Source organism: Bacteroides acidifaciens, from assembly GCF_903181435.1.
GTDB lineage: Bacteria > Bacteroidota > Bacteroidia > Bacteroidales > Bacteroidaceae > Bacteroides.
Window position 1 is genome coordinate 2,710,561 of record NZ_CAEUHO010000001.1, and the last position, 209,328, is coordinate 2,919,888.

The window sequence follows — 209,328 nt, forward strand, 5'->3', positions numbered from 1 at the left end:
ACACAGGCATATCAAAAGCTCAAACATGGAAAGAGAATTTGGATAAGCTCAAGGACTGGTATCAATGGCTACAAGCTTACCGGACGCTCGACAGGCTTACTATCGGATTTATAGCTGCGGAATATAAAGAGAAGAATATCCCGACCGCTCAACTTGCCAGCAGTTTCTACAAGAGTTTTTATCAGGCTGCCATTCAGTATATCATTTCCAAAGAACCGACTTTGGAGTTATTCAATGGCAAAATATTCAATGATATTATAGCGAAGTACAAGCTAATATCCACTCAATTTGAGGAAACCACTAAAAAGGAATTGTTTGCCAGGTTAGCTTCCAATATTCCATCCTTCACCCATGAGGCTATTCAAAGCTCCGAAGTTGGCATACTCCAGAAGAACATCCGCAACAATGCACGCGGTATATCCATCCGTAAGCTGTTCGACCAAATTCCGACGTTGTTGTCGCGTATGTGCCCGTGCATGCTGATGAGTCCTCTTTCCGTTGCCCAATTCATTGATACGGATGCGGACAAGTTTGACCTGGTAGTCTTTGACGAAGCATCGCAGATGCCGACTTATGAAGCCGTAGGCGCCATTGCCCGAGGCAAGAATGTGGTTATTGTAGGCGACCCAAAACAGATGCCCCCGACAAACTTCTTCTCGGTCAATACCACTGACGAAGAGAATATCGAAATGGAAGATTTGGAGAGTATCCTTGATGATTGCCTCGCCTTGTCCATTCCTTCCAAGTACTTGCTATGGCACTATCGAAGCAAACACGAGAGCCTTATCGCTTTCAGCAATTCCGAATATTACGACAATAAATTGATGACTTTCCCTTCTCCAGACAATATCGAATCCAAGGTCAGAATGGTGAATATCAACGGCTATTATGACAAAGGAAAATCGCGCCAGAACCGGGCGGAAGCACAAGCGGTAGTCGATGAAATAGCAAGAAGACTGAGAAATGATGAATTAAGGAAGAAGAGCATCGGCGTAGTCACTTTCAGCATTGTCCAGCAAGCTTTAATAGAAGATTTGCTGTCCGACCTTTTTATCTTCCATCCCGAACTGGAAACTCTCGCTTTGGAATGTGAAGAGCCGCTATTTATCAAGAACTTGGAGAATGTGCAGGGAGACGAACGGGACGTGATTCTCTTTTCGGTAGGTTACGGCCCGGATGCCGCAGGACGTGTCAGCATGAACTTCGGCCCGCTGAACCGTGCGGGCGGAGAAAGAAGACTCAACGTAGCAGTCTCCCGTGCCCGGTACGAGATGATTATTTACTCTACTCTACGATCGGATATGATAGACTTGAACCGGACTTCTTCCATTGGAGTAGCCGGACTAAAACGTTTCCTCGAATACGCAGAGAGAGGAACAAGGAATGTAATCAACAGTTCAGACAATTCACTATCGGAAACGTCTGCTTCTATCGAAAACATCATTGCCGACAAGTTGCGTTCACTGGGATATACCGTGCATACCGACATCGGATGCTCAGGTTATAAAATAGATATAGGCATAGTAGATACCCAAAACAAGTCTAATTACCAACTCGGCATTATCTGCGACGGGAAGAATTACAAGCGTACTAAAACCGCACGCGACCGGGAAATTGTTCAGAATAATGTCCTGAAAGCACTCGGCTGGAACATCTGCCGCATATGGACAATGGACTGGTGGAAAAAGCCGGATGAAGTAATTGCGTCCATACAGGAAGCAATCTCTCAAAAGAAAGACTCAAAAGCAAGTAATGAAACCTATAATGTTAAGACAAATACTATTCCGGCGGTCATAACAGAAGAAAAACAAGACAAGGAGTCTGTTTCAACCCCCGAAGGGAATACAAATGAGCTTTCATTTCTTCTCAAAGCATCTCCAGTTACTGCTGAAAAGCAACCGACTGCTGTTCCCGTTGCCCCAAGCAGGCAACAGAAGTATAAATCCGCCGAAGTGACTCCGGACAAATATCTGCCTGAAGATTTCTTCCTCACGGAAAGTTCCCCCATCCTTACTTCCCAAATACGGAAAATTATAGAGAACGAAGCTCCTGTCAGCAAATCATTACTCTGCAAGAAAATTCTGTCCGAATGGGGAATCAGCCGTTTGGGTCCACGGATAGAAGCTCACATAGATGCTATTCTCGATACACAGAATATTTGCCGCACGGAACATGACGGATATGTTTATTGCTGGAAAGATAAAGAGCAATGCTATTCATATTCGGCTTACCGCCCGGTTTCCGACCGAGATGTAACAGATATTCCCCCTGAAGAAATAGCCAATGCTATCCGGCAGATACTAACCGACTCCATCAGCCTGCCTGCAGCAGATTTGGTAAAAGCATGTGCGCAGACATTCGGTTTTCCCCGCATGGGTTCGACCATAGACGCTGCCATGCAGAGAGGAATCCGCGAAGCTGTGAAAAGAGATTATGCAAAAATGGAAAATGAACGGGTAACGATTGCCAGTTAATACCGTTTAAGACTGATTAATACCGTTTCTCCAAACGTTTCAAGGCAGTAATAGAATCGGATACATAAACATTATCCGGTTCTATCGAGCGCCAATAACAAAGTTCCCCGATAAGCCGTTTCAAATAGGCAGGGTCGCAGGAACCGATTCTACGTTGATGTTCCGCCAATCCCTTTGTCAGAATGAAATAAACATTCTTCCGAATCTCCCGCTTTCTTGTTTTGGGTATCGTCAGTTTCACACCGGAGCTGACAGATACTCCCGTGATAATCTTCCTGTCATACCCATGCAAGAAACGAGTCTTTTTATGATTCGGCTCAAATTTCTCGTCACGGATTATTTGTTTAATCCGGGGGATTATCTGTTCTTTTGGAAGCACATCACCGGAGAAAGTCAGGTCATCGGCATAGCGGGTATATGTCAACCCATACTCTGCTGCCAACGCAGATAATTTCTTATCCATCTCATAGCCGACAATATTGCTCAATGACGGACTTGTAGGAGCTCCCTGAGGTAAACAATTACGCAGGCAACACAAGGTTCTAAAGACTTTCGCCACATTTGCCGGATAGCCCATCTTCTCAAATGTCGCCTTCACCCTCGGACTTCGTATAGAAAAGAAAAAATCATGAATATCCATTTTCAACACATACCGCTTTCCCAAATGAGGACTGGCATTATCAACTACCGAATGTCCACACCGGAAACCGACTGCTGCCGGATGAACGGTAGTCACCGATGATAAGATTCGGGAATTAATAGTCGTTTGGATAGATTGTAGTTCTTTACGCGGAGCGGAAATCATCCGATACCCGCCCTTTCTTTTTCTCACCCAAAACTCATGGTAATGGGCAGGGATATTTTCAAGTATTTCTTTCAGCTTGTTTACTTCTACGCCCAATAGGCTGGCGCACCAGGCGACTGCTTCTTCATCAAACTTGGGAACATTTTCTTCCTTACTGCTACCTGCTGTTGCTTTCCACCTTTTATATCCCTCTTGCTTCCTGCTCGAAGAAATCATTTTATAAATCAGGAAACCAGTGATTATAAGTATCGTTATTAAAATACCGTCCATTTTGTATTATGTATATAAAAAAGAGAGAAGAGGATGAGTTATTTACTAAAATAAATTTAGGTATTTATACCTAAGAATTTATTTTCTAGGAAAATACCTGTGCTTATGAAGCGACTACACCTCTTTTGTGCTAAATTTTGCCCTCATCCTCTCCTAGACAAAGGTAGAATTTTTTTTCGATTTACGCAACAAGAACGTCAAAAACTATCGGTTGAATAACTCGAATGTAAATTTACAGCCTATTCCGCCGAACTTCCAGTTCTCACTGCTCATAAAAACCCCTACATCAAAAATATGTGTACCGATGCCATACCCTACTTCCATGTAAGGTTGAAGATGGGGCATGCAGAGGGCGCTTACGTAAATACGTTCATTCTGTACATAACGTGTATATTTCATCAGATGCTTTAATATCAGGAATGGCGCCTCATAAGTGAAATGTCCGCGTACATAACGGCGGGACGAGTTGTACCAACGTCCGTCGAGCACTTGAAACACTCCGCCGATTTCATCGTTCCACCCCACAGGGAGATTACGACGGGAGAAATTAGCGAAATCCACGAAATACAATTCATCCTGATTGGTAAACGCGCCAAATCCAAAACGATAATAGATATTACGCATCAGTCCCAACCGGATTTGATGTTGAAGGTCGAACTCTATTCTTTCGTATTCACCCGTACTTTTGAATACCCCTTTAATACCCCGTTCGTAATCGACTGAGAACGTAGGATATAAGGAACGGAGATTTATTTTTCGTTTTCCATTCATATAATAGTAGAGTCCCGGCGTCCATTCCACCCGGATACGGGGAGCAAAACTGATATAGGTATTCTTGAATTTATCCATAAATTCCGGGGGCGGCATCGGATAATCACCGGTTATCACAAAGCGCGAAGGCTCTACGGCTGTCCTCTTATGAGCGGAGAATCCCAAGCTTATATCCAAACCGTTGACTACTTCAAGCGTATGGCGGAAATTAAAATACAAGTCTTTGAAATAATCAAGATGAATTAAATCGAAATTGAAGATACTGTCCGGCATGGCTTTCAGTTCGTCCAGCACCTTACTGCTATAAATGCGGTTACCATTACCCACATTCAAGCGGAAGAATCCCCGTTTTTGCGGCCAGTACTCAAGGTCAGCATTCAATGACCAATAAAACTCCTTGCGGGTGAAATTATATCCGAGTTTAGGAACAATACGGAGCAGCTTATCGCCCCTGAAAATACGGTTGTAGCGAAAATCCTGCCGATAAGACAAACCGTTGCTTCCGCTATAACTGAACAGGAGCGGATTAATAAACGGAGAGAAACGGACACTTCCGATATTGGAGAGGTTGAACTTATAATCTTCCACCATCAGGTCGCCCATTGTTCCCCAAAAAGTCTGACTCTTGGATGGCTTCCGTATAGTAGCCGTATCACGCCTCAGCCGATAATCATGGTACAATTTCTTCTCACTTTCATTCAAAGGAATAGGTCGCATAATGGCAAAGGTCGAAGCATCCGTCTTATAGGCATTCGTGTCGCATTGCAAAGAGAATGATTCCGACAGGTTATAATTTGTCTTCTCTTTCTTACGCACTTTCTTTTCTTTCAGTTCAATGGATTTATAATCCAAAGAAGCAGTGTAGTTGCCATCAACCTTATTTCCGAGGAATTTAAAAAGGGCTTCCACATCATAACGCACAGGCAAAAATTCATTTTTCTTGCCTACGTCTCCCATCTTAATCCAGCAGGTGAATGTTATAAGTTCCGACCGTCCCGAAAAACGTATTTCGCGAACACTCCATACATTACTGCTGACAATCATGTAACCGCCTACCAACTGGTCGCTCTTTGTCCGGGGAATAAAACGTACCCGGTAATCCAGATTATTCGGGTCCCCCATCACACTGTCTATCCGGTATTTATAGTATTTTTGCCCGTTCTTGGCTAGTGGTGACAGCAACCGCTCGTCATTCAACAGAGAAGAAGAGTAGATATTTACATTAAAATATTCGAGCAATCCCGGAAGTCCTCTGTTTCCCCTTACAGTTCCTTGCGAGGCTTTTACTTTCTGGTCGTATATATTGGGAGCGGTATAATGAAGGTCACTGTATGTTTCGAGCAGATACTCGCGCACCCCCTTTTGCAAACGGAACATGGAAGGTACATAGCGAAGGATAAAATTCTTTTTCCGAATATCCATCTTACCTTTTATATATAGATTGGCACGATAGTCACTGACTATCGTTTCATATAAAGGCGCGAAAGTCATGACACGCTCAATGATGGAATCGGCGGAAATACTTTGACGCGTATAAGGATTCATTATATAGTTACTGGCTGCCCCCTTTAAAGTAAAAGAGAACATACATAGTATGCATCCTATCAGTATTTTATCTCTCAATCGTCGTATCTCCTTCATTAACATAGGCAAATATAAAAAAGAATATCGAAAAGCAAGGAGATTGGGATACTAAAAAGAGTTATTGAAGAAAATTTAAACAGGTTCTTTGTTTTTCAACACAATATGATTCATTTTATCTCGTTCCTTCAAATTGAAACACATATTTTTTGAGCCCTTACCGCCATAATGATTACAGCGATAAAGATTAATTGCAATAGATGAATTAACACTTCGTTAATTTTGCAACTAATCCATTGAGAACAAACAAGTTAATTGATAAAGTTTAGCAAAATAAAATAGGTCTAGTCGCCGGTTTTCATTATCTTTAATGGTATTCTACCACACATTAAAGCTATGAACAAGACAGCACTTGACCAATATGAGGAAATCGTGGAAGAAGCCGCTTAGCCGATATGTTGAATTTTTAACGGACTATTGTTATTATACTTCCCAACACTTCCACCCTTTGTTACTGCATATATATACCACATAAGAGCGGACATTATAATTAGGGAATTTTCTTTTTGTATCTTCCGCGTATCCCTTGACTTGTTCCACGTGTTCGGGAAGTGGTTCAGCATACGTCAGCATCTTCTCCGCTTCTTTACCACGATAATACTTAAACTCTACAACCCGGTCATCTGTATAATAGTCTGTACCGGGAATACCTGTCATCTCAAAGTCCGAACGACCGGCGGAATTGTTCTGTTCAATGGCAAAAGTGTAGCTGCTGCTCAAATAACGGGACACAAGTTCATAAAAAGAACATCGGATAAAGTTTTCATTTATTTTATCAAAGACTTGTGCAGGAAACTGTCCCAGATATTGTTCGAAATAGTTCTGTACCAATGGTTCCAGACGGCGCTCAGCATCGTATTTCCGATATACAGGAACATAACGTTGCGCATTTCCTTCAATCCGGTTCAATTGATTGTAATAGTCCATGTAAACACTGCGCATAGTCATATTGGGCAATGTTGTCACATAATTATCTTTCAGCGTCGTCATGCCTAGATAGAACAGGCTGACGGGATAAAATTCCTTATCAAAGAATTTCCTTTTATTAAATTTACTGGAAAGATCAGCCACATTGTAAGGCAATTCATTATCAATAACCAATGTATCCAGCATAACTTTGGCATTATCCAATGAAAGGGTAAGCCGACGTATCCAATTGACGTCCGTACGCAGATTTTCATCTACCAGTTCTTCAGGGATACTACCAGCATTAGCAGCAAACTTCTTGAAAAAATAGGTAAGAATTGTGGCATTAAAGAGACGTTCTCCATTGGGACGAAAACGATAACCATCATAGTTACTTACAATGAGTTGCCAAATTTCATCAAAACACTCTTGTCCTGTAGCATATTTGTCAAGCACATAACGCAAATAAGTTTCTGTCTCTTTATACGTAAACCCAAGCATATTCAAGAAATTCGGCTCCAATGTCAGTATCTCCGCAATATTATACCCACTAGTAAGATCGTCCATTGTGACAGGCAACACCCCTGTACAAAAACAGGTACGTACGCTTCCTTCACCGATGCCTTTTTTGATTACTTTAAAGAAAGTACGCAGAAAACTATCGTTAGTAGTCACCTCTTCATAAAGAGGATCATTATAAGCAGTAAGCAATTGATTGGTGAAATTATCATATTCATCAATCAAGATATAGGCTTTAGGTAATTCATGAGAACGAATATAGGTAAAAACCTCTTCGAGCATTTTAGACGCATCTCCTTTGTTGGCGAATTGAAAATCTCCAAACAAATCGCGGTTATGTTCCACCATTACTTCTACAGGACCACAATTCAAATCATTGAAATTCTGTGCCAGTGCCTGAATATTTTCCGCCATCACCATAGCGGAAAAATCATACCGGATAATCATATATCGGTTATGTTCCGGAGTAGGGTGATTGCCAATCCAGGTTCCACCGAATAATTCTTCGAAACGATGAGCTTTGGTACGGTCATAATAGCAAGCTAACGTAGAAACCAGCAAGCTCTTTCCGAATCGACGCGGACGCAGAAATACAGGAGCATTATAATCCTCCAAACGATAAATATACTCTGTCTTATCAACATAATAAAAGCCACGTTCGCGAAGATCTACGAAATCAGCCACTGCGTATGGGATAGTTATTCTTGCCATAATACCTACATTTTCTATCTATATGGACAAAGATACGAAATTGTTCATATACTTTTGCCGTATTCATTCTTTTTTTCTACCTTTGCAATATTATAAACGACAAGATGTTTTTACCAATTCATAAGGAAGAATTAATCATTTCTACCGCATCAATTAATAATTCCCCCTTATCTTTTAGCAATTTCATCCGCTTGAATTAATCTGTTGCACTTGAGCAACTAGACGGATACACTTGTGCAACAACCTAGTTACACTTGTCTATTCCGGTGAATGCCCAACTGCAAACAAATAGTGATAATCTAAAAGGAATTATTATGAGCATACTTTACAAGACAACCCGCTTTGCGGATACTTTCAGTGGTGACAAAGAAACAAATGTACGGGTGCAGCTATTATCATGGGATACGCTGGATACCAAAGCCTTTGTAGAATATCTGGCTTTCAAGAACAACATTTCCAAAGGCGATGTATACAAAAACCTCAGCATGGTATTGGAAGGTATAGAAGCCATTCTGAAAAACGGCAATATTCTCAATCTGGACGATTTCGGCAGCTTCTCCTTGAACGGCAGTTTCTGTGAAGACAAAGAGCCCGGTGAAAGCCACCGGGCGGAATCCATAGAAGTGAAGAATGTTGTATTCAAGGCGGAAAAGCGTATGAAGAAACGGATAACTGCGGCAGGATTTGAGAAGTATAATCCTGAAAGACATAACAAACGAAAATACTAGAACAATATGGAATACGACAGAACCTACTCCATCCGAAAAGGCGAATACTTTGCGGATGCATTGAAACGTGCCGATAAAGACTTTATCCCAACCAATTGCATCATCAATAAGTTACTACCCGGACTGGGAGCTACACATTGCGAACTGACAGCACCGCGGAAATCTATCATTATCGAGCCTAATGTACCTGTTATCGAGTCGAAAGCAAAGAAACATAAAAATGCACTGGCTGTCTATAAAGGGGTGACTATCCGAAAAGTGGCTGATTTCCTGGAAGAAAACCGTGATAAGCATTACAAGCTGTTGACCACTCCCGAAGGTTTCACGAAAATCAAGGAAGCGATGCAAGCGGTGGGGATAGATATGTACGCAGAATGCTTCATCCTGTTTGATGAATGTGAGAAGTTAGTGCAGGACGTACATTACCGTGATTCTATCCGCGAACCGATGAACGATTTCTTTCATTTCCAAAACAAGGCACTGATATCCGCCACCCCTATCATACCCGAAAAGGACAACCGTTTCGACAGTTTTATGCGCGTACTGATTAAGCCGGATTACGCATATCACCAAAAGCTGAAACTTATCACTACGAACAATGTACTGGAGACATTGCAGGAAGTGATTGAAGCGAAGCGAGGAACGGTCTGCATCTTCTGCAACAGCATTGACTCAATAGACAGTTTTTACCGATTGATACCCGAACTGAGTAATGCATGTACTTTTTGCAGCGAAGACGGGCAATACAAACTATGGAAAGGCAACCGACGCAAAAAATCAATGATGATTACCGAACTGGAACGTTACAATTTCTTCACCTCACGTTTCTATTCGGCAGTAGACATCGTATGCAAAAATCCCCCGCATGTCATTTTCATCAGCGATTTATACGGTGCCGCACAATCGGTTATCGACCCGGCTACCGAAGCTATTCAAATCATCGGGCGTTTCCGGGGTGGAGTAAACAGTGTGACACATATTGCTTCTATCCGACCGGAACTGGAATGTATGTCTTCGTCGGAGATTGACCGATGGATTCAAGGTGCAGCTACCATTTTCAACGGATGGAAAGCACAACTGGCACGGACATCGAATATCGGCGAAAGGACATTATTGCAGGAAGCTATCGGAGAAAATTCCTACCTTCCTTATCTGGACGAGAACGGAAAGCCAGACCCGTTTCTGATAACCAATTTCTATGAGAAGGAACAAGTGAAACGTCTATATACATCTACCGAGCTGTTGTGTAATGCCTATCGGCAGACCAATTATTTTGAGTTCTCACATGAAGAACGCCTCATGCCGATTTCGGACAATGAACGTATGGCAATCCAGCACCGCTTGGCAAAGAAAAAGCGGGCGGAGCTTATCGTCCGCAAGCTGGAAGAGATGGAAAAGATGGGCAGAGCCACTGACAAGAAACTGCAAAAACGTTACCAACGCATGTTGGGAAACCTGATTACTTCGACCGCTGACAGGTATATATACGATTGCTTCTGTCGGTTCGGAGCAGAATTTATACGGAAATCCGATTACAACGAAAATAAGTTGCGTACAGCATTGAATGTCAGCAGCGAACATACGATTAAGAAATCAGGGCAAATGCGGACATCTATCCAGCGGGCCTTCCCTGTAGGTTCCGAATTGTCCGTTCAGGAAGTGAAAAGTATGCTCAAACAGGTATATAAGAAGATGGGACTGAATACAGGAAGAGGCATCACGACTAAAGAATTGGAACAATATGCAGAGGTGGAAAATTATAGAAATCATGAAACCAGAACAATCAAAATACTGAAATTCAAATAATTAAAAGGAAAATGCAGTTTTTATTCCGAAAAAGATAAAAACTCCCTATTGTTTTTTGCAAACTTATCTTAAAATCAGGCTATTTTTAAAGATAAAACATTGATAATAAGCTCTGCGACATTTTTGTTTTTCCCCGTATAATACTTAGAATACAAACAAAAATGTCACAGAGAATTTTCCAAGTTATCTAAATGCCTCACTGATGTGACCTGTACAAAACTTATATGTTTACCAGTGTTTTTACGTCACGACCATAAAGTTCAGCCTCCCCCTTAAGTCCGAAGGGGAGCTATTCAAAAAAACATCTTATTTTTCAAATTACCCCCTAAAAAATAGGGGTACTTTCAGAAAAAACATATAATTTTGCGCCATCAACCGATAAATAACAGACCATTTATGTCTAAAATGAGATTTTTTGCATTACAAGAGCTTTCCAACCGGAAGCCTTTGGAAGTTACTGCTCCTTCCAACAAACTCTCTGATTATTATGGTAGTCATGTATTCGACCGCAAAAAGATGCAGGAGTATCTTCCGAAGGAAGCCTACAAGGCTGTGACCGATGCTATCGAAAAAGGTACGCCTATCAGCCGCGAAGTGGCGGACTTAGTTGCTAATGGTATGAAAAGCTGGGCCAAGTCACTCAACGTCACTCACTACACACATTGGTTCCAGCCTTTGACGGACGGAACAGCCGAAAAGCATGATGGCTTTATCGAGTTCGGCGAAGATGGCGGAGTTATCGAACGCTTCTCCGGGAAATTACTTATCCAACAGGAGCCGGACGCTTCTTCTTTTCCCAACGGCGGCATCCGCAACACTTTCGAAGCACGCGGATATACGGCATGGGACGTTTCTTCACCCGCATTCGTAGTGGATACGACTCTTTGTATCCCTACCATCTTTATTTCTTATACGGGCGAAGCGCTGGATTACAAAACTCCTCTATTGAAAGCACTCGCCGCCGTAGACAAAGCGGCTACGGAAGTTTGTCAGTTGTTCGACAAGAACGTGACACGCGTCTATACGAATCTGGGATGGGAACAGGAATATTTCCTTGTCGACTCTTCCTTATATAATGCACGCCCCGACCTCTGCCTCACCGGACGGACACTGATGGGACACTCTTCCGCCAAAGACCAGCAGTTGGAAGACCACTATTTCGGCTCTATCCCGCCACGTGTCACCGCCTTTATGAAGGAACTCGAAATAGAATGTCACAAACTGGGCATTCCCGCCAAGACCCGCCACAACGAGGTAGCTCCCAACCAATTCGAGTTGGCTCCTATCTTCGAGAACTGCAACCTGGCGAACGACCACAACCAACTTGTCATGGACTTGATGAAACGTATTGCCCGCAAGCATCACTTCAACGTGCTTCTGCATGAGAAACCTTATAGCGGCGTGAACGGTTCGGGCAAGCACAACAACTGGTCGCTTTGTACTGATACAGGTGTCAACCTGTTCGCTCCAGGCAAAAACCCGAAAGGAAATATGCTGTTCCTTACTTTCCTGGTGAACGTATTGATGATGGTTTATAAAAACCAGAACCTGCTGCGTGCTTCCATTATGAGTGCCAGCAACAGTCACCGCTTGGGAGCCAACGAAGCCCCACCCGCCATCCTCTCCTGCTTTCTGGGTTCGCAACTTTCGGCAACCCTTGACGAAATTGTACGCCAAGTAGGAAACGAGAAGATGACACCGGAGGAAAAAACGACATTGAAACTGGGTATCGGACGTATCCCCGAAATCCTGCTCGATACGACCGACCGTAACCGCACCTCTCCTTTCGCCTTCACCGGAAACCGGTTTGAGTTCCGTGCCGCCGGCTCTTCTTCCAACTGTGCCGCTGCCATGATTGCTATCAACGCTGCCATGGCAAACCAGTTGAATGAATTCCGTGCGTCGGTAGAGAAACTGATGGAAGAAGGGGTAGGCAAAGACGAAGCTATCTTCCGCTTGCTGAAAGAAACAATCATCGCTTCCGAACCCATCCGTTTCGAAGGTGACGGTTATTCCGAAGAATGGAAACAGGAAGCCGCACGCCGCGGACTGACTAACATCTGCCACGTCCCGGAAGCCCTGATGCACTACGTTGACCACCAATCCAAAGCTGTACTTATCGGCGAACGTATCTTCAACGAGACAGAGTTGAACAGCCGTCTGGAAGTGGAACTGGAGAAATATACCATGAAGGTCCAGATTGAAGGCCGTGTCTTGGGCGACCTTGCCATCAACCACATCGTACCGACTGCTGTTGCCTATCAGAATCGGCTGCTCGAAAATCTTCGCGGACTGAAAGAAATATTCCCTGCCGAAGAATACGAAGTGCTGAGTGCCGACCGCAAAGAACTGATTCGTGAGATTTCGCATCGGGTGACTTCAATCAAAGTACTGGTTCGCGAGATGACCGAAGCACGAAAAGTAGCCAACCACCTAGAGAACTATAAGGAAAGAGCGTTTGCCTACGAAGAAAAAGTACGTCCTTACCTCGACCAGATCCGCGACCATATCGATCATCTTGAGATGGAAGTAGACGACGAAATATGGCCGTTACCCAAATACAGGGAACTGTTGTTTACCAAATAAAATGCCTGCAAGATTGCACGAAAGCTCCCGCTTTTGTGCAATCTTTTTATAGATTCGTGCATTTTCTCATTTTTTATTTTTACTTTTGTGCTGTATAACACAGTTTTATAGCACTCATGGTAAAAATGAACATGTCAGACATAGATATTTCGGAGCCGTTATCCGATATGTTAGCTCCTTTAAATAACGAGCAAAAAGAGTTTCTGATGAACAATTATACAATACAGACCTACAAAAAGAATGAAACCATCTATTGCGAAGGAGAAACACCATCCCACCTGATGTGTCTTATCAGTGGTAAAGTCAAAATCTTCAAAGATGGCGTAGGGGGTAGAAGTCAGATTATCCGCATGATTAAACCACGCGAATACTTTGCCTATCGTGCCTATTTTGCCAAAGAGGATTTTGTAACTGCCGCCGCTGCCTTCGAACCTTCTGTTGTCTGTCTTATACCGATGAGTGCCATCACTACTTTAGTCGCCCAGAACAACGACTTGGCAATGTTCTTTATCCGACAGCTTTCTATCGACCTCGGCATCTCCGACGAACGTACGGTCAACCTGACTCAAAAACATATCCGCGGACGTCTCGCCGAATCCTTGATTTTCCTGAAAGAAAGTTATGGGCTGGAAGAAGACGGCTCAACTTTGAGCATTTACCTATCACGAGAAGATTTGGCAAATCTTTCGAATATGACTACTTCGAACGCTATCCGCACGCTGTCTCAGTTTGCTACGGAACGACTGATTACTATCGACGGAAGAAAAATCAAAATCATCGAAGAAGAGAAGCTGAAGAAAATAAGCAAGATTGGATAAAACAGTATCTTTCTTCTTTTGTCTTTGCTAATGCTTTGTTTATCGAGGACTGATGCTAGACGTTTGCCGCTAAATGAGCAAGAATACTTCCCTTAGCTTTAGCTGCGTTAAATATATTTGCCGTTCTACCGTATGAACAGATATATTCAGTTTGTTGGCTATCTCTCTATGGCTTTTGCCTTTAAAACGGCTGAGTTTAAATATGCTCCTTCTACGTTCAGGAACAGTTTCCAACATTATAAAGATGTTTTGCAGTATTTCCCGACGGTATATGTCCGCCCAGAAATTATCATTATTTGCCTGTTCATAGAATGGAAACTCCTGTATAAAACGCTCTCTATATTCCTGTTTTATCCGCTGATGCTTAAGAATGTTTAAAGCTATATTTCTAGTCATAACCAAAAGATAAGAGTCTAGTTTCCGCTCATTGCTCACCCAGATTTCCTGTTGTTCCCAAAGCTTGATAAATACTTCCTGTGCCACATCTTCTGCATCACACTCTGATTTCAACAATCTGTATGCATATTTTCTTATTTTCGAAAAGTTTGCATAATAAAACGCTGAAAATCTTTCTTCTACTTGGTTACTGTTATCTATCATGGCAATAAATATTTTGGTGGCGTAGGTAAAACCCATCACTTTGAAGAACACAAAAATAGCCCCAGCATTACCTCGTATTCTCACAGATACTCGGATAAACCGGGGCTTCCCTTGTGTATTACCAATACCTATTTCACATTATTATGTAAAAAAGTCATTTATTTTTTATCGAAGCGTACATCATGCTCCCAACGTCTGACAAGACCTTCACCTGCAGTCATACCACGTCCTTGTCCGGTAGCATCCCTGAATGTACTGCCTTCGCCCTCATCCAATGGCCAAAGACCAATCAAGTTCGGATTCTTAGGATTAACTTCAAAGAACATATTATTCTGAATTTCAGCTTGCGAACGAGCATAATTCCAGAAACGTACCTGACTCATAGCACATTCTGCCGGGAAATATGTAGCACTACTGGAAATCATCTGCAAGCCATTTATTACCATTCCACCTTTCGGAGCAGGCACCTGCTTTCCTGCCACACGTTCTCCGTCACGATAGATGATGAGTTCACTTCCGTTATAAACAATTGCCAAATGATACCATTGATTGATATTCCAATCCTTTGCAGTCTCTGTTCCACCGTCACCATGAGCTTTAACTTGCAGATAGTTGTAAGGACGGTTGGCATCACCAAAACGAACATACACCTCATTATTGGCACGAACATTAAAAATAGCCTGATTATTTTTATTCAAGTTACTCATACGTACCCATGTTTCCAATGTGTAAGTCTCTACAGAAACACCCCAGTCTGTATCCGGGTCTGTCTCTACCCTTTCCGAACTGCGGGGTTTCATCACTGGAACAGATACATTCAACGGCTTGGAGAGTACATAGATAAAATGCCCTTGCGCAGCAGATTTCTTCACATCACCTTTCAACACATTACCCAATGCTAAAGGAACGGCATAAGTAACACCATTCGTTGCAAAGTCATTAATATGCAACTGGAAAGTGGCACTAATTTCACCGGCAGGAATAGTCACCGTAGCACCTTGCGGCAAATGCTCCGCCGACAGTGCTTCATATTCTGTACCATTATTAGCATTATAACCTGCAATTATTTCCGGTGCAAATCCGATTTCCACTTCTACATCTTCCGCGAGCTTCTGTGCTAAACGCACTGTTACATTGATATCCGCACCACCATCCATAGTGATTGTTACAGCTTTGGCCGTACCAGCAGCATCTGCAATATACAGACTATTTCCCTGCGCTTTGTAGTCTGCATTATCGCATCCCATAAACAGGAATGCCGACAGTGCAATGATAAAACTTGATAAATAGATATATTTCATAACTTTTATGCTTATAAAATTCATTTAACCGTTATTTATTCTTATTCATCGCCATTGGATGTGCCATTCAGACGATCATAGTAGATGCTATAAAGAGTAGTGATACCTTTACGCAAGAAATAGTATTCCGGTGAACCGTCATAATCTCCCTTGCCCTGATTATAGTCGAAACCACAACGATAGAGACCGCAACCACCAATTTGCTGATCGATGTTAACCGTTTCCCCTTTTATATTATACGTTCCTTTGTAAATATAATTAGCCATTGTAGTTAGGAACCCTCCACCAGTGCTGGCATAAGACTCAAAGTTTTCGGTTGTAATAGTTCTGCGGACAATTTCTTCAGGCGTAATGATTCCCTGCTGAATCCAGTCATCCATATCATCGAACACTCCCTCTATTCTCCAATCAGACATTCCACCATAAGCTTGCAGCACAAAATAGTCCACATAGTAAGAGAGCCATTCTTTATCCATACCGGTACGGACTCCAACTTCACCATCAATCAAGAAAAGAAGACGTTTTTCTGGCATAGGACGGTCGCCACGGTCACGATTTGGATCCATCGCGCCATGTCCGAACCAATAAGAAAGTTCTTCCACGAAAATGGTCCTTTGTACTTTATTAGCCCAAAGCTGACCGGCTCCCATTCCACCACCGGGTTCATAGTCCCAGTCATAGCCATCATAGCCACATTCCAGACAAGCTCTGTAAAGGTCTTCCGCATAAGCCTTGATGGCAGGACGTACCACTTCCGGATCCCGACTGGTTCCTGCTGTATGATAAATTTCCTTGTCCGGCAGGTCATCCCCGATGTTCTGCGAGAACAATGTTACCACTACTTTCGTCCCTTTCACTTTCTGTACATACTCCATATCAGCTCTTCTTTCCGGAGTCAGTTCGAATTTCGGATGACCTCCCCAATTGGAAGCAATCGTTACCGAATCCGGTAAACCACGCAGACTCGTTTCACCCGTAGGCGTAGTGCCAGTCCAACTGTCAAACCATACAAACACCTGTGGCAATCCCGGTGTCTGTTTCCACTCACGCAAAGCGGCATAGTATTCATCCGTCTTGACGGTTCCGTTCAAGTCAACGTTATTGATAGATTCTACATCCGTACAGCTTGCCGCAAACAGCGCAACCGCAAACGAGAATCCTATAGTCTTGATATTTTTCATTTTCATATTCTTGAAATAATTTAAAGATTAGTTCTTTTTAGCCCACCACAAGTCTGTGTTACCATTATCCGGACCACCCAACATAGAAATTGCTACTTCCAGATTAGCAGAGTTACTATCCTTTTCCGTAGAAGGATAAGGAAGACGGCGCACCATGCGACTATCGGTAATAGTTCCGATATATCCGGCTGAACTTATGTTGTTTTTCGGAGGAACCATCTCTGGGTAGCCTGTACGACGGAAGTCATTCCAAGCCTCAAAACCGATCGGATAATTAGCAATCCACTTTTGAGTAATAATCTTCTGAAGTTTGTTAACACCATCTTCCCAAGATACAGAAGCTGCTGCGGTTGTAAACGTATAACTATCGCTAGCATTTATGGCATCCGTGAAACCGGTCGGTTTTGTTGTGCTTGACAAATAATTACCAGCACTCACTCCATATTGTTCCATAGAAGTTTGGATACCTTGTTCATAATATCCTTTGGCAGCAGCCTCTCCACCGTCAATCCAGCCTTGAAGAGCAGCTTCCGCTTTCAGGAAATAAGTTTCGGCCGCATAAAATACAGGCATCGGTGAGTTTCTTTCAAATGCTGGCTTCGAATAGTTTGCGCTTGCTCCATAAACACCCGGTTGCCCGTAATTATTCTTAAAATTATCACTATTGTTACCCATGCGTGCTCCGCAGTAATTCTGTTTAGACTCCGTCATGTATTTACCAATACGGGGATCGTTATAACCATTCATATAGGCAGAAATCGTAGCATTAACAGCCAAGTCACCCCAGTCTTGTGAAGCCAGACGGAACGGATTATTAGAGGTCTTCAGGTAAGCATTATCACTGTTGGACTCAATCACGCCACTCTGAATAGCTTCCGCCATCACTTGTTGGGCATATTCGGTATCCACAGCTGCAATACGCACAGCCATACGTAATTTCAACGAATTGGCATATTTCACCCATTTACTGAAATCACCCTGATACATAACATCATAGTCTGCATATGCTGTCGAAGTTCCACTAACACCAGACAGTACTTCAATGCTCTTCGTCAAATCGGTAATCATGTTGTGATACAGTTCCTTAACATCATCATAAGCCACGGCAAATTCACCCTGCCCCATCTGAGAATAAGGAATAGGACCATATGTGTCGGCTACACGGAGCATTACGCCTACGCGGATAATGGAAGCCCAAGCATAAATTGTTCCAACACCTCCGGTCTGTTCCTTCACCTTCAGAAAGTTAGGATAAAAATCCGTGAACAGATCCTTGAAAGGAGTATCCACCCAGTTAAGTTGCGGATTGAATGAACCGAAGTTGGTACCGTTCCATTTGTTAGTACACGTAAAATAACCGCCATACTGTGAACCCACCATTTGTTCGGTCATCTGGCTATTGTTTTCCTGTTGCGGATTGAGCAGATAGGTCATCACGGGAAATACCGAACCAACCTTCTCAATCTCAGTCATCTGGTCATCATAAACATCCGTGGGATGTGTATTTAAATCTTCAAAATTTCCTGTACATGAAGCGAGTAACAACGATGATGCGAAAGTTACTGCGCTTACAGCCTTAATCATATTGATTTTTCTCATAATTCGTTCCATTTTTTTTAGAATTGTACTTTTACACTGAAACCCATGTTTCTTAAGCTAGGCTGCATGAAATAATCCACCCCTGTGTAGAACGTACTGGTAGACGACGCCACCTGTTCGGGGTCGAACGGAGCCTTGCAATAAATCATGGCAAGATTGTTTCCAATCAGGCCCAACGTTACATCGGCTATGTTATGCAGTTTCTTTCTGGAGATAGTGTATTCCAAACTAACTTCCTGCAAACGAATATTGGTAGCATCATACACATAGAAGTCACTTTCACCGGAACCGGCTGCCACAATACCCAAATAATCCTTGGCAGAAATCGTTCTTCCGTTAATCACTACACCACCGGCATCACGCAACTTCGCACTATATTCTGATACACCAAAACGATCCATGAACGCCTGTGTACCGGAAACCACATTACCTCCGAAACGACCACTCAATAATACATTCAGGCGGAAACCTTTATAAGTGAACGAGTTTCTCCAACCCATATTGACCTTAGGCAACACAGAACCAATCTTTCTGTGTTCTGTCTCAATCATAGTAGGCAATCCAGTCTTGGGATCCTGGCTGATATAACCGTTGTTGTCACGCTTGAAGTCACGGTTAGTATAGATGTCACCCATTGAACCACCTTCAACCAGACGCAATGTCGGAGCGTTTCCGCTACCCAAACGTGCCTTTTCAACGAAGTCCATTTGGATCAACTCACCTGTATAAGGATTCTGTACGCCATTTGCCAGCGATTTGATTTTGTTCTTATTATAAGTAAATGTCAGGTTAGAGCTCCAACCGAAATCTCTCCACTCATTGTTATATCCCAACGCCATCTCGATACCCTGATTCTGTACGCTACCCGCCTGAATAGCTACATCTTTGAAACCTGAACTGGCAGGAAGTGGTGCGTAGAATGTCTGGTTCTTAGTATCAGAGGTATAGTAGGTAATGTCTAAGTTCAGCGAATTGTCGAAGAAACGCATATTCAAACCGGCTTCGAAAGAATTAGTTTTTTCCGGTTTCAAATCAGAGTTCGGATAGTGAGACATCACCTTATAGGCATGGTTCTGTGGGTCGTATTCATAGCGCACTTTAGTCATATATGGATCGTAGGAGTTACCCACAGAAGTATAGGATACACGCGCCTTCAGGAAAGTGAACCAATCGGGCAATTTAATAACTTCGCTCAGAATACCGGAAAGACCTATGGAAGGATAGAAAAAAGCTTTGGTTCCTCTATCGGAGAACGCAAATGCAGAATCCCAGTCTGAACGTCCCGTAAGACTTAAATAAAGGAAACTTCTCCAACCAATTTCCGCATTGGCGAAAATAGACTGTGTCTGACGTTTCAAACCGTTAGCTTCTACTTTATAGTTATTGGTACGCGACAGATTCTCAATTGTAAAATGATTAGTCACCAATTCCAAGTTTCCGGTTATGACACTGGATTTCATACGAGTATCCTTGATAGAGGCACCGAGGTTGGCAACAATATTGAAATCACCGAATGTCTTATTGAAATTAGCCATCACATCGGCATAAGTTTGACGATCGAAACGGATATCCTCTTTATAATGTCCCTTTGGACCGGAGAATGTGGCCAATGTCCCGGCATGGAACTTTTCCGTAAAGATATTTTCGGTATTGTCAATACTGACACGTCCCTGTACATTCAATCCTTCCATAATTTTATATTGCAGACTGGCAGCCAGCTTATAACGTCTTCTTTCTGTCTCACGGTTCATACGGTTCATCGTCCAGTAAGGGTTCTGCTGGTCGAGTCCCATTTGACCGTAAGGCCAAAATTGCGTTGTAGCACCTGTCAACGGGTCGAAGTGTTCGTAAGTAGCAACATCATCGAAACTTTCACCTCGGGGGAACAGATAGAGGGCCGGAAACGGAGACATATAAGATCCCTGGGAAATCATGTTCTTGTCATTCTGAATGATATAATTGGCACTAGTGTCCAAGATAAATTTATCATTCAGGAAGTTAGCAGTGTTGCGGAACGTAAAGTTATAACGGTCGTAATCGTTATTAGGCAGAATACCTGTAGCATTGGTAGCAGCCACAGAGAAATAACTCTGACTCTTATCATTACCAGTAGAAAGAGCTACGGAGTTAGTAATGTTCGTTCCTGTATTGAAGAATCCGGAAGGATCGTAACGATAGTCGGTAGGATTACCCCAGCTATCCGACTCGCCCACTACATTACCATATCTATTTTGAAATTCGGGCATCATCAGCGGGTTACTAAATGTAGCACTCAAACTATAACTTAGACTCGTCTTGCCGCTACGACCTTTTTTAGTGGTAATAAGTACTACTCCGTTAGCACCCTCATAACCATAGAGCGCAGCTGCAGAAGGACCTGTCAGCAATGACATGCTTTCGATGTCATCCGGATTAATATCGGCAATGGACTCCGTACTACCACGTGAATTCATCGAATCCCCGCTACTTGATGTATTGACGTTGTACATCGGAATACCATCAATCACATACAACGCATTGTTGTTCTGACTGATAGATTTAGCACCACGCATCACCACCTTTACACCACTACCGGGACCTGATGAACTATTATTAATCTGTACACCGGCAGCCTTTCCTGCTAACGAGCTCATAAAGTTAGAACTCTTTACAGCAGTCAATTCATCACCTTTCACCTGCTGTACGTTGTACGTCAACGCCTTTTCAGAACGCTTGATACCCAAAGCTGTGACTACCACTTCGTCCAATACTTCCGTATCTTCTTCTAATACGATATTTAAAGGATTAGCATTGGCTATCGTCACAGACTGGGCAGCATAGCCAATATACGAGAATTCAAGGACATCACCAGCGGAAACCTTCAGAGAAAACTTTCCATCCAGATTAGTTACCGTACCATTAGTAGTACCCTTCACCAGTACACTTACACCAATCAGAGGTTCTCCTTTGTTATCTTTCACAGTACCAGAAACACTGATTACATTGTCTTGCACTTGACTGACGGTATGAGAGTCGGATGCATACACACTCCCACCACCTGCAAGTAACAAAAAGCTAAAGAGCAGATAAAAGCCTTTGCGATTCAGAGTTGTTTTCATTCAATAATAAATTTAAAATTAAAAAAGTTATTTACAAATAACAAATATATATTTTTACATAAACGTTTATATAAAGTCATATATCAAGCAGCAAACCGCCTACTTCTAAAATTTTAGAAGTACATCAACAATAGGTTAACATTTTACATTTTCCCGATTTTAAAGGTTTAACGCCGCAAATATACGCATTACAAGTAAACATACAATAAAATATATGTTAAATATCAAGCAACACTGCAACCCGTAACAACAATAAATTATCAATACAAAATATAATATTATTAGTAAACATATTTATCAAACAAACTATAAAGAAGCCAAACAAACTTATAAATAACAACTTCACCCCGTAAAAACGTTCCTTATATTTGTTAGTGATGAAAGAATAAAGAGAATTCGCTTACATTTTTCTGTAAAACTAAAAAGAGAAAGGAGTATATACAAGATGACATTATAAAGATACCTATAATAAAATCGCCTAAACTTTACCCAAGTTTACGGATTCTAACGTATTCTTAGGTAAAATTTAAGCGATTCTTTCGAAAGAGGACTTAAAATCAGCCTCTTTATATTTGATAATAACCGGAAAGTTATCGGATAATTTCTTATCTTAGATAATTCCTTTTGCAGAAAGATAACGTTCGGCTTCGATAGCAGCCTTGCAACCACTACCTGCCGCTGTAATAGCCTGGCGATAATGCGGGTCGGCTACATCTCCGGCAGCAAAAACTCCGGGAACTTTCGTACGCGGACTACCACCGTCTGTAATAATATAACCAACTTCATCAGTATCCAAATAATCCTTGAATATATCTGAATTTGGTTTATGGCCAATAGCTAGGAAGAAACCGTCAATAGGCAAACTGTAACGTTCTTCATCCGGTTCACCCCAACGCTTCACAAGATTTACTCCTTCTACACCATTGTCACCGTACAGACCGACAGCATTATGTTCGAAAAGCACTTCTATCTTCTCATGATTCATCACACGTTCCTGCATAATCTTCGACGCACGCAGGAAAGGCTTGCGGACAATCAGATATACTTTTGACGCAAGTCCCGCAAGATAAACCGCCTCTTCACAGGCAGTATCACCGCCACCAACAACGGCAACCACTTTCTTACGATAAAAGAAACCGTCACAAGTGGCACAGGCACTGACACCCATTCCAGCATATTTCTTTTCATCTTCCAGACCCAGGTACTTAGCTGTCGCCCCCGTAGAAATTATCAATGTTTCCGTTTCGATTTCTTTTTCTCCGTCAATCGTTATTTTATAAGGAGCCTTGCTCAAATCTGCCGCAGTAGCAATACCAAAACGAACATCTGTCCCAAAACGGCTTGCCTGCGCACGCAAGTCTTCCATCAACTGCGGACCACTGATACCTTCAGGATAACCGGGGAAATTTTCAACATCCGTAGTCGTAGTCAACTGCCCACCGGGCTGCAATCCTTCATAAAGCACCGGACACAAATTTGCACGTCCTGCATAAATCGCTGCCGTGTATCCAGCAGGTCCTGAACCAATAATCAGGCACTTAACTTTTTCTATTTCTGCCATTTTATTATACTTTTATTGTTTTGTTATTCAAAAAAACACTTTATCTCAAATCAATAATCTCTGCACTCGGATATTGCTTTCTGTTAAAAACAAAAATGTTATCCGCATAATCCTGCCCTGTCTGATAATTCATAATGGTTATTTCATTACGCATCTGTTGCCCACGTTGTTGAAGCAGAATATACAGAGGTTCGTAAGCATCCTTCGTCACATAAAGAGTAATGCGTTCCAATTCCTGTTTCTTATCCTTAGCCGTCAAAACTACCTCCCAAACAGTTTTTCCGCAAAATATTTTCGCTGTTCCCAGTTTGTAAGAGAATCCTTTTTGATATATATAAAGAAACGTATACGGATTAATCTGCTGCAACTCTTCCTGAGTCGGATTGCTGACATTCACTTCATCATTCTTCGTCACATAACTCCACTGCGTCTTCCCGTCAAACCAGGTGACCATATCAGAGGTTTTCAATACGAACTTCTCACCCTTTAGCTGAATAGTTCCGCTCTCCGCCGCTTCTGCAAGTCCATTTGTCACCGCCTTTATAATAAAATCAGCCTTCACGCCGCCTGCTTTACGAAATGCCTCAGCCGTCTTATCAAGAACAACTTTAGCCTGCGACTGCTGTTGCTGAGCAATCACAGGCAATGACAGTAAAGCTATTAAAACACTAAAAATGTATTTTCTCATTTGATTAATAAACGATTGATTACTGCAAATTGTTCAAACGCATTTCAAGGTCGTTATCATCGATACAAAGTACGTCACGCGCTTTACTTCCCTGCGTGGGTCCAACGATTCCCGCTTTTTCAAGTTGATCCATGATACGGCCGGCACGATTATAACCGATAGAAAATTTACGCTGAATCAAGGAAGTGGAACCTTGCTGATGAATAACGACCAACCGGGCTGCATCTTCGAACAACGGATCGAGGCGTCCCATATCAATATCGCCCACCTCACTACCACTATCCTCACTCACATATTCGGGCAAGAAGAACGGAGTAGGATAACTCTGCTGACGGGCAATAAACTTCGTAATTTCTTCTACTTCCGGCGTATCAATAAAGGCACATTGCACACGTACCGGATCAGCTCCCTGCAAGAAGAGCATATCTCCCTTTCCAATCAAACGGTTTGCTCCCGGACGGTCAAGAATAGTACGGGAGTCCATCATAGCAGATACACGGAAAGCGATACGAGCCGGGAAGTTAGCCTTAATCGTACCTGTAATAATATTAGTAGTCGGACGCTGCGTAGCGATAATCATATGAATACCGACAGCACGCGCCAATTGGGCGATACGGGCAATTGGGAGTTCCACTTCCTTACCAGCTGTCATAATCAAGTCACCAAACTCATCAATAACGACCACGATATACGGCATGAATTTATGTCCCTTCTCCGGATTCAGGCGACGGTTGACAAACTTCTCATTATATTCTTTAACGTTACGCACATGCGCCATTTTCAACAAATCATAGCGCGTATCCATTTCCACGCAAACAGAATTCAAGGTTTGCACAACCTTCGTTACGTCTGTAATAATCGGTTCACCACCATCGGGAAGTTTGGCTAGGAAATGATTTTCAATAACCGAGTAGATACTGAATTCCACTTTTTTCGGATCGACCAAAACAAATTTCAGCTCGGCCGGATGTTTCTTATATAATAAGGATGTAATAATCGCATTCAATCCGACAGACTTACCCTGCCCAGTTGCACCTGCCACCAACACGTGCGGCATCTTGCAAAGGTCGAACATAAAGACCTCATTCGTAATAGTCTTACCAAGCACAATAGGCAGGTCAAATTTGGACTCTTGGAATTTCTTGCTACCAATAACGCTTTGCCCGGAAACAATCTTCGGATTCTTGTTCGGCACCTCAATACCAATAGTTCCCTTACCCGGTATCGGAGCGATAATACGGATACCGTCAGCAGAAAGACTCAACGCAATATCGTCTTCCAATCCGCGAATCTTGGAAATACGCACGCCTTGCTCGGGAGTGATTTCATAGAGAGTGACCGTAGGCCCTACCGTTGCCTTAATCGTACTAATCTCAATACCGAAGCTGCGTAACGTATTGATGATACGGTCTTTATTCGCATTCTGCTCATCCATATCAATCGTCGGGTCGTCATTTTCGAAATGTTTCATCAAGTCGATAGTAGGAAAACGGTAGTTCTCCAAATCCTTGGTCGGATTGTAAGGTTCCACTTCCGGGCCCTGATACTCTTCTTCCGAAGCAGCAGATTCCACTTCAAATCCAGGTTCTTCATCCTCAGCAGTTTCCTTCGGGAGTGATACAACAGAATTAGAAGCAGCCGGTTCAAACACCATAGTCACTCCTTCGCTTTCTTCAGATAAAGAAGAGGATTCTTCCGTTTCCGGCTGATTCACCGGCAAGTCTTCCTCTTCTTCATGCTCTTCAGATTGTATATCCATCACAGGTACAGGCGGCGTCTGCTTATAAGTCCGTTTCAAGTTAAATTCCACTTCTTGCGGCTGAGAGGTTGCAAATTCCGGTTCACCACCTACTGCCGGAGCTGCCTCCACTTCTTCTCTCTTCTTACGTTTCAAGAAACTCAATGAGAACAGCTTACGCAACCAGACAACCGTACGCGCACTGATATATATAAAGAAACAGATAGCCGTTACCAACAGAATCATCCATACTCCAGGCACACCCACCTGGGAAATCAACCAACGGCTGACATTATATCCGTGCATACCGCCCAAATAAATAAAAGAATCCTGATAATGATCCATAAAGGCAAATCCGAAGAATACGGAGAACCAGATCAACAGCAGCGTACATCCGATAAACCATTTCCATAGACGGACAATACGCACACGCATCAGTTTCAATCCCGCCACAGCCAAAAAGACAAGAATAAAGAAAGAAGAGATACCAAAACAGTCATTAATCAGATAACTCGCCAACTGTGCTCCGCGCGAACCGGCATAGTTCTTCACATGATTGTCAACTACCGACAGGTCGGCCGGATTTCCGCTGTCAATAATACTCTGATCTGCTGCTCCCGTGAAAAAGAACGAGGAAAAAGCTAACAGCAAGTAAACGGAAAAGATGACCAGCATCAATCCGATGACAAAATGGACAGTTTCATTCTTCAATATTGCAACGATTTTACTTGGGGAAGAGGGAGTACGCTCCGTCTCCTTATCTAATTTCTTCTTTGCCATGACTTTTTATTCTTTTTATAAAATTGGAATCCTATTCTAAGCCGCAAAAATAATAAAAAAATAACGAGCACTACGCTCATTCAATCCTTTTTCTTACCTTTGCGTTTCAAATCAATACTGATTATGGAAAAAGAAAGCCAAACGATATTTGATAAGAATGTAATTGAGTTCGTAACGGTAGCCGCCGAATTTTGTGCATTTCTCGAACGTGCCGAACGCATGAAGCGTAGCGACTTCGTTGATACATCCCTGAAAATACTACCCCTGCTCTATCTCAAAGCATCTATGCTCCCGGAATGCGAGACTATCGGGGATGAGGAACTCGAAACGTATGTGACAGAGGAAATCTACGAAATCCTACGTATCAATCTTGCGGAATTGATGGGCGACAAGGATGATTATCTGGACGTATTCGTACAGGATATGGTTTATAGCGACCAACCCATCAAAAAATCCATTTCGGAAGATTTGGCAGATATCTATCAGGATATCAGAGATTTTATTTTCGTTTTCCAATTGGGACTGAACGAAACGATGAACGACTCATTGGCACTCTGCCAGGAGAATTTCAGAATGTTGTGGGGACAGAAGCTGGTAAACACGCTGCGTGCACTCCACGACGTGAAATACAACCAACAAGAAGAGGACGGTTGCCATTGCCACGATGACGATTGCCACTATCACGAAGACGGCTGCCATTGCCACCACGATGAATAGATTAGAAATGATTGTAAGAAGAACCATAGATAAAGATGAATTAAAGGAGCTCCCGAAAACCATTTTTCCGGGACGAATCCATGTTATCCAATCGGAAGCGGAAACGGAAAAGGCGGTAGCCTACCTGCAATCCAGAACTGTGATAGGTATCGATAGCGAAACGCGCCCTTCCTTCACGAAAGGACAGTCGCACAAAGTAGCACTCCTTCAGATTTCTTCCGAAGAATGTTGCTTTTTGTTTCGTCTTAATATGACAGGGTTAACCCAGCCATTAGTTGACTTGTTGGAAAATCCGGGCGTGATTAAAGTCGGCCTTTCACTAAAAGATGATTTTATGATGCTGCATAAACGTGCACCTTTCACTCAGCAGAGTTGCATCGAGCTGCAAGATTATGTACGCCAGTTCGGCATCCAGGACAAAAGCCTGCAAAAGATTTACGCAATACTGTTTAAAGAAAAGATTTCCAAATCACAACGCCTATCCAACTGGGAAGCCGATGTACTGAGTGACGGACAAAAGCAATATGCCGCCACCGATGCCTGGGCTTGTCTCAACATCTATAACCTGCTACAAGAGCTGAAGCAAACGGGCAATTATGAAATAGCCCCCGAAGAAAAGAAAGAAGAACATTTAATCGAATCAGATAAATAGAACATCATGCATAAAGTCTACCTCAAACCCGGCAAAGAAGAGTCACTCAAAAGATTTCACCCCTGGATTTTCTCCGGTGCAATCTCCCGTTTCGACGGAGAACCCGAAGAAGGTGAAGTTGTAGAAGTATATACCTCAAAAAAAGAATTTATCGCTGAAGGACATTTCCAAATCGGAAGTATCGCCGTACGCGTACTTTCTTTCCGCCAAGAACCTATCGACCACGAGTTCTGGAAACGTAAGTTGGAAATTGCATACGACATGCGTCGCAGCATCGGTATTGCTACGAATCCAACGAACAATACCTATCGTCTCGTACACGGTGAAGGTGACAACCTTCCCGGGTTGGTTATCGACGTTTACGCCAAGACCGCTGTCATGCAGGCACATTCGGCAGGAATGCATGTAGACCGCATAGCAATCGCTGAAGCTTTATCAGAAGTAATGGGGGATAAAATAGAGAATATTTATTATAAATCAGAGACAACGCTCCCTTTTAAAGCCGACCTTTTCCCTGAAAACGGTTTCCTAAAAGGCGGAAGCAGTGATAATATCGCGCAAGAATACGGATTGAAGTTCCATGTGGACTGGCTGAAAGGCCAGAAAACAGGATTCTTTGTAGACCAGCGTGAAAACCGTTCTTTACTAGAACGCTATGCCAAAGACCGTTCGGTACTGAATATGTTCTGCTACACCGGCGGGTTTTCATTCTACGCTATGCGCGGCGGCGCAACGCTCGTCCACTCTGTCGACAGCTCTGCCAAAGCCATTGATTTAACAAATAAGAATGTAGAGTTGAATTTCCCCGGTGATCCTCGCCACGAGGCTTTTGCCGAAGACGCATTCAAATATCTCGACCGCATGGGCGACCAGTATGACTTAATCATTCTTGACCCACCAGCCTTCGCAAAGCATAAAGACGCTTTACGTAATGCTCTGCAAGGTTACCGGAAACTAAATGCCAAAGCATTCGAGAAAATCAAGCCGGGCGGCATCCTGTTCACTTTCTCCTGTTCACAGGTAGTGACCAAGGATAATTTCCGCACTGCCGTATTTACCGCAGCCGCCATGTCGGGACGCAGTGTGCGTATCCTGCACCAACTAACCCAGCCTGCCGACCATCCGGTAAATATCTACCACCCCGAAGGGGAATACCTCAAAGGATTAGTACTCTATGTAGAGTAGAAAAGAGGGCGTTAACAGAAAAAAGGAAGAATCAAAGTTAATTAGAGTTAACAAATAAAAGATTTATAGCAAAACATTATGTTGTATAACATAAAACCTCTTATCTTTGCACTGTGTTTTTCATGGTATTAGATTTAAGGTTAACAAAGATTGGCTGTCTGGGATAGATAGCCTTCTTTTTTTTATACCCCCTCCATCTACTTTTTCGAAAGCAAATCACCCCATTTCTTCGCATTTATGCCTTTTTTATCGCCTTTTTATCAAATATCTAGTCTACCTATTCAATGAAAATATTATATTTGCATCTATTATCAACAAAAGAGAAACACAAATTTAAAAAGTCATGAGTATAAAAGTTCGTTTGATTATTATGAACTTCCTGCAATTCTTTGTCTGGGGGTCATGGTTAATATCACTAGGTGGTTATATGGGTAGAGAACTCCACTTCGAAGGTGGACAGATTGGAGCTATTTTCGCCACTATGGGTATCGCTTCTTTGGTAATGCCTGGTATTATTGGTATTATTGCCGATAAATGGTTTAATGCGGAACGTTTATACGGACTTTGCCATATTGCAGGAGCAGCCTGCCTCTTCTATGCCTCTTCAGCAACGAGTTATGACCAGATGTATTGGGCTATGTTACTTAACCTCTTAGTATATATGCCGACTTTATCATTGGCCAACACTGTATCATACAATTCTCTGGAACAATATAAGTGCGACCTCATTAAAGACTTCCCCCCTATTCGTGTATGGGGAACAATCGGCTTTATCTGTGCCATGTGGGCGGTAGACCTTACCGGATTCAAAAATTCGAGTGCGCAGCTTTATGTAGGCGCCGCATCTGCATTGTTGCTCGGACTCTATTCTTTCACCTTGCCGGCTTGCCGCCCCACTAAGTCGGAAAACAAATCTTTGCTTTCCGCTTTCGGACTGGATGCACTGGTATTATTCAAAAGAAAGAAAATGGCAATTTTCTTCCTTTTCTCCATGCTTTTGGGAGCAGCCTTACAGATTACCAACACATACGGCGACCTGTTTTTGGGTAGCTTCGCCAGTATTCCCGAATTTGCAGAATCCTTTGGAGTGAAACATTCGGTTATCCTGTTGTCCATATCCCAAATGTCCGAGACGCTGTTCATTCTCGCCATACCTTTCTTCCTGAGACATTTCGGCATCAAGCAAGTAATGCTTATCAGTATGTTTGCATGGGTATTCCGTTTTGCTTTGTTCGGCTTCGGAGATCCGGGTAACGGACTGTGGATGCTTATCCTTTCCATGATCGTTTACGGTATGGCTTTTGATTTTTTCAACATTTCCGGTTCGTTGTTTGTTGAACAAGAAACCAGCTCTTCCATCCGTGCCAGCGCACAGGGATTATTCTTTATGATGACCAACGGATTGGGAGCAATCATCGGCGGATATGCCAGCGGCGCTGTGGTGGATGCATTCTCTGTATATGCCGACGGCAAACTGGTAAGTCGAGAATGGACAGATATCTGGCTGATATTTGCAGCTTATGCACTTGTCATCGGAATTCTGTTTGCTTTAGTATTCAAGTACAAGCACCAGCGGGAGAATCAAACAATTAAGTAAGAAAAACAATGGACAAAAAGGTAGAATTACAAGTTATAAATATCACAAACAGCCAGGCGCAGGTAGGCGCATTTGCGATGCTATTAGGCGAAGTGGACGGTGATCGGCAATTGCCGATCATCATCGGTCCGGCAGAAGCCCAAGCTACCGCTCTGTATCTGAAGGGAATCAAAACGCCCCGCCCGCTAACACACGACTTATTCATTTCCACTCTCACAGTATTGGGAGCCAGTCTGATACGTGTGTTAATTTACAAAGCTAAAGATGGTATTTTCTACTCCTATATCTACCTTAAAAAAGACGAAGATATTATACGTATCGACTCACGCACCTCGGATGCGATAGCTATGGCTGTGCGTTCCGACTGTCCAATTCTAATCTACGAATCCATTCTAGAACAGGAATGTCTGCATATGTCTGACGATAAAAGAACCCATTCCGAAAAAACAGAGGATGACGAAGACTCCGAAAAAGAACATCACTCATCGGCTTCCACGTCTCTCTCTCTAGAAGAGGCATTACAACAGGCTATAAAAGATGAGAACTACGAATTGGCCGCACAGATACGCGACCAAATCAATTCAAGAAATAAAAATCAGTAACTATTATTATGCACGTATTTTATACTCCTGATATACAAAAGAGTAATGAACTTCCAGAAGAAGAAGCACAACATTGCACCCGTGTCCTACGGTTAAGTATCGGAGATGAAATCACCCTCACCGATGGCAAGGGTAATTTCTATAAAGCAGAAATTACGGCTGCCACCAACAAGCGTTGCCAGGTAGCCGTTAAAGAGACACTCTTTCAGGAACCGCTATGGCCTTGCCATTTACATATTGCCATGGCACCGACCAAAAATATGGACCGTAACGAATGGTTTGCAGAGAAAGCTACCGAAATAGGTTTTGACGAGCTGACTTTTCTCAACTGCCGTTTCTCCGAACGTAAAGTCATCAAGACCGAACGAATCGAGAAAATCCTCGTTTCAGCAATCAAGCAATCACTCAAAGCCCGTCTGCCCAAACTGCATGAAATGACAGATTTCAACAAGTTCATTGTCCAGGAATTCAAAGGACAAAAATTCATTGCCCATTGTTATGAAGGTGAAAAAACGATGCTGAAGAATATCCTGAAGCCCGGAGAAGACGCACTTGTGCTGATAGGCCCCGAAGGAGATTTCAGTGAAGAAGAAGTGAAAAAAGCCATTGAGCAGGGATTTGTCCCCATCAGTCTCGGCAAATCACGGCTTCGTACAGAAACAGCGGCACTGGTAGCTTGCCACACGCTAAACCTGCTAAATCAATAACCATAGCAACCGGCCGAACCAATGATTATACAACTTTTAAATAACATAAGTATGGCAAAGAAAATGATTTCACGACTCTCGGTACTGGCGGTACTGATTGTTTTTCTGACAGCATGTTCCAAGACATCAGAGTACACTAATGTGATACCGGCTGATGCTTCGGTAGTCGCTTCTATCAACCTTAAATCCCTTGCCAGTAAAGCAGGATTGGATGACAAGGAGAATGAAGCTGCCAAACAAAAAGTATTGGAAGCACTGAAAAGCGGAATGAACGCCGCTACTTTCCAGCAATTGGAAAAAGTCATGAAAAATCCCAGCGAATCGGGTATTGACGTAGAATCCCCATTCTATGTATTTTCTTCATCTTCTTTCCCATATCCGGCCGTCGTAGGTAAAGTGAACAATGAAGATAACCTGCACGCTTCATTAGACGTGATGACTAAAGAACAAATCTGTCAGCCAGTCAGTGAAGCAGACGGATATAGTTTCACTACCATGAATGGTAGCCTGCTTGCTTTCAATAACTCTACTATAATGATCGTCACCGTAAACGGTACTTCCCAAACAGACAAAGCAAAAGAGGGAATCACCGCCTTGATGAAACAAACAGCAGACAACAGTATCGTGAAATCCGGTGCTTTCCAGAAAATGGAAAAACAAAAGAGTGATGTCAACTTCTTCGCTTCTATGGAAGCTATCCCGGCAATTTACCGCAGTCAAGCAAGTATGGGTCTGCCCGCTGAAGTAAAACCGGAAGACATTACCCTCGTAGGCGGAATGAATTTTGAGAAAGGAAAGATTGCTCTCAAATCAGAAAACTACACAGAAAATAATGCTGTTAAGGCATTGTTGAAAAAGCAAATGGAATCGTTTGGAAAAACCAACGGTACTTTTGTCAAATACTTCCCAGCTTCTACACTGATGTTCTTCAATGTAGGCATAAAAGGAGAAAGATTTTATAACCTGTTAAGCGAGAATAAAGAATTCCGCAACACCATATCTATCGCCAAAGCTGACGAAGTGAAAGAACTGTTCAGTTCGTTCAACGGTGATATTTCCGCAGGATTGATTAACGTAACAATGAACAGTGCCCCTACATTCATGCTATACGCAGAAGTAAAGAACGGAAATGCACTCGAAACTCTTTATAAAAACAAACAATCATTGGGCTTGAAAAGAGGAGAAGATATCCTGGAACTTGGAAAAGACGAATACGTCTACAAAACCAAAGTCATGAACATATTCTTTAGAATTAAAGACAAGCAAATGTACGTTACCAACGACGAGTTACTCTACAAAAACGTAGGCAAGGCAGCAGACAAGTCTATTAAAGAAACTCCTTATGCATCAGACATGAAAGGTAAGTCTACGTTTATAGCTATCAACACCGAAGCTATCCTTGAGCTCCCTGTTGTCAAGATGCTGGCAGGTTTCGGTGGTAAGGAAGTCAAGGCTTATCTTGATCTGGCCAATAAAGTATCCTATATGTCTATGAGTTCGGATGGAGAAGTCAGCGAAATCGATCTCTGCCTGAAAGACAAAGATGTCAATGCCCTCAAACAAATTGTAGACTTTGCCAAGCAATTTGCCGGCATGTAATAATCTGTAAACAAACGGTATGAATAGTATTCACCTACAGCAAACACTTCCCCAAGTGTTTGCTGACCGTAATTCGGTGACCTCAGACGTATGGCATCAAGACCTTATCTTCCGGAAAGGGGAAATGTACCTGATTGAAGCCGCTTCCGGCACCGGAAAATCATCCTTGTGCAGCTATATCTATGGCTACCGCAACGACTATCAAGGGATTATCAATTTTGATGAAACCAATATCAAAGTATACTCCGTGAAGCAATGGGTCGACCTGAGAAAACATTCACTGAGTATGCTTTTTCAGGATTTACGTATTTTCACCGAACTTACCGCCCTTGAGAATGTACAACTGAAAAACAACCTTACCGGATGCAAAAAGAAAAAGGAAATCCTGACATTCTTCGAGCAACTGGGCATCGCAGATAAAATAAACGTCAAAGCCGGCAAACTCTCTTTCGGGCAGCAACAGCGTGTCGCCTTTATCCGAGCACTCTGCCAGCCATTCGATTTCCTGTTTTTGGATGAGCCTGTCAGCCACTTGGATGATGACAACAGCCGCATCATGGGCGAACTCATCATTGCCGAAGCCGAAAAACAAGAAGCCGGAATTATCGCAACTTCCATCGGCAAGCATATAGAGTTGCCTTACGACCGTATTCTGCAACTGTGATGAGCCTATCCATAATATGACGTTATCACATTATTTCAAATCATAAATTGTAATTCGCAAAATCCTAAATAAAATGTCTGCTCTTGTCTGGAAACTTCTCCGTCAACATATCAGTATCGGTCAATTAGCCGGTTTCTTTTTAGCCAACTTATTCGGTATGATGATTGTATTGCTCAGTGTACAGTTTTATAAAGACGTCATCCCGGTGTTCACCGAAGGTGACAGCTTTATGAAGCAAGACTTCATCATCGCTACAAAGAAAATCAGCACACTCGGTTCTTTTGCCGGAAAGAACAACACGTTCACCGCCGAAGACATCGCCGACCTGAAAAAGCAGCCGTTCACCAAGAGCATAGGAGCTTTCACCCCTTCCCAATTCAAAGTATCGGCAGGACTGGGAATGAGAGAAGCAGGTATCCATCTTTCCACAGATATGTTTTTCGAAGCGGTTCCCGATGAATTCGTTGACATCAAACTGGACAAATGGCACTTTGACGAAGAAACCCACACAATCCCTATTATCATCCCCCGCAACTATCTGAATCTTTATAACTTTGGTTTTGCGCAAAGCCGGAGTCTGCCCAAATTATCGGAAGGACTGATGGGACTTATACAAATGGATATTATGATGCGCGGCAACGGACGGGTAGAACAGTACAAAGGAAACATTGTCGGCTTCTCCAACCGACTGAATACTATTCTTGTACCCCAATCCTTTATGAAATGGGCCAACGAAAATTTCGCTCCGAGCACAGAAGCACAACCCGCCCGACTGATTATCAAAGTCAACAATCCGGCAGATTCTTCCATTGCCAGCTATTTTCAACAGAAAGGATACGAAACGGAAGACGGGAAACTGGATGCCGGAAAAACAACATATTTTCTCCGCCTTATCGTAGGCATCGTATTGGGAGTCGGTTTATTTATCAGCATCCTTTCATTCTATATCCTGATGCTAAGCATTTTCCTGCTGCTGCAAAAGAATACGGCCAAGCTGGAAAGCCTGCTGCTGATTGGATACAGTCCCGCCAGAGTAGCATTACCCTATCAGTTACTCACTGTAGGACTGAACACTATCGTACTCGTTCTATCCATCGGACTGGTCTGCTGGCTACGTAGCTACTACCTTGACAGTATCAGGCTACTTTTTCCGCAACTGGAAACAGGTACCTTATGGGCAGCCATCAGCATGGGCATCCTCCTATTCATCATAGTATCGGCAATCAACATACTTGCAGTCAAAAGAAAGATACTTTCCATCTGGATGCACAAGGCATAGATGTAATAATATTGCAAAAGTTTGTAATATCATACACATTCAGTATTGTTTCGATAAATCCTTTTTGCGTTCTCGAAATAAGTGGTACTTTTACACAGTTTTCACAAAGACATATATGATATGAAAAGCAAGACTACGTTCCTTACAGATAAAGGTTTGAAGATTTTCTTTGCCGGAATATTTTCAAGCCTGTTTTCGTTATCTGCATCCGCACAAAATATGCAGGATACGATTATTGCGTATTTCAATCTCCTGAAAAATGTACCTCAGGAGAAGTTGTACCTGCATCTTGACAAACCATTCTATGGAGCTGGAGAGAAAATATGGTTCAAAGGATATTTAGTAAACGCAGTCACACACCAAGATAACACACAGAGTAATTTCATCATTACAGAACTCATCAATCGTTCCGATTCCATCATAGAACGGAAAAAGATTCGCAGGGATTCCTTAGGCTTTCATAATGCCTTTGCCCTCCCGCCTACCCTTCCCGCCGGCGATTATTACCTGCGGGCATACAGCAATTGGATGCTCAACCAAGAACCGGAATTCTTTTATTCACATAACTTGAAGATTGGTAATTCTATTGACAACACCATCGTTTCGAATATTGAATATCAGAAAGAAGACGAAACGCATTATACCGCTAAAGTCAAATTCGCAAGTAATACCCAGGAAGCTTTTAAAAACACCACCGTTCACTACCGTTACATTGAGAATGGCAAAATAAAAGACAAAGGCAAAAGAAAGACAGATGAGAGCGGATTGATTTCCATCTCCTTACCGGATTTAAAGCCCACAGCAACGCGACATATCGAAGTCGAGTTTGATGACCCGCAGTATATATATAAGAAGACCTTTTATCTGCCTTCATTCAACAAAGACTTCAACGTCCAATTCTTTCCGGAAGGTGGTGCCTTATTAGCAGTCGCTCATCAGAACATAGCTTTCAAAGCTCAGGGAACCGATGGCTTCTCGAAAGAAATAGAAGGATTCCTGTTTGACGCCAAAGGAGATACATTGACCGCTTTCCGTTCAGAACATGATGGCATGGGAGTGTTCACATTAAATCCAACCAGCGGAAACTCCTACTATGTGATAGCCCAAACCAACGACGGCATTAGCAAACGATTCGACCTGCCCGCAGTAGAGCAAAAAGGAATCGGACTGTCCATATCACATTATAAAAAGGAAATACGCTATGAAATTCAGAAAACGGAGACTACCGAATGGCCGCAAAAGTTATTTTTAATAGCACATACCCGTGGGAAACTGGCTATTCTTCAACCAATCAATACCGGCAGGACTTTCGGAAGAATGAATGATAGCCTCTTCACCGCAGGCATTACCCATTTTATGCTCATCGACCAACAAGGAAACGCACTCAGTGAACGGTTAGTCTTTGTGCCCGACCGGAATCCCCACCAATGGCAAATCCAGTCCGATAAACCTACATACGGGAAAAGAGAAAAAGTATCCCTGCAAATTTCAGCAAAAGATAATAACGGTAACCCCATAGAAGGCAAATTCTCTATCAGCATCACTGACCGGAGAAGCATCCGACCGGATTCTCTCGCAGATAATATCCTATCAAATCTGCTACTGACTTCTGATTTGAAAGGATATATAGAAGACCCCGGATATTATTTTCTTCATCAAGACCCCAGGACACTACGAACACTTGACTTCTTAATGATGACTCACGGATGGCGCAGACATCATATCAAAAACGTACTGACTGCTCCCTCGCTGAATCTCACTAATTATATGGAAAAAGGGCAAACCATCAGCGGACGAATCAAAGGATTTTTCGGAAATAATGTAAAGAAAGGTCCCATTTGTATCTTAGCCCCCAAACAGAATATCGTCGCTACTACCACGACAGATGAGAAAGGAGAATTTATCGTGAATACATCTTTCAGAGATAGTACGACTTTCCTCGTCCAAGCACGTACCAAAAGAGGATTTGCCGGAGTAGACATAGAAATCGACACTCCCAAATACCCACTTGCTTCGCGCAAATCTCCATTCCGCGACGGAGCGGCAATCTTCATGGAAGACTATCTGCTCAACACACGCGACCAGTATTATATGGAAGGCGGCATGAGAGTATATAACCTGAAAGAAGTACTAATCACAGGAAATCGTTCCAAGCCCCGTTCAGAAAGTATCTACACGGGCGGAATCAATACTTACACCATCGAGGGAGACAAACTCGAAAGTGGTGGAGCCCAAACCGCCTTCGATGCGGTAAGCAGACTTCCGGGAGTCAGTGTAACCAACGGCAACGAAATACATATCCGCAACAACCCCGAACAACCGGTCATTGTCATTGACGACGTTGTCTATGAAGACGACAACGACATACTGACTATGATACAAACCAGCGATATGTCTAGCCTAAGTCTTCTTCGTGGAGCCGATGCCGCCATATTAGGTTCCCGTGGTTCGGCAGGTGCCATTGTCATTACATTAAAAGATGGAAAAAACCTTCCCGCCAAACCTGCACAGGGTATTATCACGTGCACCCCACTGGGATACAGCGATTCGGTTGAGTTCTATGTACCTGCTTACGATACCCCCGAAAAGAAGAATGCACAACGTTCAGACTTACGGAGTACTATCTACTGGAACCCGTTACTACAATTGGACGCAGAAGGAAAAGCAACCATTGAATATTATACTCCGGACAGCACTGCACCGGAAGATATAATAATAGAGGGTGTGGATAAAAAGGGGAAAGCATGCCGAGTCATACAAACTATAAACCAATAACCCGATACTTTTATAAGACGAAAACAACATCCCGCTTACTTGATTCCTATCTTCAGCAAAAGAAATAAAAAGCGACTGAATCCCAAACAAGTAAAATTTATTTCGTATTTTTGCGGATATAAAAGAATGAAGCTATGCCGGACTATGATTTAATCGCCATACTCGGACCTACAGCCTCGGGTAAAACACCTTTTGCCGCTGCTTTGGCCAATGAACTCAACACGGAAATTATCAGTGCCGATTCCCGTCAGATATACAGGGGAATGGACCTTGGCACAGGAAAAGACCTCGCCGACTATACGGTAAACGGACGTGCTATCCCCTATCACCTGATTGATATTGCCGACCCCGGATATAAATACAATGTATTTGAATATCAGCGCGATTTCCTGATTTCTTACGAATCAATCAAACAAAAAGGTTGTCTCCCCGTTTTATGTGGAGGGACAGGCATGTATCTTGAATCCGTACTGAAAGGATACAAGCTCATGCCCGTGCCGGAAAATCCGGAATTGCGTGCCCGCCTGGCGAATCATTCTCTGGAAGAACTGACAGAAATATTAAGCCGGTATAAAGCGTTGCACAACTCTACTGATGTGGATACGGTGAAACGTGCTATCCGAGCCATAGAGATTGAAGAGTATTATGCTGCCAATCCCGTTCCCGAACGGGAGTTTCCGAAGTTGAACAGCCTTATCATTGGTGTGGCTATCGACCGGGAACTGCGTCGCGAAAAGATTAGCCGGAGACTGAAACAACGGTTGGACGAAGGCATGGTAGACGAAGTGCGACATTTGATTGAACAAGGTATCGCACCGGATGATTTGATATACTACGGACTGGAATACAAGTACCTGACCTTGTACGTCATAGGCGAATTGACTTATGAAGAAATGTTCAATGGTCTGGAAATAGCAATTCACCAGTTTGCCAAACGGCAGATGACCTGGTTCCGGGGCATGGAAAGAAGAGGATTTACCATCCATTGGATGAGCGCGGAACTGCCGATGGAAGAAAAGATAGCGTTTGTCAAAGAAAAACTGGAAGGGATTTAGTATATTTGGCAGTTATTTATAGTGAGATTTTAAATACAGTAGGATAGAAATACGGATATGAGTGTAGAACCGAAGAAATGGGGAGTGATTTATAACCCGAAAGCCGGCACCCGAAAGGTAAAAAAGCGCTGGAAAGAAATCAAGGAATACATGGACAGCAAAGGTGTTGACTATGACTATGTGCAATCCGAAGGTTTCGGTTCAGTAGAACGTCTCGCTAAGATTTTAGCAAACAACGGTTATCGCACAATTGTCGTTGTGGGTGGTGATGGCGCTTTGAATGATGCCATCAACGGCATTATGCTATCCGATGCCGAAGACAAAGAGAATATAGCCCTCGGTTTTATACCGAACGGTATCGGAAACGACTTTGCCAGATACTGGGGCCTCAGCACCGAGTATAAACCTGCCGTAGACTGTATCATCAACCACCGCCTGAAAAAGATAGACGTAGGATACTGCAACTTCTATGACGGCAAAGAACATCATCGCCGCTACTTCCTCAATGCCGTCAATATCGGACTGGGTGCACGAATCGTAAAAATCACCGACCAGACCAAACGTTTCTGGGGAGTGAAATTCCTTTCGTATGTTGCCGCCCTGTTCTCGTTGATATTCGAGCGGAAACTATACAGAATGCATTTACGAATCAATGACGAGCACATCCGCGGACGTATCATGACGGTATGCGTAGGCAGCGCATGGGGATGGGGACAGACTCCGAGTGCCGTTCCTTACAACGGATGGCTGGACGTATCCGTTATCTACCGCCCCGAATTCCTGCAAATCATTTCCGGCTTATGGATGCTTATCCAGGGAAGAATCCTGAATCACAAAGTAGTGAAAAGCTACCGGACAAAGAAAGTGAAAGTACTCCGGGCACAAAACGCGTCTGTGGATTTGGACGGACGTTTATTGCCTAAGCATTTTCCGTTGGAAGTGGGCATACTTCCTGAAAAGACAACACTTATTATTCCGAACTAATAAAATCAGGCACAGATTACACGGTTTCCAGTAAATCATAATCTGCACAAACTGTGTAATCAGTCCGCGTAATCCGTGCCTAAGAAATAAACTAATAATAGCATAAAAATGATAGAACTTAAAAACAATCCTGCCGGCAATTTCTTCCTACTTGCCGGTCCTTGTGTGATAGAAGGCGAAGAGATGGCAATGCGTATTGCCGAACAAGTAGTTAAAATCACCGAAGCATTGCAGATTCCTTATGTATTCAAAGGGTCATACCGCAAGGCAAACCGCTCACGCCTGGATTCGTTTACAGGTATCGGTGATGAGAAAGCTCTGAAAGTGCTGCAAAAGGTACGCGATACGTTCGGAGTTCCTACCGTAACAGATATCCATAGTGCCGAAGAAGCAGAAATGGCAGCCGAATATGTGGATATTCTTCAGATTCCCGCTTTCCTTTGTCGCCAGACAGACCTGTTGGTAGCAGCCGCCAAGACCGGAAAGACGATTAACATCAAGAAAGGACAGTTCCTCTCCCCTTTGGCTATGCAATTTGCTGCCGATAAAGTAGTGGAAGCCGGAAACAAGAATGTGATGCTGACCGAACGCGGAACAACTTTCGGTTATCAGGATTTGGTCGTTGACTATCGCGGTATCCCCGAAATGCAGACATTCGGTTATCCTGTTATCCTGGATGTCACCCATTCATTGCAACAGCCCAACCAAACCAGCGGAGTGACCGGTGGAATGCCGCAACTGATAGAAACCATAGCCAAAGCAGGCGTTGCCACAGGCGTTGACGGCATCTTTATCGAAACGCACGAAAATCCTGCCGTAGCCAAAAGTGACGGTGCCAATATGCTCAAATTAGACCTATTGGAAGGGCTGTTAACTAAGTTAGTCCGCATACGCGAAGCTATAAAATGACGTTTTTCCCTCTCTATTTGTGATTTGTGACTAAATACAACGACAAATTACTCAGAAACATTTATTTAAATTAAATAGAACATGAAACATTTATTACGTGGATTATTCATTGCAGTTCTTATCATATGCTGCAATTTTCAGCCCGTACTTGCACAACCCATGCAACAACTGCCTGTGGACAAGAATGTCCGTATCGGCAAGTTGGACAACGGACTTACTTATTACATTCGACACAACGCACTCCCCGAGAAGCGTGTAGAATTCTACATTGCCCAGAAAGTAGGTTCTATCCTCGAAGAACCGCAGCAACGCGGTCTGGCTCACTTCCTGGAGCACATGGCTTTCAACGGAACCAAACATTTCCCGGGTGACGAAACCGGACTGGGCATCGTGCCCTGGTGCGAAACCAAAGGTATCAAGTTCGGTACGAACCTGAATGCGTATACCGGTGTCGAACAAACTGTCTATAATATCAGCAACGTGCCGACAGAGAACGTCAATGTCATAGACTCCTGCCTGCTTATCCTTCACGACTGGTCAAATGCCATCACCCTTGCCGACAAAGAAATCGACAAAGAACGTGGCGTCATCCGTGAAGAATGGAGAAGCCGTAACAGCGGCATGCTCCGCATCATGACAGATGCGCAGTCCACCCTGTACCCCAACTCCAAATACGCAGACTGTATGCCTATCGGAAGCATAGACGTAATCAACAACTTCCCTTACCAGGATATCCGCGACTACTACGCAAAATGGTATCGTACAGACTTGCAAGGAATTATCATTGTCGGTGACATCAACGTAGACGAGATAGAAGCGAAACTGAAAAAGGTTTTTGCCGATGTAAAAGCTCCGGTAAATCCTGCCGAACGCATCTACTATCCGGTAGCGGACAATCAGGAACCGCTTATCTACATCGGTACGGACAAAGAAGTGAAAAATCCTTCTGTAAACATCTTCTTCAAGCAAGACGCTACACCGGATTCCATGAAGAATACCATCGCCTATTATGCTACCCAATATATGCTGAACATGGCTACGAATATGCTGAACAACCGTCTGAACGAACTTCGACAGACAGCCAACCCACCTTTCACCAGCGCAGGTGCAGGATATGGTGAGTTCTTCCTTGCCAAAACGAAAGACGCATTCAGCCTAAGCGCAAGCAGCAAAATAGACGGTATCGAACTGGCGATGAAAACTGTACTGGAAGAAGCTGAACGCGCACGCCGCTTCGGTTTCACTGCCACAGAATACGAACGTGCACGCGCCAACTATATGCAAGCCGTAGAATCTGCTTACAATGAACGCGAAAAGACAAAGAGCGGCGCATACGTTGATGAATACGTAAACAACTTCCTCGACAAAGAACCGATTCCGGGCATCGAATTCGAATATATGCTTGTCAATCAGATGGCACCGAACATTCCGGTAGATGCAATCAACAAGTTTATGCAACGGCTAATCACCGACAACAACCAAGTGGTGCTGCTTGCCGGTCCCGAAAAAGAAGGTGTGAAATATCCCAGCAAGGAAGAAATCGCTGCCCTGCTGAAAGAGATGAAGTCATTCGACCTGAAACCGTATGAAGACAAAGTTTCTAACGAACCGCTTATCTCCGAAGACATCAAAGGCGGAAAGATTGTATCCGAAAAAGCAGGAGATGTCTATGGCAGTACGAAACTGGTACTTTCCAATGGTGTGAAGGTATATGTGAAGCCGACAGATTTCAAAGCCGACCAGATTATAATGAAAGGTGTAAGTTTCGGTGGTACAAGCGTATTTCCGAACGAAGAAATCATCAATATCTCCCAGTTGAACGGTGTAGCCCTGGTAGGCGGAATCGGTAATTTCAGCAAAGTAGACTTGGGCAAGGCTCTTGCCGGCAAACGTGCGTCAGTAGGTTCAGGCATCGGCAATACGACCGAAACCATTTCCGGAAGCTGTTCTCCGAAAGATTTCGAGACAATGATGCAACTTACTTACCTTACATTCACTTCTCCGCGTAAGGACAATGAAGCATTCGAATCTTATAAGAACCGCTTGAAAGCGCAACTTCAAAATGCGGATGCCAACCCGATGACTGCGTTCAGCGATACAGTGACACGTGCTTTGTACGGCAACCACCCGCGTGCTATCAAGATGAGAGAAAGCATGGTAGACCAAATCAACTACGACCGTATCATCGAAATGTACAAAGACCGTTTCAAAGATGCAAGCGACTTTACCTTCTATCTGGTAGGAAACGTAAATCTGGAACAGATGAAGCCGATGATTGCCAAATACTTGGGTGCTCTGCCGTCTATCAACCGCAAAGAGACTTTCAAGGACAACAAGATGGATATCCGCAAGGGTGAATACAAGAATGAATTCGCCAAGAAACAGGAAACTCCGATGGCTACCATCATGTTCCTTTACAGCGGTGCTTGCAAGTACGACTTACACAACAATCTTTTGCTCAGCTTCCTCGACCAGGCTTTGGACATGGTTTATACAGAAGAAATCCGTGAAAAAGAAGGCGGCACATATGGTGTAAACTGCAATGGGAGCCTCAGCAAATATCCGAAAGAAGAACTTGTCCTGCAGATTGTATTCCAGACCGACCCTGCCAAGAAAGATAAATTGTCTGCCATCGTCGTAGAACAGTTGAACAAGATGGCGAAAGAAGGCCCGACTGCCGAGCATATGCAGAAGATTAAAGAATATATGTTGAAGAAGTACAAAGACGCCCAGAAAGAAAACGGCTACTGGCTCAATAATCTGGACGAATATTTCTACACCGGCGTCGACAAAACAAAAGACTATGAAAAGTTGGTCAACAGCATCACAGCCAAAGAAGTCCAGGACTTCCTTGCCAAACTGCTGAAACAGAACAACGAAATTCAAGTTGTAATGACTATGCCGGAAGAAAACAAATAATATTCCCTTAGTATATATCAACAGAATGATGATACTCAACGAACTACGCAAACATGGAAGGCTCGCCGCCAAACGGCATCCGATGTATGAAAAGAACAAAGTTGCTAAAATACTCGGTTATGTCATGGGCGCATTTTGGGCCGGTTACCTGATATTCTTCGGTACGACGTTCGCGTTCGGATTTTCAGATATGGTTCCCAATCGGGAGCCATATCATGTAATGAACGCAGTTGTCTTGATATTTATCCTGGCACTCGACTTCCTGTTGCGTGTTCCGTTACAAAAAACACCGACACAAGAGGTAAAACCTTACCTCTTGCTGCCGGTTAAACGAAACCGTGTCATCGACTTCCTGCTTATCCGCTCCGGACTCAGCCTGTTCAACCTCTTCTGGTTGTTCCTGTTTGTCCCTTTTTCCTTCATCACTATTACCAAATATTTTGGTGTCCTCGGTGTCATCACCTATCTTATAGGTATCCTGCTTCTGATTCTTGCCAACAATTACTGGTATCTGTTGTGCCGCACACTTATCAACGAACGTATTTGGTGGATTCTATTACCCATCGCTTTCTACGGTGGAATAGGCTGCCTTCTTTTTATTCCCAAGGATAGCCCTCTCTTCTATTTCTTCATGGATTTGGGAGACGGGTATATTCAGGGGAACATTCTCTATTTTCTCGGCACTATACTGGTTATCTTCCTTTTATGGCTAATAAACCGCAAGATTATGTCGGGGCTTATCTATGCAGAACTGGCAAAAACAGACGATACCCAAATTAAAAATGTCTCCGAATACAAATTCTTCGAACGCTACGGAGAAGTCGGCGAATACATGAGACTGGAACTGAAAATGCTTTTACGCAACCGCCGTTGCAAAGGTGCGCTGCGCAGTGTAGGTATCGTAGTCCTGGCTTTCTCCATCGCTCTCAGTTTCTCAAGTGTCTACGACGGAAACTTTATGACTTCTTTTATCTGTGTTTATAACTTTGCCGTATTCGGAATGATTATCCTTTCGCAGTTAATGTCGTTCGAAGGCAATTATATCGACGGACTGATGTCTCGCAAAGAGTCAATCATGAGCCTGCTGAAAGCGAAATATTATACATACAGCATCGGCGAAATCATACCTTTCATATTAATGATTCCCGCCATCATCATGAACAAGCTCACCCTGCTGGGTGCTTTCGCCTGGTTTTTCTATACCATCGGCTTTATCTATTTCTGCTTCTTCCAACTGGCAGTCTACAACAAGCAGACCGTCTCCCTGAATGAAAAAGTAACAAGCCGCCAGACCAACAGCGCGATACAAATGCTGGTAAACTTCGGAGCATTCGGAGTGCCGCTCATCTTATATAGTACACTAAACGCATTCTTAGGCGAAACAATCACCTACATTATCCTGTTGGCGATTGGACTGGGATTTACCCTGACCTCTCCTTTATGGATAAAGAATGTATATCATCGCTTCATGAAACGGAGATATGAGAACATGGAAGGTTTCAGAGACAGCCGCCAATAGACCTTCATGGAGCATTAACCATATAAACATTGAAAATCATGATTACCATTGACAAACTTAAAAAGAATTTCGGTGAGAAGGTTGCCGTAAACATAGAACACTATGAAATCAATCAAGGCGATATGCTCGGATTGGTGGGAAACAACGGTGCGGGAAAGACGACCCTCTTTCGATTAATGCTGGACTTGCTGAAAGCGGACGATGGGAAAGTGGTTATTAACGACATTGATGTGAGCCAAAACGAAGATTGGAAAGCCTTCACCGGTGCTTTTATCGACGACGGCTTTTTGATTGATTACCTCACTCCCGAAGAATATTTCTACTTTATCGGAAAGATGTACGGATTGAAGAAAGAGGAAGTGGACGAACGTCTCATTCCCTTCGAGCGTTTCATGAACGGAGAAGTCATCGGACAAAAAAAACTAATCCGCAACTACTCTGCCGGAAACAAACAGAAGATTGGCATTATCTCCGCCATGCTTCATTATCCGCAATTATTGATATTGGACGAGCCGTTCAATTTCCTCGACCCCAGTTCGCAGTCTATCATCAAGCACCTGCTCAAAAAGTACAATGAAGAGCATCAGGCTACGGTCATCATTTCCAGCCATAACCTGAACCATACCGTAGATGTATGTCCGCGAATCGCCCTCTTGGAACACGGAGTGATTATCCGGGACATTATGAATGAGGACAATTCGGCAGAGACAGAGCTGGAAGCCTATTTCAATGTGGAAGAATAAGGGGATTTACGATTTGACGATTTACAAATTACGATTGAAGACAAATAATGAAAGTTTACTTCAAACTATTTTTCATATTGGCAGGGCTGACCGCCATCCTCAGTTCCTGTCGCACATCCGCTCCCCGCCTGGACTATCAGGCATTGGCGCGGGCTTCCATCTTATTGGGCGTAGACATCAACCTTGAAGACAATCATAAACTCTATCTGGAAGCTGCCGACTGGATAGGCACTCCCTACCGTGGCGGCGGAGATTCGAAAAGGGGAACCGACTGTTCGGGCATGGTCTATCAGATATACCGGAAAGTATATCGTACCCAAGTGCCGCGAAACTCGGAAGAGCTCAAAAATAAAAGCAATAAGATAGCCAAGCGAAATCTCAAGGAAGGGGATTTGGTGTTCTTCAGCAGCAACCGCTCGAAAAAGAAAGTAGCCCATGTAGGCATCTACCTGAAAAATGGGAAATTCATCCATTCCAGTACGAGCCGGGGAGTAATCGTCAGCAGGCTGGGCGAAGATTATTATAGCAGGCATTGGATATGCGGTGGCAGAATACGTTAACAATCAAATCAGCAACTCTAAAGAATATAGCATTATGAAGTCATTTATCGGAGCAGTAATATTTATCTGCGTAGCATTCAGCGCAAACGCACAACTTTTATGGAAAGTATCCGGCAACGGACTGGAACAATCATCTTACATTATAGGTACGCACCATCTGGCTCCGTTCAGCATCATGGACAGCATCGCCGGACTTCAAAAAGCTATGAAAGAAACCCAACAGGTATATGGCGAACTGAAAATGTCCGAAATGCAATCACCGGCTACCATGCAGAAGATGCAGCAGGCCATGATGATTGCCAACGACACCACGCTGGCTTCACTCCTATCGCCCGAAGACTTCGCAACTGCCAACAAATTCTGCAAAGAGAACCTGATGATAGATTTAAACGCAGCCCCCAAACTGAAACCTGCATTCCTGCTGAATAATGTAGTAGTGGTGGCTTATGTAAAACATATAGGCAAATTCAATCCGCAAGAACAACTCGACACCTTCTTCCAGTCCCAAGCCACCCAAAACGGAAAAAAAGTAGACGGACTGGAAACCGCGGAGTTCCAATTTGACCTGCTCTTCAACGGTTATTCCTTGCAACGGCAAGCGCAACTGCTAATGTGTACGCTCAACAACATCGACACCGAAGTAGAAAACCTGAAAAAGCTCACCAACGCCTACATGAAACAGGACTTGAACGAAATGCTCCGAATCAGCGAAGAGCGCAGGGGTAATCAATGCGACGCGACTCCCGGTGAGGAAGATGCCATGATTTACAACCGCAACAAGGCATGGGCAGGAAAACTACCGGCTATCATGAAAGCTGCTCCTACTTTCGTTGCCGTCGGCGCCCTGCACCTTCCCGGTGAAAAAGGATTGCTAAACTTACTTAAAAAACAAGGATATACGGTGGAACCTGTGAAATAAGAGTAGAACCTGCGAAATAAGAAAAGTATTTTATTACTTTTGCAGAAAAGTTTCCCAATGAACTACAAAACCTATTTATTCGATTTCGACTATACCTTAGCCGATTCGTCACGCGGTATCGTTAAGTGTTTCAGAATTGTGCTCACCCGCCACCAGTATCTAACCGTCACCGATGAAGCTATCAAACGCACTATCGGCAAAACACTGGAAGAATCTTTCAGTATTCTCACCGGAATCAATGACCCAGCACAGCTTGAAGCCTTCCGACAGGAATACAGAAAGGAAGCCGATGTTCATATGAATGTAAACACACGTCTCTTCCCCGACACGTTATCCACCCTGAAAGAGTTGAAGCAACGGGGTGCCCGCATTGGAATCATCTCTACCAAATATCGCTTTCGGATATTGAGCTTCCTCGAAGAATATCTGCCAAAAGATTTTCTTGATATTATAGTAGGCGGAGAAGATGTAAAAGCAGCGAAACCTTCACCGGAAGGAGTACAGTTTGCTTTAGAACATTTGGGAAGTACACCACAAGAAACATTATATATCGGAGACAGCACCGTAGATGCAGAAACTGCCCGGAATGCAGGAGTGGATTTTGCAGCGGTGCTCAACGGGATGACTACCGAAGAAGAACTTCAAGCGTATCCGCATCGGATGATTATGAAAAATCTTGGAGAGTTGGTTCATTCATACACTTGAAACTCTTGTTTCTCCATCTGGAAACTTTAGTTTCTAACGCTTGAAACTAGAGTTTCAAAGCCTTGAAACTAAAAGTTTCATTACTTGGAACTAACAGTTTCAAAGCATGAAACACTTTGTTCCAACGTTTGAAACATTCGACACCTAGCCAGACAGGAGTAGAAAGCCATAGTAAACCGGCCAATCATGCTCAACTGTGAAAGCAGGAAGTACCAATTAATTATTCATTTCTCGTACCCTTATGAGCCTTGAAGAAAAAACAGGAACGTAAAACAGGACACCCTAATTAGTAACGACTGACATTTGCCTGTTTCTCAAACTATTGATTAAATGCCCCGATTCTTCCATCAATAGTAACGGTCTCTACATTAACATTCAAGATGGTATGTTCCTGATTATTATAAAAAACAATCTCAGCTTCTCCATGTTCGTTTGTACACACATTAGGATTCCAATATAAGGTACGACGATGATCTACAGAAATAGATAAATCATCTTTTGAATAATCAGGTGAATAAAAAGCTTCAGGTTGTGTATATCCTAAAACATAAGTAGGGCGAAGACCGCGAGCTGTCTTATGCTTCAGATGGTAATCGATACCTGGCTTTGTGTCTACTATCATGACTACCCCATTATTTCCTAAATAACCTAGCGTAACATAGTCGGACTCATCCTCTGTAGCCAAAAATTTCATACGCCCACTTTTTTCATCCACCACTCCATTAACAACCTGCTCCATCTCTTTCATCTGCATATTCCAGTTCACCCCATCCACATCTGTGGCCTCTCGTTCCGACAGCGCATTAGACAAATACTTATCCGCACCCGAGCCTATACAAAACGCCACCGAACGAATGCCCTCTACTTCAGAGAAAAGCTGATGCGTAAAGACAGGATTCAATATAACACGTCCGTTTACAATGGGAAGAATACCTTTGCCATTATACCAATAACTCCCCTGTTTATCAATTTTAAACGATGATAACCGATTACGTAGAAAATCATACAATGATATGTACCGCTTACCTTTATCCAAATCATCCTCTACCAATCGCTCCACATCAAACACAGCAGCAATCGACCTATCATATTCTACAGGTGGAAGCAACCTCTTTTTACTTTTTATCAAAACTTCATCCAACCAAATACCGTCTCCATCTTTCAGTTGCGACGTTCTATCACCCAATCTGAATAAATGGTCAAGATTTGGCAACGAATCCCACAAATGCAATAACTCTTCGGGTTCGTAGGCCCTCAATGGAGGAGCAAAATGACGATCCAACAAAAAATAACATCTTTTCCTATTTTTCTTTTTTCCCACGCGCGATTGAAGTATAGCCTCCTTTCTGCCCTGTAATTCGGGAAGTGGAAAAACAAAGTAACCCAGTGAGTCAGTGCGAATACTTCCCATAGCTACCACAGAATCACGAATCATAATACTCACTTCTGCATCTGACAAATAATGTCCTGTCCACATTGATTTTAATCTGCCGGACAACTGTAATGAAGTTTCTGGTAGATAAGCCGGAATAGATGGAAATGACAGATTTTCCCAATTATACTTTTTCCATCCCTGTACAGCAAGTAACAAATCCAATTCCTGCGTACGCACGTTGCCATCCGGAAGAAAATAATATTCCGGACGATGAACGTAGCCACGCACCTCCGAAGACAGTAGTAAGTTGGTACGAGCATTATCATATTCACACTGAACATCACTGTTCAATATTGATCTTACTGAGACTGATAAGTTAGTAGATACCGGACGGTCATCCCCCCCTGTCACTCTCAACTTAAGGTCAACTTTTTCACAGGGCTTCAATATATCAAAATCATTATCGACTGATATATTCACATATCGACTAGGACGATTAACGAAAAACATTCGCTCGCACAATATTTTCCCATAGGACGTCATCAGAATCAACTGAGCAACTCCTCCCGGAATGTCTGCCAACGGAAATTCTAGATTCACTTTTTTATCATTCGTTATCACATTTAAAGCCTGATAAGGACGACAGCCAGCTATGATGCCGACTGTAAATGTATCAACACGAGTTTCAGAATCACGATGCAGGCTAACCGCCAAAGTATCATTGACTGATGGAGTTAAGGACATGCAAACGCCCTTTTCCGCACAATTGGGCAAATCAAATTTATACTTCTTCCCTTTATACATGAATCTCACATATCCGTTTTTCTTTGACGGACAATACCTAAACCATCCCATTCCGTCATGCATTACAGAACAAGTATCAATCAGTTTGTCATTGGCAGAATAAACTTTCAACTTAATATCCGGAAATGGTTCTTTCTCCGCCCTAACACGAAACGCTACCTTTGACCACACACCTTGTACAAGATTCCCACCCTCCGGGAAAAAAGATATATCCACATTTTTATACTTCACCTGCGGACGTTCTTTCATTGATAAGTCCAAACGAAAATTAATGAGTTCTTTTTTACATTCTTCTCCTACAGCAGGTGCAGCATAAAACGGAAAGACACGGGAAAAATAATTCAAATCGCCCCAATTGCGCATCCAACTTGTATAAGCACGTACTTCATAATAACCAGGCAGCATCCTTGTCTTCAAATTGAACTGTCCACAAGCTACTCCCTCTTCAATCTCAAGGAGTTGCTCATCCGCTTTCTGCCCATACTGATTCCACAATTCTACATGAAGCGCCTTACTTATTGTCGCCCTCCTCGTTCCATCCGTTACAACATACGCTTTATACCATAATGTTTCACCCAAATAGTAACTATTATTATCAAAATGCAAGTATACTTTCTCTATCGGATAATTGTCTGCGAAGGCAACTGCTTTCTCCATAATCGTCTTAGCATCTAACGAATTGGCATTTTGCGCATAACTACCACTAGAAATACTTATTAATAATACAACAAAAAGAAACCTACTAAATTTCATACTAATTAGTTTTGAATTAAATGGATACAATGGTTCCTTCCCCATATGAGGAATTGCAGTACTAAATTGAATAACCCTATAGTCTTTACAATTTTGATAACCATTTGTGCACCTATTTGAGTAGATTTTTAAATTATATAGATCAGGAGTCCTTAAAGAAAATTCAATTTCACGTGTTCCAGGCATAGCAGAAATTTCTTGTACCAACTCGAAATTCTGAATATTAGGACTAGATAAAACTAATCTGTAACTATCAGTACAAATTATACTACCAAAAACCACATAATTTCCATTTCCAAGAATCTCATAGTAACCGAATGATATCTTACTATAATCATGATTACATTCCACAGATGGCTCTACCGGATCCGTAGTCGAGATTGTATTTACTGTCATTCCACCGATACAAATCTCTCTATCCGTCCGCATTGGGTATGTTGGTCTTCCTTCCTCATAATATCTCACATAATATCTATATTGCCCTGGATAAGTAATCATATGTATATAGTTATTTAGATTTTGTTCAGCATGCAATTCCCAACGGTTAGAAACAGGAATTACAACTTCTGCGTCCAATGCTATAAAATGACAATATTTACCCAATGTCCAATGTATATCTGCAACATTATCGTAAGGAGACAATTTACGAACATATCCAGATGTTCCATCCAAATTATCCCGAGTTGAAGAATATTCTGATTATATAGCCTTGAGGCTATCATTGAAAATAGAGATGTCTTCTGTTTTATTTATAATATCGTCTACATCATTAGACATACCGTGCTCCAAATCACAAGAAATATTCATCAAAACAAATGAATATAAGAAAAATAATTGTTTTGTTTTCATAAGAGTTTTTTATTTATTGTTCATAATATTTCAACATCGAACCCTTTACCTATTTTTTGTTTACAAGATAATATTTTTTACAGGAACAAGCAAATATAACAAGCCATAATTACAACAATGCAAAAAAATAAAAGAAATATTTGCCGGAGATGAATAAAAATAGTACTTTTGCGCCCGATTATTCCGCAACGGGTTCGATAAAGAGTTCTCTAAGTGATTAAAGACCACCCGCCGGAGCTAACTTATACATTTATATATAAGATGTACGCAATTGTAGAAATTAACGGTCAGCAATTTAAAGCAGAAGCTGGTCAGAAGTTGTTCGTTCACCACATCGAAGGTGCAGAAAACGGCTCAACAGTAGAATTTGAAAAAGTTCTTTTGGTAGACAAAGACGGAAATGTAACTGTAGGTGCTCCTGTTGTAGAAGGCGCAAAAGTTGTTTGCCAGGTTGTTTCAAACTTGGTAAAAGGCGACAAAGTTCTTGTTTTCCACAAGAAAAGAAGAAAAGGTTACAGAAAACTGAACGGTCACCGTCAACAGTTTACAGAGTTAACAATCACAGAAGTAGTAGCTTAATCAATTTAAAACAGTAAGAAGAAATGGCACACAAGAAAGGTGTCGGTAGTTCTAAGAACGGCCGCGAATCACAAAGTAAGAGATTAGGCGTTAAGATATTTGGTGGCGAAGCTTGCAAAGCAGGTAACATCATCGTTCGTCAAAGAGGTACTGAATTCCACCCGGGTGAAAACATGGGAATGGGTAAAGACCACACTCTTTTCGCTTTAGTAGATGGTACAGTTAGTTTCAAAGTTGGTAAAGAAGACAGAAGATATGTTTCTGTAGTTCCTGCAACTGAAGCATAATTGCACAACCCAAAATATTCGAGAGAAGGAGATGTAATCCGAAAAGGATTGCATCTCCTTTCTTTTTTATGTCCGTTTTCATTGCTTGGTTGTTCGTTTTTTCTTTATCTTTGCATCCATTAAACGAAAGTACATAAAAAGTATAGATATGCTTACCATTAAACAAATTACAGAAAACACAGAGGCGGTACTCCGCGGACTGGAAAAGAAGCATTTCAAAAATGCAAAAGAAACGATCGAACAAGTGATCGCTCTAAACGACAAGAGACGTAGCACGCAAAATCAATTAGATAAAAACCTGGCAGAGGTAAACTCGCTTTCACGCACCATCGGCCAACTGATGAAGGAAGGCAAGAAAGAAGAGGCCGAATCTGCACGCGCCCGCGTTGCCGAACTGAAAGAAGGCAACAAGGAACTGGACGCCACCATGACACAGGCTGCGACTGACATGCAGAATATTCTCTATACCATCCCCAATGTTCCTTATGACGAAGTGCCCGAAGGTGTAGGAGCCGAAGACAACGTTGTAGAAAAAATGGGTGGCATGGAAACCGAACTTCCCAAGGATGCACTCCCTCACTGGGAACTGGCAAAGAAATATGACTTGATTGATTTTGACCTGGGTGTTAAAATCACAGGCGCAGGCTTTCCTGTATATAAAGGTAAAGGTGCACAGCTTCAACGCGCCCTTATCAACTTCTTCCTGGACGAAGCACGCAAATCCGGATATACGGAAATCATGCCGCCGACAGTAGTCAACGCAGCTTCCGGCTATGGCACAGGACAGCTTCCCGACAAGGAAGGACAGATGTACCATTGCGAAGTGGACGACTTATACCTGATTCCGACAGCAGAAGTTCCTGTCACTAACATCTATCGTGATGTAATCCTGGAAGAAAAGCAATTGCCGATTATGAACTGCGCCTACACGCAATGTTTCCGTCGCGAAGCAGGTTCTTACGGTAAAGACGTACGTGGATTGAACCGCCTGCACGAATTCTCTAAAGTAGAATTAGTGCGCATTGACAAGCCGGAACACTCCAAGCAGTCTCACCAGGAAATGCTGAATCATGTGGAAGGACTGTTGCAGAAGTTGGAATTGCCGTATCGCATTCTTCGCCTTTGTGGTGGCGACATGAGCTTTACTGCTGCGCTCTGCTTTGACTTCGAAGTATATTCCGAAGCACAAAAACGTTGGCTGGAAGTAAGTTCCGTTTCTAATTTCGACACATATCAGGCGAACCGCTTGAAATGCCGTTATCGTAATGCAGACAAGAAAACCGAACTTTGCCACACATTGAACGGTTCTGCATTGGCATTGCCACGCATCGTTGCCGCCCTGCTCGAAAATAACCAGACTCCGGAAGGCATCAGAATTCCGAAAGCATTGGTTCCGTACTGCGGTTTCGACATCATAGACTAAAGAATCACCACAGATTACACTGATTTTCACAGATTTCTTTTGAATAATGTTAGTTCTACTTCATCTGTGAAAATCAGTGTAATCTGTGGTAGAAATATAATCATAACCTTTTAACACATTTACCCCCATGACAAAAAACACAAAAAGTTTTGTACTGCCTTTGACATTCATCGGCATCATGTTCTTTGCGATTGGTTTCGCATTAGGAATTAACTCGTTATTAGTTCCCGTATTACAAAAATCACTGGGAATCTCGAACACGGCTTCTTACCTTATTATTGCTGCAACCTTTATTCCATTCCTTGTATTCGGTTATCCTGCCGGGCTCACCATCAAGGCGATTGGCTACAAACGCACCATGTCACTGTCTTTCTTTATTTTTGCTGTGGCATTTTACCTGTTTATCCTATCGGCATCACAGGAAAGCTTCACCTTATTCCTGTTGGCATCTTTCATTAGCGGAGCCGCCAATGCGTATCTGCAAGCATCTGTAAACCCTTATATCACCATCTTGGGACCATTGGATAGTGCTGCGAAACGTATCAGTATTATGGGTATCTGCAACAAATTGGCGTGGCCTATTCCTGCCATCTTCATTGTATGGTTACTGGGCAAAGATGTCAGCCTGATTGGTATTGAAGACTTGAGCAAGCCGTTTATCATCATCATCTGCGCTTTTGTCGCCCTGGGTGTTATGGCATTCTTCGCACCGCTGCCCGAAGTAAAAGCTGCCGGAGAAGATGAAAGCGAGGACGAAGCCGAAGCTTGTCCGTATGCTGCAAGTAAAACTTCCGTTTTCCAGTTCCCGCACTTGCTGTTGGGCTGCCTGGCTTTGTTCCTTTATGTAGGCGTTGAGACAGTTTCACTCGGCACACTGGTCGATTATGCCAAAGAACTCGGCTTGGAAGGCGCTGCCAACTATGCATGGATTGCTCCTATCGGTATTGTCATCGGTTACATCTGCGGTATCATCTTTATCCCGAAATACCTCAGTCAGGCAACAGCCTTAAAGATTTGCTCCATTCTGGCAATTATCGGTTCACTGCTGGTTGTACTCACACCAAGTCATATTTCTATCTATTTCATCTCGTTTATGGCATTGGGATGCTCGCTGATGTGGCCGGCTTTGTGGCCGCTCGCTATGGCAGACCTCGGCAAGTTTACAAAAGCAGGCTCGTCATTACTCATCATGGCAATGTTCGGCGGAGCCGTTATCCCTACCCTCTACGGTTGGCTGAAAGACGTAGCTACTCCGCAACAGGCATACTGGTTGTGTCTCCCCTGCTTCCTGTTTATCTTATATTATGGAGTAGCCGGATACAAAATCAGAACGAAATAAGAAGAGATATTCACTCATATATAGGGAGCCACTCATCAAAAGAGTGGCTTTTCTTTTTTGTTTTTCGTAAATAAGCCGTATCTTTGCCGAAATTTATAACATTCTGCTAGCAGTTACGTAATAAAACCAACAAATTAATTAGATAATGAACAAAATCATTAGCAAAGAACGCTTTTCTGAGAAAGTATTCAAATTTGAAATTGAAGCTCCTCTAATTGCTAAATCTCGCAAAGCCGGACACTTCGTCATCGTACGTGTAGGCGAAAAGGGAGAACGTATGCCTTTGACTATCGCTGGTTCCGATGTGAAAAAAGGTACTATTACTTTGGTTGTGCAAGAAGTCGGGTTATCTTCTACCCGTCTTTGTGAACTGAACGAAGGTGACTACATTACCGACGTAGTAGGTCCGCTGGGACAAGCTACACATATAGAGAAGTTTGGGACAGTAGTCTGCGCCGGTGGCGGTGTAGGTGTGGCTCCGATGCTTCCTATCGTACAGGCTTTGAAAGCTGCTGGCAACCGTGTGATTACTGTGCTGGCTGGACGTAACAAAGACCTTATTATCCTGGAAAAAGAAATGCGCGAAAGCTCTGACGAAGTAATCATTATGACAGACGACGGTTCTTATGGCCGTAAAGGTCTGGTGACGGAAGGCGTAGAAGAAGTTATCAAACGCGAAAAAGTAGATAAATGCTTCGCCATCGGTCCTGCCATCATGATGAAATTCGTTTGTTTGCTGACTAAAAAATATGAGATTCCGACTGATGTTTCATTGAACACTATCATGGTGGACGGAACAGGTATGTGCGGTGCCTGCCGTATTACTGTGGGCGGAAAAACAAGATTCGTCTGCGTGGACGGACCGGAATTTGACGGTCACCAAGTAGATTTTGACGAAATGCTGAAACGCATGGGCGCGTTTAAAAAAGTAGAACGCGAAGAAATGCACAAGTTGCAACCCGAATGTGAAGCGACTAAAGAAATCGACGAAAAGAGCCGCAACGCTGTCTGGAGACAGGAATTGCGTAAAGCAATGAAACCGAAAGAACGTACGGCTATTCCCCGCATTGAGATGAACGAGCTCGATGCAGAATACCGTTCACATAGCCGCAAAGAAGAAGTAAACCAAGGCTTGACGGCAGAACAGGCGGTTACAGAAGCAAAACGTTGCCTTGACTGCGCTAATCCGGGCTGTACGGAAGGCTGTCCAGTAGGTATCGACATCCCCCGCTTCATCAAAAACATCGAACGTGGAGAATTTCTCGAAGCTGCCAAGGCACTGAAAGAGACAAGTGCGCTCCCGGCTGTCTGCGGTCGTGTTTGTCCGCAGGAGAAACAGTGCGAGTCCAAATGTATTCATCTGAAGATGAATGAGAAACCGGTAGCCATCGGTTATCTCGAACGCTTCGCAGCCGATTATGAACGCGAAAGCGGACAGATTTCCGTTCCTGTCATCGCTGATAAAAATGGAATCAAAATAGCTGTTATCGGTTCGGGACCTGCCGGATTGGCATTTGCCGGTGATATGGCGAAATATGGATATAATGTGACTGTATTCGAGGCCTTGCACGAAATCGGTGGTGTATTGAAATATGGTATCCCCGAATTCCGTCTACCCAACAAGATTGTAGATGTGGAGATTGACAACCTTTCCAAGATGGGGGTAAATTTCGTCAAAGACTGCATCGTAGGAAAGACTATTAGCGTAGAAGACTTAAAAGAAGAAGGTTTCAAGGGTATATTCGTGGCTTCCGGTGCCGGTCTGCCTAACTTCATGAATATCCCGGGAGAGAATTCTATCAATATCATGTCTTCCAACGAATACCTCACTCGCGTCAACCTGATGGATGCCGCCAGCGAAGAATCTGATACTCCGGTAGCTTTCGGCAAGAATGTAGCGGTGATTGGTGGCGGTAATACCGCTATGGACTCCGTCCGTACAGCAAAACGCCTGGGAGCAGAACGCGCCATGATTATCTATCGCCGCTCGGAAGAGGAAATGCCCGCCCGTATCGAAGAGGTGAAACATGCCAAGGAAGAGGGAGTGGAATTCCTGACACTGCATAATCCGATTGAATATATCGCAGACGAACAAGGCTGCGTGAAACAGGTAATCCTGCAAAAGATGGAATTGGGCGAACCGGATGCTTCCGGACGTCGTAGCCCTGTGGCTATACCCGGTGCGACAGAGACGATTGACATTGATTTGGCTATCGTAAGTGTCGGTGTATCTCCCAACCCGATTGTCCCAAGTTCAATCAAGGGACTGGAATTGGGACGCAAAGGAACGATTGCCGTTAATGAAAATATGGAATCTTCTATCCCGATGATTTATGCAGGTGGCGACATCGTTCGCGGTGGAGCTACCGTGATTCTTGCTATGGGAGACGGCCGCAAGGCTGCCGCTGCCATGAATGAACAGTTAACGGTTGGTAATTAATGATTAACGGCTGAAGTTGATGATAAAAAATAAGCGGTGGATAAACTTAATTATCCACCGCTTATTTTTTATCATCAAGTAACGGTGCGATTGTTAATCACCAACCACTACTCCGTTAATCGTTTACAGCACTTTGTTCGTCGAGGGGTCCGGGAATATAACAGCCGGTTTGAACGACTTGGCTTCCTCAAAATCCATCAATGCGTAGGACATGATAATGACAATATCATCCGGTTGCACCTTACGGGCAGCAGCACCATTCAGGCAAATCTTACCCGAACCGCGTTCACCTTTGATAATATAGGTTTCAAAGCGTTCGCCATTGTTATTATCAGCGATATACACTTTTTCTCCCGGAATCATGTTCGCGGCATCCAACAGGTCTTCATCAATCGTAATACTACCCATGTAGTTCAGATTGGCCTCCGTGACACGTGCACAATGAATTTTCGACTTCAACACTTCAATCATCATAAGGTTTCGTCTTTTTAGTTATTCTTTATATTTAATGTTATCAATCAGGCGGACTTCCCCACAGAATACAGTAATGCATCCCACCGCATAAGAAGTATCCTCCCAATTATTTATCTTCTGCAATGTATTTCCGTCTACGATTTCAAAATACTCCAACCGCAAGCCCGGAGCAGCTTCAATCGCATCTTCCACCATCTTCTGCGTTTCGCTCACTGTGTGAGTGGCTGCAAAGTTACGACTTTTAAATAAGGTCTGGGAAATATTTAAAGCATTTTCACGTTCTTGTGCAGATAAACGCTGGTTCCGGCTGCTCAATGCCAAGCCGTCTTCTTCACGGACAATCGGACAACCTACAATTTCCAGCTTATATTGCAACTGGCGCACCATCTCACGGATAATCGCTAATTGCTGGAAATCTTTCTCACCGAAATAGGCCTTGTCCGGCTGTACAGCATCAAACAATTTGCTGACAATCTGGCAAACCCCATTGAAATGTCCCGGACGGAACGCACCTTCCATCACCGTATCCAACGGAGCATAGCTGAATTGACGGGTGTCCGGCTCCGGATACATCTCGCTCACGGAAGGAGCAAATACAAATGCAGCCCCGCATTCTTCCAACAAGCGGCAATCTGCATCCAATGTACGCGGATATTTCTCCAAGTCGTTTTTATCATTAAACTGCGTGGGATTTACAAAAACACTCACAACAGTTACACCATTCTCACTTACGCTGCGCTTTACCAGGGATGCATGTCCCGCGTGTAAAGCACCCATTGTAGGAACCAGTCCTACCGTTTCACCTTGGGCTCTCAAGGCAGTCAATTCTGCCTGTAAGTCCTTGATAGTGTGCACTATTTTCATTTTCGTCAATTGGTTTATGTTTTACTCGTTTGCAAAAACTCTGCAAAATAAACTAATATTTGCCACATAAAGAAAGAATATCCTGTTTAATGTGTCTTTTTTTTCGTATCTTTGCAGAATATTATAGAGAACTATTGTTATTATGACAAAGGCGAATAAAGTTTTATTTATTACTCAAGAGATTACACCTTACGTTTCAGAATCCGAAATGGCCAATATAGGTAGAAACCTTCCACAGGCGATACAAGAAAAAGGCCGTGAAATCAGAACTTTCATGCCCAAATGGGGAAACATCAACGAACGCAGAAACCAACTGCACGAAGTGATTCGCCTCTCCGGGATGAACCTGATTATCGACGATACTGACCACCCACTGATTATAAAAGTCGCTTCTATCCAATCCGCACGTATGCAGGTATATTTCATCGACAACGATGATTATTTCCAGAACCGCTTGCAGACAGCGGACGAAAATGGTGTGGAATATGATGATAACGACAGTCGCGCCATCTTCTATGCACGGGGTGTACTGGAAACAGTGAAGAAACTTCGTTGGTGTCCGGATGTAATCCATTGCCATGGCTGGATGACGGCTCTGGCTCCTCTTTATATTAAGAAAGCCTACAAAGACGAGCCTTCTTTCCGTGATGCCAAAGTAGTATTCTCTGTTTATGAAGACGACTTCAAGAATACACTTAGCGACGACTTCGCCGCAAAGCTGATGCTGAAAGGTATTTCAAAGAAAGATTTAGGCGACTTGAATGGACCAATGGACTACGCTGCTCTTTGCAAACTAGCTGTTGACTACTCCGACGGAGTTATACAGAATAGCGAAAAGGTAGATGAGTCTATCATCGAATACGCCCGCCAATCAGGCAAATTGGTACTTGATTACCAAGATCCGGAAAACTATGCAGATGCCTGCAACGAGTTCTACGATCAGGTATGGGATGCCACTTCCAATAATAACGAAGAAGAATAAAAATCAAGATACGACGATCATGAAAGCAAAATACGCCTTAATAGCTTTACTGGCAATCTCTTTTTTCGGTTGTGATGACAACACAGCAGGATTGGGACTGGGAATGTTTCCGGGAAGCGACCAGAATATCAATGGAAAACTGACGACATTTGATGTTAAAACAGAATCCGTTCATGCAGGTCAAATTTATGCGATGAGCAATGTCGGTTATGTGGGTAAGTTTACGGATGATGTATTCGGTACTTATCAAGCCGGATTCCTGGCAGAGCTGAATTGTACGGAAGGAATGACATTTCCTGGAGTATACAATTACGAAAAGAATACATCTCTTGATAGCAAAAACAAAGCTACACAGACGATGGTAGGCGAAGGCGGAGACCCTATAGACAAAAAAGGACTTGAATTTGTATATAGTGATGGCAAACTTATAGGCAATATCCACACAATCGAACTTTATTTGTGGTACGATACTTATTTCGGAGATTCCTTGACTGCTTCTCGTTTAAGTGTTTATAAATTAGGAGAAGCAGCCAAAGAACTTAATGAGGATAATGCTTATTATACAGATATTAATCCTGAAGAATTTTACAATCCTAAAAATCTATTAGGAACTAAGGCTTATACTGCAGTTGATCTTTCCGTAAAAGACTCTATTCGTAATCTTAGCACATACGTTCCTAGCGTACATGTTTCTTTTAAAGATGACATGGCCAGAAAAATAGGAAAAGATATAATAACAAAAGCTTATAAATCTGGAAGCAACTTTGACAGAAAAGCGCTTAAAGAAGCTTTTGCAGGACTCTATGTAAAGAGTGACTATGGTGACGGTACAATACTTTACATAGACCAAATCCAAATGAATGTAGTATATAAATGTTATGCAGTAGATACAATTACAGGTTCTATATTACAAAGGAAAGTAATACATGAGGGTGAAAGCAAAGACTCTACCTATTATGGATATCGTATGTTTACGTCTACCCGTGAAGTAATTCAAGCAAATAGCTTGGATAATGATAAAGATGCTATTCAAGCATGTATCAATAATCCTGATTGGAGTTATCTAAAAAGTCCGGCAGGAATATTTACTCAAGTTACTCTACCTGTTAGTGAAATAGCAGATAAACTTCAAGGAGATACTTTGAATGCCGTAAAATTAGGTATTCCTATTTATAACGAAACAAATAATAAGAAATTTGGAATGTCTGCTCCACGCAGTGTTTTACTAATACGTAAAAAGCATAAAGACACTTTCTTTGAAAAGAATCAATTAAGCGATGGTATAACTTCAGTTTTATGTGATTATTCATCTTATACAAGTAGTTTTACTGAATATACGTATAATAATATCACGCAGTTGATAAATGACTGCTTGGCAGATGGAGAAAGAGATGCTGCAGAAAAGAAATTCAGCAATCATGAAACGATAACTCTGCAAGTTACTGATTCTGAAGGAAAAACAAAAGATGTAATAGTTGACAACATCAAAGATTGGGAAGAATTAAGCGATTGGAATAAAGTTGTACTTATTCCGGTACTTGTTACCAAAGACTCTTCTTCAAGCAATAGCTACTACGATAATAGTTCTAGCCAAGTTATCAGTATACAACATGATTTGAAACCAAGTTACGCACGTTTGAAAGGTGGTAAAAATCCAGCTAATAAATTAAAACTTGAAGTTGTATCCACAAACTTTGGAACAAGATCAAAATAAGAAACAATAGACATATCTATCTATAAAATAATAACGCGGATTACCCTGGTAACCCGCGTTATTATTTTATAAATATCCCCCAAACAAATGATAGATAAATAAAAAAACCGTGAGCTCAATTTCCATCAAGCTCACGGTTTTTAATCTATCAACAACAAAGCATTAGACCTATTCTTCCTTCTTTGCAGCAACTTTCTTAGCTCTACCACCCGACTTCTTTGGTTCAGCCGGTTTAGTTGCAGCTTTCTTAGTAGCAGCTTTAGCCACCAGCTCTTTAGTAGCAGCCGCAGTCTGCTTCTTTGCCGTAGTCTTTTTAGCAGCTTCCTTTGCAACCTTTGCCTGCAATTTCTCCACCTCTTTCTCCAACTCAGTGATTTCGTCACCTTGATTCTTAATCGTAGTCAACAAAGAGTTAAGTTCTTCGCTGTCAACATCTGAAGGATACAATGAATCTACCCGTTTGATAAAGTCAGCCAAAATATTCATGTAGTTAGTGAAAGCATCGTAAGGAGAGTCATAGATACCACGATTCAACCACATACCGTTATTCTTTGTAGTCATGAAACGGAAATTATTGCTGGCTTGCAAATAATCCCAGTCCTGCTTGATACGACGGTCGTCACTTAAATGAACGCGCTCTGCTACACTATACAATTTATTAAAAGCTTCACGTTGCATTACATTACCCAGCCAGCAGCTAGTATCCCTTTCTTCATCTACCCATGACATCGGATAAGCAACATCAAGCTGAGAAACTGATTTCAACTTCGTCACGATTTCCGTTGGCGTAGAGAAAGTAATGCCTTTCGCTTTCGCACATTCCGGCAAAGCTTTCAGGAATTCAAGGATATTGGAAGATAACGGTTGAGACATACCCAGCGCACTCAATTCCATAAAGATATTGACAACCTGCTCTTCTTGTGGCAATGCATCAATCCAATTGATATATTTGTCCGCAAACAAAGGATATTCCGCCCAATCCGAATTAGAAAAACGCAAACTTATATCATCTGACAGTTTGAAATCTCTCAATAGAAGTTTAAGGCTCGGAGCCTGATTACAGTGGTATACATAATGCGGGCTCTTCCATCCCAACGCATGCTTGGCACCTTCTGTCAACATTCCCTTGAAACCCATAGAAGCCACCAAACCACCAATCTCGTCCGAATAAATCAAACTGGAATTGCGGAACACTTTCGGTTCCTTTCCAAACATTTGTTTCATCTTATCACGCTGACGAAGAACTTCTTCACGGAAGCAATCTTCATTGGCAAGTGAAGACAAGCCATGCGAATAAGGTTCACAAAGGAATTCACAACAACCGGTATCATTCAACTGATGCAATAAGTCAATCACCGCCGGAGCATGGATTTCAAGTTGTTCCAAAGCTACTCCCGAAATTGACAGCGCAACTTTAAAAGCACCTCCCGAATTTTTCGCCATCCCAATCAATGTGCTGAGAGCAGGAATATATGAACGTTCGGCCACTTCATTCATGCCCGTTTCATTCGCATAATCATCGTAATAATAATGATCATTACCGATATCAAAGAAACGGTAGCGTTTCAAATGTATAATCTGATGTATCTCAAAATAAAGACAGATAGTTCTCATTTTTGTATATTGTTTCGTTATTTACCATAGTTTCTTAACACATCCTCGTAAAGAGCACGGATTCTCAAACCGACTTTTTCCCAAGTAATTCCGTCAACCTCTTTCTTTCCTTCTTCCTGGAGATATTGGAAAAGAGATTGATTCGTACAAATGGAATAGATAGCATCCGCCATAGCATGTATATCCCAGTAGTCGGTCTTAATCACTTTGTCGAGAATTTCACCACAACCCGACTGCTTTGAAATGATGGAAGGCGTCCCACACTGCATAGCTTCCAAAGGAGCGATACCGAAAGGTTCGGAAACGGAAGGCATGACAAACACATCACTATTCTTATAAACCTCATATACTTGTTTACCTTTCATAAAGCCCGGGAAGTGGAAACGGTCGGCAATGCCGCGTTCTGCCGCCAGGTTAATCATGGCATTCAACATATCACCCGAACCCGCCATTACGAAACGGATATTACGGGTGCGTTTCAATACAAGTGCGGCAGCTTCCACAAAGTACTCCGGCCCTTTCTGCATGGTGATACGTCCGAGGAAAGTAACCACCTTCTCTTTAGAATGATCGGGACGCGGAATATCCAAAAGCTCCTGTGACAACGGATAAACGGCATTGTGCATGGCAAATACCTTTCTCGGATCCTGGTGATACTCGTTAATAACCGTTCGGCGGGTCAGTTCGGACACGCACATGATACAGTCGGCATGATCCATGCCATTCTTCTCTATCGAATAAACAGTAGGATTTACTTTACCGCGGGAACGGTCGAAATCTGTTGCATGCACATGGATACAAAGCGGTTTGCCGCTTACCATCTTGGCATGTACACCGGCAGGATAAGTCAGCCAGTCGTGTGCATGAATAATGTCAAATTCCTGCTGGCGGGCAACTACTCCGGCTATTATGGAGAAATTGTTGATTTCTTCATGCAAGTTTCCGGGATAACCGCCGGCAAACTCCATACATCCCAAATCATTGACATGCATATAAGAAAAATCGGCATAGATATGATCACGGAAAGAATAATACTCTTCCGGCGACATCTCCAGCAAACGGGATTTCAAGTAGTCATAGTTGACATCACGCCACACGATAGGCACTTGATTCATACCGATGATTTTCAAGAACTTTTCTTCTTCTCCGCAAGGCTTGGGCATACAGAAAATTGTTTCCATATCACCTTGCAAACTCAATCCTTTAGTTATTCCGTAAGAAGCAACTGCAAGACCACCATATATTTTTGGGGGGAATTCCCAACCAAACATTAAAACTTTCATCTTCGTTCCTCCTTTCTTTAATAATATTTAGACAGCAGCTTCAAAACACGCAGGATTTCTGCCGTATTCATCGCAAATGACACAGCGCCACGTCCCCTGAAAGGTGGATTCCCGTCAAACAGTTCGGCTATGGAACCAATACAATGGCTCGTCATCTCATCATCATAACCAATCAACTGGCGTTCGACAAATGACAGTCCGCTCATCTTATAAATCCGAAGATAAGCTTCCAGATAGAATCCCATCAGCCAAGGCCATGCCGTTCCCTGATGATATGCATAGTCACGTTGTACCTGCGGGCCTACATAATTCGGATTATATCCCCCGCTCTTCGGACTCAAAGAACGGATTCCTTTAGGAGTCAGCAATTCTTTAGTCACAATATCAAGCACTTGTTTCTTTTGTGCCCGGTCTAACGGAGAGTAATCAAATGCTGCGGCAAATATCATATTGGGGCGTACACTCCAATCCATCATATTACCATCCACATAGTCGAGCAGATATCCGTATTCGTTACGGAATACATCGACAAATGACTTTCCTGTCACTTCTGCCTGTGCATCAAGCGCATCTGCCAGATATACATCACCACCTTCACGTACCAAATCGGCTATAAAGCGCAATGCATTATACCACAATGCATTAAATTCAACAATATATCCTGTACGAGGAATCACCGGATGTCCGTTCACTGTGGAGTTCATCCATGTAATTGCTTTCTCAGTACCATTTGCATAAAGCAATCCGTTCTCGTGCAGGAAAAGATTGTCATGCTTCCGCTGGCGGATAAATTCCATGATGTCTTTCAAAAGTTGACCGTATTTCTGACGGCATTGCTCGCGGGAAGTCTCCTTGGCATATTGCTGCAAAGCCCAGACCGCCCAAAGCAGGACATCCGGATGCTCCATTTCATAAATCTTGTACCCGACAGGTTCTTCGTTGATAAAGTTACGAATCGCTTTTTCTGCTGTTTTCATCACATCTTCAAACTCGTCAACCTCATCAATAGCGAGTGTCAGACCCGGCAAAGCAATGAACATATCACGTGCACGGCATTTGAACCAGGGATAACCGGCAAGAATATAATGCTCACCTTCCTGTTTGTTATGGAATTGATGGGCAGAATTCTTCAGACAGTGGTAGAAACTGTCACGTGGCGTACGGTCAGCCACTTCCGCCTCAAAGGTTTGTTTCAGTTTACGCGGAGTTGTTTCTGAAATTCCGGCAGAAAATACAATACTCTCTCCTTTCTTGATATCCACCTCGAAATATCCCGGAACGTACAGGTCCTCATTGAAGTCGTACCCGCGTTCCTGCTCTTTCGGATATTCAATGCCGCGATACCAATCGGGATGGAAATGGAATTCGCACTTTTTGTTCAACTGCATATAAAGTTCCGGATAGCCGGGATACATGCAAGTCTTTATACCGTTTTCCACAAGTTGATACTCACGGCTTGCCTGTGCATTTTCGTGGGTATACTCGCGTACGCTTCTGAAAGCGAGGAACGGACGGAAGCGCAAAGTCGTTGCCGAATGCGCGTCAAGTAAAGTATAACGAATCAGGATTCTGTTTTCATGATGTACAAAGATTTTTTCTTTGCGGAGAACTACACCTCCAACACGGTAAGTTGTCGCCGGGATATGCTCACAATCAAACTCACGGATGTACTTGTGCCCATTCGGACTAAAGTTGTTTCCTTGATATTTATGCAACCCCAGGTTAAACTCTGCACCGTGTTGAATTACCGTTTCATCAAGAGAAGATAGCAGCACATGATTTTCATCGTCGAGATTGGGAACCGGAATTACCAACAGTCCGTGATATTTGCGTGTGTTACAATCAACAATCGTTGTACAATGATAAGCTCCTGCCTTGTTCGTCCGGAGAATTTCTCTTTGAAGAGACTCTTCCAGATTCGTCATGAGGGTCTTGTCAAATCGTAAATAACTCATAGTTGTGCATTATTTAAAGGTTAATTATTGGTCATTATATCGCACCTGATATTTATCGCCACATTATATGCCAAATAGTTGTAGCACCATACATAACAGGTATAACGCCCAAATGTACAAATTATAGATAAAAACAAAAATAAAAAGCCTTTTTATTTTCAGATTTTGCGCAAATATTCGTAGTATTGCGTAAAATATCTAAAGAAAAGAATGTCATGAAGCAGGATATTCAGCGTATCACGGTAGCTGCCGCAAAGCCCTTGTTCTTAATTTTCATCTTATATATACTCAAGTTTCTGGAAATCGGGATGGACTGGGACTTCTCTCACTTGGGGATATATCCCATGGAAAAGCGAGGTGTAACAGGCATTTTGACTCATCCTCTGATACACAGCGGATTCAGCCATTTATTGGCAAATACTATTCCTTTATTCTTCCTTTCCTGGTGTCTTTTTTACTTTTACAGAGGGATAGCCGGCAAGATTTTTGTCCTAATCTGGCTTGGTGCGGGACTGCTTACCTTTATTATAGGCAAACCGGGATGGCACATCGGTGCTAGCGGACTTATCTACGGACTTGCCTTCTTTCTCTTTTTCAGCGGTATTCTCCGCAAATACGTCCCACTGATTGCTATTTCCCTACTTGTCACCTTTCTATATGGGGGGATTATCTGGCATATGTTTCCTTATTTCTCTCCCGCCAATATGTCATGGGAAGGACATCTCAGCGGTGGAATCATGGGAGTGCTCTGCGCATTTGCATTCGTGAACCACGGACCTCAGCGACCGGAACCTTTTGCGGACGAGGAAGAGGAAGAAGAGGACGACAAAGAAATCAACGAAGAGACAGTACCGGAAGAAGGAGAAAATATATAAAAACAGAATTTGCCGGTTGCTTTTCGTATCAGGACTTATGCAATGCCTCAATCAGCAACGTAATATTTGCTGTAAACAATCTCACAGAAATAGCCAGTAGGATAATGCCGAAGAATTTACGGATAAGATAAATACCGCCTTTCCCGAGAAAACGTTCCACACGTCCGGTCATACTCACTACAAAATACACCCAAATCATGTTCAAAACCAAGGCTATGATGATATTAATACTGGCATATTCTGCTCGAAGGGAAAGCAATGTGGTGAAAGCTCCGGCACCTGCCAGTAGAGGAAAGACAAGTGGTACTAGAGTGGCTTCTTTGATAGGTCCCTGATTCTTAAAAATCTCAACGTCCAGAATCATTTCCAAAGACATGAGGAAAATAACAAATGCACCGGCAACAGCAAACGATTCAATATCTACATGGAAAAGTTTCAGCATCATGTCTCCCGCATAGAAAAATCCTATCAATAGGGCAAAAGAGATGACAGTAGCTTTCGTTGCATTCACATCCTTCCCCTTTTCCTTTAGGTTTATTATAATAGGTATGGAGCCAATAATATCTATTACTGCAAAAAGTACGATAAATGCACTGACCATCTGCTGCCAATCAAAACCTGCAAACATAATTTCCTCCTTTTTTTTCTGCAAATATACTCTATTTTTATGCATTCAAACAATAAAAAAACAAAAAGAAAAGGTATATATTGACAGCAGTAGTGTATTATGAGTAAATTTGTACGCTTAACAAGAGATTACAACGTATGGAAACGATGTTCGACACTTTGCTCCAATTGCCATTATTTCAAGGACTTTGTCATGAAGATTTCACCAGCATACTGGATAAGGTAAAGTTACACTTTATCAAGCATAAAGCGGGAGAAACTATCATTGAAAGTGGTACTCCTTGTACACAACTCTGTTTTCTGCTAAAAGGTGAGGTTTCAATCGTCACAAATTCCAAAGAAAACATTTATACTGTCATTGAGCAAATAGAAGCGCCCTACCTGATAGAGCCGCATTCGCTATTCGGAATGAATACCAATTATAATTCTTCTTATATTGCATATACGGAAGTCCATACCGTAAGCATCAGTAAAGCGTTTGTACTCAGCGACCTGTTTAAATACGAAATCTTCCGGCTCAACTATATGAATATTGTCAACAACCGGGCACAAAACCTGTATTCACGCTTATGGGAAGAACCCATACAGGACTTGAAAAGCAAAATCATCCGTTTTTTCCTGCTACATTGCGAAAAGACACAGGGGGAAAAGATATTTAAAGTAAAGATGGACGACCTCGCCCGCTATTTGGACGATACCCGGCTGAATACTTCCAAAGCGCTTAATGAATTACAAGATAGCGGTTTGCTTGAATTACGCCGGAAAGAGATTCTCATTCCGGATGCACAGAAGCTGATAAGCGAATAAATAAAAAAACAGAAAAGGAGTTATCACAATTGCCAGCTCGTACAATATAACAAAAGATCCTATCATAACAAAAGCCTCAACGGGAAATTCCATTGAGGCTTTTGTTATGATAGGATTGTGGATATTTATCACTCCCACTCTATAGTTGCAGGCGGCTTGGAACTGATATCATAGGTTACACGATTCACACCTTTCACCTTATTAATGATATCATTCGAAACTTTGCCCATAAATTCATAGGGCAAATGTGCCCAGTCGGCAGTCATGGCATCCGTAGATGTTACGGCACGCAAGGCAACCGCCCTTTCATACGTACGCTCATCGCCCATTACACCGACAGACTGCACCGGCAACAGAATAACTCCCGCCTGCCAAACTTTATCATACAGTCCCCAATCACGCAATCCCTGGATGAAGATATCATCAGCATCTTGCAAGATACGCACTTTTTCCGGGGTAATATCTCCTAAAATGCGCACAGCCAAGCCCGGTCCCGGGAACGGATGACGGGTAATCAGATGTTCCGGCATACCCAATTCACGACCTACACGGCGAACTTCATCCTTGAACAACAACCGAAGCGGTTCACACAATTTCAAATTCATCTTTTCAGGAAGACCGCCTACATTGTGGTGACTCTTAATCACCGTACCTGTAATAGACAATGATTCGATGCAATCCGGATAGATAGTACCCTGAGCCAGCCATTTCACATCTTTTATTTTGTGAGCTTCCACATCGAATACATCGATAAAGCCCTTACCTATAATCTTACGCTTGCTTTCCGGTTCGGCTACACCAGCCAATTCGGAGAAGAACTTCTCGCTGGCATCTACGCCAATCACATTCAGACCGAGACATTCGTAATCTGCCATCACATTCTTAAACTCGTTCTTACGCAGCATACCATGATCTACAAAGATACAAGTCAGATTTTTGCCGATAGCCTTGTTCAACAACACGGCAGCAACGGAAGAATCGACACCACCGCTCAAGCCAAGAACTACTTTATCATCACCCAACTGAGCTTTCAATTCGGCAACAGTACTTTCAATGAAGGAAGCAGGCGACCAGTCCTGTTTGCAACCGCAAACATCTACCACAAAGTTCTTCAATATCTGTGTGCCATCTTCACTATGAAATACTTCCGGATGAAATTGTACGCCCCACACGTTTTCACCTTCTATCTGATAAGCAGCAATCTCTACTTTATCCGTCGAAGCGATTTTCTTAAAATTATCCGGGATAGCTGTAATTGTATCACCGTGGCTCATCCACACCTGCGAGCCGTCACGAACTCCCTTGAACAACACATTATCCTTGCAGAAAGAAGCCAAATGAGCACGTCCATATTCGCGTGTACCGGCTGGCTCCACTTTTCCACCATTGGTGTACGACATAAACTGAGCACCATAGCAGATACCCAATATCGGATATTTACCGCGAATCTCACTCAAATCAACTTTAAAAGCATCTTTGTCATAAACAGAAAAAGGGCTTCCCGAAAGGATCACCCCTTTAATTGTAGTATCTTCTTTAGGAAATTTGTTATAAGGAACAATTTCGCAATACGTATCCAATTCGCGGACACGACGACCTATAAGTTGCGTTGTCTGCGAACCGAAATCAAGAATTATTATTTTTTCCTGCATATCAATGTATGGGTTTTGAATAAAATGGTCTGCAAAAGTAGAAAAAAGTACGCAATCTATATAATAATGAAGAAAAAAAATAAAGGAGATTCACAAGATAATACTTGAAATCTCCCTGTTTTAATCAACTCAAATCTTCTTTTCTTTCAGCAAATCGCGAATCTCCGTCAACAGCACTTCTTCTTTTGTAGGTGCAGGAGGAGCAGGCGGCACAGCTGCAGCTTCTTCTTTTTTCTTCGTTGTCAGCTTCGTTATCAAACGTATAAATAAAAATATAGAAAAAGCAATAATCAGAAAATCAAACGTAGCCTGCAGAAACTGACCGTAATCCAAAGATACCGCCGGCGCAATCTCCTTACCATCGGCTCCTACCTCAGCCGCTTTCATTACCCATTTCAAATCCGTAAAGTTCACACCACCAACCAATAGACCGATTGGAGGCATGATTACGTTAGCCACCAATGATGATACGATTTTTCCAAACGCACCACCAATAACTACACCGACAGCCATGTCGATAACGTTGCCTTTCATTGCAAACGCCTTAAAGTCCTGTAAAAATGTACTCTTTCCCATCTTTTTCAATATTTAATGTGAATTTAATGCGCGAATATAAAAACATTTTTGTAATTTTGCACCGCATTTGAAAATAAAACAAATGCGGAGGCTGAGAGATATTTGAACAAATATTATAAAACCCTTAAAAGTTTAAACAAAATGATTAAAGTAGGTATTAATGGATTCGGACGTATCGGACGTTTCGTTTTCCGCGCTGCAATGAAAAGAAACGATATTCAAATCGTAGGTATCAATGACCTTTGCCCGGTTGATTACTTGGCTTATATGCTGAAATATGACACAATGCACGGTCAGTTCGATGGTACTATCGAAGCAGATGTTGAAAACAGCAAATTGATCGTTAACGGTCAAGCTATCCGTATCACAGCTGAAAGAAATCCGGCTGACTTGAAATGGAATGAAGTAGAAGCTGAATACGTTGTTGAATCTACAGGTTTATTCTTGAGCAAAGACAAAGCTCAGGCTCACATCGAAGCTGGTGCAAAATACGTTGTAATGTCAGCTCCTTCTAAAGATGATACTCCGATGTTCGTTTGCGGTGTAAACGAAAAAACATACGTGAAAGGTACTCAATTCGTATCTAACGCTTCTTGTACTACTAACTGTTTGGCTCCTATCGCTAAAGTATTGAACGACAAGTTCGGTATCCTTGACGGTTTGATGACTACAGTTCACTCTACAACTGCTACTCAGAAAACAGTTGACGGTCCTTCTATGAAAGACTGGAGAGGTGGTCGTGCTGCTTCCGGCAACATCATCCCTTCTTCTACTGGTGCTGCTAAAGCTGTAGGTAAAGTTATCCCTGCATTGAACGGCAAACTGACTGGTATGTCTATGCGTGTTCCGACTTTGGACGTATCTGTAGTTGACTTGACAGTTAACTTGGCTAAACCGGCTAGCTACGCAGAAATCTGCGCTGCTATGAAAGAAGCTTCTGAAGGCGAATTGAAAGGTATCCTGGGTTACACTGAAGATGCAGTAGTTTCTTCTGACTTCTTGGGTGACGCTCGTACTTCTATCTTCGATGCTAAAGCTGGTATCGCTTTGACTGATACTTTCGTTAAAGTTGTATCTTGGTATGACAACGAAATCGGTTACTCTAACAAAGTTCTTGACTTGATCGCTCACATGGCATCAGTTAACGCTTAATTAGAAGATTAACATATAAGAAACCGCTGCGGGTAACCGTAGCGGTTTTTTTGTATTCATTTTATATATTGTTAAAAAGCAAGCGGTTATCCGTTGAATCAGCCACAATTTTAGTAGATTTGCGTCTCTATGGAGAGATTATTAATAACATTGATACTTGTTTGCACCATGAACAATATAACAAATGCCCAGAATCCGTTCTTCGGGCAATATCAGACGCCACACGGAACCGTGCCTTTTGACCGGATAAAAACTGAACACTATGAACCTGCCATCCTTGAAGGAATCAAGCAGCAAAATGCAGAAATAGATGCCATCATACAGAATCCGGAAAAAGCGACTTTCAGTAATACGATAGAGGCTTTCGAAACATCGGGAGACTTGTTGGACAGAGTAGTAGCCGTTTTCGGGAATATGCTTAGCGCAGAAACGAATGACGACTTGCAGGAACTGGCTCAGAAAATCATGCCACTGCTCAGTGAGCACAGTAACAATATCACGCTGAACGAAAAACTTTTCGCACGCGTAAAAGAGGTGTATAACCAAAAAGAAAATCTACAGCTTACGCAGGAGCAAAACAAGCTACTGGAAAATGCATATAACAGTTTCGTTCGCCACGGTGCCAACCTGGAAGGCGAAGCACGTGAGGAATACCGCCGGCTGACTACCGAATTGAGCAAACTGACGCTTGATTTCAGCGAAAATAGCCTGAAAGAAACGAACCGTTACCAAATGCTACTGACGAAAAAGGAAAGTCTCGCCGGATTGCCCGACATCATCGTAGAAGCCGCTGCCGAAACAGCAAAAAGCGAAGATAAGGAAGGATGGGCGTTCACGCTTCATGCACCAAGCTATGTTCCTTTTATGACGTATGCGGATAACCGCGATTTACGTCAGAGATTGTATATGGCATATAATACAAAATGTACGCACGATAACGAATTCAACAATATCGAAATCGTGAAGAAAATAGCCAATACACGCATGAAGATAGCCCAATTGCTGGGATACAAAGATTATGCGGAATATATGCTCGTAAAGCGAATGGCTGAAAACAGCGAATCTGTATATAAACTACTCAACCAGCTACTGGAAGCATACACTCCCACCGCACAGCAAGAATACAAAGAAGTGCAGGAACTGGCCCGCCAGGAACAAGGAGACGACTTTGTTGTAATGCCTTGGGACTGGAGCTATTATTCAAATAAGCTGAAAGATAAGAAATTCAATATCAACGAGGAGATGCTCCGCCCCTACTTCGAACTTGAACAGGTAAAAAAAGGGGTGTTCGGACTGGCAGAAAAACTATATGGAATCACGTTCCGGAAGAATACGGAAATTCCTGTCTACCATAAAGATGTGGAAGCATTCGAAGTGTTCGATAAAGACGGAAAGTTCCTTGCTGTCCTATACACAGACTTTCACCCCCGCCCTGGAAAACGCTCCGGAGCTTGGATGACAAGTTATAAAGATCAGTGGATAGATCAACAGACCGGCGAGAACAGCCGCCCGCACGTATCTGTCGTGATGAACTTCACCAAGCCAACCGAAAACAAGCCTGCCCTATTGACATTCAATGAAGTGGAAACATTTCTGCATGAATTCGGACACAGCCTGCACGGTATGTTTGCCAACTCTACTTATAAGAGCTTAAGCGGCACAAATGTATATTGGGACTTTGTAGAACTTCCTTCACAGATTATGGAGAATTTCGCCATAGAGAAGGACTTCCTGAATACTTTTGCCCGCCATTATCAGACTGGGGAAATCTTGCCGGATGAATTAATCAAACGCTTGGTGGACGCTTCGAATTTCAATATTGCATATGCCTGCCTGAGACAGTTAAGTTTCGGACTACTTGATATGGCATGGTACACTCGTACTACCCCTTTTGAGGGAGATGTGAAAGCCTATGAACAGGAAGCCTGGAAGAAAACGCAGATATTGCCGATAGTGCAGGAAGCCTGCATGAGTACACAATTCTCGCATATCTTTGCCGGTGGATATGCTGCAGGATATTACAGTTATAAATGGGCGGAAGTACTAGATGCCGATGCATTCTCATTATTCAAGCAAAAAGGAATATTCAATCAGGAAGTTGCAGATTCGTTCCGCAACAATATCTTGTCAAAAGGAGGAACGGAACATCCTATGACGCTTTACAAACGCTTCCGCGGACAGGAACCGAGTATTGATGCCTTGTTAATCAGAAACGGAATTAAGAAATAAGTAATAGGTATTAAGTATGAAGAAGAACATATGCAGAATTATAGGATTGCTGTTATTGCTTCCTTTATTTTCCGGATGTAATGATACAGATGATGTAGCCGCTATCTTCACGGGAAAAACGTGGAAATTAAACTATATCACAGTGGATGGTGGCCATGAAATGTTTGATTTTTGGGGAGATAAGTTGAAAGAAGAAGCGAGCATTAAAGAACTTAATCAAAATGGAACATATAATATTGTATTTGAAGGTATAGCTGAAGGAGATGCCATTAATGGAAAAATAAGAGGAACTGTTATCAAATCCTTTGCCCTTGAGGGAAGCTGGAGCGCAAATGGAAAAAATAACAATTTCAATGCTAGTGTCACCGGAAACGATGGTGGAGACAGGCTCGCCTACAATTTTCTGGAAGGGCTCAACAATGCGATATCTTATGAAGGAGACAACAAAAATTTATATCTTTTATATAAACCCAAAGATAGCAAACAAACTTTCCGCATGGTTTTTCGTGTAGTAAACAACTAATAGCAAAACGACATGGACTCAGAAAAGAAACAATTAGAACTTGACAAACGTTATATACGCATGGCTAGCATATGGGCTGAAAATTCCTATTGCGAGCGCCGTAAAGTAGGTGCATTAATCGTTAAGGATAAAATGATTATCTCCGACGGATATAACGGAACACCTTCCGGCTTCGAGAACGTATGCGAGGATGAAAACAACTTGACAAAACCATACGTCCTACACGCAGAAGCGAACGCCATTACAAAAATAGCATGTTCAAATAACAGTAGCGACGGCGCCACGATGTATGTCACGGCCTCCCCCTGCATCGAATGTGCAAAGTTAATCATACAGGCAGGAATCAAACGGGTAGTTTACTCCGAACATTACCGCCTGGAAGATGGAATAGAGTTATTAAAACGGGCAGGTATTGAAGTCATCTATACGGAACCGGATGAAAATTCTGCCTCGAACAAATAATAAAACGAACGTTTTAAAAAAGGAATAGACATGAGTACAAAAAACTCTTCACGTTTCACACCTGTCATCATAGCAGTCAGCGTGGTAATCGGGATTCTTATCGGTACATTTTATGCCAAGCATTTCGCCGGCAACCGCCTGGGCATCATCAACGGTTCTTCCAACAAGCTGAATGCGTTGCTCCGAATTGTAGATGACCAGTACGTAGACACTGTTAACATGACCGATCTCGTAGAAAAGGCGATGCCGCAAATACTAGCTGAACTTGATCCGCATTCAACTTATATCCCGGCACAGAATCTCGAAGAAGTCAACTCCGAACTGGAAGGCAGCTTTAGCGGAATCGGAATCCAATTTACCATACAAAATGACACGATTCATGTGAATGCAGTCATTCAAGGCGGTCCTTCCGAAAAAGTAGGACTGATGGCGGGCGACCGTATCGTCATGGTAGACGACAGTCTGTTCGTCGGCAAAAAAGTGACCAACGAGCGAGCAATGCGCACCCTCAAAGGCCCCAAAGGTTCAGAAGTGAAACTGGGAATCAAACGTATGGGAGAAAAAGATTTGTTGAATTTCAGCATCACCCGCGGAGATATTCCTCAAAACACGGTAGATGCAGCCTATATGGTGAACGATGATATCGGCTACGTAAAAGTCAGCAAATTCGGTCGTACCACTCATGTAGAACTGCTCAACGCACTGGCACAACTCAACCATAAGAAGTGCAAAGGGCTGATTATCGACCTGCGCGGCAACACCGGCGGATATATGGAAGCCGCTATCCGCATGGTCAATGAATTCCTGCCCGAAGGCAAACTGATTGTATATACCCAAGGTCGTAAATACCCGCGTGCGGAAGAATTTGCCAACGGCACAGGCAGTTGCCAGAAGATGCCGCTCGTTGTATTGATTGACGAAGGTTCTGCTTCCGCCAGTGAAATCTTCACCGGAGCTATCCAGGATAACGACCGAGGTACGGTAGTAGGACGCCGCTCTTTTGGCAAGGGACTCGTCCAACAGCCTATTGACTTCAGCGACGGCTCGGCTATCCGCCTGACGATTGCCCGCTACTACACTCCGTCCGGACGTTGCATCCAGCGTCCTTACGAAAGTGGCAAAGACCGTAATTACGAACTGGACTTATACAACCGCTACGAACACGGAGAGTTCTTCTCACGCGACAGTATCAAGCAAAACGAGAAAGAACGCTATAACACTAGTCTGGGACGTACTGTATATGGCGGTGGCGGTATCATGCCCGACATATTCGTACCGCAAGATACGACAGGCGTCACTTCCTATCTTTCTACAGTCATCAACCGTGGACTGACCATTCAGTTTACATTCCAATACACGGACAATAACCGGAAGAAACTCAGTCAATACGAAACCGAAGAAGAGTTGCTGAACTATCTCCGTCACCAAGGCTTGGTTGAACAGTTCGTCCGTTTCGCAGACAGCAAGGGAGTGAAAAGAAGAAATATTCTAATCCAGAAATCTTATAAGCTGCTGGAAAAGAATATCTATGGCAATATCATCTACAATATGTTAGGACTGGAAGCCTATCTCCAATACTTCAACAAAACAGATGCTACGGTCAATAAAGGTATCGAAATACTCAAAAAAGGAGAAGCCTTCCCTAAAGCTCCGATAGCAGTTGAAGAGGAAGAAGTGACAAAGGACAAAAAAGATGGAAAGAAAAAAAGAACTGCGCAAGCATATCGCATCACTGAAGACCCGTCACGCAGATTCAGCTATGCGGCAGTTGCAATCAGCTAAAGTACTTGCCACCCTCGAAGCCCACCCGGCTTTCAGGGCGGCAAATACTATATTACTTTATCATTCGCTGAAAGACGAAGTAGACACACACGCGTTTATCCGGAAATGGAGCGACAAGAAACGGGTTCTGCTCCCGGTAGTTGTAGGCAACGACCTGGAATTACGTATATACAGCGGTCCCGAAGATATGGCAACCGGCAGCTATGGTATAGAAGAACCGACCGGTGAACTCTTCATAGACTATGCCGCCATAGACTTCATCGCCGTTCCCGGAGTCGCTTTTGATACCAAAGGTAACCGGTTGGGACGAGGAAAAGGATATTACGACCGATTGCTGCCACGTATTCCGTCTGCCTTCAAAGCCGGCATTTGTTTTCCATTTCAATTAGTAGAAGAAGTTCCTGCGGAATCATACGATATCCGTATGGATATAATTATAACAAGCAATGAAGACGAATTATCACACCCATACCACCCGCTGCCATCATGCGACAGGGAGTGACGAAGAATTTGTTTTAAGTGCCATCAAAGGCGGTTATCAAGAACTGGGATTCTCTGACCATACCCCATGGAAATATCACATCGATTATATTTCCGATATCCGCATGACTCCCGAAGAGCTACCGGAATATGTTGAAAGCATTCGCGCGTTACAGGAAAAGTACAAAGACCAAATCAGTTTGAAAATAGGACTGGAATGTGAATACTTCCCTGACTACATCGGCTGGCTGAAAGAAGTCATCAAGGAGTATCGGTTGGATTACATCATTTTCGGAAATCACCATTTCCATACGGACGAAAAATACCTTTACTTCGGCAGAAATACCAACACTGTAGAAATGCTGGAACTTTATGAAAAAAGCGCTATCGAAGGAATGGAAAGCGGACTGTTTGCCTACTTTGCACATCCGGACTTGTTTATGCGTTCCTATCCCCAGTTTGACCAGTACTGCGAGCTAATCAGCAGAAATATTTGCCGGACAGCCGCACGTCTCAACTTACCTTTGGAATACAATATTAATAACAGGATGGTATGCAACGAAAAAGGTGAAGTATCCGGTTATCCCTGTCCTGAATTCTGGCAAATAGCAGTCCAAGAGAGATGTACCGCCATTTTCGGAATGGATGCTCACGACAATCGTCATCTTGAGAACATCAAGGAATACGACATTGCCATGAAAGAGCTGAAACAACTGGGAATAAAGACAATAGACAGGATACCTTTCCTCAACGGAAAATGATATTTGTAATAACCGTGGCCCCTACTTTCTCATTGAGTGCGCGTATCAGCATTTCGCGCCCCATCAGTAGTTCCTGACGAAGGGCGGCAGAAGTAAGATGTACATACAAAGTCTGGTTACGAATATAAAGGTTGCTGGTATAGGTTGCCGCAGGTCCCAGGATTTTGGGCCAGGCATCCAGCAATCTTTGCTCGTTCAGCGGAGACTCCAGACTCTCCTGACGAAGAAACTGCTGAATCAGTTTTCCTATTTGTTCGGCATCATTGCGTTTCATTATTCAGCCTCCATTTCGTGAATGACACCTTCCGCCACACGGAAAATCTTATAATCACTGCCTACTTTATGCAAAATGCTGTCCAAATGTCCCCGGTTCGTATCCGTTATAAATATCTGCCCGAAGTTATCACCCGCTACCAATTTGACAATCTGTTCCACACGGGACGCATCCAGTTTATCAAAGATATCATCCAATAATAATAAAGGAACAGTTCTTCCGGTACGTTTCAAGAAATCGAATTGAGCCAGTTTCAATGCTACCAGATACGTTTTATTCTGTCCCTGCGACCCCTCTTTCTTAATCGGGAACTCGCCCAACAGCATATTCAACTCATCCTTATGAATCCCGCGCAAGGAGAATCCCATAATCTTGTCCCGCTCCCTGCTTTGCCTCAACACTTCCAACAAAGAAGCGTCACGCGCATGAGATTCATATGACAGCCCTACATGTTCCTTATCCTGGGAAATGAAAGAATAAAAAGACTGAAAGATAGGAATAAACTCTTTGATAAACGCTTCACGCTTCTTGAATACAATTTCACCGGCCTGCGCCATCATTTCTTCCCACACCAAAAACAGCTCCTCTTCGACAGGAAACTCACTTTTCAGCAAAGTATTCCGTTGTATCAGTGCTTTGTTATACCGTATAAGCGCATCCAGATACTCCTTATCATACTGCGAAATCACAACATCCATAAACCGGCGCCGTTCATCACTTCCCCCGGCAATCAATTCGGAGTCCGCAGGCGACACCATCACCAAAGGCAGAAAACCAATGTGATCGGAAAAACGGCTATACTCCTTCTTATTGCGCTTGAACTGCTTCTTTGAACGACGTTTCATCCCGCAATAAATCTCCTCGGGAGTCCCGTCTTCAGCTTCATAAAAACCCTGAATAACAAAGAAGTCCTGTTCGTGACGAATATTCTGGGAATCAATCGGATTGCCGGAACTTTTGCAAAAAGACAAAAAATACACCGCATCCAGCAAATTAGTCTTTCCCATCCCATTCTGCCCGAAAAAGCAATTCAGTTTGGCGGAGAATCTCAGCTCCACTTCTTCCAGATTCTTATAGTTTAATATGGATATTCGTTTCAGTATCATTGTGTACGCGTTAATTTGCTCACAAAAGTAGCAAGATTTTCGTGGTTTTCGGGTGTAAAACAAAAAAAGATGGCTCTAAATTTCATTTGTAGATATAAAAAAACTAATTTTGCGAGTCGAAATATCAAACTGTGAATAATAACAAAAAGAATCATATAAAATGGCAGAACAGAAAAATCAGAATGAACATCTGAACGTAGAAGATGCACTGACACAATCGGAAGCATTTCTTATCAAGTACAAAAACGCAATCATCGGCGGTATTGTTGCTGTAATCATTATTGTAGCAGGTATTATCATGTACAAGAACCTCTATGCTGAACCACGTGAAGAAAAAGCACAGGCAGCCCTCTTCAAAGGACAGGAATACTTTGAGCAGGATGCTTTCGAGCAAGCACTGAACGGTGACAGCATCGGTTTCGCCGGTTTCCTGAAAGTAGCTGACGATTACAGCGGAACAAAAGCTGCTAACCTGGCAAAAGCATACGCAGGTATTTGCTATGCACAACTTGGCAAATATGAAGAAGCAGTGAAGATGCTGGATGACTTTAACGGAAAAGACCAGATGGTTGCTCCCGCAATTCTGGGTGCTGCAGGCAACTGCTACGCACAACTCGGTCAGTTGGATAAAGCAGCTTCCACTTTGTTGTCAGCAGCAGACAAAGCAGACAACAACACATTGAGCCCTATCTTCCTGTTGCAAGCCGGAGAAATCCTGGTGAAACAAGGTAAATTTGACGATGCAGTGAGCGCATATACCAAGATCAAGGACAAATACTTCCAGTCTTACCAAGCTATGGATATCGACAAGTACATCGAACAGGCTAAACTGATGAAAAAATAATATACCTTATTATATATAAGATATCAGGCACGGATTACACAGATTGACACGGACTAAAACAATTATCACAACCGTGAAATCCGTGTAATCTGTGCCTTTTTTCTCACCCCTTCCTAAACTTTCATTTTTTAATTTTTAATTCTCAATTTATTATGGCAACAGCTTATCATAATTTATCCGAATACGATTTTAACTCCGTTCCGAATGCTGAAAATATGAAATTCGGCATTGTCGTATCCGAATGGAACTACAATATTACAGGTGCTTTACTGAAAGGCGCAGTCGAAACATTAAAAAAACATGGAGCAAAAGAAGAAAATATTCTGGTGAAAACTGTTCCGGGAAGTTTTGAACTAACTTTTGGCGCGAACCAAATGATGGAAAATTGCGATATCGATGCAATTATTGCAATTGGTTGCGTAATTAAAGGAGATACTCCACATTTTGATTATGTTTGTATGGGAGCCACTCAAGGAATTACCGAATTAAACGCAACTAGCGATATACCAGTTATTTACGGATTAATTACCACCAATACAATGGAGCAGGCAGAGGATCGTGCCGGTGGCAAGCTAGGTAACAAAGGAGACGAATGTGCAATTTCTGCAATAAAAATGATCGATTTTGTTTGGAGTTTAAATAAATAGTTGTATCTTTGCACCGCAATTGAGAAACAAACTATCTCAAAAGCAAAAAAGGGCAAATACCAGAGTGGCCAAATGGGGCAGACTGTAAATCTGCTGTCTTTCGACTTCGGTGGTTCGAATCCATCTTTGCCCACAAAAATTGCGGAAGTAGCTCAGTTGATAGAGCATTAGCCTTCCAAGCTGAGGGTCGCGGGTTTGAGCCCCGTCTTCCGCTCTCCAAAGAGAATCTGAGAAATTAGATTCTCTTTTTTTTGTTTTACTTTAGACCGCTATGATTATGAAAGATTCTCTGACACAAACTCACGTGCTCCAGTTAGCGCATCCCCCTATCCCTACCGTCCATATAGGAATCATAGGATTGGGCAACCGGGGCTTGCTCACCCTGCAACGTTATCTGCAAATAGAAGGAGTAGAGATCAAAGCCCTTTGTGAAATTAGGGAAGGCAACCTTCACAAAGCACAGCAACAATTAAAAGAGGCGAACCGCCCCGAAGCCATCGGATATACCGGAACAGACGGCTGGAAGAAAATGTGCGAATCAGAAGGCGTGGATTTAGTTTTCATCTGCACCGATTGGCTGATGCATACACCGATGGCTACCTTTGCCATGGAATGCAACAAACACGTAGCCATCGAAGTTCCGGCAGCTATGAGCGTGGAAGAATGCTGGCAACTGGTCGATACGGCAGAGAAAACCCGACGCCACTGCATCATGCTAGAGAACTGCTGCTATGACCCTTTCGCACTGACTACTCTCAATATGGCCCGTCGGGGAATACTCGGAGAGATTATGCACGTAGAAGGCGCCTATATCCACGACCTTCGTTCGATGTATTTTGCCGAAGAAAGCGAAGGCGGCTATCACAACCACTGGGGAAAGAAGTACAGCATTGAACATACCGGCAATCCCTACCCCACTCATGGCCTGGGACCCGCCTGTCAGATTCTCGACATTCATCGTAGCGACCGGATGGAATATCTTGTTTCCATGTCTACCCACCAGGCAGGAATGACCGAATATGCCCGCCGGATGTTTGGCGAGTACTCACCGGAAGCCTGCCAGAAATATCAATTGGGAGATGTCAATACAACCCTTATCCATACGCTTAAGGGAAAAACAATCATGCTTCAATATGACGTATCTACCCCGCGTCCTTACAGTCGCCTGCAAACAGTGTGCGGCACACTAGGTTTTGCACAAAAATATCCGGTTCCATGCATAGCGCTGGATCCGAACGGTGACACACCGCTTACAGAAGAAAGACTGGAGAAAACACTGGCACGCTACAAACACCCTTTCAGCGCGACTATCGGTGAAGAAGCGCACCGTAAAGGGTTGCCCAATGAAATGAATTATGTAATGGACTATCGCCTTATCTATTGCCTGCGTAACGGGCTTCCATTGGATATGGATGTATATGATGCCGCCGAATGGTCATGTATTACAGAATTAAGCGAAAAATCAGTGTTGAATGGAAGCACCCCGATAGCTATACCCGATTTCACTCGGGGAGCATGGAAAACAAAATGAATAAAAGAAGATTCTTTTTTAAAAATTTCAAGGTGAGGTGAATATGCCGTTCTACGGCTTTTTCACCGATCCCGCAGTGAAGGGCAATCTCCCGATAAGTCATATTTTCCTCCCTACTCATCAAAAATATTTCACGCTGTCTTTTAGGCAATACGGCTATCAACCGGTCAATATATTCCTTCAAATCCTCAGCCACCATCCAGTCTTCTTGATTGTACGGCTCTTCATTTTCAATGGAGCGTAGTATCGTCATCTTGAACATATCTTCGCGTATCTTACTACGGACCTTATTAAAAATAATGTTCCGGGTAATAATAAATAAAAAGCCCTCCACCTTCTTGTTACTATCCAACAAATGGCGAGATTCCCAAAACTTCACAAAAACATCCTGTACAATTTCAGAAATACTATCAGAAGAAGTTACATATAGCTTAGTAAAATTATAGACTCTCTGCCAATAGTAATCATATAATGCAGCGAAAGCTATATTATTACCTTTTTTTACTTGCTCTATCAACTCTTCTTCCTTCATATTGTATAAAATCTTGCTGTATACAAAGATAATATTTTTACCGAGAATTACATCTATAAAATACATGAAAAATGCCATAGATTAATACAGCCGTCACAGTTATCAGATAAAACAGCCTTGTACCAATCTATGGCAAAATTTATAACTCCAGTCAACCGGCAACCGGAATCTCAGTCCGTTTTCCTACTGCCGAAACAGCATAAAGTTTATAGCCATCATTCCAGCCACCGGAAAGCGTAAACACATCGGTAGCAGAAGGCGTCGTTTCACCACTGGAAACAAAGACAAGATTATCTGCCTCATCTCTCACCTCATAAACCACTACATTCTGCCAATTTTTTATTGTAATGGTATTGCCGTTTCGGGTTGCACTTGCTCCAGGTATAACCTGTGGCTTGGTCTTGTACAGTTCCCATGTATTATCCGATATATATTCAAGGGCTGTATCCTGTAATTTACTATATCCCAGACTCTCCACTCTCTTCCTCAGTGCATCCACCATGCCTTCAGTCACTTTCAAAGTTTTCGTGTCATAATCTTCAATCAGCCTGTCCACTGGAGTCAGAAATCCCCATTTCTCAAAGAAATCAAGCAAATCCAACCGGGCTGCCACACAACAATTATACACGAAATCCAATTGGATTTCCCCTTCACTCATGCCGCTATAATCTTTTGTACGGGCATACTCGAAAACCTCCGGATAAAAGCCGCCACAATCCGACTGCTGAAGAGGAGTCAGTCCAAGTACCTTACCAAAGTAAAGTTCCAATTGCCAGAAAGGCACCAACTTGCAAAACACATCATTCGAATCATCCAGATTTGTAAAATCAGCATGAGAAGCTTTCGGAACAATAATGCCGTTCCATGCCTTCGAATACCTGTTACGGTAAACCGCTCCCATATCCTCGGTCTGTATTCGGGAAGGTTGACCGAAAACCGTTGTCTGCACATACTCGGACATGATATTATTAGTCACCTCCGTCAGTCCTATCCACTTGATCCCCGGACGAGTCTGGTTGCAATGCCCGATTTCATGAGCAGGTCCCCAGCAGCCGGTAGTTTTCAAAACATCAGGATCACACACATCTCCCATTGTCGTCTGATTGTAAGCTGTATGATAAGCAGTCGCGTACATAAAAGAGTGATACATGACATTGAGATAGATTCTGTTCCCGAACATCTTGCCATATTTCTCCAAGCCGAGAAGTTGCATTTCACTGTGAGCAATCTTATCATAAAGACCAATCAATTCATCACCGTTTGTAGCAGCATACTTCCTGAAATCATTGGTCTCAAATGTCAAATGTGCATATTGGCCTATCACATCAAAATATTTGTCCGTAGCTTTACCCAGCAATTCGCTCCAACGTCCCCGATGGTCTACATTCTGCGAATCAAAAAAACCATTCACCGTACCCGAAGCAAAATGAACCTTAACAGGCCGTGCCGTTTCCGCTTCTTCCAATGTCTTGGTATGATACATCACATACACCAGTCCCTTTCCAGTCATTGTCAACTTATTAATGCCTCGATACAACGGATACGTCACCCCTCCGAAACCGTCACCTCCCGGTGCGTCCAGATTCTGCACCTTCATTCCGATGTTCTGTCCGTATGTATCGCCCACCATTACTACCAGAGTCTCTCCTTCTTTCACCGAAATTCCCGTCGGATTATCAAGAAGGCTGTATGGATTCGTCTTGTGGGTTTCCGACTGGATATCCGGATGTGGGAATGCCTTATAGTCCGCCACACGGAAGTTTCTGTCATACTTACCCTTGAGCATGTAATACGCCAGATTCTTGAAGAAAGGATATTTACAATTTTCAATATCCGCTTCTGTGATTCCCGCTTTCAGGTTGCTACACGTTTCATCCTCAAAAAGAGTAGAATAATCAAAGGCATCCAAGTTCTTGGCATAGAACTCCATTTCGGCACAGGAAGCAAATCCCTGACCGTCTCCCGCGCCGCTTTTCACAATAAAACGGAAAGATTTAGCCCGGACCGTATTGTCAAAAGTGACCCTGGCAGCTGTCGCCGCCCCCTCAAAATCCTTATCAAGCAACTTCGTAAATACATTTCCGTCTTCCGAATACTGAATTTCCACCTCCTTAAAATTACCGTTATACCCTGACGGACGGGGATAATAAATCAGATAATCCACATCAGACGCTTCCGCAAAATTATAAGTCAGCGTAATTGGGAAATAATTCGCGCCGCCATTAGACCAGTTCGAATGATACAGCGTAGTATAATCACCGTCAAAAGACTTTCCGATAGCATCTTCCCCTTGATGGGAAGTATCGGTACCGCTCACAACTTTCACTTTGATATCCCCTTCTATATCTTCTCCCGCGCCACCATTATATTCATTCAAGCCATGCTGTACAATCAAAACCGAAGCAGAAACCGGAGAAGTTTCTTCTGAAGCCCCTTCCGGTAAAACTTCTGTAAAAACAATAGTTCCCTCTCTCTTTTCATCCAATGTGCTGCTTCTCACCACATAAGCATGGGTTGATGTCACCATCTCCGGTGCACGGGATTTTACTTTTTCTGCAATCCAATCAGGAAACCCGGCACTTACCTCCACATTGGCAGTGACATTAAAAGCAATCTCTTTCCCGATGACTTCCACTTCAAATACGCTTGTATCAATCAGTATAGCAGGCTCATATCCCAACTGACGAACTTTAACCGTCTTTCTCAAGCCTTCCGCCTTTATTGTAATGACAGCCTCACGTACCAATCTTTCTTCACTTTCGTCTACGAAGATTTTCAGAATCTTTCCTGCCACAGAAAGTGTACACCAACTTTTATCCGCCGTAGCCTCCCAAATCGGAGCATTCGTCGAAACCGTTATGTTCTGCGTGCCGGCTTCACATTTAAAGTCCACCACTTCCTTATTAACGGACAGCTCGACCACCTCCAGTGCCTCATCATCACTTGTACAAGAAAAAGCGACCGCCCAATGCACAAGTATAAGAAAGACAACCAAACATTTTTTTATATGACTGTTTATCATTTGCCGAAATCTTATTATTATGTAACTTTATTCGTATGCTACGCTCCTCACTAATCAGCCTCAGGATCGACCACACTTGCATCAACCTCAAACAGTTTAAATTCCGCCATACTGAAAAAGACAGAACCCGTATTTGTGTGATTTACCGAATAACGAATATAACGATAAGGTTTTGAACTATCTCCCATGATAGGCGACATATATGGAGTTGTACTCATCAACATTCCATTCTTAGCCTTTGTGAGATTCTCAATCAATTCAAAATTGACTCCGTCATTGCTACCCATAATATCCACATCATCAGGAATGTTGTTTCCATTACGTGCCACCGACTCATATTTAAAATAAGTGATTTCTTTTTTTGTATCTATCTGGAACCAGTGAGGAGACGAAGGAACAGTCCCGCTCCAGGCTGTATGAAAATAAGAACCGGTATTCCCGTCAATAAGATTTGCTATAGGCCCTTCCGAAGCTTCCTGAGCATTCGTCGACAACTGCTCCTCGGTCAATGCCAATTGTCTGGACTCTCCAAACACAATTTGCACCTTAGCCGGTTCCGAAACAGCCTTAATTGTCTGGACATTTCCCGCATCACCCGTTTCACTATAAGACTGTATCTTAAATTCATATTCTCCGAACTTTTTACGCGTATCCGGAATCAACACACTATCCGCATAAACACTTGCCAGCCTTACCACATCCTGTTCCAATAAATAATCATAATAAGATACCTTTATATATCTGATTGTATTATCATCAGGCGTAACCCAACGAAGCACAATATAACCGGGCTTATCTTGAGTATCGGCACTTAAATCAATCACATCAGAAGGAACAACAGACTTAGTATCTTCGTCACTGCAACCTGCAAACCCAGCCAAGAGTAGAGTGACAACCAATAAAAAAATATTTTTCTTCATAACAGTCATACTAAAATTTAATTAATAATTAGGATTCTGCACCATATTAGGATTCTTGCTCACTTCTTCAGCCGGAATCGGCAACAAATACTGGCGCGGAGTATCAAAATTACGCACGTCAGGAAGAGTTTTCACAGTAGCAAATCCATTGATATCCGTAGCATCAATATTCATCCCCTTTACCGGCACATTAAAGTACTTGTCCCCCAGTTTCCAACGACGGATATCCCAAAAGTTCTGTTGTTCCAGATAAAGCTCTATCATTCTCTCCTGTCTTACAATTTCTGTCAATTTGCCGTTCAGACCACCATTTCCCGTATAGCTCACTATAGGATTCTTCGCATTCTTCCAGGAATCCTTAACAGAAAGGAGTCCGGCACGCTGACGCACCCTATCCAATTTCTCCATCCCCTTCTCAAGATAGCCTTCTTTATCATAGGCGATACATGCTTCCGCATAATTCAGATACAATTCCGCCAGACGAATGACCGGCCATGGATAATCTTTGGAAGGTTCTTTTTGCGACTTGGAAGCAGCCACTCCCGGATGAACACCTTTTTTATTCAAGTATCCGGTTTTTGAGTAGTTATTATTTCTACCCTGCTTGCCGCAATTTCCCTGTTCCGTAAAATCCGTCAACCATTTCTTGCCTTCCGCACGCTCAGCTTTCGCTACATAAGCATTCTCCTTAGACTCTGCCTGGCATTCATAATACCCATTCTGGAATGCAATCCAGGCATAAAAACGGGGTTCACGGTCAATATTCATCTTCAAAGTTTGTCCTTCGCCATAAGTAGCATCATCGGGGAACGGAACTACCGAGAACCGATTCTGATAATCGAACTCGGGATCTTCGTCAATCGGAAGTCCGTTTTTCGTATAAAAGCGCTCCACCATAGTCAAAGTCGGCGCAACACCATTCCAGGAACCATCACTCAAATAAGGCAAAGATTTTGGCTGCAAACCATATGCACCTGCCTTACGCGTTTCTGCCATCAACACCTCTTTCGAGTTGTCTTTATCCATAAATGTAAAACGCATCGTACGCTGCGTCAAATCCTGAGGTTCAGGATAGCCACTCAAATCCCCTTCTTTCATCTCATATAAACTATGCCCGTTAGATTCAGCCAAATTAATAGCCTCAAGTGCGGCATCCGCAGCCTTTTTCCACTTATTTTCGTCATAAGAAAGAGGCATCAACGGACTACCGTCCGTGCCGACAAAATCACTGTAATATTCCGTATTACCATTGAACAAGGGAGAAGCTGCATAAAGTAACAGCCTGGCTTTAAGAGCTTTGGCAGCCACACTAGTTGCAAGACCATATTCCGACCCCGTCCGGGTTGCCGGCAGTCTTCCGGCAGCACTGTCAAACATATCACAAGTCCACTGCACACACTCCTCATAAGAGGTACGTCCCAATAAATTATCTTTTGGAGTATCCAGAACCGGCAGTTCCTTCACTAATACGACAGGACCATAGCATTTAATCAACAACATATGAAAATAAGCAATCAAGAAATCAGCCTGAGCCACATAACTGTCTATTGTTGCCTGGTCAATACGGGGAACAGAATTTATATTCTGCTTCAACAAATAACATTGGCGGATACCTAGAAACAAATCGTTCCAATAACTGATAATCAAATTTCCTGAAGTATAAACACCTTCGGCAAATTTCACGTACGATTCCTGTGTAAAAGGACTTATAATCTCATCTCCACTGAAATCCAGGCAATTCTGCACCATATTAATCTGCGGTATATATCCATAACATGAATATAGAAACCTTTCCGCCGCCTTAGGACTGGAAAAAGCATCTTTATCACTGGCTTTTTCCGCCGGCACCACATCTAGAAAATCACAGGACACCATTACAGTTCCCACTAACAATGCAAAAAACAGATATTTTATTATATTTTTCATACTATGTAAATTTAATTGTTGAAAGTCATTTGGAAACCTACATTAAAGACACGTTGTGTAGGGTATTTCAAGCCGCTTCCGCCTCCCTGTTCCGGATCCCATAAATCAAACTTAGAGAATGTCAACAAGTTGGAACCGCTGACATAGAAGCGCATTCTTTTAAATGTATATCCAATCTCCATATTTTTCAGTTTCAAGAACGAACCGTCACGCATCCAATAATCAGATGTACGACCGGAGTTGCCGGGATTCGTATTATTCAGACTAGTTTTACGGGTCAAACGCGGATATTTCGCATCTACATTCTGATTCGTCGGCGACCATCTGTCATCTGCCACAAATTGCAGCACATTACGCAACGAGTTATCACCGAAAGGATGGAATCCACTCATAAACAAAGACGTTTTCGCTACTCCCTGAAAGAAAAAAGAAAAGTCCCAGTTTTTATATTTGAACGAAGGACCGAAACCATATACGATTTCAGGAACCGTAGGATTTCCAATCCATGTCCAGTCGTCCACGTCCACTATATCATCTCCATAGCCATGCATATTCGATACATTGAGGTATTTGATGTCACCTGCTCCCAGAGTGGAACCCATCTGTTGATTGTAACGGTCAATTTCAGCCTCATCTAAAAATAATCCATTCGACAAATATCCCTGGTTGACATTGGCACTCTGACCGACTTTCGACTGAAAGGCATATTTAGGAGCTTCATCATATTTAGTAATCTCATTGTGGGCATAGGTAAAGGTTCCCTTAAAATTCATATAGAAATCCTTGCTGAACGCCTTGTTATAATCAATAGAGAAATCGAGTCCCTGATTTTTCATCTCGGCAAGATTACCAAACACATCGGTCGTTCCGGTTCCCAGATAAGTAGGAATAGTTCCTTTTTTCTGGAATATATCTCTACGAGTCTCACGGAAAATATCGACAACAATGTTCAAGCTGTTCAATAATTGCAAGTCAACACCAAGGTTAATCTTTTCTCCCACCTCCCAAGTGATATTAGTATTTTCATAACGGGTATAAACCGGTCCGCTCAATCCGTAGTTCTGGTCGATACCTGTAGTAAATCCCTTACCGGACAGATTTATCGTAGGCATATAAATAAACCTTTCACCACCAATCTGGTCATTACCGACCAATCCCCATGAGCCGCGTAATTTCATACTGGTAACAATCTTACGCAGAGGTTCAAAGAAACTTTCTTCACTGATATTATATCCCAACGCTATAGAAGGGAAAAATCCCCAGCGATGTCCCTTCGCAAAATTCTCAGAGCCATTATAACCCATATTGACTTCCGCCATATATTTTCCGTCGTATGCATACGAAAGGCGTCCGGCAAGACCTTGCTTACGTTTGGGCAGCGAATTGATAAGGTCGTTACCCGGCACATTGTTCACTAGTTCGTCTTGATTATAAAGCAACATAGCATTCACATCATGCTTTCCGAATGTACGGTTATAATCAACCATTGCTTCCAGATAAATCCGACGATCTCCCGCCGTCTCATTAGTATTGTTTAAGTCAGTCGACACTTCATTACCTACTCTGTTGGTGGTATAACTATACGAACCGTCTTCATTCTGTTCATACGACCCTAACAAATATTTATTCCATCCGGCACTATATTTATTGACAGATTTCGACCAGTTCTTGAACGTTCCCAATGCCTTAAACCGAAGTCCCTTGGTCAGAAAGTCTAATTTCTGTTCAAACTCAAGAGCAGCAATAACCGTACTTTCAAATGTATCATTATACCCCGTAGCCAACTGGGCAACCGGATTTCCCTGATATGCCGTAATCAAACGGTCGGTAGTACCCCATTTCACATGATTGGTTGTCCCGTCCGGTTCATAGAAAACAGGCGCTTCAACCGGACTTGAGTTCATAGCATCCGCAAAAATATCATCAATACCACGGTTAGGCTCACGCAAATCACGAAGTTGTACGTTCAATCTCACTGACAACTTGGATGTTTTGCTGAGGTATGCATTAATATTGTTCTGGAAAGCATAACGCATCACATCAATATTATTGTTATAAGAGAAAAAGTCCTTCGAACGATTCTTCAGCATACCCGATTCGTGATTGACCGAGATACTTGAAAAATAATCAATCTTCTTCCCTCCGCCACGGATGTTGAAGTTCACTTTCTCATTGAAAGCCACATTATTAAAAATCTCATCATACCAGTCCACATCCGGAAAAACATACGGGTTCAGTTTCATACGCGTCCCGTTAATCTTATCCTGACTATACAAAACGTCCGGACTGCCATCATTCTTCACAGCTTCATTGAACAGCTCCATATACATAGCTCCGTCCACGAACTTAGGAGTCTTGGTAGGTTGGCTGACCTGTCCCTCTACACGGAAGTTTATAATCGGCTTGTCCAGATTCTGTCCGGATTTAGTAGTGACAATCATAACACCGTTTGCACCACGAGTTCCGTACATTGCCGTAGCGGTAGCATCCTTCAAGATAGAGAAACCGTCAATCACTTCCGGATCCAATGCATTCAAATCAGCGGAAGATACCTGCACACCGTCAATGATAATCAAAGGCGATGTAGCCTGACTCAAGGTTGAAATTCCTCGAATCCAGAAGTCAGAACCATCCGCTCCGGGACGACCGGTACGCTGGACAGCAACCACACCCGACAAACGGCCGGCAAATGAATTGGAAAGATTCGTTGAAGGAACTTTCAATTCCGCCGGACGGATAGCCTGCACCGACCCTACCATACTCGCCTTTTTCTGTCCTGTTCCGTAAGCTGTTACCACAACTTCTTCAAGTGCCTGTGTATCCTCCGACAAGTCAATGGCAAGCACTTTCCGATTGCCAACTTTCACTTCCTTGGTTGTGTATCCCACATACGAGACTTTCAGAACATCCTGCGGATTTGCCTGAATCACAAACTTACCGTCAATATCAGTGATAACACCCGTCGCGGTTCCCACAATAGCGACACTCGCTCCAATGACAGCCTCTCCCGTTCGCGCGTCAGTAACGACACCCACAATTTCCGCTTTTTTGGCTTGTTGGACAGATTCCGTTTTACTCACTTTTAAAATAACATCATTACCTTGAATCAGCCAGGTGATTCCTGTATTGGCAAAGACTTCCTTTAACACCTTATCAATTGTACCCGAACAATTGACATTTTTCAGTCGAATGTTTTTCAAATCCGCTGCATTATAAAAAAAGACATAACTACTGTTTTTTTCAATGAGCATAATAGCTTCTTTGATAGTAATAGACTGTCCTTTTACCGTAATATGCCCCTGAGCTCCAAGGGCCGTCAACGGATAAAAAAGCAAAACTAGCACGATACACTTGAAATATCGTACGCAACTTTGAAAACTGAGTGATTTTCTCATGCTTTAATTAAGTTTGATTAGACATATGGTTAATAAAAAATAGACTAGTACAAAATGAACCGGTCATCTACTTTCCGGATATTCAAATTCAAGCTGAAACGAATCTTATTGAGTACATTATCCAAAGATTCATTGTAATGAATACTGCCGCTAAATGAGACTTCATCACGATGCACACCTTCCACAAGAATATCAGTATGGTACATCCGGCTCACGATTTGAATCAATTGAGCCAACGGGACATCCTTGAAGTTGTATCTCCCGTTTTCCCAACTGATATTGGCTATATTATCTAATTGTGTTTGTGAATTCATCGAATTGTAAGTCAGTTTTTGTAGAGAAAGCATTGCCGTTTTTTGGCGGGTAGACGGAATATTAAATTCTATTTCACCTTCAAACAGAGTTACTTCGCTACGATATGCGTCTTCTTGCTTCACCAAAAAACAAGTTCCTTTCACCTCTATAAATGCATCGTTTATATATACCTGAAATGTGCTGCCCTTATGTTTTCGTACTTCAAATAAGGAATTTCCTTCCAGCCACACTCTTCTGTCTTGCATGAATGCCTTTGCGTACCGGATTGAACTGCCCGGCTGCATCCATACTTTTGTACTGTCGGGCAGCACGTATAACTGATTCTTTTCAGCTATTATTTTAATGCTTTTTTCTACCCCTGTTTCATCATGTACAGATAAAAACAGCAAACCTCCTATTATCAGGAGAATAGCAACGGCAGCAGCCAACGAATGCCATAGTTCTATATGAACTAAATTAAAATAAGAACAGGAAAAAGGTAATTGAAGGGTAAATCAAGAAAATCTCCAGTTTTCTCAAATAAAATCGTCATTTATTGTAGGGATAAGCCAAGCTGCGGTGTATTTATATATGTAGCACCAATTAGCGAATAACAAGATTGAAATGGAAACAAATATAGATAAACGAAAAAGATTGATAAAAAGACTCCTGGCTGAAGAGTTGTTACCGGAAGAAAGACAATATCTGCTAAAGAGAAAATCGGTAGAAAAAGAGATGCAAAAACAATGGAAACAGTTTGCTGATGAACCGATTAAGTCCAGAATAAAAAAGAGAATATGGCAGAATATCCAGCACAGATGCAATGGTAAATCCAAAACTTTAGTTCATATAGAACTATGGTAATGTCCACAATAGATTCTACGACCTATCTACATTCACCACATAAAAAATCTGCCCGAAAGAAGGTAAATACTAAAAAAACTTTTTTTTTCAATGAAAGCGTAGGGTTACTGGCTAATTAATAGTATTTATGTAAGAAACAAGTATCTAACAAACTACAGAACGTATGAAAACACTCTTATCATTGAAATCAATTTTACTGTTTGCATTATTGTCTTGCACAGTCAGCATTTCAGCAAGTAAAATTATCTCAGTAACCGATTTCGGTTTAAAACCCGACAGCCGTATCAATGCGGTTCCATTTGTACAAAAAGCTATTAAAATCTGTAAAGAGAATCCCGGCTCCATTCTTGTCTTTCCCAAAGGGAGATATGATTTCTGGGCACAACATGCCATTGAAAAGGAATATCACGAGACAAATACATACGATGTAAATCCCAAGATCCTTGCAATATTGTTGGACGAAGTCAACGACCTGACTATTGACGGTAACGGCTCGGAATTCATCATGCACGGGCGAATGCAACCGTTCACTCTGGATCACTGCCAAAATGTTACACTGAAAAACTTCACCGTAGACTGGGATATCCCTTTAACCGCACAAGGCACTGTCGTTGAATCGACACCCGACTTCATGGAAATCGAAATCGACGCCTGCCAATATCCGTACATCATCGAAAACAAGCGACTGACTTTTGTTGGTGAAGGATGGAAAAGCAGCGTGTGGTCGATTATGCAATTCGCCCCTAAAACCCACTTCGTTTTGCCCAATACAGGTGACAATTTGGGATGGCGCGGCTATGACGCAGTGGAAGTGGGTCGCGGACGTGTACGCTTGTCCGACCCCAAAGGGGAAGCAAACAAGTTCTATCCTGTAGCAGGCACTATCCTCGTGTTGAGACATAGCACCCGCGACCATGCCGGCATTTTCATTTTCCATAGCACAAACACTAAAATGGAAAACCTGAAATTATTCCATACATGCGGATTAGGTATCTTGTCACAATACAGCAAGAACATATCTTTTGATGATGTCCATATTATCCCGAATGCTTCAAAAGGGCGTGTATTAAGCGGACATGATGACGGCTTTCACTTCATGGGATGCAGCGGGCTGCTCAAGATTGAAAATTGCAGTTGGGCAGGACTGATGGACGATCCCATCAACATTCACGGAACCTGTTCACGTATCATGGAAGTCCTCTCGCCCACCCGTATAAAATGCAAGTTCATGCAAGATATGAGCGAAGGCATGGAATGGGGACGTCCGGACGAAACGCTCGGATTCATTGAACACAAGACAATGCGTACGGTAGCCACCGGAAAGATGAATAAGTTCGAAACGCTCAACAAATCCGAATTTATCATCGAACTGTCCGCCCCACTCCCTACCGGAGTAGAAGCCGGATATGTAATAGAAAACCTGACATGTACTCCAGATGCGGAAATACGCAACTGCCGTTTCGGAAGCTGCCGTGCACGTGGTTTGCTTGTATCTACCCCCGGAAAGGTCATTGTCGAAAACAACATATTTGAATCAAGCGGTTCCGCTATTTTAATTGCCGGAGATGCCAATGCCTGGTATGAATCAGGAGCTGTAAAATATGTGTTGATACGTAACAATGTTTTCCGCTATCCATGCAACTCTTCACTTTACCAATTCTGTGAAGCCGTAATCAGCATTGATCCGGAAATACCGACACCGGAACAAAAGTACCCATACCACCGTAATATCCGGATTACAAACAACACCTTCCACTTGTTTGACTATCCGATTCTCTTCGCCCGTTCGGTAGACGGACTGACTTTCTCCAACAACACTCTGATACGCGATACAACCTATCAGCCATATCATTACCGTAAAGAAGGAATCACTCTGGAAGCCTGCAAGTCTGTGATTATTTCAAATAACAAGATTGAAGGGGATGTATTAGGGCGCACTGTAAAATTTGAAAACATGAAGTCGTCCGATATAAAAATAAGCAAGAATCCATTCTTTCAGAAAATCAAATAATTAAAAGATTATTGTGGCGCTTTAGGTTACTTAAAGCTATGCTTTCCAACCTCTAAAGCGCCGCTTTTCTCCATTACAATGAAGCTATCCCATAAATACAATAAACAAAGGCAGATTATCTTTAATAAACTTCAATGCCAAAGTAATTTGGCGTTCTATCGCCTTCTCCGTGACAGCACATTGTTCTGCTATTTCCTGATTAGACAGATGTTGCTCGCGACTCATCCTGAAAATACGTTGCCGTTGTGGCGGAAGTTGAGCAATCAGTCTATCAATATAGTTTTTCAAATCTGCCGCGTCCAGTTCCGCTTCTATATCGTATGAGTTCTCAAGCCCTTTCAAAGCTGTCATTTTAAAGTTCAACTCATTAAAATATCTACGCGAATAATTGAAAATGATATTACGGGTAATGATAAAAAGGAAACCATCAAAGTTCTTGGTTTCATCAAACGTCTCTCTCGATTCCCAAACTTTAACAAAAACATCTTGTACCACTTCAGATACCTCAGAAGAAGAAGTTATATAAAGCCGAGCAAAGTTATAGACCTTCAACCAGTAACGATCATATAACAATGCAAACGCAGTTGCGTCCCCGACTCTCACCTTCTCAAGAATAACTTTCTCTTCCATCTTTTTCTAATTACAATACAAAAATAAGGAAACAATTATTAAACACAACATTTTTTAAGGATTTTATTTCACATATAGCTGTCAATTTCTCTTCGGAAAGAAAACTGATAATTACTCAAATGGCTCATTATCACTAAGTCCTACAGGAACTCTGTTGCTTTTATATCTTTTGTGAATAGAATTAACTCATTTTTATTCTGTTTTGGGCTAATTGAGAGAAAATATTTCATTCTCATCTTTTCTCTCTCATACACAAAAAATGAAAATCCTCTTTCAACCTATCACCACATCTATCACCTATCACCATTTTAGAGAAGTGCATATTATGCTCTTTTCAGCTTTTCCCAAACCATGCCATACATATTCCAACATTTGACGTGCTTAAAACAACTTATAGTGAAACACTTCGTTTCATATGGTGAAACCAATTGTTTCATGCTTTGAAACAATTGGTTTCAAACAACAGAAACTTTAGTTTCTTACCGATGAAACTTTAGTTTCAAGTAATGGAAACTTTAGTTTCAAACCTCGAAACACTTTGTTTCAAGGCATGAATCGGAGTTGCCCCCTACGGATATACTATTTGCATATAAGCTCTTGTTTATATGTACTATGTTGGACGGTGATAGGTGATAGATGCGGTGATAGGTTATTAACCACCTATCACCGCTCTATAAGTGTGATGAATAGGGCGTTTCAGAAGAGTGGTGATAGGTTGAAAGAGGATTTTCATTTTTATATATGAGAGAGAATAGGAGATAATGCCAAACTTCTTGCATTTATTCGAGGACAATCATATCCAAAAATTAGTTTATTCCATTACGTTTATTAATAAACTCCTCCAAAATATTTTTTTCTCAAAAAAAATGAATCTTATATATTACACATATTCAGCGTATTACAAAATAATTTCATTTTTTCTTTCACTTTTTTACAAAGTCAATGTGGGGTTAGAAAGGAGTGCTGTGTATTTAATAGTATAAGAGCAAAAATAAAGTTTAAAACCAACAAGATAAAAATAAGATGGATAAGGTTGAAAAGAAAAGTTTAATCAAAAGCTTGCTATCGGGCAGATTAACCAAAAAGCAACGCAGAGAGTTTGCTGACTTGGAACCGGTAGATATAGAAATTAGAAAACAATGGGATGAATCTGGCAACAGCCTTGTTAATGTGGAGATAAAAGAACAAATATGGAAAAAAGTAAAAAACAGATGTGAATACAAGGAAAAAAACCAAGTTCCTGTAGAACTTAGGTGGTATTTTGCCGCAGCTTCATTAGCTCTTTTATTAACGATAGGTGGATTCTGGTTAAAATTAAATGGAGACAAGATTGCAGATGAGTTTATTAAAATCACTGCCCAACAAAGCCAGATGTACACTTTGCCGGATAGCACCAAAGTATGGATGGAGCCCGGAAGCGCTATAAGATACGCAAAAACATTTAATAAAGATAGAAAAGTATGGCTCAACGGTAATTCACTATTTGAAGTCTACAAACATGAAGGCAGTACTTTTCAAGTATACATTGATAAAGCTTTCATAGAGGTAAGGGGGACATGTTTCCACGTTAAACAAACTAACGCTGAGAAAAATGAAATAACCTTGTTTAACGGTAAGATAGAATTTAATGTGGAAGCTACCGGACAGAGAACTGTCATGAAACCTTTGCAGAAGGTGATATACAACCCCAGTAATGCTGAAACGAGAATAGAACAAATCGCTAACATAAAATGGGAAAACGGGAAATACAACTTCACCGATATTCCCTTGCAAGAACTAATCAGCATTATCAACCAAATGTATAACTCCTATGTCATTTTAGACCAAGGTCTTAATCATGAGTCCGCATTCACCGGCAGTATTCGCTACGATGAGCCACTGGAAGATGTTGTCAACAAGATTTGTTTCACGCTAAACCTGAATAAAGAAGAACATGCAAATAGAATCATTATAAAAAACTAATAATTAACTTATGTCTAATCTAAAATGCAAAAGCATGAGAAAAATTCATTTTTTTGACAAGCAACGATATCTGAAGTATATCGTATTGCTGTTGCTTTTTTACCCGCTCAACATTTTAGGAGCGCAAGGAGTAATCTCAGTAAAAGGGCAGGCAATGAGTATTAAACAAGCTATTCAGCTAATTGAAAAAAACAGTGATTACACATTTTTCTACAATGCTGCAGACTTGAAAAACACAACCAACAAAAATTTCAATTGTGAAGGTTCCATTGAAGAAGTATTAAAGGTAGTATTCAATGGAAGCGGAATTACCTACATGATCAAAGGAAACGAGATCATACTGAAAGTAAACAAAGAAGAAAGTACCCAACAGCAAACTAAAAAAAAGCGTAGTGTTACGGGTACGGTGGTAGACGCCGAAAATGGCGATCCGGTCATCGGTGCCACCGTTGTAGTGAAAGGACAAAAAGACGGAGTCATTACCGACTTGGACGGTAATTTCACAATCTCCGTGAGTGGTTCAAGAGTACAACTGGAATTCAGTTACATCGGCTACAAGAAAAAGACAGTCGATGTGGGCGATCTCGGTGTCATCAATGTAAAGATGGAATCGGATAACCAGGTGTTAAGTGAAGTAGTGGTAGTAGGTGCCGGTACACAGAAAAAAGTCAGCGTCACAGGTTCTATCACCAGTGTAAAAGGTATGACTTTGAAAGCCCCCAGTTCATCATTAACTTCTTCTTTTGCCGGTAAACTTTCCGGAGTTATTGCAATGACAAAGTCCGGTGAACCCGGAGCAGCCTCAGAATTTTACATCCGTGGCGTAAGTACTTTCGGTGGACGTGCCACTCCGTTGATTCTGCTCGACGATGTAGAAATATCCACTTCCGACCTGAATAACCTTCCTGCTGAAACCATTGAAAGTTTCTCTATCTTGAAAGATGCTTCCGCAACCGCCATTTATGGTGCACGCGGTGCAAACGGTGTCATGCTGATTACCACCAAGACAGGTAAGGAGAACGAAAAGACACGTATCAACGTAACTCTCGAAAACTCTTTCAACAAGCCGATGAATATGCCGAAGTTTGTAGACGGAGCTACATGGATGGAACTCTACAATGAAGCACAAACTACACGTAACCCACAAGCTACCCCCAAATACACCCAACAAGCTATCGACAACACACGCAACCATATAAATCCTTATGTATATCCAGATGTAGACTGGCAAGACATGATTTTTAAAAACATGAACATGAACCAACGTGTCAATGTCAATATTTCCGGTGGTGGTAGCAAGGCATCTTATTATATGAGCTTACAGGCCAATCACGACACCGGTCTGTTGAATACCAAGAAGGTATATTCCTATGACAATAATATCAATAACTGGGGATATAACTTCCAAAACAACATTTCATACAAAGTCACTCCAACCACAAAAATCGACTTGCACATGAATGCGCAGATCCGCAACCAGAAAGGACCAAACTACAGTACTTCCACTCTGTTTGCTATGATGCTGTCTACCAACCCTGTATACTTCCCCGCCACATTCCCCGCACAAGAAGGGGACACGCACATCCGTTTCGGTAATGCACGCTGGGCAGGTTCAAGTTTGCGTACCAACCCCTACGCATATATGCTAAGTTCATTTAAGGAAAACAACGAGAACACATTAAATACTTCTCTGAAAATCAACCAGAAACTGGACTTCGTCACCAAAGGGCTGAGCATCCAGGCTATGGTGAACTGGAAAAACTGGTCATCATCCAGTTACAACCGTAGCATCAATCCTTATTACTATGGAGTGAAGGCCGGCAGTTACAATCCCGCCACCCCGACAGATTACGAGATGGAAGCGTTGAACACCAACGGGACTGACTATCTGGCTACTTCCGCAATAGGCAAATCTTCCGACCAGACATTTTATATGGACGCCCGTCTGAATTACGACCGCCAGTTTGATTTACATCACGTCACTGGTATGTTGATGTATATGCAGCGTGAATACCGCAGTGATGTACTGCCACAACGCAACCAAGGTATCTCCGGACGTTTTACTTATGATTACGGCCAACGTTACCTCGTTGAATTAAACTTCGGCTATAATGGTACCGAACGTCTGGCCAAGAAGAGCCGCTTCGAATTCTTCCCTGCCATTTCATTAGGATGGGTAATCAGCAACGAACAATTCTTCGAACCCATGACCGATATGATTGACAATCTGAAAATCAGAGGTTCTTACGGTCTGGTTGGTAGTGACGAAACCGGTATGGGTGCCGGAGCACAACACTTCCTTTACATCGACCAAGTATATCTCAACAATATCGGCTTCACCACCGGTGTAGATATGAATTACACCCTAAGCGGACCGCAGATGATTACATATGCCGTGCAGAATGCAAGCTGGGAACGAGTGAAGAAACTCGACATAGGTCTTGACCTTGAGCTGTTCCGCCAACTCACCATTACTGCCGACTACTTCAAAGAACGCCGTTACAACATCTTGCTGAACCGGGAAGCATGGCCGGAATCGTTGGCATACTTTACCGCAAAACCGTGGAGTAATAAAGGTAAGGTAGACAACTGGGGACTTGAGCTGAGTGTCAACTGGCACAAAGAAATCATCAAAGACCTCTTTGTCGACTTCCGCGGAAACTTCACTTACACAGAAAACAAATATGTCGATTTGGATGAGCCTATTTATCCGTACGTATGGAAAACCTCCACAGGAAAGCCACTTAGCCGTACCACCGGTTATGTTGCAGAAGGTTTATTCCAAAGTCAGGAAGAAATAGACAACAGCCCTGAACAAAATCTGGGCAGTGTAGTGAAACCCGGTGATATCAAATACCGTGACATCAACGGTGATGGCAAAATTGACGATAACGACCAGGTCATGCTTTCACCTTATGGTACAACCCCACGTATCCAATATGGTCTGGGTATGAACATTACCTATAAGAAGTTCGACTTCGGAGTATTCTTCAATGGTTCCGCCAAACGTAAAATCATGGTCAGCGGTGTCACACCATTCGGAGAAAGCGACTATAACGTGATGCAATTCATTGCTGACGAACGTTGGACGGAAGCTAACCCGAACCCGAACGCTACTTATCCACGTCTGGGATTGGTCGGTTCGCAAACAGCTAATAACAATGTAGCAAGTTCATATTGGATGCGCAACGGTAACTTCCTGCGTTTCAAAACATTGGAACTCGGATACAGTTTCAGATACGGTCGCGTCTACCTCAGCGGTGACAATTTAGCAGTTTTCAGCCCGTTCAAGCTCTGGGATCCGGAACTCTCTTACAATTCTTACCCGTTGCAACGCACATTCAACATCGGCGTACAACTTAATTTCTAAACAGTAACTTTAAATTTTATACTCACATATATGAGACTGAAAGATACATTAACCAAAATAGGCGGAATGCTTGCGATAGCAGCTTGCTGTCTTACATCTTGTGACTATCTGGACGTTGTTCCTCCCGAACAAGCCGGACTGAAAGATGCCACTAAAACGCCGGAATCGACTAAAGGTTTCTTATACTCCTGCTATGCCGGTATTAAAGAATTCTTCCCCTGGCAATATACAGGAGTAGAAGCATCAACGGATGAGTACGCCCTGCCTCCACTATGGAGTCACGACGGACAGAAGGTTGCATGGGGACTTGCCACGCCCGGCAATGCCTCTGCCTGGAAATGGGGTACGTTCTACCGCTATATCGGTCAGTGCCATTTGTTCCTCTCACAATTGGAGAACGCACAAGGCATATCCGATGTATTAAAGAAAGAATGGAGCGCAGAAGCCAATTTCCTAATCGCTTATTATCACTATCGCCTGCTGGAGTATTATGGACCGATTCCAATCACCGACTCATATATCGATATGGACACACCGTCCAACGAATATAACGGTCGTTCACACTTCGACTATGTAGTGAGCTGGATTTGCATGAAACTCGACAAAGCGGCAGAAGATCTTCCGGCCTCCCGCGTGGGCGACGAATGGGGACGTGCTACTTCTACTATAGCCAAAGCTATCAAAGCTCGTATACTACTCTATGCAGCGTCTCCGCTATGGAACGGTCAATTTCCTTTCCCTGAATGGAAAAATGAAAAATATAATACACCGGGATATGGCTACGAACTAGTAAGCAAAACCTATGACCCTGATAAATGGGAGCGTGCACTGACTGCTTGCAAAGACGCATTGGAATGGGCGGAAGGCGACGGCGGAAATGCATTAATGGGTATTGCATCCTGCGACAATTTGATTAGTAATGACCAAATGGGTGATCCTTTCAAGAAATTGAAAGCCCCGGTAGACAATGACGCATTTACAGACGATTTCAAGAAACGTATCATGCTGATGCGTTACATCGTAACGACCCGTTACTCTGACGGCAACAAGGAAATGATTTGGGGAGTGGCAGGAACGGATACTTACAACCAAAAATTAGCTTGCTTGCCCCTGCATTGCAGCAAACAGAACAATGGTACTTACTGGAACGATGGATATAGTGGCATATCACCCTACCTCAATGCCGTAGAAAAATTCTATACGAAAGATGGTATGTTACCTCGCATCGCTGCCGAACAGGGAACTTATGCGGCAGAAGATACATGGTATGAGCCTTATAAAGGTGACATCATTCGTCTTAACTCCAACCGTGAACCCCGTTTTTATGCTTGGATTGCATTTGACGGCGACCAGTATGCTGTGAAGTTAAACAACGGCGAACCATTGGAAATTAATCTAAAGGATCCTGCCAAGCAAGGAAAAAGCGTCACAGGCAACAGTGCACGTAACTATTGCGTAACCGGTTATCTCTGCAAGAAATTTATCCGTCCGAACACTAACTGGACGCAATACGGAAACCTTGACCAGAAAGATTATCCCGCTACGCTCGTCCGTCTGGCGGAACTTTATCTGAACCTGGCAGAATGTTATGCGTCCAAAGACAACCCGGATGAAACCAGCGCATTAAAGTATCTGAATACAATCCGCCGCCGTGCCGGTATTCCAGAATTGACACATGAAATAATCGAAGCATCAGGAATGTCTTTGGTAGACTGGGTACACAACGAGCGCTTTGTTGAATTGTATGGTGAAGGTCATCGCTACTATGATGCCCGTCGTTGGATGACCGCTCCGCAAGCATTTGCTGCCGGTGTACGCAAAGGACTCAATATAGAAAAGTTGGAAAATCCTTCTTTCGAGGAATTGAACCAACCTGTTGCCGTACAACAGGACTTCAAATGGGAGAATCGTATGTATCTGGCTCCGGTATTCGTGAATGAAGTGTATAAAAACACACAGATGGTTCAAGCACCGGAATATTAATCTTAAACAAGTATACAAATATGAAGAAATTAATATATTCATTCCTTTTCTTGGGAGCAATCACTGCACTCGGAGGCTGTAAGGAAGACAGCTACGAAGACTTGATCCCTGAGCAATATGACAAAATTCTCTATCTGAAAACCTATGGTCAACAGACTATAGAGCTCTTTGACGACGGATCACAGGTAGACTATTCACTGACTGTCGTAAAAACCGGAAGTAATCCGGCGGCTACCGCACAGGCGCAAGTAAAAATCATGTCGCAAGCTGAAGTTGACAAAGACACACGGTACCAAGGAAATAATTACAAGGTATTATCATCTGCTTGTTATACTTACAAGTCTGAACCACTCGAGCTTACTTCTGCCGACGCTTATAAACAGGTAAAGATGAAATTGTCTCCTGCCAAAATTTTGGAGGAAATAGCCGAAACAAAGGACGAAAATCCCAATTACATATATATCATTCCTTTCCGTCTCAGCAGTCCGAACGACCAGGTCAACCAAGATAAAAAAGATTTGATATTGAAACTGAATGTCACCAAGTTGAGCATTTATTTCAAGAAAGGAAGTCAAACGGTTAATTTGAACACTGTAACAGGAGACGAATGGGCGTTTGAAGCAGGAATGGCTATGGTATCAGGTGTACAGAATACGTGGAATTTCACCGCTCAAATAGAAGTAGACAGAAGCGATGAGGCATTAAATGCGTATAACACAGCTAATGGCACTGCTTATCTGATGATTCCTGAAGCGGCAATCGTAAATATCAATGAAGGCGTATTCGAAGCTGGTAATAACGAAGCCGCGGCTGCGATAAGAATCAGACGAGCCGGATTAGCTAAAGGATATACTTATCTAGTTCCTTTGAAACTTAAACCTATCACAGAAATAGAAACCATTTCTATTAATGAAAAGTTGCATTATATAATATTGGAATATCCGCTGGATCCGGAAGCAGACAGAATTGAATTGACAACATCCAGTTTCTTCGATGTTTACGGTTGGCATATCAGTAATGATTATGGCAATTTGATTGACAATAATAATGAGACTCATTTTGAGACTCAGTATTGGGCAATTACCGGAAACGCAACTTATGGTACTCCATTAGATGTTAGAATAGGCAAAGAGGTACACTCCGTCATGTTTGAATATACAACTAGAGGAGGCGGTAATACCAATCCACAAGATATATCACTCTGGGCCTCCAACGATGATGAAGTTACAACAAATAGCGAATCCGATACATGGTTCAAACTAGGTGATGTTTCAGGTGTTCCAGCACGATATGAAGAACACAAAAAATACTCATCCAAAGTATTTATTTCCTCCCAGCCATTTAAATATATAAGAATAGCTGTTAAAACAGGAAATGCACCAGTAGACGGTACAGGCTCTGTAGGCGGTTGCTGGGGTATAGCCGAACTTAAAATATGGGCAAACTAAAATTAACCATTAAAGATAACTATTTATGAAACATATATACAATTATCTGACTTTCCTCTTATGTCTCTTTACCATGACCGTTTACACCGGCTGCAAAGACGACGAAGAAGAACTTGTAGCCAAGCAATTTGAAATTGACGGAAGCGAACTGAACAAAGAAATCGACTTCCGTAGCACAACAATCTCAATACCCGTAAAGACTAACATGCGTGTAAGTGAGTGGTCTGTAAATTCCAATCAGAAATGGGTAACTGCATTCCAGCAAAAGGATGAAATAATTTTATCTATTCTGGACAGCAAATTGACAAACGAACGTACCGCCAAAGTCACTGTCACATCAGAAGTTGTTGATGCCAACTATACTATTACCCTGACACAATATGGTATTAATGACGTTCAGTTCAAGAATGACACCAGAGTTCCTATCATCAGCGCTATCGCAGATGCAAGTCAGGGCGAAGGCTGGAGCATCGAAAAAACATTCGATGGTATAAAGGACCCTGCCCTGACACAATCTGATGGAAATCATTTCCACTCACCATGGGGGGCGGGGAACACCGTCTTTCCATTCCACATTACATACACCGTTGATCCCAACAAGCAGATTGACTACTTTATCTATTACCCGAGAAATGGAAACGGAAACTTCGGGGAATTCAGCGTCAGTGTACTACCTGCCGGCAAAGCGGACAACGAACAAAATTATGTGGATGTCGGAAGTTTTGACTTCAAGTTTGCTGAAAGTACAATCAATGGAATTAGCGGTATTCTAACTAAAGGTATTATAGCTGATAAGGTAAAATTCACGATTCAAAGTGGATTAGGAGGTTATGTAAGTTGCGGGGAAATGGAATTCTATGAAAAGACTAACTACCGCGACATGAACGCTCCCATATTGAATGTCTTTACAGACCTTACTTGTTCTGAGTTGAAACCTGACGTTACCAACGAAGCAATCGAAGCATTGCCCAGCAATACCCTGAAACGCGTAGCTAAAGCACTCCAAAACAATACATACGATGAATGGGAGAAAAATTTCCGTATCCGGGAGTATGAAGCATATAGCAACAATAATTATTGGGCCAACCGAATACAGACTAAGAAATATTCAGATTTGGACAACCCGACGGGTATTTATGTGAAGAAGGATGAGGAACTGATGGTTTTGGTCGGCGCGATACCTGAAGGACAACAAGTTTCACTGCAATGTATATGGGAAGAGGGTGGAGTCAAACAAGACTTCGACCACCAAGACCCGAATGCGCAGAACTACGTACAAACAGCAGTCAGCGGAGACAAATACCCACTGGTAGAAGGTGTGAATATGTTGAAGATGAATGGACAAGGACAGCTCTTTATAATGTACAATGTGCAAGGAGAAGGGTTGAAACAAAATCCGGCTCCGGTCAAGATCCATATTCCACTGGGACGTGGTATTGTCAATGGTTTCTTCGACTTGAAAGAGCATAAGACCGATGCCAAATATGCGGAATTGTTGAGCAAAGCAACCCACAAATATTTTTGTGTGCGCGGTGAACGGATGATGTTCTACTTCCACCGTCTCAAAATGCTGGACGCAGCTCCTACTGAAATCTTGTCCGCAATTCATCTTTGGGATGATATTCTGAGATGGGAACAGGAAATGAGTGGTATTGAGAAATACCGTCAGGACGGATATTACAATAACCATATGTTTTCCATATCTCCGGAAGGAAGCTACATGTGGGCGTCAGACTACCGCATAGCTTTCGTTTACACCTACCTGAAAAACATTCTGCTTTATGACAACGTAATGGCAGCAGAAGATAATGCGTGGGGACCGGCACACGAAATGGGACACGTTCATCAATATGCCATCAACTGGCCAGGCTCGACGGAATCAAGCAACAACTTGTTCTCCAACTACGTTATCTATCGTCTGGGCAAGTACAAATCACGTGGACGCGGTCTGGACTATATGGCAAAAACGGTTTATGGAGACGGACGCGCATGGTATAACATGGGCAGTTCTACACACCAAAACGAAGATACCGAGGTGCATATGCGTATGAACTGGCAACTTTGGATATATTACGAATTATGTAAGGGAACTGCAGAGAATCCGACTATTTGGCCGAGAATATTCGAAATCATGCGTACAACATACAAGGATATTCCGGAAAGCGACCCGGGCAGACGTCAAATGGCATTTGTAAAGGCGGTATGTGATGCTACACAGGAAGACTTGACGGAATTCTTCGAAACATGGGGATTCTTCAAACCTGTAAGTGAATCTATCAATCAGTATGGTACGTTCCAATATACGGTTAGCAAATCGATGATCACAGAAACCAAGCAGTATATCAAGAACAAGAATTATCCGAAAGCCGCTCCGATCCAATATATCGAAGACCGTAAGCAGGAATTCTTCTCTGAAGGTGATTACCGCTTCAAGGAGGTAGGTAATGTAGGTTACTATACTACATTCAAAGATAATGTACAGATAAGCAAGACCCCGACTTACACAGAAAAAGCTTCCACACAGGGAAAAGCAATCAGTGTCAGCAACGGTGAACAAGCTGTAGCTTTTGAAGTCAGAAAACAAGAAACCGGCAGCAACGGGGAAAAGATTATGGGTGATATCGTTTACTTCTCCAATTCTTTCGAATTCTTTGTTCCGCGCACCGTCTCTATAGCAGGTTGCGGCATTTACGCCGTACAAGCAGACGGAGCACGCATACTGATGGAAAAGAAGTAAGTTAATCACTAAATAAGAGAGGAAATACTACAAAAACTATTTATACGATATTGTTGTATCATAATAGATAGACTTTTGCTGTATTTCCTCTTCTTTTATCAACCGCTAACATATGAATGACATGAAAAACATAACTACGCACTTATTAATTCTTTTTCTCTGCGGAAGCATACTTCACGCCTGTTCTTCCAGCGATAAAACCCTGACTCCACCTTCTCCCAGCTTTGAAGAAGAGGAAGAAATAAAAGAGATAACACTTCCCGAGGACATCCAGATTATCCCGGTCGGTGGAAAAGCCAGTGAATGCCAACCCGGTTCTGACATAGACAAATCATATGACGGCAAATTTACAACAGGAGCCGCCGAATCCCATTACCATAGCTCATGGAGCAACACCTCTTTTCCGGTTACTTTGGAGTACTTCTTCAAAGGAGATACAGAAATCAATTACCTTATCTATTACACCCGTTCCGGTAACGGTAATTTTGGTGAACTAGAAGTGTACACCTCTACCGACTCAGCCAGAAAGAATTATACCCTACAAGGAACTTATGACTTCAAAATGAAAAATGACCCAAGCAGGATCGTTTTCAAGGAAGGTATAAAAGCCACAGGAGTAAAATTCGTTGTAAAAAGCGGACTTGGCAATTTTGTCAGTTGTGATGAAATGCATTTTTTCCAAAAGAATACAGACAAGACATTAGAAAGCAAATTGCTGACTGTATTTAAAGATATTACTTGCAGCGAATTGAAGCCTGACGTTACTGATAAAGAAATCAACAAGTTACCTAACAAATATTTCATCCATATAGCCGAAGCATTGAAAAATAATTCGTATGACGAATGGGAGAAAGAATTTCGTATCCGCAAATACAACGCTTATAGCAATGTCAACGAATGGGCCGAAAAGCTAATGACCAAACATTACAGCAGTCTGGACAACCTGACCGGAATCTCAGTGAAGAAAGACGATGAAATTATCGTTCTCGTTGGTGACACTTATGGACGGGAAATCTCACTACAATGTGTAGGAGAAGAAAAAACGAACTTTGGGGAAGCAAAGGAATATGTGCAGACTGCCGCCTCGGGAGATGTCTATTATCTTGAACACGGTATCAACAAAATCAAGATACGTAACAACGGGCAACTTTTTGTCATGTACAACTGTGACCTGACCAGTAATCCGAAACCTATAAAAATACATATTCCGTCAGGAAGCGGAACGGTCAGCGGATTCTTCGACTTGAAAGAACATAAAACAGACAGTAAATATGCAGAACTACTGTCTAAAGCCACAGATAAGTATTTCGGAGTACGTGGGGATAAGATTATCTTCTATTTCCACCGGGATAAACTCCGGGAGTTCGTAAAAGATGAAATATTATCCGCCATCAGCCTGTGGGACAACATCATCGGATGGGAACAGGAATTGATGGGTATTGAAGATGTACGGCCCGCACTGGTAAACAACCACTTATTTGCCATTTCGCCCGAAGGTGCTTATATGTGGGCGTCTGATTACCGCATCGCATTTGTATATACTTATCTCCAAAATATCTTGTTATACGATAATGTAATGAGCGCCAAAGACAATGCTTGGGGACCCGCACATGAAATCGGACATATCCATCAACAGGCAATCGACTGGCCAAGTTCCACCGAATCATCCAATAATCTATTTTCAAACTTCATTCTATATAAACTTGGTAAATATTGCTCTCGCGGCACAGAATTAAATCTCCCCAAAGCAGCGGACAACCGTACTACCGACTCTAACGGAAATATAACCAAAATGACCCTTTCGGAAGCCCACTGTGTACTCAACCGCCCATGGTGCAATTTCGGCAGCAATTATCAAGGAGAAAATACAGAGCTACATATGCGTATGAACTGGCAACTATGGAACTACTATCACCGCTGCGGACATAAACCTGATTTCTGGCAAAGGTTGTTCAAACTCATGCGCGAAAACCGTACTACTTCCAATAATCCGGGAGTCAAACAACTTCTGTTTGCCCGGATGGCAAGCGAAGCGGCACAGGAAGACCTGACCGAGTTTTTTGAAATGTGGGGATTCTTCGTACCGGTAGATACACAATTAGACCAATATGGCAGCTACCAATATACCGTGACGGAGAATATGATTAAGGAAACCAAACAAGCTATGGCCAAATATCCGAAGAAAGCCAAGCCGTTCTACTATCTGGAAGACCGGAAAGCAGGTGATGAAGGACTGGACACTACCCCACCGGATGTCGGTTATTACACCCAGTTCCAAACGATACGACCTATCACTAAAGATATAAAAGGACATATCAACGGACGGGAAGTGACAATCACCAATGGAGATGAAGCGGTAGCCTTCGAACTTAGAAATAATAATGCAGATGGAAAACTGCTTTATTTCTCCACTTTCACCAAGTTTGAGGTTCCCCTGACGGTATCATTGACGTATGCAAAGCTATATGCTGTACAAGCAGACGGAAAACGTATTCTTTTGGAAGAATGAGTTTTCCGGCCACAAATGATTGCCATATACTTCGTTCATGCGAAAAGTTAAGTAATACAAAAAGAAGATTGATATTTTAGGAAAATGCTCTTGTAACGTGTCTTATTTTTGAATACGCTCAAATAATAACTGTAAACTCTAATATTAAGAAATGCTAAATAAATCGTTATCTCATAGGGGAGTACCCTTTACGACGTGTATTTATCTCGTATGTAAGAAATATCACCGTCACAACTCAAACACATTAATACAAGATGAAACCAATGAGAAAAGTAGAACTCATTTTCTACCCGAAATATGAATTTATAGTAAAAATATCTGTGACAAATATACAGAATTGACTATTAATTACTACTTTTGACAAATAAATGAAAAACGACAAATAACCCCCTATTAAAAACATAAAATTATGATGAAAAAGCTATTTACAGTCGCAGCTATCGGCCTTACTTTGTTAACCTGCCATACAAGCTGCACATCTTCGCAAAAAGCTCAGGAAGCTTTTGCACCGATCAAAGTTGAAATCCCTACCCGTCCAGCCGGTCAAGAGGATGTAGTCCAACTTATTGCTCCCAAAATTGATACCGTACGTGTCGGTTTCATCGGACTGGGAATGCGTGGTCCCGGTGCCGTAGCACGCTGGACACATATTCCGGGAACTAAAATCGTAGCTTTATGCGATCTTGCTCCCGAACGTGTAGAGAAATCACAGGAAATCCTGAAAAATGCAGGATTGCCGGAAGCGGCATCTTACAGCGGTTCGGAAGATGCATGGAAAAAACTCTGTGAGCAGGATGACATTGACCTCGTATATATCGCAACTGACTGGAAACATCATGCGGAAATGGGCGTGTATGCTATGGAACACGGCAAGCACGTAGCTATCGAAGTGCCTGCAGCCATGACATTGGATGAAATCTGGCAATTAATCAATACATCTGAAAAGACTCGCAAGCATTGCATGCAGTTGGAAAACTGTGTATATGATTTCTTTGAACTGACTTCTTTGAATATGGCACAGCAAGGTGTTTTCGGTGAGGTACTTCATGTAGAAGGTTCATATATCCACAATTTGGAAGACTTCTGGGGTGCATACTGGAACAACTGGCGTATGGATTACAACCAAAAGCATCGTGGTGACGTATATGCCACTCACGGCATGGGCCCGGCTTGCCAATTACTTGACATCCACCGTGGCGACCGCATGAAAACTTTAGTGGCAATGGATACAAAAGCTGTCAACGGTCCGGCTTATATCAAGAAACAGACAGGAGAAGAAGTGAAAGACTTCCAGAACGGTGACCAGACTTCAACATTGATCCGTACGGAAAATGGCAAGACGATGTTGATTCAGCACAATGTAATGACTCCCCGCCCATACAGTCGTATGTATCAGATAGTAGGCGCTGACGGTTATGCAAGCAAATATCCGATTGAAGAATATTGTTTAAGACCTTCGCAAGTTGACTCTAACGATGTTCCTAATCACGAAAATCTGAACGCACACGGCTCCGTACCTGCCGATGTAAGAAAAGCCTTAATGGATAAATACAAACACCCGATTCACAAAGAACTGGAAGAGACTGCCAAGAAAGTAGGTGGTCACGGTGGTATGGACTTTATCATGGATTATCGCCTAGCATACTGCCTGCAGAATGGTCTGCCATTGGATATGGACGTTTATGACCTTGCAGAATGGTGCTGTATGGCTGAACTTACCCGCCTTTCTATCGAAAACAACTCAGCTCCGGTTGAAGTTCCCGATTTCACCCGCGGCGGATGGAACAAGGTAAAAGGCTACCGTCACGCTTTTGTAGAATAACAAAATAGAGTTTTCTTTTTTACACGAACACTACGAACCAATCCGGCTTTTCCCCCAAAGCCGGATTATTCTTAGGTTCGTGTTTGAACATTTTATAGAACATCATAATCACATTTATGAAAACAGCTATTCCAAGGCCTTCCAAGCAAAGCATTATCCGCGAAGCTAAAGATTATGTAATGATTGCCATCGGCATGATTTTATACGGTATCGGCTGGACAGTTTTCCTGCTTCCTAATGATATCACTACCGGGGGAGTACCGGGTATTGCTTCTATTGTATATTGGGCTACCGGCTTCCCTGTGCAATATACGTATTTTACTATCAATTTCTTCCTGCTGCTACTGGCTCTCAAACTCCTCGGTTTGAAATTCTGCATCAAAACTATTTTTGGAGTATTCACCCTGACCTTTTTCTTATCTGTCATACAGAAATTGGCAGCAGGTATCAGCCTTCTTCACGACCAGCCTTTTATGGCATGCGTTATCGGAGCATCCTTCTGTGGCGGTGGTATCGGGGTGGCCTTTTCGGCCAACGGAAGTACCGGCGGAACTGACATTATCGCGGCCATTATCAACAAATATCGGGATATCACACTAGGGAGAGTTGTATTAATTTGTGATATGATTATTATAGTATCCAGTTATTTTGTCTTAAAAGACTGGGAAAAAGTAGTGTATGGATTTGCAACTCTTTATATTTGTAGTTTCGTACTCGATCAGGTAGTGAATAGCGCCCGGCAGTCTGTACAGTTTTTCATTATATCCAATAAATATCAGGAAATAGGAAAACGAATCAATGAATATCCGCACCGGGGAGTTACAATTATCAATGCAACGGGATTCTACACCGGACGAGAACAGAAAATGATGTTTGTATTGGCCAAGAAGCGGGAATCTACCATTATCTTCCGGCTGATAAAAGACATCGACCCGAAAGCCTTTGTTTCACAAAGTGCTGTCATCGGAGTTTATGGAGAAGGATTTGACCATATTAAAGTGAAATAAAAAAGAATGAGAAACCAATATTGAAAAACATGAAAATTCGATCGTATCCCCTCTTATTAACCAACATTTTTATGGGAATATTTTCCCTAGTGACAACCAATACCATAGCTGATAATGCTAAAAAGCCATATTGGCAAGATGTACAGGTGGTAGCAGTCAACAAAGAGTATCCCCGTTCTTCGTTTATGACGTATGATAACCGGAACGATGCCATGAGCGGCAAATTTGAACGGAGCAAATACTACCGGTTACTAAACGGAACATGGAAGTTTTACTTTGTAGATTCTTACAAGGATCTTCCCAACAACATTACCGACCCGAATACCAGTACGGACTCATGGTATGACATTCAGGTACCCGGCAACTGGGAAGTACAGGGACATGGAGTAGCCATCTATACGAACCACGGCTACGAATTCAAGGCTCGTAACCCGCAGCCGCCCATCTTACCAGAAGCTAATCCCGTTGGTGTATATCGCCGCGACATCGACATTCCTGCCGATTGGGGCGGACGGGATATTTATCTGCATCTGGCAGGAGCCAAATCAGGCGTATATGTATATATCAACGGCAAGGAAGTAGGATATAACGAAGATTCAAAGAATCCTGCCGAGTTCTTAATCAATCCGTATGTAAAACCGGGCAAGAACGTGCTTACGTTGAAGATTTTCCGTTGGAGTACAGGTTCTTATCTTGAATGTCAGGACTTCTGGCGTATCAGCGGTATTGAACGTGATGTGTTTGTCTATTCACAACCCAAAGCCGCCCTTAAAGACTTCAGAGTAACATCAACTTTGGATGACAGTTACAAGAATGGTATTTTCGACTTGAACGTAGACTTGAGAAACCATAAAAAAGAAGCAGCCAATCTTACATTAGTTTATGAATTATTGGACGCTCAAGGAAAAGTTATCGCTACCGAAGAGAAAACAGTTTATATCCCTATTGATGAAGTACGTACACTCTCTTTCGATAAAAAACTGGCTGACGTAAATACATGGACATCCGAACATCCGAACCTGTATAAATTACTGCTGACAGTAAAAGAGAACGGAAAAGTAAATGAAATTATTCCTTTCAATGTCGGTTTCCGTCGTATCGAGATTAAACCGATCGAACAGAAAGCCGCCAACGGTAAACCATATGTCTGCTTGTTTATCAACGGACAACCATTAAAACTGAAAGGCGTAAATATCCATGAGCATAATCCTGCAACAGGACACTATGTAACAGAAGAACTGATGCGCCGTGACTTTGAGTTAATGAAACAGCACAACTTAAACAGTGTACGTCTTTGCCACTATCCGCAAGATCGCCGTTTCTACGAACTCTGTGATGAATATGGACTGTATGTATATGATGAAGCGAACATCGAAAGCCATGGTATGTATTACGATCTCCGTAAAGGTGGCTCGTTGGGCAACAACCCGGAATGGCTGAAACCTCACATGGATCGTACTATTAATATGTTCGAACGCAATAAGAATTATCCCAGTGTCACATTCTGGTCGCTAGGTAACGAAGCCGGAAACGGATATAACTTCTATCAAACATATCTGTGGCTGAAAGAAGCGGATAAGAATATCATGGCTCGTCCTGTAAACTATGAGCGTGCCCAATGGGAATGGAACACTGATATGTACGTTCCCCAATATCCGGGTGCTGACTGGTTAGAGAATATAGGCAAGAACGGCAGCGACCGTCCTATAGCTCCTTCCGAATATGCGCACGCTATGGGTAACTCCACCGGAAACCTGTGGGGACAATGGCAGGCAATCTATAAATATCCGAATCTTCAGGGCGGATATATCTGGGACTGGGTAGATCAAGGTATCCTTCAGAAAGATAAGAACGGAAGAGAGTATTGGGCTTATGGTGGCGACTTCGGTGTGAATATGCCCAGCGATGGTAACTTCCTTTGCAACGGTCTTGTAAACCCCGACCGCGGTCCGCATCCGGCAATGGCTGAGGTGAAGTATGTACATCAGAATGTAGGGTTTGAAGCGACAGACGCCGCATCCGGCAAATTTAAGATTACCAACCGCTTCTACTTTACAAACCTGAAAAAGTACCAGATTCATTATAATGTCGTTGCTAATGGCAAGAATATAAGAGGTGGAAAAGTATCTTTGGATATTGCTCCGCAAGCATCTAAAGAGTTCGCAGTACCGGTAAATGGATTGAAAGCCCAACCGGGAACTGAATATTTTGTCAACTTCAGTGTGACAACGACAGAACCGGAGCCTCTGATTCCTGTCGGATATGAAATTGCATACGACCAGTTCCAACTTCCTATCCATGCTGAGAAAGGAACGTATAAAGTGAGTGGTCCCGCATTGAATACATCCACACAAGGAGATGAATTAATAGCCTCATCCTCAAAAGTAAACTTTGTATTTAACAAGAAAAGCGGATTGGTTACTTCTTACAAAGTAGACGGAACAGAGTACTTCAAAGATGGATTTGGTATTCAACCTAACTTCTGGCGTGCTCCAAATGACAATGATTACGGAAACGGAGCTCCCAAACGTTTGCAAGTATGGAAACAATCGAGCAAGAATTTCCATGTGACAGATGCCAGCATGACTACGGAAAATAAAGTCGTTTCATTGAAAGTGACCTATTTATTGGCTGCCGGCAATCTATATGTCGTAACTTATAAGATTTATCCGAGTGGAGTGGTGAATGTAAACGCTAAGTTTACCTCTACGGATATGCAAGCTGCCGAAACAGAAGTTTCCGAAGCTACCCGCATGGCTACCTTCACTCCTGGAGGTGGTGCTGCCCGCAAAGCTGCTTCCAAACTGGAAGTTCCCCGTATCGGTGTGCGTTTCCGCTTGCCTGCCAAGATGAATAACGTACAGTACTTCGGTCGTGGCCCGGAAGAAAACTACATTGACCGCAATCATGGTACACTTGTCGGAGTCTACAAAACAACGGCTGACAAAATGTATTTCAACTACGTTCGCCCACAGGAAAACGGACATCGTACGGATACTCGCTGGATTGCCTTGTCACCCGACAAAGGCAGCGGACTGGCCATTGTAGCTGACAGCCTTGTCGGATTCAATGCTTTGCGCAACTCTATTGAGGATTTCGACTCGGAAGAAGCACTGCCCCATCCTTACCAATGGAATAACTTCACTCCGGAAGAGGTTGCCAACCATGATGAGAAAGCTGCCCGCAACGTATTGCGAAGAATGCATCACATCAATGACATCACTCCAAGAGATTTTGTGGAAGTTTGCGTGGATATGAAGCAACAAGGAGTGGGTGGTTATGACAGTTGGGGTTCACGCCCGGAACCTTTCTATCAGATTCCTGCCAACCGCGAATACAACTGGGGATTTACCCTGGTTCCTGTTCGTTCGGCCGGTCAAGCTAACGAAGCTGCCAAATATGATTATCAATAACCTTAGTATAAATTTTAAAGAAAAAACCCATGAAAGATTTATCTAGCATTGTAGCTAAATTCAAAGTCCAAGGCACGGTAGAGGAAATCAAACCATTAGGAGCAGGACTTATCAATGACACATACAAAGTAAACACAAAAGAATCAGATGCTCCCGACTACGTTTTGCAACGCATCAACCATGCTATCTTCCAGAATGTAGAAATGCTTCAATCCAATATTGCTGCTGTCACCGGACATATCCGTCAGAAATTGACAGAAGCGGGAGAGTCGGATATTGACCGTAAAGTCTTGTCTTTCGTTGAAACAGAAGAAGGTAAGACTTATTGGTTTGACGGTGAAAACTACTGGCGTGTTATGGTATTCATCCCACGTGCCAAGACTTATGAAACCGTAAATCCCGAATATTCAAACTATGCCGGAGAAGCTTTCGGTAACTTCCAGGCTATGCTGGCAGATATACCTGAGACTTTGGGTGAGACTATCCCCGACTTCCACAATATGGAATTCCGTTTGAAACAACTGCGTGATGCCGTTGCTGCCAATGCTGCCGGACGAGTGGCTGAAGTGCAATATTTCCTGGACGAAATAGAAAAACGTGCAGACGAAATGTGCAAAGCTGAACGCTTATACCGCGAAGGGAAACTGCCCAAACGAGTATGCCATTGTGATACAAAAGTGAATAATATGATGTTCGATGAAGATGGCAAGGTGCTGTGTGTCATCGACCTGGATACGGTTATGCCTAGCTTTATATTCTCAGATTACGGTGACTTCCTTCGTACGGGAGCCAACACCGGTGATGAAGATGATAAAGACCTTGACCGCGTAAACTTCAATATGGAAATATTCAAAGCATTTACCAAAGGCTATCTGAAAGGCGCCAAGTCATTCCTGACACCGCTCGAGATAGAAAATCTTCCTTATGCTGCGGCTTTATTCCCATATATGCAATGCGTACGCTTCCTTGCCGATTATATCAACGGAGATACTTACTACAAGATTAAATATCCGGAACATAATCTGGTTCGCACCAAGGCACAGTTCAAACTACTTCAAAGCGTAGAAGCACACACACCGGAGATGGTGGCATTTATCAATGAATGCTTAAAGAACTAAGAATAAAAAACAGAGAGAGTGGAGAGTTTATTTAGTAAAAGCTCCATTCTCCCAATGATACACAATAGGACGGTGGAGAAACGGTTTCAGTTTTTCCGCCGTTTCTTTTGACATATAGTCAGGAGTAGTAAGTGTTACGGTCAGCTCTGTATTCTCTTTGTTGAAATCAGCTTTCATTAAAAGTATATCAGCTGAACGGCTAGCTTCGTTAAAGTCATAGATAGCTGCCGAGTCCGGTGTGTTCAGAAAATCGCTCATTACAGGCAAACTAATGAACTGTGACTCGGTAAGAAGTTTCCAGTCAGTCGAATAAAAACGAATACTACTATCACAAGCCGGAGCGCAAGCGGTAGAAACCGTACAAATCACGTTCGTTGTATCATTCAATGCCAATACCTTCATCTGCCATGTAGTTTGCGGAGACATTTGCATACGGATATAGTCTTTGCCAAGCTCCGTCATTTCGGATTTCTTTCCAAAACGATTTTCCACTTGTGCTTTCATTTTGCTTTCCAGAAAATCGACACAATCGGCACGGTTCACTTTAGTCAGCAAGGGACTCAAAGAGTCAGGCATATTCACAAACAAAGTTTTGGCCTCTTGTGCCTGCAGGGGAGTCAGGGAAAATAACCCGACAACCGAAAAAAATATAGCAATAAAAAGTTTATTTATTTTCATATCAATCTTATTTAGTCCCCAAATATAAGAATATCATTCCGATTAACACCAGTATAAGGTCAATCGCCTTGCTTTTTAAATTCTTTTCACGGAAGAAAAGAGCCCCAAAAATGAAAGAAACGATGACACTTCCGCGGCGAACCATCGAAACGATAGAAATCATAGAATCATCATAACTTAGCGCATAAAAGTAGGCAAAGTCTGCTGCCGAAAGGAAAACAGAAATCAGAATAATCGTCCAGTCCCAACGAAACGAAGTGGTGGACTTTCTTTTCGGCCACCAAAGCAGCAACAAAATAGGACACATGATAAAAACCTGATAAACATTATACCAGGACTGCACCAGCATCGGATTCAACGACTTCATCAGATACTTATCGTACAATCCGCTGATAGCCCCTGTTATCGCAGCCAATACAATAAAAAATATCCATTTGTTATGTTTAAAATCAATCCCTTCTTTCTTTCCCGAACGACTCAGCATGAAAAAGGAAACAATAGCCAGCATCACACCAATCCATTGATAAAGATTCAACCGTTCGCCAAACACAAGCATAGCTCCGACAAGTACCATTACCGGGCGGGTGGCATTAATCGGACCTACGATGGTAATAGGCAAATGCTTCATCCCAAAATAACCGAATATCCATGAGGACAGCACGATGAACGACTTGATAATAATATATTTATGCTGTTCCCATCCCGCAACCGGAACATTGAATATCGTTCCATCCAATAAGGTAGGTTGATATACAGAAAACAGAATAAACGGCAGAAAGATAAGACTGGAAAAGAGAGTGTTCAAAAACAGAACGGGAAGTACCGCATTGTCTTTCAGCGATTTCTTTTTGAATACATCATAAAATCCCAGCAAAGTAGCCGAGAGAAATGCTAATAATAACCACATGAGGATATTTACTATTTTAGGATTTACTATTTATCACTTTCAAATATACTTTCGGGGTATTCCACATTTACCAGGAAAAGAGCATTTCCTGGTGCAGAAGTACCCGCTTTGCCACGGTCTTGCTGTTCAATGACCTTACGGAACCCTTCGATAGAAAGTTTACCACGCCCCACTTCAAGAAGAGTGCCCACTATAGCACGTACCATATTCCGTAAAAAACGGTCGGCACGGATAGTAAATACCCAGGTAACATCATCTTCCTGTGTCCATTCGGCATGAGTTATATGACAAATATTTGTTTTTACATCCGTATGCAATTTGCTGAAACTCGTAAAGTCGGTATATTCGAAAAGGGTACGTGCAGCCTCATTCATCCGCTCATAATCCAATTGATTGTAAACACGGCAACGGTATTGCCGGTTAAAAGGATATTTCGCCATTGTCACATAATACTTGTACGTTCTGGCAGTTGCGTCAAAACGCGCATGTGCATCCGGTCTGACCCGGCAAACCCGATAAACGGAAATATCCGGAGGAAGCAGACGATTCAACTTATCTGTGACAGAATCCGTATCCAGCAACTCTTCAAATTCAAAATGGGCGACCATCAAAGAAGCATGCACTCCCGCATCTGTCCGCCCAGCCCCTATCACCTCTATTTCATGACGCAGGAAAGTGGACAATGCTTTCATCAAACATTCCTGCACACTAATTCCGTTCGGTTGAATCTGCCAACCGTGATAGTTGGTTCCGTCATAAGCCAAATAAATAAAATACCTTTGCACGCTAATTCCTCTTTTTAGGGTTTTCGCGTGCAAAAGTAGTCATTTTATCCCATTTATCTTTGTATAATCCGCACAAACCTGTATATTTGGAGAACAATACATATAATTCACTAACAGTACAAAATTATGAGCAATACTATTTTTCTCATTATTGCCCTTGTCACAACAGGCATTTTTGTAATTCAATTTATTCTATCAATCTTTTTCGGAGACATGGATGCAGATATGGACGTAGATGCCGACATCAGTAGCGTAGTTTCTTTTAAAGGGCTCACCCATTTTGGTATTGGCTTCGGCTGGTACATGTACTTGGCAGGCAACACGGAAATTCAAAGCTATATCATCGCCATCCTAATAGGGCTCTTCTTTGTTTTCGCCGTATGGTTTCTGTACAAGAAAGCCTACCAACTGCAACAAGTGAACCGCCCCGAAACGACAAACGAACTTGTCGGACGTGAATGCACCATTTACTTCAAACAAAACGACAACAAATACACCGTACAGACCAATCGTGACGGGGCTATGCGTGAAATAGACGTAATCTCCGAATCGGGAAAGACGTATCAAACCGGAGATCGCACTGTTATCACCAGATATCAGGACGGAACATTATATATTCAATAACCATTCAAATTTACACAATCTTATGACACAAGAAATGCTAATCATGGCCGCAATATTAGTGGCGGTCATTCTGCTCACTTTTATCGGTATCCTTTCTCGTTACCGCAAATGTAAGAGTGATGAAGTCCTCGTTGTCTATGGTAAAACAGGAGGAGATAAAAAGTCGGCAAAGCTATATCATGGTGGCGCGGCTTTTGTATGGCCGATTCTTCAGGGATACGAATTCCTGTCCATGAAACCAATGCAGATCGAATGTAAACTGACCGGTGCACTATCCGCTCAAAACATTCGTGTAGATGTGCCGACTACAATCACTGTAGCTATCAGCACCGATCCTGAAGTGATGCAAAACGCTGCTGAACGTATGCTGGGATTAACGATGGATGACAAACAGAACTTAATTACTGATGTTGTATATGGTCAGATGCGTATGGTGATTGCCGATATGACTATTGAAGAATTAAATTCAGACCGAGATAAGTTCCTGGCTAAAGTGAAAGACAACATCGATACCGAACTTCGCAAATTCGGTTTGTATCTGATGAACATCAACATCAGTGATATTCGCGACGCTGCCAACTACATTGTCAACTTAGGTAAGGAAGCTGAAAGTAAAGCACTGAACGAAGCACAAGCCAACATCGAAGAACAGGAAAAGCTGGGTGCTATCAAAATTGCCAATCAGATAAAGGAGCGTGAAACGAAAGTAGCGGAAACCCGCAAAGACCAGGATATTGCTATTGCAGAAACAAAAAAACTACAGGAAATCTCCGTTGCAAATGCAGATAAGGACAGAATCTCACAAGTAGCCATTGCCAATGCAGAAAAAGAATCACAAGTAGCAAAGGCTGAAGCTGAAAAGAATATCCGTATCGAGCAGGCAAATACAGAAAAAGAAAGCCGCGTTGCCGAACTAAACTCGGATATGGAAATCAAACAGGCGGAAGCTGCCAAGAAAGCTGCCATCGGACGAAATGACGCACAGAAAGAGGTAGCACTTTCCAATGCAGAACTGGCGGTAACACAAGCCAATGCCGATAAGCAAGCAGGTGAAGCTGCCGCAAAATCGGAAGCTGCCGTACAAACTGCACGCGAAATTGCGCAAAAGGAAGTGGAAGAAGCTAAGGCACGGAAAGTGGAATCTTCATTGAAGGCTGAAAAGATTGTTCCTGCGGAAATTGCCAGACAGGAAGCTATCCTTCAGGCAAATGCCATCGCTGAAAAGATTACCCGCGAAGCGGAAGCACGCGCAAAGGCTACTTTAGCACAAGCCGAAGCGGAAGCAAAAGCTATCCAAATGAAACTGGAAGCAGAAGCGGAAGGTAAGAAACGGTCATTACTTGCTGAAGCGGAAGGTTTCGAAGCAATGGTAAGAGCAGCCGAATCGAATCCGGCCATCGCTATCCAATATAAGATGGTAGACCAATGGAAGGAAATCGCCGGCGAACAGGTAAAGGCGTTCGAACACATGAATTTAGGAAATATCACTGTATTCGATGGCGGAAACGGCGGTACAAGTAATTTCCTGAATACATTAGTAAAGACAGTAGCTCCGAGCCTTGGCGTATTGGACAAATTGCCTATCGGTGAAACTGTAAAAGGTATTATTAATCCGGAAAGCAAAACGGAGGAAAAGCCTACAACAAAAACGGAAGAGAAAAAGGATAAGAAATAATCCTGCTCCAACAATAATATGCGCTGATGGGAAAAGAATAAATACTTTTCTCATCAGCGCATTTTTTCCCCTATCATCATATTCTTTGTACTACATAAAATTGGCTCATGCATTCACTGATTTGAATTTAAATGCTACATAGTGAAAAAAATATCTATCATGCCATCATTCATTTCTATATTGCACTAATTATCAGAACAATAAGTATGATAGATGTATTTCTAAAAAGGCATCTATCATACTATACCATCAAAAACAAGGTATCTCTCATCAATAAAATAGCCGAATAAAGGTTGGACAGGCGTAAGATAGTTTATTTTTGTTGCAATGAATCCGTATAAATCCGACCATCATGGCTTAATAATCCCACTTGAATGGCGATAAGTTTATAGCCCACATTTGTGTGACGAACAACCTCCATACGTGGGCTGTATGGTTTACAGATGCGGGCTGTACAGCCTACATATATAGGCTATAAAAAGATTACCGTTTCCAATGGATTATTAAACTGCCAAATACAAATTATCATCCTATAAAGTGGATATCCTTGTAGTTTCATATGAGTATTTTTCCCTGATACTACACAAAAACGGATGCAGTATGGATATGATAGATACCCGTTTTTTGTTACGAAAGTATGATAGATACTTGTTTGGAAAACCATCTATCATACTTATTTCACTGACAATTAGTTTGATATAAAATTAAATGATAGTATGATAGATATTTTTTCATTATGTTGTATTTGAGTTCAAATTGTACAATTATCATTCAGCTCATTTCTGCGCCGTTTTGAACTTTTTGGGTAAGGTTACCTCGTTATTCTTCTTAATTTCATATGTATATTCCAACGTTTTCATATAACTTTGCGGGCAAAAAATATAAAATGACTATACATAAGCTTCGTGTATTACCCTTATTTTTGCTGATTACAGGACTTGCAACACTCACTTCCGGTTGCAAAAAGAAAGATATGTCGCTAAAACTGAACGAGCCCCGCAATATCCGTGGCGTAATCAGTTACAAACGTTCTTTCCCAGATTTGAATGACGCACATCTAGAAGTAGCCAAAAAGATTGGTATCCGTCCGCTAGCCGACCGTGACGCTGCGGAAGCTATGAAAGGGAAGCTCACGCATATTACCGATAATAACTTTTATACCGTGGATTCGCTGACACATTCCATTCCCTATCTCGTTCCTCGTGCTAGTGCATTGCTCGATACGATTGGTTCCAACTTCCTCGATTCACTGACTGCCAAAGGCCTGAATCCTAATCAAGTAATCGTCACTTCGGTGTTACGTACGGAAAATGACGTGAAACGTCTCCGCCGCCGGAACGGAAATGCTTCCGCAAACTCCGCCCATTGCTTCGGAGCCACTTTCGATGTCAGTTGGAAGCGCTTCAAGAAGGTAGAAGACGAAGACGGGCGTCCCTTGCAGGATGTAAGCCCGGATACTCTGAAACTCGTTCTGTCTGAGGTTTTAAGGGACTTACGGAAAGCGGAGAAATGCTATATTAAATATGAGCTGAAGCAAGGATGTTTCCATATCACTGCCCGATAATCGGAAGATGAGTATAAAATGCAATAAAATTCATCCCCAAACAATCAGAGAATCCAAAACGTTTCATTAAATTTGCAGAAATTTTTCTTTAATACGATTGAATGATAGAGAAAGCAATTGTTCTTGAGGATGTTGATCCTGTTATTTTTTACGGTGTAAACAACGCCAACATACAGTTAATTAAAGCTTTATATCCGAAGCTGCGTATCGTTGCCCGTGGCAATGTCATCAAAGTGCTGGGCGACGAGGAAGAAATGTGCGCCTTCGAAGAAAACATCACCAAGATTGAAAAGTACTGCGCCGAATATAATTCACTGAAAGAAGAGGTTATCATCGACATTATAAAAGGGAATACCCCGCAAACGGAACAGAGCGGAAACGTAATAGTGTTCAGCGTCACGGGAAAGCCTATCATCCCCCGAAGTGAAAACCAGTTGAAACTGGTAGAAGGATTCGCAAAGAACGATATGGTGTTCGCTATCGGTCCCGCAGGTTCAGGAAAGACATATACCGCTATCGCCCTTGCCGTACGTGCACTGAAAAACAAGGAAATCAAGAAGATTATCCTCAGCCGCCCAGCCGTAGAAGCCGGAGAAAAACTCGGTTTCCTGCCCGGAGACATGAAAGACAAAATCGACCCGTACCTGCAACCCTTGTACGATGCCCTTCAAGATATGATACCTGCTGCCAAGTTAAAGGAATACATGGAATTGAACATTATACAGATTGCCCCGTTAGCCTTTATGCGCGGACGCACGCTGAATGATGCAGTCGTAATTCTTGACGAAGCGCAGAATACTACCACACAGCAAATTAAAATGTTCCTCACCCGTATGGGTATGAACACCAAAATGATTGTGACGGGAGATATGACGCAGATTGACCTTCCCGCTTCGCAAACTTCGGGACTGGTGCAGGCTATCCGAATCCTGAAAGGGGTGAAAGGCATTAGTTTTGTTGAGTTAAACAAGAAAGACATTGTGCGCCATAAGTTGGTGGAACGCATCGTGGATGCTTATGAGAAATTCGACAAAGAAGCGAAAGCCGAACGGGAGAAACGGAAAAACGAGCAACTAGTTCTTAACGGCGAACGTCCAGTGAAACTGGCAAAAGAATAATCGTCTTTAGGTTCGGAATTCCTGTGTCGACTTATGATTTGGAACTTATAATTTGTAATTATAGATAAAACAATGAAAGCATTAACAAAAACAGATTTCAACTTTCCGGGACAGAAAAGCGTGTACCACGGAAAAGTGCGCGATGTGTACAACATCAACGGCGAAAAACTCGTCATGGTAGCAACCGACCGTATTTCGGCCTTTGACGTGGTACTGCCTGAAGGTATTCCTTACAAAGGACAAATGCTGAACCAGATTGCAGCTAAATTCCTCGATGCCACTACTGACATCTGTCCGAACTGGAAATTGGCTACTCCGGACCCAATGGTTACTGTCGGTGTATTGTGCGAAGGCTTTCCGGTAGAAATGATTGTACGCGGTTACCTGTGCGGTAGTGCATGGCGTGCTTACAAAAGCGGTGTACGCGAGATTTGCGGTGTGAAGTTGCCGGACGGAATGCGTGAAAACGAGAAATTCCCCGAACCCATCATAACTCCGACTACCAAAGCCGAAATGGGACTGCACGATGAAGACATCTCTAAAGAAGAAATCCTGAAACAAGGTTTGGCTACTCCCGAAGAGTATGAAGTACTTGAAAAATATACGCTGGCTCTCTTCAAACGTGGTACTGAAATCGCTGCTGAACGCGGATTGATTCTTGTTGATACCAAATATGAATTCGGCAAGCACAACGGTACTATCTACTTGATGGACGAAATCCACACTCCTGACTCCAGCCGTTATTTCTACTCGGAAGGTTATCAGGAACGTTTCGAAAAAGGCGAACCGCAGAAGCAGCTTTCTAAGGAATTTGTTCGCGAATGGTTGATGGAAAACGGCTTCCAGGGCAAGGACGGCCAGAAAGTACCTGAAATGACCCCGGCTATTGTACAGAGCATCAGCGAACGTTACATCGAACTGTTCGAAAATATCACCGGCGAGAAATTTGTGAAAGAAGATACCAGCAACATCGCTGAACGTATCGAAAAGAACGTAATGAATTTCTTGACTAAATAAGAATGGACTACCCACAACAACATATCAAGCCTTACGACGAGGAAGGAAAAAAGACCGAGCAGGTAGAGCGCATGTTCGACAATATCGCGCATGCTTATGACAAACTGAATCATACCTTATCTTTAGGTATCGACCGCAGTTGGCGTCGTAAAGCCATTGCCTGGCTGCGTCCTTTCCAACCGCAACGTATGATGGACGTGGCTACCGGCACAGGGGATTTTGCTATCCTTGCCTGCCGCAAACTGCAACCTGCCGAGTTAATCGGTACGGACATCTCGGAAGGTATGATGAATGTGGGACGTGAAAAAGTAAAGAAGGAAGGACTCTCGGACAAAATCTCTTTTGCCCGGGAGGACTGTACTTCACTCTCTTTTGCCGACAATGACTTTGACGCCATTACCGTAGCATTCGGCATCCGCAACTTCGAAGACCTCGACAAAGGGCTCTCCGAAATGTGCCGGGTACTGAAACCGGGGGGACATCTCGTGATTCTAGAGCTCACCACCCCCGACCGTTTCCCGATGAAACAATTGTTTTCCGTCTACTCTAAAGTCGTCATCCCATTGCTGGGCAAGCTTCTCTCCAAAGACAACAGTGCCTACCGCTATCTGCCGGACACCATCAAGGTATTTCCACAAGGGGAAGTCATGAAAGGGGTCATCTCACGAGCCGGATTCAGTGAAGTTAATTTCCGGCGGCTGACATTTGGTATCTGTACTCTTTATACCGCGACAAAATAGTGAGTTTTTATGATTGATTAATTTAATCCTTTCGTATTATGGAAAAATATGGTTTAATCGGCTACCCTTTGAGACATTCATTTTCTATCGGATACTTTAACGAGAAATTTAAATCCGAAGGCATCAATGCGGAATATGTGAATTTTGAGATTCCCCAAATCAACGATTTCATGGAAGTGATTGAAGAGAATCCCAATCTGCGCGGTCTTAACGTCACTATCCCTTACAAGGAGCAAGTTATTCCTTTTTTGAGCGAGCTAGACCCTGATACTGCAAAAATCGGTGCAGTGAATGTAATCAAAATTATCCGTCAGCCGAAAGGAAAGGTGAAGTTGATAGGCTATAATTCTGATATTATCGGATTTACCCAATCCATACAACCATTATTGCAACCCCATCACAAAAAGGCTTTAATTCTGGGTACCGGTGGAGCGTCCAAGGCTGTTTACCACGGTCTTAAAAATTTGGGAATTGAAAGTGTATTCGTATCGCGCACTCACAGAGCAGACGGCATGCTGACCTACGAGGAACTAAGCCCTGAAATCATGGCAGAATATACGGTAATTGTAAACTGCACTCCTGTAGGAATGTTTCCCAAGGTCGATTTCTGTCCTAATATCCCTTATGAGTTGGTTACTCCAAACCATTTGCTCTACGATTTGTTATATAATCCAAATATCACCCTTTTCATGAAAAAGGGAGAAGCACAGGGTGCCGTTGTAAAAAACGGTCTTGAAATGTTGCTTCTTCAGGCATTTGCCGCCTGGGAAATCTGGCACAAATAAATTCTCTCCTACCCCTTTTTCAAGACGAGAGAGTAAAAAAGGTTAAAGGTATCATATGAAGAGGAAAGTAGTCTATAGCATTATTATCATTATGCTGATAATGACCGGTTGCACTATCGGAGGAAGTTTCTATATGTTAAACTTCTCGCTGACGCCAGATGCGAAAATATTGTCTAAAGATGCTGACTCTTATCCTTTTATGTACAAGAACTATCCATTTCTGCGTTCGTGGGTGGATAGTTTGCGACAAGTTGATGCGCTGAAAGATACCTTCATCATCAATCCGCATGGTATACAACTTCATGCTTACTATGTCGCTGCTCCCGAACCGACCAACAAAACAGCAGTTATTGTTCACGGATACACGGACAATGCCATTCGTATGTTTATGATTGGCTACTTGTACAACCGTGATTTAGGCTTTAATATTTTGCTTCCTGAGCTTCAGCACCAAGGAGAAAGTGAAGGTCGTGCCATTCAGATGGGTTGGAAAGACCGCTTGGATGTGTTGCAGTGGATGAATATTGCCAATGAAATTTTCGGAGACAGTACGCAAATGGTAGTGCATGGCATTTCGATGGGCGGTGCAACTACGATGATGGTATCCGGTGAGCAACAGCAACCTTTTGTAAAATGCTTCGTGGAAGATTGCGGTTATACCAGTGTATGGGATGAATTTTCCCACGAATTGAAGTCATCTTTCGGACTTCCGCCTTTCCCGCTAATGTACACCACAAGCTGGCTATGCGAAAAGAAATACGGTTGGAAGTTCAAAGAGGCTTCTTCACTGAAACAGGTGGCGAAGTGCGAACTGCCAATGATGTTTATTCACGGAGACAAGGATACATACGTCCCGACATGGATGGTATATCCGCTTTATGAAGCGAAACCGGAGCCAAAGGAACTTTGGATTGTGCCGGGTGCCGCCCATGCCGTTTCATACCAAGAGAACAAGCAGGAATACACCGATAAAATCCGTGAATTCGTCGGGCGATACATTCATTAAAACTGTTATGAAATCAATATTTACATTTATACTCTTCACTTTTCTACTGATTCCTTTGCAGGCTCAAGAGAAAGTATATACGGTAGACAATCTTCCGAAAGTTCACTTACAAAACAAGATGCAGTATGTTTGTAACCCTGCGGGGATACTTTCACAAGCATCTTGCGACAGTATAGATGCCATGCTTTATGCTTTGGAACAGCAAACAGGCATTGAAACTGTAGTTGCCGTAGTCCCTTCTATCGGAGAGGAGGATTGCTTCGATTTCTGCCACCAATTACTCAACAAATGGGGCGTAGGGAAGAAAGATAAAAATAACGGTCTGGTTATTTTGCTGGTTACCGACCAGCGTTGTATCCAGTTTTACACCGGCTATGGTCTGGAAGGCGTTCTTCCCGATGCTATCTGCAAGCGAATTCAAACCAAATATATGATTCCCTATTTGAAAAACGGAAATTGGGATGCAGGGATGGTAGCAGGTTTGAAAGCGACTTGCCAACGGCTTGACGGTTCTATGGAAAATGATTCCCTTTCCGATTCAAGTGACGGCAGTTCGTTTGATTTTATTCTCGCTGTCTTCTTCTTTGCTCTGATTGGCGGAGGCATTGCTTTCTTTGCTGCACGCAAACAAAGCCGTTGTCCGAAATGCGGAAAGCATACATTACAAAGAAGTAGCAGTAGGATGGTATCCCGGATTAACGGTGTGAAAACCGAAGATGTCACTTACACTTGTAGAAACTGCGGGCATACTCTCGTACGTCGCCAGCAAAGTTACGAGAATGACTATCATCATCGCGGTGGTAGCGGAGGACCATTCATTGGCGGCATGGGCGGTGGAAGTTTCGGCGGAAGCGGCGGAGGCTTTAGCGGAGGCAGCTTCGGCGGCGGAATGGGTGGCGGAGGCGGTGCCGGTTCACGGTTCTAAAAATAAAACTCAAAAATCAGATTATCAATATCAATAAAAACAATAAACATGAAAAAGTCAATTATCATCATTTTAGCCGTTGTAGCTATCCTTGTCTTTTGGGCAATCAGCGTATATAACGGTCTGGTTACTATGGAGGAGAACGTAAGCGGCCAGTGGGCAAATGTGGAAACGCAATACCAACGCCGTGCCGACTTAATTCCAAACCTGGTAAATACAGTGAAAGGGTACGCAACACATGAAAAAGAGACATTGGAAGGAGTAGTTGCCGCACGCAGCCAGGCAACCCAGATAAAAGTGGATGCCGCTGACCTGACGCCGGAAAAACTTGCTCAGTATCAAAAAGCACAAGGAGCAGTAACTTCCGCATTAGGAAAATTATTAGCTATCACAGAAAATTATCCTGACTTGAAAGCTAATCAGAACTTCCTTGAATTACAAGCACAATTGGAAGGGACTGAGAACCGCATCAATGTGGCACGCAAGAACTTTAACGACGCCGCCCAAGCCTACAATACCAATATCCGCCGTTTCCCAAAGAACATCTTTGCAGGAATGTTCGGTTTCGATAAGAAAGCATATTTTGAAGCAGAAGAAGGCAGTGAAAAAGCACCTAAAGTAGAGTTCTAAGAAAAAAGTGCCGAAAAGATTTTGCCGCTGACTAATAAAGTTTCCGTATCTCATTAGACACGAAAACTTTATTAGTCAGCGGCATTTCTATTAAGATAGTTGGCTGTACGAAAAAAAAGCAGTACTTTTGCAGCCGTATACAAAATAATTCTATAACTCATGAGTAATCAACGATACATGATGCGTGGAGTAAGCGCATCAAAAGAAGATGTGCACAACGCCATCAAGAACATCGACAAAGGAATTTTCCCGAAAGCATTCTGCAAAATTATTCCCGATATATTGGGAGGTGACCCGGAATATTGCAACATCATGCATGCCGACGGTGCCGGAACCAAATCTTCTCTTGCTTATATGTACTGGAAAGAGACAGGAGACCTGTCTGTATGGAAAGGAATCGCTCAGGATGCCTTGATTATGAATATCGATGACTTGCTTTGTGTAGGTGCCGTAGATAATATCCTCGTCTCTTCAACTATCGGACGCAACAAGTTATTAATCCCGGGAGAAGTTATCTCCGCCATCATCAACGGAACAGACGAACTACTTGCCGAACTCCGTGAAATGGGCGTAGGCGTATATGCAACTGGTGGCGAGACTGCTGATGTCGGCGACTTGGTTCGCACTATCATTGTAGATTCTACCGTAACTTGCCGTATGAAACGTTCGGATGTTATCGATAATGCCAACATCCGTCCGGGCGACGTAATCGTCGGTCTTGCTTCTTACGGACAGGCTACTTATGAAAAAGAATATAACGGCGGCATGGGCAGCAACGGTCTGACAAGTGCACGCCATGATGTATTCGGCAAATACCTTGCTGAAAAATATCCGGAAAGCTATGACGCGGCAGTTCCCGAAGAACTGGTTTACTCAGGAAATCTGAAACTGACAGACAGTGTAGAAGGTTCTCCGATTGATGCAGGCAAGTTAGTGCTCTCTCCTACCCGTACCTATGCACCGGTAGTAAAGAAATTACTGGATGCATTACGCCCCGAAATTCACGGAATGGTTCACTGTTCCGGTGGTGCACAGACCAAAGTGCTGCACTTTGTTGAAAACGTCCGTGTTGTAAAAGACAATCTTTTCCCTGTTCCCCCATTGTTCAAAACTATCCAGGAACAAAGCGGCACCGACTGGGCCGAAATGTACAAGGTATTCAATATGGGACACCGTCTTGAAGTTTACCTGTCACCGGACCATGCGGAAGAAGTTATCGCTATTTCCGAGTCATTCGGTATCCCGGCACAGATAGTAGGACGCGTTGAAGAATGTGACAATACAGAGTTAATCATAAAGAGCGAGTTCGGAGAATTCAGATATTAAGGAATGGCAGACAACAGTACCATATTAGAGAAACTGGACGGACTTGTAGCCCGTTTTGAAGAAATATCAACCCTTATCACCGACCCGGCAGTAATTGCCGACCAAAAGCGCTATGTCAAGCTGACTAAGGAATATAAGGAACTGGATGACTTGATGAAAGCCCGCAAGGAATATATCCAATTGCTGGGTAACATTGAGGAAGCCAAGAGTATCCTTGCCAGTGAGTCGGATGCCGAAATGCGTGAAATGGCTAAAGAAGAAATGGATAACAGCCAGGAACGCCTTCCGGTATTGGAAGAAGAAATCAAACTGATGCTTGTTCCCGCCGACCCGCAGGACAGCAAAAATGCGATTCTTGAAATCCGTGGCGGTGCAGGTGGTGACGAGGCAGCCATCTTTGCCGGTGACCTCTTCCGTATGTATGCCAAATTCTGCGAAACAAAAGGCTGGAAGATGGAAGTCTCCAATGCAAACGAAGGAACGGCAGGCGGATTCAAGGAAATAGTTTGCAGCGTCACAGGTGACAATGTTTACGGAATCCTGAAATATGAATCGGGCGTACACCGCGTACAACGTGTTCCCGCCACAGAAACCCAGGGACGTGTACATACTTCGGCAGCTTCGGTAGCCGTACTTCCCGAAGCGGAAGAATTCGACGTAGTCATCAATGAAGGCGAAATAAAATGGGATACTTTCCGAAGCGGCGGTGCCGGCGGACAGAATGTTAATAAGGTAGAATCAGGAGTACGCCTGCGCTATATCTGGAAGAACCCGAATACAGGCATTGCCGAAGAAATCCTGATTGAATGTACCGAAACACGCGACCAGCCGAAAAATAAAGAACGAGCATTAGCACGTCTCCGTACTTTTATCTACGACAAAGAACATCAGAAATATATCGACGACATTGCTTCCAAACGCAAGACAATGGTATCGACCGGCGACCGTTCGGCTAAAATCCGTACATACAATTATCCGCAAGGACGTATCACCGACCACCGCATCAACTACACGATTTACAATCTGGCAGCTTTCATGGACGGAGATATCCAGGATTGTATAGACCACCTGATTGTGGCTGAAAACGCGGAACGACTGAAAGAAAGCGAACTCTAAAACATTATTATAAAGATGGATAAGCAACAATTATTTGAAAACATAAAACGCAAGAAATCATTCCTTTGCGTAGGACTTGATACCGACATCAAGAAAATTCCGGAACATCTGTTGAAAGAAGAAGACCCAATCTTCGCATTCAACAAAGCAATCATCGACGCGACAGCTGATTTGTGTATCGCCTATAAGCCCAATCTGGCTTTCTACGAAAGCATGGGAGTAAAAGGATGGATTGCATTTGAAAAGACGGTAAAATACATCAAGGATAATTATCCCGACCAATTCATCATTGCCGACGCAAAGCGTGGAGATATCGGAAACACTTCCGCTATGTATGCCCGTACTTTCTTCGAAGAACTTGATATCGACTCTGTCACAGTAGCTCCTTATATGGGCGAAGACAGCGTTACTCCTTTCCTTACTTATGAAGGCAAATGGGTTATCCTGCTCGCACTGACTTCCAACAAGGGTTCGCATGACTTCCAGTTGACAGAAGATGTGAACGGAGAACGTTTGTTTGAAAAAGTACTGCGCAAATCACAAGAATGGGCAGGCGATGACCGCATGATGTATGTGGTAGGCGCAACTCAAGGACGTGCTTTCGAGGATATCCGCAAGATTGTCCCCAATCATTTCCTGCTTGTTCCCGGTGTCGGCGCACAAGGTGGCTCACTAGAAGAAGTTTGCAAATACGGTATGAACAGTACCTGCGGATTGATTGTCAACTCATCCCGTGGTATCATCTATGTGGATAAAACCGAGAAATTTGCGGAAGCTGCCCGCATAGCCGCACAAGAAGTACAGGCACAAATGGCTGAACAGTTGAAAAAAGTGATTAACGATTAGTACTATGCAGCATATTGCGCACAGCCACTAATCACTAATCACCAACCACTAAACCGTTAATAAAGTGCCTTACGAAAGAAAGATAATCAATGACCCGGTCTTCGGGTTCATCAATATACCGAAGGGGTTGCTGTACGATATAGTACGGCATCCCCTTTTGCAGCGTCTTACCCGCATCAAACAGGTAGGACTCTCATCCGTGGTATATCCTGGCGCTCAACACACGCGCTTCCAACACTCCTTGGGAGCTTTCTACCTGATGAGCGAAGCCATCACGCAACTGGCATCGAAAGGAAACTTCATCTTTGACAGTGAAGCGGAAGCCGTACAGGCTGCCATCCTGCTACATGACATCGGTCACGGCCCTTTCTCCCATGTCCTGGAAGACACCATTGTAAAAGGAATCCCTCACGAAGAGATTTCCCTTATGCTGATGGAACGGATGAACAAGGAGATGAACGGCCAACTCAGCCTTGCCATTCAAATCTTCAAGGACGAGTATCCGAAACGCTTCCTGCACCAGCTTGTCAGCGGCCAGTTGGATATGGACAGGCTCGATTATCTTCGTCGTGACAGTTTCTATACGGGAGTTACGGAAGGAAACATCGGCTCGGCACGAATCATCAAGATGCTCGACGTGGCAGACGACCGTCTTGTCATCGAATCCAAAGGGATTTACTCTATCGAGAATTTCCTCACGGCACGTCGCCTGATGTATTGGCAGGTATATCTGCACAAGACTTCGGTAGCCTACGAAAAGATGCTTATCAGTACCCTTTTGCGTGCCAAAGAACTGGCTTCGCAGGGGGTGGAACTGTTCGCATCGCCCGCATTGCGCTTTTTCCTTTACAAAGACATTACTCCTGAGGAGTTCCACAACAATCCCGACTGCCTGGAGAATTTCGTCCAACTGGATGATAACGATATATGGACAGCCTTGAAAGTATGGAGCACCCATACAGATAAGATTCTTTCTACTTTAAGCATGGGAATGATTAACCGAAATATCTTTAAAGTGGAAATTTCGTCGGAACCGATTAGTGAAGACAGAAAAAAAGAATTAACTTTGCAAATCAGCCAGCAACTAGGCATAACACTTTCCGAAGCGAACTATTTTGTTTCTACCCCCAGCATCGAAAAGAATATGTATGACCCGGCAGACGACAGTATTGACATTATCTACAAAGACGGCACTATCAAAAATATTGCCGAAGCATCGGACATGTTGAACATCTCGTTATTGTCCAAAAAGGTAAAAAAATACTATCTCTGCTACCAGAGATTACATAGGTAAGTATAAAATATTCATGCAATAACACGGAAATCTGAAAAAAAAGTCCGTTATTTGTGAACTAATTAAATTTTAAATTAAAGACATGGAGTTCTCGGCTAAGCAAATTGCAGCATTTATCCAAGGGGAAATCATTGGAGACGAAAACGCTACGGTACACACATTCGCTAAAATAGAAGAGGGAATGCCCGGAGCTATTTCTTTCCTGTCAAATCCCAAATATACACCTTATATCTACGAGACACAATCAAGCATTGTCCTGGTTAATAAAGACTTCACTCCTGAGCACGAAATCAAAACAACCCTTATCAAAGTAGACAATGCATACGAAAGTCTGGCGAAACTGCTCAATCTTTACGAGATGAGCAAACCCAAGAAACAAGGTATCGACTCATTAGCATTTGTTGCCCCCAGTGCCAAGATTGGTGAGAACGTATATATAGGTGCTTTTGCCTACATTGGCGAAAACGCTGTGATTGGAGATAATACTCAAATTTACCCACATACTTTCGTTGGAGACGGTGTGAAAATAGGCAACAATTGCCTGCTTTACTCGAATGTAAACGTTTATCATGATTGCCGTATAGGGAATGAATGTATCCTGCACTCAGGTGCGGTAATCGGAGCCGACGGATTCGGCTTTGCTCCTACCCCGGACGGATACGACAAGATTCCACAAATCGGAATCGTTATTCTGGAAGATAAAGTAGATATAGGCGCCAATACCTGTGTAGACCGTGCTACAATGGGAGCTACCATCATACATAGCGGTGCCAAAATAGATAATTTGGTGCAGATAGCCCATAATGACGAAGTGGGTTCCCATACCGTAATGGCTGCGCAAGTAGGCATTGCCGGTTCTACAAAAATAGGAGAATGGTGTATGTTCGGCGGGCAAGTAGGTATAGCCGGACATTCAAAAATAGGCGATAAAGTAGGTTTGGGCGCACAATCCGGTGTACCCGGAGATATCAAATCGGGCAGCCAGCTTATCGGAACTCCTCCTATGGACCCTAAACAATATTTCAAGGCATCTGTTGTACAGAGGAGCCTGCCGGATATGCAGAAAGAACTGCGTAACCTGCGCAAAGAAATCGAAGAATTAAAACAACTATTAAATAAGTAAATAAGTAACCAATGCTGAAACAAAAAACGCTGAAAGATAGCTTTTCACTGAGCGGGAAAGGTCTTCACACTGGACTTGACCTCACTGTTACATTTAATCCTGCTCCGGACAATCATGGATATAAAATCCAGCGTATTGACGTAGAAGGACAACCAACTATCGATGCAGTAGCCGACAACGTGATAGAAACCACCCGTGGTACTGTGTTGTCGAAGAATGGAGTCAAAGTAAGCACCGTTGAACATGGTATGGCAGCCCTTTACGCATTGGGCATCGACAACTGCCTCATCCAGGTAAACGGTCCGGAGTTTCCGATTTTAGATGGTAGTGCACAATATTATGTACAAGAGATAGAACGTGTAGGAACAGTAGAACAAAATGCTGTCAAAGACTTTTATATCATCAAGTCAAAGATTGAATTCCGGGACGAATCAACCGGTTCTTCTATCATTGTATTACCAGACGAAAACTTTAGTCTGAATGTACTGGTTTCTTACGATTCAACCATTATCCCGAACCAGTTTGCTACACTTGAAGATATGCATAATTTCAAAGACGAAGTGGCTGCCAGCCGTACATTCGTCTTTGTTCGCGAAATAGAGCCGCTTCTCTCCGCGGGATTAATCAAGGGGGGGGACTTGGACAATGCAATCGTAATCTACGAACGCAAGATGTCTCAGGAAAGCTTCGACCAGTTGGCAGACGTCATGGGAGTTCCCCACATGGATGCCAACGAATTAGGTTATATCAACCACAAGCCATTGGTCTGGCCGAACGAATGTGCCCGCCACAAACTTCTAGACGTTATCGGTGACCTTGCTTTAATCGGTAAACCGATTAAAGGACGCATCATCGCTACCCGTCCGGGACACACCATCAACAATAAATTTGCCCGCCAGATGCGGAAAGAAATCCGTCTGCACGAAATACAGGCTCCAAGCTATGACTGCAACCGTGAGCCGGTAATGGATGTAAACCGTATCCGCGAACTGTTGCCGCACCGCTATCCTTTCCAACTGGTAGATAAAGTGATTGAAATCGGAGCCAACTATATTGTAGGTGTCAAGAATATCACTGCCAACGAGCCTTTCTTCCAGGGACACTTCCCGCAAGAACCCGTTATGCCGGGTGTGCTTCAGATAGAAGCGATGGCGCAAGTCGGCGGTTTGCTTGTTCTCAACTCTGTTGACGAACCGGAACGTTACTCTACTTATTTCATGAAGATAGACGGTGTGAAGTTCCGCCAAAAAGTAGTGCCGGGAGATACGCTGATATTCCGCGTGGAATTATTAGCACCTATCCGTCGTGGTATCTCCACTATGAAAGGTTACGCATTCGTTGGAGAAAAAGTAGTTTGCGAAGCAGAATTCATGGCACAAATAGTAAAAAACAAGTAATCAACAATTGGAAATTCAAATGATAAGTCCTTTAGCGTATGTTCATCCTGAAGCTAAAATCGGGGAAAATGTAGAAATTGCGCCTTTTGTATTCATAGATAAAAACGTGGTTATCGGCGACAACAATAAAATTATGGCTAATGCCAATATTTTATATGGCTCACGTATCGGTAATGGAAATACTATTTTTCCGGGTGCCGTTATCGGTGCTATTCCGCAAGACCTGAAATTTCGCGGAGAAGAATCGACAGCCGAAATCGGAGATAACAACCTGATTCGCGAAAACGTGACTATTAACCGTGGCACGGCGGCTAAAGGGCGCACGATTGTGGGAAATAACAACTTATTAATGGAAGGTGTGCATGTGGCACATGACGCATTAGTCGGAAATGGATGTATTATCGGAAATTCTACCAAGATGGCAGGCGAAATCGTTATTGACGATAACGCAATAGTCAGTGCCAATGTCCTGATGCATCAATTTTGCCATGTAGGAAGCCATGTAATGATTCAGGGCGGATGCCGTTTCAGCAAGGATATTCCTCCTTATATCATTGCAGGACGCGAGCCAATCGCTTTCAGTGGAATCAACATTATCGGCTTGCGCCGTCGTGGTTTTGCCAATGAAGTAATTGAAAACATTCACAATGCTTATCGTATCATTTACCAAAGCGGACTGAATACGACAGAAGCATTAAAGAAAATTGAAGATGAATTCGAAAAGAGTCCTGAAATCGACTACATCATCGACTTCATCCGCAACTCAGAACGTGGTATAATTAAATAAACACTTCAAAATAGTCATATTATGATATACAGATTTACTATCATATCTGATGAAGTTGATGATTTTGTCAGAGAAATACAAATTGACCCGGAAGCAACTTTTTTCGACTTCCATGAGACAATACTGAAATCAGTCGGGTACGCAAACGACCAGATGACTTCTTTCTTTATCTGCGATGATGATTGGGAAAAAGAAAAGGAAGTGACTTTGGAAGAAATGGACGACAACCCGGAAATGGATAGCTGGGTAATGAAAGAAACTCCTATCAACGAATTGGTAGAAGATGAAAAGCAAAAACTGCTGTATGTATTCGATTACATGACAGAGCGTTGTTTCTTCATCGAGCTATCTGAAATCATTACTGGAAAGGAAATGAAAGGCGCCAAATGCACCAAGAAATCAGGGGAAGCTCCCAAACAAACGGTCGACTTTGAAGAAATGGCTGCTGTCGGCGGCTCTCTCGATTTGGACGAAAACTTCTATGGAGACCAGGATTTCGATATGGAAGACTTCGACCAGGAAGGATTCGATATTGGTGGCGACGCAGGCGGGTCATTCGAAGAAGATAAATTTTAATTTAACGATTAATAGTTAGTGATTAATGATTAACGCAGTGCAGATATTCGTATTGCATTAATCATTAATCACTCATCATTAATCACTAATCATTTAAGTCCATTGCCTACTCTCATTGTTCTTATAGGGCCTACCGGCGTAGGGAAAACCGAATTGAGTCTACGGATAGCAGAGAATTTCCAGACAAGCATTGTATCTGCTGATTCGCGGCAACTTTATGCCGAATTAAAAATAGGTACAGCGGCGCCTACTCCCGAACAACTGGCACGTGTACCCCATCACTTAGTCGGCACGCTCCATCTTACTGATTATTACAGTGCCGCCCAATACGAAGCGGAAGCACTGGAAATCCTTGAAAAGTTATTTATCGAACATGAAGTCGTCGTTCTTACCGGCGGCTCAATGATGTATGTAGACGCTATCTGCAAAGGGATTGACGACATTCCTACCGTTGATGCGGAAACCCGTCAACTCATGTTGCAAAAATATGAGGAAGAAGGACTTGAACAACTCTGTGCCGAACTCCGCTTATTAGACCCGGAATATTATCGCATTGTAGATTTAAAGAACCCCAAGCGAGTGATTCATGCGCTGGAAATCTGCTATATGACGGGACGCACTTACACTTCTTTCCGCACACAACAAAAGAAAGAACGCCCATTCCGTATTATCAAAGTAGGACTAACCCGCGACAGGGAAGAACTTTACGACCGTATCAACCGCCGCGTAGACATGATGATGGAAGAAGGACTTCTAGAAGAAGTACGTTCCGTACTTCCTTACCGCCATTTGAATTCACTCAATACAGTAGGCTATAAAGAGCTATTCAAGTATCTGGATGGAGAATGGGAACTCCCTTTTGCCATCGAAAAGATAAAGCAGAATTCCCGTATTTATTCACGCAAGCAGATGACCTGGTTCAAGCGGGATGAGGAGATACGCTGGTTCCATCCGGAACAAGAAACGGAGATACTTGCGTACCTCCGTCGGGCTTTACAATAACCATTGATTCTACTTTAATAAAAAAGCCACATTACCTCTATTTATTAGGAATAATCGTTATTGAATCGGCTTTTAATGTAATCGTATCTTTAGAAGATTTCCCGACAACAATCACTTTATTCTGACGAATCTGATATTCTTCATCTGTAAGCATGTCTATAAGAATCACCCCACTTTTACCTTTATCCCCATATATTGCCTGAGCCGATTTATCCTTTAACACAGATATACTCCTTATACGATCCGGAGAGATTTTGGACAGAGGGTCTTCTCCTAAAACTTCTTTACCATCAATAATAACAAGTGGGTCTCCACCATTAGCTGAACGGAAGTGAACTCCCCAATTCTTTGTATTCCCATTAAGTGCATCTAACTTCTTGCTCACATCGGGTTTTAAAACAACTTTCGTCGACTGAAATTTTTCTTCCGAATACAATTGTATATCCATCACTCCCCCTTTTCCCCGTTCTCCATAATTTTTCATTGCGTCTTTAGCATCCGCAACAGATATGCTTTTTATACGTTTCGGGTCCAATGCATTGACTACCGTCATATCTGATTCCTTTCCATTGATAATAATCAATGGTGTTTCTTTTGGACTAGTCTTAGTCATAGACACAGACATCCCATTTCTCTTAAATCTAAAAAGAGAATCTTTTTCTTCCTTGCGATACCCCGCCACTACCACAACATCAGTCTTTGTTGTATCAACAGGAGCTTTAACATCATTTTCTTCAGTTTTCGTTTCAACAGTTTCCGCCAAATCATTAACTTTGACTGCTGAAATCTCTTCTACTTTTTCAGAGACTTCAGGACGGGCAAAAGCAGTTACTGCAATAGCTGCCAACGGAAGTACATACAAGTACTTCAAACGTGCCCACGGATTTGATTTTTCTTTTAACATCATAGTGATACGTTTTTTAAGTTTACTGTGATTAAAGCTGTTGGCCATAGAGTAGAGCCTTGTGCCAACGGCTTTTTTTATTAATAATAGTTGATATTCCTTCGCGTTTACTCCTTCATTAATAACCGTCTCGTCGGCTTCGTATTCATGGATATTCTGTAATTCCTGTTTGAGCAACCATGCACCGGGATTGAACCATTGGAAGAAAATACAAATATCCGCCAATAATAAATCTATGGAATGACGATGACGGATATGTGCCGCCTCGTGAATCAGAATTTCCCGCCCGTTCTCTTTCTGGTCTTTCTGGCTGATAACGATATACTTCATCCAACTGAACGGAGCTATCTCCTGCTCATGAACGACAAGCGTAATCCCGTTCTCTAATTTTTCCCGTTTACCGGAATGTATTAATCTGAAAAGACAGAATAAAGAATATAGATTACGGCATGCAAGGAGTATTATGCCAGCCAAATAGACAAACAGTACAATTTCTATCCAAGAAAAAGAAGCAGTTTCATTCACCGCCACTCCAGCCGCATCAACAGCGGTAGATTCCATTTCTGCCATCATCAACAACTGCTCGATGGTAAGCACCGTCTGTTGCACTTCAACCTGGTGATTCGTTGTTACTTCGATAAAAGGGATGAGTAGTGACAGGAATAGCACTCCCAATAAAGCAACACGATTAAAGCGATGAAAAGTCTCCTTGCTAAGTAATAACCGGAACAACAGGTAAAACAAAACAAGGCAGACGGATGATTTTAATATATAAATAAAGAATGCTCCCATAGTATAGATTGGCATTTTATTAATTGGTGTTTATTAAAATAGTGTCCATAGTGTTCCTTGATTAGTCTTTCTTGTCTGCCTTCTCCACTTCCTGAATCAGTTGTTTCAACTCATCCAAAGAAATATCTTCTTCTTTGACTAAAGAAGAGACAGCGCTTAAATAAGAATTATTAAAATACTTGCTAATCACATTCCGAAGCGTTCCCTTACGAAAATCTTCTTCGCTGACCACAGGATAATATTGATAGGTATTACCAAACGTATAGTGAGCCAGGAAACCTTTGTCTTCCAACCCACGCACGATAGTAGATAATGTATTGAAATGTGGCTTCGGTTCTTCATAGAAAACCAACATTTCTTTCACGAACAATGGACCTTTTTCCCAAAAAAAGCCCATGATTTCTTCCTCTTTTGCTGTTAATCCTTTCATACTTGCAACATTATTTGCTGCAAATAACGAAAAGTTTTAGTTCATAAACTAATTTTTCTAGTTAAAGTAAACTAAAGCTTATAGTTTACCCGCATAACTTATCAACAATGAAGTTGCCGATAAAGAACAAATCCCCCATAAAAACAATACTGAACACTAGAAAAGTAAAGCAAGTACTCCAGCGGACACCGCCTTCCTCTTCACCAAGTTTGATACGAAGCAGGGAACTATACAGGCAATCGCCCGCAATGAACAGTACAAATAGACTCGGTATCAAGTCACCCCATGACACCAGCCAAAGATTATCCCCCTTCCCCAACAGGAAGGTCAGCGCCACTGCCAACAAGAAAACAGAAGCATACTGCAAGTCTTTCCTCTTTGAATTCATAGTGGTAATATTTAAAGCCCTTTTCACAAAGATATTGAATCCCACCCAATAATCCTTATCAAAACCGCATAAAAATCCATCAGGTTTTGTTGAATCTAAGTTTATTGTTACTTTTGCATGTACGAATAAAAACCAAAACTGAATTATAAAAGCAATAATAAAAGCAGATGAAAAAAATCAGCATCACTTTATTACTCTGCCTTATCTGCCTGACCGGAATGGCACAAGGACAAAAGGCACTTGATTTAAAAGATATTACTTCCGGACGCTTCCGCCCGCAAAACATTCAGGGAGTCATCCCCACACCCGATGGTGAACACTACACACAGATGAACGCCGAAGGCACGCAAATCATCAAATACTCTTTCAAGACAGGTGAAAAGGTAGAGGTTATCTTCGACGTGAACACTGCACGCGAATGTGACTTCAAGAACTTCGACAGTTACCAGTTCTCACCCGATGGTCAGAAACTACTGATTGCCACCAAGACGACTCCGATTTACCGGCATTCCTATACAGCTGTACATTATATCTACCCTTTGAAACGAAATGATAAGGGCGTTACGACAAACAACATTATTGAACGGCTGTCTGACGGCGGACCCCAACAGGTCCCCGTCTTTTCTCCGGACGGAACAATGATTGCTTTTGTCCGTGACAACAATATTTTTCTTGTGAAACTGCTTTATGGCAACAGTGAAAGCCAGGTAACGGAAGACGGCAAACAGAATTCTATCATCAACGGTATCCCGGACTGGGTGTACGAAGAAGAATTCAGTTTCAACCGCGCTTTGGAATTCAGTGCTGACAATACACAGATTGCCTTTATCCGGTTCGATGAATCGGCGGTTCCTTCTTACACGTTCCCGGTATTTGCCGGTCAAGCCCCCCGTATCAATGCCCTCAAAGATTATCCGGGAGAATATACGTATAAGTATCCGAAAGCCGGTTATCCGAACTCTAAAGTAGAAGTACGCACGTATGATATCAAATCACACGTCACCCGTACGATGAAACTTCCGCTGGACGCGGACGGATATATTCCCCGCATCCGTTTTACCAAAGATGCCAGTAAGCTGGCTATCATGACACTGAACCGTCATCAAGACCGTTTCGACCTTTACTTTGCCGACCCTCGTTCTACACTCTGCAAACTGGTATTGCGTGACGAGTCTCCTTATTATATTAAAGAGAACACTTTCGATAACATCGAATTTTATCCCGAATACTTCAGCCTGCTCAGTGAACGTGATGGTTACAGCCACCTCTATTGGTATAGCATGGGAGGCAACCTCATTAAAAAGGTGACAAACGGAAAGTTTGAAGTAAAAGACTTCCTGGGATATGACGAGGAAGACGGTTCTTTCTATTACACCAGCAATGAAGAAAGCCCGTTGCGCAAAGCCGTCTACAAGACAGACAAGAAAGGGAAAAAAAACAAACTCTCCCAGCAGGTAGGAACAAACACTCCGCTGTTCAGCAAATCAATGAAGTATTATATGAACAAGTTCACCAACCTGAACACTCCTATGGTGGTGACCTTGAACGATAATTCGGGTAAGACACTCAAGACATTGATTACAAATGACCAGTTGAAACAGACCCTATCAGGATATGCAGTACCGCAGAAAGAATTCTTCACTTTCCAAACCACGGACGGCGTAACACTGAACGGATGGATGATGAAACCTGTAGATTTCTCCGCATCGAAGAAATATCCGGTACTGATGTATCAATACAGCGGCCCAGGTTCTCAACAAGTACTGGACACTTGGGGCATCAGTTGGGAAACATACATGGCAAGCCGCGGATTCATTGTTGTATGCGTGGACGGTCGCGGAACAGGCGGCCGAGGAGAGGCTTTTGAAAAGTGCACCTACTTGAAAATCGGAGTGAAAGAAGCTAGAGACCAGGTGGAAACAGCTCTTTACCTCGGCAAACAACCTTACGTGGACAAAGACCGCATCGGTATTTGGGGATGGAGCTACGGCGGATACATGACTCTGATGAGCATGAGCGAAGGAACTCCTGTATTCAAGGCAGGGGTGGCCGTTGCCGCACCGACCGACTGGCGTTTCTACGACACGGTTTATACGGAACGCTTCATGCGCACACCGAAAGAAAATGCCGAAGGCTATAAAGCGTCCTCCGCTTTCACCCGTGCCGACAAACTGCATGGCAACCTATTGCTTGTGCATGGTATGGCAGATGACAATGTACACTTCCAGAACTGCACCGAGTATGCAGAACACTTAGTCCAACTCGGAAAGCAATTCGATATGCAGGTATATACCAACCGTAATCATGGAATATACGGTGGCAATACCCGCCAACACTTGTACACACGCTTGACTAACTTCTTCTTGAACAATTTGTAATGGCGGATAGAGTACGTAAGCCCGAATGGCTGAAAATTAATATCGGTGCCAATGAACGGTACACCGAAACAAAACGGATAGTCGACTCCCACTGCCTGCATACCATATGCAGCAGCGGGCGTTGCCCTAATATGGGAGAATGCTGGGGGAAAGGCACTGCCACCTTCATGATTGGCGGTGACATATGCACCCGCAGTTGTAAATTCTGTAATACGCAGACCGGACGCCCGCATCCGCTGGATACGAATGAGCCGACCCGTGTAGCAGAGTCCATCGCTTTAATGAAACTTGACCATGCAGTCATCACTTCCGTCGACCGGGACGACCTTCCCGATTTGGGAGCGGATCATTGGGCACGCACCATCCGTGAAATAAAACGCCTGAATCCTCAGACTACCATCGAAGTGCTGATACCCGATTTTCAAGGTAAAACGGAACTGGTAGACCTCGTGATAGACGCTTGTCCCGACATCATTTCACATAATATGGAAACTGTGCGCCGTATCAGTCCGCTGGTGCGCAGCGCAGCCAATTATGATACAAGCCTGCAAGTCATCGGACATATCTCTTCCAAAGGAGTCAAATCCAAAAGTGGCATCATGGTCGGCCTGGGCGAAACTCCCGAAGAAGTGGAAATATTAATGGATGATTTATTAGTAGTCGGCTGCCAGATTCTTACTATAGGACAATATCTGCAACCCAGTCATCGCCATTATCCCGTTGCAGAATATGTGACTCCACAACAATTCGCAAAATACAAGACCATCGGTTTAGAAAAAGGATTTAACATCGTAGAGAGTGCTCCCCTTGTTCGTTCATCCTACCATGCAGAGAAACATATCCGTTAGCAAACAAAACACAGATACTATTTGTTTTATTAGTAAAACCGACAAATAAACATAAAGTAGAGATGGAGCATAAAGGAATACTTTCTTCCGCTTTTAACATGTCACTGGGTTTTATCCCCGTTATTATTTCCATTTTATTGGGTGAATTTATAACGCAAGACACGGCTATTTACATCGGTACAGGAATAGGTATCGTAGGTATATATCTTTCCCTGAAACAAAAGGGGATATTAAATCCTAACTTTATCCTATATATAGCGACCGGAATGCTGGCACTATTATCTTTAGCCGCACTTATCCCCGGTGATTATGTTCCGGGAGGCGCACTTCCCATCACATTGGAAGTCAGTATCCTCATTCCCATGCTGATACTTTATATGCATAAAAAAAGGTTTATCAACCACTTCCTGAAACAGATAGGCTCCTGCAACAAACGCTTGTACGCACAAGGCGCGGAAGCTGCCGTCGTTTCGGCACGCATCGCTTTAACCTTTGGCGTACTGCATTTCATCATTATCAGCATCGTTGTTGTTTTCCAAGACCCACCGAGCAAAATGAGCGAGCTTATTCTCTATAAAATACTTCCCCCTACTGTCTTCATTCTAAGTATCGTTTTCAATCAAATAGCTATCCATTTCTTTAACCATCTGATGTCTCACACAGAGTATGTCCCTATCGTCAATACCAAAGGAGACGTGATTGGGAAAACACCCGCCATTGAGGCAATCAATTATAAGAATGCCTATATCAATCCGGTGATAAGAATTGCCGTGTCTACCCACGGGATGCTATTTCTTTGCGACAGACCGTCAACAGCTATTCTGGAGAAAAATAAAGTAGACATTCCGATGGAATGTTATCTCCGTTACGGAGAGTCTCTGACAGCAGGCGCTACCCGCTTGATGAACAATGCGCTTCCTCAGGTTAATGACATCAAACCCGAATTCAACATCGTCTATCACTTTGAAAATGAAGTGACCAACCGGCTGATTTACCTGTTCATCGTCGACCTGGACGACGACTCCGTCCTCTGCACTCCCCGCTTTAAGAACAGCAAATTATGGAGTTTCAAACAGATTGAAGAAAACTTAGGCAAAGGCTTTTTCAGCAGTTGCTTCGAAGACGAGTACGAACATCTGAAAAATGTTATTTGTATAAGAGAAAAATACAAGGAATCTTAGACAAATCGGGCACGTGACCTTTCCAGTCTTTCACTGTACGCGTCTGTATATATTCTCCTTCGCAAGTGATATTGGCAGCAATACACAGCTTTGTCTGCGGACGGCAATTCTGTAGAATATCTTCCACCATTTTGTGATTCCGGTAAGGAGTCTCAATAAAAAGTTGCGTCTGGTTCTCGGCATAGACACGCTGTTCCAATGCCTTCAGTTTCTTTCCACGCTCTCCCGGTTCAATCGGCAGATAGCCGTGAAACGCAAAACTCTGACCGTTAAAGCCCGAACCCATCACGGAAAGAATGATAGAAGAAGGTCCTACCAATGGAACAACTTTCAACTTTTTGCGTTGAGCAATAGCCACCACGTCCGCACCCGGGTCAGCAACAGCCGGACAACCTGCCTCAGAGATGACTCCCATTGAAGCACCGTTCATCAAAGGTTTCAGATAACCGGAAATATCCTCGGGCGAAGTATGTTTGTTCAACGGATAAAACGTCAGTGCGTCAATATCAATCTCCCGATCTACCTTTTTCAGGAAACGGCGGGCGGAACGAACATCTTCGACAATAAAATACCGGATACCGAAGATAATCTCCTTATTATAGGAAGGCAATACCTTTTCAATAGGTGTATCGCCTAAAGTCACGGGCAACAAATAAAGGGCAGTTTCCACTTATTAAATTGAGAATTGAGAATTAAAAATTGAGAAATAAGAAAGAGAAACGATTCAAGAAGCCAAGTAGTTGGATTCATTCAGCATTTCGTGATAGTCGTTAAATTCCAAAAGGTCTTTCAACTTCATGTCTTTATGCTTTTTCATATATGCGGAAACGATTCTCGTACCTATCCATGTACCTATCAATGCAGGAGCCTGGACACCGAGCATTTCAACAGCCGGAGCAGGTTTCATATAATAACGAATCACCATCGGGTCACGCGCATGCAGGTGGTCATTGGAACAGACATACTCCCAAATAGCTTTTTCATTTTCCTTGCACCAGTCATTTTCCTCTTTTGAATAACCCATCGCTTCACCACCGTCATTGTATCCCAATAAGTGCTGTGTCACATAATTGATTTTCCCGGCATGCATCATCAGGTCGATAAGACAAGTCCCCTCGTGGTAATTCATGTCATAACGGCTTAAGAGATAGAACACGAAACAATCCGGTACAATCCGTTCGGGACGCATGGAACGGCATTGGTAATCGTAATAAAAACGTTTATAAAGCGGGTAATCCTCACCCATATATTTATCAAGGCTGATGCCAAGCAAAGAATCGACCAGAACAATGGATTCATTGAACGCAGATATTTGCGAATAGATAAACGGCACTTTTGTGTCGGGCACTTCCTTTTTCAGTTTCTTGAATCCCTTAGTCAGCTCCTTTTCCACTTCATCCAAATTAGGGAACTTAGCTTCCACGTCTCCCATCAGACGAACCAGTGTCGTATCCGAATAGAATTTTTGCAGGCGTTGTGAGATGGTATCATCCTTCACCGTGCCGATAGCCAGCACATCTTCAATCAGAATCTTCGTTGGCTGACGGTAATCCATCGACAACTTCTGCATAGCAGAAAAGCTGTTGGAGCGAACGTATTCGCTCAACAGCTTATCATATCTCAGAACAGAAATCTCTTCTTCCTTCTGCTCCATACCTTTTCCTGTGCTTAACCCACAGGCGGCGAAAAGCATACTTATTAATATAATAAGAAGAGAAATCCGTAGTTTCATAATTTATTATCCGTAAATGATGTTACCATTATCATCCATGTACTCATCAAGTCCTTTCTCGTAAGTAGCCATGGCACGAAGGCTCATACCCACGCTGGAGAATCCGCCGTCGTGGAAGAGGTTCTGCATAGTCACCTTGCGGGTAAGGTCGGAGAACATTACGATACAATAGTCGGCACACTCATCAGCAGTCGCATTTCCAAGCGGAGACATACGGTTGGCAAAGTCGAACAGTTTGTCCATACCCTTCACACCCGAACCGGCTGTTGTAAACGTAGGCGACTGGGAAATTGTGTTCACACGCACGCTGTGCTCGCGTCCGTAGATATAACCGAAACTACGTGCGATAGATTCCAGCAATGCTTTCGCATCCGCCATATCGTTGTAGCCGTAGAAAGTACGCTGTGCAGCCACATAGCTCAATGCAACGATTGAACCGTAATCGGCAATAGCGTTCAGTTTCTTGGCAGCCTGAATCATTTTGTGGAATGACACGGCCGAAATATCCAATGTCTTATCCAACATTCCATAGTCAAGGTCATCGTAAGTACGTTTCTTGCGTACGTTGGGAGACATACCGATAGAATGGAGCACAAAATCAATTTGTCCACCCAGTATATCCATTGAGGTCTTGAATACATTTGTCAACTCCTCTACGTTGGTAGCGTCTGCCGGCACAATCTGGCAGTTCAGTTTTTCGGCCAAAGCATTGACTTCTCCCATACGGATAGCCATCGGAGTATTTGATAATGTAATAGTTGCACCTTCTTCTACAGCACGTTCAGCCACTTTCCAAGCAATAGACTGGTCATTCAACGCACCGAAGATAATACCTCTTTTTCCTTTCAACAAGTTGTAACTCATATCTTTTAATAGTTAAATTTTGTGCAAAGATAGTATCTTTCCGCATAAAATCATGAGAAGTGCGCAAATAATAGACAGAAATGACAAAAAATACACGTATTCTATCAATTAGTCCACATCCCTTTGGGGGTTCGCTCCTATCTTTGCATTCGATAATGTCCAACGAAATACCATTGAAAACAATAGATGTATAACCCTATAGAAAATTAGATTACTAAATGAACACATTGACAAAAAGACTCTTTTGGATAGCTATATGCTGTTTGCCGTTTATCGCAGGATGTAAACCGCAAAGCGGGAATGCGACAAGTGAAAACGCAATAAGCGATGCCCTTTACCAAAATTTACCTTTTGAAATGCCGAAAGTACAACAGCCGGCTTTTCCTGCTTATGAGGTAAGCATTGTGGATTTCGGAGCCAAAGGGGACGGTTTGTTCCTGAATACGAAAGCCATCAACGATGCTATCAAGAACGTGAACCAACACGGTGGTGGCAAAGTGATTATCCCGGAAGGTATCTGGCTGACAGGCCCCATCGAATTGCTGAGTAATGTGAATCTTTATACAGAACAGAATTCACTGGTGCTCTTCACCGGAGATTTCGAAGCATATCCTATCATCGCCACTTCTTTTGAAGGGCTCGAAACCCGTCGTTGCCAGTCACCGATTTCGGCACGCAACGCGGAGAATATCGCTATCACGGGATACGGCACATTCGACGGAAACGGTGATTGCTGGCGTCCGGTGAAAAAGGGCAAACTGACCGCTTCGCAATGGAAGAAGTTAGTAAATTCAGGCGGTGTTCTCGATGAGAAGCAAGAGATATGGTATCCCACAGCGGGTTCGCTGAAGGGAGCTATGGCTTGTAAAGACTTTAACGTGCCCGAAGGCATCAATACGGATGAAGAATGGGCTGAAATCCGTCCATGGCTGCGCCCGGTGCTGCTCAGTATCGTAAAAAGCAAGAAAGTATTGCTGGAAGGCGTGACTTTCAAAAACTCTCCGAGCTGGTGTCTGCACCCGTTGTCCTGCGAAGATTTTACCGTAAATAATATCATGGTTATCAATCCCTGGTATTCTCAGAATGGTGATGCCATCGACTTGGAATCTTGCAAGAACGCGCTGATTATCAACAGTGTGTTTGATGCGGGAGACGATGCTATCTGTATCAAATCGGGTAAGGACGAAGACGGTCGCCGTCGCGGTGAACCTTGCCAGAATGTGATTGTGAAGAATAATACGGTATTGCACGGACATGGCGGATTCGTTGTAGGCAGCGAAATGTCCGGCGGTGTGAAGAATATCTATGTGGAAGATTGCACATTCATGGGGACTGATGTAGGTTTGCGCTTCAAGAGTACCCGCGGACGTGGCGGTGTAGTGGAAAACATCTACATCAATAACATCAATATGATTAACATCCCGAACGAACCGTTATTGTTCGACCTCTTCTATGGTGGAAAAGGTGCAGGTGAAGAATCGGAAGAAGATTTGCTGAACCGTATGAAAACAGCCATCCCACCGGTAACGGAAGAGACTCCGGCGTTCCGCAACATTCATATTTCAAATATTGCGTGCAGAGGTTCGGGACGTGCGATGTTCTTCAACGGTCTGCCGGAAATGCCGATTAGCAATATCACCGTTAAAAACGTTGTGATGACGGAAGCTACGGATGGAGTTGTCATCAGCCAGGTAGACGGAGTCACTTTGGAGAATATTCATGTAGAGTCTTCAAAAGGAAACAATATCCTGAATGTCAAAAATGCAAAGAACCTGACCGTAGATGGAAAGGTTTATGAAGAATTTGGAGCAAAAGGCGAGATTTTAAGTCTCAAATAAAGTTCAGTAAGAAAAGAAAACCACAATATCATTATATAGAGTAAAAAGCTCAAATAGCAGACTATTTTATCTTCAAAAGATAGACGGTCTGCTTTTTTTTCAGTTACTTTTGCAGGGAGAAATACGACGTATTATATCAGCCTTAGAATCATGAAGAAGAATCTTTTTATATTTGCTTTCCTTTTAGGCAGTTTTAGCCTGCCGACTTGGGCTCAGAAACAGGAGAAGACCATTACAGTAGAGGTGCACAATAATTGGAACCAAGCAAAAACGGATGCTCCGGTTGTCGTCAATCTGTGCGAACTGCACGCGGATTTCAAAATAAAATCGGCTGTTGTTATGGAAGGGACGAATGAAATTCCTTCTCAACTTGATGATTTGAACAGGGACAGAAAGATGGATGAACTTGCCTTTGTAACCAATCTTCCTGCCCATGGCAAAAAGACTTTTCAAGTGACGCTTTCTTCGGAAAAGAGTACAAAGACTTACCCTGAACGAGTATATGCCAATATGTTCATTGCTGATTTCCGAAAAGGAAAGCATCAAAGGGTACAGGCTATTACCGTTCCCGGAACTAGCAATATATATAGCATGGTACGTCCTCACGGTCCGGTTTTGGAATCGGAACTGGTAGGTTATCGTCTCTACTTCAATGAAAAACAGACACCTGATATTTACGGTAAATTCAATAAAGGGTTGGAAATCAAAGAATCGCAGTTCTATCCTACGGATGCACAGTTAGCCAAAGGATTCGGTGACGATGTGCTTCGTGTATTCGACAGTTGCGGCCCGGGTGCGTTGAAAGGTTGGGACGGACAGAAAGCAACCCATATCACCCCGGTAGAAACCCGTACGGAACGTATCATCTCTTACGGGCCGGTGCGTGCGATTGCTGAAATTGAAGTAACCGGATGGCAGTATCAGGGTGCAGAACTCGATATGATGACGCGTTACACGCTTTATGCCGGACATCGTGACCTTCACATCGAAACATTCTTCGACGAGCCGCTCGATAAAGAGATTTTCTGCACAGGTGTGCAGGACATCGTAGGTGCTTCCAAATCATTCTCCGACCATAAAGGCTTGGTAGGAAGCTGGGGTACGGACTGGCCTGTAAACGACACGGTGAAGTACGCAAAAGAAACCGTAGGGTTGGGAACTTGTATTCCTCAGCGTTATGTGAAATCTGAGGAAAAAGACAAGGCAAACTTCCTCTATACAATCACCGCTCCGGGAAACAATTACTTCCAATATCATACGACTTTCACTTCCATGAAGGAAACCTTCGGATATAAGACACCGGAAGCATGGTTCGCATATCTTCGCGAATGGAAAGAAGAACTGGCTCATCCTGTGACAGTGAAAGTAAAAGACAGCCGTGCTGCCAAATAAAGATAACCACACCACTAAATAAGGTAGAATACAAATACAACTAAACAAAAATTACGAGGTTTCTACCAATTTTTATACGACTCTGCACAATTATTACTCCCTGTGCAGAGTCTTTTTTTCTACCTTTGCCATCGTAAGACAAGCCAACGAATCATTTATATAAAACTATTAATCTACCTATATCATGAAACGATTGACACAGACTTTAGTTCTCTGCCTGCTGACTGCCTTCCCGGCATTGGCGCAGAAAAACTATGTATCCGAAGTATGGGTTTCCGACCTCGGAAACGGCAAATACAAAAATCCGGTTCTCTATGCCGATTACTCCGACCCCGACGCTTGCCGCGTGGGTGATGATTTTTATATGACTTCATCCAGTTTCAACTGTCTGCCGGGATTACAAATACTACATTCCAAAGATTTGGTGAACTGGACGATTATCGGCGCGGCAGTGCCTAACGCCCTCACTCCTATCGAAACGCCGGAACGCCCGGAACATGGTAATCGTGTATGGGCTCCCGCTATCCGCCATCACGACGGTGAATTCTATATCTTTTGGGGTGACCCCGACCAAGGAGCTTTCATGGTGAAAGCCAAAGACCCGAAAGGCCCGTGGAGCGAACCTGTCTTAGTTAAGGCAGGAAAAGGAATCATCGACACCTGCCCGTTTTGGGATGAGGACGGAAAAGTATATATGGTACACGCATACGCAGGAAGCCGTGCCGGACTGAAAAGTGTAATCACCATCTGTGAGCTGAACGCAGAGGCTACGAAAGCTATCACTCCTTCACGTATCATATTCGACGGTCACGAAGCGCATCAGACTTGCGAAGGCCCCAAAATGTATAAGAGAAATGACTATTACTATATTTTCCATCCGGCAGGTGGCGTACCGACAGGCTGGCAGGTGGTTTTACGTTCCAAGAACATCTACGGCCCTTACGAATGGAAAACCGTACTCGCACAAGGCAACTCTCCCGTCAACGGTCCCCATCAGGGAGCATGGGTAGACACTCCTACGGGCGAAGACTGGTTCCTTCACTTTCAAGATGTAGGCGCTTACGGCCGTATCATGCACTTGCAACCGATGAAATGGGTGAACGACTGGCCTGTTATCGGCATTGATAAAGACGGTGACGGCTGCGGTGAACCTGTATTGACTTACAAGAAACCGAATGTAGGTAAAACATATCCCGTCTGCACTCCGCAGGAAAGTGATGAATTCGACGGCTACACGTTGTCCCCACAGTGGCAATGGCACGCCAACATTAATGAAAAATGGGCATATTATGCAGGAGACAAGAGTTATGTCAGATTATACTCTTATCCGGTGGTAGAAGATTATAAGAACCTGTGGGATGTAGCTAACCTCTTATTACAGAAAACTCCTTCCGACAATTTCACCGCAACAATGAAACTCACGTTCACTCCTAATCAAAAGAATAAAGGCGAGCGAACCGGGCTTGTCGTTATGGGCAGGGATTATGCCGGACTGGTTTTAGAAAATACAGACAAAGGGCTTGTTTTGTCGCAAGTAGAGTGTAAAAGGGCGGACAAGGGAAAACCGGAAGAAGTGAAAGCTGCCGTTGACCTTTCCCAGAACACGGTTTATCTGAAGGTACGTTTCAGTTGTGACGGAAAGAAAATCAAAGCCAGCGAAGGCGGACACGACCTTATTGTGATGTGTAATTTCAGTTATAGCCTCGACGGAAAGAAATTTGAATCACTCGGTGCTCCTTTCCAGGCAAGAGAAGGACAATGGATTGGCGCTAAAGTCGGTATGTTCTGCACGCGTCCGGCTATTAAAACGAATGACGGCGGTTGGGCAGACGTGGATTGGTTCCGCATTACGAAGAAGTAAAAAAGAGTAACCAAATACTAAAAAGACGCCCCTGCACCATGAAAATCTTGCAAGGGCGTCTTTTCTTTTCTATCTTTGTGGACATCAAGGCCGGCCACGATTCTGTCTTTGTCCATATTTGAGATTTTTTAGTTACACTCCTTAAATATAGGACATTCGTAACAATTAAACGAAGTATGAAGCAGAGTTTGTGCGCTGGCCTCGGTTTTTATTGTGCCGGTGTAGAAAAAATCGATTTTTCTATATAATTTTGTAAACGAAGAGATTTTGAATTACAGGATTAACAATAAAACTAAGAGTTCAATGAAGAAACTAGCAATATTCGATTTGGATGGTACATTACTGAATACTATCGCCGACCTGGCACACAGTACCAACTATGCTTTAAATAAATTAGGATACCCCACACACGATGTGGAAAAGTATAACTTCATGGTAGGAAATGGTATCAACAAACTCTTTGAACGTGCATTGCCCGAAGGAGAAAAGACAGAAGAGAATGTACTCCGGGTTAGAAAAGAGTTCGTTCCTTACTATGATGTCCACAATGCAGATGACAGCCGCCCTTATCCGGGTATCTCAGAACTTTTATCTTATTTACAATCCGCAGGTATCCAACTTGCCGTAGCTTCCAACAAGTATCAGACAGCTACCGAGAAACTGGTTGCCCATTATTTCCCCGAAATCCGCTTCACTGCCGTTTTCGGTCAACGGGAAGGGGTAAATGTCAAGCCTGACCCAACAATCGTCTTTGATATTTTGAAATTAGCGAATGTAGAAAAAGAAGATGTCCTCTATGTCGGTGATTCGGGAGTCGATATGCAAACAGCAGCTAATGCAGGTGTGACAGCTTGTGGCGTAACATGGGGCTTCCGCCCACGGACAGAATTGGAAGAGTTTAGTCCGGCATATATAGTGGATACAGCCGAAGAGATTAAAAGGCTAATAATCTAGTGCACAGCAGAATATACGAAAAAATATCAATTCAACGAATATGAGCCACGAAGAAATCGCTCTTGCAAATAACTCATACTTGGTTATTATCTATGATGAATCTGAATAAAATCACCAATTATGCCCATATTCTCAATTTTAGATAATTTATTGGTTTCCCGCAGCACCAATAAAAAAGGCGCGGAAACTATTACGATATTATTTTGTGAAAGGCTCTGGTAAGCCTGCAATCAAATAATAAGTAATAGCTCCACGCCCATTGAGAGATATATAACAAAATTATATACAACATAGATGTGGAGACAGTCGTTCCAGAATAAAAAAATCAAAATCATTTCTAGTATAGCCTTACACTTCTTCACATACCGGCATATTCATCCCTTTAACTGCTTTTTATACCATAAGAACTGTAATATCAAGAATTGTCTATAACAACATACTAAAAAACCTAGAGTGTGGCATTCAAGCACACTCTAGGTATCTCACTACTGCATAATTACTTCAAAATCAACTCACCTACACTATTTTATCTATACCGTTTACATATATCTTATCGCTACAAGGCATGCCACCAGTACGAGAAGGACAACATTTGCACACAGGCTCGTACATAGTATATATATCATGGATTGTAGCTTATGCAAATCGATTTCCATCTTCGTGTCATCTTTACTTGCCGTAAGGACGTTATACAACACATCCATCTGTTCTTTTTCTTCTATCATAGCCACAGATTATTTGTTCGTGCCATTGTTCTTGCCGACAGGTCTGCTGCCGATCTCCAATCCTGTCCCCGGAACAAACCTCACCACTTTCTTGGCGGGTATCCTCATGCTTCCTCCCGTATACGGGTTATGGCCGTTACGTGCCGGACGTTCCTTGACAGCGAACGAACCGAATCCAGGAATCAGGATTTTCTCCTCCTTGTGCATCGCCTCCGTGATGACTTTCAGCACGGCGTTTACCGCCGTTTCCGATTCTTTCACACTCATACCGCCTGCGGCAGCCACATTACTTACAAATTCTTTCTTGTTCATTGGATTCGTTTTTACGTGATACTTTGTTTTCTGTTATTCAATACTTCGGATTGGCGCCCCATGCGTTCAGTTTCTTTTCACCGTCCAGACAGAAAAGATAGAGCAGATAAATCCCTCCCGCGACCGGAACAAGGGATATCAACAGCATCCAGCCGCTTTTGCCTCTGTCGTGGAGCCGGCGTACGGAAACAGCTAGTGAAGGGAGCAATACACCCAGTCCGTAAACCATACTGATCCACGGCAATTTTATCAATGTGCCGATAATGCCTAATAAAACCATGACACACATGTTTACCAGCATAAACATCCAGTACTCCTTACGACGTGCGCGTCCACCGAAGTCTGCGTAATGTTCTCTTATTACTCTCAAATACCAGTTCATATTCTTTTATTTTAGCTTAACATGTGATTAAAATCTTTCTTCTCTGATGAACCCGCCGTCAATCGAATAGATCAGTTCCAGACCGTTTCCGATGGATATCTCATAGCCTCCCGCTTCACGTTCGGCCTCGTAAATTCCGGCACCGGGATAGCGCACTGCGATATCCGCAACAATCGTTTCAGGCACGATGCCTTCGGGCAGAAATGTATATTTGCAGTCAACGCTCTTCCAGTCCCCGGACTCGTAGAATTCGATCTCGGTGCCGTTGCTCAGCCGGACCTCGTACTCCTTTTGCCCGTTATCCCGGTCGCGTTCCGCATACACGAGACTTTGTTCCGGGAAATAGGTTTCAATGAAGTTTCGCGCTTTTTCCGGTAGCTTTCTATAAGAGATCTCATCACTACAGCCGGTAAGGCAGAGCAGTGCCAGCACTAATGCTGACAAAAGCAACTGATATTTGCCGATCTTCTTTCCGTTGTGCTTGCCGCAGCGGGCAAAAGCATTTGTTGTTTCTTTTTTTGTTAAATTGTTCAGTTCCATATATTTTTAAGTTATCGGTTTGTCTGGTCCGGAACCTGCCGGAGTGCAGTCTCCGTTGGATTCCTTTAAAATATCGTTCCATCGGCTTTCACACGCAGTTCTACTTCCCGGTTGCCGCTCTCCAGCTCAATGAGGTAGTATTCTTGTTGCGGGGTCTGCACATATTCCATGTCGTCGATTTCGAAGGTGGCCCATTGCGATGCGGCTATGGCATCCTTCACCGCCTGGGGCAGCGCGTTCGGACGGATGTCCCACTCCGTGTAGACCCATTGGTTGCGTCCGTTGAAATATACCTCCTTCTCAAGGTATTCGTGGAATATCTCCACTTCCAGCAATCCGTCGTCATAGTCGTACTCTACGATGCGTGCACCGGGATATTTCTGATGGATAAACGATGATATCTCGACATTCACCATCTGGCCGTTGCCTTGTCCCGGATTGCCTCCCGCCTGCACAAGGGTAAGCGTTCCCTCCGGTGTAATGTCTACTTTGACATCGCCGTAGCGCGATTCGAGGTCGTAGCGGTAGAACTCGCTGTCGGGAGTTTTGTAGTGGTCGATGTCGTCGATCCGGTAGGTAACATAGTCGCTGGCTTGCAGCGCGGCGGCGACAGCCTGGGGTATCGTGTTTTTATCTTTAATCTCTGTCTTCGTATACTTCCATACGCCGTTTCCGGCGAAAAGCAGTTCGCGCCGCACCTGTCCGTCGATGATTTCAACCTCAGTCATGTCGCGCTCGCGGTCGATGTCGGTGATTCTAGCTCCAGGATAGTTGTCGCGGATGTATTGTTCGATGTTTCCGGAAGGTTTCGAAGGTATATAGTCGGAGTAATCGTAGTCGTTGCCCGAGTCTGTCACTTGCTTCACCAATACACCGTTGTCGGCGTAGTAGAGGTCCACTTCCGTTTCCCGCCCGTTCTCCTTTTTCTCCACTTCGATGACGTAGATGGTCTCCACGCCGTCACGCTCAAGTTTGTCCACATCGTCTATTTCCCAAGGGGCGTTGGCGTATTCGCTGCCGTTGAATGCCTGACGGACGGCGTCCGGAAGTGATGTGAAAGGAATATCAGTTTCCGTCATATACCATACGCCGCCATTGTCGAACCATGCGGCAAGATCGTTTTCCGTGTCTGGGACGGCACGTGTGGCGGGCATGGAGAAGACAGCCACCACATAGTCGCCTTTAGTCAGCCAGCGGACATTGCTTGCTCCCGGGTATTTGGTTTCAAGTGCTATCTGCGCCAGCCGGCTCACATCGTTTGTGCCCCCTGCGGGAGCTTCCTCATTTTCACAGGCGGCGAGGGTAAGCACCACGCCTGCCGCCATCGTCTTTAATAAATTTTTCATACCTGTTGAATGTTTTTTAATAACTATAAATGAAATTTGCCTTGATAAAGGTTCTGTTTTAAAAAGGGAGGAGGGTTAGACGTCCCTGAATTGTCTCCCCTAAAAGTATCTGTCCGATCCAGGGCACGTTCATCTCCGCCTAATCCTCCTCCAATCTGAAATTGAGTTAAGGTCCGTAATGACGCTTCATTCCGGTCAATCGTCGTACCCTATCACGTTGAACCGGCTGTCGAACTTGATTTCAAGTCCACCGGAAAGCTCAATTTCCCACGTATAAGGGTTGCGTTCGATTTCCTTGATGAACTGTCCGCGGAATAACTCGTTCTTTGCCACGAAGTCGGCAATCGGCTTCGGAACAATGCTTGCGGGAACAGGAGAATACTTCCGCTCCACGCTTTCCCAAGAACCGTCGGCGCGAAAGTCCACTTCCGTGCGGTCGGTGTAGGTTGCTTCGTATTCCACAGTCATTATTTTGTGGTCCGCTACGACGTAAGCGAGCGTAAGATCCTTGAAATGAGTTGTCAGGAACTCTTGAGCGGCTTTCGGAAGACGTTCGAAACTGATTGCCTCCTCACGCCCGTCGGCATGTGCCGCCTGGGTGCCTAATAGCAACAGTGCGGCAGCCATGAAAAACATTCTTGTTCTTTTCATAATTTAAAATGAATTGATTATTGAATATTGGGGTGACAGTTACTTTAGTATTCTCTAACAGGTAATATGGCATTGCAGTCGGACGTTCCGTCATAGTATCTTACGCAGATATGAGGTTGCGCGTTTTCGCCAAAACCAAAGTGGAGTGCACTCGCCCTACCAGTTGTCCAGTGCAAATCCGCCATCCAATAGACTCCTCTCAAAGCAGTATCGTAAATCTTAGGTGATTGCTGGTTTTCCCATCTATGTACGTTTGAGAATCCGGTGGAGGGTAAGAAAATGGTTTCCCAATCTTGTGCACCTCTTCTGACTCTGAATCTTGCACCATACTCTTTTATATATTCAGCTTGACTACGAATCTGCGCATTCCAGTAGCTAAGGTCGCCGTATGTCATGTCGCTCATTCCTGATGTCAGGAACTGTTCAAAGGCTCTTCCCGGAGGCACTGCGTATCCTCTTGGCGAAGGGTCATAAATTGTCTTCACAACTCTACCCGCAGAAGCATCATCATTCAATAACGGGTTGTTGTTCCATCTGTTGCGGTATTTATCGCTCTCCCAGTACCATGGCCATTGTCCCTGCCCGTTTGTGCCACTTGGGGCATATATTTCTTCGGGGTATTGCAGGACTTCCCACGTGTTAACGTATTTTAGTAGTACCTTGAAAAATTTACTTGAAAATCTATTCCCCCAATAGACTGTCTTCTGAGGAACTGGGGTCAAGTAGCTCGAGCTATCTACGTATGTACCACCAGGGATGGGTATAGGACGTCCCCACTGATAAATGAGAGTATTGCCGGGCTTTCGTTCGCGGAACTCCTGACGTTGCAGCGTGATTATTTTTTCAGTCCCTATCCTCGAGGTGAAACGTAGCTTTATGGTACGACGACTGTATGTCCTTGAGTCGCCTGTGCAATGACCCAACGGCATTCCCATCATCCGATAAGAGTTGTTGCTGTTGTCATAGATCGTGATATCCGAAAGAGGATTTCCATAATCATTATGTTTATCCTCCAGACCATAGGGAGTAACCCAAATATGCCAAGACCAAAGGATTTCACCATTATAGGAAAGCGCAGAAATTACAGCGTTTCCCTGCTTTATGTTATTTGGATTCACATAGAATTTTATATAAGTTCCCAGATGGTATTGAACATTGGTTACCAGATTAGGTGCGTCCTGCCAGAATAATTCAACGTCTCGTAACGCTGCGCTGTTATTATGTATCAACGCCTGTTTTACAGGAGCATTCGTAGCATCCCTCAAAGGATTTCTGATACTAGCGTGGGTCTGTTGGGGAATGTAGGACCTGGTGTTTAAAGAGCCATTTTTGAAAGAATTGCCAAATTTTATTGGGAACATATACCAGCCAGGTCCGTTGACGATATAGCAGTTTGCCGTTGACTCAGCCTCCCTCCCTCCTAAAGTGGAAAGATCATAAGGAGCGTTCTGAGTACCAACCGACGGCCGATATTGAAGAGTTTCATCCTCGATGTTGTACCATTGTCTTTCCACTACATACTTCGCACTTGCAGTAATTTTACCCTTCGTGCCATCATTTCCAGCCGGAATCACCTTGGTTAGTCCAAACGTATTCAAGATATTGCTGGAGCCTGCTATGGTCGGATCAAGCCAAGTCTTGCCATCATCCGTCGAGTACTCATAGTTCCAGTCGACTGCTGTTTTTTCGTTCGGTTTTCCTCTAGGGTTGCTGTAGCAGCGAACACCAATATCTTGCGTCGAAAGGTTGAAGTCAAGGTTGTAGATACCTCCCGTATTATCCACCTCAAAGGTATAGTCCCATTCAGGATTAGGTACGCTTTCAGAGTTGGAAATAGTATATGTGTAGGTATTGTTCTGGAACCAACCGGCCGTAGTAGGTGAGGTAAGGTCGAGCGTGAAAGTACGATCTTGCGTTTGGTTTTTCGGACGGAAAACTATTTCCAGTCGTATCTGATCACCGCCTTTATTGACATTTTGCGGAATCATGAAAAAGTAGCCGCCATCGATAAGGTCGGTGTTCGCCGTGATAGTCTTCCCGGTAGCGTTTTGATACAGGGTGATCGTTCCTTTGTTGCGACGAGCTAAAATGTTGTTTGATGTAGCACTTTGGGGATTGTAATCCGCTTCCATATATGCGTTCAGAATCTTGAGGCTTTTCAAAGTGCCTTCGAAAAAATTCGTACCATGTGTCTTGATTCTGATTGCAGCCAAGATGTGCTTGAATGTCAGGCTCACGGGCTGGCCGTTATTACGCGCAGGGACGTCAGAGTATGCATACACCACGTCCTGCGAATCAGTAGGCCTGATGGTCGCTTTTTGTGAGAGTGTTAATACAGGTCCTGGCTGATTCGTTTCTTTTTTGGCGGTTATGGTGAAGTTGGTGTTTCCGATCGCAGTACTATGCGGCGCATAAGCGTAGAATCTCACCCTGCCTGTGGTGGGCCATGTGACACCTGTCGCCCAGCTCTTGCCTTGCTCTACCTTGAGGTTATTCATTAAGTCGAAGTTCTTCGACGCATCAAAGGCTCCATCATAAGACACTGCGAACATACCGAATGTGCTGTGGAAGTTCGTTCCGTCTACCTTGACACCACGCGTAGCCGGTGAGTTTTCAGGTTCTTCCGTTCCTGCCAATCTTGCTGCTTCTACAGCTCTTGCCATTTCTTCCTGCATCTCTTCCGTCATTCTTTCACAGTCGATTCCGTTGCTAACGTGCGTATGCAGGTAGAGAGGCTCCCCGTCCGGAGTCTCATAGTCCAGCTTCACCACGGAGGCGCTGTCTGCACTTGGTCCGTCTACAGCAGAACGGGTCTGCGACAAATCATCCCAGCCGTCAGTCTGTTGCACAGGATTGAAACAGATGGTATCCCAGTTAGGGCGACCCTCCATGATCTCATCGTCATCACAGGCGGCAAACAACATGACTGCTATGAATGCCCCCGCCATACAAAAACGATTCAGCGAGTGTAAAAAGATTCTTCTCTTATTCATACGTTGTATCAATTATTATAATTATTGTTTTCATTCTGATGGCACACCGGTATAGCGGCGGCTCGGGTGTCAAGCAGACAACATGCAGGGATGCTGGCGGCTCGAATGCCAAGCAGATGGTGCTGCTTGGCGGCAGCTTCAAAATATATCCGCTGCCTGTAGTAGTAACCGGGAAGGGACAGAACGTCCGGCTTTCACCTCGGTACGCTCCCCAAATGGACTCGCAGAAACGATATACCTATGTCATCGAGACCTTTCCGCAACCCCATAGTCGGTCCAACCCCGCCCGGTCTAAAATTGCTTAAGATTATTTACTTTAAATGTATGGATTACATAGGCATCGTGGTGTTACCGCCCTCTGTCCACGGTTCAACAGAAACCTCGAAGTTGATCTGACCACCTTCATGCTCTTCTCCACCGTCACCACCATCTGGTAGTTCAATATCCGGGTCAACCGGAGTAGTCGGGTCAACAGCACCGGAACCGTTAGTAAAATCGAGTAGGAAAGTATACTTCATGCCTTGCTCCAACTTAAATGAAATAGGAATCATTGCCAGACCGTATTTATTTTCTGAACCTACAATATATTTTATATTACCACTTGTATCAGTCATAGTTACCTTACAAATAACGGAAAGATATGTTCCCTTAGGAGCATTTGTTGGATCGTATTTAGTTGTACCTTGCTCTTGAGCAGACTCAACTGTCGGGAACAGCATGAATGACTCGGCTTCAGGCAGGACTGATTTCCAGCTAGCATCCAAAGTAGTAGGTATTGCGTTCTCATGCCAACGAATCCAAGCGTCTCCTGAAGGATCAGTTCCCTCCTTCTCATGAGACCATGTACCGGTAAAATTAGAATGTGCCGTGCCTTCTGGTACATCTGCAACATTATACACCCAAGTTCCATATTGGTACAGACCTTTTATACGCGCACCCAGCACTTCCACTGTTCGACCATTACCATGTTTGTCGTTCTTAGCTTGTATTTCAACCTTTGATAAAAGGTGCTTAAAATTTAGTTTTACGGCACCATCTCCCTCTTTACCCTCATAGAAAGCGGCACAGATATCATGCATCGGATGATCTTTTGTAACTGTTGCTCCATCACCATTATATTGTGTATATTTGCCATCAGCGTCCATGTAATGTGGACCATTATGGATTTGCGCGTCCTTGAGGAATGGATATTTGTTGCCTGTAACTCCTTCATCACCTGCAACTGGTTCCTTGAAGTAGGCATTTGACGAGCCGTGAACTGCGAAAAATCTCAAAGCTTTGTCTTTCTTCTTCCAATTGTAAATTCTGTCTGTTACCCAGTTACCATCTACTTTATTCACATTTTCAGGACCAAAGTAGTGTTTATTCTCCCAGTCATAGCAGACAACCTTGAACGTAGATATGTTGTCTCCAGTAGTCGTATTGTTACGCGTGACAGGCGCTTTGTCCAAGATAGTTCTAAAAGTGATAGCACTACCGTTGCTATCAAGAGCAGAAGAATCGTTGATAACCTCATCCTGAGAACAGGAAGTCATTGCAATGGCTGCTAAAGCCGCTAAATAAAAACTTTTTTTCATATTATAACACAAATAATTGTTTAAATCCGGTTTAAACGGATTGGGATTAAATAACTAATAATTTATCAAACATTTGTTTTAGTTTCTACCCATAGGTAGGTGATCCGATTGTGTGACTTGCGTCCAGATTCGTTGTCTGTCCGGATTCCGGCAAAAGTGGCGGAACGCTTGTCGTTCACATCCACAAGTTTCATTACGGCATTTTTTTTTCATACCTTTGAAAAAATTAATAATTAACTTATATATGATAGCTTGAAAATTGAATGCTTGCTACATCGGGATCTCAATCTCATCACCGTCCATCCAGTCGCCCACGTCCGGGTTGAAACCGCCACCGTTTGTAATCGGCTTCGGAAGCTCCAGACCGTCAATCACGATCTCCACATTACATTGGTCGGTTGCCCCATGCACCTGGTCGGTGACGTTGAACGTCTGATAGAATCTGCTGCCATCCGCCAATATGGCATAGATGGTCAGTTGGTGCGGATTATCCAACGTGGGGCAATGACCGAACACGTGGAAGTTTGACGTGATGGTGGATTCCATATCCGAGTTTCCTGGGAACGACATCGTCACCAGCTCCTTGGTAAGTTCGCCACTTCCTGCCAGCAGTCCGCCCGCCATACTTGAAAGCGCCCCGCTTATGTCACGTGCATATTTCAGGTTGGTGACGTTAAGCACCTTTACCGTGTAGTTGCAGAGCTTTCTTTCAGGATAGAGCGTGATTTTATAGCTTTGGGTAGGGTCGGTGAGGTATATTCCCATCTCGCCGGCACTCCACAGCCTGTCGGGTGTGTATGCCGCACGCTCGTTTTCCGTACCTTCTGCTCTAGGCGGCTCACTTCCGCGCACTCCCAGGAAGGAAAGCAGCGAAGTAGTGACGGTACGCACTTCAAACGTCTCCCAGCGACCTGTGCCTTGAAGCTGGTTCGTCTCCGAGTCGCTGTTGATACCGACTACATTGTAGCGTCCCAGCGGCACGGAAATCTTGCCGCCATTCTTGCCTGCGAACTGAAAACGTTCGGCTGCTCCTCCTTCTTCGGGAACAAAGTATATGTCCATTGTCGTCGGATCAGCGTCAGGCGCGTTCTTCCAGTCGAAGACAACCTCCACATCCACAAAGTGACGATGGTCGTAGCACAGCTCTTTGTGCTCGCACGAGCTGAAAAGCAGTCCTGCCGTAAGCGACAATATACTTGCTATCCTTTTTATCTTTTTCATTGTTTCCCTCCTTTCTTCTCATTGTAGTTACCGCGTCCTATCAGCCACACGAGGGATACTTCTGCCTTGGTGGGTCCGAACCAGTGGCGTTGCTTGGTCTGCTCCCATACGTAGTGTGTGTCAACAGGATTATATTTCCTGTATTCACCTGTCAGATAGCCTACACCGACACCGAAGTCGAGATTCAGCCTACGTGCAACAGGAAGCGAATAACCGTATTCGATACCCACGCCATAAGATGGCTTATCCAGCAACTTTCCGCCCGGCTTGCCACCCATGTAGCCTTTTCCTCCCAACTCTACATCGTAGGTCAGTGCTTGCAGGTAGAGCCCGAGATGGTGACCCTCGAATGCTTTTTGTTTGGCGCGTTTGCCTAAATACTTGCGAACATCAAGTTCGCCACCGTAAATTCTCCAGTAGTTGTGGGCACGGTCGTTTTTCCACCATGCGTGCATCCATGAAGCACCTATCGTCCAGCCACGACCCAAATAAAATTCTGCTCCTACATTAGGTACAAGCGCTGCGTCATAAAGCAGATTGCTCTTGACCGCCATCTGGAACGGCTTGCGCACACGTTCTTCCGCTTCCACCGATATTTTTCTCGCCATTGCAGCTGCTTCGGCTGCTTCAGCGGCAGCACGTTTTGCCTTCTCGGCTGCGGCACGTGCACGCTCCACGGCTTCATCGGCCTGTGCCTGTGTCTTGGCTACAACCGCTTCGGCATTCACCCTCGCCACATGGTCGGCAGGAACGTCGCCTATGACAGCAAGCACCTCCTCGGCATTGCGACGCGCTTCGGCTGCTTCCGCAAAGGCTTCATCGGCAGCTGCGATGGCTGCATCCGCTGCGTTCTGCGCCCTGTCTGCCGCCACCGAGGCACGGGTTGCCGCCGCAAGAATAACGTCCGCCTGCTCCTGAGTGATTTTTTTGCCTTCTACAAACGTCTCTTTCGCTGCTGCTACCGCCTCAGCAGCGGCAGCCACGGCAATACCCGCCTCATGTTCCGCAAGTGCGGCTGCTGCAAGAGCCTTGTCGGCCGAAACATTCGCCTTGAACGAAAAGTCGGTAGCCTGAGCGATGCTCACACTATGATCGGGGATGGTATCGTACTCGCACACCACACTGACACTTGACCCACGCAGTTCGGGGAAAAAGTGCTTGAACATATAATTCCACGCCTTCCCTCCACGAAGCACACTCAACTGTCGCTTACGACTGTCGACCACCTTTTTATTTTTGAATACCCACTCGGGGGTATTGTGCAGAATATTGAGAACCTCTTCTTTATAAGGCATCTGTGAGGCAGTCACCAATCTGATAAGCCCGTCCCAATCCACACCTTGAGAGTTTAATGAAACAAGAGAATCTGCTAGTGGGACTTCACGGATAAAATAATTCCGAATAACCGTACCACGATCTAAACTCAAACGTTCATTGATACTACTGGACCCTTCCGGAGAAGCACCAGATTCCAGACGCAACTGACGGAAAACAATCGCAGTATCACCCCTAAGCTTTCTTAGCAACTCCACGGCACCCGACAGCGATGCCGCATTATTCCGGTACGACGGCTCCAGTTCTGAGCGCCCCGTTCGGAAATAAATTCTCGAGGATAGCGTATCAGCACACGAGAATTCCTGTCCCGAGACTGATTCCAAAGCGAGAATCATCACCATTAATACTACTAATACTTTTCTCATTTATAATATTATCTAATTTATTTCTTTAATATATATACTGCTCTATTCTATATAGAGCGGCAAAACGAACATTTGTTTATAATCCACTGATTTACAAAAACTTGCTTATTAACTGAAGAGTTGTTTGTTTCATTACTATGACAAACTAATAAAAAAATGTTTTTTTTACATATAATAGCATGTTATTTAGCTGTTTATGTGGGAAAATGCTGAAACAATGCTGAAACAATTAAAGACATAAAATAATAAACTTATGGATAAGAACCATTCATTACATTATTTCACAGAACATCGTAATTGTAAACATTATCTTTCTAAGGTGAATACCGGATTTGTTTACAGAGAGTTTGAGGCGGAGACGGAGTTTGTACTGGATAGCTCCACTCATCACTTGCTTATTTTTATGGAGGGCAGTTGCTTCATTGATTGTAACCGTTTTACAAACAGACTTTTCTCCGGCGGAGAGATGGTGTTAATACCAATGTCGGCAACGTTTGTCGGAAAGGTTGAGAAGCGGTTGCGCTTCATAGATATGTGTTTTGAAACACCTTTAAGTTATTGTGACAAGATGGTAATACAGAGTTACTCTCATTTCAGATCAAAGATATGCTATACTTTCCGTTCCTTGCCGGTGCGCAAACCTTTACCGGAGTTTTGCAACATGTTGGCATACTGTCTGGACAGCGGTTTTTCTTGCGAACAGTTCCATGAAATGAAACACAGAGAATTATTCTTTTATTTGAGGGGATATTACTCAAAGGAGGAAATAACCGAACTGCTATACCCGATAGTGGACCGATCAATGGATTTCAAAGTTTTCGTGTGCAAGAACTTCAGCAGGGTGGATTCACTTGATGAGCTTGTCAAACTTTCTAATATGAGCAAGAGGACTTTTTTTCGTAAATTCAAGGCTGCATTTAATACAACTGCATATCAGTGGATGCTGAAACAAACGGTGAATACTATCATAGATGAATTCTCAAAACCGGATGCTGTTCTCAATGAAGTAGCCGAAAGACTAGGCTTCCATTCAATAAGCAACTTTAGTAATTTCTGTAAACGGAATACTGGCTATACACCGACGGAACTTATACAAAAATGCCGAAACAATGAGATTGTGAAAGAAGATATAGGATGCTAAGGGTTAGTAAAATATGCGGGATTTATTCCCAAATCAGTGAGAAGGAATAAATCCCAAAATGGCAATATTTATAAAGTGAAAATGTCTCTTTTTTGCAACTGATAATTGAAAAAAAACATCTATCTTTGCAGCCGGAATGATAAACAAATGGAAGCCGTTTTCCCACATGCCGCTCTATATAGAATAGAGTTGGATGCAAAATTAGTATTTTTTGCTTTTGTAGTCAAGACCCGTTCCTGAAAATTCGTGTTAAATTAAATATCTGACACTTGTTCGTTTACCTTGTCCACTATGTTGTGGTCGAAATCTTTCAGATATATCCTTGTTGTTTTCTCAGTTGTATGTCCGAGTCCCTCACTGATGACTGCGGCCGGTGTTCCCATTTCTTTAGCGAGAGTAGCCCATGTATGGCGCGCGACATAGGTAGTCAGCGTAGTATCTATGCCGCAGAGTTTTCCGAGGTGTTTGAGATTTCTGTTTACACGTTCCAATACCTGCCTATACTGGTTGTGGAGCTCCCATTCGTCTTCCCCCAACAGGACAGGGAAAATATAGGGTGAGTGCGAATCGTATTTGGCAATCAATATGTCCAGTTGCGGTGTAATCCCCACTTGCAACCACTGGCCGGTTTTACGTCTGAAGTAACCGATGGCACCGTTGCTCAGACTGCTTTTCTTTAAATAGATGACATCTACAAAAGGCATCCCCCTGCAGAAATAGCTGAACATGAAAATATCCCTTGCGAACTCGAGGTGCGGAGATTGTGAGAGATCAGTATGGTAAAGTCTTTGGAGCTCTGTACGTTTCAAGGCACGCTTGACGGTTTTGCGGGGTTTTGAACGCACATTACCGAAAGGATCGACATCCGTCACACGGTATCCTTCGTTTTTTGCCTGCCGGTATACCGACTTCAGGTTGCGCATATAGTAACATACCGTGTTGGGGCTTACACCGCGTTTATACAGGAACACCTCGTAGTCGCTGACAAAACGGGTATCGATTTCAAGTATGCTTACCTTACGGCTACCGACAAATTCGGCTACTGAGGCACGTGTGTGCTGCAAAGCCGCTTCCATACCGAAGCGCTTCAACGCATGCTTGCAGGTGATCTGAAGGTCCATATAGTGCAGAAGTCCCAGTTTATCACGGTCAATGTCATACCTCATAACGATGTCCGAAACGGTGTAAGGCTTCCGGCGCGCTTCCAGTGTTGCGATATAGTTGTCCAAATCACCCTGTATCTGTCTGAGCTCCCGGTTTAACTTACCGACTTCTCTTTTACTGCGTACAGCTTTGGAGATAAAGCGAACGCCTTGCTTCCGGGAGTCAAATTCATCCTCGAGAAGTTTATAAGAGGTGTAGATAAGTTTTTTCTGACGCCGATGTATGAGTTGGAACACCAGTGGGTAAGCACCGTTCTTGAGAACACGGTAGCGGTTCAAAATTAATTTAACTGTTGCCATTTCTGTACTTTTAAAATTTGAGCGGCAAAAATAATATTAAAAGTGACGACAGTCTGTTTTATGTTGAAACTGAAAAATATTTCAGATATTTACATACCTATATAATATATAATAATAACTACCCTTGCCGCAAATAAGAAACAAGAAGTAGGGAAAATTGGTTCTGTCCATTTGGCTTTATTATCACATATCATCATAGTCTAATCATTAACGCTTAATGAACTGCAATAAAGCCACCGTTCATTTTCATTATAACTAACTGACAATCAAAGATTATACTACTATAATCAATAGATTTCCAATAAGACATCTCTATCGTTTCACTCTAGTGAACAGGCTTATGCACTCTAGTGCACAAGTCTATTCACTCAAGTGAAACGATCTGTTCACTAGAGTGGAATAATACCGATAAAGGCAGGAAAAAACAATAATACCAATTACAAAAGATATGTTATCTATCGACTTAACATACAAACTACGGTTATATTGCCTTCTACATATTAGCTACTTGAAACAAAGACAAGCATAATATGCAGCATGAGAAATGCGAAATAGAGTATGAGAAATACCTTCTTTAAAGGCATTTTATAGCTATAAACTATGAGAAATACATGTAAACATTTTAATTCTCATAATTTATACATCTAATTATCAATTAAATACAATTCTTTATGAGAATATGAGAAATGATTTTGCGAAATCGTTTCTAGTATTGCCTTACACTTCTTCACATACCGGCATATCCATCCCTTTATACACTACCACAATCTTGTGCAATTTCGTAGTGCCAACAGCTCGTTTCACAGTCTCCGTTTCTGCATAGCGGTTAGCTTGTTCGATAGCTTCCTGCCGCAATTCATCCACACGGCTTTCAGAGTCCTTGTATTTTGCATACTTCAATTCTATAATATAACTATGCGTCATGTCGGAATAGATATCCAACAAGGGACATAGGAATATATCGACATAGCCTGCTTGCGTGTCTTGCTCGGAGATAGGACGGTAAAAGCGGTTCTGCGCTGTCATGGCAAGGGTGAAGCCATGGACGAAAAATTCACCTTTCTGTTTGTCACGTTGGGAAGCGTAACGTTTCAGGCAGTCGGCAATGTAGCCGAAATAGGCTTTCCATTCGCCATCGTAGGCAAGTCGACTAGAAAGTTCGTTCTTCTCGTAGCTGCTGAAACTCAAGTCTGCATCATTGTATGTATTCAGCAAATAAGTATAGAGTTGCTCCTGAACCACTTGATTAGGGATGGTCAACTTAGTCTTTCCCTTATGTAATCCGCTAATGGTGAGCATACCGAAATAATAGAGTAAACTCACAAAGTTGTCAGGATTGGTGATGCTGACAGCAGGGAAGCCTTTCTTCAACTCTCCCGTGATATAGCCTTGACTTACTAAAGTCTGGACGACAGAAGCATCATGTGCAAACTCCTTGTCCTTGCGGATAAGCATACGCAATTTTTCATAATCGATACGGATATTATCTTCTACCATATCCCGTGGCGCCCTACCACTCATAATATAGTTTTTAACAAAATAGAGCACCATATTAGAATTATACATCGTGGTATCACCGTAACATTCTTGAGCAAAACAATAGTTGTCATACCACGGCTTCATTATTCCTATCAGTTCATCTACAGTATGCTTGAAAGGACTGTTTGTTGAATAGTAAGTCAGCATTTCGCGCACTTCCTCTTCAGTGAACCCCATCATTTCGTTAAATTCGGATGTAAGCGAATAATTAGTACCGATATTGAACCCACTAGTCAAATCATCCATTGTTACAGGGCTTACGCCCGTTATGAAACAGCGTTTGATGCTGGAATAGGTTCCTGCCTTAATCTTATTGAAGAAGGCGCGGAGATAACCTTCACCATGTGTTTCATTGGTATAGCGGTGCAAGCTTTCGGGGTCGGCAAGTATGGCATTGGTGAAATGGTCGTACTCGTCAATAAACAGATAAATATCCCGACCGGCACGCTCACACTCATGATAAAGAAAGTCGAGCTGATTGACTGCCCCATCCTTTTCATCCAACCTCTCTTTGATACCTTGCGGCAGAAGGTCGGCATAGACTTCGCAGAAATAGTCAAAACAGATTTGGCAATGCGCATCCAGTCCTTCACGGTAGTTACTCAGTTCACCGACAATTCCGGAGAAATTGAGATAAAGCACCAGATAACTATTACGGTCACGCGTGGGATACTTACCTATATATAAGTCTCCGAAGAGTTCATCGAATTTGTCTTTAGTACGCACATCATAATAATGTTGTAGCACATTCAGCGTCAGGCTTTTTCCGAAACGTCGGGGGCGCATGAAGAAAAAGAAACGGTCTGCCTGTTCTATCAGAGGTATGAAATGGGTTTTGTCAACATAATAATAGTCTTCACGGCGAATTAATGCGAAGTTCATCATACCGTAGGGAATGCGCTTTCTGTCCGGAAATAAATATTTTTCCATTACTTTATACTTTAAAGAAATGAGTACTCTGTAAATGACAGAAACAAAGATAATCTCTTTCTGCCATTCTCACAAACAAAAGCACTTCCTTTTTGGGATACTCTTTCACAAAGGGAAGGATTATTCCTCACATGATTTGTTTTTATTTCGTAAACACAATCTCCCCTTTACGTCCCCCACCGCGAAGAAACAATTCATAAATATTATTACCTGAATCTTTTACTTCAAGAATATCCAGTTCTGTTGTTTTAGTTTGTTCACCACGGACAATCGTCTTAAGGATAGCGTCCGACTTCTTTCCGGTCGAAAGTCCGCCTTTCCATGTCAACAGATATTGTTTGCCTTCGGCAATATTGGTTATGGCAACTTTCTCAGAAAATGCGGTTACAGACCAGTTATTCGGCTGTTCCAGTTCCACCGTAATGTCCCAGGTGAAATGGGGACTTACATCTGTGTCTGTTCCTTCCGTTAGAAGTTCCTCTTTACTGCATGATGTGATAAAAACACATAGCAACAGTATGGCGGTTATTGTTCTCCAAAGCATATTCAATTGTACGGTCATCATCGTTTTACTATTTTTATAAGTCTGTATATTCCATTATCTGACTATTTTCAGTTTAGCAATTCCACCATTATCTGATGTCGCTTTTAAGTCTATCTCCCCGCTATATGAGGACAAGTCTATCTGCCCTTCGGATAATGAGCACTCTTTTCCATTGACATAAAACCGGGTGAATGCTTCTGCTCCGATACCTACTACCCTGGCTATATTTCCTTCAACAAGGATAGCGGCTTCTTCCAGCCAGTCGTAAGTAGTATCTTCATTTCCTTTCCCAGCAAAACAGCCGAGCCCGGCATTATACAATTTACCATTCGCCTTTAACCGCAGAAAATCTATCTCCGGGAGACTTCCGTCTGCTTTACGTGAGAAGGTAAGTTGGCCAGCGTCCAAACTGATAAAATCATCATCTGTCACAGTCATTTCTACCGGAAGAAAAGAGTTATTGGTAATCTCACATTCCGCCTGATTGACATCTACGATATGTTTCCCCGATGACCTCGGTTTATGAGACAAGTTGTTCTTTATAATATGTCCATATCCCGGCACGTCAACAGCTTCCGATACAGTCTTCCTGTTCAGCATACAGAAATTAGAAGGATTCTGATACCCTGTATTATTATGCCAGGCTATTCCGCCCAAATGATGATTCGCATAAAAACCTTTATTCTTGTTCATATACGCCAAGCAGTACTGAACCACATGCATAGGAATCACACTCGGAGCTTTCGGACTATCACTCATACCATAACCGCCCGACTTAAATCCGGTGCCGTCGCCCGCCTTTACTCCCTCTTTCGTATATCCATTCAAGAAAGACCAGCAATTCTCGATTGTAAAAGGCGCCTGACAGTTTATCAAATCAAATCCGTCATCGCTATTATACCAAGCACGGCATCCTCGAAACACATTGCCTGTATATTGGGGAGAAGTGAGATGTCCACCGAATCCGTCGACGTTTCCACCTTTACCGCCGTCGGATATAGGGTCATAATTATTATACGCATCACAATTCAGTATCAGATTATCTTTGCCTGTCACTATATAAAAACCGATAGCCATGCCGTCATGCATCGACAAATGCTCATAAATATTATTGCTTCCGCCTTCATTACGAAAACATTCGGACTGGGTATGACCTACGATAGTCACTTGCGTACCTATGACTTCTATATTTCTGAAATGCAAATAAGAGCCACTCACATAAAACACAATGACACGCTCATTTTCCGGTTTTACCTCTGAAAGGTCAAATACGGGACGTTCATTCTTATAACCGGAATAACAGATACGCTTATCAACCCCTGTCCCACTCTTCGACATCTTAAATACCCGGCTCCAAGTCGTGCTGCCTGCCGTATAATGTTCCATTATTTCGGCTTCCGACACTTTGTATGTCCCTTGCCGTATATAAACCGTATCTCCGGCTACAACTTTCGATTGAGCTTTGCCCAATGTGGCAAAGGGTTTGTCAATCGTTCCGCTGTTCGAATCGCTTCCATTGGTGGCTACAAAATAGTTCGTTGCCGAAAGAGAAAAGAGATACCCTATGAAAAAAAGAAAAAGGCTGATGCGTTTCATGGTTTGATGGAATTACTTGTAATTAATCTCAATCTTGCTGTCTATATTATCCGTTTGCTGCAATCTGCTCTTATCTTTCACAGTCAAACGGATATCCTGCAACTGGAAATTCTTTCCATACGTTATTTTTCCGACAGATTCGACTTCTGCGTCAATGTTGGACAGATAGAAGTTCTCGATACGATGATTTTCATTCCAGCCCGAGGCAGAGATGAAACGTTTCGCTCCGTCTGCTTTCACATGCGAGAAATATACATTGCGGAAATAAGGATAGCCTTTTTCCTTCGGTTCAACAGGAGTCAGCATCGTAGTCCAGTGTGCGGGGATTTCTTTTCCTTCGTACTCTTTGGGTAAGGCAGAATAGCTATATTTCGGGTTCCAGTTCAAGTCGACAGCCAGGATACGGGTTACGCTATCAGCCTCAACACGCGTCATATAAATATTCTCAACCGTTCCGCCACGGTTCATGGACGATTTCAAGCGTAGGGCAGTGCCCGTGCCACAGGCTTTGAGGTCATATGCCAGTACGTTACGGATAGAGCCGGAAGTTTCACTTCCGCAAGTCAGTAATCCTGCGCCTTTGCGGGCGATGCAGTTGCGGACTACCACATTCTCCGTAGGACGGTTCACACGCAAACCGTCTGCATCACGACCTGCCTTGATACAGATATTGTCATCATTGCAATCTACGTCACAGTTTTCTATCAGAATATTGGTAGACGAGTCAATGTCGATGCCGTCCGTGCTCGGGCCGTGTCCGCCTACATTATTATTAATGGTAAGTCCGCTCACCGAACAATGGTCTGAATAGAGTATTTGGCAAGCCCAAAATCCGGTACGTACCAATGTAAAGTCCTTCAGAGTGACATGCTTGCTATTGGAAACGAGGATTCCCCGTACCCGCTTGCAGTCGTAGTCCACAATCCAGCGCAAGTTCTTTTTTTCGTACTCTTCGCGCATTGTCCAGTATTTATCCCAAAACACCTTTCCACGGCAATCAATAAAGCCTTCGCCCGTCAGGGCGGCATTTTCCGCATCCATGATATTGATAACAGCCGAAGGCCAGGTCATCTCAATACCGGCGATACGGGAAGGAAATTCCGGATAATCCTCTATGTCCTCACTTGCGAGTAAGGTTGTGCCTTTGCTAAGATGCAGGTTTACTCCGCTCTTGATAAACAGGGCGCCTATCTTATAATATCCCGGGGCAATAGTCACCGTTCCCCCACCCTGCCGGTGACAAGCGTCAATGGCAGCTTGAATGGCGCGGGTGCTAAACGTAGAGGTGTCATTCCGTAGTCCGAACTTCCCGGCATCCCATGCTGTGTTTCCCGGAGTTGTTTGCGCTCCTACCTGATTAGCCCACGACAAATCCGGTTTGGCGGACACACTTCCCCAATCATAAGCGGGAGCTGTCTTTTTCGGAGCCGTAAAGCCAATCAATGCAACTAGTACAATAGATAAAAGATATTTCATAATTACTTCTTTTTGTTCACATTGCAAAATTATCGCATATCATACAAGAGGACATGGACGGATGTACGTAAAAGATAGAAATTTATGTAGAGTGGACAATTAATAGGGACGGATGCACAATTGTATATAGTCTTTGTACATTTCTCCATTACATACATTTAAAAAAGGAGTAATTTTGCAAGAGAATAAAAAGAATAATAGGAAAAGTCCAAACCGATAAGACAAATATGAGAAAAATTACAATCTATCTATTGTGCCTGTTCCTGTCAGTGCCTATGATGACAATGACGGCACAGCCCGGTTATAACTACTCTAAGTTACAGCGGGAAAAACTGAACCGTGGCGTAATTGCTATCCGTGAAAACCCTTCGGAAGTAGTCGTTTCATGGAGATACCTGTCTTCCGACCCGATAAAGAGCGGATTCAATGTGTATAGGGACGGGAAGAAAATAACAGATACGCCTGTCACGGTGAGCACGATGTTTCGCGACAAGAACAGTAGCCGGAAAGCGGCTGTTTACGAAGTACGCCCTGTGGTAAAAGGAAAGGAGACGCATCATATTGACGGCAAATATACGCTTCCGGCGGACGCACCGCTCGGATATCTGGATATTCCTTTGCAAAAGCCGGAAGACGGGACGACACCGGCGGGAGACACTTACTCTTACACTCCCAACGACGCTTCTATCGGCGACGTGGATGGTGACGGTGAATACGAGATTATCCTGAAATGGGACCCGAGCAATTCACATGACAATTCGCACGATGGTTATACCGGTGAAGTATATATAGATTGTTACCGTCTCAACGGCGAACGTTTGTGGCGTATCAACTTAGGCAAGAATATACGTGCCGGAGCCCACTATACCCAATTTATGGTATATGACCTTGACGGTGACGGCAAAGCGGAAATTGCGATGCGCACGTCAGACGGGACAATCGACGGAAAAGGGAAAATGATAGGAAATCCCGATGCGGATTATCGCGAAGCGGGCACTTTTGATAAAAAAAGAGACAGGCTCGTCAATCAAGGACGTATTTTGACAGGCAAGGAATACTTAACCGTATTCTCCGGTCTTACAGGGGAAGCGCTGCACACCGTTGATTATATTCCCGAACGCGGCAATCCGAAGGACTGGGGAGATAACCGTGCCAATCGCAGCGACCGTTTCCTGGCTTGCGTGGCTTATCTGGACGGGATTTATCCGAGTGTGGTGATGTGCCGCGGATATTATACCCGTACCGTACTGGCTGCTTTCGACTGGAACGGGAAAGAGCTGAAAAACCGTTGGGTATTCGACAGCAATAATCCCGGATGCGAAGATTACGCCGGACAGGGAAACCATAACTTGCGGGCAGGCGACGTGGACGGTGACGGATGCGATGAGATTATCTACGGTTCATGCGCCATCGACCACGACGGCAAAGGGCTTTACTCTACCAAAATGGGGCACGGAGACGCCATTCACCTGACGCATTTCGACCCTTCACGCAAAGGTCTGCAAGTGTGGGACTGCCACGAGAACAAACGGGATGGAAGCACATACAGGGATGCGGCAACCGGAGAAATATTGCTGCAAATAAAGAGTAACACCGATGTAGGGCGTTGCATGGCGGCTGACATCGACCCGACGCATCCGGGCGTAGAAATGTGGTCGGGAGATTCGCAAGGAATCCGGAATGTAAAAGGAGAAATCATTGCTCCTAGAATGAGAAATATGCCGATGAATATGGCAGTATGGTGGGATGGAGACTTGCTGCGTGAGATGCTGGATAAAAACGTTATCACCAAATATGACTGGGAAAACAAGAAGTTTGTCCAGCTTGCCAAATTCGAAGGAGCCCTTTCCAACAATGGAACCAAGGCAAACCCGTGCCTGCAAGGGGATATTATAGGCGACTGGCGGGAAGAAGTATTACTCCGTTCCGAGGACAACACTTCACTACGGTTGTATGTATCGACTATCCCGACCGAATACCGGTTCCACACTTTCCTTGAAGAACCGATATACCGAATCAGTATCGCTACCCAAAACGTAGGTTACAACCAGCCGACGCAGCCCGGATTCTATTTCGGTGCGGAGCTGATAAAAAAGAAAGGTACTTTCAGAGGTTATCAGTTCAAATAAGTAACACATCAAATTAGTATCGTGTTACAAAGTATTAGCACAAACCACGAATACACATCTCTTGCCCTTGGTATATCTACTATACAAAGGGCAAATTTGTTTAAAATCCGAAGAAATAACTATCTTTGCCTGCATATAACACATATAAATCCACTATGAAAAAGAATACATGGCTTATATTCTCGCTTTTATTTCTTTATCTGTATCCACTGTCCGCTTCTGTCGAAATCCGTTCGAACAAGCTGACTACCGGAGACGGGTTGGCTAATAATTCTATCCGCTACATGATGCAGGATAGTAAAGGATTTATCTGGTTGGGGACTCTCAACGGATTAAGTTATTATGACGGTAACTCTTTCGTCAATATCTATCCGGACATCAATAATCCGCTTTCCCTCGCCGACTCCCGCATCCGCAGCATGGAAGAAGACCCGAACGGCTTTATGTGGATTTCGACGATTTCCTCATTTATCAGTTGCTATGATTTGCGTCACGGCTGTTTCGTTGACTTCACAGGCAAGGGGGAGTATAAGGAGAACTATTCCAAATTCATCATCGCTTCCGACAATTCCATCTGGTTATGGCACAATCAGAACGGATGCCGCCGAATCGTTTATCAGGATGGCAAATTTTCATCGCAAGCGTACAAAAAAGAATCGGGCACTCTGCCGTCCGACAGGGTACAGTTCGTCCTGGAAAGTGCCAAAGGAGAAGTATGGATTGGTACAGACAAGGGACTGTTGAAGTATCACAACGGACAGATAGCCAACCTAGACCCGCAAGGACAAAAATGGGAACATATCAACTCGTATGACCAATATACCTGTATCATCACCAATAAGAATGAAATCTACCGTCACACTTATTCTGCGGACAAACTGGAAAAGGTAGCGTCACTGGCGGAAAGTTTCGATGATGCAAGCCACGTCACAGGCAGCTTCCTCTTACAAGACAAATGGGTATTGTTCACAGCCAACGGCAGCTATATATTGGATATCCCCACCGGAAAACTAAGCCGCTATTCCGAACTGAACATCAAGAACGGTGCCGTCACCCGCGACAACAAGAAAAACGTATGGGTACACAACTATACCGGAGATATCTGGTATGTCAACATAACCACGGGGGAAATCAAACCTTTCCGGTTCCTTTCTTCCAAACATATCGGGTACATTGACGTGGAACGTTACAGCATCGTGCATGACTCACGGGATATTCTTTGGATATCGACTTACGGCAACGGACTTTATGCTTATGAGTTATCGACCGGCAATTTGCAGCACTTCACCTTTGAAGTCAACCAGTCCAGCCATATCAACTCCAATTATCTCCAGTTTGTAATGGAAGACCGTTCCGGCGGCATTTGGGTAAGCTCCGAGTTTTCGGGATTATCCCATCTGGAGATTCTGAACAAAGGCACGCAACGCCTTCACCCCAGCGGTGAAAACAGTTCCGACCGCTCCAATACCATCCGTATGCTCTTCCAGGCTCAAAACGGTAGTATCTACATGGCAAACCGCATGGGCAGCCTCTACGAATACAACCCTACCCTGACCAAGATAATCCGGCAGGAAGACTTCACACACAATGTATATAGCATGAATGAGGACTCCGAAGGCAACCTGTGGTTGGGAATGAGAGGAATAGGACTCCGTATCGGCGCAAACAAGTGGTACAGGAACGACAGTAAAAACCCTCATTCACTATCCAACGACCAGGTTTACTCTATCTATCGGGACAAAAAAGGGCGTATGTGGCTGGGGACTTTCGGCGGCGGACTGAACCTGGCGGTAAAGACAGCCAATGGTTACGAGTTCAAGCATTTCTTGCAGGATAATTACGGCGAGAAGCGTATCCGCGTCATCGAAGAGGACAAGAACGGGCGCATGTGGGTAGGAACCAATAACGGTATCTACATCTTCCACCCCGATTCACTGATTGCTTCGCCCAAGAATTATGTGATATACAATCATGCCAACGGCACATTTCCCAGCAACGAGATACGTTGCCTGATGAACGACGATAAAGGCAATATGTGGATTGGGACTTCCGGCGCCGGATTTGCGGTCTGCCGTCCGGAAGACAATTATCAACATCTGACGTTCGACTGTTATGATATAAAAGACGGATTATCCAATGCCGTGGTGCAGTCTATTGTCCAGGACAAAGACAATAAGATGTGGATTGCCACCGAATACGGAATCTCCCGCTTCACTCCGGCAACCAGACAAATCGAGAATCATTTCTTTTCCTCTTATACTTTAGGAAATGTATATAGCGAGAACACTGCCTGCGTCAGCAACAACGGTTATCTGCTGTTCGGAACGAACTACGGGCTGGTGGTACTGGATGCCAACAAGATAGAGAACCTCGACAAACCTGCTTCCGTCATCTTCACCGGACTTCAAATCAACGGCGCGCATATGCTTCCGGGCGTAGAAGATTCGCCTTTGCAGGAAGCAATGCCTTATATCAACGAACTGAATCTGAAATATTATCAGAGTTCGTTCGTTATCTCTTTCTCCACTTTCAACTATCTCGACGGCATATCCAAATACTCTTACTGCCTTCCGCCCTACGATACGGAATGGAGTTCGCCTTCCAGCCTGAACTTTGCCGGTTACCGGAACTTGCCACCGGGCAAATATGAACTTCACGTGAGAGCCTGTAATGCCGCCGGTATTTGGGGAGAAGAAAATATCATGGAGATTGTGATAGCACCACCCTTCTGGAAGACCGGTTGGGCGTATCTGATTTATGCGATTCTGATTGCCATAGCAGGTTATTTCAGTTTCCGCATTATCCGGAACTTCAATGCCTTGCGCAACCGTATTGCCGTAGAGAAGCAGTTGACAGACTACAAGCTGGAATTCTTTACCAACATTTCCCACGAATTCCGCACTCCGCTGACGCTGATTCAAGGTGCTTTGGAGAGAATCGTCAATATGGGGAATCATTCCAAGGATATGCAGCACTCGCTAAAGATTATGGACAAGAGCACGAAACGGATGTTGCGGCTTATCAACCAGCTACTGGAGTTTAGGAAGATGCAGAAAAACAAGCTCGCCCTTTCACTGGAAGAGACGGATATTATCGCTTTCTGCTATGAAATATTCCTTAGTTTCAAAGACGTAAGCGAATCTAAAAACATGGATTTCCGTTTCGAGCCTTCACAGAACTCTTATAAGATGCCTGTCGATAAGGGAAATCTCGACAAGGTGATTTATAACCTGCTCTCCAATGCCTTTAAATATACTCCTTCCAACGGCAAGATTGTATTCAAGGTAGACGTGCAGGAACAGAAGAAACAACTCTGCATCCAGGTGACAGACACAGGACTGGGCATTCCGAAAGAGAAACGTGCGGAACTGTTCAATCGTTTTATGCAAAGCAGTTTCTCACACAGCAGTGTGGGCGTAGGTCTGCATCTGACCTACGGGCTGGTCAATATGCACAAAGGAACGATTTCTTATAATGAGAACGAAGGCGGCGGCTCTATCTTCACAGTCGAACTGCCAACCGATGCCGGTGTCTACGAAGAAAAGGATTTCCTTGTCCCCAACCAGCTATTGATTGAGGAAGAAGAACAACGCCACAAGGAACTTGCCACAGACGAAAAGGCGGACGAAAAGACAGGCGAAGAGCCGGCTACTCCTACTGAACCATTGAACAAGCGGAAAGTATTAATCATTGAGGATGACAACGATGTCCGCGAGTTCTTGAAAGAGGAAATCGGACAGTATTTCGAAGTAGTGGCGGAAGCGGACGGTATCAGCGGATTCGAGCGTGCGCAGACTTATGATGCGGACTTGATTATCTGTGATGTATTGATGCCGGGCATGACCGGATTCGAAGTGACCAAGAAACTAAAGAACGAGTTTGCCACCAGCCACATCCCTATCATTCTGCTGACCGCCCTCAACATGGAAGAAAAGTATCTGGAAGGTATTGAATCCGGTGCGGACGCTTATATTACCAAGCCGTTCAGCATCTCTCTGCTACTGGCGAGAATCTCCAAACTGATAGAGCAACGGGACAAGCTACGCGAGAAATTCTCCAACGAGCCGGGAATGGTTCATGCGGCTATCTGTACGAACAACAAAGACAGCAAATTCCTTGCGAAGCTGAATGATATGCTGAACGAGCATATGGTAGAAACGGAATTTTCCGTAGATGACTATGCCAATCTTATGGGATTGGGACGTACCGTGTTTTATAAAAAAGTACGCGGTGTCACGGGATATTCGCCGAACGAATACCTGCGCGTCATCCGCATGAAGAAAGCTGCAGAGTTATTGTTGACCGAGGATTTGACCGTTTCCGAGATTTCGTACAAGGTAGGTATCAACGACCCTTATTATTTCAGCAAGTGTTTCAAGAACCAGTTCGGGATTGCTCCCTCTGTTTATCAGAAGAACGGTGGTAAAGCTCCGGCTTCTATTGATACATCGGACGATACGGAGCAATCTGCCAAGGAAGAGAGCAATGAAACGGATGCCTGAAAAAATACGCGATAACCGGCACATAATAGTATTTCATTCCCCTTTTCAACGGGGAATGTGTACTATTATCCGAAATTGTGTACAAATACCCGTCCCGATTTTTTCAGCGGAAGATAAAAATTACATCCTTTCCGTACGGTAGTATAGGCGTATTTTCTTTCAATGTACTTCCTTTGCAGCAGAACATTATTTAATTGATTATCATGAAACACAAATTATCTCTTTTTGTATTTCTGCTGGCTGCACTGCCTTTCATCAACGGTCAGGCATCCGAACGCCAAAAATACAATTTCAATAGCGAATGGAAGTTACAGGTAGGAGACTTTCAAAAGGCTAAAGACGCTAAATTTGACGACAGTAAATGGAAACAAGTAACTTTGCCTCATGCCTTCAATGAAGATGAAGCATTCAAGCTTTCCATCGAACAACTGACGGATACGGTGGTGTGGTATCGTAAAAGTTTCCGGATACCGGGGCTGAAAAGTAACCAAAAGGTATTCATCGAATTCGAGGGAGTACGCCAGCGTGGAGACTTTTATCTGAACGGGCATAACCTGGGCAGACACGAAAACGGTGTAATGGCGGTAGGGTTCGACCTGACTCCGTATATCAAAGAAGGGGAAAATGTGATTGCCGTACGCACCGATAATAATTGGATGTACAGGGAAGAGGGTACAAACTCCAAATTCCAGTGGAACGACCGTAACTTCAATGCCAATTACGGTGGTATCCCCAAGAATGTATTCCTTTATGTGACTGATAATGTATATCAGACTCTTCCTTTATACAGCAATCTGAAAACGACAGGTGTATATGTATACGCCAAGGATATCGACGTGAAAGGACGCAAGGCGACGATTCATGCCGAGTCGGAAGTAAGAAATGACAGCAAGGCACCCCGGCAGTTCAGTTATCAAGTGACGGTACTTGATGCGGACGGCAAGCTAATGAAAACTTTTCAAGGGGATAAGGTGACTTTGAAAGCCGGAGAGACAAAGACGGTAAAAGCTTCCGCACCTGTCGGCGGACTTCATTTCTGGAGTTGGGGATACGGTTATCTGTACACGGTAAAAACAGCATTGAAAGATGAAAACAACCAAGTATTCGATGAAGTAAGTACCCGTACAGGATTCCGCAAGACACGCTTTGCCGAGGGTAAGATTTGGCTGAACGACCGTATTATCCAAATGAAAGGATATGCGCAACGCACCAGCAACGAATGGCCGGCAGTAGGTTTGTCCGTACCTGCCTGGTTGAGCGATTACTCCAATGACTTGATGGTGAAAAGCAACGCGAATCTGGTTCGCTGGATGCACGTCACCCCATGGAAACAGGATGTGGAATCTTGCGACCGTGTGGGGTTGATACAGGCAATGCCTGCCGGAGACGCTGAAAAAGACCGTGAAGGACGCCAATGGGAACAACGGGTGGAACTGATGCGCGACGCGATTATCTACAACCGTAACAATCCGAGTATCCTGTTCTACGAATGTGGCAACAAGGCTATCAGTCGCGAGCACATGATAGAAATGAAGGCTGTCCGTGATAAGTATGACCCGTTCGGCGGACGTGCTATCGGTTCGCGCGAAATGCTGGACATTCGCGAAGCGGAATATGGCGGCGAGATGCTGTATATCAACAGAAGTGAGCATCACCCGATGTGGGCGACCGAATATTGCCGCGACGAAGGTCTGAGAAAATACTGGGACGAATACAGCTATCCTTTCCACAAGGAAGGTGACGGCCCGCTTTATAAAGGCAGACCGGCTACCGACTACAACCGTAATCAGGACGAACTTGCCATTACCATGATAGCACGTTGGTATGATTACTGGCGCGAACGTCCCGGAACAGGCAACAGGGTCAGCTCCGGTGGTACTAAGATTATCTTCTCCGATACCAACACCCATTACCGGGGTGCGGAAAACTACCGCAGAAGCGGAGTGACGGACGCTATGCGCATCGAGAAAGACGCTTTTTTCGCACATCAGGTAATGTGGAACGGCTGGGTGGATACGGAAGCAGACCAGACATACATCATCGGTCACTGGAACTATCCTGGCAATACGGTAAAACCCGTACATGTGGTATCTACCGGAGAAGAGGTGGAACTTTTCCTGAACGGTGAATCACTGGGTAAGGGCAAACGGCAATATAATTTCCTCTTCACTTTCGATAAAGTTCCCTTCAAACCGGGGAAACTGGAAGCTGTCAGCTATAACAAGGCAGGAAAAGAAATCAGCCGTTATGCAATCCATACAGCCGGTGAAGCTGCCAAATTAAAACTTACCGCTATCCAAAATCCCGAAGGATTCCATGCAGACGGTGCGGATATGGCATTGATACAGGTGGAAGTGGTGGATAAAGACGGAAGACGTTGCCCGCTGGATAACCGTACGGTTCAGTTCACGCTCGGCGGCAATGCCGAATGGCGCGGCGGTATTGCGCAAGGCGAAAACAATCATATCCTCGATACGAATCTTCCGGTAGAATGTGGCATCAACCGCGCACTCATCCGCAGTACGACCACTGCCGGAAAGGTGACTCTGACCGCACAAGCGGAAGGACTTCCCGCCGCTACCCTCACTTTGGAAACAGTGCCCGTGAAAGTGACTGAAGGTTTAAGCGGTTATCTTCCTCAGACTACTTTGAAAGGCAGACTGGATAGAGGTGAAACGCCTTCTACCCCTTCCTATAAAGATAGTAAAAAGGGAGTACGCATCGTTTCGGCAAAAGCGGGAGCCAACAACCGAGATGCGGAAAAGAGCTTCGACGACATCGAACTGACCGAATGGAAAAATGACGGTAAACTCAGCACTGCATGGATTACCTATACACTGGAAAGGGAAGCCGAAATAGATGATATATGTATCAAGCTGCAAGGATGGCGCTCACGCAGTTATCCGCTGGAAGTGTACGCAGGAAATACTCTGATTTGGAGCGGTAACACGGAAAAGAGCCTGGGATATATTCATCTCGATGTAGAAAAACCGGTACGCGCCAATACGATTACCATTCGTCTGAAAGGAAATACGAGTGATAAAGACGCTTTCGGACAGATAATCGAAGTGGAAGCCAAAGCTGCCAATAAAATGGAACTGGAAAAGAGCAGTAGCAGGAACCAGTTAAGAATCATCGAGGTAGAGTTTCTCGAAACTATCAGATAAATCAGTTTTCAACAGGTATTAGTTTTTTCAACAGGTATTAGTTTTTCCAACATATCATATTTCTATCATGAAGAATTTTATAATCCTTTTAATATTTGCATGCAGTTGTAACTGTATGGCAGGCAACAATGAGCCTGCACACGTGATCATCACCGCCGGACAATCGAACACGGATGGACGCGTACCCAACGACCGCTTGCCGGATTATATCAAAGCTATGGCAACGGACACGGCTTTCACTACCGGCGCTTACAAGTATTGCAGAATTGCGCAGAACCGTACAGACGGAAAGTTCCGCCCTTTTTGGCCTAAAAGTAAAAGAAGAGCCAAGCCTACCACTTGGGGATATGACGCTATCACTTATTATTGGCTGGAACAACTGTGGCAGGAACCTTTCTACGTTATCAAATGGGCAATCGGCGGAACTTCTATCGAGCCTTCCGCCACTTCGGACAAATCGGTTCACTGGTCGGCAAATCCTGAATGGCTGGCGAATAACGTGGCGACCAGCCAGAAAGGGCGTTCATTGCTCCTGTCTTTTATCAATGACATAGACGGCTGCATTGACCATACATTATCCAAGTTGAAAAACGGTTATCAGATTGACGCATTCCTATGGCACCAGGGAGAAAGTGACCATGCTTATGGAGATAAATATTACGAGAACCTGAAAGCGGTAGTGACCTATGTGCGCAATCATTTAAGCGAGAAGACCGGAAAAGATTATTCCAAGCTTCCGTTTATCTTCGGTACGGTAGCCAGAAAGAACAAACAGTATGGCAGTGAGGTTGAAGACGCCATGAAACGCTTCGCCAAAGAGGATAAGAATGCCTATCTGATAGACATGTCCGACGCGGAATTAATGGGCGACCGATTGCATTTCAACCAAAATTCGGCCGAATATTTAGGCAAGCAGATGTACGAACGGATAAAGGCACTTCGCTGAAATGGCTATATTGTACTTTCATAGGGGGTAGCGTACAAATACCGGGTGTGTTTTTCTGCAATCAGTATGAAAATACATCTTTTCCGTACGAATACTTGAGCGTAATTTCTTCTAATACGCTTCCTTTGCAGAGGAAGTCAGACAAACAGTAAACCGTGTCTGCATCTTCCGTTATTTACTAATTTAATCACTTAGAGATATTAACATGAAAAACATTTTGCATGGAAATGGCAGTTTGGGAAGAAAGATACAATATCTTCTTCTGACAACTCTGTTCGTAGTACAATCTGCCCTGTCGTTTGCACAGAACCGGACGGTGACAGGTGTAGTGGTAGATGAGAAAGATGAACCGATTATCGGTGCAAACGTCATGGTGAAAGGAACCGCCAAAGGTACCATTACCGATTTAGACGGAAAATTCGTACTCTCCGCTCCCAAAGGTTCCAAACTGCTGGAAGTATCCTTTATCGGATATAATACTCAAACTGTAACAATCACTGACAAAACGCTCCAAATCAAGCTGACGGAATCTGCTATCGCGTTGGACGAGGTGGTGGCTATCGGATACGGTAGTGCCAAGAAAGGAAACGTGACCGGTGCTATTGCCAAAGTGAACGCCGAAAAGCTGGAAGATCGGGCATCGACAAACATCGCCTCCTCTCTGCAAGGACAACTGGCAGGTGTGGAAGTGCGCAGCACGACCGGCGAACCGGGTTCCGAATTGCAGATTCGTGTGCGTGGAGCCGCTTCTATCAATGCGGACGCCACTCCTTTATATGTAGTGGACGGTATTCCCGTTGATGACCTCGGCAGCCTCAACCCCGGGGATATACAATCTATCGAAGTCTTGAAAGATGCTTCGTCATCCGCTATTTATGGTTCGCGAGGTGCTAACGGTGTAGTTTTGATTACTACCAAGCAAGCCGGTGCGGATGATAAGGTCAGAGTGCAGTTCCAGGCTTCATTCGGTATTCAGTCATTGGAGAGAAAAGTAGATGTGCTGTCACCGGAAGAATGGATTGAATTCCGTACCGCTTATAATAATAACAGATATATTTCCCAATATGGAAGCAAGGGGGCAACTATTGAAGATGATTACAACACCCGCCTGGCAATGATTGGGGGCAAAGAAAGCTATTACTTCCTGAACGACCCCCGCTGGACAGAACCCGGTTATGGAAATCTCCGGCTAATTGACTGGCAGGACGAGTTCTTCCGCCTGGCTCCGATACAGAATTATCAATTATCTCTTTCAAGCGGTCGCGGCAATACCAAATATCGTGTATCAATGGGATATACAGACCAACAGGGTATTGCTATCGAGAGTAACTATAAACGTCTGAATTTCCGTGCCAATGTAGAGTCTAAAATATTCAACCGGATTACTGTCGGAGTGAATTTGGCTCCTTCAGCCAATTGGAGTGACGGTGGACGTGTAGACGGCAAAGACCGCCAGGCGACTAACGTATTGACTATGGCTCCGCTGGCCGAACCGGAAGAAGGTATCTATACAGGTGCAGGCTCACGTCGCTATTATCGTTGGACAAGTTCCAGCAAGGTAAGCCCGATTGCTTATATGGAAGAGGTGACTAATCACGGTGAAAGTGTCCGCCTCAATTCGGCAGCCTATGTTAAAGCGGACATATGGAACGGGCTCAAAGCAGAAGTCACCGGTTCATATAATTTCAGCAGTACTCAAAGCCGTTCGTTTATTCCAAGCAGTGTCACCAAATACAGAACTGACAGTGAAGGATACAAAACTACTGCAAACCGCACGGAAGCGCGTAGCAATAGATTCCTTCTTCAGTCTATCCTGCATTATGGCAAAACATTCGGCAGACATACCATCGGTGCAATGGCAGGTTACTCAATGGAAAGTTCCAACGGTTCTTCCAGCAGATTAAGTGCTACCCAGTTCCCGGACAATTCACTGGAGGTATTCGATATGGCAGATGTTGTATTGACTGCCGCATCAGCATCCATATCCACTCCTTCCCGACTGATGTCTTACTTCGGACGTGTACAATACGAATATGACGACCGTTACCTGTTGACAGCAAGTATCCGCCGCGATGGTTCTTCCCGTTTCGGTAAAGCGAACCGATGGGGCGTATTCCCTGCCGTTTCCGGTGCTTATCGTATTTCAAACGAGAAGTTCTGGCCGAAAGACTTCGTTATGAATTCATTGAAGTTGCGTGCCAGTTGGGGAGCAAATGGTAACAACTCCATTCCAACCAATACAGCCCTTGCTAAGTTAAGCAGCGCCAATTATTCATCCGGTACTATCATCAACGGTTTTGCACCGACTTCTCTCGCCAATCCCGACCTCGGCTGGGAAAAGACTGAAAGTTGGAACGTTGCTTTCGATATGGGATTATTCAAGAACCGTATCTTTATTTCTGCCGACTATTATGTAAAAACAACTAAAGACTTGCTGTATCAAGTGAGTGTTCCCGCATTGCTCGGCTTCACCAAGGCATGGGGAAATATTGGTTCTATCCGCAACAAAGGTTTCGAACTGGAAGTGACGACACAGAATCTTACAGGAAAGTTGAAGTGGACTACTTCTCTGAACGTTTCTTACAATCAGAATAAGGTACTTAGTTTGGGAGATGACAACAGCACAGTATTTACAGGATACGACGGAACAACGCAAGTATTTATGGTGGGACAGCCTTTAAGGTCTTTTTATATGTATGATGCTGTCGGGGTTTACCAAACACAGGCTGACTTAAAGAAATATCCTGTAATGCAAAACACCAAAGTGGGTGACGTTCGCTATCGGGACACAAACGGTGACGGAGTTATCAATGACGGCGACCGTACCTTAATGGGTAAACCCGACCCGGACTATACTTTCGGTATGACAAATACCTTCAAGTACAAGAACTTTGACCTATCTATCCTGATTACAGGACAAACGGGCGGACATATCTACGGAGTGCTGGGACGTGCAATGGACAAACCGGGTATGGGAGCCAACGGTAACGTACTTTCACACTGGAAAAATATGTGGAAATCGGAAACCGAACCGGGCGACGGTAAAACTCCGGGTATCGACAATGCAAATACAGGACAGTTCTACGACAGCCGCTGGCTATATGATACCGACTTTATCAAAATAAAGAACGTCACATTAGGCTATCGCCTTCCATTCAAAAAGAACTTCATACAAAATGCACGTGTTTATTTATCAGGCGAAAATCTCCTGATGTGGGACAAGTACGAGGGTGGTTTCTCACCGGAAGCGAACAACGGCGGTTCGAGCGGTGACTATGATTACGGTTCATATCCGCAAGCACGGGTTATTACTTTAGGAGTTAATGTTACATTCTAATAAAAGAAAGAAACTATGAAACTATATAAATATCTTATAAGTGGAGGATTGGCTCTGACATTAGCACTGTCCTCATGTGAAAGCTGGTTGGAAGTAGAGCCGAACGACACGCGTACTACGGATTATTTCTATTCAACTCCCGGTGAAATGGAACAAGCACTGATTGGTATCTACAACGGTCTGCTCCCTATTTCGGACTATTCTTGGCTTATGTCTGAAGTTCGTTCGGACAATGCATGGACGGATAAAACAACGGATAAACAACGCGATTATATCGATATAGGAACGTTCAATCCGAATATTTCTACAATCAGTACACTTTCGAGTGCTTGGAATGATTTGTACGAGATTGTAGCGCGTGCGAATATGTTCCTTAGCAAAACAGAAGGAGTTACTTTCTCTTCAGAAGCTATCAAAGACCAGTTTATCGGCGAAGCCAAATTCCTGAGAGCACTCGCTTATTTCGACTTAGTACGTTACTTCGGACGTATCCCTATCGTACTGGAGCCGGTATCCGTCAATGAAGCAATGGCTATCAAGCAATCGGAGCCCGTGGAAATTTATGAAACAGCAATTGTCCCGGACTTGGAAGATGCGGTAAAGAAACTGGTAGATACTCCACTGAATTATCAAGGAAACGGCGCTTCAGCCGGACGCGCTACACTGGCTGCCGCAAAGTCCTTATTAGGTCGTGTCTATCTGACAATGGCGGGATACCCCGTACAGGATACATCTAAAAAAGCACTAGCCGAACAATTATTCAGTGAAGTGATTGACTATGCCTTTGCCAACAATAAATATTGGGCTAGTACGTCCGATGAATGGATTAAGGTATGGATTAGCGACAATGATAATAAATATCATATTTTCGAAATCCAGTATATTGCAGCCAAAAACTACGGCAACCCTATGGTCTTCAATTCCGTACCGGCAGTCAACGACTCTTACACGAATATAGCAATGTCCGGAAACAGAATATGGTGTGAAAGCCAGTTGGACGCTATCTTCAAGCAAACCAACGAAGAAGGAGCGTTCATTGACAAACGTTGTGCCGGAACTATCAACACAACAGAGTTTATTGATGAGGACGGTACCCCTTATACGGGTGGTGACTTCTTCCTCAAATTCTTCGAGCATAAGATGAAACGTAAACTTTTGGGATATGAGGATATTGACGGTCAGATTGCCGATCGTACTTATTTCCCTATCAATTATCCGCTCATCCGTCTGGAAGATGTCATGTTGATGTATGCTGAAATCGTAGGACCCACCGATAAAGGCAAAGAAATGGTGAATAAGATTCGGGAACGTGCCGGACTGGATGCTTTGGATAATGACATCACAATTGAGAATTTCACAGATTCTGTAGACATTGAACGTCGCCGTGAATTGGCATCCGAAGGAATCCGCTGGCATGACCTGGTTCGTCAAAACCGATATGTATCCGTATTACAGGATATGTTCAAACGCAATGGCTCTGATGCAAATGGCGTTATTACCAAACCGGAGACATACGAAATGTACAAACAGGTCACTAAAGACTCATACATCTATCCGATACCCGATTCGCAGATGAAGGTAAAAGAAGGATTGTATGAACAGAACAAAGGATATAATTAAGCGCAGCAGATTAATTTGTTTGAAGGTTAGTAGTAAAAGTCCTCGGGCGGTAGCTTTGAGGACTTTTACTTGTATATACAAAAAAGTTCCGGCAATGTTGTTTATTTGCCTGCCATCAAGTATCTTTGTTCATAAACTGAATTTTAACGCTTATGTGTAAACAACCGGATATCCTAGAAAGTGAAAAGATTCACTTTGCAGTCATGGCTATAGAAGCTGGAGCACGAGAAATGGGAATTTTTCCTATGGAAATGCGCCGACGTTTAGAAAAAATGAACCTAATTAAACGTCTTCTATTAGACAATTACGAGGTGATGCACACGCAAAGCCTAAAACATGTAGGCGAGGATGTGGCCGAGGCTTTGAAAAACTGGGAGGCACAGGAGGGCAGTAAGATATGAAAAGAAAGCTTTATATATGAGAGAACAAGTACTGTGGAGAAAAATCAGTCGCATCATCCTATTATTATCAACCCGATTAGAGATAAGCCCGGAACGGGCATTAAATCTGTTTTATGAAACAAATGTATGCGCCATGTTACACGATTCCCGCTACGGTCTGCATCTAATGAGTGATACCTATATTATAAATGATGTATTACGTGAATTGCAAGATAGGCAGTAATCTTAATGTCTATAAAAAATGAGAAGTCAGCCATTATTCAAAGAGGGGGAAAATTGCCTGCAATGCAACTTTCCCCCTCTTCTTTTTAACAGATTTATCTATCCTGTTATTTTCCTATAACACCAGCCCAGTCTTTCGCAAAGCGGAAACTACCGATATTTCCCTTGAAACCACTACGGTTTCTAAATGAAATAGCTTTCAGACCGGCTTTCAAAGCACCTTCTTCACCAACTGCCACCGCATCGGCTTTCGGTTCATTCTGACCTAATTCGGGGTCAACGAATAAAGAAACCTCGTTCTTGTCATAATCAACTTTCAATACGAGCAGATGCGTTGTATTATAATCATATACCATAGGAGCCTCGTTGCGTTCTTTCAGCAAGCCGACAGCAAATTTGATTTTATCATTTCCTTCGCGTCCGACATATACCTGTCCACGATTTCCGCCGCCGACATAACTGGCACTTACTGCCAAAAAGTCTGCCAAATTGCTTGAACCGACTTTAGCAAAATTCACCAGACAAGCCAGATAATAAGTTCCTTTGGAATACATCTTCCCTGATTCAACTAAGGAATACGCACTGATGCGGGAACCTTTCACACCTTGTGGAAAACCAAAATTAATAGATAATCCCGCTTCATTATACCCTGCATAAGACAGAGCCTTTCCGACAGTAGGACTTACCGCTCCTTCTACCGGTTTGGCTGTAAAGCCGCCGCACCAGGTATCTACGTTAATAGGAGCCCGTTTATCATCATAAACCGTTTTCTCCAAAGTATCACCTACCTTATAACCTTTCAACAGGTCATTCTTCAAAACTTGCGCCTGGCTTCCCAATGCAAGTACCGCCAACGCCATTGATACAAATACTTTTCTCATAATTCCTCTTCTATTTTATGTTTTTAATCCGCGTTATTTATATTAATTACCGTCCGGTTTCTCTATCTCCGTAAACGGGCAAAGATTCCATTTGAAGTCTTCGAATCTGTCGGGACGAGCAGGATTGAATCCTTTATAATCCTTTTTCAAGAACTTCACCGCATCCAAATCAGCTTTCTTCATACCTTCAATAATACATTTAGCCAGTTCATAAGCACCGAAAGTATTGGAGTGGGAATTATCTTTCAGTTCCTTTGTCTGTCCCGGATAAGTATTGGCTGGATAATGCACGAACGCATGTTTAGAGCCGTCTTCACCCATTGCTTCATAAAGCGTACGACTGATTTCATTCAAATCAATCAAAGGTACGTTTTCTTTTTCTGCCAACCAACGAATCGCATCGGGATAATCAAGGTGAGTGTTCATTATCTTGCCATTCTTGTCGAAGCGACGGCGTTGCGTCGGAGTCACTAATACAGGATACGCACCTCTGGAACGTGCTTCATCAATATAAATTTTCAGATTATACATGAAAGAATAGAAAGCTCCTTTACCGGGACCTTTCTGCTTCTGGTCGTTGTGCCCGAACTCCATAAAGAGATAATCGCCTTTCTTCATCTGTGTCAGGGCTTTTTTCAAACGTCCGGCACCAATAAAGGTATTAGCGGATTCTCCGGATTCGGCATAATTGGCAATAGCTATCCCGTCGGTGAACCAACGTGGGAACATTTGTCCCCAGGCAGCCCAAGGTTCGTTGTCATAATCCACTACGGTGGAGTTGCCGCAAAGGAAAATGGTGGGAACTTTATCTGTACGTTCAATAACCAAGGAAGTTATGCGCGGAGCATCACCGTTGAATTCGAGTGTCAGCTTTTCATCCCAGTTCAACTTATTCTTTTCACGCGGTTTGATTTTGACTTTTTGCTTCCCGTTGATATACATATTCCGTTTGTTGACAGTGAAAGATTCAACAAGCGTTTCTCCTTTCTTAGTTGGAAGATTCTCTATAAACAGACGGCGGGATTCGGCACGTACCGTAGTATTTCCGGCTGAATCCTTGCTGCCAAGAGTGACGGTTACTTTATAGTTACCGTCGGGAACATTGACGGAGAAGAAGAAAGGTTGGTTGCTTTTTCCGTCCCATGCCGGTTGCAGGTCGTATCCGTAACCCTGTTCTTCGTTGAACAAGGTTCCAGACGTCACTTTAGTATATCCCTCTTTTACTTTCTTGTCGGAAGTAAAGTCGAATTTATAGACTTGTGCCTGTACAAAAGAGTGGCCAACTAATAATAAGATATTTATAAAAAGAATTATCCTTTTCATTATCATACAAATATTATAGAATTAGAATCCCAAGAAGAAACGATAAGTGTAGCTATTCGTCTTTATACCTCCCGTTCCTGCCGAGCCAGCGGTCTTTGAATAAGTAACAATATACATATTCTTATTATTTCGCTCTGTACTACTCCAATAGGTAGCAGATATATCCATTATGTTATCCGATACTTTAATCAGTTTAGAATTCAACTTAGTCTCTAAAGAATTTTCTTTATCTTGCAAAGCAATAAGTTCTCCACTAGAAGGTACATACCAACCTGTAGAAACAGGTGGTGCCGGAAAATCATTCTCACAATCATTCTGATAACTGAAACATTCAAAATCAGTTTTGAATTCATTGTAATACAAATCTAAGATTTCCGAGTTATTATATCCTAAAAAACGAAGCGGCTTATTCTTACTACTTTCGTTCGTATCATAATATCCTGTTATTGCAACATATGAAGAAGCAAACGGAGTTGTTACAAACCAGTCATGCATACTTTTAGTCAAAGCAGGAGAGAATTTGCCTGTCTCTGTGTAAAGACTTAAAACTAATCCATGAACACAATTAGGATGTGAACGAAGTAATGCATCATTTTCGGCTGTATAGGGAGTCCCTACAACATCTTTATATAATACGGAAGGCATTGGATTTCCTACCCAACAAACTACTCCAATACAATTATCTTTGGAAGGTTCTCCTTCACTGCCACTTACCACACTGCCATCCGCATAATAATAATCACCTACCTGTAGATGATGTGTCACCTCTTTATATCCACCATCAACAACAAAACGTTTATACTTTCCTTCTTTCATCTTTTCCGCCGTATCAAGCGTACATTGCTTGTCATTGTAATGACCGATAATCTGATTCTCCGATGACGGTTTTCTTAATAAACGGTATTCATCCTGCTTTGCATCATAATAAGGAGCTATTTTATTTCCTTCGCCCACATTGTCAAGATAGAAAGCTACATCAACAGGCATGGCAACATAAGGAATTTCTTCCGGCATTGCCACTCCTTCGGCATCCGTAAAGATATAACGGGTGGAAGGCAGCTTCACAACCACCAGACTCATACGGTGCGTCAACTGAAAGCTTAATGAGTAGTTTCCGTTCTCACCAATCAATGCGGTTGCATTTGAGGTCATCAAATCCTGTTTCGCATACGCTTTTTGGTCACTCTGCTCCGTAGTCAGTTCCCAGGCGGCTACCAGAGGAGCAAAGAAATCATCGCCTGCCAAATCTGTCTTACCGCTCATATCCGGTTGATAAGGGTAATAAGCATAGAAAGTCACTCCCGCCAGGCGCTCATCATACAATATCGGTTTGCCCGACCAACTCGAACCATTGAAAGTAAAAGGCATATTATTGATTTCGTCCAATATCGCACCGTCTTTCACGGCAAACAATCCGATTTGGTCGCCCTGAGTAAAGGTCGTGACGAATCCCGTATCTTCCGTACGTGTAGACGGTTCATTGCTAATCAGACCTGTGTCAGTCACATTTAGTACAATTCCGTTCTGTGCATTTCCCGGAACTTCTTCTTCATTCTGAGAACAACCAGCCCAACTGAACAACAGGATTGCCAGCAAAGCTACTTGTATAAGTTTATATTGTTTCATCTTCGCTTCAAATTTTGAATATTATTCCTTATCAGTTCCTTCCACTTCCTCATCATCACCATCCCACGAAACAGAATCTTTCTCTATGGTCACTTTCAGTCCCGGCTTACCAACTCCTACATTGTATGTATATTGGTGTCCGCCTTCCAAGATTCCCTCTCCATTGCCCGGTGTATGCCCGAAAGTCCTGCCGTCTTTCAACACAACCTTAAAGAACAACTTACTGGACATATCTTGTGGAATCGTCAACAACTGGAAAGAATAGGCATATCCCTCTCTAGCGTTTAACAGATAAGGTTTCATCACTGCCGTTCCGGCACCTGCGACCGATTGCAATTTACCCTCTGTCATTGTCCCCTTTGTCACTGCATTTACAGTAAAGACAACGCCATTCAAATCTTCTTCGGACACCGTATCGCCGTCACCCTTCACGTTGATAATCAGTTTTACCGTTCCATGACGGAATTTAAGCTTCCGTTCGCTACGGAATTTCATCTTCTCATAGGCATAAAGAAAATCCGAGTTTTGATAGGCTTCATCAGTAGTCTGGTCGGCGGCTACCGCCCATTCAGTCAATAAGGTTTCCGAAGAAGGATACCAGGCAAACAAAGTTTCTTCCTCTGTGGTCGTGTACCAATAAAGAGGGTCGTTATTCTTGGCACTCATTTCTCCCGACTGAGAAACCTCATACAGTTTCTGTGAGAAACCGTCATAAAGGGAAACGGATTCTCCCCCGTTCCACTCAGTCTTTTCACCGATACCGCGTGTGAAAGTCATACCGGACTTTTCCGCTGTCAACTCCAGCGGATATTTATTATTCTGAAACTCGTCTTCCACTACATTGGTACATGCTCCGAAGAAGCCTGCCACCGCCAATAAGCTGCCGAGCCATAAGTCTTGTCTTTTCATATCGTTCCTTTTTGAATCCTTATCACTCGTTTATTCAGTAACCGAAGCTGTCACATCTTTATCATCTTCGACTATCCAATCTTCAATCTCCGCTTTGGTGATTGTCATTGCCGGATTTTCGAATGTCACATTATAAGGATAAGCATGTCCGCTCTCCAAATTCTGAACAGGCATATATTGAGTATATGTCTCATCATTCATCCTTACTTCCAGCAATACTTCCGCCGGCATATCCTGCGGGAAGAGAATAATAGACGCAGTCATTTCACCTTCTGCCGGTTTAGTAATATCCATACTCAATTCAGAGTTAGGGGTAGCGACGCCCTTGGCAACAGCCTCACCGGTAGTCACGTTGAAAGTTCCTTCGAGTTGCAGGCTTTTCAGATAGACTTTCATATTGTTCAGTGTGGCACCGTTGGTTGCCTTGAACTTCAGTATTATCTTGGTCATTTTGTGTGAGAAGTCAAATGTAACGGGAGCTTCGGCACGAATCCCGGTAGCCTTCGCGAATAAGAAGTCTATTTGAGGCTGTTTGTCCGCAGTCTGGTCTGAGCCGCTTATCGTTTTTGCTATCACACCTTCCGTACCCGGCAAAGTTCCATTCTCACCCTGATAAGGATAATAAGCATTCAAGGTAAACTCACCTTCTCCTTTCAAACGGATATTATTGTCTGTCGAACCTTCATTCACAACACGAAACGCATTTCCGTTTTCATTGCGGTACTGGATATTAATATAGGTGTCCACTGCGTTAAGCGTCGCATTATCCTCGTCCGCTTCAACAGTCACTCCGATACGGTCGTCCGTCCCCCACGCCGCACCGACAGCACGGAATTTCTGAACATTGTCCAACACTTCGTCGATATTTCCAAAAATTTCGATGGGCTTATAAGCGCGGTCTGCTTTTCCCGATTCTTCGTCACTGCAAGCTGAGAAAGCTAATGACACTAGCATAGCGGCTGCTAAATACATGTTTTTCATTGATGTCTTCATTTTAAGTTATTGTTCTTTTGATTTTTTACTTCCGCAAATGTAGACGTACTTATTGAAGTACACAATGGACGATTGTACGCAAATACCTTGGCAATTATCCATTCAAGGGAAGTAAGCCCGCCGGAGTATAATTACCTAGGGAGAAGTGTATATTATTCTATTATTTCAGCTTGTACACTTCCGTCCCGGCAAGCAGGAAACAACCTACACCGTAATCCTCAAAGTCGGGTACACTCTTATAAGTAACAGGCTGCCCGTCTTTAGGCTCCTTACCCGTGCCCTGTACATATCCCAGGAATCCGTTCGGATGAACGGCATCTCTCACCATTGCATTCCATGCCTTTAAAGCAACCGGAAGATACTCCTTTCGGTCAAGCAGTCCGTTGCGAACTCCCCAAACCATTCCGTAGACAAACAGTGCCGTGCCGGAAGTCTCTTTCCCGCCGAAGTTCGTAGGGTCATGAAGGCTGACATTCCAGAAACCGTCTTCACGCTGGCACTTCTTCAATGCCTTGCTCATGGTCAGGAAGTCGTTAATATAGTCCTGACGGTGTTTCTCGTCAGCAGGGATTTCATCCAGTACACGTACCAAGGCGGCATATACCCAGCCGTTCCCGCGGCTCCAGTAACAATCCTCGCCATTCGGCTCCTTATATGGCGGGTTAAAATCCTGGTCGCGCCACCACAGACCGTCTTTGGGGTTGAACATACCCGTCTCGTCGTGCTGGCTGCGTGTATAATAATACATGTCCCACATCTTGTCATAGTATTTCTGCTCTCCGGTCATTTTGCCGAACTTGGCGAAGATAGGCATTGCCATTTGTACGGCGTCAATCCACCACCAGTCATTTACTTGCGGAGTGTTCACCACCATGTCGATGCTCGCCTTGATATTCCGAATCATGTTCGGGTCGGACGGACATATATTATACAGGTCGATATAAGTTTGTCCGCAGCAGTGGTCGTCCGCGTTGCGGGTGGTGTTGCCGTTTCTCATTCCCCATTTGTGGAAGTCCGCCCAGTCGTAGGCATAGCGATAATAATCTTCGTGCGGATAAATGCCATATAAAGACATCAGTCCTTCATAATATACACCGCGTGTCCATATATTGCTGGGGCGTACACGGCCATAAAAACTGGGGATGGTATAGTCAGCATACTTCTTCATAAAGTAACCGTTCACTTTCTTCATTACCGCCAACGTTTCTTTTTGGTCGGGTAATGTCTGAGCATTCACACTGACAGAACCTGTCAAGATGAAAAAGAATAATAGTACGAAAATATTCTTCATGGACATTCTTGGATTATTTATATTTAAAACTTACTTTGATTTTCCCTGCATACGGATTGAAATCGAAAAGGACTTTCTCTCCTGAGATATGTGCCGGCAGTGGCTTCCTGCCTTGTTTCACGAATACTTCCCCTACTCCTTTACATTCAATCACCATTGTCAACGGTTCTGTAAACAGTTTCTTGTCTACTGTCATTTCAGGAGTAATCGTCAAGCCTTTCTTTGTTTCCGATACTTTCAACCGAATATCGTCTCTCTCCCTTATATAAGCGGCCACTTCACGGAACGTACCTACCCAAATCTTATCTTCCAGGCTTTTCACCTTGTCCAAATGTTCCCAAAACAGGGACGGTTCCTTAAAAGCATCATATCCGTAATTGATTCCATGCGTCATGCCTACTCCCCATTCCCCTTTTTTCATCAAATCATCCAACCATTTGGCAAATCGTTGGGGAGTCGATTTGCTACCGATTGAAATCTGCCTGGTACGTGTTCCGACCCTGTTTTTGGAAGCCAGTTCCACGATTTCATCGGTTTTATAATTATAGGGATAGCAGTAAGTGACAGGCATCGCACCTATATTGGCAAAAATCGCACTGTCATTCTTTTCTATTTCCGTCTTCACCTGTTCCAACGTCAGTCGTTTCGCATTCTTATGTGTCCAGCTATGGTTGGAAATCTCGTGTCCGTTCTTTGCCATTTTCCTCAGTTCGCCCCAAGTCATCCGGGGTAATTTGGACGATGCCCCTTGTTCCGTATAATAGCCGCATATCCAAAATGTCCCCCTAAAGCCACGCTTTTCCAATTCCGGCGCAGCTACCGTGGAATGTTCCGCCAAACCGTCATCAAAAGTATAGGAGATAGCGCAAGTCTTGTCCTGCCTGTATTTGGCGACATAGACTTTCCAGTCCGCTGCCGACAAGGTAGTACCGGTACAGAAAATGCAGAAGAAAGAAACTAGGATAAAGAAAGAAAGAGTTTTCATGGTTCTATCAAATGATTAAATATATGGATACAAAAATCTAGTGACGCACTATTTACTTTGCAAAAATAGGCGTACTTCCTCTCTTGTACAATAGACTATTGTACACAAATACAAGGAAAATTATCCAATATGTAATATTATCGCTATGAATCCGATTCCTGTGGCTCCGAAGAAGCGGCATCCGTATTCACCCCACGCTGATAAACAGACGGTGCTACGCCGAACTGCGCCTTAAAACATTTGCTGAAATAGAACGGGTCGCTGATACCAACTTTATAGGATACTTCCGCAACAGTCAGGTTATCTTCCGAGAGCAGCAGTTCCGCCGCTTTCTTCATCCGCACCACACGCAAGTATTCATTCGGCGAATATCCGGTCACACCGCGCAGCTTCCGGTAGAAGACCGTTCGTCCCAACTTCATAAGCTGCGCAAACTCGTCAATAGAAAATTCAGGACGGGCGAGGTTCTGTTCAAGGATAGCAGCCAACCGGTCGGCAAATTCCTTATCCCGGTCGGTAGTGCACATGGCAGGACGCACGATACCCGGTTCGCTGGAGAACTTCTCACGCAGTTTGTCGCGTTGCTCTATCAAACGGAACACACGTGCCAATAGCAGTTTTACGCTGAATGGCTTTGCGATATAGGCGTCCGCTCCCGCTTCGATACCTTCCAAATGTTTTTCCGGTGAGCTTAATGCAGTCAGCAGGATGATAGGGATATGGCTTGTATCGAAATCCGATTTCAGTTTCCGGGTTACTTCAAATCCTGTCATTCCCGGCATAAGCACATCGCAGATTATCAGGTCTGCTTCGGACGTACGCGCTTTCTCAAAGCCGGATGTTCCGTCGGCAGCCACTTCTACTTCAAAATAGTCTCCCACTTCTTCTTTCAGGAATTCACGGATATCGTTGTCGTCCTCAATAATCAGGACTTTCCGTTTGTTCAAAGGAGCAGGCAGCTTTTCCGGGTCGGGAAGTTCTTCCGAGAGTTGCAATAAATGATGCGCCTGTCCGTCCGCTTCTTTCAGCAATACGTTGCCGGGAATCAAAAAGTCTTTCTCCGCATAAACCGCCTTGTCCGTCGGGATACATACGGTAAATACGGAACCGCCGCCTTCGTTGTCCTTATATTCAATCGTACCCTTATGCACCGATACCAGTTCGTGGCTCAAATGCAGACCTACACCGATACTGTCACCGGAGAAGTTGCTCTGCATAAAGCGCTTGAACAGTTCATTCTGTTTCTCTTTGGGGATACCGACTCCCGTATCCGAAACTTGAATCTGCAATGTTTTCCGGGCTTCGTCCACGTTCACCGAAAGGATGATAGTGCCGTTGGAAGGCGTATATTTGAATGCATTGGAAAGCAGGTTGTAAGTCACCTTATCCAGATTTCCCTTGTCGATGAACATCTTATAGGAAGGCACGGAAGGCAGGAAACGGAAATTCATGTTCTTCTGTTCCGCCACGTCGCCGAAGCTCAGGAATATTTCATAAAGGAACGAGATTACATCGGTTTCTTCCAGAGAAAGTGCCAGTTTATTGTTCTGCATCTTTCTGAATTCCAACAACTGGTTGATAAGCCTCAACATACGTTGCGTGCTCTTATCCATCGTCTTCAACGGATATATAAGTTCGCGCGGAATATCCGTGACGCGCTGTATTTTCTCCAGTGCTCCCTGAATCAATGTAAGCGGGGTACGGAATTCGTGGGAGATATTGGTGAAGAACACCAGTTTATATTCGGTCAACTGCTTTTCCACATTGATGCGGTTGCGCAGCCCATTAAAGTTGCGGACAATGCGGAAAGCAAAATATAAGGCTACAATCAACAGCAATACATAACACAGCATCGCCCAGGTAGTCTTCCAAAATGGCGGGACAACCACAATCTTCAATGTAGTCTCGCTATCGTTCCAAATGCCCGACCCGTTGCTCGATTTGACATGAAGCACATATGTCCCCGGATTCAAGTATTTGAAAGAAGCGAAATTCAAAGGAGAAGGCGCACTCCAACCCTGGTCGTAGTTCTCCAGCCAGTACATATACTTCGTATGTCCGCTATCGGAATAATCAAAGGTAGAGAAGTCTATCAGAAATGAGTTCTGAAAATATTTCAAAGTGATTTCATCCGAATAGGCAAGTGACTGCTTCAAGGGAGAATCTTCCATTTGCGGATTCATCTGGGTTCCGTTGACATACAAGTCGGTGAAGACCACCGGAGAAAAACTCTCACTATCCTGTATCTTTTCGGGGTCGATGACAATCAGACCGTAGTTTGTTCCAAACAATAACTTTCCGTCTTCGCGCATGCAGGCACTATTCTCGCTGTACACATTCCCCAAGGTATAGGAAGAGAAGAAATAATTCTCGAAAGAATGATTGGCCGGGTTAAACTTGGAGATACCATACTCGGTAGCCACCCAGATATTTCCGTTCTTGTCTCCGAGAATAGATTGAATCACATCGTTGACCAGTCCTTCGGAAGTGCCGTAATGCTCATACTTCAAAGAGTTGTAATTATCCTGAGGCTCACAAAGATTCAGTCCCGAACCGGATGTGCCAATCCACATACGTCCTTTCGTATCCCGGTAGATGCACTTGATTTCGTTACTGCAAAACTTGCCGTTCGTGTAGCTGAACAGGTGATAATTATCAGAATCGGCAATCAATGAATCGGGATGAAAGATGCAGATGCCTTCGCTGGTTCCTACCCAAACCATCCCGTTCTCGTCTTCCTCTATCACGCGCACCATTCGCAATCCGAATGTCTGCTGGAAGAAGTGACGGAATTTATACTTGCCGTCCGGCGTAGGTTCTGCCAGTTCAAGCCCGCCGCCGAATGTCCCTATCCACATACGTTCTTTGCGGTCGCGGTAAATCGCAAAGACATTATTGTCGGACAAAGCCGTGAGGTCGGAAGGATTATTATAATACCAGGTATCCCCTACTTTCAGTCCGTTTCCACGGGTTCCCGTCCACATTCGCCCTTGCCCGTCCTCGGCAATAGCATAAATATTGGAATGGAAATATTGATTGGTCATCTTCGAGCGGAGATTGGAATCGAAGGTGTAAAGCCCCCCTTTACGTGTACCGACACAGATATCACCGTTCGACATTTTAGTGAGCATACGGATGGTGTTCGAACGGTCAAACAAATCACGGGATTCGGGATAGATACGGGAAGTTCCTTCATTCAAGACGGAAATGCGGGATAAGCCCGAATACTCGGAAGCTACCCAGATACCACCGGCACGGTCTTCCATGACATAAAGCAGGAAGTCCGAACTGATATGGCTTTGGTCATTTATATTGGCAACGAAGTGTTCCAGTTTGTCTTCGGCGGTATTATAGGCGAAAAGACCGTTACCGTAGGTCGAAATCCAGATAATTCCGCGGGAGTCATGGACGATGTGATAACGTTCGAAGTCGATGTAGCTTATCTTGTCCTGCGGAATCAACTGGAAATCCTTGATTTCTCCTGTTTCGGCAAGTACATAGGTAAGGTGTCCCGTATGGTTGTATATCCAATAGTCACCGTGATTGTCACGTATCAGTTCGCCTTTCTTGATGTCCATGCGGGAATCCGCCTGAACGTCACCGGTGTTAAAATCGTACGTATATACTCCGGTAGTAGTCAGAATGACCCATTTATCCTTTAGCAGAAAGTTGCCGGTGGGCGAAGTCTTTCCCGCGACAACGGCAAGAGAAGCTTGTTTCTGCATCTTTTGGGTGGCAGACTGATAAAGATAGATGTCCCCGTCGGCAGTCAGGAAATACATATCATCTTTGTAAGCCAGGGAAGAAGTGAAATGGATTAGACGGTCTTCTATCCGGTATTGTCCGTTGGTGACAGAGACTAGGCCGCATTGCGTTCCAATCCAAATGCGACCGCTGGCATCCTCATTAACAAATTTCACCCTGTTGTCCGGCAGATTGCCACGTTCGGTTCTGAATACGGTAGAGGTCATTCCGCCATCCGGTTGATGGTTCATTTGGCGACAGCCGTTTCCCGAATGGTGCAGCCACACATCTCCGTTGGCGGCTACGAATACTTTCGAATAGTTCTGTCTCGACTCGCCACACCCGGTATAATCAATAAAACGGGCACGTTGCAAATCGTAACAGCTATATAATTCCGGTGTGGTGGAAATCCACAGGAAACCGTCTTTATCTTCGGTCAGGTCATAAATCCGGTTGTCTGCCAAAGAAACCATGTCTCCGGCTTCCGGACGGAAGGTAAGGAAAGAGTTGCCGTCATAACGGCTTAGCCCGTTCAAGGTAGCCAGCCACAGGAAGCCTTTGCTATCCTGGTAAATGTACCGGACAGAGTTATTGGGAAGACCGTCACTGGTTCTCATTTGTGTGGAACGGAGTTCTATTGCACCATAAGCATTCAGCACAAAACAAACGAGAAAGAGGAAGAGTGAAAGGTGTCTTTGAGTCATAATAGATTCCAAGATTAATAATAAATGTTGGACAAAAATAATCAAGATAGTTGGAATAAGAAAGAAACACTCCATTAAAATGGCATGAGGAGAATGCTTGTATTTCCTACCAAACATTCCCCTACACTATCAATTCAACCTAATTACTAGAAAAATCAATCCATATGAAACACTTCCGGCAAAGGAATGGATACCGGCGAATTGTCCGGATTCACTTCCATGATGTCCGCCATGTAATCCCACCATTTCTGTACAATCTCCGTATTGCCCAAATCCTGTGAACCTGCATCCCCTTCCGTCTTTTGGAAGGCGAAAAGGATATTCGTCTCCTTGTCCCAGTAAATGGAGTAGTCCGACACGCCGTTCTTTGAAAGCAACGCTTTCAGTTCGGGCCAGATGGCGGCATGTCTCTTTTCGTATTCGGCTTCGCAACCGGGTTTCAAATACATCTTAAATGCTTCTCGTTTCATGGTTCCAATCTATTTAAAGTTAATTACTTAGTGTCTTCCGTATCGACGGCGAAGATAGGAGCCGTCGTCTTTTGTTTTACTTGATAATATTGAACGGCGCTGTCGTTTATCTGCGGATACTGGTTCTTCAACAAGCGAATCATTTCCGCACCCGCCCAAAGCACCGGGCCGTATCCGTGCGCCGCATATACATTGACCGGACGGTAATAATAAAAAGCAGGGTCGAAAGCCATTCCCGTACCGACACAAGTACCTTCCACCTGACCTTCCGCATTGATTTTCCCGGCTACGGCATGCCAGCCCAGATGAGCGACAGGGCCATAAGCGATTGCATCAATCCAGCCTTTATTAATGGCATGCGCCAGGCAGTAGACATAAATTGCGGTAGCGGAAGTTTCAAGATAAGAATCGTTACGGTCGAGCAGTTGGGGCCAAAGCCCTTCTCCACTCTGCAAGGCTGTCACGCCACGCACATGAGCACGGAAGTAGTCCATAACTTTCGCACGTTGGGGATAGTTTTCCGGCAATACGTCGAGCAGTTCGCAGGCTGTCAGCATTGCCCAGCCGTTGGCACGTGCCCAGCAGAAAGCAGGATGGTCGGTGCTGCTTTCCACCCAACCGTGGCGATACAGTCCTTTTTCAGGAATAAACATACGGTCGGCAAATTGCAGGAATTGTCTTACTGCTTCTGCCAAGTATTTCTCCTTTTGAGCCTTATCATAGCAGCTCATCTGCGCTACTGCGGGGATTCCCATAAACATATCATCCAGCCAGAGCGTATTGTGCTGTGGGCGATTACGGGCAAAAGTTCCGTCCGCCAGACGGTATTCCTTGTTTATGATAAAGTCGAAATAGTTGTCAATCAAGCCGTCTACAGGAAGCGAACCGTCTTTCAGACGGACTTTTATCATGGCTGCGCATACCGCTCCTGCATCATCCAGTGCATGAGGAGTAAGGATTTGCAACAGTTGGGGGTCGGTTGTCCCTTTCTCTTGGTACACTCGCTTGAAATGTGGCGCTACTTCCGCCAGAAAGCGGAAACGGTTCTGTACATAGTTCATATAACGCTGGTCGCCGGTAGCTTCGGTTGCCGCTATCAAGGCGGAATAGGTCACTCCCCATTCGTAGCTTGCCAGACGGAAAGCACCGCGTTCCAGTTGCGCTTCCTCTCCCATGGCAGTATAATCGGTTATCAGTTTTCCTGTGTTCTTGTCTACTACACGGGCGGGAGTCTCCTTATCTATATAGGCAAACACACGGTCTACGTCTTTCTTCACCTGTTCGGGGGTCAAGTCACCGTAAGTACCCTGATAGGCAGGTTGCAGCAAATGCAAAGGTATATTTGAGTCATTTACTACCGTTTTCTTTTTCTGCGCGCTGACAGGCAAGGCTATCAGTAATGAAGCAATGGCTATGATACGGATATTCATATTTTATTTTTTAGGTATTTTACATCCTCTGAATACGGTACCCTTTAATTCGGGGCCGAAGTAGAATCCGGGTTGTGTGGGCTGGTTATAAGCGACATTTTGGGTCGCAATGCTGATACGGTACACCGGGTCTTCCAGGAAAGTATGGAAGCGGTAGTCTGTGGGAATGGTGGAAACGTAAAGTCGCAAAGCTGTGTTATCGGCTGTACGTAGCAGTACTTCTTCGCGCCAGTCACCGATAATGTCCCCTTGCAGGCAAGGAGTCGCTTTCGTTCCGTTATTGGAGAGGGCGCCCTCGAAAATGGCGATGCGTTCACAGATTCCTTTCTCCCAGTTGTATTTGCTCACGATATTCTTATCCAGCAATTCACGCAGTAAATCACCGTCCCACCAAACAGCCATATTACAAGACAATCCCCTCACCCGTTCTTTTACGACTTCTCCTTTCACACTTCTGATTCCACCGGAAGCTAAAGACCACATTTCAACACCCGGATAAGTAGGGTCAATATCGGCCGCCATGCAGCGTCCGACATCTATATTACTCTTTATTTGAAACAGGATTTCTCCGGTTGCCGCATCCCTGTATGTACTTCCGTCCCGTTTGTTTTCGTGGCAGTCCCATACTTGCAGGCCTTTGCGCGAAGGGTCGAAATGAGTCAGGTGAATAGCGTCTCCATGTCCCATTCTGGTAGAATAAAGCCCTTTGCCATTATGGTCGATAGCGCATGAACCATAGATGATTTCATCGCATCCGTCACCGTCCACATCGCCTACCCGCAAGTTATGGTTTCCCTGTCCGGCATAGTCTTCGCATCCGGGGTTGTTACTATCGAATATCCAACGTTGTTTCAGTTCTTTCCCGTCCCAGTCGAAAGCTGCCAGTACAGTACGGGTATAATAGCCGCGGCACATCACGATGCTCGGATGAACTCCGTCCAGATAAGCTACGCATGCCAGAAAGCGGTCACTTCGGTTTGCACGGTTATCGCCCCAGTCCATTAAGTTGCCACGTTCGGGGATATAGTCAATCGTTTTCATGGCTGCTCCTGTCAGTCCGTTAAAGACGGTGAGATATTCAGAGCCTGTCAGGATACGTCCCTGTGGATTCCGGTAGTCGGCATCGGCGTCACCAATCATTTTTCCTGTTCCGTCCACAGTTCCGTCTGAGGTTTTCATCACAACTTCCGCGCGACCATCACCGTCCAGGTCATAAACCATAAATTGAGTGTAATGCGCTCCGGCACGTACGTTCTTTCCCAGGTCGATACGCCACAGGTGCTGTCCGTTCAGTTTATAGCAATCAAAAATGACAGCTCCCGTATAGCCGTCATGCGAATTATCATGCGCGTTGCTCGGGTCCCATTTCAGAATAATCTCGTATTCACCGTCGCCGTCCACATCACCGACACTTGCATCATTCGGAGCATAGAAATAACTTTGTCCCGACGGGGTTGTTCCGGCTTCCGGACGATTCAACGGAATATTCAGATAACCTGCCGGGGCATTTGCCGGCAGTTGATAGTTGCTTTCGGTCTTTCCTTTGACAGCTTTGACGGTATAAAGGGCAGGCTCTGTCCCTGCATAAGTATCCTGAAAGAAAGTGGCGTCTTTCACCGGGTGCTTATTTATCTTTTCACCATTCCTATATATATCAAATGATTCATTCATCGGGTCGGAAGAAAGATAACGCCAGGAAACGGCTACCGTAGAAGGGTTCTCACGAATGGCAATCACGCCACGTCCCAAATGTTCACGTTTCAATTTCGTAAAGTCGTAGTTTGGCTGGGCTACTAAAGAAGCAGCCATCAGACATAGATTTAAAAAGACAGTTATGTACTTCATAGTTTTATCGTTTATCAAATTACAACACAAAAGTAAGGGACGCGGGCTATCGATAAAATAGAATATCGTACAGATATATGTAGAAATATACTTTTAAAGCAAATTCCAGCCACTTTGTGAACGAAATTAAAGACATATGCACGGAAATCCATTGAAAAAGAAAAGAACGTCCCTTACCTTTGCGATTGGAATTTATTATAAACAGTGAACTAATAAAACATAACTATTGCACCATGAAGAAATCACTATTCTCATTCTTTACAGTAACACTTCTTTTTTGCCTGACGCCCGCAAATCCGGTCGCGGCACAAGAGCTGCCTGCACAAAAAGAGACTTTAGAGACTATTATAAAGGTAAACGACTACTTTATGAAGAAGTATGCCGATTATACCATTCCCAGTTTCTACGGTCGTGTACGTCCCAGCAATATATGGACACGCGGTGTATATTATGAAGGACTGATGTCTTTATATGGCATTTATCCGCG

Annotated in this window: 155 protein-coding genes, 2 tRNA genes and 1 pseudogene (1 of these 158 only partly in view); 93 read left to right on the plus strand and 65 right to left on the minus strand. The window is 43.5% G+C overall.

Translation table 11 applies throughout. The features are described 5' to 3' along the window. Positions 1-2,474, plus strand: the 3' end of a protein-coding gene (locus CLIN57ABFB40_RS11460; protein WP_254871746.1) for a DUF3320 domain-containing protein. 3,430 nt of this gene lie to the left of the window's left edge; only the last 2,474 of its 5,904 coding nucleotides appear in the window; its start codon lies off the left edge, out of view; it ends in the stop codon at positions 2,472-2,474. Positions 2,475-2,490: 16 nt separating this feature from the next. Here the strand turns inward: CLIN57ABFB40_RS11460 and CLIN57ABFB40_RS11465 are convergent, their stop codons facing one another. The 3 genes from CLIN57ABFB40_RS11465 to CLIN57ABFB40_RS11475 all read right to left on the minus strand — a co-directional run bounded on the left by CLIN57ABFB40_RS11465 (position 2,491) and on the right by CLIN57ABFB40_RS11475 (position 8,097). Further along, positions 2,491-3,549 (minus strand): retron St85 family RNA-directed DNA polymerase, encoded by a 1,059-nt coding sequence (locus CLIN57ABFB40_RS11465; protein WP_175630167.1) that lies wholly within the window; start codon positions 3,547-3,549, stop codon positions 2,491-2,493. 204 nt (positions 3,550-3,753) lie between these two features. Beyond that, positions 3,754-5,961, minus strand: coding sequence for a DUF5686 family protein (locus tag CLIN57ABFB40_RS11470; protein ID WP_410489595.1), 2,208 nt, complete (start codon positions 5,959-5,961; stop codon positions 3,754-3,756). 423 nt (positions 5,962-6,384) lie between these two features. After that, complete coding sequence (locus CLIN57ABFB40_RS11475; RefSeq protein ID WP_175630168.1) at positions 6,385-8,097, minus strand: ATP-binding protein; 1,713 nt, start codon at positions 8,095-8,097, stop codon at positions 6,385-6,387. A 314-nt stretch (positions 8,098-8,411) separates the two neighbouring features. Here CLIN57ABFB40_RS11475 and CLIN57ABFB40_RS11480 point away from each other — a divergent pair, with 314 nt between their 5' ends. The 4 genes from CLIN57ABFB40_RS11480 (at position 8,412) to CLIN57ABFB40_RS11495 (ending at position 14,035) form a co-directional block, all read left to right on the plus strand. Continuing rightward, positions 8,412-8,825, plus strand: a complete 414-nt coding sequence (locus CLIN57ABFB40_RS11480) for an HU family DNA-binding protein (RefSeq protein WP_175630169.1) — start codon at positions 8,412-8,414, stop codon at positions 8,823-8,825. A 6-nt stretch (positions 8,826-8,831) separates the two neighbouring features. Then, a complete protein-coding gene (locus CLIN57ABFB40_RS11485) occupies positions 8,832-10,631 on the plus strand; it encodes a hypothetical protein (RefSeq protein WP_175630170.1) in 1,800 nt (599 codons plus the stop codon). 396 nt (positions 10,632-11,027) lie between these two features. Beyond that, positions 11,028-13,217 (plus strand): glutamine synthetase III, encoded by a 2,190-nt coding sequence (locus CLIN57ABFB40_RS11490; protein ID WP_175630171.1) that lies wholly within the window; start codon positions 11,028-11,030, stop codon positions 13,215-13,217. A gap of 116 nt (positions 13,218-13,333) precedes the next feature. Further along, a complete protein-coding gene (locus CLIN57ABFB40_RS11495) occupies positions 13,334-14,035 on the plus strand; it encodes a Crp/Fnr family transcriptional regulator (protein ID WP_175630172.1) in 702 nt (233 codons plus the stop codon). A gap of 69 nt (positions 14,036-14,104) precedes the next feature. Here the strand turns inward: CLIN57ABFB40_RS11495 and CLIN57ABFB40_RS11500 are convergent, their stop codons facing one another. The 8 genes from CLIN57ABFB40_RS11500 to CLIN57ABFB40_RS11535 all read right to left on the minus strand — a co-directional run bounded on the left by CLIN57ABFB40_RS11500 (position 14,105) and on the right by CLIN57ABFB40_RS11535 (position 26,581). Continuing rightward, positions 14,105-14,635 (minus strand): RNA polymerase sigma-70 factor, encoded by a 531-nt coding sequence (locus CLIN57ABFB40_RS11500; RefSeq protein ID WP_175630173.1) that lies wholly within the window; start codon positions 14,633-14,635, stop codon positions 14,105-14,107. A gap of 158 nt (positions 14,636-14,793) precedes the next feature. Further along, on the minus strand, positions 14,794-15,936 hold the full coding sequence (locus CLIN57ABFB40_RS11505) for a DUF1735 and LamG domain-containing protein (protein WP_175630174.1): 1,143 nt from the start codon (positions 15,934-15,936) through the stop codon (positions 14,794-14,796). 41 nt (positions 15,937-15,977) lie between these two features. Then, positions 15,978-17,123: a glycoside hydrolase family 18 gene (locus CLIN57ABFB40_RS11510; protein WP_175630175.1), complete on the minus strand. Its 1,146-nt coding sequence runs from the start codon at positions 17,121-17,123 to the stop codon at positions 15,978-15,980. 21 nt (positions 17,124-17,144) lie between these two features. Beyond that, on the minus strand, positions 17,145-18,716 hold the full coding sequence (locus CLIN57ABFB40_RS11515) for a SusD/RagB family nutrient-binding outer membrane lipoprotein (protein ID WP_175630176.1): 1,572 nt from the start codon (positions 18,714-18,716) through the stop codon (positions 17,145-17,147). Between the two features lie 17 nt (positions 18,717-18,733). Beyond that, positions 18,734-21,814, minus strand: coding sequence for a SusC/RagA family TonB-linked outer membrane protein (locus CLIN57ABFB40_RS11520; protein ID WP_175630177.1), 3,081 nt, complete (start codon positions 21,812-21,814; stop codon positions 18,734-18,736). Between the two features lie 610 nt (positions 21,815-22,424). Continuing rightward, positions 22,425-23,375, minus strand: a complete 951-nt coding sequence (gene trxB / locus CLIN57ABFB40_RS11525) for a thioredoxin-disulfide reductase (RefSeq protein WP_175630178.1) — start codon at positions 23,373-23,375, stop codon at positions 22,425-22,427. Between the two features lie 40 nt (positions 23,376-23,415). Further along, entirely contained in the window at positions 23,416-24,063 is a 648-nt protein-coding gene (locus CLIN57ABFB40_RS11530) for a LolA-like putative outer membrane lipoprotein chaperone (protein WP_175630179.1), read from the minus strand. A 19-nt stretch (positions 24,064-24,082) separates the two neighbouring features. Next, positions 24,083-26,581 carry a DNA translocase FtsK gene (locus tag CLIN57ABFB40_RS11535; protein WP_175630180.1) on the minus strand — a complete coding sequence of 833 codons (2,499 nt, stop codon included), beginning with the start codon at positions 26,579-26,581 and terminating at the stop codon, positions 24,083-24,085. Between the two features lie 123 nt (positions 26,582-26,704). On the opposite strand from CLIN57ABFB40_RS11535, the gene CLIN57ABFB40_RS11540 reads away from it, so the two are divergent. The 19 genes from CLIN57ABFB40_RS11540 (at position 26,705) to CLIN57ABFB40_RS11630 (ending at position 48,671) form a co-directional block, all read left to right on the plus strand. Beyond that, entirely contained in the window at positions 26,705-27,298 is a 594-nt protein-coding gene (locus CLIN57ABFB40_RS11540; RefSeq protein WP_175630181.1) for a DUF5063 domain-containing protein, read from the plus strand. 7 nt (positions 27,299-27,305) lie between these two features. Further along, positions 27,306-27,950: a 3'-5' exonuclease gene (locus tag CLIN57ABFB40_RS11545; protein ID WP_175630182.1), complete on the plus strand. Its 645-nt coding sequence runs from the start codon at positions 27,306-27,308 to the stop codon at positions 27,948-27,950. Positions 27,951-27,956: 6 nt separating this feature from the next. After that, positions 27,957-29,135, plus strand: coding sequence for a class I SAM-dependent rRNA methyltransferase (locus CLIN57ABFB40_RS11550; RefSeq protein WP_175630183.1), 1,179 nt, complete (start codon positions 27,957-27,959; stop codon positions 29,133-29,135). Between the two features lie 343 nt (positions 29,136-29,478). Further along, positions 29,479-30,732 carry a nucleoside permease gene (locus CLIN57ABFB40_RS11555; protein WP_175630184.1) on the plus strand — a complete coding sequence of 418 codons (1,254 nt, stop codon included), beginning with the start codon at positions 29,479-29,481 and terminating at the stop codon, positions 30,730-30,732. 8 nt (positions 30,733-30,740) lie between these two features. After that, positions 30,741-31,334: a bifunctional nuclease family protein gene (locus CLIN57ABFB40_RS11560; protein WP_175630185.1), complete on the plus strand. Its 594-nt coding sequence runs from the start codon at positions 30,741-30,743 to the stop codon at positions 31,332-31,334. An 8-nt stretch (positions 31,335-31,342) separates the two neighbouring features. After that, on the plus strand, positions 31,343-32,041 hold the full coding sequence (locus CLIN57ABFB40_RS11565) for a 16S rRNA (uracil(1498)-N(3))-methyltransferase (RefSeq protein ID WP_175630186.1): 699 nt from the start codon (positions 31,343-31,345) through the stop codon (positions 32,039-32,041). A 51-nt stretch (positions 32,042-32,092) separates the two neighbouring features. Continuing rightward, a complete protein-coding gene (locus CLIN57ABFB40_RS11570) occupies positions 32,093-33,640 on the plus strand; it encodes a DUF4836 family protein (RefSeq protein WP_175630187.1) in 1,548 nt (515 codons plus the stop codon). A gap of 19 nt (positions 33,641-33,659) precedes the next feature. Then, on the plus strand, positions 33,660-34,304 hold the full coding sequence (locus CLIN57ABFB40_RS11575; RefSeq protein ID WP_175630188.1) for an ATP-binding cassette domain-containing protein: 645 nt from the start codon (positions 33,660-33,662) through the stop codon (positions 34,302-34,304). 73 nt (positions 34,305-34,377) lie between these two features. Further along, positions 34,378-35,583 carry an ABC transporter permease gene (locus tag CLIN57ABFB40_RS11580; protein WP_175630189.1) on the plus strand — a complete coding sequence of 402 codons (1,206 nt, stop codon included), beginning with the start codon at positions 34,378-34,380 and terminating at the stop codon, positions 35,581-35,583. Positions 35,584-35,703: 120 nt separating this feature from the next. Next, positions 35,704-38,358, plus strand: coding sequence for a TonB-dependent receptor plug domain-containing protein (locus CLIN57ABFB40_RS11585; protein ID WP_175630190.1), 2,655 nt, complete (start codon positions 35,704-35,706; stop codon positions 38,356-38,358). Between the two features lie 134 nt (positions 38,359-38,492). Next, positions 38,493-39,413, plus strand: coding sequence for a tRNA (adenosine(37)-N6)-dimethylallyltransferase MiaA (gene miaA, locus CLIN57ABFB40_RS11590; protein ID WP_175630191.1), 921 nt, complete (start codon positions 38,493-38,495; stop codon positions 39,411-39,413). A gap of 57 nt (positions 39,414-39,470) precedes the next feature. Next, positions 39,471-40,397, plus strand: coding sequence for a diacylglycerol/lipid kinase family protein (locus CLIN57ABFB40_RS11595; RefSeq protein WP_065537892.1), 927 nt, complete (start codon positions 39,471-39,473; stop codon positions 40,395-40,397). A gap of 108 nt (positions 40,398-40,505) precedes the next feature. Next, positions 40,506-41,306: a 3-deoxy-8-phosphooctulonate synthase gene (gene kdsA / locus CLIN57ABFB40_RS11600; protein WP_175630192.1), complete on the plus strand. Its 801-nt coding sequence runs from the start codon at positions 40,506-40,508 to the stop codon at positions 41,304-41,306. Positions 41,307-41,387: 81 nt separating this feature from the next. Continuing rightward, positions 41,388-44,225, plus strand: coding sequence for a M16 family metallopeptidase (locus tag CLIN57ABFB40_RS11605; protein WP_175630193.1), 2,838 nt, complete (start codon positions 41,388-41,390; stop codon positions 44,223-44,225). Positions 44,226-44,250: 25 nt separating this feature from the next. Next, positions 44,251-45,744 carry a DUF5687 family protein gene (locus CLIN57ABFB40_RS11610; protein WP_175630194.1) on the plus strand — a complete coding sequence of 498 codons (1,494 nt, stop codon included), beginning with the start codon at positions 44,251-44,253 and terminating at the stop codon, positions 45,742-45,744. A 38-nt stretch (positions 45,745-45,782) separates the two neighbouring features. Beyond that, complete coding sequence (locus CLIN57ABFB40_RS11615) at positions 45,783-46,487, plus strand: ABC transporter ATP-binding protein (protein WP_175630195.1); 705 nt, start codon at positions 45,783-45,785, stop codon at positions 46,485-46,487. 47 nt (positions 46,488-46,534) lie between these two features. Next, positions 46,535-47,047 carry a C40 family peptidase gene (locus tag CLIN57ABFB40_RS11620; RefSeq protein WP_175630196.1) on the plus strand — a complete coding sequence of 171 codons (513 nt, stop codon included), beginning with the start codon at positions 46,535-46,537 and terminating at the stop codon, positions 47,045-47,047. A gap of 34 nt (positions 47,048-47,081) precedes the next feature. Then, the gene (locus CLIN57ABFB40_RS11625; RefSeq protein WP_175630197.1) at positions 47,082-47,966 is read left to right on the plus strand and encodes a TraB/GumN family protein; all 885 of its coding nucleotides are present in this window, start codon (positions 47,082-47,084) and stop codon (positions 47,964-47,966) included. A 57-nt stretch (positions 47,967-48,023) separates the two neighbouring features. Continuing rightward, complete coding sequence (locus CLIN57ABFB40_RS11630) at positions 48,024-48,671, plus strand: HAD-IA family hydrolase (protein WP_175630198.1); 648 nt, start codon at positions 48,024-48,026, stop codon at positions 48,669-48,671. A 319-nt stretch (positions 48,672-48,990) separates the two neighbouring features. Here the strand turns inward: CLIN57ABFB40_RS11630 and CLIN57ABFB40_RS11635 are convergent, their stop codons facing one another. Beyond that, positions 48,991-51,507 (minus strand): hypothetical protein, encoded by a 2,517-nt coding sequence (locus tag CLIN57ABFB40_RS11635; RefSeq protein WP_175630199.1) that lies wholly within the window; start codon positions 51,505-51,507, stop codon positions 48,991-48,993. Positions 51,508-52,302: 795 nt separating this feature from the next. Further along, complete coding sequence (locus tag CLIN57ABFB40_RS11640; protein WP_175630200.1) at positions 52,303-52,452, minus strand: hypothetical protein; 150 nt, start codon at positions 52,450-52,452, stop codon at positions 52,303-52,305. 261 nt (positions 52,453-52,713) lie between these two features. Between CLIN57ABFB40_RS11640 and rplU the strand changes: the two genes are divergently transcribed. The 5 genes from rplU (at position 52,714) to CLIN57ABFB40_RS11665 (ending at position 58,520) form a co-directional block, all read left to right on the plus strand. Beyond that, on the plus strand, positions 52,714-53,031 hold the full coding sequence (rplU, locus tag CLIN57ABFB40_RS11645; RefSeq protein WP_024986326.1) for a 50S ribosomal protein L21: 318 nt from the start codon (positions 52,714-52,716) through the stop codon (positions 53,029-53,031). 23 nt (positions 53,032-53,054) lie between these two features. Next, positions 53,055-53,318: a 50S ribosomal protein L27 gene (gene rpmA, locus CLIN57ABFB40_RS11650; RefSeq protein WP_175630201.1), complete on the plus strand. Its 264-nt coding sequence runs from the start codon at positions 53,055-53,057 to the stop codon at positions 53,316-53,318. A 148-nt stretch (positions 53,319-53,466) separates the two neighbouring features. Further along, entirely contained in the window at positions 53,467-54,741 is a 1,275-nt protein-coding gene (gene serS / locus CLIN57ABFB40_RS11655; RefSeq protein ID WP_175630202.1) for a serine--tRNA ligase, read from the plus strand. Between the two features lie 127 nt (positions 54,742-54,868). Further along, entirely contained in the window at positions 54,869-56,080 is a 1,212-nt protein-coding gene (gene gluP / locus CLIN57ABFB40_RS11660) for a glucose/galactose MFS transporter (protein WP_022136460.1), read from the plus strand. Between the two features lie 145 nt (positions 56,081-56,225). Further along, positions 56,226-58,520, plus strand: a complete 2,295-nt coding sequence (locus CLIN57ABFB40_RS11665; protein WP_175630203.1) for a bifunctional dihydroorotate dehydrogenase B NAD binding subunit/NADPH-dependent glutamate synthase — start codon at positions 56,226-56,228, stop codon at positions 58,518-58,520. Positions 58,521-58,643: 123 nt separating this feature from the next. Here CLIN57ABFB40_RS11665 and panD read toward each other — a convergent pair whose 3' ends face one another. Further along, on the minus strand, positions 58,644-58,994 hold the full coding sequence (gene panD, locus CLIN57ABFB40_RS11670; RefSeq protein ID WP_175630204.1) for an aspartate 1-decarboxylase: 351 nt from the start codon (positions 58,992-58,994) through the stop codon (positions 58,644-58,646). An 18-nt stretch (positions 58,995-59,012) separates the two neighbouring features. Further along, complete coding sequence (gene panC, locus CLIN57ABFB40_RS11675; protein WP_175630205.1) at positions 59,013-59,858, minus strand: pantoate--beta-alanine ligase; 846 nt, start codon at positions 59,856-59,858, stop codon at positions 59,013-59,015. Between the two features lie 142 nt (positions 59,859-60,000). Between panC and CLIN57ABFB40_RS11680 the strand changes: the two genes are divergently transcribed. Both CLIN57ABFB40_RS11680 and CLIN57ABFB40_RS11685 read left to right on the plus strand, forming a co-directional pair. Next, entirely contained in the window at positions 60,001-60,840 is an 840-nt protein-coding gene (locus tag CLIN57ABFB40_RS11680) for a glycogen/starch synthase (RefSeq protein ID WP_175630206.1), read from the plus strand. Positions 60,841-60,859: 19 nt separating this feature from the next. Beyond that, positions 60,860-62,554 carry a DUF4270 domain-containing protein gene (locus CLIN57ABFB40_RS11685; RefSeq protein ID WP_175630207.1) on the plus strand — a complete coding sequence of 565 codons (1,695 nt, stop codon included), beginning with the start codon at positions 60,860-60,862 and terminating at the stop codon, positions 62,552-62,554. Positions 62,555-62,722: 168 nt separating this feature from the next. Here CLIN57ABFB40_RS11685 and CLIN57ABFB40_RS11690 read toward each other — a convergent pair whose 3' ends face one another. From CLIN57ABFB40_RS11690 to CLIN57ABFB40_RS11700, 3 genes are read right to left on the minus strand one after another with little or no spacing between them, the layout of a single operon-like run. Next, a complete protein-coding gene (locus tag CLIN57ABFB40_RS11690) occupies positions 62,723-64,168 on the minus strand; it encodes a glycoside hydrolase family 57 protein (RefSeq protein WP_175630208.1) in 1,446 nt (481 codons plus the stop codon). Positions 64,169-64,185: 17 nt separating this feature from the next. After that, a complete protein-coding gene (locus tag CLIN57ABFB40_RS11695) occupies positions 64,186-65,451 on the minus strand; it encodes a glycosyltransferase family 4 protein (protein ID WP_175630209.1) in 1,266 nt (421 codons plus the stop codon). A 17-nt stretch (positions 65,452-65,468) separates the two neighbouring features. Beyond that, positions 65,469-67,406 (minus strand): glycogen debranching enzyme N-terminal domain-containing protein, encoded by a 1,938-nt coding sequence (locus CLIN57ABFB40_RS11700; protein WP_175630210.1) that lies wholly within the window; start codon positions 67,404-67,406, stop codon positions 65,469-65,471. Between the two features lie 215 nt (positions 67,407-67,621). Between CLIN57ABFB40_RS11700 and CLIN57ABFB40_RS11705 the strand changes: the two genes are divergently transcribed. Then, positions 67,622-68,281, plus strand: a complete 660-nt coding sequence (locus CLIN57ABFB40_RS11705) for a rhomboid family intramembrane serine protease (protein ID WP_175630211.1) — start codon at positions 67,622-67,624, stop codon at positions 68,279-68,281. Positions 68,282-68,309: 28 nt separating this feature from the next. Here CLIN57ABFB40_RS11705 and CLIN57ABFB40_RS11710 read toward each other — a convergent pair whose 3' ends face one another. After that, a complete protein-coding gene (locus CLIN57ABFB40_RS11710) occupies positions 68,310-68,909 on the minus strand; it encodes a MarC family protein (RefSeq protein ID WP_022137989.1) in 600 nt (199 codons plus the stop codon). A 137-nt stretch (positions 68,910-69,046) separates the two neighbouring features. On the opposite strand from CLIN57ABFB40_RS11710, the gene CLIN57ABFB40_RS11715 reads away from it, so the two are divergent. Beyond that, positions 69,047-69,715, plus strand: coding sequence for a Crp/Fnr family transcriptional regulator (locus CLIN57ABFB40_RS11715; protein WP_175630212.1), 669 nt, complete (start codon positions 69,047-69,049; stop codon positions 69,713-69,715). A 128-nt stretch (positions 69,716-69,843) separates the two neighbouring features. Here CLIN57ABFB40_RS11715 and guaA read toward each other — a convergent pair whose 3' ends face one another. Both guaA and mscL read right to left on the minus strand, forming a co-directional pair. Then, on the minus strand, positions 69,844-71,367 hold the full coding sequence (gene guaA, locus CLIN57ABFB40_RS11720) for a glutamine-hydrolyzing GMP synthase (RefSeq protein WP_175630213.1): 1,524 nt from the start codon (positions 71,365-71,367) through the stop codon (positions 69,844-69,846). Positions 71,368-71,496: 129 nt separating this feature from the next. Then, positions 71,497-71,943 carry a large-conductance mechanosensitive channel protein MscL gene (mscL, locus tag CLIN57ABFB40_RS11725; RefSeq protein ID WP_073347769.1) on the minus strand — a complete coding sequence of 149 codons (447 nt, stop codon included), beginning with the start codon at positions 71,941-71,943 and terminating at the stop codon, positions 71,497-71,499. Between the two features lie 141 nt (positions 71,944-72,084). Between mscL and gap the strand changes: the two genes are divergently transcribed. The 7 genes from gap to CLIN57ABFB40_RS11760 all read left to right on the plus strand — a co-directional run bounded on the left by gap (position 72,085) and on the right by CLIN57ABFB40_RS11760 (position 79,332). Continuing rightward, on the plus strand, positions 72,085-73,095 hold the full coding sequence (gene gap / locus CLIN57ABFB40_RS11730) for a type I glyceraldehyde-3-phosphate dehydrogenase (RefSeq protein WP_073347768.1): 1,011 nt from the start codon (positions 72,085-72,087) through the stop codon (positions 73,093-73,095). Positions 73,096-73,263: 168 nt separating this feature from the next. Next, positions 73,264-75,324, plus strand: a complete 2,061-nt coding sequence (locus tag CLIN57ABFB40_RS11735) for a M3 family metallopeptidase (RefSeq protein ID WP_175630214.1) — start codon at positions 73,264-73,266, stop codon at positions 75,322-75,324. A 16-nt stretch (positions 75,325-75,340) separates the two neighbouring features. Beyond that, a complete protein-coding gene (locus tag CLIN57ABFB40_RS11740; RefSeq protein ID WP_175630215.1) occupies positions 75,341-75,847 on the plus strand; it encodes a DUF4847 family protein in 507 nt (168 codons plus the stop codon). A gap of 12 nt (positions 75,848-75,859) precedes the next feature. After that, entirely contained in the window at positions 75,860-76,309 is a 450-nt protein-coding gene (locus CLIN57ABFB40_RS11745; RefSeq protein ID WP_175630216.1) for a dCMP deaminase family protein, read from the plus strand. A 30-nt stretch (positions 76,310-76,339) separates the two neighbouring features. Next, entirely contained in the window at positions 76,340-78,091 is a 1,752-nt protein-coding gene (locus CLIN57ABFB40_RS11750) for a S41 family peptidase (protein WP_175630217.1), read from the plus strand. After that, the gene (locus CLIN57ABFB40_RS11755) at positions 78,069-78,593 is read left to right on the plus strand and encodes a 5-formyltetrahydrofolate cyclo-ligase (RefSeq protein WP_254871763.1); all 525 of its coding nucleotides are present in this window, start codon (positions 78,069-78,071) and stop codon (positions 78,591-78,593) included. Before CLIN57ABFB40_RS11750 ends, CLIN57ABFB40_RS11755 begins: the two co-directional genes overlap by 23 nt. After that, positions 78,538-79,332, plus strand: coding sequence for a histidinol-phosphatase (locus tag CLIN57ABFB40_RS11760; protein WP_175630219.1), 795 nt, complete (start codon positions 78,538-78,540; stop codon positions 79,330-79,332). The genes CLIN57ABFB40_RS11755 and CLIN57ABFB40_RS11760 overlap by 56 nt, the downstream gene beginning before the upstream one ends. On the opposite strand, the gene CLIN57ABFB40_RS11765 is transcribed toward CLIN57ABFB40_RS11760, so the two are convergent. Together CLIN57ABFB40_RS11765 and recF are read right to left on the minus strand one after the other, a co-directional pair. Next, positions 79,319-79,606, minus strand: a complete 288-nt coding sequence (locus CLIN57ABFB40_RS11765) for a DUF721 domain-containing protein (RefSeq protein ID WP_175630220.1) — start codon at positions 79,604-79,606, stop codon at positions 79,319-79,321. The two genes, CLIN57ABFB40_RS11760 and CLIN57ABFB40_RS11765, sit on opposite strands and share 14 nt — an antisense overlap. Next, the gene (gene recF, locus CLIN57ABFB40_RS11770) at positions 79,606-80,712 is read right to left on the minus strand and encodes a DNA replication/repair protein RecF (RefSeq protein WP_175630221.1); all 1,107 of its coding nucleotides are present in this window, start codon (positions 80,710-80,712) and stop codon (positions 79,606-79,608) included. The genes CLIN57ABFB40_RS11765 and recF overlap by 1 nt, the downstream gene beginning before the upstream one ends. A gap of 160 nt (positions 80,713-80,872) precedes the next feature. Between recF and CLIN57ABFB40_RS11775 the strand changes: the two genes are divergently transcribed. The 5 genes from CLIN57ABFB40_RS11775 (at position 80,873) to CLIN57ABFB40_RS11795 (ending at position 83,734) form a co-directional block, all read left to right on the plus strand. Beyond that, positions 80,873-81,556: a tetratricopeptide repeat protein gene (locus CLIN57ABFB40_RS11775; protein ID WP_175630222.1), complete on the plus strand. Its 684-nt coding sequence runs from the start codon at positions 80,873-80,875 to the stop codon at positions 81,554-81,556. Positions 81,557-81,708: 152 nt separating this feature from the next. Then, complete coding sequence (ribH, locus tag CLIN57ABFB40_RS11780) at positions 81,709-82,203, plus strand: 6,7-dimethyl-8-ribityllumazine synthase (protein ID WP_175630223.1); 495 nt, start codon at positions 81,709-81,711, stop codon at positions 82,201-82,203. Positions 82,204-82,253: 50 nt separating this feature from the next. Continuing rightward, a tRNA-Tyr gene (locus CLIN57ABFB40_RS11785) sits at positions 82,254-82,336 on the plus strand. Positions 82,337-82,344: 8 nt separating this feature from the next. Next, a tRNA-Gly gene (locus tag CLIN57ABFB40_RS11790) sits at positions 82,345-82,417 on the plus strand. 63 nt (positions 82,418-82,480) lie between these two features. Further along, positions 82,481-83,734 (plus strand): Gfo/Idh/MocA family protein, encoded by a 1,254-nt coding sequence (locus CLIN57ABFB40_RS11795; protein ID WP_175630224.1) that lies wholly within the window; start codon positions 82,481-82,483, stop codon positions 83,732-83,734. On the opposite strand, the gene CLIN57ABFB40_RS11800 is transcribed toward CLIN57ABFB40_RS11795, so the two are convergent. The 6 genes from CLIN57ABFB40_RS11800 to CLIN57ABFB40_RS11825 all read right to left on the minus strand — a co-directional run bounded on the left by CLIN57ABFB40_RS11800 (position 83,706) and on the right by CLIN57ABFB40_RS11825 (position 94,248). Further along, entirely contained in the window at positions 83,706-84,266 is a 561-nt protein-coding gene (locus tag CLIN57ABFB40_RS11800; RefSeq protein ID WP_175630225.1) for an RNA polymerase sigma factor, read from the minus strand. The two genes, CLIN57ABFB40_RS11795 and CLIN57ABFB40_RS11800, sit on opposite strands and share 29 nt — an antisense overlap. 151 nt (positions 84,267-84,417) lie before the next feature. Continuing rightward, positions 84,418-87,288 (minus strand): M60 family metallopeptidase, encoded by a 2,871-nt coding sequence (locus tag CLIN57ABFB40_RS11805; protein ID WP_175630226.1) that lies wholly within the window; start codon positions 87,286-87,288, stop codon positions 84,418-84,420. A gap of 50 nt (positions 87,289-87,338) precedes the next feature. Next, complete coding sequence (locus CLIN57ABFB40_RS11810; protein WP_254871747.1) at positions 87,339-88,208, minus strand: discoidin domain-containing protein; 870 nt, start codon at positions 88,206-88,208, stop codon at positions 87,339-87,341. Positions 88,209-88,229: 21 nt separating this feature from the next. Next, the gene (locus CLIN57ABFB40_RS11815) at positions 88,230-90,134 is read right to left on the minus strand and encodes a RagB/SusD family nutrient uptake outer membrane protein (RefSeq protein WP_175630228.1); all 1,905 of its coding nucleotides are present in this window, start codon (positions 90,132-90,134) and stop codon (positions 88,230-88,232) included. An 11-nt stretch (positions 90,135-90,145) separates the two neighbouring features. Beyond that, on the minus strand, positions 90,146-93,529 hold the full coding sequence (locus CLIN57ABFB40_RS11820) for a TonB-dependent receptor (protein ID WP_175630229.1): 3,384 nt from the start codon (positions 93,527-93,529) through the stop codon (positions 90,146-90,148). A 44-nt stretch (positions 93,530-93,573) separates the two neighbouring features. Then, positions 93,574-94,248: a FecR family protein gene (locus tag CLIN57ABFB40_RS11825; RefSeq protein ID WP_175630378.1), complete on the minus strand. Its 675-nt coding sequence runs from the start codon at positions 94,246-94,248 to the stop codon at positions 93,574-93,576. A 199-nt stretch (positions 94,249-94,447) separates the two neighbouring features. Between CLIN57ABFB40_RS11825 and CLIN57ABFB40_RS11830 the strand changes: the two genes are divergently transcribed. Together CLIN57ABFB40_RS11830 and CLIN57ABFB40_RS11835 are read left to right on the plus strand one after the other, a co-directional pair. Continuing rightward, on the plus strand, positions 94,448-94,687 hold the full coding sequence (locus CLIN57ABFB40_RS11830) for a hypothetical protein (protein WP_175630230.1): 240 nt from the start codon (positions 94,448-94,450) through the stop codon (positions 94,685-94,687). Positions 94,688-94,850: 163 nt separating this feature from the next. Then, positions 94,851-96,698, plus strand: coding sequence for a right-handed parallel beta-helix repeat-containing protein (locus CLIN57ABFB40_RS11835; RefSeq protein WP_175630231.1), 1,848 nt, complete (start codon positions 94,851-94,853; stop codon positions 96,696-96,698). A gap of 84 nt (positions 96,699-96,782) precedes the next feature. Here CLIN57ABFB40_RS11835 and CLIN57ABFB40_RS11840 read toward each other — a convergent pair whose 3' ends face one another. Continuing rightward, positions 96,783-97,328: an RNA polymerase sigma-70 factor gene (locus CLIN57ABFB40_RS11840; protein ID WP_175630232.1), complete on the minus strand. Its 546-nt coding sequence runs from the start codon at positions 97,326-97,328 to the stop codon at positions 96,783-96,785. A 1,293-nt stretch (positions 97,329-98,621) separates the two neighbouring features. Between CLIN57ABFB40_RS11840 and CLIN57ABFB40_RS20285 the strand changes: the two genes are divergently transcribed. The 10 genes from CLIN57ABFB40_RS20285 to CLIN57ABFB40_RS11890 all read left to right on the plus strand — a co-directional run bounded on the left by CLIN57ABFB40_RS20285 (position 98,622) and on the right by CLIN57ABFB40_RS11890 (position 118,697). Then, positions 98,622-99,290, plus strand: a complete 669-nt coding sequence (locus tag CLIN57ABFB40_RS20285; protein WP_262886955.1) for a FecR family protein — start codon at positions 98,622-98,624, stop codon at positions 99,288-99,290. A 34-nt stretch (positions 99,291-99,324) separates the two neighbouring features. Then, positions 99,325-102,660: a TonB-dependent receptor gene (locus tag CLIN57ABFB40_RS11850; protein ID WP_175630234.1), complete on the plus strand. Its 3,336-nt coding sequence runs from the start codon at positions 99,325-99,327 to the stop codon at positions 102,658-102,660. 30 nt (positions 102,661-102,690) lie between these two features. Continuing rightward, positions 102,691-104,643 carry a RagB/SusD family nutrient uptake outer membrane protein gene (locus CLIN57ABFB40_RS11855; protein ID WP_175630235.1) on the plus strand — a complete coding sequence of 651 codons (1,953 nt, stop codon included), beginning with the start codon at positions 102,691-102,693 and terminating at the stop codon, positions 104,641-104,643. A 20-nt stretch (positions 104,644-104,663) separates the two neighbouring features. After that, positions 104,664-106,091 carry a DUF1735 domain-containing protein gene (locus tag CLIN57ABFB40_RS11860; protein ID WP_175630236.1) on the plus strand — a complete coding sequence of 476 codons (1,428 nt, stop codon included), beginning with the start codon at positions 104,664-104,666 and terminating at the stop codon, positions 106,089-106,091. A gap of 25 nt (positions 106,092-106,116) precedes the next feature. Beyond that, positions 106,117-108,828, plus strand: a complete 2,712-nt coding sequence (locus CLIN57ABFB40_RS11865; protein ID WP_175630237.1) for a M60 family metallopeptidase — start codon at positions 106,117-106,119, stop codon at positions 108,826-108,828. A gap of 121 nt (positions 108,829-108,949) precedes the next feature. Beyond that, entirely contained in the window at positions 108,950-111,337 is a 2,388-nt protein-coding gene (locus CLIN57ABFB40_RS11870) for a M60 family metallopeptidase (protein WP_175630238.1), read from the plus strand. Positions 111,338-111,746: 409 nt separating this feature from the next. After that, complete coding sequence (locus tag CLIN57ABFB40_RS11875; protein WP_410489596.1) at positions 111,747-113,159, plus strand: Gfo/Idh/MocA family protein; 1,413 nt, start codon at positions 111,747-111,749, stop codon at positions 113,157-113,159. A gap of 116 nt (positions 113,160-113,275) precedes the next feature. Then, a complete protein-coding gene (locus tag CLIN57ABFB40_RS11880) occupies positions 113,276-114,166 on the plus strand; it encodes a YitT family protein (protein ID WP_022140453.1) in 891 nt (296 codons plus the stop codon). A 71-nt stretch (positions 114,167-114,237) separates the two neighbouring features. Further along, positions 114,238-117,579 carry a glycoside hydrolase family 2 TIM barrel-domain containing protein gene (locus CLIN57ABFB40_RS11885; RefSeq protein ID WP_175630239.1) on the plus strand — a complete coding sequence of 1,114 codons (3,342 nt, stop codon included), beginning with the start codon at positions 114,238-114,240 and terminating at the stop codon, positions 117,577-117,579. 29 nt (positions 117,580-117,608) lie between these two features. Continuing rightward, complete coding sequence (locus tag CLIN57ABFB40_RS11890; RefSeq protein ID WP_175630240.1) at positions 117,609-118,697, plus strand: phosphotransferase enzyme family protein; 1,089 nt, start codon at positions 117,609-117,611, stop codon at positions 118,695-118,697. A gap of 27 nt (positions 118,698-118,724) precedes the next feature. Here the strand turns inward: CLIN57ABFB40_RS11890 and CLIN57ABFB40_RS11895 are convergent, their stop codons facing one another. Genes CLIN57ABFB40_RS11895 through truA form a run of 3 tightly spaced genes read right to left on the minus strand, consistent with a single transcriptional unit; the run spans position 118,725 to position 121,067 of the window. Then, positions 118,725-119,375: a DUF3256 family protein gene (locus tag CLIN57ABFB40_RS11895; RefSeq protein WP_175630241.1), complete on the minus strand. Its 651-nt coding sequence runs from the start codon at positions 119,373-119,375 to the stop codon at positions 118,725-118,727. A 7-nt stretch (positions 119,376-119,382) separates the two neighbouring features. Then, positions 119,383-120,282: a DMT family transporter gene (locus tag CLIN57ABFB40_RS11900; protein ID WP_175630242.1), complete on the minus strand. Its 900-nt coding sequence runs from the start codon at positions 120,280-120,282 to the stop codon at positions 119,383-119,385. Between the two features lie 26 nt (positions 120,283-120,308). Continuing rightward, the gene (gene truA / locus CLIN57ABFB40_RS11905; protein WP_175630243.1) at positions 120,309-121,067 is read right to left on the minus strand and encodes a tRNA pseudouridine(38-40) synthase TruA; all 759 of its coding nucleotides are present in this window, start codon (positions 121,065-121,067) and stop codon (positions 120,309-120,311) included. Between the two features lie 126 nt (positions 121,068-121,193). On the opposite strand from truA, the gene CLIN57ABFB40_RS11910 reads away from it, so the two are divergent. From CLIN57ABFB40_RS11910 to miaA (CLIN57ABFB40_RS12000), 19 genes are all read left to right on the plus strand, one after another. After that, a complete protein-coding gene (locus CLIN57ABFB40_RS11910) occupies positions 121,194-121,691 on the plus strand; it encodes a hypothetical protein (protein WP_175630244.1) in 498 nt (165 codons plus the stop codon). A 22-nt stretch (positions 121,692-121,713) separates the two neighbouring features. Next, positions 121,714-123,366 (plus strand): flotillin family protein, encoded by a 1,653-nt coding sequence (locus CLIN57ABFB40_RS11915; protein WP_175630245.1) that lies wholly within the window; start codon positions 121,714-121,716, stop codon positions 123,364-123,366. An 886-nt stretch (positions 123,367-124,252) separates the two neighbouring features. Continuing rightward, the gene (locus CLIN57ABFB40_RS11920; protein ID WP_175630246.1) at positions 124,253-124,930 is read left to right on the plus strand and encodes a DUF5715 family protein; all 678 of its coding nucleotides are present in this window, start codon (positions 124,253-124,255) and stop codon (positions 124,928-124,930) included. A 101-nt stretch (positions 124,931-125,031) separates the two neighbouring features. Beyond that, complete coding sequence (locus CLIN57ABFB40_RS11925; protein WP_175630247.1) at positions 125,032-126,048, plus strand: PhoH family protein; 1,017 nt, start codon at positions 125,032-125,034, stop codon at positions 126,046-126,048. A gap of 72 nt (positions 126,049-126,120) precedes the next feature. After that, a complete protein-coding gene (locus CLIN57ABFB40_RS11930; RefSeq protein WP_175630248.1) occupies positions 126,121-127,065 on the plus strand; it encodes a phosphoribosylaminoimidazolesuccinocarboxamide synthase in 945 nt (314 codons plus the stop codon). A gap of 2 nt (positions 127,066-127,067) precedes the next feature. Beyond that, a complete protein-coding gene (ubiE, locus tag CLIN57ABFB40_RS11935) occupies positions 127,068-127,805 on the plus strand; it encodes a bifunctional demethylmenaquinone methyltransferase/2-methoxy-6-polyprenyl-1,4-benzoquinol methylase UbiE (RefSeq protein ID WP_167962701.1) in 738 nt (245 codons plus the stop codon). A 38-nt stretch (positions 127,806-127,843) separates the two neighbouring features. Continuing rightward, a complete protein-coding gene (locus CLIN57ABFB40_RS11940; protein ID WP_175630249.1) occupies positions 127,844-128,590 on the plus strand; it encodes a shikimate dehydrogenase family protein in 747 nt (248 codons plus the stop codon). A gap of 55 nt (positions 128,591-128,645) precedes the next feature. After that, positions 128,646-129,596: an alpha/beta hydrolase gene (locus CLIN57ABFB40_RS11945; protein ID WP_175630250.1), complete on the plus strand. Its 951-nt coding sequence runs from the start codon at positions 128,646-128,648 to the stop codon at positions 129,594-129,596. Between the two features lie 7 nt (positions 129,597-129,603). Next, positions 129,604-130,521, plus strand: coding sequence for a TPM domain-containing protein (locus tag CLIN57ABFB40_RS11950; protein ID WP_175630251.1), 918 nt, complete (start codon positions 129,604-129,606; stop codon positions 130,519-130,521). Positions 130,522-130,569: 48 nt separating this feature from the next. After that, on the plus strand, positions 130,570-131,151 hold the full coding sequence (locus tag CLIN57ABFB40_RS11955) for a LemA family protein (protein ID WP_175630252.1): 582 nt from the start codon (positions 130,570-130,572) through the stop codon (positions 131,149-131,151). Positions 131,152-131,310: 159 nt separating this feature from the next. Continuing rightward, positions 131,311-132,477, plus strand: coding sequence for an AIR synthase-related protein (locus tag CLIN57ABFB40_RS11960; RefSeq protein WP_175630253.1), 1,167 nt, complete (start codon positions 131,311-131,313; stop codon positions 132,475-132,477). A 3-nt stretch (positions 132,478-132,480) separates the two neighbouring features. Then, the gene (gene prfA, locus CLIN57ABFB40_RS11965) at positions 132,481-133,593 is read left to right on the plus strand and encodes a peptide chain release factor 1 (protein ID WP_121765219.1); all 1,113 of its coding nucleotides are present in this window, start codon (positions 132,481-132,483) and stop codon (positions 133,591-133,593) included. A 15-nt stretch (positions 133,594-133,608) separates the two neighbouring features. Then, on the plus strand, positions 133,609-134,439 hold the full coding sequence (pyrF, locus tag CLIN57ABFB40_RS11970) for an orotidine-5'-phosphate decarboxylase (RefSeq protein WP_175630254.1): 831 nt from the start codon (positions 133,609-133,611) through the stop codon (positions 134,437-134,439). 64 nt (positions 134,440-134,503) lie between these two features. Beyond that, positions 134,504-135,733, plus strand: coding sequence for an HD domain-containing protein (locus CLIN57ABFB40_RS11975; RefSeq protein WP_175630255.1), 1,230 nt, complete (start codon positions 134,504-134,506; stop codon positions 135,731-135,733). Between the two features lie 82 nt (positions 135,734-135,815). Further along, positions 135,816-136,856 carry a UDP-3-O-(3-hydroxymyristoyl)glucosamine N-acyltransferase gene (gene lpxD / locus CLIN57ABFB40_RS11980; RefSeq protein WP_175630256.1) on the plus strand — a complete coding sequence of 347 codons (1,041 nt, stop codon included), beginning with the start codon at positions 135,816-135,818 and terminating at the stop codon, positions 136,854-136,856. 11 nt (positions 136,857-136,867) lie between these two features. Further along, a complete protein-coding gene (locus tag CLIN57ABFB40_RS11985) occupies positions 136,868-138,253 on the plus strand; it encodes a bifunctional UDP-3-O-[3-hydroxymyristoyl] N-acetylglucosamine deacetylase/3-hydroxyacyl-ACP dehydratase (RefSeq protein ID WP_175630257.1) in 1,386 nt (461 codons plus the stop codon). Between the two features lie 19 nt (positions 138,254-138,272). Continuing rightward, entirely contained in the window at positions 138,273-139,040 is a 768-nt protein-coding gene (lpxA, locus tag CLIN57ABFB40_RS11990; RefSeq protein ID WP_175630258.1) for an acyl-ACP--UDP-N-acetylglucosamine O-acyltransferase, read from the plus strand. A gap of 21 nt (positions 139,041-139,061) precedes the next feature. After that, entirely contained in the window at positions 139,062-139,616 is a 555-nt protein-coding gene (locus CLIN57ABFB40_RS11995; protein ID WP_175630259.1) for an IS1096 element passenger TnpR family protein, read from the plus strand. Positions 139,617-139,718: 102 nt separating this feature from the next. Continuing rightward, positions 139,719-140,618 carry a tRNA (adenosine(37)-N6)-dimethylallyltransferase MiaA gene (gene miaA, locus CLIN57ABFB40_RS12000; RefSeq protein ID WP_175630260.1) on the plus strand — a complete coding sequence of 300 codons (900 nt, stop codon included), beginning with the start codon at positions 139,719-139,721 and terminating at the stop codon, positions 140,616-140,618. A gap of 37 nt (positions 140,619-140,655) precedes the next feature. Here miaA (CLIN57ABFB40_RS12000) and CLIN57ABFB40_RS12005 read toward each other — a convergent pair whose 3' ends face one another. From CLIN57ABFB40_RS12005 to CLIN57ABFB40_RS12015, 3 genes are all read right to left on the minus strand, one after another. Next, on the minus strand, positions 140,656-142,314 hold the full coding sequence (locus CLIN57ABFB40_RS12005; protein WP_175630380.1) for a M56 family metallopeptidase: 1,659 nt from the start codon (positions 142,312-142,314) through the stop codon (positions 140,656-140,658). A 61-nt stretch (positions 142,315-142,375) separates the two neighbouring features. Beyond that, positions 142,376-142,744: a BlaI/MecI/CopY family transcriptional regulator gene (locus CLIN57ABFB40_RS12010; RefSeq protein WP_175630261.1), complete on the minus strand. Its 369-nt coding sequence runs from the start codon at positions 142,742-142,744 to the stop codon at positions 142,376-142,378. Positions 142,745-142,829: 85 nt separating this feature from the next. Continuing rightward, a complete protein-coding gene (locus tag CLIN57ABFB40_RS12015) occupies positions 142,830-143,132 on the minus strand; it encodes a hypothetical protein (RefSeq protein ID WP_175630262.1) in 303 nt (100 codons plus the stop codon). Between the two features lie 167 nt (positions 143,133-143,299). Between CLIN57ABFB40_RS12015 and CLIN57ABFB40_RS12020 the strand changes: the two genes are divergently transcribed. The 3 genes from CLIN57ABFB40_RS12020 (at position 143,300) to CLIN57ABFB40_RS12030 (ending at position 147,539) form a co-directional block, all read left to right on the plus strand. Next, positions 143,300-145,510: a S9 family peptidase gene (locus tag CLIN57ABFB40_RS12020; RefSeq protein ID WP_175630263.1), complete on the plus strand. Its 2,211-nt coding sequence runs from the start codon at positions 143,300-143,302 to the stop codon at positions 145,508-145,510. Then, positions 145,510-146,358 carry a lipoyl synthase gene (lipA, locus tag CLIN57ABFB40_RS12025; RefSeq protein ID WP_175630264.1) on the plus strand — a complete coding sequence of 283 codons (849 nt, stop codon included), beginning with the start codon at positions 145,510-145,512 and terminating at the stop codon, positions 146,356-146,358. The genes CLIN57ABFB40_RS12020 and lipA overlap by 1 nt, the downstream gene beginning before the upstream one ends. A gap of 62 nt (positions 146,359-146,420) precedes the next feature. Beyond that, the gene (locus tag CLIN57ABFB40_RS12030; RefSeq protein WP_175630265.1) at positions 146,421-147,539 is read left to right on the plus strand and encodes a hypothetical protein; all 1,119 of its coding nucleotides are present in this window, start codon (positions 146,421-146,423) and stop codon (positions 147,537-147,539) included. Here CLIN57ABFB40_RS12030 and CLIN57ABFB40_RS12035 read toward each other — a convergent pair. Genes CLIN57ABFB40_RS12035 through CLIN57ABFB40_RS12045 form a run of 3 tightly spaced genes read right to left on the minus strand, consistent with a single transcriptional unit; the run spans position 147,505 to position 150,135 of the window. After that, positions 147,505-148,209, minus strand: coding sequence for an SAM-dependent methyltransferase (locus CLIN57ABFB40_RS12035; protein ID WP_175630266.1), 705 nt, complete (start codon positions 148,207-148,209; stop codon positions 147,505-147,507). The genes CLIN57ABFB40_RS12030 and CLIN57ABFB40_RS12035 overlap by 35 nt on opposite strands. A gap of 54 nt (positions 148,210-148,263) precedes the next feature. Further along, positions 148,264-149,271, minus strand: a complete 1,008-nt coding sequence (locus CLIN57ABFB40_RS12040; protein WP_175630267.1) for a gliding motility lipoprotein GldB — start codon at positions 149,269-149,271, stop codon at positions 148,264-148,266. A gap of 6 nt (positions 149,272-149,277) precedes the next feature. Continuing rightward, complete coding sequence (locus tag CLIN57ABFB40_RS12045; RefSeq protein WP_175630268.1) at positions 149,278-150,135, minus strand: enoyl-ACP reductase; 858 nt, start codon at positions 150,133-150,135, stop codon at positions 149,278-149,280. Between the two features lie 218 nt (positions 150,136-150,353). Between CLIN57ABFB40_RS12045 and CLIN57ABFB40_RS12050 the strand changes: the two genes are divergently transcribed. The 4 genes from CLIN57ABFB40_RS12050 to CLIN57ABFB40_RS12065 all read left to right on the plus strand — a co-directional run bounded on the left by CLIN57ABFB40_RS12050 (position 150,354) and on the right by CLIN57ABFB40_RS12065 (position 156,180). Next, complete coding sequence (locus CLIN57ABFB40_RS12050) at positions 150,354-151,973, plus strand: glycoside hydrolase family 28 protein (RefSeq protein ID WP_175630269.1); 1,620 nt, start codon at positions 150,354-150,356, stop codon at positions 151,971-151,973. A gap of 150 nt (positions 151,974-152,123) precedes the next feature. Beyond that, the gene (locus CLIN57ABFB40_RS12055; RefSeq protein ID WP_175630270.1) at positions 152,124-153,365 is read left to right on the plus strand and encodes a DUF4861 domain-containing protein; all 1,242 of its coding nucleotides are present in this window, start codon (positions 152,124-152,126) and stop codon (positions 153,363-153,365) included. A gap of 184 nt (positions 153,366-153,549) precedes the next feature. After that, positions 153,550-155,226 carry a glycoside hydrolase 43 family protein gene (locus CLIN57ABFB40_RS12060; protein ID WP_175630271.1) on the plus strand — a complete coding sequence of 559 codons (1,677 nt, stop codon included), beginning with the start codon at positions 153,550-153,552 and terminating at the stop codon, positions 155,224-155,226. Between the two features lie 303 nt (positions 155,227-155,529). Continuing rightward, positions 155,530-156,180 (plus strand): HAD family hydrolase, encoded by a 651-nt coding sequence (locus tag CLIN57ABFB40_RS12065; RefSeq protein ID WP_175630272.1) that lies wholly within the window; start codon positions 155,530-155,532, stop codon positions 156,178-156,180. 734 nt (positions 156,181-156,914) lie between these two features. On the opposite strand, the gene CLIN57ABFB40_RS12070 is transcribed toward CLIN57ABFB40_RS12065, so the two are convergent. The 10 genes from CLIN57ABFB40_RS12070 to CLIN57ABFB40_RS12110 all read right to left on the minus strand — a co-directional run bounded on the left by CLIN57ABFB40_RS12070 (position 156,915) and on the right by CLIN57ABFB40_RS12110 (position 167,627). Next, positions 156,915-157,217, minus strand: coding sequence for an HU family DNA-binding protein (locus CLIN57ABFB40_RS12070; RefSeq protein WP_175630273.1), 303 nt, complete (start codon positions 157,215-157,217; stop codon positions 156,915-156,917). A 37-nt stretch (positions 157,218-157,254) separates the two neighbouring features. Beyond that, entirely contained in the window at positions 157,255-157,599 is a 345-nt protein-coding gene (locus CLIN57ABFB40_RS12075; protein ID WP_175630274.1) for a DUF805 domain-containing protein, read from the minus strand. A gap of 27 nt (positions 157,600-157,626) precedes the next feature. Next, a complete protein-coding gene (locus CLIN57ABFB40_RS12080) occupies positions 157,627-158,139 on the minus strand; it encodes a PepSY-like domain-containing protein (protein WP_175630275.1) in 513 nt (170 codons plus the stop codon). 65 nt (positions 158,140-158,204) lie between these two features. Continuing rightward, the gene (locus tag CLIN57ABFB40_RS12085; protein WP_175630276.1) at positions 158,205-159,485 is read right to left on the minus strand and encodes a PepSY-like domain-containing protein; all 1,281 of its coding nucleotides are present in this window, start codon (positions 159,483-159,485) and stop codon (positions 158,205-158,207) included. A gap of 195 nt (positions 159,486-159,680) precedes the next feature. Then, positions 159,681-160,136: a PepSY-like domain-containing protein gene (locus CLIN57ABFB40_RS12090; protein ID WP_175630277.1), complete on the minus strand. Its 456-nt coding sequence runs from the start codon at positions 160,134-160,136 to the stop codon at positions 159,681-159,683. A gap of 44 nt (positions 160,137-160,180) precedes the next feature. Beyond that, positions 160,181-163,129: a fimbrillin family protein gene (locus CLIN57ABFB40_RS12095; protein ID WP_175630278.1), complete on the minus strand. Its 2,949-nt coding sequence runs from the start codon at positions 163,127-163,129 to the stop codon at positions 160,181-160,183. A gap of 329 nt (positions 163,130-163,458) precedes the next feature. Beyond that, positions 163,459-164,664, minus strand: a complete 1,206-nt coding sequence (locus CLIN57ABFB40_RS12100) for a fimbrillin family protein (protein ID WP_175630279.1) — start codon at positions 164,662-164,664, stop codon at positions 163,459-163,461. A 107-nt stretch (positions 164,665-164,771) separates the two neighbouring features. Further along, entirely contained in the window at positions 164,772-164,900 is a 129-nt protein-coding gene (locus CLIN57ABFB40_RS20450) for a hypothetical protein (protein WP_262886950.1), read from the minus strand. A gap of 76 nt (positions 164,901-164,976) precedes the next feature. Further along, positions 164,977-165,927 carry a DUF5119 domain-containing protein gene (locus tag CLIN57ABFB40_RS12105; protein ID WP_175630280.1) on the minus strand — a complete coding sequence of 317 codons (951 nt, stop codon included), beginning with the start codon at positions 165,925-165,927 and terminating at the stop codon, positions 164,977-164,979. Further along, positions 165,924-167,627: a DUF3575 domain-containing protein gene (locus CLIN57ABFB40_RS12110; protein ID WP_254871748.1), complete on the minus strand. Its 1,704-nt coding sequence runs from the start codon at positions 167,625-167,627 to the stop codon at positions 165,924-165,926. Before CLIN57ABFB40_RS12110 ends, CLIN57ABFB40_RS12105 begins: the two co-directional genes overlap by 4 nt. A gap of 253 nt (positions 167,628-167,880) precedes the next feature. Between CLIN57ABFB40_RS12110 and CLIN57ABFB40_RS12115 the strand changes: the two genes are divergently transcribed. Continuing rightward, on the plus strand, positions 167,881-168,768 hold the full coding sequence (locus tag CLIN57ABFB40_RS12115; RefSeq protein ID WP_175630281.1) for a helix-turn-helix domain-containing protein: 888 nt from the start codon (positions 167,881-167,883) through the stop codon (positions 168,766-168,768). Positions 168,769-169,022: 254 nt separating this feature from the next. On the opposite strand, the gene CLIN57ABFB40_RS12120 is transcribed toward CLIN57ABFB40_RS12115, so the two are convergent. From CLIN57ABFB40_RS12120 to CLIN57ABFB40_RS12140, 5 genes are all read right to left on the minus strand, one after another. Continuing rightward, positions 169,023-170,231, minus strand: a complete 1,209-nt coding sequence (locus CLIN57ABFB40_RS12120; protein ID WP_175630282.1) for a site-specific integrase — start codon at positions 170,229-170,231, stop codon at positions 169,023-169,025. A 717-nt stretch (positions 170,232-170,948) separates the two neighbouring features. Beyond that, positions 170,949-172,700 carry an AAA family ATPase gene (locus CLIN57ABFB40_RS12125; protein ID WP_175630283.1) on the minus strand — a complete coding sequence of 584 codons (1,752 nt, stop codon included), beginning with the start codon at positions 172,698-172,700 and terminating at the stop codon, positions 170,949-170,951. Positions 172,701-172,842: 142 nt separating this feature from the next. Beyond that, positions 172,843-173,265 carry a hypothetical protein gene (locus CLIN57ABFB40_RS12130; RefSeq protein WP_175630284.1) on the minus strand — a complete coding sequence of 141 codons (423 nt, stop codon included), beginning with the start codon at positions 173,263-173,265 and terminating at the stop codon, positions 172,843-172,845. A gap of 33 nt (positions 173,266-173,298) precedes the next feature. After that, complete coding sequence (locus CLIN57ABFB40_RS12135; protein ID WP_175630285.1) at positions 173,299-174,840, minus strand: right-handed parallel beta-helix repeat-containing protein; 1,542 nt, start codon at positions 174,838-174,840, stop codon at positions 173,299-173,301. 12 nt (positions 174,841-174,852) lie between these two features. Next, entirely contained in the window at positions 174,853-176,316 is a 1,464-nt protein-coding gene (locus CLIN57ABFB40_RS12140) for a glycoside hydrolase family 28 protein (RefSeq protein WP_175630286.1), read from the minus strand. 227 nt (positions 176,317-176,543) lie between these two features. Here CLIN57ABFB40_RS12140 and CLIN57ABFB40_RS12145 point away from each other — a divergent pair, with 227 nt between their 5' ends. The 8 genes from CLIN57ABFB40_RS12145 to CLIN57ABFB40_RS12180 all read left to right on the plus strand — a co-directional run bounded on the left by CLIN57ABFB40_RS12145 (position 176,544) and on the right by CLIN57ABFB40_RS12180 (position 192,641). After that, entirely contained in the window at positions 176,544-178,445 is a 1,902-nt protein-coding gene (locus CLIN57ABFB40_RS12145; RefSeq protein WP_175630287.1) for a rhamnogalacturonan lyase, read from the plus strand. A gap of 155 nt (positions 178,446-178,600) precedes the next feature. Continuing rightward, on the plus strand, positions 178,601-182,947 hold the full coding sequence (locus CLIN57ABFB40_RS12150) for a two-component regulator propeller domain-containing protein (protein WP_175630288.1): 4,347 nt from the start codon (positions 178,601-178,603) through the stop codon (positions 182,945-182,947). 203 nt (positions 182,948-183,150) lie between these two features. Beyond that, positions 183,151-186,114, plus strand: a complete 2,964-nt coding sequence (locus CLIN57ABFB40_RS12155) for a glycoside hydrolase family 2 protein (RefSeq protein ID WP_175630289.1) — start codon at positions 183,151-183,153, stop codon at positions 186,112-186,114. A gap of 67 nt (positions 186,115-186,181) precedes the next feature. Further along, positions 186,182-187,060: a sialate O-acetylesterase gene (locus CLIN57ABFB40_RS12160; protein WP_175630290.1), complete on the plus strand. Its 879-nt coding sequence runs from the start codon at positions 186,182-186,184 to the stop codon at positions 187,058-187,060. Positions 187,061-187,265: 205 nt separating this feature from the next. Beyond that, positions 187,266-190,397: a SusC/RagA family TonB-linked outer membrane protein gene (locus tag CLIN57ABFB40_RS12165; protein ID WP_175630291.1), complete on the plus strand. Its 3,132-nt coding sequence runs from the start codon at positions 187,266-187,268 to the stop codon at positions 190,395-190,397. Positions 190,398-190,412: 15 nt separating this feature from the next. Then, complete coding sequence (locus CLIN57ABFB40_RS12170; protein WP_175630292.1) at positions 190,413-192,017, plus strand: RagB/SusD family nutrient uptake outer membrane protein; 1,605 nt, start codon at positions 190,413-190,415, stop codon at positions 192,015-192,017. Positions 192,018-192,169: 152 nt separating this feature from the next. Beyond that, entirely contained in the window at positions 192,170-192,418 is a 249-nt protein-coding gene (locus CLIN57ABFB40_RS12175) for a DUF3791 domain-containing protein (RefSeq protein WP_175630293.1), read from the plus strand. A gap of 16 nt (positions 192,419-192,434) precedes the next feature. Further along, the gene (locus CLIN57ABFB40_RS12180; RefSeq protein ID WP_175630294.1) at positions 192,435-192,641 is read left to right on the plus strand and encodes a DUF3791 domain-containing protein; all 207 of its coding nucleotides are present in this window, start codon (positions 192,435-192,437) and stop codon (positions 192,639-192,641) included. A gap of 106 nt (positions 192,642-192,747) precedes the next feature. On the opposite strand, the gene CLIN57ABFB40_RS12185 is transcribed toward CLIN57ABFB40_RS12180, so the two are convergent. The 11 genes from CLIN57ABFB40_RS12185 to CLIN57ABFB40_RS12235 all read right to left on the minus strand — a co-directional run bounded on the left by CLIN57ABFB40_RS12185 (position 192,748) and on the right by CLIN57ABFB40_RS12235 (position 208,841). Further along, positions 192,748-193,521, minus strand: a complete 774-nt coding sequence (locus tag CLIN57ABFB40_RS12185) for a hypothetical protein (protein ID WP_175630295.1) — start codon at positions 193,519-193,521, stop codon at positions 192,748-192,750. 42 nt (positions 193,522-193,563) lie between these two features. Continuing rightward, complete coding sequence (locus tag CLIN57ABFB40_RS12190) at positions 193,564-194,844, minus strand: rhamnogalacturonan acetylesterase (RefSeq protein WP_175630296.1); 1,281 nt, start codon at positions 194,842-194,844, stop codon at positions 193,564-193,566. A gap of 21 nt (positions 194,845-194,865) precedes the next feature. Next, on the minus strand, positions 194,866-196,470 hold the full coding sequence (locus CLIN57ABFB40_RS12195; RefSeq protein WP_175630297.1) for a fimbrillin family protein: 1,605 nt from the start codon (positions 196,468-196,470) through the stop codon (positions 194,866-194,868). A 21-nt stretch (positions 196,471-196,491) separates the two neighbouring features. Then, complete coding sequence (locus CLIN57ABFB40_RS12200) at positions 196,492-197,379, minus strand: fimbrillin family protein (RefSeq protein ID WP_175630298.1); 888 nt, start codon at positions 197,377-197,379, stop codon at positions 196,492-196,494. Between the two features lie 30 nt (positions 197,380-197,409). Next, complete coding sequence (locus CLIN57ABFB40_RS12205) at positions 197,410-198,360, minus strand: fimbrillin family protein (RefSeq protein ID WP_175630299.1); 951 nt, start codon at positions 198,358-198,360, stop codon at positions 197,410-197,412. Between the two features lie 172 nt (positions 198,361-198,532). Next, the gene (locus CLIN57ABFB40_RS12210) at positions 198,533-199,669 is read right to left on the minus strand and encodes a glycoside hydrolase family 88 protein (RefSeq protein ID WP_410489597.1); all 1,137 of its coding nucleotides are present in this window, start codon (positions 199,667-199,669) and stop codon (positions 198,533-198,535) included. A gap of 7 nt (positions 199,670-199,676) precedes the next feature. Next, positions 199,677-200,648 (minus strand): polysaccharide deacetylase family protein, encoded by a 972-nt coding sequence (locus CLIN57ABFB40_RS12215; protein ID WP_175630301.1) that lies wholly within the window; start codon positions 200,646-200,648, stop codon positions 199,677-199,679. 143 nt (positions 200,649-200,791) lie between these two features. Next, complete coding sequence (locus CLIN57ABFB40_RS12220; protein ID WP_175630302.1) at positions 200,792-205,096, minus strand: two-component regulator propeller domain-containing protein; 4,305 nt, start codon at positions 205,094-205,096, stop codon at positions 200,792-200,794. Positions 205,097-205,251: 155 nt separating this feature from the next. Then, entirely contained in the window at positions 205,252-205,566 is a 315-nt protein-coding gene (gene rhaM / locus CLIN57ABFB40_RS12225; protein WP_022138180.1) for an L-rhamnose mutarotase, read from the minus strand. Between the two features lie 23 nt (positions 205,567-205,589). Further along, on the minus strand, positions 205,590-206,996 hold the full coding sequence (locus tag CLIN57ABFB40_RS12230) for a glycoside hydrolase family 105 protein (RefSeq protein WP_175630303.1): 1,407 nt from the start codon (positions 206,994-206,996) through the stop codon (positions 205,590-205,592). A 3-nt stretch (positions 206,997-206,999) separates the two neighbouring features. Continuing rightward, a complete protein-coding gene (locus CLIN57ABFB40_RS12235) occupies positions 207,000-208,841 on the minus strand; it encodes a rhamnogalacturonan lyase (protein WP_175630304.1) in 1,842 nt (613 codons plus the stop codon). Between the two features lie 233 nt (positions 208,842-209,074). Between CLIN57ABFB40_RS12235 and CLIN57ABFB40_RS12240 the strand changes: the two are divergent. After that, positions 209,075-209,328, plus strand: a pseudogene (locus tag CLIN57ABFB40_RS12240) (glycoside hydrolase family 88 protein); the annotation flags it as partial.

Excerpts from the sequence above, each read along its gene's own strand:
- CLIN57ABFB40_RS12115 (WP_175630281.1), top strand. The coding sequence starts at position 167,881 with ATGGATAAGAACCATTCATTACATTATTTCACAGAACATCGTAATTGT.
- CLIN57ABFB40_RS12190 (WP_175630296.1), bottom strand. The coding sequence starts at position 194,844 with ATGAAAAGGATAATTCTTTTTATAAATATCTTATTATTAGTTGGCCAC.
- CLIN57ABFB40_RS12180 (WP_175630294.1), top strand. The coding sequence starts at position 192,435 with ATGAGAGAACAAGTACTGTGGAGAAAAATCAGTCGCATCATCCTATTA.
- CLIN57ABFB40_RS11875 (WP_410489596.1), top strand. The coding sequence starts at position 111,747 with ATGATGAAAAAGCTATTTACAGTCGCAGCTATCGGCCTTACTTTGTTA.
- CLIN57ABFB40_RS11960 (WP_175630253.1), top strand. The coding sequence starts at position 131,311 with ATGAGTAATCAACGATACATGATGCGTGGAGTAAGCGCATCAAAAGAA.
- CLIN57ABFB40_RS11715 (WP_175630212.1), top strand. The coding sequence starts at position 69,047 with ATGGAAACGATGTTCGACACTTTGCTCCAATTGCCATTATTTCAAGGA.
- CLIN57ABFB40_RS11665 (WP_175630203.1), top strand. The coding sequence starts at position 56,226 with ATGAACAAAATCATTAGCAAAGAACGCTTTTCTGAGAAAGTATTCAAA.
- CLIN57ABFB40_RS12165 (WP_175630291.1), top strand. The coding sequence starts at position 187,266 with ATGAAAAACATTTTGCATGGAAATGGCAGTTTGGGAAGAAAGATACAA.
- CLIN57ABFB40_RS12110 (WP_254871748.1), bottom strand. The coding sequence starts at position 167,627 with ATGAGAAAAGTATTAGTAGTATTAATGGTGATGATTCTCGCTTTGGAA.
- panC (WP_175630205.1), bottom strand. The coding sequence starts at position 59,858 with ATGAAAATAGTGCACACTATCAAGGACTTACAGGCAGAATTGACTGCC.
- CLIN57ABFB40_RS11835 (WP_175630231.1), top strand. The coding sequence starts at position 94,851 with ATGAAAACACTCTTATCATTGAAATCAATTTTACTGTTTGCATTATTG.
- CLIN57ABFB40_RS11915 (WP_175630245.1), top strand. The coding sequence starts at position 121,714 with ATGACACAAGAAATGCTAATCATGGCCGCAATATTAGTGGCGGTCATT.
- CLIN57ABFB40_RS11695 (WP_175630209.1), bottom strand. The coding sequence starts at position 65,451 with ATGAAAGTTTTAATGTTTGGTTGGGAATTCCCCCCAAAAATATATGGT.
- CLIN57ABFB40_RS12070 (WP_175630273.1), bottom strand. The coding sequence starts at position 157,217 with ATGAACAAGAAAGAATTTGTAAGTAATGTGGCTGCCGCAGGCGGTATG.
- CLIN57ABFB40_RS11505 (WP_175630174.1), bottom strand. The coding sequence starts at position 15,936 with ATGAAATATATCTATTTATCAAGTTTTATCATTGCACTGTCGGCATTC.
- CLIN57ABFB40_RS11495 (WP_175630172.1), top strand. The coding sequence starts at position 13,334 with ATGGTAAAAATGAACATGTCAGACATAGATATTTCGGAGCCGTTATCC.
- CLIN57ABFB40_RS11945 (WP_175630250.1), top strand. The coding sequence starts at position 128,646 with ATGAAGAGGAAAGTAGTCTATAGCATTATTATCATTATGCTGATAATG.
- guaA (WP_175630213.1), bottom strand. The coding sequence starts at position 71,367 with ATGCAGGAAAAAATAATAATTCTTGATTTCGGTTCGCAGACAACGCAA.
- panD (WP_175630204.1), bottom strand. The coding sequence starts at position 58,994 with ATGATGATTGAAGTGTTGAAGTCGAAAATTCATTGTGCACGTGTCACG.
- CLIN57ABFB40_RS11550 (WP_175630183.1), top strand. The coding sequence starts at position 27,957 with ATGCATAAAGTCTACCTCAAACCCGGCAAAGAAGAGTCACTCAAAAGA.
- CLIN57ABFB40_RS11950 (WP_175630251.1), top strand. The coding sequence starts at position 129,604 with ATGAAATCAATATTTACATTTATACTCTTCACTTTTCTACTGATTCCT.
- gluP (WP_022136460.1), top strand. The coding sequence starts at position 54,869 with ATGACAAAAAACACAAAAAGTTTTGTACTGCCTTTGACATTCATCGGC.
- CLIN57ABFB40_RS11940 (WP_175630249.1), top strand. The coding sequence starts at position 127,844 with ATGGAAAAATATGGTTTAATCGGCTACCCTTTGAGACATTCATTTTCT.
- CLIN57ABFB40_RS11515 (WP_175630176.1), bottom strand. The coding sequence starts at position 18,716 with ATGAGAAAAATCAATATGATTAAGGCTGTAAGCGCAGTAACTTTCGCA.
- CLIN57ABFB40_RS11765 (WP_175630220.1), bottom strand. The coding sequence starts at position 79,606 with ATGAAACGCAATGATGCCGAACAAATAGGAAAACTGATTCAGCAGTTT.
- CLIN57ABFB40_RS11470 (WP_410489595.1), bottom strand. The coding sequence starts at position 5,961 with ATGAAGGAGATACGACGATTGAGAGATAAAATACTGATAGGATGCATA.
- CLIN57ABFB40_RS11880 (WP_022140453.1), top strand. The coding sequence starts at position 113,276 with ATGAAAACAGCTATTCCAAGGCCTTCCAAGCAAAGCATTATCCGCGAA.
- CLIN57ABFB40_RS12145 (WP_175630287.1), top strand. The coding sequence starts at position 176,544 with ATGAGAAAAATTACAATCTATCTATTGTGCCTGTTCCTGTCAGTGCCT.
- CLIN57ABFB40_RS11625 (WP_175630197.1), top strand. The coding sequence starts at position 47,082 with ATGAAGTCATTTATCGGAGCAGTAATATTTATCTGCGTAGCATTCAGC.
- lpxA (WP_175630258.1), top strand. The coding sequence starts at position 138,273 with ATGATAAGTCCTTTAGCGTATGTTCATCCTGAAGCTAAAATCGGGGAA.
- CLIN57ABFB40_RS11485 (WP_175630170.1), top strand. The coding sequence starts at position 8,832 with ATGGAATACGACAGAACCTACTCCATCCGAAAAGGCGAATACTTTGCG.
- lpxD (WP_175630256.1), top strand. The coding sequence starts at position 135,816 with ATGGAGTTCTCGGCTAAGCAAATTGCAGCATTTATCCAAGGGGAAATC.
- CLIN57ABFB40_RS12005 (WP_175630380.1), bottom strand. The coding sequence starts at position 142,314 with ATGGGAGCATTCTTTATTTATATATTAAAATCATCCGTCTGCCTTGTT.
- serS (WP_175630202.1), top strand. The coding sequence starts at position 53,467 with ATGCTTACCATTAAACAAATTACAGAAAACACAGAGGCGGTACTCCGC.
- CLIN57ABFB40_RS11490 (WP_175630171.1), top strand. The coding sequence starts at position 11,028 with ATGTCTAAAATGAGATTTTTTGCATTACAAGAGCTTTCCAACCGGAAG.
- CLIN57ABFB40_RS11815 (WP_175630228.1), bottom strand. The coding sequence starts at position 90,134 with ATGAAAAATATAATAAAATATCTGTTTTTTGCATTGTTAGTGGGAACT.
- CLIN57ABFB40_RS12065 (WP_175630272.1), top strand. The coding sequence starts at position 155,530 with ATGAAGAAACTAGCAATATTCGATTTGGATGGTACATTACTGAATACT.
- CLIN57ABFB40_RS12150 (WP_175630288.1), top strand. The coding sequence starts at position 178,601 with ATGAAAAAGAATACATGGCTTATATTCTCGCTTTTATTTCTTTATCTG.
- mscL (WP_073347769.1), bottom strand. The coding sequence starts at position 71,943 with ATGGGAAAGAGTACATTTTTACAGGACTTTAAGGCGTTTGCAATGAAA.
- CLIN57ABFB40_RS11930 (WP_175630248.1), top strand. The coding sequence starts at position 126,121 with ATGAAAGCATTAACAAAAACAGATTTCAACTTTCCGGGACAGAAAAGC.
- CLIN57ABFB40_RS12125 (WP_175630283.1), bottom strand. The coding sequence starts at position 172,700 with ATGGAAAAATATTTATTTCCGGACAGAAAGCGCATTCCCTACGGTATG.
- CLIN57ABFB40_RS11985 (WP_175630257.1), top strand. The coding sequence starts at position 136,868 with ATGCTGAAACAAAAAACGCTGAAAGATAGCTTTTCACTGAGCGGGAAA.
- CLIN57ABFB40_RS11700 (WP_175630210.1), bottom strand. The coding sequence starts at position 67,406 with ATGAGTTATTTACGATTTGACAAGACCCTCATGACGAATCTGGAAGAG.
- CLIN57ABFB40_RS11475 (WP_175630168.1), bottom strand. The coding sequence starts at position 8,097 with ATGGCAAGAATAACTATCCCATACGCAGTGGCTGATTTCGTAGATCTT.
- CLIN57ABFB40_RS11860 (WP_175630236.1), top strand. The coding sequence starts at position 104,664 with ATGAAGAAATTAATATATTCATTCCTTTTCTTGGGAGCAATCACTGCA.
- CLIN57ABFB40_RS11620 (WP_175630196.1), top strand. The coding sequence starts at position 46,535 with ATGAAAGTTTACTTCAAACTATTTTTCATATTGGCAGGGCTGACCGCC.
- CLIN57ABFB40_RS12130 (WP_175630284.1), bottom strand. The coding sequence starts at position 173,265 with ATGATGACCGTACAATTGAATATGCTTTGGAGAACAATAACCGCCATA.
- CLIN57ABFB40_RS11685 (WP_175630207.1), top strand. The coding sequence starts at position 60,860 with ATGAAAGCAAAATACGCCTTAATAGCTTTACTGGCAATCTCTTTTTTC.
- CLIN57ABFB40_RS11555 (WP_175630184.1), top strand. The coding sequence starts at position 29,479 with ATGAGTATAAAAGTTCGTTTGATTATTATGAACTTCCTGCAATTCTTT.
- CLIN57ABFB40_RS11615 (WP_175630195.1), top strand. The coding sequence starts at position 45,783 with ATGATTACCATTGACAAACTTAAAAAGAATTTCGGTGAGAAGGTTGCC.
- CLIN57ABFB40_RS11840 (WP_175630232.1), bottom strand. The coding sequence starts at position 97,328 with ATGGAAGAGAAAGTTATTCTTGAGAAGGTGAGAGTCGGGGACGCAACT.
- CLIN57ABFB40_RS11900 (WP_175630242.1), bottom strand. The coding sequence starts at position 120,282 with ATGTGGTTATTATTAGCATTTCTCTCGGCTACTTTGCTGGGATTTTAT.
- ribH (WP_175630223.1), top strand. The coding sequence starts at position 81,709 with ATGGCAACAGCTTATCATAATTTATCCGAATACGATTTTAACTCCGTT.
- CLIN57ABFB40_RS11760 (WP_175630219.1), top strand. The coding sequence starts at position 78,538 with ATGAAGACGAATTATCACACCCATACCACCCGCTGCCATCATGCGACA.
- trxB (WP_175630178.1), bottom strand. The coding sequence starts at position 23,375 with ATGGCAGAAATAGAAAAAGTTAAGTGCCTGATTATTGGTTCAGGACCT.
- CLIN57ABFB40_RS11850 (WP_175630234.1), top strand. The coding sequence starts at position 99,325 with ATGAGAAAAATTCATTTTTTTGACAAGCAACGATATCTGAAGTATATC.
- CLIN57ABFB40_RS11890 (WP_175630240.1), top strand. The coding sequence starts at position 117,609 with ATGAAAGATTTATCTAGCATTGTAGCTAAATTCAAAGTCCAAGGCACG.
- rplU (WP_024986326.1), top strand. The coding sequence starts at position 52,714 with ATGTACGCAATTGTAGAAATTAACGGTCAGCAATTTAAAGCAGAAGCT.
- CLIN57ABFB40_RS11680 (WP_175630206.1), top strand. The coding sequence starts at position 60,001 with ATGACAAAGGCGAATAAAGTTTTATTTATTACTCAAGAGATTACACCT.
- CLIN57ABFB40_RS12105 (WP_175630280.1), bottom strand. The coding sequence starts at position 165,927 with ATGAAAAAGATAAAAAGGATAGCAAGTATATTGTCGCTTACGGCAGGA.
- CLIN57ABFB40_RS11870 (WP_175630238.1), top strand. The coding sequence starts at position 108,950 with ATGAAAAACATAACTACGCACTTATTAATTCTTTTTCTCTGCGGAAGC.
- CLIN57ABFB40_RS12100 (WP_175630279.1), bottom strand. The coding sequence starts at position 164,664 with ATGACTTCCTGTTCTCAGGATGAGGTTATCAACGATTCTTCTGCTCTT.
- CLIN57ABFB40_RS12055 (WP_175630270.1), top strand. The coding sequence starts at position 152,124 with ATGAAGAAGAATCTTTTTATATTTGCTTTCCTTTTAGGCAGTTTTAGC.
- CLIN57ABFB40_RS11745 (WP_175630216.1), top strand. The coding sequence starts at position 75,860 with ATGGACTCAGAAAAGAAACAATTAGAACTTGACAAACGTTATATACGC.
- CLIN57ABFB40_RS11585 (WP_175630190.1), top strand. The coding sequence starts at position 35,704 with ATGAAAAGCAAGACTACGTTCCTTACAGATAAAGGTTTGAAGATTTTC.
- CLIN57ABFB40_RS12120 (WP_175630282.1), bottom strand. The coding sequence starts at position 170,231 with ATGGCAACAGTTAAATTAATTTTGAACCGCTACCGTGTTCTCAAGAAC.
- CLIN57ABFB40_RS11820 (WP_175630229.1), bottom strand. The coding sequence starts at position 93,529 with ATGAGAAAATCACTCAGTTTTCAAAGTTGCGTACGATATTTCAAGTGT.
- CLIN57ABFB40_RS12160 (WP_175630290.1), top strand. The coding sequence starts at position 186,182 with ATGAAGAATTTTATAATCCTTTTAATATTTGCATGCAGTTGTAACTGT.
- CLIN57ABFB40_RS12040 (WP_175630267.1), bottom strand. The coding sequence starts at position 149,271 with ATGAAACTACGGATTTCTCTTCTTATTATATTAATAAGTATGCTTTTC.
- CLIN57ABFB40_RS11595 (WP_065537892.1), top strand. The coding sequence starts at position 39,471 with ATGAGTGTAGAACCGAAGAAATGGGGAGTGATTTATAACCCGAAAGCC.
- CLIN57ABFB40_RS11705 (WP_175630211.1), top strand. The coding sequence starts at position 67,622 with ATGAAGCAGGATATTCAGCGTATCACGGTAGCTGCCGCAAAGCCCTTG.
- rpmA (WP_175630201.1), top strand. The coding sequence starts at position 53,055 with ATGGCACACAAGAAAGGTGTCGGTAGTTCTAAGAACGGCCGCGAATCA.
- CLIN57ABFB40_RS11635 (WP_175630199.1), bottom strand. The coding sequence starts at position 51,507 with ATGGAGAAAGCAGTTGCCTTCGCAGACAATTATCCGATAGAGAAAGTA.
- CLIN57ABFB40_RS11520 (WP_175630177.1), bottom strand. The coding sequence starts at position 21,814 with ATGAAAACAACTCTGAATCGCAAAGGCTTTTATCTGCTCTTTAGCTTT.
- CLIN57ABFB40_RS12230 (WP_175630303.1), bottom strand. The coding sequence starts at position 206,996 with ATGAATATCCGTATCATAGCCATTGCTTCATTACTGATAGCCTTGCCT.
- CLIN57ABFB40_RS11510 (WP_175630175.1), bottom strand. The coding sequence starts at position 17,123 with ATGAAAATGAAAAATATCAAGACTATAGGATTCTCGTTTGCGGTTGCG.
- ubiE (WP_167962701.1), top strand. The coding sequence starts at position 127,068 with ATGGACTACCCACAACAACATATCAAGCCTTACGACGAGGAAGGAAAA.
- CLIN57ABFB40_RS12020 (WP_175630263.1), top strand. The coding sequence starts at position 143,300 with ATGAAAAAAATCAGCATCACTTTATTACTCTGCCTTATCTGCCTGACC.
- CLIN57ABFB40_RS12010 (WP_175630261.1), bottom strand. The coding sequence starts at position 142,744 with ATGAAAGGATTAACAGCAAAAGAGGAAGAAATCATGGGCTTTTTTTGG.
- CLIN57ABFB40_RS11865 (WP_175630237.1), top strand. The coding sequence starts at position 106,117 with ATGAAACATATATACAATTATCTGACTTTCCTCTTATGTCTCTTTACC.
- CLIN57ABFB40_RS11565 (WP_175630186.1), top strand. The coding sequence starts at position 31,343 with ATGCACGTATTTTATACTCCTGATATACAAAAGAGTAATGAACTTCCA.
- CLIN57ABFB40_RS11540 (WP_175630181.1), top strand. The coding sequence starts at position 26,705 with ATGGAAAAAGAAAGCCAAACGATATTTGATAAGAATGTAATTGAGTTC.
- CLIN57ABFB40_RS11830 (WP_175630230.1), top strand. The coding sequence starts at position 94,448 with ATGGAAACAAATATAGATAAACGAAAAAGATTGATAAAAAGACTCCTG.
- CLIN57ABFB40_RS11465 (WP_175630167.1), bottom strand. The coding sequence starts at position 3,549 with ATGGACGGTATTTTAATAACGATACTTATAATCACTGGTTTCCTGATT.
- CLIN57ABFB40_RS12215 (WP_175630301.1), bottom strand. The coding sequence starts at position 200,648 with ATGAAAACTCTTTCTTTCTTTATCCTAGTTTCTTTCTTCTGCATTTTC.
- CLIN57ABFB40_RS12200 (WP_175630298.1), bottom strand. The coding sequence starts at position 197,379 with ATGAAAAGACAAGACTTATGGCTCGGCAGCTTATTGGCGGTGGCAGGC.
- CLIN57ABFB40_RS11955 (WP_175630252.1), top strand. The coding sequence starts at position 130,570 with ATGAAAAAGTCAATTATCATCATTTTAGCCGTTGTAGCTATCCTTGTC.
- CLIN57ABFB40_RS12135 (WP_175630285.1), bottom strand. The coding sequence starts at position 174,840 with ATGAAACGCATCAGCCTTTTTCTTTTTTTCATAGGGTATCTCTTTTCT.
- CLIN57ABFB40_RS11630 (WP_175630198.1), top strand. The coding sequence starts at position 48,024 with ATGAACTACAAAACCTATTTATTCGATTTCGACTATACCTTAGCCGAT.
- CLIN57ABFB40_RS12060 (WP_175630271.1), top strand. The coding sequence starts at position 153,550 with ATGAAACGATTGACACAGACTTTAGTTCTCTGCCTGCTGACTGCCTTC.
- CLIN57ABFB40_RS11535 (WP_175630180.1), bottom strand. The coding sequence starts at position 26,581 with ATGGCAAAGAAGAAATTAGATAAGGAGACGGAGCGTACTCCCTCTTCC.
- CLIN57ABFB40_RS12170 (WP_175630292.1), top strand. The coding sequence starts at position 190,413 with ATGAAACTATATAAATATCTTATAAGTGGAGGATTGGCTCTGACATTA.
- pyrF (WP_175630254.1), top strand. The coding sequence starts at position 133,609 with ATGGATAAGCAACAATTATTTGAAAACATAAAACGCAAGAAATCATTC.
- recF (WP_175630221.1), bottom strand. The coding sequence starts at position 80,712 with ATGATACTGAAACGAATATCCATATTAAACTATAAGAATCTGGAAGAA.
- CLIN57ABFB40_RS12090 (WP_175630277.1), bottom strand. The coding sequence starts at position 160,136 with ATGAAAAGAACAAGAATGTTTTTCATGGCTGCCGCACTGTTGCTATTA.
- CLIN57ABFB40_RS11545 (WP_175630182.1), top strand. The coding sequence starts at position 27,306 with ATGATTGTAAGAAGAACCATAGATAAAGATGAATTAAAGGAGCTCCCG.
- CLIN57ABFB40_RS11885 (WP_175630239.1), top strand. The coding sequence starts at position 114,238 with ATGGGAATATTTTCCCTAGTGACAACCAATACCATAGCTGATAATGCT.
- CLIN57ABFB40_RS11480 (WP_175630169.1), top strand. The coding sequence starts at position 8,412 with ATGAGCATACTTTACAAGACAACCCGCTTTGCGGATACTTTCAGTGGT.
- CLIN57ABFB40_RS12095 (WP_175630278.1), bottom strand. The coding sequence starts at position 163,129 with ATGAATAAGAGAAGAATCTTTTTACACTCGCTGAATCGTTTTTGTATG.
- CLIN57ABFB40_RS11910 (WP_175630244.1), top strand. The coding sequence starts at position 121,194 with ATGAGCAATACTATTTTTCTCATTATTGCCCTTGTCACAACAGGCATT.
- lipA (WP_175630264.1), top strand. The coding sequence starts at position 145,510 with ATGGCGGATAGAGTACGTAAGCCCGAATGGCTGAAAATTAATATCGGT.
- CLIN57ABFB40_RS11610 (WP_175630194.1), top strand. The coding sequence starts at position 44,251 with ATGATGATACTCAACGAACTACGCAAACATGGAAGGCTCGCCGCCAAA.
- CLIN57ABFB40_RS12175 (WP_175630293.1), top strand. The coding sequence starts at position 192,170 with ATGTGTAAACAACCGGATATCCTAGAAAGTGAAAAGATTCACTTTGCA.
- CLIN57ABFB40_RS11810 (WP_254871747.1), bottom strand. The coding sequence starts at position 88,208 with ATGAAGAAAAATATTTTTTTATTGGTTGTCACTCTACTCTTGGCTGGG.
- CLIN57ABFB40_RS12220 (WP_175630302.1), bottom strand. The coding sequence starts at position 205,096 with ATGACTCAAAGACACCTTTCACTCTTCCTCTTTCTCGTTTGTTTTGTG.
- kdsA (WP_175630192.1), top strand. The coding sequence starts at position 40,506 with ATGATAGAACTTAAAAACAATCCTGCCGGCAATTTCTTCCTACTTGCC.
- CLIN57ABFB40_RS12085 (WP_175630276.1), bottom strand. The coding sequence starts at position 159,485 with ATGAAAAATTTATTAAAGACGATGGCGGCAGGCGTGGTGCTTACCCTC.
- rhaM (WP_022138180.1), bottom strand. The coding sequence starts at position 205,566 with ATGAAACGAGAAGCATTTAAGATGTATTTGAAACCCGGTTGCGAAGCC.
- CLIN57ABFB40_RS11575 (WP_175630188.1), top strand. The coding sequence starts at position 33,660 with ATGAATAGTATTCACCTACAGCAAACACTTCCCCAAGTGTTTGCTGAC.
- CLIN57ABFB40_RS11800 (WP_175630225.1), bottom strand. The coding sequence starts at position 84,266 with ATGAAGGAAGAAGAGTTGATAGAGCAAGTAAAAAAAGGTAATAATATA.
- CLIN57ABFB40_RS11690 (WP_175630208.1), bottom strand. The coding sequence starts at position 64,168 with ATGAGAACTATCTGTCTTTATTTTGAGATACATCAGATTATACATTTG.
- CLIN57ABFB40_RS11735 (WP_175630214.1), top strand. The coding sequence starts at position 73,264 with ATGAACAATATAACAAATGCCCAGAATCCGTTCTTCGGGCAATATCAG.
- CLIN57ABFB40_RS12185 (WP_175630295.1), bottom strand. The coding sequence starts at position 193,521 with ATGAGAAAAGTATTTGTATCAATGGCGTTGGCGGTACTTGCATTGGGA.
- CLIN57ABFB40_RS11755 (WP_254871763.1), top strand. The coding sequence starts at position 78,069 with ATGCGGCAGTTGCAATCAGCTAAAGTACTTGCCACCCTCGAAGCCCAC.
- CLIN57ABFB40_RS12030 (WP_175630265.1), top strand. The coding sequence starts at position 146,421 with ATGGAGCATAAAGGAATACTTTCTTCCGCTTTTAACATGTCACTGGGT.
- CLIN57ABFB40_RS12045 (WP_175630268.1), bottom strand. The coding sequence starts at position 150,135 with ATGAGTTACAACTTGTTGAAAGGAAAAAGAGGTATTATCTTCGGTGCG.
- CLIN57ABFB40_RS12155 (WP_175630289.1), top strand. The coding sequence starts at position 183,151 with ATGAAACACAAATTATCTCTTTTTGTATTTCTGCTGGCTGCACTGCCT.
- gap (WP_073347768.1), top strand. The coding sequence starts at position 72,085 with ATGATTAAAGTAGGTATTAATGGATTCGGACGTATCGGACGTTTCGTT.
- CLIN57ABFB40_RS11570 (WP_175630187.1), top strand. The coding sequence starts at position 32,093 with ATGGCAAAGAAAATGATTTCACGACTCTCGGTACTGGCGGTACTGATT.
- CLIN57ABFB40_RS11605 (WP_175630193.1), top strand. The coding sequence starts at position 41,388 with ATGAAACATTTATTACGTGGATTATTCATTGCAGTTCTTATCATATGC.
- CLIN57ABFB40_RS11895 (WP_175630241.1), bottom strand. The coding sequence starts at position 119,375 with ATGAAAATAAATAAACTTTTTATTGCTATATTTTTTTCGGTTGTCGGG.
- CLIN57ABFB40_RS11740 (WP_175630215.1), top strand. The coding sequence starts at position 75,341 with ATGAAGAAGAACATATGCAGAATTATAGGATTGCTGTTATTGCTTCCT.
- CLIN57ABFB40_RS12210 (WP_410489597.1), bottom strand. The coding sequence starts at position 199,669 with ATGTCCATGAAGAATATTTTCGTACTATTATTCTTTTTCATCTTGACA.
- CLIN57ABFB40_RS11925 (WP_175630247.1), top strand. The coding sequence starts at position 125,032 with ATGATAGAGAAAGCAATTGTTCTTGAGGATGTTGATCCTGTTATTTTT.
- CLIN57ABFB40_RS12050 (WP_175630269.1), top strand. The coding sequence starts at position 150,354 with ATGAACACATTGACAAAAAGACTCTTTTGGATAGCTATATGCTGTTTG.
- CLIN57ABFB40_RS11750 (WP_175630217.1), top strand. The coding sequence starts at position 76,340 with ATGAGTACAAAAAACTCTTCACGTTTCACACCTGTCATCATAGCAGTC.
- CLIN57ABFB40_RS11530 (WP_175630179.1), bottom strand. The coding sequence starts at position 24,063 with ATGAGAAAATACATTTTTAGTGTTTTAATAGCTTTACTGTCATTGCCT.
- CLIN57ABFB40_RS12205 (WP_175630299.1), bottom strand. The coding sequence starts at position 198,360 with ATGAAAAACATGTATTTAGCAGCCGCTATGCTAGTGTCATTAGCTTTC.
- CLIN57ABFB40_RS11710 (WP_022137989.1), bottom strand. The coding sequence starts at position 68,909 with ATGTTTGCAGGTTTTGATTGGCAGCAGATGGTCAGTGCATTTATCGTA.
- miaA (WP_175630191.1), top strand. The coding sequence starts at position 38,493 with ATGCCGGACTATGATTTAATCGCCATACTCGGACCTACAGCCTCGGGT.
- CLIN57ABFB40_RS11805 (WP_175630226.1), bottom strand. The coding sequence starts at position 87,288 with ATGATAAACAGTCATATAAAAAAATGTTTGGTTGTCTTTCTTATACTT.
- CLIN57ABFB40_RS12075 (WP_175630274.1), bottom strand. The coding sequence starts at position 157,599 with ATGAACTGGTATTTGAGAGTAATAAGAGAACATTACGCAGACTTCGGT.
- CLIN57ABFB40_RS11920 (WP_175630246.1), top strand. The coding sequence starts at position 124,253 with ATGACTATACATAAGCTTCGTGTATTACCCTTATTTTTGCTGATTACA.
- CLIN57ABFB40_RS11580 (WP_175630189.1), top strand. The coding sequence starts at position 34,378 with ATGTCTGCTCTTGTCTGGAAACTTCTCCGTCAACATATCAGTATCGGT.
- CLIN57ABFB40_RS11995 (WP_175630259.1), top strand. The coding sequence starts at position 139,062 with ATGATATACAGATTTACTATCATATCTGATGAAGTTGATGATTTTGTC.
- CLIN57ABFB40_RS20450 (WP_262886950.1), bottom strand. The coding sequence starts at position 164,900 with ATGAAACTTGTGGATGTGAACGACAAGCGTTCCGCCACTTTTGCCGGA.
- CLIN57ABFB40_RS12195 (WP_175630297.1), bottom strand. The coding sequence starts at position 196,470 with ATGAAACAATATAAACTTATACAAGTAGCTTTGCTGGCAATCCTGTTG.
- CLIN57ABFB40_RS12015 (WP_175630262.1), bottom strand. The coding sequence starts at position 143,132 with ATGAATTCAAAGAGGAAAGACTTGCAGTATGCTTCTGTTTTCTTGTTG.
- CLIN57ABFB40_RS12140 (WP_175630286.1), bottom strand. The coding sequence starts at position 176,316 with ATGAAATATCTTTTATCTATTGTACTAGTTGCATTGATTGGCTTTACG.
- prfA (WP_121765219.1), top strand. The coding sequence starts at position 132,481 with ATGGCAGACAACAGTACCATATTAGAGAAACTGGACGGACTTGTAGCC.
- CLIN57ABFB40_RS11560 (WP_175630185.1), top strand. The coding sequence starts at position 30,741 with ATGGACAAAAAGGTAGAATTACAAGTTATAAATATCACAAACAGCCAG.
- CLIN57ABFB40_RS11795 (WP_175630224.1), top strand. The coding sequence starts at position 82,481 with ATGAAAGATTCTCTGACACAAACTCACGTGCTCCAGTTAGCGCATCCC.
- CLIN57ABFB40_RS12080 (WP_175630275.1), bottom strand. The coding sequence starts at position 158,139 with ATGGAACTGAACAATTTAACAAAAAAAGAAACAACAAATGCTTTTGCC.
- CLIN57ABFB40_RS11500 (WP_175630173.1), bottom strand. The coding sequence starts at position 14,635 with ATGATAGATAACAGTAACCAAGTAGAAGAAAGATTTTCAGCGTTTTAT.
- CLIN57ABFB40_RS11775 (WP_175630222.1), top strand. The coding sequence starts at position 80,873 with ATGGCAGAACAGAAAAATCAGAATGAACATCTGAACGTAGAAGATGCA.
- CLIN57ABFB40_RS11640 (WP_175630200.1), bottom strand. The coding sequence starts at position 52,452 with ATGAAAACAAAACAATTATTTTTCTTATATTCATTTGTTTTGATGAAT.
- CLIN57ABFB40_RS12235 (WP_175630304.1), bottom strand. The coding sequence starts at position 208,841 with ATGAAGTACATAACTGTCTTTTTAAATCTATGTCTGATGGCTGCTTCT.
- CLIN57ABFB40_RS11855 (WP_175630235.1), top strand. The coding sequence starts at position 102,691 with ATGAGACTGAAAGATACATTAACCAAAATAGGCGGAATGCTTGCGATA.